Annotated in this window: 214 protein-coding genes, 1 tRNA gene and 2 other RNA genes (1 of these 217 only partly in view); 91 read left to right on the forward strand and 126 right to left on the reverse strand. The window is 64.1% G+C overall.

All coding sequences use genetic code 11. From position 1 onward, the window contains the following. Positions 1-224 precede the first annotated feature (224 nt). The 6 genes from flhB to flgB form a co-directional block, all read right to left on the reverse strand. Positions 225-1,307 (reverse strand): flagellar biosynthesis protein FlhB, encoded by a 1,083-nt coding sequence (gene flhB / locus ASD04_RS05045; protein ID WP_056253498.1) that lies wholly within the window; start codon positions 1,305-1,307, stop codon positions 225-227. Positions 1,308-1,416: 109 nt separating this feature from the next. Next, on the reverse strand, positions 1,417-2,184 hold the full coding sequence (gene fliR / locus ASD04_RS05050) for a flagellar biosynthetic protein FliR (RefSeq protein ID WP_056253501.1): 768 nt from the start codon (positions 2,182-2,184) through the stop codon (positions 1,417-1,419). 2 nt (positions 2,185-2,186) lie between these two features. Beyond that, positions 2,187-2,453, reverse strand: a complete 267-nt coding sequence (gene fliQ, locus ASD04_RS05055; protein ID WP_056232176.1) for a flagellar biosynthesis protein FliQ — start codon at positions 2,451-2,453, stop codon at positions 2,187-2,189. Positions 2,454-2,607: 154 nt separating this feature from the next. Then, a complete protein-coding gene (gene fliE / locus ASD04_RS05060) occupies positions 2,608-2,943 on the reverse strand; it encodes a flagellar hook-basal body complex protein FliE (protein WP_200940234.1) in 336 nt (111 codons plus the stop codon). Between the two features lie 35 nt (positions 2,944-2,978). Continuing rightward, complete coding sequence (gene flgC, locus ASD04_RS05065; protein ID WP_056253503.1) at positions 2,979-3,389, reverse strand: flagellar basal body rod protein FlgC; 411 nt, start codon at positions 3,387-3,389, stop codon at positions 2,979-2,981. 15 nt (positions 3,390-3,404) lie between these two features. Continuing rightward, positions 3,405-3,812 carry a flagellar basal body rod protein FlgB gene (gene flgB, locus ASD04_RS05070; RefSeq protein WP_056253507.1) on the reverse strand — a complete coding sequence of 136 codons (408 nt, stop codon included), beginning with the start codon at positions 3,810-3,812 and terminating at the stop codon, positions 3,405-3,407. A gap of 181 nt (positions 3,813-3,993) precedes the next feature. Between flgB and ASD04_RS05075 the strand changes: the two genes are divergently transcribed. Further along, positions 3,994-4,659, forward strand: coding sequence for a flagellar biosynthetic protein FliO (locus tag ASD04_RS05075; protein WP_056253511.1), 666 nt, complete (start codon positions 3,994-3,996; stop codon positions 4,657-4,659). A gap of 46 nt (positions 4,660-4,705) precedes the next feature. Beyond that, entirely contained in the window at positions 4,706-5,419 is a 714-nt protein-coding gene (gene fliP, locus ASD04_RS05080) for a flagellar type III secretion system pore protein FliP (protein WP_244488277.1), read from the forward strand. Between the two features lie 147 nt (positions 5,420-5,566). Here the strand turns inward: fliP and ASD04_RS05085 are convergent, their stop codons facing one another. From ASD04_RS05085 to ASD04_RS05105, 5 genes are all read right to left on the reverse strand, one after another. Further along, complete coding sequence (locus tag ASD04_RS05085; protein WP_162245107.1) at positions 5,567-8,899, reverse strand: hypothetical protein; 3,333 nt, start codon at positions 8,897-8,899, stop codon at positions 5,567-5,569. 157 nt (positions 8,900-9,056) lie between these two features. Beyond that, complete coding sequence (locus ASD04_RS05090) at positions 9,057-10,124, reverse strand: hypothetical protein (RefSeq protein WP_056253517.1); 1,068 nt, start codon at positions 10,122-10,124, stop codon at positions 9,057-9,059. Then, entirely contained in the window at positions 10,121-10,552 is a 432-nt protein-coding gene (locus ASD04_RS05095) for a DUF6468 domain-containing protein (RefSeq protein ID WP_056253519.1), read from the reverse strand. Before ASD04_RS05095 ends, ASD04_RS05090 begins: the two co-directional genes overlap by 4 nt. Then, a complete protein-coding gene (gene fliM / locus ASD04_RS05100) occupies positions 10,549-11,742 on the reverse strand; it encodes a flagellar motor switch protein FliM (RefSeq protein ID WP_056253522.1) in 1,194 nt (397 codons plus the stop codon). The genes ASD04_RS05095 and fliM overlap by 4 nt, the downstream gene beginning before the upstream one ends. After that, positions 11,742-12,260 (reverse strand): flagellar basal body-associated FliL family protein, encoded by a 519-nt coding sequence (locus tag ASD04_RS05105; RefSeq protein ID WP_056253525.1) that lies wholly within the window; start codon positions 12,258-12,260, stop codon positions 11,742-11,744. The genes fliM and ASD04_RS05105 overlap by 1 nt, the downstream gene beginning before the upstream one ends. A 291-nt stretch (positions 12,261-12,551) precedes the next feature. On the opposite strand from ASD04_RS05105, the gene flgF reads away from it, so the two are divergent. From flgF to ASD04_RS19690, 5 genes are all read left to right on the forward strand, one after another. Beyond that, entirely contained in the window at positions 12,552-13,289 is a 738-nt protein-coding gene (gene flgF, locus ASD04_RS05110; protein WP_056255418.1) for a flagellar basal-body rod protein FlgF, read from the forward strand. 15 nt (positions 13,290-13,304) lie between these two features. Next, positions 13,305-14,090 (forward strand): flagellar basal-body rod protein FlgG, encoded by a 786-nt coding sequence (gene flgG, locus ASD04_RS05115; protein ID WP_056253527.1) that lies wholly within the window; start codon positions 13,305-13,307, stop codon positions 14,088-14,090. A 14-nt stretch (positions 14,091-14,104) separates the two neighbouring features. Continuing rightward, positions 14,105-15,049, forward strand: a complete 945-nt coding sequence (gene flgA, locus ASD04_RS05120; RefSeq protein ID WP_056253530.1) for a flagellar basal body P-ring formation chaperone FlgA — start codon at positions 14,105-14,107, stop codon at positions 15,047-15,049. A 19-nt stretch (positions 15,050-15,068) separates the two neighbouring features. Beyond that, a complete protein-coding gene (flgH, locus tag ASD04_RS05125; RefSeq protein ID WP_056253533.1) occupies positions 15,069-15,806 on the forward strand; it encodes a flagellar basal body L-ring protein FlgH in 738 nt (245 codons plus the stop codon). 255 nt (positions 15,807-16,061) lie between these two features. Further along, positions 16,062-16,220 carry a hypothetical protein gene (locus ASD04_RS19690; RefSeq protein WP_200940251.1) on the forward strand — a complete coding sequence of 53 codons (159 nt, stop codon included), beginning with the start codon at positions 16,062-16,064 and terminating at the stop codon, positions 16,218-16,220. Here the strand turns inward: ASD04_RS19690 and mraY are convergent. From mraY to rsmH, 6 genes are all read right to left on the reverse strand, one after another. Next, positions 16,217-17,302, reverse strand: a complete 1,086-nt coding sequence (gene mraY, locus ASD04_RS05130; protein WP_056253536.1) for a phospho-N-acetylmuramoyl-pentapeptide-transferase — start codon at positions 17,300-17,302, stop codon at positions 16,217-16,219. The two genes, ASD04_RS19690 and mraY, sit on opposite strands and share 4 nt — an antisense overlap. 27 nt (positions 17,303-17,329) lie before the next feature. Continuing rightward, on the reverse strand, positions 17,330-18,721 hold the full coding sequence (gene murF / locus ASD04_RS05135; RefSeq protein ID WP_056253537.1) for a UDP-N-acetylmuramoyl-tripeptide--D-alanyl-D-alanine ligase: 1,392 nt from the start codon (positions 18,719-18,721) through the stop codon (positions 17,330-17,332). Between the two features lie 156 nt (positions 18,722-18,877). Continuing rightward, complete coding sequence (locus ASD04_RS05140) at positions 18,878-20,320, reverse strand: UDP-N-acetylmuramoyl-L-alanyl-D-glutamate--2,6-diaminopimelate ligase (protein ID WP_082531006.1); 1,443 nt, start codon at positions 20,318-20,320, stop codon at positions 18,878-18,880. Between the two features lie 24 nt (positions 20,321-20,344). After that, positions 20,345-22,054: a penicillin-binding protein 2 gene (locus ASD04_RS05145; RefSeq protein WP_056253540.1), complete on the reverse strand. Its 1,710-nt coding sequence runs from the start codon at positions 22,052-22,054 to the stop codon at positions 20,345-20,347. After that, positions 22,054-22,437 carry a hypothetical protein gene (locus tag ASD04_RS05150; RefSeq protein ID WP_056253543.1) on the reverse strand — a complete coding sequence of 128 codons (384 nt, stop codon included), beginning with the start codon at positions 22,435-22,437 and terminating at the stop codon, positions 22,054-22,056. Before ASD04_RS05150 ends, ASD04_RS05145 begins: the two co-directional genes overlap by 1 nt. Then, positions 22,434-23,435, reverse strand: coding sequence for a 16S rRNA (cytosine(1402)-N(4))-methyltransferase RsmH (gene rsmH / locus ASD04_RS05155; protein WP_056253545.1), 1,002 nt, complete (start codon positions 23,433-23,435; stop codon positions 22,434-22,436). Before rsmH ends, ASD04_RS05150 begins: the two co-directional genes overlap by 4 nt. A 219-nt stretch (positions 23,436-23,654) precedes the next feature. Here rsmH and ASD04_RS05160 point away from each other — a divergent pair, with 219 nt between their 5' ends. Genes ASD04_RS05160 through ASD04_RS05170 form a run of 3 tightly spaced genes read left to right on the forward strand, consistent with a single transcriptional unit; the run spans position 23,655 to position 26,631 of the window. Continuing rightward, positions 23,655-25,148, forward strand: a complete 1,494-nt coding sequence (locus ASD04_RS05160) for a CHASE3 domain-containing protein (protein WP_056253548.1) — start codon at positions 23,655-23,657, stop codon at positions 25,146-25,148. After that, on the forward strand, positions 25,145-25,591 hold the full coding sequence (locus ASD04_RS05165; RefSeq protein ID WP_056253550.1) for a response regulator: 447 nt from the start codon (positions 25,145-25,147) through the stop codon (positions 25,589-25,591). The genes ASD04_RS05160 and ASD04_RS05165 overlap by 4 nt, the downstream gene beginning before the upstream one ends. Positions 25,592-25,593: 2 nt before the next feature. After that, positions 25,594-26,631, forward strand: coding sequence for a histidine kinase dimerization/phosphoacceptor domain -containing protein (locus ASD04_RS05170; protein ID WP_056253552.1), 1,038 nt, complete (start codon positions 25,594-25,596; stop codon positions 26,629-26,631). On the opposite strand, the gene ASD04_RS05175 is transcribed toward ASD04_RS05170, so the two are convergent. The 4 genes from ASD04_RS05175 to ASD04_RS05185 form a co-directional block, all read right to left on the reverse strand. Continuing rightward, positions 26,580-26,885, reverse strand: a complete 306-nt coding sequence (locus ASD04_RS05175; RefSeq protein WP_056253556.1) for a zinc-binding dehydrogenase — start codon at positions 26,883-26,885, stop codon at positions 26,580-26,582. The genes ASD04_RS05170 and ASD04_RS05175 overlap by 52 nt on opposite strands. Before the next feature lie 23 nt (positions 26,886-26,908). Beyond that, positions 26,909-27,305, reverse strand: an RNA gene (rnpB, locus tag ASD04_RS08805) — RNase P RNA component class A. Between the two features lie 33 nt (positions 27,306-27,338). After that, entirely contained in the window at positions 27,339-28,091 is a 753-nt protein-coding gene (locus tag ASD04_RS05180) for a DnaJ family molecular chaperone (RefSeq protein WP_244488256.1), read from the reverse strand. Between the two features lie 129 nt (positions 28,092-28,220). Next, positions 28,221-28,589 carry a hypothetical protein gene (locus ASD04_RS05185; RefSeq protein WP_244488257.1) on the reverse strand — a complete coding sequence of 123 codons (369 nt, stop codon included), beginning with the start codon at positions 28,587-28,589 and terminating at the stop codon, positions 28,221-28,223. An 87-nt stretch (positions 28,590-28,676) separates the two neighbouring features. On the opposite strand from ASD04_RS05185, the gene ASD04_RS05190 reads away from it, so the two are divergent. The 5 genes from ASD04_RS05190 (at position 28,677) to ASD04_RS05210 (ending at position 33,654) form a co-directional block, all read left to right on the forward strand. Beyond that, complete coding sequence (locus tag ASD04_RS05190; RefSeq protein ID WP_056253561.1) at positions 28,677-30,167, forward strand: carboxypeptidase M32; 1,491 nt, start codon at positions 28,677-28,679, stop codon at positions 30,165-30,167. Positions 30,168-30,434: 267 nt separating this feature from the next. Next, positions 30,435-32,030, forward strand: a complete 1,596-nt coding sequence (locus tag ASD04_RS05195; protein WP_056253564.1) for an ABC-F family ATP-binding cassette domain-containing protein — start codon at positions 30,435-30,437, stop codon at positions 32,028-32,030. 97 nt (positions 32,031-32,127) lie between these two features. Then, positions 32,128-32,562, forward strand: a complete 435-nt coding sequence (locus ASD04_RS05200) for a curlin (protein WP_056253567.1) — start codon at positions 32,128-32,130, stop codon at positions 32,560-32,562. A gap of 81 nt (positions 32,563-32,643) precedes the next feature. Next, complete coding sequence (csgH, locus tag ASD04_RS05205; protein WP_056253570.1) at positions 32,644-33,027, forward strand: curli-like amyloid fiber formation chaperone CsgH; 384 nt, start codon at positions 32,644-32,646, stop codon at positions 33,025-33,027. Positions 33,028-33,234: 207 nt separating this feature from the next. Continuing rightward, positions 33,235-33,654 (forward strand): hypothetical protein, encoded by a 420-nt coding sequence (locus ASD04_RS05210; RefSeq protein WP_056253573.1) that lies wholly within the window; start codon positions 33,235-33,237, stop codon positions 33,652-33,654. Positions 33,655-33,739: 85 nt separating this feature from the next. Here ASD04_RS05210 and pbpC read toward each other — a convergent pair whose 3' ends face one another. The 4 genes from pbpC to ASD04_RS05230 all read right to left on the reverse strand — a co-directional run bounded on the left by pbpC (position 33,740) and on the right by ASD04_RS05230 (position 42,724). After that, the gene (gene pbpC / locus ASD04_RS05215) at positions 33,740-35,857 is read right to left on the reverse strand and encodes a penicillin-binding protein 1C (RefSeq protein WP_082531008.1); all 2,118 of its coding nucleotides are present in this window, start codon (positions 35,855-35,857) and stop codon (positions 33,740-33,742) included. A 213-nt stretch (positions 35,858-36,070) separates the two neighbouring features. After that, complete coding sequence (locus ASD04_RS05220; RefSeq protein WP_056253575.1) at positions 36,071-41,569, reverse strand: alpha-2-macroglobulin family protein; 5,499 nt, start codon at positions 41,567-41,569, stop codon at positions 36,071-36,073. Positions 41,570-41,731: 162 nt separating this feature from the next. After that, positions 41,732-42,151, reverse strand: a complete 420-nt coding sequence (dksA, locus tag ASD04_RS05225) for an RNA polymerase-binding protein DksA (RefSeq protein ID WP_056253578.1) — start codon at positions 42,149-42,151, stop codon at positions 41,732-41,734. A 153-nt stretch (positions 42,152-42,304) separates the two neighbouring features. Then, on the reverse strand, positions 42,305-42,724 hold the full coding sequence (locus ASD04_RS05230; protein ID WP_056253580.1) for a flagellar assembly protein FliX: 420 nt from the start codon (positions 42,722-42,724) through the stop codon (positions 42,305-42,307). Positions 42,725-43,023: 299 nt separating this feature from the next. Here ASD04_RS05230 and ASD04_RS05235 point away from each other — a divergent pair, with 299 nt between their 5' ends. The 8 genes from ASD04_RS05235 to flaF all read left to right on the forward strand — a co-directional run bounded on the left by ASD04_RS05235 (position 43,024) and on the right by flaF (position 50,186). Further along, positions 43,024-44,097 carry a flagellar basal body P-ring protein FlgI gene (locus ASD04_RS05235; RefSeq protein ID WP_082555214.1) on the forward strand — a complete coding sequence of 358 codons (1,074 nt, stop codon included), beginning with the start codon at positions 43,024-43,026 and terminating at the stop codon, positions 44,095-44,097. Continuing rightward, complete coding sequence (locus ASD04_RS05240) at positions 44,097-44,414, forward strand: rod-binding protein (protein WP_056253583.1); 318 nt, start codon at positions 44,097-44,099, stop codon at positions 44,412-44,414. The genes ASD04_RS05235 and ASD04_RS05240 overlap by 1 nt, the downstream gene beginning before the upstream one ends. Continuing rightward, positions 44,411-44,878, forward strand: coding sequence for a hypothetical protein (locus ASD04_RS05245; protein WP_056253586.1), 468 nt, complete (start codon positions 44,411-44,413; stop codon positions 44,876-44,878). Before ASD04_RS05240 ends, ASD04_RS05245 begins: the two co-directional genes overlap by 4 nt. A gap of 104 nt (positions 44,879-44,982) precedes the next feature. Continuing rightward, complete coding sequence (locus ASD04_RS05250; RefSeq protein WP_056253588.1) at positions 44,983-45,330, forward strand: hypothetical protein; 348 nt, start codon at positions 44,983-44,985, stop codon at positions 45,328-45,330. A 209-nt stretch (positions 45,331-45,539) separates the two neighbouring features. Then, positions 45,540-47,312, forward strand: coding sequence for a flagellin (locus tag ASD04_RS05255; protein WP_056253591.1), 1,773 nt, complete (start codon positions 45,540-45,542; stop codon positions 47,310-47,312). Positions 47,313-47,504: 192 nt separating this feature from the next. Further along, a complete protein-coding gene (locus ASD04_RS05260; protein WP_056253592.1) occupies positions 47,505-49,319 on the forward strand; it encodes a flagellin in 1,815 nt (604 codons plus the stop codon). A 116-nt stretch (positions 49,320-49,435) separates the two neighbouring features. Beyond that, the gene (gene flbT / locus ASD04_RS05265; RefSeq protein ID WP_056253595.1) at positions 49,436-49,861 is read left to right on the forward strand and encodes a flagellar biosynthesis repressor FlbT; all 426 of its coding nucleotides are present in this window, start codon (positions 49,436-49,438) and stop codon (positions 49,859-49,861) included. Beyond that, the gene (gene flaF / locus ASD04_RS05270) at positions 49,812-50,186 is read left to right on the forward strand and encodes a flagellar biosynthesis regulator FlaF (RefSeq protein ID WP_082531012.1); all 375 of its coding nucleotides are present in this window, start codon (positions 49,812-49,814) and stop codon (positions 50,184-50,186) included. Before flbT ends, flaF begins: the two co-directional genes overlap by 50 nt. A gap of 66 nt (positions 50,187-50,252) precedes the next feature. On the opposite strand, the gene ASD04_RS05275 is transcribed toward flaF, so the two are convergent. The 3 genes from ASD04_RS05275 to ASD04_RS05285 form a co-directional block, all read right to left on the reverse strand. Further along, positions 50,253-52,208 carry a hypothetical protein gene (locus ASD04_RS05275; protein WP_056253600.1) on the reverse strand — a complete coding sequence of 652 codons (1,956 nt, stop codon included), beginning with the start codon at positions 52,206-52,208 and terminating at the stop codon, positions 50,253-50,255. Between the two features lie 32 nt (positions 52,209-52,240). After that, positions 52,241-54,082, reverse strand: coding sequence for a flagellar hook-associated protein FlgK (gene flgK / locus ASD04_RS05280; protein ID WP_056253603.1), 1,842 nt, complete (start codon positions 54,080-54,082; stop codon positions 52,241-52,243). Positions 54,083-54,148: 66 nt separating this feature from the next. Then, complete coding sequence (locus tag ASD04_RS05285; RefSeq protein WP_056253606.1) at positions 54,149-55,933, reverse strand: flagellar hook-basal body complex protein; 1,785 nt, start codon at positions 55,931-55,933, stop codon at positions 54,149-54,151. A 306-nt stretch (positions 55,934-56,239) separates the two neighbouring features. Here ASD04_RS05285 and ASD04_RS05290 point away from each other — a divergent pair, with 306 nt between their 5' ends. From ASD04_RS05290 to ASD04_RS05305, 4 genes are all read left to right on the forward strand, one after another. Further along, on the forward strand, positions 56,240-57,106 hold the full coding sequence (locus tag ASD04_RS05290) for a hypothetical protein (protein WP_056253609.1): 867 nt from the start codon (positions 56,240-56,242) through the stop codon (positions 57,104-57,106). Positions 57,107-57,173: 67 nt separating this feature from the next. After that, entirely contained in the window at positions 57,174-58,091 is a 918-nt protein-coding gene (metA, locus tag ASD04_RS05295; RefSeq protein ID WP_056253611.1) for a homoserine O-succinyltransferase, read from the forward strand. A gap of 88 nt (positions 58,092-58,179) precedes the next feature. Then, on the forward strand, positions 58,180-59,631 hold the full coding sequence (locus ASD04_RS05300; RefSeq protein ID WP_056253614.1) for a YcjX family protein: 1,452 nt from the start codon (positions 58,180-58,182) through the stop codon (positions 59,629-59,631). Beyond that, a complete protein-coding gene (locus ASD04_RS05305; protein ID WP_056253618.1) occupies positions 59,628-60,647 on the forward strand; it encodes a TIGR01620 family protein in 1,020 nt (339 codons plus the stop codon). Before ASD04_RS05300 ends, ASD04_RS05305 begins: the two co-directional genes overlap by 4 nt. Before the next feature lie 3 nt (positions 60,648-60,650). On the opposite strand, the gene ASD04_RS05310 is transcribed toward ASD04_RS05305, so the two are convergent. The 6 genes from ASD04_RS05310 to cysG all read right to left on the reverse strand — a co-directional run bounded on the left by ASD04_RS05310 (position 60,651) and on the right by cysG (position 66,718). Beyond that, a complete protein-coding gene (locus tag ASD04_RS05310; protein WP_056253622.1) occupies positions 60,651-60,974 on the reverse strand; it encodes a 2Fe-2S iron-sulfur cluster-binding protein in 324 nt (107 codons plus the stop codon). Then, positions 60,975-62,000 carry an NAD(P)/FAD-dependent oxidoreductase gene (locus tag ASD04_RS05315; protein WP_056253625.1) on the reverse strand — a complete coding sequence of 342 codons (1,026 nt, stop codon included), beginning with the start codon at positions 61,998-62,000 and terminating at the stop codon, positions 60,975-60,977. It abuts the gene before it with no gap. Positions 62,001-62,115: 115 nt separating this feature from the next. Then, positions 62,116-63,390, reverse strand: a complete 1,275-nt coding sequence (locus ASD04_RS19070) for a phosphoadenylyl-sulfate reductase (RefSeq protein WP_082531013.1) — start codon at positions 63,388-63,390, stop codon at positions 62,116-62,118. Beyond that, positions 63,377-65,035 (reverse strand): nitrite/sulfite reductase, encoded by a 1,659-nt coding sequence (locus ASD04_RS05325; protein ID WP_056253628.1) that lies wholly within the window; start codon positions 65,033-65,035, stop codon positions 63,377-63,379. Before ASD04_RS05325 ends, ASD04_RS19070 begins: the two co-directional genes overlap by 14 nt. Continuing rightward, entirely contained in the window at positions 65,022-65,345 is a 324-nt protein-coding gene (locus ASD04_RS05330) for a DUF2849 domain-containing protein (RefSeq protein ID WP_056253632.1), read from the reverse strand. Before ASD04_RS05330 ends, ASD04_RS05325 begins: the two co-directional genes overlap by 14 nt. Before the next feature lie 5 nt (positions 65,346-65,350). Beyond that, the gene (cysG, locus tag ASD04_RS05335; RefSeq protein ID WP_244488258.1) at positions 65,351-66,718 is read right to left on the reverse strand and encodes a siroheme synthase CysG; all 1,368 of its coding nucleotides are present in this window, start codon (positions 66,716-66,718) and stop codon (positions 65,351-65,353) included. A gap of 249 nt (positions 66,719-66,967) precedes the next feature. On the opposite strand from cysG, the gene ASD04_RS05340 reads away from it, so the two are divergent. Continuing rightward, positions 66,968-67,429, forward strand: coding sequence for a hypothetical protein (locus ASD04_RS05340; RefSeq protein WP_056253646.1), 462 nt, complete (start codon positions 66,968-66,970; stop codon positions 67,427-67,429). Between the two features lie 65 nt (positions 67,430-67,494). Here ASD04_RS05340 and ASD04_RS05345 read toward each other — a convergent pair whose 3' ends face one another. From ASD04_RS05345 to ASD04_RS05360, 4 genes are all read right to left on the reverse strand, one after another. Then, positions 67,495-67,815, reverse strand: coding sequence for a 2Fe-2S iron-sulfur cluster-binding protein (locus ASD04_RS05345; RefSeq protein WP_056253648.1), 321 nt, complete (start codon positions 67,813-67,815; stop codon positions 67,495-67,497). A 79-nt stretch (positions 67,816-67,894) separates the two neighbouring features. Next, positions 67,895-69,058 (reverse strand): SAM-dependent methyltransferase, encoded by a 1,164-nt coding sequence (locus ASD04_RS05350; RefSeq protein ID WP_056253651.1) that lies wholly within the window; start codon positions 69,056-69,058, stop codon positions 67,895-67,897. Continuing rightward, the gene (locus tag ASD04_RS05355; RefSeq protein ID WP_056253654.1) at positions 69,055-70,656 is read right to left on the reverse strand and encodes a peptide chain release factor 3; all 1,602 of its coding nucleotides are present in this window, start codon (positions 70,654-70,656) and stop codon (positions 69,055-69,057) included. The genes ASD04_RS05350 and ASD04_RS05355 overlap by 4 nt, the downstream gene beginning before the upstream one ends. Before the next feature lie 189 nt (positions 70,657-70,845). Continuing rightward, complete coding sequence (locus ASD04_RS05360; RefSeq protein ID WP_056253657.1) at positions 70,846-71,238, reverse strand: Hpt domain-containing protein; 393 nt, start codon at positions 71,236-71,238, stop codon at positions 70,846-70,848. A gap of 361 nt (positions 71,239-71,599) precedes the next feature. Here ASD04_RS05360 and ASD04_RS05365 point away from each other — a divergent pair, with 361 nt between their 5' ends. Continuing rightward, the gene (locus ASD04_RS05365) at positions 71,600-76,579 is read left to right on the forward strand and encodes a hypothetical protein (protein ID WP_056253661.1); all 4,980 of its coding nucleotides are present in this window, start codon (positions 71,600-71,602) and stop codon (positions 76,577-76,579) included. Positions 76,580-76,987: 408 nt separating this feature from the next. Here the strand turns inward: ASD04_RS05365 and ASD04_RS05370 are convergent, their stop codons facing one another. The 4 genes from ASD04_RS05370 to acs form a co-directional block, all read right to left on the reverse strand. Continuing rightward, the gene (locus ASD04_RS05370) at positions 76,988-78,187 is read right to left on the reverse strand and encodes an MFS transporter (protein WP_056253663.1); all 1,200 of its coding nucleotides are present in this window, start codon (positions 78,185-78,187) and stop codon (positions 76,988-76,990) included. A 114-nt stretch (positions 78,188-78,301) separates the two neighbouring features. Further along, positions 78,302-79,099, reverse strand: a complete 798-nt coding sequence (locus tag ASD04_RS05375) for a UDP-2,3-diacylglucosamine diphosphatase (RefSeq protein WP_056253666.1) — start codon at positions 79,097-79,099, stop codon at positions 78,302-78,304. 92 nt (positions 79,100-79,191) lie between these two features. Continuing rightward, on the reverse strand, positions 79,192-80,280 hold the full coding sequence (locus ASD04_RS05380; RefSeq protein WP_056253670.1) for a glycoside hydrolase family 3 N-terminal domain-containing protein: 1,089 nt from the start codon (positions 80,278-80,280) through the stop codon (positions 79,192-79,194). Positions 80,281-80,681: 401 nt separating this feature from the next. Next, positions 80,682-82,625 carry an acetate--CoA ligase gene (acs, locus tag ASD04_RS05385; RefSeq protein WP_056253673.1) on the reverse strand — a complete coding sequence of 648 codons (1,944 nt, stop codon included), beginning with the start codon at positions 82,623-82,625 and terminating at the stop codon, positions 80,682-80,684. 176 nt (positions 82,626-82,801) lie between these two features. Here acs and ASD04_RS05390 point away from each other — a divergent pair, with 176 nt between their 5' ends. Further along, positions 82,802-83,368 (forward strand): hypothetical protein, encoded by a 567-nt coding sequence (locus ASD04_RS05390; RefSeq protein WP_056253676.1) that lies wholly within the window; start codon positions 82,802-82,804, stop codon positions 83,366-83,368. Positions 83,369-83,577: 209 nt separating this feature from the next. Here the strand turns inward: ASD04_RS05390 and ASD04_RS05395 are convergent, their stop codons facing one another. The 6 genes from ASD04_RS05395 to ASD04_RS05420 all read right to left on the reverse strand — a co-directional run bounded on the left by ASD04_RS05395 (position 83,578) and on the right by ASD04_RS05420 (position 87,885). After that, complete coding sequence (locus ASD04_RS05395; RefSeq protein ID WP_056253678.1) at positions 83,578-84,903, reverse strand: polysaccharide biosynthesis C-terminal domain-containing protein; 1,326 nt, start codon at positions 84,901-84,903, stop codon at positions 83,578-83,580. Next, complete coding sequence (locus ASD04_RS05400; RefSeq protein ID WP_056253681.1) at positions 84,900-86,081, reverse strand: GNAT family N-acetyltransferase; 1,182 nt, start codon at positions 86,079-86,081, stop codon at positions 84,900-84,902. The genes ASD04_RS05395 and ASD04_RS05400 overlap by 4 nt, the downstream gene beginning before the upstream one ends. Before the next feature lie 112 nt (positions 86,082-86,193). After that, positions 86,194-86,898, reverse strand: coding sequence for a YjbE family putative metal transport protein (locus ASD04_RS05405; protein WP_056253685.1), 705 nt, complete (start codon positions 86,896-86,898; stop codon positions 86,194-86,196). A gap of 140 nt (positions 86,899-87,038) precedes the next feature. Further along, on the reverse strand, positions 87,039-87,245 hold the full coding sequence (locus ASD04_RS05410; RefSeq protein WP_056253688.1) for a hypothetical protein: 207 nt from the start codon (positions 87,243-87,245) through the stop codon (positions 87,039-87,041). Positions 87,246-87,320: 75 nt separating this feature from the next. Further along, the gene (locus tag ASD04_RS05415) at positions 87,321-87,704 is read right to left on the reverse strand and encodes a c-type cytochrome (RefSeq protein WP_056253691.1); all 384 of its coding nucleotides are present in this window, start codon (positions 87,702-87,704) and stop codon (positions 87,321-87,323) included. A 105-nt stretch (positions 87,705-87,809) separates the two neighbouring features. Continuing rightward, positions 87,810-87,885, reverse strand: a tRNA-Lys gene (locus ASD04_RS05420). A gap of 135 nt (positions 87,886-88,020) precedes the next feature. Here ASD04_RS05420 and ASD04_RS05425 point away from each other — a divergent pair. After that, entirely contained in the window at positions 88,021-88,872 is an 852-nt protein-coding gene (locus ASD04_RS05425; protein WP_056253693.1) for a mechanosensitive ion channel domain-containing protein, read from the forward strand. A 38-nt stretch (positions 88,873-88,910) separates the two neighbouring features. Here ASD04_RS05425 and ASD04_RS05430 read toward each other — a convergent pair whose 3' ends face one another. After that, entirely contained in the window at positions 88,911-89,111 is a 201-nt protein-coding gene (locus ASD04_RS05430; RefSeq protein ID WP_056253696.1) for a hypothetical protein, read from the reverse strand. 364 nt (positions 89,112-89,475) lie between these two features. On the opposite strand from ASD04_RS05430, the gene ASD04_RS05435 reads away from it, so the two are divergent. Then, positions 89,476-90,579, forward strand: a complete 1,104-nt coding sequence (locus ASD04_RS05435) for a pyridoxal phosphate-dependent aminotransferase (RefSeq protein ID WP_056253699.1) — start codon at positions 89,476-89,478, stop codon at positions 90,577-90,579. A 63-nt stretch (positions 90,580-90,642) separates the two neighbouring features. On the opposite strand, the gene ASD04_RS05440 is transcribed toward ASD04_RS05435, so the two are convergent. The 5 genes from ASD04_RS05440 to ASD04_RS05455 all read right to left on the reverse strand — a co-directional run bounded on the left by ASD04_RS05440 (position 90,643) and on the right by ASD04_RS05455 (position 94,411). Then, the gene (locus tag ASD04_RS05440) at positions 90,643-92,202 is read right to left on the reverse strand and encodes a 2-isopropylmalate synthase (protein WP_056253701.1); all 1,560 of its coding nucleotides are present in this window, start codon (positions 92,200-92,202) and stop codon (positions 90,643-90,645) included. Between the two features lie 109 nt (positions 92,203-92,311). Continuing rightward, positions 92,312-92,437: a hypothetical protein gene (locus ASD04_RS19955; protein ID WP_280137666.1), complete on the reverse strand. Its 126-nt coding sequence runs from the start codon at positions 92,435-92,437 to the stop codon at positions 92,312-92,314. A 96-nt stretch (positions 92,438-92,533) separates the two neighbouring features. Then, positions 92,534-92,962, reverse strand: a complete 429-nt coding sequence (locus ASD04_RS05445; protein ID WP_056253704.1) for a hypothetical protein — start codon at positions 92,960-92,962, stop codon at positions 92,534-92,536. A gap of 61 nt (positions 92,963-93,023) precedes the next feature. Further along, positions 93,024-93,911: a PhzF family phenazine biosynthesis protein gene (locus ASD04_RS05450; RefSeq protein ID WP_056253707.1), complete on the reverse strand. Its 888-nt coding sequence runs from the start codon at positions 93,909-93,911 to the stop codon at positions 93,024-93,026. An 8-nt stretch (positions 93,912-93,919) separates the two neighbouring features. Further along, entirely contained in the window at positions 93,920-94,411 is a 492-nt protein-coding gene (locus ASD04_RS05455; RefSeq protein ID WP_056253710.1) for a heme-degrading domain-containing protein, read from the reverse strand. A 240-nt stretch (positions 94,412-94,651) separates the two neighbouring features. Between ASD04_RS05455 and ASD04_RS19330 the strand changes: the two genes are divergently transcribed. Both ASD04_RS19330 and ASD04_RS05460 read left to right on the forward strand, forming a co-directional pair. Beyond that, on the forward strand, positions 94,652-95,227 hold the full coding sequence (locus tag ASD04_RS19330) for an RNase A-like domain-containing protein (protein WP_156461125.1): 576 nt from the start codon (positions 94,652-94,654) through the stop codon (positions 95,225-95,227). Beyond that, a complete protein-coding gene (locus ASD04_RS05460; RefSeq protein ID WP_056253712.1) occupies positions 95,224-95,535 on the forward strand; it encodes a hypothetical protein in 312 nt (103 codons plus the stop codon). Before ASD04_RS19330 ends, ASD04_RS05460 begins: the two co-directional genes overlap by 4 nt. 55 nt (positions 95,536-95,590) lie before the next feature. Here ASD04_RS05460 and ilvC read toward each other — a convergent pair whose 3' ends face one another. The 5 genes from ilvC to ASD04_RS05485 form a co-directional block, all read right to left on the reverse strand. Continuing rightward, positions 95,591-96,610 carry a ketol-acid reductoisomerase gene (ilvC, locus tag ASD04_RS05465; protein WP_056231961.1) on the reverse strand — a complete coding sequence of 340 codons (1,020 nt, stop codon included), beginning with the start codon at positions 96,608-96,610 and terminating at the stop codon, positions 95,591-95,593. 23 nt (positions 96,611-96,633) lie between these two features. Continuing rightward, positions 96,634-97,281 (reverse strand): TetR/AcrR family transcriptional regulator, encoded by a 648-nt coding sequence (locus tag ASD04_RS05470; protein WP_056253716.1) that lies wholly within the window; start codon positions 97,279-97,281, stop codon positions 96,634-96,636. A 127-nt stretch (positions 97,282-97,408) separates the two neighbouring features. Next, the gene (locus ASD04_RS05475) at positions 97,409-97,624 is read right to left on the reverse strand and encodes a hypothetical protein (protein ID WP_056253719.1); all 216 of its coding nucleotides are present in this window, start codon (positions 97,622-97,624) and stop codon (positions 97,409-97,411) included. A gap of 74 nt (positions 97,625-97,698) precedes the next feature. Beyond that, positions 97,699-98,595 (reverse strand): acetylxylan esterase, encoded by an 897-nt coding sequence (locus ASD04_RS05480; protein ID WP_056253723.1) that lies wholly within the window; start codon positions 98,593-98,595, stop codon positions 97,699-97,701. A gap of 2 nt (positions 98,596-98,597) precedes the next feature. Next, positions 98,598-99,503 carry a hypothetical protein gene (locus tag ASD04_RS05485; RefSeq protein ID WP_056253726.1) on the reverse strand — a complete coding sequence of 302 codons (906 nt, stop codon included), beginning with the start codon at positions 99,501-99,503 and terminating at the stop codon, positions 98,598-98,600. 180 nt (positions 99,504-99,683) lie between these two features. Between ASD04_RS05485 and ASD04_RS05490 the strand changes: the two genes are divergently transcribed. Together ASD04_RS05490 and ASD04_RS05495 are read left to right on the forward strand one after the other, a co-directional pair. Next, entirely contained in the window at positions 99,684-100,814 is a 1,131-nt protein-coding gene (locus tag ASD04_RS05490) for an NADH:flavin oxidoreductase/NADH oxidase (RefSeq protein WP_056253729.1), read from the forward strand. 118 nt (positions 100,815-100,932) lie between these two features. Next, entirely contained in the window at positions 100,933-101,373 is a 441-nt protein-coding gene (locus ASD04_RS05495) for a hypothetical protein (protein WP_056253731.1), read from the forward strand. A 62-nt stretch (positions 101,374-101,435) separates the two neighbouring features. Here the strand turns inward: ASD04_RS05495 and ASD04_RS05500 are convergent, their stop codons facing one another. Continuing rightward, positions 101,436-103,280 carry a potassium transporter Kup gene (locus tag ASD04_RS05500; RefSeq protein WP_156461173.1) on the reverse strand — a complete coding sequence of 615 codons (1,845 nt, stop codon included), beginning with the start codon at positions 103,278-103,280 and terminating at the stop codon, positions 101,436-101,438. Positions 103,281-103,560: 280 nt separating this feature from the next. Further along, entirely contained in the window at positions 103,561-104,175 is a 615-nt protein-coding gene (locus ASD04_RS05505) for an NADPH-dependent FMN reductase (protein ID WP_056253737.1), read from the reverse strand. A 321-nt stretch (positions 104,176-104,496) separates the two neighbouring features. Here ASD04_RS05505 and ASD04_RS05510 point away from each other — a divergent pair, with 321 nt between their 5' ends. After that, complete coding sequence (locus tag ASD04_RS05510; RefSeq protein ID WP_200940235.1) at positions 104,497-104,826, forward strand: hypothetical protein; 330 nt, start codon at positions 104,497-104,499, stop codon at positions 104,824-104,826. A gap of 13 nt (positions 104,827-104,839) precedes the next feature. Here the strand turns inward: ASD04_RS05510 and ASD04_RS05515 are convergent, their stop codons facing one another. The 4 genes from ASD04_RS05515 to ASD04_RS05530 all read right to left on the reverse strand — a co-directional run bounded on the left by ASD04_RS05515 (position 104,840) and on the right by ASD04_RS05530 (position 108,639). Beyond that, on the reverse strand, positions 104,840-105,583 hold the full coding sequence (locus ASD04_RS05515; RefSeq protein ID WP_056253741.1) for a pyridoxine 5'-phosphate synthase: 744 nt from the start codon (positions 105,581-105,583) through the stop codon (positions 104,840-104,842). A gap of 78 nt (positions 105,584-105,661) precedes the next feature. Next, a complete protein-coding gene (locus ASD04_RS05520; protein ID WP_056253744.1) occupies positions 105,662-106,294 on the reverse strand; it encodes a hypothetical protein in 633 nt (210 codons plus the stop codon). Next, positions 106,294-106,848: an acetolactate synthase small subunit gene (gene ilvN, locus ASD04_RS05525; protein WP_056253749.1), complete on the reverse strand. Its 555-nt coding sequence runs from the start codon at positions 106,846-106,848 to the stop codon at positions 106,294-106,296. Before ilvN ends, ASD04_RS05520 begins: the two co-directional genes overlap by 1 nt. A gap of 21 nt (positions 106,849-106,869) precedes the next feature. Beyond that, positions 106,870-108,639, reverse strand: a complete 1,770-nt coding sequence (locus ASD04_RS05530; RefSeq protein WP_056253751.1) for an acetolactate synthase 3 large subunit — start codon at positions 108,637-108,639, stop codon at positions 106,870-106,872. Between the two features lie 366 nt (positions 108,640-109,005). Between ASD04_RS05530 and ASD04_RS05535 the strand changes: the two genes are divergently transcribed. Then, on the forward strand, positions 109,006-110,505 hold the full coding sequence (locus tag ASD04_RS05535; RefSeq protein WP_056253754.1) for an inorganic phosphate transporter: 1,500 nt from the start codon (positions 109,006-109,008) through the stop codon (positions 110,503-110,505). Here ASD04_RS05535 and ASD04_RS05540 read toward each other — a convergent pair. The 4 genes from ASD04_RS05540 to ASD04_RS05555 all read right to left on the reverse strand — a co-directional run bounded on the left by ASD04_RS05540 (position 110,502) and on the right by ASD04_RS05555 (position 112,338). Then, on the reverse strand, positions 110,502-110,990 hold the full coding sequence (locus ASD04_RS05540) for an NUDIX hydrolase (RefSeq protein WP_056253757.1): 489 nt from the start codon (positions 110,988-110,990) through the stop codon (positions 110,502-110,504). The genes ASD04_RS05535 and ASD04_RS05540 overlap by 4 nt on opposite strands. Before the next feature lie 125 nt (positions 110,991-111,115). Next, positions 111,116-111,331 carry a cold-shock protein gene (locus ASD04_RS05545; protein WP_056253760.1) on the reverse strand — a complete coding sequence of 72 codons (216 nt, stop codon included), beginning with the start codon at positions 111,329-111,331 and terminating at the stop codon, positions 111,116-111,118. 286 nt (positions 111,332-111,617) lie between these two features. Beyond that, a complete protein-coding gene (locus ASD04_RS05550; RefSeq protein WP_056253762.1) occupies positions 111,618-111,890 on the reverse strand; it encodes a YMGG-like glycine zipper-containing protein in 273 nt (90 codons plus the stop codon). A 79-nt stretch (positions 111,891-111,969) separates the two neighbouring features. Further along, positions 111,970-112,338: a DUF423 domain-containing protein gene (locus ASD04_RS05555; protein ID WP_156461126.1), complete on the reverse strand. Its 369-nt coding sequence runs from the start codon at positions 112,336-112,338 to the stop codon at positions 111,970-111,972. An 88-nt stretch (positions 112,339-112,426) separates the two neighbouring features. On the opposite strand from ASD04_RS05555, the gene ASD04_RS05560 reads away from it, so the two are divergent. Continuing rightward, entirely contained in the window at positions 112,427-113,836 is a 1,410-nt protein-coding gene (locus ASD04_RS05560; RefSeq protein ID WP_056253765.1) for an MATE family efflux transporter, read from the forward strand. Here ASD04_RS05560 and miaA read toward each other — a convergent pair. Continuing rightward, on the reverse strand, positions 113,833-114,723 hold the full coding sequence (gene miaA, locus ASD04_RS05565) for a tRNA (adenosine(37)-N6)-dimethylallyltransferase MiaA (protein ID WP_156461127.1): 891 nt from the start codon (positions 114,721-114,723) through the stop codon (positions 113,833-113,835). The two genes, ASD04_RS05560 and miaA, sit on opposite strands and share 4 nt — an antisense overlap. A 24-nt stretch (positions 114,724-114,747) precedes the next feature. Between miaA and serB the strand changes: the two genes are divergently transcribed. Continuing rightward, the gene (gene serB, locus ASD04_RS05570) at positions 114,748-115,620 is read left to right on the forward strand and encodes a phosphoserine phosphatase SerB (RefSeq protein WP_056253772.1); all 873 of its coding nucleotides are present in this window, start codon (positions 114,748-114,750) and stop codon (positions 115,618-115,620) included. Positions 115,621-115,712: 92 nt separating this feature from the next. Here serB and ASD04_RS05575 read toward each other — a convergent pair whose 3' ends face one another. The 7 genes from ASD04_RS05575 to ASD04_RS05605 form a co-directional block, all read right to left on the reverse strand. Continuing rightward, entirely contained in the window at positions 115,713-116,795 is a 1,083-nt protein-coding gene (locus tag ASD04_RS05575; protein ID WP_056253775.1) for a protease modulator HflC, read from the reverse strand. A gap of 3 nt (positions 116,796-116,798) precedes the next feature. Then, complete coding sequence (gene hflK, locus ASD04_RS05580; protein ID WP_056253777.1) at positions 116,799-117,902, reverse strand: FtsH protease activity modulator HflK; 1,104 nt, start codon at positions 117,900-117,902, stop codon at positions 116,799-116,801. 62 nt (positions 117,903-117,964) lie between these two features. Further along, positions 117,965-118,489, reverse strand: a complete 525-nt coding sequence (locus tag ASD04_RS05585) for a dihydrofolate reductase (RefSeq protein ID WP_056253782.1) — start codon at positions 118,487-118,489, stop codon at positions 117,965-117,967. Further along, positions 118,486-118,971, reverse strand: coding sequence for a GNAT family N-acetyltransferase (locus tag ASD04_RS05590; RefSeq protein ID WP_056253785.1), 486 nt, complete (start codon positions 118,969-118,971; stop codon positions 118,486-118,488). Before ASD04_RS05590 ends, ASD04_RS05585 begins: the two co-directional genes overlap by 4 nt. 94 nt (positions 118,972-119,065) lie before the next feature. Next, positions 119,066-120,070, reverse strand: coding sequence for a DUF4424 domain-containing protein (locus ASD04_RS05595; RefSeq protein ID WP_056253787.1), 1,005 nt, complete (start codon positions 120,068-120,070; stop codon positions 119,066-119,068). Between the two features lie 136 nt (positions 120,071-120,206). Next, complete coding sequence (locus tag ASD04_RS05600; protein WP_056253791.1) at positions 120,207-121,001, reverse strand: thymidylate synthase; 795 nt, start codon at positions 120,999-121,001, stop codon at positions 120,207-120,209. 9 nt (positions 121,002-121,010) lie between these two features. Then, positions 121,011-121,595: a DUF1003 domain-containing protein gene (locus tag ASD04_RS05605; protein ID WP_056253794.1), complete on the reverse strand. Its 585-nt coding sequence runs from the start codon at positions 121,593-121,595 to the stop codon at positions 121,011-121,013. Between the two features lie 130 nt (positions 121,596-121,725). Here ASD04_RS05605 and ASD04_RS05610 point away from each other — a divergent pair, with 130 nt between their 5' ends. Next, entirely contained in the window at positions 121,726-122,124 is a 399-nt protein-coding gene (locus tag ASD04_RS05610) for a RidA family protein (protein ID WP_056253798.1), read from the forward strand. Beyond that, complete coding sequence (locus ASD04_RS05615) at positions 122,121-122,360, forward strand: YdeI/OmpD-associated family protein (protein ID WP_056253801.1); 240 nt, start codon at positions 122,121-122,123, stop codon at positions 122,358-122,360. Before ASD04_RS05610 ends, ASD04_RS05615 begins: the two co-directional genes overlap by 4 nt. Before the next feature lie 4 nt (positions 122,361-122,364). Here ASD04_RS05615 and ASD04_RS05620 read toward each other — a convergent pair whose 3' ends face one another. Next, positions 122,365-122,901: a thermonuclease family protein gene (locus tag ASD04_RS05620; protein WP_056253804.1), complete on the reverse strand. Its 537-nt coding sequence runs from the start codon at positions 122,899-122,901 to the stop codon at positions 122,365-122,367. 93 nt (positions 122,902-122,994) lie between these two features. On the opposite strand from ASD04_RS05620, the gene ssrA reads away from it, so the two are divergent. From ssrA to ASD04_RS05630, 3 genes are all read left to right on the forward strand, one after another. Next, positions 122,995-123,351, forward strand: a transfer-messenger RNA (tmRNA) gene (gene ssrA, locus ASD04_RS19075). A gap of 103 nt (positions 123,352-123,454) precedes the next feature. After that, positions 123,455-123,946 carry an SspB family protein gene (locus tag ASD04_RS05625; RefSeq protein WP_056253807.1) on the forward strand — a complete coding sequence of 164 codons (492 nt, stop codon included), beginning with the start codon at positions 123,455-123,457 and terminating at the stop codon, positions 123,944-123,946. A gap of 10 nt (positions 123,947-123,956) precedes the next feature. Further along, complete coding sequence (locus tag ASD04_RS05630) at positions 123,957-124,175, forward strand: ribbon-helix-helix domain-containing protein (RefSeq protein WP_056253810.1); 219 nt, start codon at positions 123,957-123,959, stop codon at positions 124,173-124,175. Positions 124,176-124,181: 6 nt separating this feature from the next. Here the strand turns inward: ASD04_RS05630 and ASD04_RS05635 are convergent, their stop codons facing one another. Together ASD04_RS05635 and ASD04_RS05640 are read right to left on the reverse strand one after the other, a co-directional pair. After that, on the reverse strand, positions 124,182-127,820 hold the full coding sequence (locus ASD04_RS05635) for an AsmA family protein (RefSeq protein ID WP_056253813.1): 3,639 nt from the start codon (positions 127,818-127,820) through the stop codon (positions 124,182-124,184). 153 nt (positions 127,821-127,973) lie between these two features. Beyond that, complete coding sequence (locus tag ASD04_RS05640; protein WP_056253816.1) at positions 127,974-130,145, reverse strand: esterase-like activity of phytase family protein; 2,172 nt, start codon at positions 130,143-130,145, stop codon at positions 127,974-127,976. Positions 130,146-130,346: 201 nt separating this feature from the next. Here ASD04_RS05640 and ASD04_RS05645 point away from each other — a divergent pair, with 201 nt between their 5' ends. Further along, positions 130,347-132,689, forward strand: coding sequence for a UvrD-helicase domain-containing protein (locus ASD04_RS05645; protein WP_056253820.1), 2,343 nt, complete (start codon positions 130,347-130,349; stop codon positions 132,687-132,689). 132 nt (positions 132,690-132,821) lie between these two features. Here the strand turns inward: ASD04_RS05645 and ASD04_RS05650 are convergent, their stop codons facing one another. Continuing rightward, positions 132,822-133,244, reverse strand: a complete 423-nt coding sequence (locus tag ASD04_RS05650) for a hypothetical protein (protein WP_056253824.1) — start codon at positions 133,242-133,244, stop codon at positions 132,822-132,824. A gap of 158 nt (positions 133,245-133,402) precedes the next feature. Between ASD04_RS05650 and ASD04_RS05655 the strand changes: the two genes are divergently transcribed. Next, positions 133,403-133,720, forward strand: coding sequence for a heavy metal-binding domain-containing protein (locus ASD04_RS05655; RefSeq protein WP_056253829.1), 318 nt, complete (start codon positions 133,403-133,405; stop codon positions 133,718-133,720). Here ASD04_RS05655 and ASD04_RS05660 read toward each other — a convergent pair. Beyond that, a complete protein-coding gene (locus ASD04_RS05660; RefSeq protein WP_056253830.1) occupies positions 133,717-134,007 on the reverse strand; it encodes a putative quinol monooxygenase in 291 nt (96 codons plus the stop codon). The genes ASD04_RS05655 and ASD04_RS05660 overlap by 4 nt on opposite strands. A 209-nt stretch (positions 134,008-134,216) precedes the next feature. Here ASD04_RS05660 and ASD04_RS05665 point away from each other — a divergent pair, with 209 nt between their 5' ends. Continuing rightward, entirely contained in the window at positions 134,217-135,089 is an 873-nt protein-coding gene (locus ASD04_RS05665) for a 50S ribosomal protein L11 methyltransferase (protein ID WP_056253834.1), read from the forward strand. A 169-nt stretch (positions 135,090-135,258) separates the two neighbouring features. On the opposite strand, the gene ASD04_RS19960 is transcribed toward ASD04_RS05665, so the two are convergent. Beyond that, a complete protein-coding gene (locus tag ASD04_RS19960) occupies positions 135,259-135,390 on the reverse strand; it encodes a hypothetical protein (protein ID WP_263574796.1) in 132 nt (43 codons plus the stop codon). Positions 135,391-135,512: 122 nt separating this feature from the next. Further along, entirely contained in the window at positions 135,513-135,647 is a 135-nt protein-coding gene (locus tag ASD04_RS19965; RefSeq protein WP_280137667.1) for a hypothetical protein, read from the reverse strand. A gap of 110 nt (positions 135,648-135,757) precedes the next feature. Between ASD04_RS19965 and ASD04_RS05670 the strand changes: the two genes are divergently transcribed. Beyond that, positions 135,758-137,581 (forward strand): aminopeptidase P family protein, encoded by a 1,824-nt coding sequence (locus ASD04_RS05670; protein WP_056253837.1) that lies wholly within the window; start codon positions 135,758-135,760, stop codon positions 137,579-137,581. Positions 137,582-137,725: 144 nt separating this feature from the next. Here ASD04_RS05670 and ASD04_RS05675 read toward each other — a convergent pair whose 3' ends face one another. The 7 genes from ASD04_RS05675 to ftsZ all read right to left on the reverse strand — a co-directional run bounded on the left by ASD04_RS05675 (position 137,726) and on the right by ftsZ (position 147,635). Continuing rightward, positions 137,726-138,190, reverse strand: coding sequence for a DUF3828 domain-containing protein (locus ASD04_RS05675; RefSeq protein ID WP_056253839.1), 465 nt, complete (start codon positions 138,188-138,190; stop codon positions 137,726-137,728). A gap of 14 nt (positions 138,191-138,204) precedes the next feature. Continuing rightward, the gene (locus ASD04_RS05680) at positions 138,205-139,491 is read right to left on the reverse strand and encodes a hypothetical protein (RefSeq protein ID WP_156461128.1); all 1,287 of its coding nucleotides are present in this window, start codon (positions 139,489-139,491) and stop codon (positions 138,205-138,207) included. 11 nt (positions 139,492-139,502) lie between these two features. Next, positions 139,503-141,710 (reverse strand): NAD-dependent DNA ligase LigA, encoded by a 2,208-nt coding sequence (gene ligA, locus ASD04_RS05685; protein WP_056255430.1) that lies wholly within the window; start codon positions 141,708-141,710, stop codon positions 139,503-139,505. A gap of 188 nt (positions 141,711-141,898) precedes the next feature. Further along, positions 141,899-143,569: a DNA repair protein RecN gene (gene recN, locus ASD04_RS05690; RefSeq protein ID WP_056253846.1), complete on the reverse strand. Its 1,671-nt coding sequence runs from the start codon at positions 143,567-143,569 to the stop codon at positions 141,899-141,901. 402 nt (positions 143,570-143,971) lie between these two features. Beyond that, complete coding sequence (locus ASD04_RS05700) at positions 143,972-144,808, reverse strand: outer membrane protein assembly factor BamD (protein ID WP_056253853.1); 837 nt, start codon at positions 144,806-144,808, stop codon at positions 143,972-143,974. Between the two features lie 93 nt (positions 144,809-144,901). Further along, positions 144,902-145,858, reverse strand: a complete 957-nt coding sequence (lpxC, locus tag ASD04_RS05705) for a UDP-3-O-acyl-N-acetylglucosamine deacetylase (protein WP_056253857.1) — start codon at positions 145,856-145,858, stop codon at positions 144,902-144,904. Between the two features lie 112 nt (positions 145,859-145,970). Then, positions 145,971-147,635, reverse strand: coding sequence for a cell division protein FtsZ (gene ftsZ, locus ASD04_RS05710; protein ID WP_056255432.1), 1,665 nt, complete (start codon positions 147,633-147,635; stop codon positions 145,971-145,973). 252 nt (positions 147,636-147,887) lie between these two features. Between ftsZ and ASD04_RS05715 the strand changes: the two genes are divergently transcribed. Together ASD04_RS05715 and ASD04_RS05720 are read left to right on the forward strand one after the other, a co-directional pair. Beyond that, the gene (locus tag ASD04_RS05715) at positions 147,888-148,349 is read left to right on the forward strand and encodes a VOC family protein (RefSeq protein WP_056253861.1); all 462 of its coding nucleotides are present in this window, start codon (positions 147,888-147,890) and stop codon (positions 148,347-148,349) included. Between the two features lie 56 nt (positions 148,350-148,405). Continuing rightward, positions 148,406-149,209, forward strand: coding sequence for a hypothetical protein (locus tag ASD04_RS05720; RefSeq protein ID WP_056253863.1), 804 nt, complete (start codon positions 148,406-148,408; stop codon positions 149,207-149,209). Here ASD04_RS05720 and ftsA read toward each other — a convergent pair whose 3' ends face one another. From ftsA to ASD04_RS05770, 10 genes are all read right to left on the reverse strand, one after another. Further along, positions 149,210-150,508 (reverse strand): cell division protein FtsA, encoded by a 1,299-nt coding sequence (gene ftsA / locus ASD04_RS05725; RefSeq protein WP_244488259.1) that lies wholly within the window; start codon positions 150,506-150,508, stop codon positions 149,210-149,212. A gap of 11 nt (positions 150,509-150,519) precedes the next feature. Next, the gene (locus tag ASD04_RS05730; RefSeq protein ID WP_056253871.1) at positions 150,520-151,515 is read right to left on the reverse strand and encodes an FtsQ-type POTRA domain-containing protein; all 996 of its coding nucleotides are present in this window, start codon (positions 151,513-151,515) and stop codon (positions 150,520-150,522) included. Beyond that, positions 151,503-152,423 (reverse strand): D-alanine--D-alanine ligase, encoded by a 921-nt coding sequence (locus tag ASD04_RS05735; RefSeq protein ID WP_056253873.1) that lies wholly within the window; start codon positions 152,421-152,423, stop codon positions 151,503-151,505. Before ASD04_RS05735 ends, ASD04_RS05730 begins: the two co-directional genes overlap by 13 nt. 239 nt (positions 152,424-152,662) lie before the next feature. Further along, on the reverse strand, positions 152,663-153,640 hold the full coding sequence (gene murB / locus ASD04_RS05740; RefSeq protein WP_056253876.1) for a UDP-N-acetylmuramate dehydrogenase: 978 nt from the start codon (positions 153,638-153,640) through the stop codon (positions 152,663-152,665). Next, positions 153,637-155,055, reverse strand: coding sequence for a UDP-N-acetylmuramate--L-alanine ligase (murC, locus tag ASD04_RS05745; RefSeq protein ID WP_056253879.1), 1,419 nt, complete (start codon positions 155,053-155,055; stop codon positions 153,637-153,639). Before murC ends, murB begins: the two co-directional genes overlap by 4 nt. Beyond that, positions 155,052-156,164: an undecaprenyldiphospho-muramoylpentapeptide beta-N-acetylglucosaminyltransferase gene (gene murG, locus ASD04_RS05750; RefSeq protein WP_056253882.1), complete on the reverse strand. Its 1,113-nt coding sequence runs from the start codon at positions 156,162-156,164 to the stop codon at positions 155,052-155,054. Before murG ends, murC begins: the two co-directional genes overlap by 4 nt. Continuing rightward, positions 156,161-157,330 carry a putative peptidoglycan glycosyltransferase FtsW gene (locus ASD04_RS05755; protein ID WP_056255434.1) on the reverse strand — a complete coding sequence of 390 codons (1,170 nt, stop codon included), beginning with the start codon at positions 157,328-157,330 and terminating at the stop codon, positions 156,161-156,163. Before ASD04_RS05755 ends, murG begins: the two co-directional genes overlap by 4 nt. 157 nt (positions 157,331-157,487) lie before the next feature. Beyond that, on the reverse strand, positions 157,488-158,276 hold the full coding sequence (locus ASD04_RS05760; protein WP_056253886.1) for a hypothetical protein: 789 nt from the start codon (positions 158,274-158,276) through the stop codon (positions 157,488-157,490). A 192-nt stretch (positions 158,277-158,468) separates the two neighbouring features. Continuing rightward, entirely contained in the window at positions 158,469-159,386 is a 918-nt protein-coding gene (gene metF / locus ASD04_RS05765; RefSeq protein ID WP_056253888.1) for a methylenetetrahydrofolate reductase [NAD(P)H], read from the reverse strand. A gap of 12 nt (positions 159,387-159,398) precedes the next feature. Beyond that, positions 159,399-160,349: a metalloregulator ArsR/SmtB family transcription factor gene (locus ASD04_RS05770; RefSeq protein ID WP_056253891.1), complete on the reverse strand. Its 951-nt coding sequence runs from the start codon at positions 160,347-160,349 to the stop codon at positions 159,399-159,401. Between the two features lie 155 nt (positions 160,350-160,504). Between ASD04_RS05770 and ASD04_RS05775 the strand changes: the two genes are divergently transcribed. Together ASD04_RS05775 and ASD04_RS05780 are read left to right on the forward strand one after the other, a co-directional pair. Beyond that, complete coding sequence (locus tag ASD04_RS05775; RefSeq protein WP_056255435.1) at positions 160,505-160,762, forward strand: type II toxin-antitoxin system VapB family antitoxin; 258 nt, start codon at positions 160,505-160,507, stop codon at positions 160,760-160,762. Beyond that, positions 160,762-161,166 carry a type II toxin-antitoxin system VapC family toxin gene (locus tag ASD04_RS05780; RefSeq protein WP_056253894.1) on the forward strand — a complete coding sequence of 135 codons (405 nt, stop codon included), beginning with the start codon at positions 160,762-160,764 and terminating at the stop codon, positions 161,164-161,166. The genes ASD04_RS05775 and ASD04_RS05780 overlap by 1 nt, the downstream gene beginning before the upstream one ends. Here the strand turns inward: ASD04_RS05780 and ASD04_RS05785 are convergent. Both ASD04_RS05785 and katG read right to left on the reverse strand, forming a co-directional pair. After that, complete coding sequence (locus ASD04_RS05785) at positions 161,163-162,293, reverse strand: DUF2336 domain-containing protein (RefSeq protein WP_056253896.1); 1,131 nt, start codon at positions 162,291-162,293, stop codon at positions 161,163-161,165. The two genes, ASD04_RS05780 and ASD04_RS05785, sit on opposite strands and share 4 nt — an antisense overlap. A 272-nt stretch (positions 162,294-162,565) precedes the next feature. After that, entirely contained in the window at positions 162,566-164,752 is a 2,187-nt protein-coding gene (gene katG, locus ASD04_RS05790; protein ID WP_056253898.1) for a catalase/peroxidase HPI, read from the reverse strand. Between the two features lie 95 nt (positions 164,753-164,847). Between katG and ASD04_RS05795 the strand changes: the two genes are divergently transcribed. Genes ASD04_RS05795 through ASD04_RS05805 form a run of 3 tightly spaced genes read left to right on the forward strand, consistent with a single transcriptional unit; the run spans position 164,848 to position 168,937 of the window. Beyond that, positions 164,848-165,750 carry a hydrogen peroxide-inducible genes activator gene (locus tag ASD04_RS05795; protein ID WP_056253901.1) on the forward strand — a complete coding sequence of 301 codons (903 nt, stop codon included), beginning with the start codon at positions 164,848-164,850 and terminating at the stop codon, positions 165,748-165,750. A 41-nt stretch (positions 165,751-165,791) separates the two neighbouring features. Beyond that, entirely contained in the window at positions 165,792-167,417 is a 1,626-nt protein-coding gene (locus tag ASD04_RS05800; protein WP_056253904.1) for a tetratricopeptide repeat protein, read from the forward strand. Further along, a complete protein-coding gene (locus ASD04_RS05805; protein WP_056253906.1) occupies positions 167,414-168,937 on the forward strand; it encodes a tetratricopeptide repeat protein in 1,524 nt (507 codons plus the stop codon). The genes ASD04_RS05800 and ASD04_RS05805 overlap by 4 nt, the downstream gene beginning before the upstream one ends. A 66-nt stretch (positions 168,938-169,003) precedes the next feature. Here the strand turns inward: ASD04_RS05805 and rarD are convergent, their stop codons facing one another. Beyond that, positions 169,004-169,954 carry an EamA family transporter RarD gene (gene rarD / locus ASD04_RS05810; RefSeq protein WP_056253909.1) on the reverse strand — a complete coding sequence of 317 codons (951 nt, stop codon included), beginning with the start codon at positions 169,952-169,954 and terminating at the stop codon, positions 169,004-169,006. Between the two features lie 197 nt (positions 169,955-170,151). On the opposite strand from rarD, the gene ASD04_RS05815 reads away from it, so the two are divergent. Then, positions 170,152-170,601 (forward strand): host attachment protein, encoded by a 450-nt coding sequence (locus tag ASD04_RS05815; RefSeq protein WP_056253912.1) that lies wholly within the window; start codon positions 170,152-170,154, stop codon positions 170,599-170,601. A gap of 139 nt (positions 170,602-170,740) precedes the next feature. On the opposite strand, the gene ASD04_RS05820 is transcribed toward ASD04_RS05815, so the two are convergent. Together ASD04_RS05820 and ASD04_RS19335 are read right to left on the reverse strand one after the other, a co-directional pair. Next, a complete protein-coding gene (locus ASD04_RS05820) occupies positions 170,741-171,586 on the reverse strand; it encodes an alpha/beta hydrolase (RefSeq protein ID WP_056253914.1) in 846 nt (281 codons plus the stop codon). A gap of 28 nt (positions 171,587-171,614) precedes the next feature. Continuing rightward, positions 171,615-171,956 (reverse strand): hypothetical protein, encoded by a 342-nt coding sequence (locus tag ASD04_RS19335; protein WP_156461130.1) that lies wholly within the window; start codon positions 171,954-171,956, stop codon positions 171,615-171,617. Positions 171,957-172,280: 324 nt separating this feature from the next. On the opposite strand from ASD04_RS19335, the gene ASD04_RS19080 reads away from it, so the two are divergent. Genes ASD04_RS19080 through arsK form a run of 6 tightly spaced genes read left to right on the forward strand, consistent with a single transcriptional unit; the run spans position 172,281 to position 176,216 of the window. Further along, positions 172,281-172,637 carry a metalloregulator ArsR/SmtB family transcription factor gene (locus ASD04_RS19080; RefSeq protein ID WP_082531019.1) on the forward strand — a complete coding sequence of 119 codons (357 nt, stop codon included), beginning with the start codon at positions 172,281-172,283 and terminating at the stop codon, positions 172,635-172,637. Then, entirely contained in the window at positions 172,630-173,157 is a 528-nt protein-coding gene (locus ASD04_RS05835; protein WP_056253922.1) for an arsenate reductase ArsC, read from the forward strand. The genes ASD04_RS19080 and ASD04_RS05835 overlap by 8 nt, the downstream gene beginning before the upstream one ends. Then, positions 173,157-173,852, forward strand: a complete 696-nt coding sequence (locus ASD04_RS05840; protein ID WP_056253923.1) for an MIP/aquaporin family protein — start codon at positions 173,157-173,159, stop codon at positions 173,850-173,852. Before ASD04_RS05835 ends, ASD04_RS05840 begins: the two co-directional genes overlap by 1 nt. Then, positions 173,849-174,271 (forward strand): arsenate reductase (glutaredoxin), encoded by a 423-nt coding sequence (arsC, locus tag ASD04_RS05845; protein WP_056253926.1) that lies wholly within the window; start codon positions 173,849-173,851, stop codon positions 174,269-174,271. The genes ASD04_RS05840 and arsC overlap by 4 nt, the downstream gene beginning before the upstream one ends. Positions 174,272-174,284: 13 nt before the next feature. Continuing rightward, entirely contained in the window at positions 174,285-174,971 is a 687-nt protein-coding gene (gene arsH, locus ASD04_RS05850; RefSeq protein WP_156461174.1) for an arsenical resistance protein ArsH, read from the forward strand. A 6-nt stretch (positions 174,972-174,977) separates the two neighbouring features. After that, positions 174,978-176,216, forward strand: coding sequence for an arsenite efflux MFS transporter ArsK (gene arsK, locus ASD04_RS05855; protein ID WP_056253931.1), 1,239 nt, complete (start codon positions 174,978-174,980; stop codon positions 176,214-176,216). 95 nt (positions 176,217-176,311) lie between these two features. Here arsK and ettA read toward each other — a convergent pair whose 3' ends face one another. After that, positions 176,312-177,967, reverse strand: coding sequence for an energy-dependent translational throttle protein EttA (ettA, locus tag ASD04_RS05860; protein WP_056255437.1), 1,656 nt, complete (start codon positions 177,965-177,967; stop codon positions 176,312-176,314). 179 nt (positions 177,968-178,146) lie between these two features. Here ettA and ASD04_RS05865 point away from each other — a divergent pair, with 179 nt between their 5' ends. Next, positions 178,147-179,040, forward strand: coding sequence for a biopolymer transporter Tol (locus tag ASD04_RS05865; protein ID WP_244488260.1), 894 nt, complete (start codon positions 178,147-178,149; stop codon positions 179,038-179,040). On the opposite strand, the gene ASD04_RS05870 is transcribed toward ASD04_RS05865, so the two are convergent. The 4 genes from ASD04_RS05870 to ASD04_RS05885 form a co-directional block, all read right to left on the reverse strand. Then, on the reverse strand, positions 179,037-180,626 hold the full coding sequence (locus tag ASD04_RS05870) for a tetratricopeptide repeat-containing diguanylate cyclase (RefSeq protein ID WP_056253934.1): 1,590 nt from the start codon (positions 180,624-180,626) through the stop codon (positions 179,037-179,039). The genes ASD04_RS05865 and ASD04_RS05870 overlap by 4 nt on opposite strands. A 90-nt stretch (positions 180,627-180,716) precedes the next feature. Beyond that, a complete protein-coding gene (locus ASD04_RS05875; protein WP_056253936.1) occupies positions 180,717-181,817 on the reverse strand; it encodes a methyl-accepting chemotaxis protein in 1,101 nt (366 codons plus the stop codon). Between the two features lie 148 nt (positions 181,818-181,965). Further along, on the reverse strand, positions 181,966-184,134 hold the full coding sequence (locus ASD04_RS05880; protein WP_056253942.1) for an FdhF/YdeP family oxidoreductase: 2,169 nt from the start codon (positions 184,132-184,134) through the stop codon (positions 181,966-181,968). Positions 184,135-184,267: 133 nt separating this feature from the next. Then, positions 184,268-184,678, reverse strand: coding sequence for a nuclear transport factor 2 family protein (locus ASD04_RS05885; protein WP_082531020.1), 411 nt, complete (start codon positions 184,676-184,678; stop codon positions 184,268-184,270). Between the two features lie 70 nt (positions 184,679-184,748). Between ASD04_RS05885 and ASD04_RS05890 the strand changes: the two genes are divergently transcribed. After that, positions 184,749-185,321 carry a TetR/AcrR family transcriptional regulator gene (locus ASD04_RS05890; RefSeq protein WP_056253949.1) on the forward strand — a complete coding sequence of 191 codons (573 nt, stop codon included), beginning with the start codon at positions 184,749-184,751 and terminating at the stop codon, positions 185,319-185,321. On the opposite strand, the gene ASD04_RS05895 is transcribed toward ASD04_RS05890, so the two are convergent. Further along, positions 185,318-186,451, reverse strand: coding sequence for a PQQ-dependent sugar dehydrogenase (locus tag ASD04_RS05895; protein WP_056253953.1), 1,134 nt, complete (start codon positions 186,449-186,451; stop codon positions 185,318-185,320). The genes ASD04_RS05890 and ASD04_RS05895 overlap by 4 nt on opposite strands. Before the next feature lie 204 nt (positions 186,452-186,655). Here ASD04_RS05895 and greA point away from each other — a divergent pair, with 204 nt between their 5' ends. The 6 genes from greA to ASD04_RS05920 all read left to right on the forward strand — a co-directional run bounded on the left by greA (position 186,656) and on the right by ASD04_RS05920 (position 192,673). Then, positions 186,656-187,129, forward strand: coding sequence for a transcription elongation factor GreA (gene greA, locus ASD04_RS05900; protein ID WP_056253956.1), 474 nt, complete (start codon positions 186,656-186,658; stop codon positions 187,127-187,129). 155 nt (positions 187,130-187,284) lie between these two features. Beyond that, positions 187,285-188,235, forward strand: a complete 951-nt coding sequence (trxB, locus tag ASD04_RS05905) for a thioredoxin-disulfide reductase (protein ID WP_056253958.1) — start codon at positions 187,285-187,287, stop codon at positions 188,233-188,235. Positions 188,236-188,351: 116 nt separating this feature from the next. Then, positions 188,352-189,245, forward strand: coding sequence for a LysR family transcriptional regulator (locus ASD04_RS05910; RefSeq protein ID WP_056253961.1), 894 nt, complete (start codon positions 188,352-188,354; stop codon positions 189,243-189,245). 147 nt (positions 189,246-189,392) lie between these two features. After that, positions 189,393-190,097 carry an HAD family hydrolase gene (locus ASD04_RS05915; protein ID WP_056253964.1) on the forward strand — a complete coding sequence of 235 codons (705 nt, stop codon included), beginning with the start codon at positions 189,393-189,395 and terminating at the stop codon, positions 190,095-190,097. A gap of 677 nt (positions 190,098-190,774) precedes the next feature. Continuing rightward, entirely contained in the window at positions 190,775-190,936 is a 162-nt protein-coding gene (locus tag ASD04_RS19695; protein WP_200940237.1) for a Thivi_2564 family membrane protein, read from the forward strand. Positions 190,937-191,566: 630 nt separating this feature from the next. Continuing rightward, a complete protein-coding gene (locus ASD04_RS05920; RefSeq protein ID WP_056253967.1) occupies positions 191,567-192,673 on the forward strand; it encodes a hypothetical protein in 1,107 nt (368 codons plus the stop codon). Positions 192,674-192,865: 192 nt separating this feature from the next. Here the strand turns inward: ASD04_RS05920 and ASD04_RS05925 are convergent, their stop codons facing one another. Next, positions 192,866-194,068: a pyridoxal phosphate-dependent aminotransferase gene (locus tag ASD04_RS05925; RefSeq protein ID WP_056253972.1), complete on the reverse strand. Its 1,203-nt coding sequence runs from the start codon at positions 194,066-194,068 to the stop codon at positions 192,866-192,868. Positions 194,069-194,127: 59 nt separating this feature from the next. After that, positions 194,128-195,189 (reverse strand): LacI family DNA-binding transcriptional regulator, encoded by a 1,062-nt coding sequence (locus ASD04_RS05930; RefSeq protein WP_056253975.1) that lies wholly within the window; start codon positions 195,187-195,189, stop codon positions 194,128-194,130. A gap of 154 nt (positions 195,190-195,343) precedes the next feature. On the opposite strand from ASD04_RS05930, the gene ASD04_RS05935 reads away from it, so the two are divergent. Continuing rightward, complete coding sequence (locus ASD04_RS05935; RefSeq protein WP_056253978.1) at positions 195,344-195,541, forward strand: hypothetical protein; 198 nt, start codon at positions 195,344-195,346, stop codon at positions 195,539-195,541. Between the two features lie 18 nt (positions 195,542-195,559). Here the strand turns inward: ASD04_RS05935 and ASD04_RS19580 are convergent, their stop codons facing one another. Continuing rightward, positions 195,560-195,979: a DUF4864 domain-containing protein gene (locus tag ASD04_RS19580; protein WP_162245108.1), complete on the reverse strand. Its 420-nt coding sequence runs from the start codon at positions 195,977-195,979 to the stop codon at positions 195,560-195,562. A 132-nt stretch (positions 195,980-196,111) separates the two neighbouring features. On the opposite strand from ASD04_RS19580, the gene ASD04_RS19585 reads away from it, so the two are divergent. The 3 genes from ASD04_RS19585 (at position 196,112) to ASD04_RS05955 (ending at position 197,625) form a co-directional block, all read left to right on the forward strand. Beyond that, positions 196,112-196,411 carry a hypothetical protein gene (locus tag ASD04_RS19585; RefSeq protein ID WP_056253983.1) on the forward strand — a complete coding sequence of 100 codons (300 nt, stop codon included), beginning with the start codon at positions 196,112-196,114 and terminating at the stop codon, positions 196,409-196,411. A 133-nt stretch (positions 196,412-196,544) separates the two neighbouring features. Continuing rightward, positions 196,545-196,973, forward strand: a complete 429-nt coding sequence (locus ASD04_RS05950; protein ID WP_056253986.1) for a CBS domain-containing protein — start codon at positions 196,545-196,547, stop codon at positions 196,971-196,973. 16 nt (positions 196,974-196,989) lie between these two features. Continuing rightward, the gene (locus ASD04_RS05955; protein ID WP_056253989.1) at positions 196,990-197,625 is read left to right on the forward strand and encodes a LysE family transporter; all 636 of its coding nucleotides are present in this window, start codon (positions 196,990-196,992) and stop codon (positions 197,623-197,625) included. On the opposite strand, the gene ASD04_RS05960 is transcribed toward ASD04_RS05955, so the two are convergent. Next, positions 197,622-197,966, reverse strand: coding sequence for a GNAT family N-acetyltransferase (locus tag ASD04_RS05960; RefSeq protein WP_156461175.1), 345 nt, complete (start codon positions 197,964-197,966; stop codon positions 197,622-197,624). The two genes, ASD04_RS05955 and ASD04_RS05960, sit on opposite strands and share 4 nt — an antisense overlap. Positions 197,967-198,128: 162 nt before the next feature. On the opposite strand from ASD04_RS05960, the gene ASD04_RS05965 reads away from it, so the two are divergent. The 3 genes from ASD04_RS05965 to ASD04_RS05975 all read left to right on the forward strand — a co-directional run bounded on the left by ASD04_RS05965 (position 198,129) and on the right by ASD04_RS05975 (position 201,224). Continuing rightward, positions 198,129-198,761, forward strand: a complete 633-nt coding sequence (locus ASD04_RS05965; protein ID WP_056253996.1) for a hypothetical protein — start codon at positions 198,129-198,131, stop codon at positions 198,759-198,761. Between the two features lie 153 nt (positions 198,762-198,914). Next, positions 198,915-200,147, forward strand: a complete 1,233-nt coding sequence (locus ASD04_RS05970; RefSeq protein ID WP_156461132.1) for an aminotransferase class V-fold PLP-dependent enzyme — start codon at positions 198,915-198,917, stop codon at positions 200,145-200,147. A gap of 171 nt (positions 200,148-200,318) precedes the next feature. Continuing rightward, on the forward strand, positions 200,319-201,224 hold the full coding sequence (locus tag ASD04_RS05975; protein WP_056253999.1) for a DMT family transporter: 906 nt from the start codon (positions 200,319-200,321) through the stop codon (positions 201,222-201,224). 57 nt (positions 201,225-201,281) lie between these two features. Here the strand turns inward: ASD04_RS05975 and ASD04_RS05980 are convergent, their stop codons facing one another. Further along, positions 201,282-201,662, reverse strand: a complete 381-nt coding sequence (locus tag ASD04_RS05980; RefSeq protein WP_162245109.1) for a DUF2147 domain-containing protein — start codon at positions 201,660-201,662, stop codon at positions 201,282-201,284. Positions 201,663-201,986: 324 nt separating this feature from the next. Here ASD04_RS05980 and ASD04_RS05985 point away from each other — a divergent pair, with 324 nt between their 5' ends. The 7 genes from ASD04_RS05985 to ASD04_RS06015 all read left to right on the forward strand — a co-directional run bounded on the left by ASD04_RS05985 (position 201,987) and on the right by ASD04_RS06015 (position 207,410). Next, a complete protein-coding gene (locus ASD04_RS05985) occupies positions 201,987-202,580 on the forward strand; it encodes a thymidine kinase (RefSeq protein ID WP_056254005.1) in 594 nt (197 codons plus the stop codon). A gap of 2 nt (positions 202,581-202,582) precedes the next feature. Further along, on the forward strand, positions 202,583-202,978 hold the full coding sequence (locus ASD04_RS05990) for an acyl-CoA thioesterase (protein WP_056255441.1): 396 nt from the start codon (positions 202,583-202,585) through the stop codon (positions 202,976-202,978). 275 nt (positions 202,979-203,253) lie between these two features. Continuing rightward, positions 203,254-203,919, forward strand: coding sequence for an SH3 domain-containing protein (locus tag ASD04_RS05995; protein WP_056254008.1), 666 nt, complete (start codon positions 203,254-203,256; stop codon positions 203,917-203,919). A gap of 117 nt (positions 203,920-204,036) precedes the next feature. Beyond that, positions 204,037-204,612, forward strand: a complete 576-nt coding sequence (locus tag ASD04_RS06000) for an SH3 domain-containing protein (protein ID WP_056254011.1) — start codon at positions 204,037-204,039, stop codon at positions 204,610-204,612. 169 nt (positions 204,613-204,781) lie between these two features. Continuing rightward, positions 204,782-205,420 carry an SH3 domain-containing protein gene (locus ASD04_RS19345; protein WP_056254014.1) on the forward strand — a complete coding sequence of 213 codons (639 nt, stop codon included), beginning with the start codon at positions 204,782-204,784 and terminating at the stop codon, positions 205,418-205,420. Between the two features lie 158 nt (positions 205,421-205,578). Beyond that, complete coding sequence (locus ASD04_RS06010) at positions 205,579-205,953, forward strand: hypothetical protein (RefSeq protein WP_056254018.1); 375 nt, start codon at positions 205,579-205,581, stop codon at positions 205,951-205,953. A 158-nt stretch (positions 205,954-206,111) separates the two neighbouring features. Next, the gene (locus ASD04_RS06015) at positions 206,112-207,410 is read left to right on the forward strand and encodes a sorbosone dehydrogenase family protein (protein WP_056254021.1); all 1,299 of its coding nucleotides are present in this window, start codon (positions 206,112-206,114) and stop codon (positions 207,408-207,410) included. Positions 207,411-207,623: 213 nt separating this feature from the next. On the opposite strand, the gene ASD04_RS06020 is transcribed toward ASD04_RS06015, so the two are convergent. Further along, positions 207,624-208,064 carry a CBS domain-containing protein gene (locus tag ASD04_RS06020; protein ID WP_082531022.1) on the reverse strand — a complete coding sequence of 147 codons (441 nt, stop codon included), beginning with the start codon at positions 208,062-208,064 and terminating at the stop codon, positions 207,624-207,626. 344 nt (positions 208,065-208,408) lie between these two features. Next, on the reverse strand, positions 208,409-209,557 hold the full coding sequence (locus tag ASD04_RS06025) for a multidrug effflux MFS transporter (protein ID WP_200940238.1): 1,149 nt from the start codon (positions 209,555-209,557) through the stop codon (positions 208,409-208,411). Between the two features lie 436 nt (positions 209,558-209,993). Between ASD04_RS06025 and ASD04_RS06030 the strand changes: the two genes are divergently transcribed. Further along, entirely contained in the window at positions 209,994-210,674 is a 681-nt protein-coding gene (locus tag ASD04_RS06030) for a hypothetical protein (RefSeq protein WP_056254028.1), read from the forward strand. A 3-nt stretch (positions 210,675-210,677) separates the two neighbouring features. Here ASD04_RS06030 and ASD04_RS06035 read toward each other — a convergent pair whose 3' ends face one another. Further along, complete coding sequence (locus tag ASD04_RS06035) at positions 210,678-211,049, reverse strand: DoxX family protein (protein WP_056254029.1); 372 nt, start codon at positions 211,047-211,049, stop codon at positions 210,678-210,680. Between the two features lie 220 nt (positions 211,050-211,269). Between ASD04_RS06035 and uvrB the strand changes: the two genes are divergently transcribed. Then, entirely contained in the window at positions 211,270-213,918 is a 2,649-nt protein-coding gene (uvrB, locus tag ASD04_RS06040; protein WP_056254032.1) for an excinuclease ABC subunit UvrB, read from the forward strand. Between the two features lie 119 nt (positions 213,919-214,037). On the opposite strand, the gene ASD04_RS06045 is transcribed toward uvrB, so the two are convergent. Continuing rightward, complete coding sequence (locus ASD04_RS06045) at positions 214,038-214,997, reverse strand: retron St85 family RNA-directed DNA polymerase (protein ID WP_082531023.1); 960 nt, start codon at positions 214,995-214,997, stop codon at positions 214,038-214,040. Continuing rightward, positions 214,984-215,943 (reverse strand): retron St85 family effector protein, encoded by a 960-nt coding sequence (locus ASD04_RS06050; protein ID WP_056254037.1) that lies wholly within the window; start codon positions 215,941-215,943, stop codon positions 214,984-214,986. The genes ASD04_RS06045 and ASD04_RS06050 overlap by 14 nt, the downstream gene beginning before the upstream one ends. A gap of 1,389 nt (positions 215,944-217,332) precedes the next feature. Here ASD04_RS06050 and ASD04_RS06055 point away from each other — a divergent pair. Together ASD04_RS06055 and ASD04_RS06060 are read left to right on the forward strand one after the other, a co-directional pair. Further along, complete coding sequence (locus ASD04_RS06055; RefSeq protein WP_056254038.1) at positions 217,333-217,665, forward strand: hypothetical protein; 333 nt, start codon at positions 217,333-217,335, stop codon at positions 217,663-217,665. 108 nt (positions 217,666-217,773) lie between these two features. Next, positions 217,774-218,064, forward strand: a complete 291-nt coding sequence (locus tag ASD04_RS06060; RefSeq protein ID WP_056254041.1) for an SH3 domain-containing protein — start codon at positions 217,774-217,776, stop codon at positions 218,062-218,064. Between the two features lie 52 nt (positions 218,065-218,116). Here ASD04_RS06060 and ASD04_RS06065 read toward each other — a convergent pair whose 3' ends face one another. After that, on the reverse strand, positions 218,117-218,593 hold the full coding sequence (locus ASD04_RS06065) for an Lrp/AsnC family transcriptional regulator (RefSeq protein WP_082531026.1): 477 nt from the start codon (positions 218,591-218,593) through the stop codon (positions 218,117-218,119). A gap of 115 nt (positions 218,594-218,708) precedes the next feature. On the opposite strand from ASD04_RS06065, the gene ASD04_RS06070 reads away from it, so the two are divergent. After that, entirely contained in the window at positions 218,709-221,069 is a 2,361-nt protein-coding gene (locus tag ASD04_RS06070) for a transketolase (RefSeq protein WP_056254047.1), read from the forward strand. Positions 221,070-221,115: 46 nt separating this feature from the next. Here ASD04_RS06070 and hemH read toward each other — a convergent pair whose 3' ends face one another. The 3 genes from hemH to ASD04_RS06085 all read right to left on the reverse strand — a co-directional run bounded on the left by hemH (position 221,116) and on the right by ASD04_RS06085 (position 224,764). Further along, the gene (gene hemH, locus ASD04_RS06075) at positions 221,116-222,141 is read right to left on the reverse strand and encodes a ferrochelatase (protein ID WP_056254052.1); all 1,026 of its coding nucleotides are present in this window, start codon (positions 222,139-222,141) and stop codon (positions 221,116-221,118) included. 79 nt (positions 222,142-222,220) lie between these two features. Continuing rightward, positions 222,221-223,855 carry a DUF1007 family protein gene (locus ASD04_RS06080; protein WP_056254054.1) on the reverse strand — a complete coding sequence of 545 codons (1,635 nt, stop codon included), beginning with the start codon at positions 223,853-223,855 and terminating at the stop codon, positions 222,221-222,223. 9 nt (positions 223,856-223,864) lie between these two features. Beyond that, complete coding sequence (locus tag ASD04_RS06085) at positions 223,865-224,764, reverse strand: LysR family transcriptional regulator (protein WP_056254056.1); 900 nt, start codon at positions 224,762-224,764, stop codon at positions 223,865-223,867. Positions 224,765-224,908: 144 nt separating this feature from the next. Here ASD04_RS06085 and ASD04_RS06090 point away from each other — a divergent pair, with 144 nt between their 5' ends. Then, positions 224,909-225,204: the 5' portion of a MarR family transcriptional regulator gene (locus tag ASD04_RS06090; protein WP_056254059.1), read on the forward strand. 127 nt of this gene lie beyond the right edge of the window; the window shows 296 of its 423 coding nt (coding positions 1-296); it begins with the start codon at positions 224,909-224,911; its stop codon lies off the right edge, out of view.

The raw sequence follows: 225,204 nt of genomic DNA on the forward strand, positions 1-225,204 counted from the left end.
GGGGGGGGGCCAAGGTGTGCAGGATTTGGCCCCGATGCCGCAGTCGACACCCTCCCCCTTGTGGGGGGATCAAGGGTGGGGGTGGGCCACACGCACTGAGTTGGCGGAGAGATACCCCCACCCTGCTCGATTCAACGGACTTAGCTGACGCTAAGTCCTATCTCGCTTCCCTCCCCACAAGGGGGAGGGTGGGTTCGGCGGCCCTTGCACCATCGGGGCCATAATCAGTTCGCCTTCCACCCTGCCCCGCGCTTGAGGCGCATGACGAAGCCGATGACTTCGGCGACGGCCTTGAAATGTTCGTTGGGGATGGCGTCGTCGACATCGACGCTGGCGAACAGCGCGCGCGCCAGCGGCGGGTTTTCGACGATGGGCACGTCGTGCTCCCTGGCCAGTTCGCGGATGCGCAAGGCCACGGCATCGGCGCCCTTGGCCACGCATCTGGGGGCTTTCATGCCCTTGTCGTATTTGAGCGCCACGGCAAAGTGGGTCGGGTTGGTGATGACCACGGTGGCATCGGGGACCGCCGCCATCATGCGCCGGCGCGAGCGTTCCTGGCGCAATTGGCGCAGCTTGCCCTTGATATGGGGGTCGCCCTCCATCTGCTTGTATTCGTCGCGCGTCTCCTGGACCGTCATCATCAGCTTCTTCCACCATTTCTGGCGGACATAGAGATAATCGGCAAAGGCGATGACGGTGACGATGGCCAGCACCGCCACGAAAATCTTGATCCCGATTTCCTGGAAATCGGCCAGGATCATCAGTGGATCGGCCGTCATCATGGTGTCGAGCCGGTCGCGCTCGGGCCACACCACCATGATGACCACGGTGCCGACGATGCCGATCTTGAGCAGGCCCTTGCCGAAATTGACCAGCGACTCGATGGAGAAGAGCCTCTTGGCCCCGGCCAGGGGCGAAATCTTGGAGAGCTTCGGGGTGATCGGCTCGGCTGAAAACAACGGCCGATGCTGGATCAGGTTGGCGAGGATGGCGCAGGTCGAGAGTACGACGAGCGGTATGAGCACGGTGCCGATCAGTGCCAGCGCCAGCCCGTTGAAGAAGGCCGCAAAGCCCGCCCCGCCCAGCTCGAACTGGTCGGCATTCATGATGATGAGCTTGAGCGATTCCGACAGGCTGGCGGCGGTGCCCGGCGCCATCATGGCGAAGATGGCGGCCGAGCCGAGCAGCATGAACCAGGTGACCACTTCCTGGCTCTTGGCGACATCGCCCTTCTTGTGGGCGTCCTCAAGCTTCTTCTGGGAAGGGTCTTCTGTTTTGGCGTCCTGTTCGGGGGCCTCGCTAGACATCAGGATACCCCGCTATCCACGTAATGACGGCCTGCGAGCGGCGATTGGCTGCACGCCGGTTCTCGCCCCCCCCTCTCGGCTCGTCCTGACGTGGATTTCGGGGCACCCTCTAACCCCTCCACATGGCGAGATGGGCTTCGAAATGGCTGAGATACCAGCCCATCATCATGGTGAGGAGCATGGCGAACAGCACGAGGCCGATCATGATATTGGCCGGCATCAGCAGGAAGAACACCTGCAAAGCCGGCATGAGCCGGGCGAGGATGCCGGCGCCGAGATTGAAGACGAGCCCGAAGACGATGAAGGGCGCGGCCATCTGGATGCCCACACTGAATGCGCCCGACACGGTGCGGATCGCCAATTGGGCCGCGTCGTCGAACATCAGGGGCGTATCGAGCGGAAACACCACGTAGCTGTCATAGGTCGCGGCCAGGGCCACATGATGCAGGTCGGTGGCGAAGATCAGCACCATGCCCAAAAAGCTGAGGAAGCTGCCGAAGATGGCGCCCTGCACGCCGACCTGGGTCGGATCGGCCGCCATGGCGCTGGAAAGGCCGGTCTGGAAGGCGATAATCGCCCCGGCCACCTGCGTCGCCATGACAGTGATGCGAACGATGGCGCCCAGCATGATGCCGATGGCCAGTTCGTGAAAGATGAGGCCGACAATGTTCATGAAGTCGGCGGGCATCGCGGGCATGCTGGCCGACAGCAGCGGATAGACCACCAGCGTAAAGGCCAGCGCGAAGCTGAGGCGCATGCGCATCGGGATCATGTCCTCGCCGAGCGCCGGCATCAGCATGAGGATGGCGCCGATGCGCGTGAACAGCAGGATATAGATAAAGGCCGTATCGGGCAGCCAATCGAGGCCGACGGTCACGCTCAGCCGCCCACGATGATCATGTCGACCACGCGGTTCATGTAGCCGCCCATGGTGGCACCGAGAAACGGCAGGGTCAGCAGCATGGTGACGAAGATGGCGATGATCTTTGGCACGAAGACCAGGGTCTGTTCCTGGATCTGGGTCAGCGCCTGGAACAGCGCGATGATGACGCCGACGACCAGGCCCACCAGCATCATCGGCGCCGACACGATGATCAGCGTCCAGATGCCGTCGCTGGCTATGTCGAGAACTTCTGCGCCGGTCATTGTCGGTTCCTGCCGGACGAATCGTCGTCCGCGGTCATTGTACGCCTGCCGCGTCATTCCCGCGAAAGCGGGAATCTCCCTTTCCACCCAGTACCGAGGGAGATTCCTGCTTTCGCGGGAATGACGCAAGGACTGGGCGAGACAATGGTGGTTCCTAGATCGGCATCCGCATGATTTCTTCGTAGGCGGAGATGACGCGGTCGCGGACGGTGACCATGCTTTCGATGGCCATTTCGGTCTCGCTGAGGGCCGTCACCATGTCGACGACATTGGCCTTGCCGTTGACCATGTCGATGGCCATCCGGTCGCTGGCCGCGCCGGTATCGACCACGCCCTGCACCTGCTGGGCCAGCATGTCGGCGAAATTGGTGCCATTGCCGCCCGAGGTCATGGCGGTGAGATCGGTCTGCGGGCGGGCGGCCTGGTTGATCAGCCGGCTGGCATTGCCATAGGCGGCGGTGGCGGCGTTAAAGGGGGTATTGATGGCCATCTATTGCTCCTGAACTCTCTCGTCGCGCTTCCCCGTCAGCCGCGCAGGATGTCGAGCGTGCGCCCGAGCATCTGTCGCGTGACGGTGACGACGTTGAGATTGGCCTCGTAGGTGCGCTGGGCCTCGCGCATGTCCATCGCCTCGATCAGCGGATTGACGTTGGGATATTGCACATAGCCGCTGGCGTCGGCGGCCGGGTGGCCGGGCTCGTAGCGCGAGGTGAAATCGCTCATGTCATAGGCGAGATTGCCCACCTCGACGATCTTGCCGCCGACATCGGGATCGAAGCTCGCCTCGAAGGTCGGGATGCGGCGGCGATAGGGTTCGTCCCCCGGCGCCTTGCCGGCGGAATCGGCATTGGCGAGGTTTTCGGCGATGACGCGCATGCGGGCCGTCTGGGCGTGAAGCCCGGTAGCGGCGATGCGGAGCGATGAATTGAAGTCCATGTGGCGCTAGCTCTCTCAGGCCTGCCGGCCCAAGGCCGTTTTGAGGATCTTGATCGATTTCTGGTAGAGGCTGGTCGCGGCCTGGTAGTCCATCAGGTTGGTCGTGACCTTCATCATCTCGTCTTCGAGCGTCACCCCATTGCCTTCCGGGGTGATCTCGAAATTGGCCATGCGCTGGGCGTCAAAGGCGCCCCCTTCGCTGCTGGACACGGAAAAGTGCATGGGCTGGGTCGCCGAGGTGGTGACCGTGGCGGCGGAAAAGCCGGATTCTCGATCGGCAAAATCGTACTGGGCCAGGTCATGCCCGCGATAGCCGGGGGTTTCCGCATTGGCCACATTCTCGGCCAGGAGGCCTTGACGGGTCTGGTGCCAGCGCATCTTGTCGGTGAGCGCCGAAAAGACCGGCATGTTCATGAGGCCCATTGGCCGAGTCCCCCGGAGTCGCTTTAAGCGCGGCGTGATGGGCAAATCTTGCCGACCTATGGTTAATCAAGCGTTAACCCGAGCGGTTTAGGGCAGCTGCAGCCTCGCATTCTGCACATTTGCCTTATGTGATAGGCAATATATGCCGCCGGATTCGGGCGGAACGCGATTTGGAGCCGACATGCAATTCATCACCAGCCTGTTCAGTGGCTCAGGCAACAGTTTCCTCACCGCGATCTTCGCGCTCGGCGCGGTCATCGTGGCCATCCTGCTGGTGCTGTGGCTGCTCAAGCTGCTGTTCCGCGCCTCGGGCAATGTCACCCGTGGCCGCAACCGGCGGCTGGCGGTGGTGGATTCGCTGGCGCTCGACCCCAAGCGGCAATTGCTGATCATCAGGCGGGACAATGTGGAACACCTGATCCTCACCGGTGGCGCGCAGGATGTGGTGGTGGAAACCGGCATTGCCGTGGAAGAGACTCCGGCGGCGCAGCCGACGCGGCGCCCCATCCCCATGGTGGCCACCCGCAAGCCCGCGCCGGCCAAGGCCGCGCCCGCCGCCCCGGCGCCCGTCGTGGTGGTGCCGCCCGCCGAACCGGCCCCCGCGGCTCCCGGCACCGCCATCGAGCGCCTGCGCGACCTGGGGCAGCCCACCAACAAGCGCGCGCACCTGTCGCTGCGCCATACCGGTCTGCTCCGCCCGGTCAGCGAAATGGAAATGCCGGTTTCCCCCGAAAACTCGTCCCCTCCGGTCGTGCCGGCCGCCGACTCAGCTAAAGAGGACAACGCGCGGCATGACGTAGAAGGCACCGACCTTGTCGAGGACAACAGCGAGGCAAACCGGAACTGAGGCGCTGCCGTCGCGCCTGCGGCGGCTCACACCCTATGCCGGCCTCATTGCCTTTGCGCTCGCGGCGCTGATCCCGACCATCGCCTTCGGCCAGGACGTGTCGATCGACTTCGGCGACGACACGACGATCACCGAACGCGCCGTCCAGATCATCGGCCTCATCACGCTGCTGTCGCTGGCGCCGTCCATCCTGGTGATGGTCACCAGTTTCACCCGCATCGTGGTGGTGCTGTCGCTGCTGCGCACGGCGATCGGGCTGCAGACGGCCCCGCCCAATTCGGTGATGGTGTCGCTGGCACTGTTCCTGACCATCTTCGTCATGCAGCCGACTTTGCAGCAGACCTATGACCAGGGCATCGCGCCGCTGCTGGCCGGCGACATCGAGATCGCCGAGGCGTTTGAGCTGGGCAGCGCCCCGCTGCACGAATTCATGCGCGCCAATGTGCGCGAGCAGGACCTGACCCTGTTTTTCGACCTGACCGATGCACCGGTGCCCGACGAGCCCGAGGCGATCCCACTGCAGCTGCTGATCCCGGCCTTCATGATCTCCGAATTGCGGCGTGCCTTCGAGATCGGATTCCTCCTGTTCCTGCCCTTCGTCGTCATCGACATGGTGGTGGCATCGGTGCTGATGAGCATGGGCATGATGATGCTGCCGCCGGTGGTGATCTCGCTGCCGTTCAAGCTGATCTTCTTCGTGCTGGTCGATGGCTGGTATCTGGTGGCGGGATCGCTGGTGCGCAGTTTCGTGAGTGGGTAGCGGGGTACGCTCAAGGTTAGCCATACTCGCGATGTCACCCCGGCCTTGAGCCCGGGCCCATCTCGAGATCCTGCCGAATAAGACCATCTCAGGATGGATCCCGGCTCAAGGCCGGGATGACACCGAGTTTGCGGAAGCTGCCAGGAGCTACAGGCTCGCCAGGCCCGCGCTCGGCTCGGCGGCGTTGATGGGGGCCAGGGCGCCTTCGCCGGCATAGGTTTCGCGATAGGAGGCCAGGAAGGCGTTGATGCCGCCGACATCGGCGACCTGGCTGGCCACGGCCTTGAATTCGAGGCTGGTGACGGCGACCTGCCCGGTGACCAGGTCAAACATCGGCCATTCCGGCGTCACCACCATGGCATCGCCGAACTTGGCACGCAGGCGCGACAGCCCGAAAGCGTCGCCCGACAGGGCAAAACCGACAGCGGCCTTGATCAGCCCGAGCCGCACGGGCTGGCCCAGGGGCACACCGGCGGGCTGCTCGGCATAGAGCGCCTCCAGCATCTCGCTGGCCCGGTCGTAACGTTTGGCCTTCCAGTGCGCGTCGATGCGCAGCAGGGTCGCGTCGCGGCCATCCATATCGCGCAGCAGATCGAGCGCCAGCTGGTCGCGGCCACCATCGATCATGGCGCGGGCTTCGAGAATGCGCCGCTGGCGCTGCAGCGATTCCGGCAAATCCGGCAGCCGCGTCTCGTTGAGCACGCGCAAGGCCTCCTGTGGCCGGCGATCGGCCAGGTAGATGACGGCCAGGTCGGCGGCGATCTGGGTGCGGGCGACACCGCGCAGGCGGTTTTCGAGCTGGTATTCGAGCAATTCGGCCGCCTGCGCCAGCAGGTCGACGCGCACCAGCCGGCGGGCCAGGTTGCGGATCATCTCGTCGCCGCGGGCGCCGGGCGGCGTCAGCTGGCGGAAATCGTAGTAGAGGCTGAGCGCATCGATGGGGCCCAGCGAGTCGGCGACGCCATCGAGGAACAGCTCGCTGAACATCTGTTGCGCCGTGTCGCGCAGGGCATTGACCGGCGGGCTCTCGGGATAATTGGCAACGGCCTGCCGCACGGTTTCAAAGCCCTGCCGGTAGTCGCCATCGCGGAAATAGAAATCCGCCAGCATGGTCTGCATGTCCGCTTCCAGCGGGTTGCCCCGCCACAGCAGCGATTCCGCCGACAGCGTATCGGTGGCCTTGGCCAGGTCGAGCGTGCCCTGCTCGTCGAGCAGGCGCAGGGTGCGATAGATGGCCTCGGCCCGCGTGGGACGGATATCTGCGGCGATCACCTGGCCATAGGTGTCGATCGCTTCCGAAATCCGGTCGCGGCCCTCGTCGATCCGGCCCGACATCAGGTGATAGAGGCTGGAATCCTCGGGATCGAGGCTGGCGAAGTCGATCTGGTTGAGGAAACGCTCGGCCAGCGCCATGTCGTCGGTCTCGACGGCGGCGCGCAGGGCGGCGAAGTAGAACTTGTTGCGGACCCAGAGCGGATAATTCTCGACGATGCTGTTGGCTTCGATGGCGTCGAACCGCGCGCCCTTGAAATCGTAGGATTCCACTCGGGCCATGGTGCGCCACAGCAGCGCGTCGAGCTCCTGCCCGACGCCGGTGGAATTGAGGATGCTGAGCGCATCGGCCGGGCGGTTGGCCAGTGTATCGGCAATGGCGCGCGTTATGCGCAGCTTGCGCGTCAGGTCTTCGGCCTCGAGCTCGGATTCCATCACATCGAGGACCCCCAGCGCTTCGTGGGCAAAGCGGTTCGCGACATAATACTGCGCCAGGTCCAGGCGGGCGATGTCGCGCTCCCTGCCCTCGCCATCGGCCGCCGCGACCAGCAGGGCCTCGACGTGATCGTTGAGGACGCCGAAGTCCTTTTCTTCCAATGCCCCCAAATCCACGAAACTGCCGCGCAGGCTTTCGGTAATGCCATTGCCGATGGTGCGCGGCGCATCGACCGCCGAGACGGTGAGCCCGCCTGCGGTGGACAGCACCGCCAGATCGCTTTCGAGGGCAATGTCCAGCTCGGGGCTTTTCGGCTTGATGACGAGGCCATGCACGCTCCGCAGGGCGGAGAATTCGACATAGTCGAGCGTGCGGGTCACGCCGCGCGCGGGCGGATAGGCGGTGACGACCTTGAGCATGTCGCCCACCAGCGGGTCGCGGAAATCGTGAATGCGGGCCGGACGCGCCACATCGGCCACGACCTCGAAATTACCCTCGATGTCGCGGCGGCGGCTGAGCTCGATCGGCTCGGTCGGCGTCAGCATGATGTCGCCCAGCGACAGCACCCAGGCCATGCCCTCCGAGCCGAGCGTCGCCAGCCGATCCTGCGACAGTTCCACTCGAACGACCTGCGTATCGCCAGACGTCACCACGGCAAATTCCCTGGCCAGGGCATCGAGTTCCTCGGAGTGATCAGGCGGCAGGATGCCCGAGACGGTGTCAAACATCATCCAGACCGTGTCGCCGCGGCGGAACACGGCGGCCGGCGTATCCTGCTCGAACGGAAACACCACGCGGACGGTCGAGCCCAGCACGCTGACAAACGGCGTCACGGTGCGCGCCGCGCTTTCGGGGAAGAGCTTGTCGACCTGGGCCTCGTCGGGCCCGCCGGGCGTCTCGACCTCGGGCTCGGCCTCCGCCGCCACGCCATCGGCCAGGCTGGCGGCGGTAAAGCTGGGCAGGCTGACCCCGGCAATATCGATATCGAGAACGAACTGGCGCGGCGAATTTTCATAGAAGCGCGGGGTGATGCCCTCGGCCAGGGTCAGCGACACCATGGCGCCATCGGGGCTGACCGCGCTTTCCACGGAGGCGATTTCGGGGGGCAGATTGACCGCCAGATCGCGCAGGTCGACGCCGACAGGCCATTCGAAGGCGATATGGCTGACGTCGCCTTCCTGGACATATTCGGCCGTCGTCGGCACGGTCCAGTCGAACTGGATGCGCATGAAAGTGGGGTTGCGGCCAACCCGGACGCTGGCCCGGGGGTCGAGCTCCACCACATCGGCAGCCTTGCGCTCGCGCTCGGCACGGATGGCGGCGAGCCGGGCCCGCTCGGCCAGCTCGTCGATGATTTCCTGCGGCAGAGCGGGCGGCATGCCCTGCCAGGTGGTCGGCAACAGATCGATGAAGAGCTTTTCACCGGCCTCGATGCGATTGAAAGTGAAGGCCGAGCGCAGGCCCAGGCGCAGCCCCATCCCGTCCGGATCGACGCGCGCCACCGACAGATACTGCCCCATCGTCGTACCGACATCGGGCAGGATGACCGACACCTTCTCGTCGAATTCGAGGGACAGCACACCATTCTCGATGCGCATCGTATAGTCGGGGAGGTCGTCACGGCCGGGAAAGCTGAGGATCAGGCGGCCATAGCCGTCTTCCTGCGTGGCGAAGAGCTGGCCCTGTTCCTGGGCGAAAACGGGCGCAACCAGGCCCAGCACCGCGATAGCGCCAACCAGGACGGCCCGCCTCGCGTGCCGCAAACCAGCCATGATTGCGGTCTTCACCGGCTTCTGCCCGCCCGACGCACTCTGTGCGTCTCATGGCGAAGCCTTCGGCTCCGGGATCACAAAACGCATGGGTTACACATATTCTGTGCCGACCCTATCGCTCCGTGCTTAACGTCACCTTACGCCGAACGATAAAGCATTATTGACCCACGATCTGCGGCAAGGCAGCCAGATCGTCGGGTGTCATTTCGGTTGCCGGCTTGTCCGCCAGCGCCGCCATCTGCACCGTCAGTTCCTGCGCTCGCGCCGGTAACATTTCCGCCAGGATCGGCGCCATCTTGCGCGGATTCATGGTCTTGGCGACGCGCAGCAGCACCTCCATGTCGAGCTCGTTGAAGATATTGGCGGCGTCCTTGGGCCGCATGGCCTCGTACATCGCCACGATGCCGGCAAACTGGCCGGTTTCCATTTCGGTGCGCTGATCGACCAGAGTGGAAATCTGCGCTTCCAGGGCCTCAAGCGTCGATGCCCGCTCCGCGATGCGCTTTTCGGCGGCATCGACGATGGAGGCGCGCAGCGCCAGATCGCTCTCATATTGCTGCAGCTCGGTCCGGCGGGCGGTCAGCCGCTCGAGCAGCTGCTGTTCAGTCGCCGATACGCCATCGGCGCCGGCCAATGGCACGACGTCGCCACCCGTCGTGATCTCCATGGGCACCACATCGCCCGAAGGCAGGCAATCGGCGGCCATCTGGGCAGCAAAGCTGCCTTCGGGCACGGGCGCGGGTTCGGCCTTGGCCTGCCCACCGCTGGCAAGCTCGGTGGACATACCCTGCAGGACCACTTCCCCGCTATCGGTGATGGTGGCGTCGGATTCGACGCAATAAATGCTCGACGCAGCGCCGGGGACCGCCATGTCGGGGGCCGGCGCCGCGCCGATGGCCGGCAGAGCCGCTTCAACCGCCGCATCCCCGCCTTCGGCTGCGGGCGCGCCATGATCGCTGCTCGCCTCGGCCGGCTGCTCACCGATGGTCGGGGCGGAATCGGCGAGGGTGGGGCTGGTATCTTCCATGGTCGGCTCGCCCACCGGCGTCACCGTCAGATCGGCCTCGGTGGTTCCCGCCTCGCTGGCGCCACTGGCGCCTGCCGCCTGCACCACGCTGACGCCGCCGAGCACATAGCTGCCATTGGTGACGAGACCCAGGGTCTTGAGCACCAGCAGGGCGGCAATGGCCATGACGACGACAGGGAGCAGGCGAATCCTGGTCACGCGGCAACTCCGCGGGTCCGCACACGCGCCGAAAGCTGCTCAAGGGCAGACTGCACCTTGTTGGGCTGTTCCACCGGCTCGATGGCCTGGCTGTGGCGGGCAACGCTGGTGATCTTGGCGATACGCTCCATCAGCACCGTGCCGGCATTGACGTGATTGGCCAGCTCGATGCCGAAGCGCTCGGCTTCCTCGAGCCGCGAATTGAGCGACAGGTCGGCCTCGACGGCCGTCTGCTTGAGCTCCTTGATCGCCTGGTTGGCGAGGTTGGTGGCCCCCACCAGGTCGGCCACCATCTGGCGCATCACGTCCTTGTCGGCGTGCAGGCGCTTGAGACGCTGGTTGAGCACGATGCAATATCCGATTGTCAGCGCGAGCAGGACGGCGACGGCGCTTTCCACGAGCAGCCCGAGAGGCAAGCCGAACATCATCGTTGTTGTTCCATTTTCTCGTCAATCGCCTCGAAGGCCGCCATGGTGACCTTGGGCGGGTTAAGCGGGCGCGACACCCGCACGGATACGTGGTTGCCGATATGGCCCATGATGGCCTCGGTGAGATCGACATCGCCGCAGCGCAGCCGCACCGGATCGTTGGGCGACCGCTCGAACATCACGGTGTCGCCCGGCTTCATCGCCAGCATGCGCGAGAGCGGGAGGTCCTGCTCATGCAGCACCGCTTCGATCTCGACATCGGCGGCATAAATCTCGGTCGCCAGGTGGCCTTCCCAGATCGGGTCGCGGCCGAACTTTTCACCCATGAACATCTGCAGCAGTTGTTCGCGAATGGGCTCGATGGTGGCGTAGGGCAGCAGAATTTCGATCTTGCCGCCGCGATCGTCCATCTCGATGCGCAGCTCGATCAGGATAGCGGCATTGCCGGGCCGCGAAATGGCAGCGAAGCGCGGATTGGTCTCCATGCGCTCGAGCTTGAAATTGACCTGCGTCACCGGCTCGAAGGCGCGATGGGTATCATCGAGGATAAGCTCGATCATCTTGCGGGCCAGCGCCATTTCGATGGTGGTATAGGGCCGGCCCTCGACGCGGATATTGCCACCGATGCGGCGGCCGCCCAGCAGCACGTCGATCATGGAGTAGATGAGGCTGGAATCGACCGTCAGCAGGCCATAATTCTCCCATTCCTCGGCCTTGATGACCGAGAGAATGGCCGGCAGCGGAATGGAATTGAGATAATCGCCGAAGCGGACCGACGAAATCGAGTCCATGGTGACTTCGACATTGTCGGAGGTGAAATTGCGCAGGGAGGTCGTCGCCAGCCGCACCAGGCGGTCGAAGACGATTTCGAGCATCGGCAGGCGCTCGTAGCTGACCAGCGCCGAATTGATCAGGGCCTGGACCCCGGTCAGCTCGACATTGCTGCCCACGCTGGCGTCAAACCCGAGCAGGCTATCGATTTCGTCCTGGTTGAGCACCCGGTCGGGGCCACCCTCGCCGTCGCCATTGTCGCCCTCGAGCATCGCTGCCCATTCGGCGGCGGCGGCGGCCGCGCGCTCGTCGTCGGTCATATCGTCGTCGCTGACGACATCGGCCATGCTGGCGCCGGGGGCCGTATCATCGAGCCCCCAGTCTTCGGCGAGTTTGTCCTGCTCGGTGGGGCCCGCCATTACTGCACCAGAATTTCCTTGAACAGGACGGATTCGACGCGGCTTGGATAGATCGCCACATTGACGCGGCGCAGCAGCTCTTCCTTGAGGCGATAGACCCCGGCGGACCCCTCGAGGTCCGAGCGGCGCAGTTCGCGCAGGTAAATCTGGAAGGCATCGACCACCTTGGCCATGCGCGGCTGGATCTCGAGCATCATTTCCTGATTGGCGACTTCGAGCGCGATGGTGAGCTTCATGAATGCGCCGCTCTGACCGTTCTCGTCATGCAGGTTCACGATCATGGGCGGCAGGTTGAAGATGAAGGTATGGCCCGCCGCAGCCGCAGCCGCAGCCGCTTGCTCGTCGGCAGTTGCCGCGCCCTCGGCGTCCACCGCCGGCGCGGAGGAGGATGACAGGAAGAAATAGAGCCCCGCCCCGCCCAGCAGCACGACGATCGCCGCCGCACCGATGATGATGAAGAGCTTCGGGATCCCCTTCCGGGCTGGGGCACCGTCTTCAAGGTCTGCTTCAGCGGCCATGCCAACCTGCCAGAATATGAGGCTTTTCCGGACGATTCCGGCTGTTCGTCCAGCTAAGCGCCCGATGGTTAACGATTGGTTACAAACTGACCCGAAGCGGCAAAATTTGCCGGGCAGCTTTTGCCTGCCCCGGAAAGACTAGCGCAGCAGGGCTAACCCCGCCTGATCGCTATCTCTTTGATTTTATTAAATTTCACCGGCTGGCATGGTTTCTGCAATGTGAATGGCGAGGCCGTTTGCTTGGGGAAGTGGGCAGTCTCGGGGACGTTAACATTCCGGGGATCAGCAATGATCGAGAATGCGCAACTGATCAGCCTGTCCAGGCAGATCGCGCTGCAGCGGCAGATGGATGTGGTGGCCAACAACATGGCCAACATCAACACGACCGGCTTCAAGGCAGAGAATATCCTGTTCGAGGAATATGTGATGCCGGTCGCCCGCGACCAGGATTTCCCGCGCCTCGACCAGCCCCTCTCCTATGTGCAGGACTGGGCCACGATCCACGATCTGGCCGGTGGCGCCATGGTGCAGACCGGCAACGATCTCGATGTCGCCCTCAATGGCGACGGCTTCTTTGCCGTGCAAACGCCTGGCGGCGAACGCTGGAGCAAATCCGGCGCCTTCCAGCTCAGCGCCAACGGCACCCTGGTCGACCTCAACGGCAATCCGGTGCTCGGCGAAGCCGGCCCGATCCAGTTCGGCCCCGAGGAAAACGGCATCCTGATCGCCGCCGACGGTTCGGTCAGCTCCAGCGCCGGCCCCAAGGGACGCCTCCGTCTCGTCGAATTCGCCAATCCGCAGGAACTGACCCGCGAGGGCAACAACCTGTTTGCCGGCGGCACGCCGGTCGCGGCTACCAATACTAGGGCCATGCAGGGCTTCGTGGAGCGCTCCAACGTCTCGGGCGTCTCCGAAATGGCCGAGATGATCCGCGTGACCCGCGCCTATGAATCGGCCGCCAACCTTGCCCAGAAGCAGGATGAACTGCGCCGCAGCGCCATCCAGCGCCTTGGCGACGCCAACAGCTAACCCTGAGGATATGCCATGAAAGCCCTCTATATCGCATCGACCGGCATGAGCGCCCAGGAACGCAACGTCGAAGTCATTTCCAACAATATCGCCAACATGCGGACCACCGGCTACAAGCGCCAGCGCGCCGAGTTCGAGGACCTGCTCTACCAGCAGGTCACCCGCGCCGGCTCGCCGACCTCGGACCAGGGCACGCTGATCCCGGCCGGCCTCGAAATCGGTTCCGGCGTGCGCACCGTCTCCACCCCGCGCGTGATGAGCCAGGGCACGGTCAACATCACCGAGCGCGAACTCGACGTCGCGGTGCGCGGTGAAGGCTTCTTCATGGTACAGCTGCCCGATGGCCGTACCGGCTACACCCGCGACGGTTCGTTCGAACGCTCGCCCGAGGGCGAGATCGTGACCTCGACGGGCTACCCCATCGATCCGGGCATCACCATTCCCGGCACCGCCGACGGCGTCGCCATTTCGCCCGACGGCATGGTCAGCGCCTATCTCGACAATGACACCACCCCCACCCAGCTCGGCCAGCTCCAGCTGGCGCGCTTCGTCAACAAGTCGGGCCTCGAATCGATGGGCGACAACCTGTTCCTCGAAACCGCCGCCAGTGGCCCGGCGCAAGTCAGCGTGCCCAATACCGACGGCGCAGGCGACCTGCTGCAGGGGTATCTGGAAATGGCCAACGTCAATTCCGTCACCGAAATCGCCGACCTCATCGCGGCCCAGCGCGCCTACGAGATGAACGCCCGCGTCATCTCCGGCGCCGACCAGATGATGCAGGCCACGAGCCAGCTGCGTTGATGGGAGGGGTGAAGATGATCCTGCGTTCCGCTATCGCCATGACAGCCGGCCTGATGCTGTCAGGCGCCGCCTGGGCCAGCCCGGTCCTCAGGTCCGATATCGTGGTCAGTGCCGCCATCGTCACGGTCGGCGACATGTTCGAGGATGCCGGCGCGGCCGCCGAACAGGCGCTGTTCCGGGCGCCTTTGCCCGGCACCAGCGGCCTGGTGGGCCTCGCCGATATCGACGCCGCCCTGGCGCGCATCGGCATCGACACATTCGACGCCGGTGGCCTCGACGGCGTGCGCGTCTCCCGCGCTGCAGCCGTCATCGACGAAGCCGCGCTGTCCGAGCTGATCGCCGCCGATCTGGCCGCCCGCGGCATCCTGGGCGCCGGCATGAGCGTCGATACGCTGTTTTCGGCGCCGGTGCAGCCGCTCAATGCCGAAGCGGTGGCGCAGCCGGCCAGCATCATCAGCCTGCGCTACCTGCCCGGCACCGGCGCCTTCACCGCCCGCTTCGCCATTGCCGGCATCGCCCAGCCGCTGGATCTCAGCGGGACGATCGAACTGATGATCGAGGCCCCGCATCTCAATGCCAGCCTGCCTGCGGGTACCCTGCTGACGGCCGGCAATATCGAGATGCGCCCGGTGCCGCTGAAATTCGTCGAAAGCACCGGCGTCCCTCGGCTGGAAGACGTGGTCGGCAAGGCGCTGGTGCGGCAGAGCCGCGACGGCATGATGCTGAAGCCCGCCGACGTCGTCGTGCCCCTGCTGATCAGCAAGAATGACCCCGTCACCATCTACTTCCGCCAGGGCCCGATGACGCTGACCGTCAAGGGCCAGGCCGTCACCGGCGCCGTCTCGGGCGCGCCCATGCAAGTTCTCAACCTCATGTCCAAGCGCGTCATCAGCGCCACCGCCATTTCCGCGGGCGCCGTCGAAGTCAGCGCCGACCCGCTCACCGTTGCGGGCCTCTAAGCCTCAGGAGACCAGACCCATGAACCTTATCAAGATAGCCACCCTCCTGACGCTTGCGGCCAGCCTTGGTGCCTGCAGCACCATGGACCAGCTTGCCAGCATCGGCCAGGCGCCGCCGCTGACCGCCATTGCCGACCCAACCACCACGGCGGGCTACCAGCCGGTGCATATGCCGATGCCGGAAGCGATCGCCGACACCTACCAGCCCAATTCGCTCTATCGCACCTCGGCCAAGGGCTTCTTCAAGGATGAGCGCGCCCACCGCATCGGCGACATCCTGACGGTGATGGTGACCATCGACGACAGCGCCCAGATCGCCAACACCACCCAGTCGAACCGCACCTCGACCAATTCGGCCGGCATGGGCGGTATCTTCGGCGCCGCCGTGGACAATCTCAGTGGCGGGGCCATCGACCCGTCCGCCGCCATCGACTTCGAATCCGGCCTCACCAATCGCGGCAACGGCTCGGTCAACCGCTCGGAAAGCCTGGAGACGTCGGTCGCCGCCGTGGTGACCCAGGTACTGCCCAATGGCAACCTGGTCATCGAGGGGCGCCAGGAAGTGCGGGTCAACTTCGAAGTGCGCGACCTCATCGTCGCCGGCATCGTGCGGCCCTCCGATATCCAGGCCAACAACACGATCCTGTCCTCAAAGATCGCCGAGGCCCGCATCTCCTATGGCGGCCGCGGCCAGATCACCAACATGCAGCAGCCCCGCTATGGCCAGCAGGCCATGGACGCCATCCTGCCCTTCTAGCAACGCTACCGTGGGGCCAACGCGCTTCCGGCGCCAATTGACTCACCACGGCGAGTTGCCAACAGCCTTCCCTGCCGCCGCATTCCCCCAATGGCGCGGCAGGGCTCCCCGGCAGGCCAGAATGGCCCTGCCCGGCCGGCTCCAGAACAGGCCCGGCCTTAAAAGAGGCGCAGCCCCCGGCTGCGCCTCTTCCCCTTTTCAGGGAACGTATCGGGCCTGCTATGGTTGACCCCAGCAGTGAACAAGGAGATTGCCATGTCCATGGGCGCAGGTATTGCCGTGGGGATCGCCATTGGCGTCGCGATCGGTGCCGCGATGGATAATGTCGCGATGGGGATCGGCATCGGCATTGCGATCGGCATCGCCATGGGCGGCGCCTGGCAGGCCTATGACAGGAACAAGCCGAAGGATTAGCGCAGCTTGAGGCTACTCAGCCCGATCAGCGCCAGCACGAAGGAGATGATCCAGAAGCGGATCACGACCTGGCTTTCGGTCCAGCCGAGATGCTCGAAATGGTGGTGGATCGGCGCCATGCGGAACACGCGCTTGCCGGTGAGGCGGAACGAGGCCACCTGCACGATCACCGACACGGTTTCAAGCACGAACAGCCCGCCGATAATGGCCAGCACGATTTCGTGCTTGGTGGCGATGGCTATGGAGCCCAGCGCGCCGCCCAGGGCCAGCGAGCCGGTATCGCCCATGAATATCTGGGCCGGTGGAGCGTTGAACCACAGAAAGCCCAGGCCTGCCCCGATCAGCGCGCCGCAGACCACCGACAGCTCAGCCGTGCCCGGCACGTAGTTGAGCAACAGATAGTCCGAGAAGGTCACGCTGCCCACGAGATAGGCGATGAGCGCGAAACATGCGGCGGCAACCATGACCGGCACGATGGCCAGGCCATCAAGACCATCGGTGAGGTTGACCGAATTGCCGGCCGCCACGACGACGAAGCCGCCGAACAGGATGTAGAAATAGCCCAGGTTGAGCGCCAGGTCCTTGACGAAGGGGAACAGCAGCGAGGTGCCGTAGCCGCCCGAAGACAGCTGGGACATGGCGAAGGCGGCGATACAGCCGATCAGCGCTTCGAGCAGCAGGCGCTGCTTGCCGCCGAAGCCGGCATGGCTCATGCGCTTGACCTTGAGATAGTCGTCGTAAAAGCCGATGGCGCCGAAGCCGATCGTCACGAACAGCACTACCCAGACATAGCCATTGGCGAGATTGGCCCAGAGCAGCGTCGAAAACACCGCGCCCGACAGGATCATCAGCCCGCCCATGGTGGGAGTGCCCTTCTTGGTCAGCAGGTGGCCGGCCGGACCATCCTCGCGGATCGGCTGGCCCCGCCCCTGCTTGAGGCGCAGCATGGCGATCATCCCCGGTCCGAACAGGAACACGAAGAACAGCGCGGTGATGACGGCGCCCGCAGTGCGGAAAGTGATGTAGCGGAAGACGTTGAAGGCCGCGAACGCTTCGCCCAACTGGCCGAGAAAGTACAACATGAAACGGAGAGTCCTCGTTGGCTGGGATCAGTTGTCTTCGAACTGCTTGCGGATCCGGTCGACGATTTCAGCAAGCCCCACGCCGTTGGAGCCTTTGACCATAAGAGCGTCGCCATAAGCAAGATCGTTGAGCACGATGTCCCCCATCTCTGCGGCCGTCTGTGTATGCGCGGCCACACGGCCCGGCCCCAGGGCCCCGGCCAGCGCCGCCATTGCGGGACCGACCAGGTAGACCCGCTCGGCCCCCGACGCGGTGACGGCGGGCATCAGGCTGGCATGCAGGCTCGCCGATTGCGGACCCAGTTCGAGCATGTCGCCCAGGATGAGTATCTTGCGGCCATCAGGCGCCGCCTGCGCGGCGAACACATCGAGGGCCGCCATCATCGAGGCGGTATTGGCATTGTAGCTTTCATCGATCAGCAGCAGCGGCCGCTCGGATGGACCGAGCAGGCGTCGTTCGCCACGGCCCGGCTGCGCGCCGAACCCGGCCAGCGCTCGCAGGGCCACCGCAGGCTCGACGCCGGCCAGATGCGCTACCGCCAATGCCGCCGTGGCATTGGCGACCATGTGGCGGCCGGGCACGCTGAGCACCAGCGCGTGGCGCTCGCCCGCATGCTCGATGGTGGCAAAGCTGCGATCGGCGGCGGTTTCCACCTCGATGATGCGCCAGTCGGCGCCGCGCGCTTCGCCATAGGTGACGATATTGGTGACGCCAGCCGCATTGGCTTCATCGAGCAGCACGGCAAGCTGGGCGTGGTCGGCATTGAGGACGGCGGTGCCATCGGGCTCCAGCCCGGCGAAAATCTCGGCCTTGGCGCGGGCAATGCCGTCAAGCGAGCCAAAGGCTTCCAGATGTGCCGGCGCGATAGTGGTGATGACGGCGACATGGGGCCGGACCAGTTGCGCCAGCGGCCGGATTTCGTCCGGCCCGCTCATGCCCATTTCGAACACGCCGAACTGGGCGTCTTCGGGAAAGCGCGCCAGCATCAACGGCACGCCCCAGTGATTGTTGAAGCTCTTGATCGAGGCATGGGTGGCGCCTGCCGCCTCGAACACCATGCGGATGGCTTCCTTGGTCGTGGTCTTGCCGACGCTGCCGGTGACGCCGACCACGATGGCCCGGCTGCGCGCGCGCGCGGCCCGGGCAAGGTCGCTGAGGCCCGCAAGTGCATCGGGGACGACAATGCGCGCTTCGCCCTCGCCCCGGCTGACCAGGGCGGCGACGGCGCCATTTTCCAGCGCCTTGTCGACGAAATCATGCCCATCGAAGCGGTCGCCCTTGATGGCGACGAACAGCGCATCGGGCCCCAGCTCACGGGAATCGATGGAGATGGAATTGATGGATGTGGATGGATCGAGCGTGGTGGAGCCGCCGGTGGCGGCAAGGATGTCGGCGATGGTGTAGAGGGGGTGGGTCATCAATGGCGCCCGCGAACTGGATGCGGCTCCTCTCCCTTGACGGGGGAGGTTGGGAGGGGGTGATGGGAGCCACGATATCGGGGCTTACCGTCCCCCACCCCAGCCCTCCCCGCAAGGGGGAGGGAGTGGGATCGAGTATGCGGATCGCTCAAAATCTTACCCCTTGATCGCCTCCGCCACCACTTCGTGGTCGGAGAAATGCGTCTTTGTCGTGCCGACGATCTGGTAGTCCTCGTGTCCCTTGCCCGCGACGAGCAGGACGTCGCCGGACTTGAGCCCCTTGACCGCCTCGGTGATCGCCGCCTTGCGGTCGCCGATTTCCCTGGCGCCCTTGGCCGTGGCGAGGATTTCCGCGCGGATGGTCCTGGCATCCTCGGTGCGCGGATTGTCGTCGGTCACGATCACGTTGTCGGCAAGCTCGCTGGCGATTGCGCCCATTTGGGGGCGCTTGCCCTTGTCGCGATCGCCGCCGCAGCCGAAGACCACGGTCAGCTTGCTGGTCGCATAGGGACGCAGCGCCTCCAGCGCCGTCTTGAGGGCGTCCGGGGTGTGCGAATAGTCGATGAAGACCGCCGCGCCATTATGCTCGGCTACCAGCTCCAGCCGCCCCTTGGCGCCCACCAATTCGCTGAGCGCCGGGAAGGCCTGGGCCTTGTCGACGCCGCTGGACATGGCCAGCGCCGCCGCCACGATGGCGTTGCTGACCTGGAACTCCCCGGTCAGCGGCAGGTGGAAGCTGAGCTTCTCGCCAACATGACGAACCTCGACGCGCTGGCCATAGCCCTCGGGCTTGATATCGAGCACTTCGATATAGGCGCCCTCGCGGCCCACCGTCAGCAGCGTGGCGCTGGCGCCGAGCGCTGCGAACATGAAGGGCTCGTATTCCGGGTCATCGACATTGACGATCGCCGCGCCGCCATCGACCAGCAGGTCGGTGAACAGGCGCAGCTTGGCGTTGCGATAGGCGTCCATGTCCTTGTGGTAGTCGAGATGGTCGCGGCTGAGATTGGTAAAGGCGACGGCCTCGAAATGGATGCCGTCGAGCCGGCGCTGTTCGAGCCCGTGGCTGGAGGCCTCAAGCGCTACATGGTTGATGCCCTGGGCCTTGAGCGCCCGCATCGACTGATGCAGCGTGCGCGAATCCGGGGTGGTGAGGCTGCCATCGATATGGCGCGTCGCCGTATCCACGCCCAGCGTGCCGACACTGGCGCCGGCAATGCCGGCATAGTGCCAGATCTGGCGCACGAAGGCGGCGACAGAGGTCTTGCCGTTGGTGCCGGTGACGGCCACGGTGATTTCCGGCTGCGGCTCGAAAATGCGCGAGGCGGCGCGGGCATAGGAGGCCCGCACATCCTTGACGATGATGACAGGCACGCCGGGGTCGCCTACGGGCGCGCTGTCGCTGATGACAGCCAGGGCGCCGCGCTTGACCGCGTCGGCCACGAACTGGTTGCCATGCACATTGGCGCCCGGCAGGGCGAAGAATATGTCGCCAGGCTCGATCCGGCGACTGTCGGAATTGAGGCCGAATACGGCGCCCAGGCCCTTTTTTGGGCGGGCGCCGGAGCCTTCGAGCAGTTGTGTTACGCTGAGTGACACGGCGATGAATCCTTCTGGATCAATCTATCTGAGGACGGAGGGAACGAGATTCTGGTCCAGAATCTCGGAGAAATCGGGGGCGATGCCAAGCATCGGCGCAACACGCTGCACGATGCGGCCGGTCACCATGCCGGCATTCCAGCCGGCGGTGGTGCCCGATTGGGCGTTTTCCAGCTTCGGCTCGTCCACCATGATGATCATGGCATAGCGCGGATTGTCGAGCGGGAAGGCCGAGCCGAAGAAGTTGGTGACCTTGTTGGACGAATAGCGGCCATCGACCACCTTTTCGGCCGTGCCGGTCTTGCCGCCGACGCGATAGCCCAGGGCTTCCTTGTTCATCTGCGAGCCGGAACCTTCCAGCGCATTGAGGCGCATCAGGTAGCGGATTTCCGCGCTCGTCTCGGGCTTCAGCACGCGGCGATAAAGCGCCTCGGCCTCGGCAATGTCGCGCTTGTAGAGCGTGGGGGCGATATAATTGCCGCCGTTGACGAAGGCGGCATAGGCCGTAACCATGTGCAAAGGCGACACCGACAGGCCATGGCCGAACGAGGCCGTGGCGGCGCCGACATCGGAAAATTCCTTGGGCACAGTCGGCAGGCGCATTTCCGGCAGCTCGAACGGCACGCGTATGTCGAACCCCATCGTGGTGAGGAAGGCGCGATAGGCCTCCTTGCCCATGGCCTGCATGACGCGGATGGTGCCGATATTGGACGAGTATTTGTAGACTTCCGGCAGGCTCAAAATGCGGTGCTTGCCGTGGAAATCGTCGATGGTGAAGCGGCCGAAGCGGATGCCGAAGCGCGCGTCGAACTGGTCGTTGATGGTCACCGAGCCGCTATCCAGCGCCGCCGCCATGGTGACGGTCTTGAAGATCGAGCCGGGCTCGAAAATACCCGCCGTAATGCGATTGAAGCTGTCCTTGACCAGAGCTGTCGCCGGATCGTTGGGATCGAAATCGGGCAGCGAGGCCAGCGCGATGATCTCGCCGGTATGGATATCCATCATCACCCCGGCCGCGGCGATGGCCTGGTAGCGGGTCATGGCATCCACGAGCTGTTCGTGCATGACATGCTGCACGCGCATGTCGACGCTGAGCTCGACCGGCGCCAGCGCATTGCCGCGCGCCAGGCCCAAATCCTGCAGCAGGGCGACATTCTCGCCATCCATGTGGTTCTCGATGCCCGATATGCCCTGGTTGTCGATATTGGTCGACCCCAGGATATGGCTGGCCTCGGTCATGCCGGGATAGAAGCGCTTGGATTCGGTGATGAAGTCGATGCCCGGAATACCCAGGCGCATGACTTTTTCCTGGATAGCGGGGCTGAGCTCGCGCTCCACCCAGACGAAGCCCTTGTCGCCGGTCAGCCGGTTTCGCAGCCAGGCCTCGTCGAGTTCGGGCAGCACGGTGCGCAGCTTGCGCACGGCCTCCTCGACATCGATGATGCGGCGCGGCTCGGCGAACAGCGAGGGCACGCGGATATCGACGGCCATTTCGAGGCCGTTGCGATCGAGAATCGGCGGGCGCGTCGCGGTGATGACATCGCGCGCCTGCCCTTCGATGGTGGAATCCTGCACCACCATGCCCAGTTGCACCAGCCTGCCCCCGACCAGGCCGAAGCCCATCACCAGCGCCAGCACCATCCAGCGGATGCGCGCCTGGGTGAGGTTGCCGCGCACCTTGCGGGCACCGTCGAGCGAGATGGTGGGGCCGAAATCTTCTGCGGTAACGGCCATTATTCGATCCCCTCCACCTCGAGGATGGCATCGATCGGGTCGACGCCGGCTGCCAGGGATTCAAACAGGGAGTCCATGGCTGCTGTATTGGGCTTGGCCGGGCGCATCGGCAGGTCGGCAAAGGCGCCGAACTGCTCCTGCTTCACCGGCGCGATGGCCAGCGCCATTTCATGGCGGCGCACGATGGGCTCGATATGGCCGGGCTGGCTCAGCACCGCCTCGTCGGCCTTGACCAGCGAGAGCTGGCCTTCCTGGCTGTCGATCTCGGCAATGAGGGCGGTGCGAATGCTGGCGGTGTTCTCGATGGAGAATTTGAGCGCATAGACCCCGGCCAGCATCAGCGCGCTGGTGAAGATCAGGATGATGTTGAGGTTGCGGATCATGCAGCGCCCCGCACCTGGGGAACGCTGAGGCCATCGAAGCGCACCGGGCGCGCCGCGGCGCCGGAACGGGTGGCGGCGCGCAGGATGGACGAGCGGGCACGTGGATTGCGGCCAAGTTCGGCCTCGCCCGGCTTCTGCGCCTTGGCGACCTCGACCCAACGCCGTTCCTCGCCCACCACCTGCGGCAGATGCCGGGACTGCGCCGGACCGCCCTTGTCGGGATCGAAGAAGCGCTTGACGATGCGATCTTCCAGCGAATGGAAGGTGACGACGGCGAGCCGACCGCCTTCGGCCAATAGCCGCTCGGCGGCGAACAGGGCTTCCACCAACTGTTCGAACTCGGCATTGACGGCGATGCGCAGGGCCTGGAACGACCGGGTCGCCGGGTGGGCATCCCCCGGCTTGCGGCCAATGGCCTTTTCGATGATGCGGGCCAGCTCCAGCGTCGTCCCGATCGGTGCGGTCTCGCGCGCGGCGACGATGAACTGGGCAATGCGGCGTGACTTGCGTTCCTCGCCAAAGGCATAGAGCAGATTGGCCAGCGACTCGGCATCAAGGGTGTTGACGAGATCGGCGGCGCTTTCGCCCGCCCCGCTCATGCGCATGTCGAGCGGCCCCTCGCGCATGAAGGAAAAGCCGCGCTCGGCCTGGTCGAGCTGCATGGAGGAGACGCCGATATCGAGCACCACGCCGTCGATCGGGCCATGCTCGGCGGCGAGGCTGTCGAGCTCGGAAAACGTGCCGGCGACAAAGATGAAGCGGCCTTCGAATTCGGCCATCAGCGCGTCGGCATAGGGTGTGACGGAGGGGTCGCGATCGATGGCGATGACCACGGCGCCCGCCTCGAGCAGCGCCCGCGAATAACCACCCGCGCCAAACGTGCCATCGACAATGCGCTTGCCTGAGAGCGGGGACAGCGCCGCAAGAACCTCGTCCAGCAGGACAGGAACATGCGGGCCAGTATTCTGGCTGGTTTCGGGCACGGAACGCTTGCCCATAAAGGTCACTACTCCACTCCCGGCCAAGCAAGCCGGTTCGTAAACTTCCCCGCACTTTGCGTCACGACGCTTAAGATTCTATTTCCCATTAGCGGTTTGGCGGCGGATTTGCGGGTTCCGGTGGAAAAGCGCGGCATAAAATCGGCCACTCTTAATATTTGCATATTGCGAGACGCTTGGGTTCCGGGCCATGAACATGTGACGAGGGGAGCCCGCGCATTGCCCATTTCATCGAACGTCTTCGTACGCTCGACCGTCGCCTTGCTGGTCGTCGCCTTTCTGGCCCTGGCCGGTATTGTCGGCACCACCATCTGGCTGGTCGAACGCACTCAGGTCTATTTCAACGAAGTGGTCGAGGCGCGTGATGCGCGCACCGTGACGGTGGACCTGCGCACCGCCCTGCAGGACGCCGAAACCGGGCAGCGCGGCTTCCTGCTGACGCAGAACGAGGCCTATCTGGAGCCCTATGCGGCGGCGCTGCAGACGGTCGAGGCCCAGTTTGCGGAGCTGAAGGCGGTGCTGGCGCCCTACCCCCAGGCCGCCGAGCCGCTCACGGCCCTGCGCGCCGACATCGATTTCAAGCTCGCCGAGATGGAACACACCATCGAACTGGTCCGCGCCGGGCGGGTTGCCGAGGCGCTTGCCGTGGTCGATACCGACAACGGCAAGGCGGCGATGGATCGCTCGCGGGTATTTTTCGACGCCCTCATCAAGGCGGCCGACGATCGGCTGAGCACGGGCGTCAGAGACCAGCGCGACGCCGCCACCGCGCTGCGCTGGGTGACCATTGTCGGCGCCTTCGTGATCTTAGCGGTCGCGGGCGGCGCGATCTGGACGGTCATGACCCATACGCGCGAATTGGCCAGTGCCCGCCGCGAAGTCGATCTTGCCAATACCGGCCTGGAGGAGCGCGTGCGCGAACGCACGTCCGAGCTGGGCCGGGCCAACGAGGAAATCCAGCGCTTCGCCTATATCGTGACGCACGATCTGCGGGCGCCGCTGGTCAATATCATGGGCTTCACCAGCGAGCTGGAAACCAGCGTCGGCCAGCTTGCCGGCTATATGAAGGACCACCCCGACGACGGCGATCCACACCTCGCGGAAGCCAGGGTGGCCGCGACCGAGGATCTGCCGGAAGCCATCACCTTCATCCGAGCGGCCACCCGCAAGATGGACAGCCTGATCAACGCCATCCTCAAGATTTCGCGCGAAGGCCGGCGGCAGCTCAAGGCCGAGACGCTGGACCTGGGTGATATCATCGCGGCGACCGTGGCCAGCGTGCAGCACCAGATTGCCGAAAGCGGCGGCGTGGCGACCGTGGATGTGCAGGTGCCGCGCATCACCTCGGACCGGCTGTCGCTGGAACAGATTTTCGGCAACCTGCTCGACAATGCCGTCAAGTATCAGCAACCCGGACGGCCGCTGAACATTGTAGTCCGAGCGCGGCAAGCCTGGGGCAACCGGATCGAAATCGAGATCGAGGATAACGGCCGTGGCATCGCCGCTGCCGACCACGAGCGCGTGTTCGAGCTGTTCCGCCGCGCCGGCACCCAGAGCCAGCCCGGCGAAGGCATCGGCCTGGCCCATGTGCGGACCATGGTTCGCAGCCTGGGCGGCGACATCACCCTGCGCTCCGAGCCGGATGCAGGCACGACTTTCATCATCACCCTGCCGCGCGACCTGCGCAGCTATCTAGGGAGCCAAGGCAAATGAGCAATGACGGCAAGCCCGTAACCATCATCATGATCGAGGACGACGAGGGCCATGCGCGCCTCATCGAGAAGAACATCCGCCGCGCCGGCGTCGCCAACGAGATCATTCCCTTCGCCAACGGCACCGATGCCCTGGCCTTCCTGATGGGGCCCGATGGCAGCGGCATTACCAACAAGGGCCGGCAATTGCTGGTGCTGCTCGACCTCAACCTGCCGGACATGACCGGCGTGGACATTCTCGAAAAGGTCAAGGGCAACGAGCATACGCGGCGCTCCCCGGTAGTCGTTCTCACCACCACCGACGATCAGCGCGAAATCCAGCGCTGCTATGACCTGGGCGCCAATGTCTACATCACCAAGCCGGTGGACTATGACGGTTTTGCCAATGCGATCCGCCAGCTTGGGCTGTTCTTCTCGGTCATGCAGGTTCCGGAAACCGACTGATCATGGCCAACCGGACGCCGTGTGTCCTTTATGTCGATGACGATGCCGGCCTCGCCCGATTGGTGCAGAAGGCGCTGGAGCGGCGTGGCTATGTCTTCGAGCATGCCACCACCGGCGAGGATGGACTCGCCCGCATCCGCCAGGGCGGCATCGACGTAGTGGCGCTCGACCACTACCTGCCCGCCGGCACCGGGCTGGACGTGCTGGCCCACATGGTTGGCATCCAGGACCCGCCGGCCGTGGTCTATGTGACGGGCACGGCAGAAACCGCCGTCGCCGTCGCCGCGCTCAAGGCCGGGGCAGCGGACTATGTGCTCAAGACCGTCGACAGCGACTTTCTCGAATTGCTCTGCACCGCCATCGAGCAGGCTGCCGAACTGCTGCGGCTGAACCGTGCCCAGGCGCAGGCCGAGCGCGAAATGCGCGAAGCGCGCGAGCGCGCCGAAATGCTGCTGGGCGAGGTCAATCACCGCGTCGCCAACAGCCTGGCCATGGTCGCCGCCCTGGTCGGGCTGCAGGCCAATGCCGTCGACAATGAAGAGGCCAGGGGCGCCCTCGCCGAGACGCAGGTCCGCATCCAGGCCATTGCCGGGGTCCACCGCCACCTCTACACGTCGGACGACGTGCGCTCGGTCCAGATCGGGGACTATCTGCATAGTCTGGCAGCCGAACTCGAAGCCACCATGCAGGCGGCCGGCAACGATTCCCGCATCCTGGTGACGGTCGAGAATTTCACCATTCCCACCGAGAAGGCGGCATCCATTGGGGTGGTCGTCACCGAACTGGTCACCAACGCCATCAAATACGCCTATGCCGACCGGGCCCGCGGCGACGTGCGCATCATCATGGCGCGCGACCAGGACCAGACCATCGACCTCCGCGTCGAGGATGACGGCATCGGCTGGGATGGTACCGGCAAGCCGCAGGGCACCGGACTCGGCAGCCGTATCGTCAAGGCGATGGCGCACAGCCTCGGCGCCAGGGTGGGCTATGGCAGCACCGGCAGCGGCACCAAGGTTTCACTGCGCTTCACGGCATGATCCGCATCACTCAGCTGGACCACGACGTCGCCGGCCTTGCGCCCGGCCTCGACGTAAAGATGTGCATCGGCGACCTGGGTCAGCGGAAAGCGCCGGTCGGTCACCGCCCGCACCGCGCCGGCTTCGACCAGTGCGACGAGTACGTCCATGTCCTTGAGCTGGCATCCACCGGCCGCAACCAGCGCGCTGGTGGCAGCAGCCCAATTCGCCTTCCTCCGGCGTTGCTCGCCTAAAATGGCACCGCCGACCTCCATCTCTGGAGATCGGCGGCATATTCTACGCCAGTTGACCTATAAGCCGGGTTCTGTAGGGCCGCGTTTCCGCGACGTGGTGACCATTCATCTGTGGCGCCTGTTGCCAGGACGCTCGTGCAACCAACCCGGATGATCTGGCCTCGAAACAGGCTGGGGACAAGGTTTATCCTTGGCCCCGCGTCATCCCTATTTGGTCTTGCTCCCGGTGGGGTTTACCGTGCGGTCCCTGTTGCCAGGCACCCGGTGCGCTCTTACCGCACCCTTTCACCCTTACCCAGCCGAGGCCGGGCGGTTTGCTTTCTGTGGCACTTTCCCTAGGGTCGCCCCCGCCGGCCGTTAGCCGGCACCGTGTTTCGAAGGAGCCCGGACTTTCCTCCAGCAGCAGGTTACCCCACTGCCAGCGGCCACCCGGTCAACTGGCAGGGGTGATGTAGAGAGCTAGAGGCCCCCGCGTCAAGCGCTGGCCGGATCGGCAGTCAGCAGCGGCGTCTGCCGGGGCTTGGTCAGCGCCTGGTAGGCGAGGTTGATCGCCTTCATCCGCGCGGTTGCCACATCGATCAGATCCTCGGGTACGCCCTTGGCGATCAGCCGGTCGGGGTGATGCTCGGCCACCAGCGAGCGATAGACGCGACGGATTTCATCCGGATCGGCATTGGGCGCCAGGCCCAGCACGGCATAGGGATCAACGCCCGCTTCCAGCCGCACATGCTGGCTGGCCATCTGCTCGAAGCGCATCTCGTCGAAGCCGAAAATGTCGCTGACATTCTTGAGATAGTCGAGCTCGGCCTCATGCACCATGCCATCGGCGGTCGCGATATAGAACAGGCTATCGAGCACATGTTCCAGCGTATCGGGGCTGTCGGCGAAGAAGCGGGTAACCTTGCGCGCATAGGCGTCGTAGCCGGCAACATCCTGCTTGGCCAGGTTGAACACCCGCGCCACCTGCTCCTCGTGGCCATGGGCGATTTCCACCGTGGCGCGGAAAGCGCGCTCCTCGGAAGCCGTCACCGCGCCGTCGGCCACCGCCATCTTGGCGGCAAGCGCAATCAGCGCCAGCGTGAAGGCGGCATCGCGCCCGCCCGGCAGCCAGGTATCAGGGTCGAGCGCATTGACCAACGACCCTGCCAGGCCCGTTCGCTGGCCGAACGAGCCGACGAAGTCGCTCAATCTCTGCCACATGTCGATTTTCTCTTCAGGCTTGCGCATGCAATCCACTACCGGCTGCGCCTTTGCGAGGGGAATCGGGCGATCATCTGCCCGATCAGGACGTGCACGATAACGAGTGCGGGCTGCCAGGTCCATTGCCGGCAGCGCATGGCCGCCTCTTGCGTAGCGTTAGTCCGCCTTCTCTTCGCTGCGGCGTGCCACGACGAATTCCCGCCCGCCGGGCAATCGCGCGGTATTGGGCCTGTCGGGATCGACCACGCGCCAGAATGGCAGCGCCTTGCGGCCGGCCTGATGGTCGGCGACGGACCTGGCTGCAACGAGCTTGATCATGCGCTGGGTGGTCACCGGGCAGGTCGCTTCGGCGCCATATTGCCGCGCCAGATTGTCCCGCAACTCGGCGAGCGAGCGCGTCTCGCCCAAGGGCACGGCCTCGATCTGGCGGGCAACGGCCTCGGCGCTGGGCAGCAGCATGGCCTGATCGACCATGACCCCGTTGACCCGGTGTGGGCGGTTCTTGATGGCGCTGTCGTCTGTCATGGCACCAGCATAGCGCATCGACGCGGCGCGGCTTGATCGAATTTGCGCTCTGTGAAAGAGCTTGGGCAAATACCGGAGTTAGCCCGCATGTCCTTCCAGAAACTCGACACCCTCGGCCGCAAGCTCGAAGCGCTGGAGCATGCGCTGTCCATATTGGGCGCCGATGAAGCCACGCATATGGCGGTGGGCGGCGGTGAGAAGCGGGCCGAGGCCATGTCCAACCTGGCCGGCATGTATCATGCCCAGGCCACCGCGCCCGAAATCGCCGACTGGATCGAGGCGGCGAAGCCAGAGAGCGAGGACCAGAAACTCGCTTTGGCCGAGTTCAAGCGGCAATATATCAACGCCACCTGCCTGCCGACCGAGTTCGTCGAGCGGCGTACGGCCGCCACGATGCGCTCGGAACAGCTGTGGCGCGACCTGCGCGCCAAGGGCGACTGGGACAGTTTTTTGCCGGCGCTGGAAGGCGTGGTGGCTCTGGTGCGCGAGGAGGCGCAGTTGCGTAGCGAGGCGCTGAAGCTGGCGCCCTATGATGCGCTGATGGACCAGTATGATCCCGGCAACCGGACGGCCGAGCTCGACGGGGTGTTCGACGATCTCAAGAGCTTCCTCAAGGGCTTCGTGCCCGAGGCGCTGGATGCGCAGGAGCGCCGGCTGGCCAGGCGCCCGCGCAAGAGCCTCAACGGGCCTTACCCGATCGACAAGCAGCGCGAACTGGGCCTGGGCGCCATGCGCGCCGTCGGCTTCGACTTTACCCATGGCTCGCTTGCCGTGTCGCATCACCCCTTTTGCGGCGGCGTACCGACCGATGTGCGCATGACCACGCGCTATCGCACGGACGAATTCCTGTCTTCGCTCATGGGCGTGCTGCATGAAACCGGCCACGCACTCTATGAGCAGGGCCTGCCCAAGGACTGGTCGCATTGGCCGCTCGGCAAGGCGCGCGGCATGGGCATCCACGAAAGCCAGAGCCTGTTCGTGGAAATGCAGCTTGCCCGCAGCCCCGAATTCTGGGAATTCGCCCTGCCACTGGTGCATCTGCATCTGGGCGAGGGCGCCATTCCCGGCTGGGATATCGCCGATATCCTCAACGAGGTGAACTTCGTCGAGCGCGGCTATATCCGCGTCGATGCCGACGAGGTGACCTATCCGCTTCATGTCATCCTGCGCTATGAGCTGGAACAGGACCTGGTCAATGGCAAGCTCGAAGCCAGCCAGATTCCCGAGGCCTGGGACGCCAAGATGACCGAATATCTCGGCATCTCGACCATCAACGACCCCAAGGATGGCCCGATGCAGGACGTGCATTGGCCCGGCGGCGCCTTTGGCTACTTCCCGAGCTACACGCTGGGCGCCATGATCGCCGCACAGCAATGGGCGGCGCTGGAAAAGGCCCAGCCTGATGTGCGCGAGGATATCAGGAAGGGCGAGTTCGGCGGGGTGAACCAATGGCGGAGCCACAATATCTGGAGCCAGGGTTCGCGCTGGTCGACGCCGGAGCTGATTACGCGGGCAACGGGTGAGAAGCTGAATGCGGACTTCTTCAAGGCGCATTTGAAGAAGCGGTATTTGGGGTAGGCACCTCTTCACCTCTCCCTTTGGGGGAGAGGTCGACTTGTGAAGCAAGGCGGGTGAGGGGGCCTTCCCCACGCACCGCACCAGTAAAGGCCCCCTCACCCGGCCTACGGCCGACCTCTCCCCCAAAGGGAGAGGTAAGAGAGGCCAGAACTTGACATCCCTGCCACCGTCCCTATTTTCCACCCAACCGCAGCACTGACCGGACGGTTCTCATGGATTCCACGCTGAACGACTGCCTCGCTTGCATCGCTCACCTGGAATCCGTCCATGCCTGCCTCCGTTTCCCTGCGTCAGCTTTCCTATTCGACATCAGCTAACCAGCCGCTTTTCACCGGTCTCGATCTTGCCTTTGGCAGTGGCCGTACCGGACTCATCGGCCGTAACGGCACGGGCAAATCCACTTTGCTCCGCATCATCACCGGGCACCTGCAACCCACCGCCGGGTCGGTGACGGTGCAGGGCGGCATCGGCATGCTCAACCAGTCGGTCCAGGTCGCGCCCGGCGACACGGTGGGCGATCATCTCGGCGTCGCCGCCGAACTGGCGCGGCTTGATCGGCTGGAACAGGAACTGGGCACCATCGACGATGCCGCCGAAGCGGACTGGACCCTGCCCGGCCGGATCGAAACGGCGCTTGCCGATGTCGGCCTGCTGGCCTATGCGCCGGACCGGCTGCTATCGACGCTGAGCGGCGGCCAGCGCACGCGGCTGGCCCTGGCCCGGCTGATCCTGGCGGCGCCCGATATCATCCTGCTCGACGAGCCCACCAACAACCTGGATGCCGACGGACGGCAGGCGGTGATCGACCTGCTGCATGGCTGGCGCGGCGCGGCCATCGTGGTCAGCCACGATCGCGCCTTGCTGGGTGAAATGGATGCCATTGTCGAGCTGACGACGCTGGGCGCCAGGACCTACGGCGGCAACTGGGACCACTATGCCGAGCGCAAGGCGCTGGACCTGGCAGCGGCGGAACATGAACTCTCCACGGCCGAGCGCAAGGTCGCCGAGATCGCCCGCAAGATTCAGGCCGTGGCCGAAAAGAAGGCCCGCAAGGACGGCGCCGGCAAACACAGGGCCGCCAGAGGCGATATTCCCAAGATCATGCTGGGCGGCATGAAGGAGAACTCGGAAAATACCAGCGGCGAGGGCGCCCGCCTTGCCAGCCGCCTGCGCGGCGATGCAGCGGAGGCGGCCAGCGACGCCCGGGCCAAAGTGGAAATCCTGACGCCGCTATCGGTAGTCCTGATGTCCACCGGCTTGCCTGCCGGTCGCACTATATTGCAGGCGGATAGCCTGACCGGTGGGCCGGATGAGACATTGCCGGTCATCCGCGATCTGTCGCTGCAACTGACCGGGCCGGAACGCGTCGCCATCACCGGCCCCAATGGATCGGGCAAGACGACGCTGTTGCGGCTGCTGACCGGCGTCCTGCCCGCCTTGTCCGGAACAGCCCGCATCCTCGTGCCCTTCGCCATGCTCGACCAGACCGTTAGCCTGCTCGACCCGGCGCTTTCCATCCGCGACAATTTCCGCAACCTCAACCCCGATGCGGACGAGAAGACCTGCCGGTCGGCGCTGGCCCATTTCATGTTCCGGGCCGATACGGCCCTGCAGCAAGTGGGCACGCTGAGCGGCGGCGAAATGCTGCGGGCGGGCCTGGCCTGCACCATCGGCGGCAATCACCCACCGCAACTGCTGGTGCTCGACGAACCCACCAATCACCTCGATATCCACGCCATCGAGCAGGTGGAAGCGGGACTACGGGGCTATGACGGCGCGCTGCTGGTGGTGAGCCATGACGCCGCGTTCCTCGAGGCCATCGGCATCGACCGAACAATTGCCTTGTCGATGAACGCAAACTGAACTCGCTCCTCAGAGGCCGTTCCAAATCAGTGGGCTAATCCTCGTGTCATCGGCAAGAAGCGCTCGGAGGGAGCGCAGCCAAGACAGGAGAGACCAAATGATCGCCAAGTTCTTCATCACCGCAGTCGCCGCCGTCGCCATCGCTGCCTCGGCTGCCCCCACCATGGCCAACGACGTCTTCGTCAACCAGTTCGGCTTCGGCAATGCCGCCGGCGGCAGCCAGCTCGGCTGGAACAACAAGCTCGGCATGCACCAGACCGGCAACTGGAACACCGCAGTCGGCCACCAGAATGGCGGCAACAATGTCGGCGCCATCGGCCAGCAGGGCAACAACAACTATGGCGACACCTGGCAGAACGGCTGGAACAACGCCGCCGGCGTCGGCCAGTTCGGCGACAACCACACCGCAGTCCTGACCCAGGACGGCAATGGCAATGTCGCGGCCGGCGTGCAGGTCGGCAATGGCTGCAACGCCAATGTGGTCCAGGCCGGCTCGGGCAATGTCACCGCCTTCGTCCAGGCCTGCCCCTGATCGGCTCCTTACGTGAGCTGCAAATAGCCGGAAGGGCCAACCCTTCCGGCTCGCCTGCCCAACCGATTTCAGGAGGAAGCCATGACCATCCCATCCCGGCGCAGCAGCGCCATCGCCATCGGCCTCGTCGTCGCCACGCTGGCAGCCAGTGCCGGCCTCGCCAATTCCACCAGCACCGCCCAATGTGGCCTCGCCACCAGTTCCGAACGCGGCATGCTGGCGCTCGAGGGCACCATCATCAGCCCGGTCGCCATCAGCGGCGAATACCGCCTCGCCATTCGCAGTTCAGGTAATGGCGGCTCGTCCAATATCAGCCAGGGCGGCTATTTCACCGCCAATGCCAACGAGGCCACGCCGCTCGGCAAGGTGCTGATCAATGCCGGCTCCAGCTACAGCATCGACTTCGATGTCACCGCCGGCGGTGCCACGATCGATTGCGACCAGGACATTGCGAGCCTGCGTTGAAAACACGACATCGAGACGGCTGAGGGCTCCGGGACACCGGGGCCCTTTTTCTTACCTCTCCCTTTGGGGGAGAGGTGAAGGCGCCCCCCGCCTGAATCGCTGAACCCATTCTGAACATCCCGCTCCAAACCGGTTCAGTCGCTTCCCCCTAGTGTCAGGTCATCGGCTGGAACACCAGCACCAACCAGACCCTCAGGGAGAGATGCCATGACCACCAAGTTCACCAGAACCTTCGCCGCCGCCTTCGTAGCCGCCGTCATCGGCGTCGCCGGCCTTGCCGCCCCCGCCATGGCCGCCGGCCAGGTGTCGATCAGCTTCACCCCGACCGACCCGGACCAGCAGCAGGCGCTCGGCACCGGCCTCCAGCTTTTCTCGCTGATGCAGGGCCTGTCCTCGACCGGCGCCAATGCCAGCCAGCATGGCAACTTCAATTCGGCCGGCTTCAATCAGAACGGTTCCGGCAATCATGGCCTGATCGTGCAGGAAGGCGATGGCCACCAGGGCACCATCGAGCAGAACGGCAACAACAATAATTGCGGACTGTTCCAGTTCGGCGAAAACACCAACGGCCAGTGCGTGCAGAATGGCGACGGCCAGTCGAGCATCACGACTGTCTTCGGGTTCTGATAGCAACCGATCTCGACACGACGGGCCCCTCGGGGCCCGTTTTCGTTTGCCCCGGCCGTGGTTGATGGGCAGCCGAGCACAGGCCCTAGTTCAAGAACACGGTCACCGTGTCCGCCCGACCCTCGGCATCTACCACCGATAGCGTGACGAAGCCGGGACCGTCGGGTTCCCACAAGCTCTGGCGGGCAAATTCGGGGCGGCCGAAGGGCGCGCCATTGGCGAAGAAGGTGAAGGGCGGCACACCATTGCGCACTTTGACCATCAGTGACGACATAGCGCCTTCGGCCAACCCCAGATCGACATCGACGCCATCGCCGGGAAAGGCGATTTCCGGAGCGGCGACGCGCGCGACCATATCTTCGTCCGGGTGACGGAAGCGGCGCAACGGGGTGGGCAACTCGCTGTTGGAGGCCAGGACCGCGCCCTGCGGCGCCCGGGGCAATGGCGCCTTGCGATTGCCCAGGCGGTCGAAGGCCTCGAACAGGATCGGCGCGGCGCCGGTAATGCCGGCAAGGCCCGGCACCGGGGCGCCATCGGGGCGACCGACCCAGACGCCGATAACTGTCTTGCCGTCGAAGCCGATGGCCCAGCCATCGCGATAGCCGTAGGAGGTGCCGGTCTTGTAGGCGATACGGCCCGGCGATCCGTTGAGCGGCGGCGGTACGTCGGCGAGAATGTCGGAGACATACCAGGCGGCTATCGGGTCTAGCACCGGGGCAGCGATCTCGGCGGCCGGCGCCGGATAGATGCCGTCATGGAGCTGGATCGGCATGCCGCCATTGCCGATGGCGGCATAGACCGAGACCAGATCGCGCAGGGTGATGCCGACGCCACCGAGTCCTACGGCGAGGCTGGGTGCGGTATCGACCGGCAGGCGGGGCTCGGCATGGGCGCGGCGCAGGCGCGAGACGAGGCGCGCCGGGCCGACCGCATCGAGCACCACCACGGCGGGGATATTGAGCGATTCCGTCAGGGCATCGTGGATGGTGACCGTGCCGCGATTGAAGCCGTCGAAATTGACCGGGACATAGGCGCCGAAGGCGGTTGGACGATCCTCGATCATGCTCTGGGGATGGGCCAGGCCCAGTTCGAAGGCGAGGCCGTAGATCAGTGGCTTGAGGGTCGAGCCGGGCGAGCGGATGGCATTGGTCATGTCGACGAAGCCGGCGCTTTCGGTGGCCAGCAGGCCCGCCGAGCCCACCGACGCCAGCACTTCGCCGCTGGCGATATCGGCGACTACGATGGCGACCGACACTTTTGGATCGATCAGGCGGGCACGACCGGCGGCGAGGTGCTCCAGGGCATCCTGCAAACGCTTGTCGATGGTCAGTTCTACCGAACGCGCCTCCGGCTGCGCCCTGACCGCCTGCTCGGCCATGTGGGCAGCCAGCATGGGGAAATCGCGGCGGGCCGATGACACCGGCTCTCGCTTGGCAGCGATGGCGTCCTCCTCGAGCAATGCGCCCATGGCCACCAGCCGGTCGAGCACCATGTCGCGGCTGCGCCGGGCCGCCACCGGATCGCGGTCGGGGCGGCGGGCCTCGGGCGATTGCGGCAGCGCCACCAGCAAGGCCGCTTCGGCGGTAGTGAGGCGCGTCGGCTCCTTGCCGAAATAGGCCAGGGTCGCGGCGCGAATGCCCTCGATATTGCCGCCATAGGGCGCCAGCGTCAGGTAGAGGTCGATGATCTCGTCCTTGCCGAGATCGTGTTCCAGCCGGTCGGCATGCACCATCTGGCGCAGCTTGCCCCAGACATTGCGGGTCGGCTCGCCCTCGATCAGCCGCGCCACCTGCATGGTGAGCGTCGAGCCGCCCGAGACGACGCGGCCACCGGCGCCGACGAACTGGCCGGCGGCGCGCAGCATGGAACTCCAGGCAATGCCGTGATGGTCGGCAAAGCCACGATCCTCGTAGGCAATGAGCATATCGATGAAGCGCGGATCGACCGCCGTCCGGTCCACCGGCAGGCGCCAGCGACCATCGCCGGTGGTGAAGGGCCGCAGCAGCAGGCCATCGCGGTCGGTTACGGCGACGGAAACCGGCAGTGTCGCCAGATCGGGCGTCGGCGGCAACGTCGCGGCTATGCCGATGATGGTGGAATTGAGCTGGATCGCCCCTGCGCAGGCGAGGACGAAGAGGCCAAAGCCGGTGAGGGTCAGCCAGCGCGTCCAATGGCGGCGATTGGCTGGGCCGGTATCACTCATAGGTTCGCGACCCATCACGGAGCGTCACCCTCGGGCTTGACCCGAGGGCTCTATACTTACCGCTTGCTCCGCAAGTGTAACGCCCTCGGGTCAAGCCCGAGGGTGACGGCTGGTGGGTGTGGAAGGCCCCCTCACCCGTCGGCTTCGCCGCCGACCTCTCCCCCAAAGGGAGAGGTGGGAGTGCGTACGACCCGCAATGCACCAACGCGGTCATCATGGCCCGGCCGGCGTGACCTCGATGGCGCCGGCAGCCGTGTTCGCCCGGAATTCGGGACGATACATGTCTTCCACCGTGGCGCCGGGCAGTACGAACGTACCCGGCGACACCGCGCGCACCAGATAGGCGGTGGTGAAGCTGCCGGTTTCGTCGAAGTAACGGAAGGCCGCGACATACTGGTCGGTGCGGGATTCGACATGGCTGGCGCTGTCGAGCTCGAGCCAGCTGAAGTCATTGACGCCACCGCCCGCCGACAGGTCGGGATTTTCGATCTCGAAGCCCGCAGGCAGCGGATCGGCTACCACATACTGGCCCGAACCGAGCGTCTGCGGCCGCACGCGCAGCACCACGATCAGCCGCTCGTTCTGCGCGATGGGCGCAGCCTGCGGATCGATCGGCGTGCCGTCGGGCAGGAAGTATTCGCGCGTGATGGTGAAACCGCTGCTGGTGGCTGGCGGCGGCGTGAGCGGATAGCCGGTCACGGTCACCTTGGCCTCGGTATCATCAGTGCCGGTATTGGCGACCTCGACCGTTGCGAAACCCTGCTGCTCGTAGCGGCGGTAGACCTGGCCGGTCAGGGCCTCGCCATCGAGCGTCACCGAGCCATCGGTGCTGGATGCACCAAGTGCGGCGGCGGCGAGCAGGGTCCAGCTATCCTCCTGTGTCGAGGTATAGGTGGCGCGGTCGCGCAGCTTGGCGAGCTGGTTGGCCAGATCGGTCAGGTTGACGCTGTCGGGCTTGAACTCGGCAGCCAGAGCCAGCACACCGGCCAGATCGCGCAGGCGGGTGCCATAGTCGCCGCGATAGCGCCGGATGTTGTCAGGGGCAGTGAGCCCGGCCACGGCCGCTTCGAAGGCGGAATTGGCCCGTGTCGGATCGCCGTAGAGCGCCAGTGCCGCCCCGAGTTGCGCCTGGGCCAGGGGCGAGCCGAAGGCCGAGAGGCGCGCCTCGTGATAGTAGCGCAGATCGCCCATGGAGACCCGCCCTGCCCGCGCCAGGTCGTAGAGCGCATAGGCGATATCCTCGCCGCCCTTGTCGAAATCGGCGGCGTAGGACAGCTGGTTGGCGAGATTGTCGAAGGCCATGGTCATCGACTGCTCGGGCACATCGTAGCCGGCGGCCACGGCGCGCTGCAGGAAGTCTGTGACAAAGCCGTCGAGCCACAGGTCACCGCCATCGAACGGCCCCCAGAGGCCGAAGCCGCCGTTGGAGCTCTGTTTGGAGAGCAGGTTGGCGATGGCGTCGATGACCGTCTGGTTGAGCTTGTCGTCACCCGCTATGCCCACGAGCTTGGCCACGTCGTTGAGATAGAGCAGCGGCAGGGCCCGGCTCGATAGCTGCTCGGCACAGCCATAGGGATAGCGATCGAGAGCCAGCAGCAGGCCGGGCACGTCGAGACGCGCGATCGGCCCGATAGCCAGGGTCATCGCCCCGGTATCGGACATGTAACTGTCGAAGAAGTCCGGTCCGACGGTGATGCTTTCGCCGGCCTTGATCGGCAGCACGCGGCTGGTGGTGACCGGCGCAGAGGTGGGCCGCACGCCGAGGAGCAGTTCCTTGGTCTGCATCGCGCCGTCGGGCGCCGTGATGGTCAGCACCACCGGCCAATCGCCGATCTGCATGCCGTTGAGCGTGAGGTCAAGCGCGGTTCGATCGCCGACCGCCAGTTCGACCTGGGTATCCGCGGCCGGGGTGGCGATGCCTTCACCGGTCGAGAGCGATACGCCATAGCTGCCCGCGCCACCGCTGAGATTGTTGATCTCGACCAGCAGGCGAGACTCATCGCCGACCCGCAGGAAACGCGGCGGGCTGAGGGTGACAACGACAGGATCGCGCACAATGACATCGGCCGAAGCATGGCCGACCGCTGTCTCGGTCCAGGCCATGGCCATGACCCGCACCGTGCCGGAGAAATCGGGCATGTCGAAGGTAATGATTGCCTTGCCCTCGGCATCGACTTCCACAATGCCTGAATGGAGGGCAACGAGGACCGAGGTTGCCGGGGGTGTGCCGGTGCGCGAGGCACCGCCGTCGCCGCCCGAACGCATGGCGCCGGCCAGACCCTGGGTCGGATCGATCAGCGAGCCATAGAGGTCACGTATATCCATGCCGAGCTGACGCTGGCCAAAATACCAGCCGTCAGGGTTCGGCACCTTGAAATTGGTGAGATTGAGAATGCCCAGATCCACCGCCGCCACCGCGACATAGGCCTGCTGGCCGGCAGCCAGATTGCCCAGTTCGACCGTGGTGGTGAAGCTCTGGCGCGGCAGGGTGACCTCGGGCGTGTCCAGCGTCACGTCGAGCTTGCGGTCGCCGGGCTCGACATCGGCAAAGGCGAGGCCCAGGGCCCGTGATGGCATGCGCTTCTCGGCGGCGTCGGACGGACGATAGAGGATCGCCGTGACATAGGCGCCGGGGCCCCATTCTTCAGTGACCTCCAACGGAACCGTGGTGCCGCCCTCGGGCACGTCCACCGCCTGCATGGCGATGACGCGGTTATCGACAACCATCACCAGCGCCGTGCCGGCAAACTGCGGATCGAGCTTGAGATTGGCGGTTTCGCCGACGCGATAGGCTGGCTTGTCGAGCGCCACCTGCAGCGTGTCGGGCGTGTCGCTGCCCGCATCGGCGTAATAGTAGCCGGCATAGAACTCGTAGCTGGACGAGGTGGCGCCCTCGCCGGTGCTTTGCACCTCGACGCGATAGCGGCCCCAATCGACATTGGCACCGATGGTTACCGGGCCGCCGTCAGGCGTAGCGGCGGTGCCGCTGGCGACTTCGCGCGAGGTGGTGATGGCCTCCCACTGCCAGGTGCTGCCATTGCGGTACCATTGATAATTGGTTTCGATGCGGGCGATGGTCCAGTTGAGGCCTGTCCTGGCAATGGCCTCGCCATCCGGAGAGACGGCGACGATATCGAAGCTGGCTTCGCTGCCTTCGGCAAGGCCCGAAGCGTCACTGAAGACCGGCTTGATGCCGATGCGATCGACGGTGGCGAGCAACGGCCGGCTGATGCTGCGTTCGATGCTGCGGCCATTGCTGTCGATGAGGCGGAGCAGCAGTTGCGCCGTGAGCGGTCGCGTCGTGGCCTGCGGCTCGGGCAGCACGATTTCGGCAACGACATTGCCGGCGTCATCGGTGGTGCCGACAACGCCCAGCGGTTCGCGGGTGGTTTCGATCGTGTCGTCGAGGCGACCAAACGTGTAGCCCGGAAAGCCTTCCAGCGTGCTCCTCGGGCTGACGATGGCATCGGCCTCGACGGCCAGATTGGGCGCCGTGGCGCCATAGAGATACTTGGCAGCAATATCGACCTCGGTGACCTCGCCGGCCACGACGGGCGCATCGGCGGCGCTGACCTCGAAGGCCAGGCGCTCGGGCTCGAAATCTTCCACAAGGAAGCTGGTGCTGGAAAGAGCCTGCGCGTCGGGGTCGGCATAGAGCCGGGCGGTCCACGAGCCGCGCATGGCTTCGGCCACCATGGGCAAGGCGACGAAATAGCCGCCCGCACCCTGGTCGTTGAGCAATTGCGTGCTGGCGACGACGCCATCCGGGCGCTCGACCTCCAGCGTCAGCGGCAGGCCGGTTACGGCAACGGCCCGTTCATCACGCAGCAAAGCAGTGAGATAGACGGTTTCGCCGGGGCGATAGACGCCGCGCTCGGTGGTGGCGAACAGGTCGAGCGGACCCGGCGAGGGCCGGCCCTCGACGCCGCGATCGGTCAGGTCGAAAGCCGGGCGGCCGAGGTCGAGGAAGGCATAGTCGCCATCATCGGTTTCGGCGACCAGCAATTGCGGCGCCCTGCCCCCTTCGCCGCGCGCCAGGCCCGGCGCAAAAATGGCGCGGCCATCGGCATCGGTGGTGGCTTCGCCCAGGATTTCATTGTTGACGGCCACAAGGCGCACGGTGGCGCCTTCGACCGGCTGGGCATCATCGAGGCCGCGCACGAAGGCATGGACGCCGTCGTCGCCAGAAATGGTGGTGAGACCGAGGTCGGTAACGATGAACCACTGCGTGGCCACGCTGTCCCAGTATTCGGTATTTTCGTCCTTGATCTTGGCGGTGATCACATAGGCGCCCGCCTCCATCTGGCCAATCGTCTCGGCCACCGGAATGGCCGTAGTGGTCAATTCGTTCGGCTGACCGCGCGCCAGATCGACCTCGCCCTGCCAGACCTGTTCGCCGACACGGCCGGCAATGTCCTCGGCGTCATACTCGGTGAGGCTGCCCTGGAAGATGCCATCGCGTACGGCGGTCGCTATCGAGCGGTCGCCAACGCGATAGATCATGACCTGAGCCACATCGGCATTGACCGAGGTGATCGGCAGACCGCCGCCGAGACCGGCGGGCATGACATAGGCATTGTTGGCAAAGCCGACAAAGGGCGAGCGATCGGGCACGTAGACGTCGAGCACGACATCCTTGAGCAGTTCCTCGCCATCGACCGACGGCAGGCCGGCGCGCAGGCGAATGGCATAGCGCCCGCCATGCTGCACGCCCTCGATGCAAATCTGGTCCTGCTCGGCCTCGACGGCGGCCTGCGGCGTATCGGTGACGACCACATAGGCCGAAAGGTCGGTGGAACTGTAAGGGAGCGGGCTGGAGAAGACGGCGCAGATGCGCGGCGCGGCTCCCTCGGCATCGACGACGTGATTGACCACGCGGAAGCCATGCTGGGCAACGACATCGTCGAGATGCGTCGCGACCCCATCATTGGCGGCCAGTTGGAGGCTCACGCGATAAGTGGCGATCACCTCCCGCCACATTTCGCGATATTCCATGCCATTGGCGAGGGTGGCCAGGGCATTGGCGCGATCCAGCGGTGCACTCGCGCGCAGGAAGGCATTCATGGCAGCGGCGGTGGCAACCCGCGCCAGATCGGCGCTGTTGTCGCCTTCCGACTGCCCCGCGACCATCTCGGCCTGCGTCAGTGCGGCCTGGGCCAGTGCCTGCCAGACCGCACGGTCATTGGCGTTGATGGCCAGCGCCTGCCGATAGGCGACGATAGCTGCAGCGGGGTTGTCGGCAGCGGCGGCTTCATTGCCGGACTGCACCAGGCTGGCATAGGTCACCTTGGGCGGCGGCGCGTCGGTCTGGAGCAGGTTGTTGGCGAAACTGCGGGCGTCGCCGATGATACCCTGGGCGGGGAATGGCAGTTCGGCCTGACGGACAGCCTCGATCACCGCAGGCGACGGCGCGCGGCTGACCCGTCCGGACGTGGCGCCGGAAAATTCTGTCGGCTCGCCCACGGTGCCCTTGAGGAAGCACCAGTTCGACTGCGAATTGAAGGTGAAGGCCCGGCAGATATTATCGCCGGCACAGGCCGCGCTGCAGGCGTCGAGGTCGGTGTTGCGGATAATCGAATAATCGTAACCCGGCAGATCGGTATTCGGCAGTTGGGTGATCTTGTAGTCCGCTGCCATCGCCGCTGCCGGCAAGCCCAGGGCGAGAATAACAGCCAGGCCCAGCGCACGCATCTTCGAGACGATCTGCAGCATCGTTGTCCCTCCCAAGCTCAACGCCATCATATGGACGCGAAGCTGAGGCGGAAACAAGGCCACAACAATATCGGATCGCCAGAAGATTAACGTTTGCCAATCCAGCAAGAAAAGGCCCGCATTGTCCGCGGGCCTTCATTGCATTGTCATTTTCCGGAGAGCTTATTCGTCCCGATAGACCTTCTCGCGGCGCTCGTGCATTTCCTGGGCTTCCAGGCTCAGCGTAGCGATGGGGCGGGCGTCGAGACGGGCAATGCCGATCGGATCGCCGGTTTCCTCGCAATAGCCGTAGGTGCCATCGTCAATGCGCTTGAGCGCCGCATCGATCTTGGAGATCAGCTTGCGCTGGCGATCGCGGGTGCGCAGTTCGAGCGAGCGGTCGCTTTCGGAACTGGCACGATCCGCCATATCAGGGTGATTCTGGCTTTCTTCCTGCAGGTTCTCCAGGGTCTCGCGGCTCTCGCGGAGGATATCATCCTTCCACGCGTTGAGCTTGGCCCGGAAATACTCCCGCTGGCGCGGGTTCATGAACGGCTCGTTGTCACTGGGCCGGTATTCAACCACTTCTGCAACCGAAGACATCAGCAGACTCAACTCCAATGCACCCCTAAGGCGGCCTATATATGCGCCTCGACCCCACCGGGCAAGCGCACAAAAGCGGCGGTGCTTAACACAGGAAAGCCCCGGCGCGTCAGGCGCATAGCGCGATATTGACAACATTTTGATGACCAGGGGTCAGACGGCCGGGAAACGCCCGAACTTGGCCAGTTCCACACGCACGCGCAGATCGATGTCATCGAGCACCGCGTCAAGCCCCGGCAGCGAGCGCTCGCGCGCTTCGGACAGCATGGCTACCATCCGGTCCAGCCGATCGGCACTGATCCGGCCGACCAGCAGATCCGCCTTGATATCGTCGAGCAGATCAAGCAGCGAGGCCCCGCGCCGCGCCGCCTTCTTCCGGCCGCTGAGCGGACCGTCCACGGCCTGCAGGGCCAGGATGGCGTCAATCCCGCCGGTGACCTGCATCGGCACATTGCCCGCCACCCGCGCCGGGGCATTGCCGCCGGCCGGCACGAAATCTCCGCTCGCGCCGGAACGGCCGACAGCACTGCCGCGGCCGGCGCCCGTCGTTCGGTTGGTGGTTTCGATGCGCAAGGCTGGACTCAAATCGGTTTGCTGCGGTCACCGGCAAAATCTGCCGCCAGCCGTTAACAAGGCCTTAACGCGCCCGGCAAGAATTGCTCACCAGGCCGCCCGGATGGGCCAAACCCGACCCAGACCAGGACAAATCCCCTTGAATCTCAACGCACTGTCGCTGCCGGAGCAAACTGGCACGGTTTTCGCAATGTGATCGGCGAGTGCTGGGCCATGGGGATGGTACGGCCGGAATACGGGGATGCCGAATGACCAAATCACTGCTGCACAAGCTGATCGCGGGGGCACTCACCATTATAATGGTGCTGCTGCCGACGCTCGAAGCCCAGGCCGCGGCCGCGCGCATCAAGGATATCGTCGACTTCGAGGGCGTACGCGAAAACCAACTGGTCGGCTATGGCCTGGTGGTCGGGCTCAACGGCACCGGCGACAGCCTCAACAATTCCCCATTCACCAAGCAGTCGCTGCAATCGATGCTGGAGCGGCTTGGTGTGAATACGGCTGGCGAGAATGTCCGCACCGCCAATGTGGCGGCCGTCATGGTCACCGCCAACCTGCCGCCCTTCGCTACCCAGGGTTCGCGCATGGACGTGTCGGTCGCGGCACTGGGTGACAGCGATAGCCTGCAGGGTGGCACGCTGCTGGTGACCCCGCTGCTCGGGGCCGATGGCGAAGTCTATGCCATCGCCCAGGGCCCGGTTTCCATCAATGGCTTCAAGGCCGAGGGCGACGCCGCCACCATCATTTCCGGCGTGCCCACCACCGGCCGCATTTCCTCGGGCGCCCTGATCGAGCGCGAGATCGACTTCCACCTCGGCAGCCAGACCTCGCTGCGCCTGGCCTTGCGCAACCCGGACCTGACGACCGCACGCCGCATTGCCCTGGCCGTCAACGACTTCATCGGCGCCCCCACCGCAACGCCGGAAGACCCCGCCACGGTGCGCGTCACCCTGCCCTATGGCTTCAACGGCAATATCGTCGATCTGCTGACCGACATCGAGCAGTTGATGGTCGAGACTGACCAGATTGCCAAGATCGTCATCGACGAAAATTCCGGCATCATCGTCATGGGCAAGGATGTGCGCGTGTCGAGCGTGGCGGTGGCACAATCCAACCTCACCGTCACCATCGCCGAGAACCCCAATGTGGTGCAGCCCAATCCGCTGAGCCTGGGCGTGACGGCCGTCGAACCCAATACCGACCTCAACGCCAACCTGTCCGAGACCGCCCTGTCGGTCGTCAACGAATCCGTATCGCTGCAGGAACTGGTGGACGGGCTGAACGCGCTGGGCATCTCCCCGCGCGACCTGATCGCCATCCTGCAGGCGATCAAGGCGACCGGCGCGCTGCAGGCAGAAATCGAGGTGCTGTGATGCTGGAGACCATCAAGCAGGCCGGCTCGACGCTCACGCCGGGCCAGATCGCCAAGGTCCGTCAGCAGGCCGAAGATTTTGAGGGCGTGTTCCTCAATACGCTGACCAAGGAACTCTTCTCGTCCATCAAGACCGACGCCAGCGTCATGGGCGGCGGCTTTGGCGAAGAGACCTGGCGCTCCATGCAATCCGAACAGCTTGCCAACACCATGGCGCAGAATGGCGGGCTGGGTATCGCCGAACAACTCCTGCCCGACCTGCTCGCCATGCAGGAAGCGGCCAATAACCAGAACACCTTGCCGGGAGCCTATAAATGACCGCAGCCGCACGCCTCGCCGCCCTCGACAGCCTGCCGGCCGACGAGCTCTGCCGCATGGCCGAGATCGCCCTCGCCGCCCTTGTCGACGTGATGAACCAGGAAACCACCCTGCTTCGCGCCGGCCATATGCGGCGGGCTGGCACGCTGACGCCTGAAAAGACGCGGCTGGCGCAGGACTATGTGAGCTTTGCCCGCTCGGTGCAGCGCCAGGGTGCGCGCCTCAAGGCGCAGGCGCCCGATGCCGTCGAGCGCCTGCGCCTGGGCCACGAGCGCCTGGCCACGCAGATGGCCGAGAACCTGCGCGTTCTGGCAACGGCGCGGATGGTCACCGAAGACCTGCTGACAGATGTCGCCAAGATCGTGGGACAGCAGAACAAGGCAAAGACCTATGGACGCGGCGGCGCCATTGCAACAGACCCAGCAGCATCGGCCCGTGGCATCGCAGTCAATCGGGCGCTTTGACTTGAGGTCAATTTTAACCAATTGTAACGGATTGAAGTAAAGGCGCTGCAAGAGCGGTGTATATATGATGACAGCTGGCATTCGTGAATGCACTGGACAGCGTCATGATTACTGCAATTGCGGCAGATCCAATCATCAGTAGCAGCGGCCTCGCTGGCTATCGCACGCGCCCCAACCTTGGGGAGCGCAGCCTGCTGCCCGATAGCCCGCCGCCGGCGCCCAAGAATTCCGGCGCCAGCGACAATGGCACCTTCCCCCAGCATGACACGCCGGCCGAACCACTGCCGAAGCAAGACGCGGAAAGCTTTGGCGTCGCCTCCTTGTTTGCCGCCGCCGTAATTGCCGGCAAGATGCCGCCGGTACCCACCACGATGGAAGAACTGATCATGCGCATCGGCTCCATTCCGCTACCGCCGGAATCCGAGGCCCGGATCAAGGATCTGCTGGCCTAGGTTAAACGCAAGCTAACGCAGCGCACGACCGCACCAGAACAAAGCCCCGGCAATCCGGGGCTTTTTATTTTTGGCCGTCAGGTATCGTGCGCAATTTGCCCAAATATTCATCAGCCGCTTAATCCTTCTTTAGAGCCTGTCGGATGAGGATCGCCTTGCCTCAGGAAGAGGCGCTTTAGTTTGCGTAATCCTAGAAAAGGACTCTACAAATGGGTGACATCTCTCTTTCGAAAGCCGTCCGCTCGAACCTGCTCTCGCTCAAGAGCACCGCGGACATGATGGCGTCGACGCAAAACCGTCTCGCCACCGGCAACAAGGTCAACTCGGCTCTCGACAATCCGTCCAGCTGGTTCACCGCCCAGGGCCTCAACAACCGCGCCAGCGATCTCGGCGCCCTGCTCGACTCGATGGCTAACGGCGTTCAGACGCTGGAAGCCGCCGACAATGGCCTGACCGCCATGACCAAGACCCTTGAATCTATGCAGTCGACCCTGCGCCAGGCGCGTCAGGACAAGTCCTTCCAGACCTCGTCCTTCGTGCTGAACAAGGTTGATGCCAATGCCGAAGACCTCGGCCAGCTGACCTTCACGGGTGGTTCGGTCACCAACACTGTCGGTATCGACCTGACCAAGACCGGTTCGGGCTCGACGGCTTCTACCGCCGCCAAGTACGAAGCGCCTGCCGCCGCTGCCAAGGCAACCGCCGTCGGCGACGTGGCCAATGACGGCTCAGTCGACGCCACCTTCACTGTGGAGTTTGGTGGCAAGACTGCAACCTTCAACTATGTTGCAGACGCGACCACGCCGACGCTGGCCGACATGGAAGCACAGATCGCCGATCAACTGGCCGACTCTGAGCTCGCCGGTGTTGTTGAATTTGCCTCCACGGGCGGCAAGTTCACCTTCTCGACAGCCGAAAACGCCGATGGCGACATCACTGTTGGCGGCACCGACGTTGATGCGGTCTTCGGTACCGCTCCGGCTGACCCGGACGCTCCGGTTGCCGGCGAACGCACTGCCACCACCGGTTCCGATGGCATGCACGAGCTCACGATCAACGGCAAGAAGGTCACGCTCGACGTTACGACTGGTGCCGATGCCGAGACTGCCGTTGCCACCATCAACACTGCCCTTGGCGCCGACAAGAAGTTCGAAGCGTTCAAGGACACCGGCGGCAAGATCGGCATTCGCGCCATCGCCGACGATGCCGGCACGCTGACGATCGGTGGCGCTGACGCTGCCCTGTTTGCCGCTCCCACCACCAGCACCACGCTGAAGTTCGCACGTTCGGTCGACGAACTGGTGACGGCCATCAACGACAACACGTCGCTGAAGGGCAGCATCCGCGCCTCCAACGACAATGGCAAGCTGCGTATCGAGAACCAGTCGACCAAGGCTCTCGATGTCGAAGGCCTGACCGACGGCAAGATCAGCGGCGGCACTGCCAAGTCGTCGATCGACGGTAACTCGGTTCGTTCCGGCCTGGCCGATCAGTTCAACGAACTGCGCGACCAGCTCGACAAGCTTGCCGATGACGCTGCCTTCAACGGTATCAACCTGCTGCGTGGCGACAAGCTGTCGATCACCTTCAATGAGACCGGCACGTCCTCGATCGATATCCAGACCAAGGACAACAAGACGATCAACTCGGCCAACCTGGGCGTGTCGACCACTCTTGAAGCCTCCGATCTGGACAGCGACACTTCGATCGATGCCCAGCTGAGCAAGTTGAAGTCTGCCCTGAACGACGTTCGTGCCCAGGCTTCGTCCTTCGGCTCGAATCTCTCGATCGTGCAGAATCGCCAGACCTTCACCAACTCGATGATCGACACCCTCCAGAGCGGTGCCGGTAACCTGACCCTGGCCGACATGAACGCGGAAGCTGCCAATCTTCTGGCTCTGCAGACGCGCCAGTCGCTCTCGCAGAACTCGCTGTCGCTGGCCAGCCAGGCCGACCAGTCGGTTCTCCAGCTGATCCGCTAAGTCCAGGCTACATCGACATAAATTGGAAGGGCGGGCCGCAAGGTCCGCCCTTTCTCTTTGTGCCTGCCAACCGGTTATGGTTTATGCCGCGTCAATTTTCATGGTTAACGCCGCTTTAACGAAAGGCTGCCTAAATGGTTACCAACGGGGCCAGAACAGGCCCGAAGGACCAATAGGGCAAGGATCACATAGATGTCCGACATTTCTCTTTCGAAAGCAGTTCGCTCCAACCTGCTCTCGCTGCAGGGCACTGCGGACATGATGGCGCGCACCCAGGATCGCCTGGCGACCGGCAACAAGGTCAATTCCGCGCTGGACAATCCGAGCAACTGGTTCACGGCCCAGGGCCTCAACAATCGCGCCAGCGACCTTGGCGCCCTGCTCGACTCGATGGCCAATGGCGTCCAGACCCTGGAAGCCGCCGACAATGGCCTCACCGCCATGACCAAGACGCTGGAATCGATGCAGTCGACCCTGCGCCAGGCGCGCCAGGACAAGTCGTTCCAGACCGAATCCTTCGTGATGGCCGATATCGACGCCAATGACCCGCTGCTCGGCACGCTGAATTTCTCGGGCGGCGCGATAACCAACACGGTCAATGTCGACCTGATCAAGACCGGCACGGGCTTCTCGGCTGCCATGACGGATGCCTATGCGGCACCGACCGCTGCGGGCAAGGCTTCGCTGGCACCGGGCAGCGCCGTCACCCCTCTCGTCGATGCCGACGTCCAGGCCGCGCTCGACCTCAAATTTAAGTTTGACGGCGGCGATGAGCTCGACCTGAGCTTGTCGCTCGACGCGACCCGCACGCTGGCCGAAACTGCTACCCTGATGCAGGAGAAGATCGACGCGTCCTCCGTTTATGCGGGCAAGGTCACGGTTACCCAGGTCGGTGGTGTCTTCAAACTCGAGACTGTTGGCAATGTCGACGGCGAGTTCGAGGTTACCGGCGGCGACGCTGACGCCTTCTTTGGCACTGCTCCAGTTGATCCGGATGCGCCAACGACCGCCGAACGCCAGTCCGCCGAAGGCTCCAACGGCACGCACGATTTCACCATCAACGGCAAGAAGATCACGCTCACGCCCACGACCGGCCTTGATCTCGATACCGCCATTGCCTCGATCAACACCCAGCTCGGCGGCGACGCCAAGTTCGAGGCTTACGACGCCCTGGGCGGCAAGATCGGCCTGCGCGCAATCAAGGACAATGCCGGCCCCCTGACCATCGGCGGGCCCGATGCGGACTTCTTCGGCATCCCGGCGGGCGGCGTCGTTGCCGGCACCTCAGGCACGCTGAATTTTGCCCGCACCACCGACGAAATGGTGGCCGTCATCAACGCCAATACCGCGCTGAAGGGCAATATTCGTGCTTCCAACGACAATGGCAAGCTGCGCATCGAAAACCAGTCGACCCAGGAGCTGACTGTCGAGGGCAAGGATGCCGACGGGGCCATCAATGGCGGCACCGGCACCTCCACCATCGGCGGCAATTCGGTGCGTACGGGCCTGGCCGACCAGTTCAACGAGTTGCGCGACCAGCTCGACAAGCTCGCCGACGACGCCTCGTTCAACGGCATCAACCTGTTGCGCGGCGACAAGCTGACCATCACCTTCAACGAGACGGGCACATCGTCCATCGACATCCAGACCAAGGGCGGCGACACCATCAACGCCAGCAATCTGGGCGTGCCGACCTCGCTGTTGCCCGAACAGCTCGACAGCGATCTGTCGATCGATGCGTTGCTGACCGACGTCAAGGCCGCGCTCGACCAGGTTCGGTCGCAGGCATCCACTTTCGGCTCGAACCTGTCGATCGTCGAAAACCGCCAGACCTTCACCAACTCGATGGTGGACACGCTGCAGACCGGCGCCGGCAACCTCACCCTGGCCGACATGAACGAAGAAGCGGCCAACCTGCTGGCGCTGCAGACCCGCCAGCAGCTGTCGCAGAACTCGCTGTCGCTGGCCAGCCAGGCCGACCAGTCGATCCTGCAGCTGCTGCGGTAAACGCTCCATTCAGGACAAACCAGCGATGAAGGCGGGCCAAGGCCCGCCTTCATTGTTTTCGCCACAGTCGCAAGCTAGATCAAAGAGGATAATTGCGAGTCGGGAGGCTTGGCTGAATGGCGCTCAAGGTGGAACTGAAACCTGGCGAAAAACTGTTGGTGGGCAACTGCATCATCACCAATTCGGACCAGCGCACGCGCCTGTTTATCGATGGCCGGGCGCCCATCCTTCGCGAGAAGGACATCCTGACATCGGAGACCGCCACGACGCCAGCGAAGCGGATCTACCTGGCAATACAGCTGATGTATATCGACGAGGACCTGGAAGCGGCCAGGATTTCCTACACCAACCTGTCGAAAGACTTCCTCGAAGCCGTCCCCTCGGCAATTGAAATCATTAACCAAATCAATAACGAGATATTAACTGGCGCCCTGTACAAAGCTCTGAAAGCTGCCCAACGGCTTACCGAGTACGAACAGGAACTCCTAGACCATGCATCAGCAAGGCGCTCTGGCCTACCAGCAGACGACGAAAGTCGTTGAATCGCCCCGTGAACGCGAATCTGCCCTGCTGATGAAGGCGGCCGCCGGCCTGCAACGCGTGAAGGATGAGTGGGATATCGGCACCCAGCAGGAGCTCAAGTCGGCCCTGGCCTTCAACCGCAAGCTCTGGACCATCTTCATGGCCTCGGTGACCAAGGAAGACAATCCCCTGCCCCAGGACGTGCGCCAGAACATCGCCAATCTGGGCATGTTCATCATGAACCAGACCCGCGACATCCTGCTCGAAGTCAATCCGCAGCCACAACAGCTCGACGTGCTGGTGCGGCTCAACCGCCAGATTGCCGCCGGCCTGCGCGGCAACTGACCGGACACCCCCTAAACAAAAAACCCTCGGCCTGTGCCGAGGGTTTTTGTTGGCCGTGATGCGCGGCTACATGAAGTTCACGAGGCTGAGCTGGCTTATCATCGAAGTGGCCTGGTAGCTGGCCTGTAGCCGCGTCTGCAGGGCCAGGATTTCCATCGCCACGTCTTCCTTGCTCACCGTCTCGATATCGCTCAGCAGGTTGTCGAGCTGCGCCTTGTAGTTGGTGTGGCGATCGGCGGCGTTGTTGATGCCGATCTGGGCCACGGCCAGCTCCATCGTCAGAACCTCGATGGAGCCGCGCTCGGAATTGTGCGACTCCGACAATTCCGACTGCTGCCGCCGCGCCATGGCGTCGAACCGCGCCTTCGCATTGGTATCGGCATCCGGATAGGTCTCGACCGACATGGCGCCGAGGGAGCGCACCATGCGCAACAGGCCGGATTCGTTGGCTTCGAGGCCGTAGCTGACGCGCGTGGCGTCATCGACCTGGGCGGTGACGCTCTGGCGGGGATTGCCCTCGGCAACCATCGCCGTCTCGGTGAGGGCCTGCTGCAATCCCTTGCTGAAATTCTCGGCGTTTTCGTCGGCGGTGGTGCCAATGCTGAACTGGCCCGCTATCGCCTTGCCCACTACCGCGGTCAGTTCGACCATGCGCGTCGTGCCATTGGGTTCGGTCAGGGTAACGCTGACCTTCTCGCCGGCCGTCAGCGTCCCCGTGAACGCGACCGCGACACTGCTGGGATCGGCGGGGGTGTAGGTGGTGTCGATATTGGTCGTATCGGGCGATACCGCGGTGATCTGGAAGCCATGCGCTGCCGAAACCGGCGACTTTTCCTGCAATGTCACGACGCCGCTGGCCGTTTGTATTCCCAGCCGGCCCAGTCCCTCTGCCGCCACCGCCGGGGATTGGCCGCGATACCACAGCACGGTGTCGGCGTCGGTCGCCACCTTGAGGGCCGTCGCCGTGGCAGGATCGCCATCGACCCGCAAAGCCGGCTCGCCCGGACCGTTAAAGAACATTTCCGCGGCAGCGAAAGTCGATGCCGCTGCCAGATCGGACCCGGCCACTGTTTCGAGGCTGGCCTGGAGGGCCGCCTTGAAGTTGGTGGCGGTAATGGCCGGATCGGCAGGAACGGCGGGCGGGCCGACAACCCCGGGATCGACCACGAACTCTCCCTTGCCCGGCGGGGCATCCTCGGGAGCGATCGCGGTGAGCGTGATCTGGGTATCGAGGCCATCGGGCAATTGCAGGCCCAGCGTGATGGTCTGGCCCGGCAGCATCTGCTCGGCGGGCGGCGCTTCGAAGGTGATGGTGTTGGTATTGCCGAGCTGCGGCACGGCGACGGGCGAGGCGGCGATCGCCCCGACATTGACCGATGTCGCCGGCGCCGTGCTGGTCACGCGCAGCAGCTTGAAGCCGAATGGGTGAATGCCGTCCTCGGTCAGGCTGACGGAGTTTGTCGTCGGCTGGTCGAGCTTCAGGCGCCCCAGGCCATCGGCGCCGGCATCGGCCGCCTTGCGCTCGCCCACCACGCTCTTGAAGCCGTCCTTGCCGCCAATGCCTTCGAGCAGGCTGGTCGTATCGGGCAGCGGCGCGCTGTCGGTATTGGAGCCGCCGAACAGATAGCGCCCCGCCACATCGGCATTGAGCAGGGTGACCATCTCGTCGAACCGCGCCTTGGACAGGCCCGGCACCGTGGCCATGTTGATATTGTTGGTGCCGTACTGCCCCTGCACCGCCGAATTGCGGGCCTCGCCCTCGATGGCATCGAGACGGGTCATGGTCTTGTCGAGAAAGCTCAGGCGCAGGTTGACTGTGTCGATATTGGCCGAGAAGCCCTCGATCTTGCTGAGGCGCGCGCGCACCGACAGCGACATGGGCAGGTCACGCCCCATTTCGGAGAGCTTGGATGCGCGTTCGCCGGTACCCAGCTGCATCTGCAGCGTGGCGAAGCGGCCTTGCATCTTCGAGATGACGCCGAATCCGGTTTGCAGCGGAAACATCGACTTGTTGACGATCATCTTACTCTACTCCTTCGCATCCACCGCTGCCGTCACGTCGAAGCAAGCAGCGCGTCGAGCAGTTCCTTGACGACGGAAACCACGCGCGCATTTGCGGCATAGGCATTCTGCAATTCCATTAGCCGCGCCATTTCCTCGTCGACATTGACGCCGTAGTCGGATTCCATCTGGTCGACGATGGTATCCAGCGTCAGTTGGCGGTCGTCATTCTTGCTGATGGCCGCATTGATGGTCGATCCCTGGAAGCCGACCACCTGCGAAATCAGTTCGCTGAGATTGCCGCTCAACTGGAAGCGTCCGGTATTGGCGGCAGGATTGCCCCCGGAGACGAACTGCATCTTGCTGAGCTGGTCGATCACATAATCGGCGCGGTCGGCATCGCCCAGCGTACCGCCGACCTCGTATTGCACCAGCAGGCGGTTGTCGGCGAGGATCACCGGATCGATCGAGATACGCGCCGCAAAGCCCTGCTTCTGCGGCGGGTCGGTATCGAGATTGTTGGTGAAAGCCGAGTTGCCCTGATCGACGAACAGGTTGAACCCCAGCCCCGAACCCTGCAGGCTGGTCGAGCTGGAGCGAGCGACGGCAGTGCGCACATCGGTCTTACCGGCAGCGCCATCGTCGAGAATGCGCAGGTTGTTAGCGCCAGTGCTGCTGATATCGAGGTTCGGCAGCTTGGCATCGAGCGCCGCGGCGACCGCCGCCGCGCCGGCCGAGAAATCCACGCCGATGACCCGTTGGCCCGAGGCATCCACATAGTCCTGCGCCTGGCTGGTATTGACGATGCGCACCCGCTTTTCGACGCCGTTCTCGGCATAGGTGAGCAGGACATCATTGCCCGGCGCCATATTGGAAATGTCGACATCGAGGCCTTCGGCGCCAGCGCCATCGGTAGCGGCCACGCCATTGGTCTTGTTGGTCGAGAAAGCCTGCGCCAGGCCCGCGGCGATTTCATCGAGCTGGTCCTGCGCCTCGACCAGGGTCTTGTCGCGCAGCGTGACGAGGCCGCCGAGTTCCCCACCCTGCAGGACGCCCTGCGTCACCAGGTCGATGGTGAGGCCGGAGGGCGTGGTCAGCGTCATCTTGCCGACCTTGGTCTTGGCTGGATCGACGTCGAACACCGAATTCGGCGACAGGTTGCCGGCGCTCTCGAACTTGAAGGTCGATACGCCATTGTCGATCAGGCCGACGCCTGAACGCGTCATCAGCGCCACGGTGCCGTCCGGCCGATAGTCCGCCCGCACGTCGATCATTTCGGCGACCGAACCGATCAGGCGGTCACGCTGGTCGAGCAGGGCCGCGCGGGACGTCTCCGTCATGCCCAGATCGAGCATGCGGTTATTGACCTCGGCAAGCGAGTTCAACATCCCGTTGAGATTGTGGACGTTGGAGGCAATCTGCCCCTCCGTCTCCTGGCGCATGCCCTGGATGGTGGTGGAAAGCCGGTTGAGCGTTTCCACCATGCTTTGTGCCGAGGCAACGGCCTGGGCCCGGGAGTTGTAGTCATCGGGACTGGTGGCAATGCCCTGGAGGGCATTCTGCAAGTCGCCAAACACGGTATCGAGCGAGCCGGCCGTGCCGGGCTTGCCCATGAAACCCTGGAGGCGATCGAGATAGCCGGCCTGGATGCCGGAATTGGCGGTGTCCGATACCTGGCGGTTGTAATAGGCCTGCAGGCTGGAATTGAAGGCGCGATGCGTGCCCACCGAGCGGGCGTAGCTGCTGTCCTGCGAATTATAGTCGACAATGTTGAGCGACTGCCGGTGATAGCCCGGCGTGCCCGAATTGGCGATGTTGCGGCTCAGGATGTCGAGAGAGTCCTGATTGACCCGCAGACCGGACACAGCGTTGGTGAGTGATGCCGTCAGACCCATTCACAGGACTCCGAACTGAAGGACCGGCCCGGAGCCTGGCTCCGAGCCCCACTGGCTTGCTCCGCGTCAGCGGATCATGTTGAGCGCTTCCTGGAGCATGTCGTCGGCCGCACTGACGATGCGCGTACCGGCCGCATAGGCCTGCTGAGTCACGATCAGCTTGGTGAACTCGTCGGAAATATCGGTGTTGGAGGCTTCGAGCGCCCCGCCGATGACGCCAGAGCCGGAGAGATCGAGAATGGCCTCGCCCGATTCCGAGGTGCTGGCGAATACGCCGCCATCGAGCCGCTTGAGCTTGTTGATGGCGTTGAACTCGGCCGTCACCACCTGGGCCATGTCGATGCGTTCGCCGTTGGAATAGGTGGCCACGACACGGCCGCTGTCATTGATCGCCACCGAGACGAACTCGCCGGCGCCGTAACCGTTCTGGTTCAGCGTGGAGACGTTCACCGTGCCGTTGACGTCGGCGAACTGGGACACGCCGTTGGTATCGTGCTTGAGCTCCACATCGCCCAAGGCCACGCCGTTGACGACGAGATCGTTGATCATCGCCGTGGGAACGCCGGGAGGCACCAGCGAGCCATCGCCACGGAACACATAGTCCTGATCCACCCGCGTCCACATCGGCGATGTACCCGTCGCCGCGCTGTTGGACATGTAATAGAGGTTCCATGTGTCCGCGCCACCCGCGGCAGCGCTGTCCACCTTGGCCCAGCGCATCTGCACGTTGGCCGGAGCGCCGTTCTCGGCATAGACCGTGATGGCACCACCAGCGATCGAATTGGCCTTGAACTCGGCATCGAGGTCGGCCGCGACCGTCTCCACGTCCGGCCGCGTCGGCGCGCTGGACGCGCCATCCGTCAGCCCCAGGGCCGTCATGGCTGCGGCGTCGCCTGTCACCGAGAAGGACGCATGGAAGTCCGAGCCCAGCGTGATCTCGAGGTTGTCGGCGCCATTGATGCCGACGGTGGCCGTCGCCGCAGCCGGGCCGCCCGCCGAGATCAATCCCGCCTGCATTGCGGCGAGAGCAGCGTTGATCGTCACTGCCGGAACGGTGGTGGCCGATACGTCGATGCCGGTGTTGGTGCCGGCATAGGCTGCCACATCGCTGTCGTAGAAGTCGAATTTGACCGCAGTGCCATTTACCGTGACGGTGATGGATTCGCCCGGGGTCATCACCGTAGCCGCGTTGAGTGTACCATCCGTCAACAGACCGCCGGCACCGGCCTTCGTCGCCGTGGTGGAGCCGGCCAGGTAGTCGTTGGCCTCCATCAATTCGCTGTTGTAGATGGTCGGGTTGTAGCCGGTATTCTTGGGCAGTTGCGGCAGGTTGGCCTGGTAGTTGACGCGAGTCGTCGCCTGGGCCGGCAGGAAGTTGTTGGAGAGCTTGATCACCTCGGGCACTGACCCCGAAATATTGCCGGTCAGCGTGTCGATCGGCAGGCCCTTGAGGTAGTAGCCGGCTCCGTTGACCAGCAGACCATCCTTGTCGATCTCGAAATCGCCGCGGCGGGTATAGAAATTGGTGCCGGCGAACACTGCATTGCCGTCCGACTGGCCGATCTTGGGCTCGACGACGAAGAAGCCGTTGGAATTGAGCGCGATGAAGGTTTCGTCCGACACCGTCTTGATATCGCCCTGCACATTGTTGGTGCCGCGCGACTGCGCCAGCACGGCGCCGGGAACCTGGCGCGAGATCGGAGCATCGGGGATCAGATCGATGAAATCGGTTTCGATGCGCTTGTAGCCCGTCGTCTGCGAGTTCGCGATATTGCCCGAGATGTTCTCCAGTGCGTGGGCCTGGGCCCGCAGACCGGTCACCGCACTGGAAAGAGCGCCATAAATGCCCATGTGAAACTCCGTAAAACCCGTTTGCGTCGTCGGACGCGTTCGACAATAACGATGCAAGCGGGGTGCCAACTCGCCTTGCCGTTGATTTTGCTGAGTTATCTGGTGCGGGCGAGCCGAAATGTGGCGACATCCCGGCAATTGAGTCCGAGCCGGCGGCAGAATTTGCCGCCCGCTTGTGAACAGTGGGCGGTTGCATTAAATGCAACCTGGCATTCTTCCACCGCGTCATTGGTGCGCTGGAAGAAGGGAGATTCCCGCTTTCGCGGGAATGACACGGTGATGGGGCGGCGAAAGCCGTGTCTACGGATGCTGTTCAGTAGTGCCGATGAGTTCGTCAACGCCCCGCGCCGCGCGGTGACTGTGTTCGGCATGGCTGGCGTCGGCAAGACGCGCTTGAGCGCCATGCTGCGCGCCAGCAACTGGTTTCACTACTCCGCCGACTATCGCATCGGCACGCGCTATATGGGCGAGTACATCGTCGACAACTTCAAACGCGAGGCGATGAAGGTGCCGTTCCTGGCCGAGCTGTTGCGCTCGGACTCGATCTACATCTCGTCCAACATCACCTTCGACAATCTCGATCCGCTGTCGAGCTATCTCGGCACGCCCGGCAATCCCGACAAGGGCGGCCTGCCGCTGGCCGAATACCAGCGCCGGCAGGAACAGCACCGGATCGCCGAGGTCGATGCGCTCAAGGACGTGCCGCATTTCATCGAGCGCGCCAAGGCGCTCTATGGCTATGACGACTTCATCGCCGATACCGGCGGCTCGCTGATCGAGGTGATCGACCCCACCGATCCGCAAGACCCGGTGGTGAAGACTCTGGCCGCTTCGACCGCCCTGCTCTATATCCGCGGCACGGAAAAGGACGCGGCCGAACTGGTACGGCGCTTCAGGCAATCACCCAAGCCGATGTATTACCGCCCGCCCTTCCTCATCGAGAAATGGTCTGAATACAAGCTGATCCACGGCATCGTAGAAGATTGCGATGTCGACCCGCTCGGCTTCGGCGCCTGGGGCTTCGAGGCCCTGCTGCATGACCGGCTGCCGCGCTACCAGGCGCTGGCCGATAATTTCGGCTATGTGGTCGAAGCTTCGGACCTCGCCACCGTGCGCGACGGCGACGAATTCATTGATCTCATGGCCGCCGCGATCGAGCAGCGAATGCGTTAGCGCGGACTCCACTGGAGACGCGCAATGCCTGAATCGCTTTTCGATCAAACTCGCTCAAGAGGCTGATATGCCTATCCGAATTCCTGACAACCTGCCCGCCCGCAAGACGCTCGAAGACGAGGGCGTCTATGTGATGGATTCCGCGCGCGCCGCGCGGCAGGACATCCGCCCGCTCGAAATCGGCCTGCTCAACCTGATGCCCAACAAGGAGCGCACCGAGACCCAGTTCACCCGCCTCATCGGCTCGACGCCGCTGCAGGTGGAACTGACGCTGGTGCGCGTCACCGATCATCAGTCCAAGAACACATCCGAGGATTACCTCAAGACCTTCTACAAGACCTGGGAAGAGGTGCGGGAAAAGAAGTTCGACGGCTTCATCATCACCGGCGCGCCGATCGCCAATCTGCCCTTCGAGGAGGTGCGCTACTGGCCCGAAATGCTGGAGATCATGGATTGGACTCAGACCAACGTTCACCACACCATGTTCATCTGCTGGGGTGCGCAGGCGGCTCTGCACCATTTCCATGGCGCCCGGCGCTATCGTATGGCCGAGAAGGCCTTCGGCGTGTTCCGCCATCAGGTCATCAATCCGCGCTCGCCCTTCCTGCGCGGCTTCTCGGACAGCCCGATGATCCCGGTGTCACGCTACAACGATATCGACCGCACGACCTTCGGCCCCGATCTGGAAGTGCTGATCGACAATCCGAATATCGGCATCTGCATGCTGGGCGACCAGAAGCATCGCGCCGTGCATTTCCTCAACCACCTCGAATATGACAACCGCTCGCTGGCCGACGAATATGAGCGCGACGTCAAGGCAGGGCTGGGCACGCCCCCACCGGCAAACCTGTTTCCCAACGGTGACACGTCGGCCATGCCCGAAAACCGCTGGCGCAGCCACGCCCATCTGCTGTTCCAGAACTGGATCAACGAGATCTATCAGACTACGCCATACGAGATGGACAGGATCGGCACCGGCGCCTGACCCGGTCGGGCTCCGCCACGGCGGAGCCCAAACGCTTGAACCGCCGCCACAAATCCCTATCTTGCGTAGGGACAAGCGAGACAAAAGCGTGCCCCAGCCACCCACGACCATCGTCGACGAACTGGGCATCGCCCTGTCCAACCTGGCCGACGTCGCCACGGGCGCCTTTACCCCGACATTGCGGCTGGGCGTCACCGGCCTCAGCCGGGCCGGCAAGACCATCTTCATCACTGCTTTGGTGCATAACCTGCTCACGGGCGGCCGCCTGCCCGGCTTCGCGCCTTTGGCCGAGGGCCGTTTCATCGGCGCAAGGCTGGCCGAATATCCCGACGCCACCATTCCTCGTTTCGCCTATGAGCAGCATCTCGATGCGCTCACCGGAAAGACGCCGGCCTGGCCGGAAAGCACACGGCGGATTTCCCAGCTTCGCGTGGTGCTGAAATTCCAGTCCAGAAACTGGTATTCCGGCATGACCGGGCCTTCCACCGTCAACCTCGATATCGTCGATTATCCCGGCGAATGGCTGCTCGACCTGCCGCTGCTGGGCCTGAGCTTTGCCGAATGGAGCGCCGAGGCGCTGGAGCGCGCCGACCGCCCCGGTTCCGGCAAGGAGGCCGGTCCGTTCCTCGACCTGCTCGAAAGCATCGATCCGCTTAAGGAGGCTAACGACCCCGACGCGGAAAAGCTGGCCGCCGCCTTCACCGACTATCTGCGCAAGAGCCGCGAACATCAGGCGCTCTCGACCCTGCCGCCCGGCCGCTTCCTGCTGCCGGGAGACCTGGAGGGATCGCCCGCGCTGACCTTCGCGCCATTGCCGCCGCAGCGGCAGGCCATTCGCGGCAATAGCCTCTATGCCATGCTGGAGCACCGCTACCAGGCCTATAAGGACCGCATAGTGCGCCCCTTCTTCCGCGATCACTTCGCCCGATTGGATCGGCAGATCGTGCTGGTGGACGCGCTGCGGGCGCTCAATGCCGGCCCGACCGCTGTGGCAGACCTGGAGACGGCGCTGACGGCTGTGCTCTCCTGCTTCCGCCAGGGCGAGACCAATCCCCTGCTGCGCCCCTTCGTACGCAAGATCGATCGGATATTGTTCGCCGCCACCAAGGCCGACCATGTGCATCACACCAGCCATGACCGGCTGGAAGCCATCCTCAATCGCCTCGTGGCCAATGCTTCAAAGCGCGCGCGCTTTGCCGGGGCCGAGGTCAAATCCATCGCCATGGCCGGCATCCGCGCCACGCGCGAGGGCACGATATCAGAGGGTGGCGAGACGCTGCCGACGATAATCGGCACGCCGATGCACGGCGAGACGCTTGATGGCACCAGCTATGACGGCAAGACGGAAATCGCCTTGTTTCCCGGTGACTTGCCGGAACGGCCGGATTCACTGTTCGAGGACGGCACGCCCGTTGCGCTCAACTTTCTGCGCTTCACGCCGCCGCAGAAGCTCGATCGCAACGCCAATGGCGACGTGGTGCTGCCCCATATCCGCTTCGACCGCGCGCTCGATTATCTGGTGGGAGACTGGCTCGCATGAAACGCCCCATCGCCCGCCCGACCACACCGGCTGACGACTCCCCCGAAAGCTTCCGCGCACCGCGGGCCTTTGCGCCGGCCAAGGTGGAAATAGTCGAACCGGAATTCGATGCTGCTACCGACGAAACACTCATCGCGCCGGCACCGCGCCGCATGGGCTGGGTCGGGCGGCTGGCCTGGACGGCGGGCGGCGTATTGGTGTCTGCCGGGCTGGGCCTCGCGGCCGACCGGCTGATCCGCGACCTCTTTGCCGCCAATGAATGGCTGGGCTGGCTGGGGCTCGGTGTGCTGGGGGTCTTCCTCATCGCGGTGCTGGCACTGGCCACCCGCGAAGTCTTCGCCTTGCGCCGCCTGCGCGTGCTCGATGCCTTGAGGCGAGGTGCGGCGCAAGCCACGGCCGACAATGACGGACACAAGGCAAAGCACGTCGTCGAAAGCCTTGAGGGCATCTATGCCGGCCGACCCGACCTGGCGCGGGCGCGGCAGGGCGTGGCCGACAACCTGCCCCATATGTTCGACGGGCACGAAATGATCGCGCTGGCCGAGCGCAGCCTGATGGCGCCGCTCGACGCCAGGGCGAAGGTGCTGACGGCCGCCTCGGCCCGCCGCGTCGCGCTGGTGACGACGGTGTCGCCGCGCGCGCTGGTCGACATCGCCTTCGTCATCTATGAGAGCTTCCGCCTCTCCGGTGCCATTGCACGGCTCTACGGGGCCCGTCCGGGCTTTTTCGGCTCCTGGCGGCTGCTGGGGGCCATCCTGACCCATCTGGCCGTCACGGGCGGCCTGGTGCTCACTGACGGGGTGGTGGAGCAGCTGGTGGGCCAGGGGCTGGCGGCCAAGCTCTCCGCCCGGCTGGGCGAGGGCGTGGTCAATGGCTTGATGACCGTGCGCGTCGGCATCGCCGCCATGCGCGTCGTGCGCCCCCTGCCGTTCGAGACGCAGAAACAGCCGATGGTACGGGACTTCATCCCCGAACTGACCAACGTCACTACTGCCCAGGCAAAAAGCCCTCAGTAGACCTCACGCGTCCTTGGCGGCGCTCGACGCCAGGGTCAGCTTGAGCCCATCGATCGCATCGCTGCACAGGATCTGGCAGCAGAGCCGGGAATTGGAGCGGACGTCACCGACGCTGTCGAGCATGTCCTCCTCTTCGTCGCTGGGGGCGCCGACCACATCGAGCCAGTCCTTGTCGACATAGACATGGCAGGTGGCGCAGCTCATGGCGCCACCGCATTCTGCCTTGATATTGAGGCCCCAGTCGCGGATCACTTCCATGACGCGCCAGCCCTCGAGCCCTTCGAGCTCGTGGTTTTCCCCAGCCTGGTCAGTGACATGGATGATCATTTAGGCGACGCCGAGCTTTTTCTGCAGCTTGGTGGAGCTGGTGGTGTACTGGAAGACCACCCGCTCGCCCGGCGACACGATCGCCTTGGCGGCCTGGGCCATCAGCGCGGCTTCGTGGAAGCCGGACAGGATAAGCTTGAGCTTGCCGGGATAGGAATTGATGTCGCCGATGGCGAAGATGCCCGGCACCGAGGTTTCGAACTTCTCGGTATCGACGACGATGGTGTTGTCGTTGAGTTCGAGACCCCAATCGGCAACCGGACCCAGCTTCATGGTCAACCCGAAGAAAGGCAGCAAACGTGTTGCCGGAACTGAAAGATCGCCTGCATCCGTCGTCAGATGCACATGATTGATCTGGCCGTCTTCGCCGTCGAGCTTGGCGATCTGGCCGGTGAGGAAGTTGATCTTCCCCTCGCCCACCAGCTCCTGCATCTTGTTGACCGAGGCCGGGGCGGCCTTGAACACGGCGCGGCGGTGCACCAAGGTCAGGGAGCGGACGATGGGCTGGAGATTGAGCGTCCAGTCGAGCGCGGAATCGCCGCCGCCGACAATGACCACGTCCTGGCCGCGGAAATCGTCCATCTTGCGGACGGAATAGAAAACCGACTTGTTTTCAAAGGCTTCGATGCCGTCGACCGGCGGACGCTTGGGCTGGAACGAGCCGCCGCCGGCGGCGATGACCACGACCTTGGCGTGAAACACCTCATCGGCGTCGGTCGACAGCCTGAACGAGCCGTCTTCCTGCCTCTCGATGGTGTTGATCATGCGGTTGAAGTGGAATTCGGGCGCGAACGGCGCGATCTGCGCCATCAGATTGTCGGTCAGCTGCTGGCCGGTGACCACGGGGAAACCGGGGATATCGTAGATGGGCTTTTCGGGATAAAGTTCGGCACACTGGCCGCCGGGCCGGTCGAGAATGTCGATGAAATGACATTTGAGATCGAGCAATCCGAGTTCGAAGGCTGCGAACAGCCCGCAGGGGCCCGCGCCGATCACAACGACATCGGTGGTGATTTCAGTGGTCATTTCAAACTCTTCTCAGGCCAGCATGGCCATACTTTGCTCGGCCTCATCCCCGCGCAAGCGGAAATAACGCCGTGAATGGAAAGGATCAAATCCTGACGAGTGCGATCCACTTACCCTAGAGAACGCGACGAAGAAAGGGGCGCGTGCCGACGGGAACTTCCCTGGTGCCGACCGGCTGATAAAACAGCGCCACCTCTGGCAGGCGGTCCTCGATGAGCGCCTGGCGCGTCGGTTCGTGGGTGACCACGAAGGCGGTGAAGCCGCAACGCCGCATCAGCGGAATCTGGTCCTGCAAAACATCACCAATGGCCCTGATTTCGTTAGCGTACTGGTAACGTTGAGACAGCAGACGTGCGGTTGAATAGCCACGGCCATCGGTGAAGCCGGGGAACTTGATGGCGATCGAGGCGAAGCGCCCCACATCGGCCTCCACATCCTCGGCACGGTCACCCGGCGACACCAGCAGCCCCAGCGGATGCGGGTTGGCCAGGAACGCCGCGCGATTGGCGAGGAACACCGGCAGCGGAACATGGGTGTAGCTGGCCGTGGCCGGATCGCTGTCTTCGGTCCACTCATGGAACGGATCGGCGATGAAGGCGCCGTCTTTCCACAGCGTATGGCGGGTCGCGGCAGTCATCGGCCTGGCAATCGCTCCGTTGAAATCGAAGTGGATGCCGCACTCTTTCTTGTTGAGACCGCGCCACCGTCCAGCGCGCGGATCCTCGCCCTCGGCAACGACCGAGGTGCAAGGCGCGCAGCCAATGGACTTGTAGCCCTTAGCGAACAGCGGATGCTCGGGCAAGCCGTGGTCGATCTTATACTGGTTGACGTCCGCATCGGTGAAGTAGGCCAACGGATTGACCTTGATGCGGTTGTCGCTGGTCAGCTCGAAATGCGGCAGCACGCCGCGTTCCCTGGTCTGGAAGCGCTTCCGCCCGGTGACCCAGCCGCCATACATCTCGGTGATCGGCTCGAGCGGCTCGGTCTTGCGGATATGGCAGCAGGAATCGGGATCGGTTTCCCAGAGGTCGCCCTTGGGATCGAAGCGCTTCACGTCATCGGAACTGGGATGGATGGCATGGACGTTGATCAGGCCTAGATGCTTCTTGAGCGTCTCGACATAGTCGAGCGTCTCGCGGAAATGCTTGCCGGTTTCGAGGAAATAGACCGGCATCGACGGATCGACCTGCGCCACCAGATGCAGCAGCACGGAGGAATCGGCGCCAAAGGACGAAACGATGGCCAGATCCCCCGGCAGCACGTCGCTGACGGCGTAACGGAGCACGCCCAGCGCGTCCATTTCGTCGAACATGCCGTTGAGCGCCAGGATGCCCAGCGCGCGCAGCTTGTCATGCGCGGGCTGGACCGGGGCGAGCTTAGGCAGTGCCATAAAGGGCCTCCTTGAAGGGCGCTTCGCCCAGGCGGCGATAGGCTTCGATGAAGGTTTCGTCGGCGCTGGTGCGACGGGCGATATAGGTATCGACCAGCGTCTCGATGGCGCCGGGGACATTTTCGGCCTCGAAACCGGGGCCGATGATCTTGCCCACCGAAGCATTCTCCGTGGCGTCGCCACCCAGGGTGATCTGGTAGAGCTCGCCGCCCTTCTTCTCGACGCCGAGGATGCCGATATGGCCGACATGGTGGTGGCCGCAGGCATTGATGCAGCCGGAAATCTTGATCTTGAGCGCGCCGATCTCGGCCTGGCGCTGCGGCGCGGCGAATTTGCGCGAGATTTCCTGCGCGATCGGGATCGAGCGGGCATTGGCCAGCGCACAGAAATCAAGACCGGGGCAGCAGATCATATCGGTGATGAGACCGGTATTGCCCTCGGCCAGTTCGGCCGCCACCAGTGCATCATAGACCGCGCGCAGATCGGCGATGGCGACATGGGGCAGGACCAGGTTCTGCTCATGAGTGACGCGCAATTCATCGAACGAGTAGCGTTCGGCGAGGTCCGCCACCACATCCATCTGCACATCGGTCGCATCGCCCGGCGCGCCGCCGATGGGCTTGAGCGAAATGGTAACCGAGGCATAGCCGGGCTGGCGGTGCGAATTGATATTGTTATCGAGCCAGCGGCCATAGGCGGGATCGACGATGGATTGGTAAGCCACATCGATCTTCGTCGCCGTCTGCACCTTGAAATCCGGTGCGGCGAAATAGGTGGTGATGCGGTCGACTTCCTCGGCCGGCAACGTCAGCTCGCCACCGCGCACCTGGGCGAACTCGTTTTCCACCTGGCCCTTGATGGTCTCAAGGCCCTCTTCGTGGACGAGGATCTTGATGCGTGCCTTGAACTTGTTGTCGCGGCGGCCATAGCGATTGTAAACGCGCATGATGGATTCGAGATAGGCGAGCAGATGCTCGTTGGGCACGAAGCTGTTGATCAGCTTGGCCACAATGGGCGTACGCCCCAGCCCGCCGCCGACCCACACTTCCCAGCCGATCTCGCCGGCCGCATTGGCCACGGCCTGCAGGCCGATATCGTGAAAGCGGATGGCCGCCCGATCGCTGGGCGAACCGCTCATGGCGATCTTGAACTTGCGCGGCAGGTAGCTGAATTCGGGATGCAGGCTCGACCACTGGCGGATGATCTCGGCCACCGGACGGGGATCGATGATCTCGTCGGCGGCAGCGCCGGCAAACTGGTCGGTGGTGGTGTTGCGGATGCAATTGCCCGAGGTCTGGATCGAGTGCATTTCCACCGAACCCAGTTCACGCAGGATTTCTGGCACGTCCCTGAGCTTGGGCCAGTTGAACTGGATGTTCTGGCGCGTGGTGAAGTGGCCATAGCCGCGATCATAGGTGCGGGCGATATGGGCCAGCTTGCGCAACTGGCGCGAGGACAGCGTGCCATAGGGCACCGCGATGCGCAGCATATAGGCGTGCAGTTGCAGATAGAGCCCGTTCATCAGCCGCAGCGGGCGGAACTGGTCTTCCGACAGCTCGCCCAAAAGACGGCGGTTCACCTGATCGGAAAACTGCGCGGTGCGGCCCGCCACGAAGGCCGCGTCGAATTCGTCATATCGATACATGACCGTCCTCATCCAGATGCTGGCGGTCGTAAATCTCGCCTTTCAGCGTCAGCGGCGCCGTCGGCCCCCTGGCCCGAATGCGTTCGCGCAGGCGCTTGGGCACCAGCAGGCCATCCTGCAGCGTCACTTCCTCGATCTCGAGGCTGATGATGCGGCCGCCCGCCTTGGTGGTGGCCAGCGCCGCATCGCGCTCGGCGGCCTCTTCCTTGGTGAAGAGGCGCGACGCCTGCAGGTCCTCGACCCAGTTGTTGCTGTTGCCGAGGTACACTGTGCCCCCCGATGTCAGCTCGTTGCCTGTCAAAATTTCCATTGCTGCTACGCTACCTTGAAGCTCATGCCGGCGAGTTGGGCAGCGTCTGCCCAGTCTCCGGCCCCAACGGCTTCGCCTACGAAGATGATTGCCGGACCGTCGCTGAACGTCGCCTGACAGTCGATCAGGGACTGCAGGCAGCCCGAATATGTGGTCATGGTGCTGCGCCCGGCATTGACCACGATGCCCACCGGCAGATCGGCCCGCGCGCCGTGGGCGACGAGCCGGGCGGCGACGTCGGGCGCGATGGACTTGCCCATGTAAAGCGCCAGCGTCAGACCGGCCTGCGCCAGCGATGCCCAATGGGCGAGGTCGCCATCATCGGCGCCATGCGCCGTCGCCGTGACGAAGCCGCTGGAGACCTTGCGCAGAGTGACCGGGGTCGCCGTATCGGCGGCGGCCGCCAGGGCGGAGGAAATGCCGGGGACGATCTGGTAGGCAATGCCGGCCTTGCGCAGGGCGGCGATTTCCTCGCCAGCGCGGCCGAACACCATCGGATCGCCCGACTTGAGACGGGCGACACGCTTGCCCTGCAAGGCCAGCCGGACAATCAGCGTATTGATCTGCGCCTGCGAAAAGCTGTGATGGCCCTTGGCCTTACCGACATCGATGCGCTCAGCGTCGCGGCGGCCCATATCGACAACGACACCGGGCACGAGCTGGTCATGGACGATGACATCGGCTTCCTGCAGCAGGCGCTGGGCGCGCAGGGTGAGCAAATCTTCCGAACCGGGGCCGGCACCGATCAGCCAGACGACGCCCTGCGTCCGGCCATTGGCGTGCTGCGCCAGCAGGGCCTCGGCGGCATCGAGCCCCTGCCCCTTGCTTTCGGCGGCCTCAATTTCGGGTGAGGTCACCAGCGCCTCATAAAAGCGGCGGCGGGCGGCGCCATCATGGATGAGGCTCTCGGCCGCCTTGCGCAAGCGCCCGGCGAGGCCGGCGATTTTGCCGATCCGCGGCGACAGCATGGCTTCGATGCGGGCGCGCACCAGGCGAGCCAGCACCGGCGCATCGCCCTCGGTGGAAATGGCGACGGTGAGCGGCGCGCGGTCGACAATGGAGGGCGTGTAGAAATCGCACTCGGCGGGAACATCCACCACATTGAGCGGGATGCCGCGTGAACGGGCTTCAGCCTTGGCCAGATCGGCATCCGGGCCCTGTTCGGCGACGAAGAGCAACGCGGCGTTGTCGAGATCGGACGGGGCAAAGGCCCGCTGGATCAGCTCGACGGGGAAACCTGTGAAAGCGGCGTCGATGTGACGGGAAATAATGACTACTGAAGCAGTCGTCTTAGTGACCAACCGGACCTTGTTGAGGGCTTCTTCTCCACCGCCGAGGATGACGATGCGCTGACCCTGAACTTTGTAGCTCAACGGAAATGTGTTGAGTTGACCCATTGGAACCCTAGTGTGAACGACAGGAAAATAATCCAAACCAGCCCAACCCGGCAAGGCTTTGAAATTCAATAGCTTTTATATTTCCCTGCAAAGGGCCGGCGTGGAATGGCAGCTATGGCTTTGGCGCAAAGCCGCTAAATGAATCTTTGCGCGGGGAAGCCGGAGAAAATTTTGCTTGCCAATATGCGAACAACGGCACGGTGCCTGGCCAGGCGGAGCGGGAAAATGATGCAGCATGCCTTCAGGGGCCTCGTGGTGACCGCAGCCTTGGCCGGTAGCCTGACGGCGGCCAATGCCCTCATGCCACTGGCGAAGCCCGCTGCATTTCCGGACATCGATCCAGGCAACGCCGCACCCTTTGCCGGCGCGTGGGCGGTCACCGTTCCAACCATGGAGGTGGGCATCCCCGACACAGTGCTGGCGCGGTGCGAACTGCCGGTCCGCATCGAGGCGGCCGATGCGACGCACATCTTCTATCTCGGGCCCCGTGACCAGGAGGCCGACGCGGCCATGGCCCTTCGGGAACTGAATGGCGGCGCCCTGTGGGAGCCGATTGCCGGGGGGCCGAACTTCTTCGCCTTCTGGGTCGGCCACGACCTGTTCTACCTCTATGACGAGGTTCCCCCGGACGATGCGGGCTGGGGCCGGCCTTATGTTTACGTCCGGTGTTTGCAGGGTGCGAGTTAGATCATCGTGGCCCGCCCTCGTGATGAGGCGGCAGCGCAGCGCCCCTCGAACCACGAGGCGTGGCGCTAGCCCTGGCGGCCGGGGACGTGGACGACCAGCCCGTCCAACTCGTCCTTGACCTTGATCTGGCACGACAGGCGACTGGAGGCTTTCACATCGAAAGCAAAGTCCAGCATGTCTTCTTCCATCATCGAGGGACCGCCGACCGTTTCGGTCCAGGCGTCATCGACATAGACATGGCAGGTGGCGCAGGTGCAGGCGCCGCCGCATTCGGCGACGATGCCCGGAATACCGTTCATGATGGCGGTTTCCATCACCGTGGCGCCGTTATCGCCCTCGGTCTCGATGCGTTCGCCGTCCTGCTGGACGAAAGTGATCTTGGTCATGGTATCTTCGGGCTTGCTGATTGCATCGTATATAGGCGATGGGCGGGGATTTAAAAAGCCATAGCTTGGAAAAGCTCTCCTACAAGCCCAGCAAGCCTTCCAGATAATGCCGCTCCACGCCGAACAGCGCCTTGGTCTCGGCGATCTGCTTGAGTACGGCGTCGCGGTCGCGCCCTGCCCGCCCGTCTTTTTCGGCGACGACAAGGTTGTTCTTGGGCGTGTGGGCATCCGAGACGAATTCGAACACCTTGACGCGATAGCCGCTGAGTTCGAGCAGCAGGGCGCGGAACGTGTCGGTGACCATTTCAGCCTGGCGTTCGAGGAAAATGCCGTGGCGCAGCAGGACGCCGAGTTCGGTCGCGGGCTTGCCGGCCTCCATCTGGCGACGGATCTGCTTGTGGCAGCAGGGGGCGACGGCGATCAGGGAGGCGCCGGCCTTGATGCCCTGATAGATGGCGTCGTCGGTGGCGGTGTCGCAGGCGTGGAGCGCGATGACGGCATCGGCGCCAGTGGCGTCATAGTCGAGGATGGTGCCGGGGACGAAGCTGAGGCCGGCAAAGCCCGAAGCCGCGGCGGTGGCATTGCCGTCGGCGACCAGCTTGTCGCGCAACTCGACGCCGATGATGTCGGCTTTGCCATCGAGATAGTCGTAGAGGGCGAAATCGAGGTAGCCCTTGCCGGCTCCCATATCGACGATGCGGGGTTTGTCGACCTTGATGGCTTGAATCAATGGCGCGAAAATCTCGACCATCTTGTTGATTTGCCTGAACTTATCCTGGGCGTCGTTGCGGACCTGGCCGTCCTTGCCCGTGATGCCGAGGGCGTGGAGCCAGGGCTTGTCGGTGGCGGTCAGGGGACGGTTTTTGGCACGATCATGCCCGGTCGAAGGGGCAACACGACCCGCGACATCGGTGCGCTTGAGGCGGACCTTGTCGCCGTTTCGCTCGAAGGTGAGGTCGAATTCGGTGGTGGCTAGGCGGGCGCTGCGAAATTCGTCGCGCAGGGCCGTGCGCAGATTGCCCAGCGCTTCGGGCTGGATCTGGTTCTTGATGATGTCGCGTGTCTTGTAGTGGAAAGTGAAGCTGAACTTCTCGGTCCCCTTGGCGACGATCTTCTTGACGTCGATGGACTTGAGGTCGGCCTCGGCGCCGTGATAACCGCCCAGCTTGAGCCCGATCAGGGTGTTGGCGGCGAAGGCCGCCTTCACCGCGCCAAGAAACTCCTCGATGCGCTCGGTGCTCAATGCCGTTCCTTCGTGGTGAGGAAGGCGATCTTGGGGAAATCCTGCTTGGCGCGGTCGGCCCACCAGGCGTTTTGCGCGAGGAACACGGGCGCGCCGGTGCGGTCCTCGGCGATGTTCATCTTCTGGGCGGCGATGAAGCGGTCGAGCTCCTTGGGATCGTCGCTCTCGATCCAGCGGGCCACTTCGTAATTGAGGCTCTCGAAAGTAATCGGCACGCCATATTCCTTGGCGACGCGGCTGGACAGCACTTCGAGCTGCAACTGGCCGACCACCCCGACGATCCAGTCGGCGCCGACGACGCGGCGGAAGACCTGGGTCACGCCCTCTTCGGAGAGATCGGAGAGGGCCTTGGCCATCTGCTTGGTCTTCATATGGTCGGTGAGGCGGACGCGGCGGATGATTTCCGGGGCGAAATTGGGAATGCCGGTGACATTGATCGTCGCGCCTTCGGTGAGCGTATCGCCCACCGAGAGGGTGCCGTGATTGGGAATGCCGACAATGTCGCCGGCCACGGCCTGTTCGGCCAGTTCGCGGTCATTGCCGAAGAAGAACATCGGGTTGGAGACCGCCATGTCCTTGCCGGAGCGGACATTCTTGAGGCGCATGCCCCGGGTGAAGGTGCCGGAACAGAGGCGCACGAAGGCGATGCGGTCGCGGTGGTTGGCATCCATATTGGCCTGCACCTTGAAGACGAAGCCGGTGACCTTCTTGTCATCAGGCGCGATGGGGGCGGGAATGGCCGGCTGCGGGCGCGGCTCGGGGCCCCATTCGCCCAGCGTGCGCAGCAATTCGGCGACGCCGATGCCCTTGAGCGCGGACCCAAACAACACGGGGCTGAGATGCCCGGCATGGAAGGTTTCGAGATCGAAAGGCGGCAGCATGGCCGTGGCCATTTCGAGCGTTTCCAGCGCCACCATGAAGACAGGATCATCGACCAGCTTGTCATTGTCGAGCAGGTCTTCGATGGCGTCGTATTCGGCGATGGGCTTGCCCTGGGGCGAGACGACCCGCTTTTCGAGCAGGTCCAGATAGCCGTGGAAATCGACGCCCTGCCCTATGGGCCAGAGGACGGGGGTCAGGTCAAGCGCCAGCTTGCCTTGGATTTCGTCGATCAGATCGAGCGGCGAGAGGCCCTCGCGGTCCACCTTGTTGATGAAGGTGATGATGGGAATGTCGCGCAGGCGGCAGACTTCGAAGAGTTTCAGGGTCTGGCTTTCGATGCCCTTGGCGGCGTCGATGACCATGATGGCCGCGTCGACGGCGGTCAGGGTGCGGTAAGTGTCCTCGGAAAAGTCCGAGTGGCCCGGCGTATCGAGCAGGTTGAGGGTCAGCCCGTCATATTCGAAGGTCATCACTGACGAGGTGATGGAAATGCCGCGCTGCTGCTCCATCTCCATCCAGTCCGAACGGGTCGAGCGGACGCCGGCCTTGCCGCGCACCGCGCCGGCCGACTGGATGGCGCCGGCCGCCGCCAGCAGGCGTTCGGTGAGCGTGGTCTTGCCGGCGTCCGGATGCGAAATGATCGCAAAGGTACGGCGGGTACGGAACGGCTCGGCATTGGACCGGGGCGCAGCCTCGGCGGCAGAAGATAAGGTCATGGGAACGTGTCGGGTCATGGGCCGCGGGAACGGCGCGGCGCGTCAGATATTGGCCGCTGTATAGGGGCAGACAAGTAGAGGGTCAAATGACGGCTTTGGAGCCGCGCCACGCTGGCAGCGGATCGCGACGGTAATCAGATCGCTATCTGATACTCGCCACGCGCACCTCGATCGTGAGGGCCGGCGGCGTCAGGCCGGCTCGTTGCTCAGCATGCGATCGATAAAGACGCGGACTTCCTCGATGGCCATGCCCAGATCGGCTATGCGTTCGGTGGTCAGGGGCCGTCCGGCCTGCATTTCGACTTCCGCGGCCTTGGCCAGTTCGGCAATGGTCCAGGCGCCGACGCCACCGGCAGCCCCCTTGATGGAATGGAGGTTGATCGCCAGGTCGTCATAGCTGGCGGCCAGTTCGAGGCGCCCGAAATAGGTTCTGACCGTGGTATCGAACAGGCGGAGGATCTCGTATTCGAGATGTTCGTCGCCCAGGCACTGCTTGGCCAGATGCACCAGGTCGATGGGCCGCATCGGCCGGACATGGACGAGCTGATCGTGCTTTTCGACTGCTGCTGATCGCTGCGCCATCCTGGCGGCTCCCTGACTGGTGCGGCGACGCGCCCACAGGACAATGCCGCACCCGCCAGCCTAGAACGAGCAGGTGAACAGGGGATTAAGCCACACCTTTGCCTTTGTTTGCCGGCTCTGATGGCGCCGGTCCTTCCCCAGAAAATTAACCTTTGGGTAAGAAACCGTTCGGTTTGGGTAAAATTGAATGTATTAATGGGCTTTGAACCAGCGCGCGGCGGCGACGGTTGGGGGGGACGATGCGGGGCATTTGCATCGAATTGCTTCCATTTGACGATGCGACCGGAAACGGCTGCGGAGTCATGATAACTCCCGTAGTCCGCCTTGTTGCTGTCAAGCCGACGCGAGAGTTGTAAAGAGTATGGCGAAGAATCCGACCCCCCATAACGATCCCGCCGCGCTGGCCTTTTCGGCCGTCGAAGACGCTCTGAAGGAATCGGTGTTCAGCCTCGATAGCCCGGCCCAGCCGGCGGCGGACAAGAAGCCGGCGGAAAGCGCGCGCTCCGAGCGCCTGCGCGCCGCCGACAAGATTGCCCAGCAGGCCGGCAGCGTCGCCAATGACGACCGCTTCCCGACCTCGAAAATCCTCTACAACCTGCAGAACCGCTCCTCGTCCGCCCCGACCTGGATCGCGCTGGTGCTGTCCATCGTCTGGCTGGCCGTCGCCGGAACCGTGGCGTGGCTGCGCTATGGCGCGCAAATGGCCAATTTCGGCCAATTCGTCGGCACCATCGATTTCATCGGCCTGCTCGCCATCATGATCCTGCCGGTGCTCGGCTTCTTCGCCGTCGCCACCCTGTTCCGCCGCGCGCAGGACCTGCGCAATGCCGCCTCCTCGATCACCCAGGCCGCCATTCGGCTCGCCGAGCCCGAAGTCACCGCCGCCGACAAGGTCGCCTCGGTGGGCCAGGCCGTGCGGCGCGAGGTCAATGCGCTGGGCGATGGCCTCGAACGTGCGCTGAGCCGCGCCGGCGAGCTCGAAGTGATGATCCACAACGAGGTCACCGCACTCGAACGCACCTATTCGGACAATGAATCGCGCATGCGCGCGCTGATCGCCGAACTGGCCAGCCAGCGCGAAAGCGTGCTGACCAATACCGAGCGGGTGCGCGAAGCCATCACCGAAAGCCATACGGGCCTGGTCTTCGACCTCGACATGATCAGCCAGCGCATCGCGGGCACCATTGTCGAAAGCGGCGGCAACCTGACCCGCGCGCTCGAAACCGCCGGCAATACGCTGACCAATTCCTTCGGCGAGCGCACCGAGAACTTTGTTTCGCTGGTGGATAACCGGACCACCGATTTCCTCTCGGCGCTCGATGACAGCGCCGGCCGCCTGTCGCTGAGCTTCCAAGACCATTCGGCGACCATGTCGTCCAACTTCGAGAACCGCGCCAGCGAACTGAGCAACACCATCGACAGCCGCATGGGCGCGCTGACCGGGGCGCTGGACGAGCGGACCCTGGCCCTTTCCTCGGCCTTCGAGCAGCATACCGGGGCCCTGTCGCATCTGCTGACGGATGGCGGCGCCGCTTTGCTCGGCCAGCTCCGCGAACGCGGCCATGAAGTTACCGGCGGCCTCGACATGATCGGCCAGCGCATTGCCGAGGATATCTCTTCGCGCTCGCGCGAAGCCGAAGTGCTGCTCAATGCGCTGACCCGCCAGCTCGATGAATCGGTGTCCATCCAGCTCAACGCCATGGATAGCCGCCTGCAATCGGCGGTGATCGAGATCAATGGCGCGCTGGACGATACGTCGGAACGCGCCCGCATCACGCTGGCGACTGCAGGGCAGGATTCGCTCAGCCAGTTCGACGCGCGCCTCAACGAGATCGCCGCCATTCTCGACACGCGCCTGCACACGCTGGACAATGTCATCGGCGACAAGGGCGACAGCCTTCTCGCCCGGCTCGACGAGCAGGGCACCAGCTTTGCCGCCCGCGCCAATGTGCTGGAAATGGCGCTCAACGAGGAATCGGGGCGCTTTAACGACGTGGTGGCCGAACGCACCCGCGAACTGGGCGAAGTGCTCGGCGCGCGCACCAAGGCCATCACCGAGAGCCTGACCAACCGCACGCGCGAAATCTCGGATTCGCTCGAAGGCCATGCCGGCATCATCGCCGAGGCCCTCGATGGCCGCACCAAGGCCGTGGACGAACTGCTGGCCGCCCGCACCACCGAGATGAGCGAAGCCATCCGCGCCCGCAGCGAAGAGCTGGGCGAGACGCTGACCGGCAGCACCACAGCCTTCGACCAGGCCATTGCCGGCCGCACCCAGCGCCTTGCCGATACGCTGACGGAAAAGACCACCGCCCTGTCGCTTGAACTGGATTCGCGCACCGGCACGCTGGCCAGCCAGCTCGACGAGCGCACCACTTCGCTGGTGTCCCAGATCGAGGAACGCACCACCACGCTGACCGGGGAACTCGACCATCGCGCCGAAGAATTGCGTACCGCGCTCGACGGCGGCACCCAGCAGCTGGCCCAGGCCATCGGCACCCGCACCCAGCAGCTTTCCGAAGCGCTGGGCGGCCGCACCCAGGCGCTCAGCGACACACTGGCCACCCATACCGCCTCGATCGGGGAAACCATCGGGCTGCGCACGGCCGAACTGGCCGACACCATCGCCCAGCAGGGCGAGGAAGCCCGCGCCAAGATCGACGGCTCGCTGCGCACCGCCACCGACACGATGGGCGAGCGTGTGACCACCATGTCGGCGCTGATCACCGAGAAGGTCGCCGAGCTCAACAGCAATCTCGGCGAAGGCCTCGACAGCGCCATCGCCCGTATTTCCGACGCCGAGCATGGCGTGGCCGCGCGCATCGATGCCGCCAGCGCCACGGTCAGCGAAAGCGCCCGCCAGGCTGCCGACCTCATCGAGACCGGCGTTACTTCGGCCCGCCAGGCCATCAGCGACATGGTCGACCAGCGCCTGGGCACCCTGCCCGAGGCGATCACCGCCCGCGCCGACATCACGGCCGAACGCCTGGCCGCCCTCAACGCCTCGATCAACACATCGATCACCCAGTCCATGGCCGATCTCGAAGCTGGCGCCGACCGGATCGAGGAAACCATCGCCACCCGCATCACCGCGGCGACGCAGAACATCTCGAGCGATATCACCAATACCGCCAACCGCATGGACAGCGCCGTGCGCACCGCGCTGGAGCAGATCCGCGTGGCGGCCACCGATATCGACCAGTTGCTCACGGTCAAGGCGGTGGGTGCGGTCGATACGATCGAGACCCGCCTCAGCGACATCAACCGCTCGGTGGAACAGCATACCAGCGCCTTCGCCAACCTGGTCAGCGAGAAGTCCGACCAGTTGCAGGGCGCCCTCAACAATCACGGCAACCTGCTGCGCGACGCACTGGGCGAGAATGCCCGCGAAGCCGAGGCCATCATGGCCGTTTCGACTTCGCGCATTCTCACCGACGTCACCGCGGCCTTGGGCAAGCTCAACGACTCCAACCTGCTGCTGCAGCGGGTGCTGGATGCATCCACGGCCAACCTGGCCAATCTCGAAACCAGTGTCGCCCAGCAGACCTCGACCTATTCGACCACGGTGCGCGAAGCCATCGGCCAGACCGAACAGGCTGGCGCCATGGTCAGCCAGCATGTCTCGGCCCTCCAGACCACCATTCGCGGCATGGTCGACGAGTTCTCGACCGTGCTGGGGCGGCTCGATTCCGAAGCGGCCAACATGTCCCAGGCTTCCAATGCGCTGGCCCTTACCAGCGACGAGGCCCTGCAGACGCTCGAAGATCGCCGCAGCGCCATGGATGCGCTGGCGCAGAGCTTCGCCGCCCGCGCCGACGATATCGACGGCCGCATGCGCCTCTTCGCGCAGTCGATTGCCGATACGGTCAACGATACCGAACGCCGCCTGATCGGCGCCCGCCGCGCCATGGACGAAGCCCTGACGGCCACGTCGGGCACCATTGCCGAAACGATCAAGTCGTCCACCGACAGCGTCACCGAAGCGCTCTATGCCACCAACGAGCGGTTCACCACGACCCTCGCGGCCAATGCCGGCCAGGTCGATAATGCCGTGCAGCGCGCCGCCGATGCCGCCGCCGCAGCGCTCAGCCAGACCGCTTCCTCGGTCCGCATGGCGCTCAACGACCAGACCGCGCAGGTCAACAACGCGCTCGAGGACAATGCCAACAAGGTCAGCGATGTGCTGGCTGCCACCGCCGGCAACGTCACCGACGTTCTCACCACCACCACCAGCACGCTGGCGGATACGATCAGCGACAGCTCGATATCGGTGCGCAACGCGGTCGCCTCCAATGCCGGCCAGCTCCGCAACGCCATCGACCAGACCACCGGCACCTTCCGCCAGGCGCTGGACGAGACCTCGAGCGAAGTTACCAGCCGCCTGGGCGAATTCCGCGGTGCCGCCGATGCCGAAGGCCGCCGCGCCAATGCCGCCCTGCAGCAGGCGCAGCAGATGATGATCGGGGAAATGCAGCGCGCCATCGAGGAAGCCACGCTCCGCTTCAACGACACCGCCCGCGCCATGCGCGAGACGGCCCGCGAAGTGGGCAGCGAGCTCGAGGCCACCCGCGCCGAACTGGCGCGCGGCGTCAACGAACTGCCTGAGGAAACCCGCGCCAGCGCCGCCGCCATGCGCCGCGTCGTGGCCGAACAGATCGAGGCACTGTCCGAGCTCAACGCCATCGTGCGCAGCCAGCCGGCTACCCATGATCTCAACGATCGCCGCCCGCCGCGCCCGGCTGCGCGCGCCGAAATCCGCCAGGAGCCCCCAGCCTACCAGGCGCCGCGCGAAAGCTATCGTGAGGAACCCGCCCGGCAGGCGGCAACGCTGGTCGATCCGATCCGCGCGGCCGAGCCGGCCCGCCGCGCCGAACCTTTGCGCCAGCCCGAGCCGCAGCCCGAAGCCGAGCCTGCCGAGGCCCCGGTGGCCAGCGACAATGGCGGCTGGCTACGCGACGTGCTGCGCAACGCCACCGCCAAGCAGCAGGGCACGCAGCCCCAGCAGGTCGGCCTTTCCGGCCTGACCGACGAGATCGCCCGCTCCATCGACGATGGCGCGCTGGCCGATGCCTGGGCCCGCTACCAGGCTGGCGAATCCAATGTGTTCTCGCGCCGCATCTATACGCTGAGCGGCCAGGGCACCTATGACGAAGTGCGCAAGAAGCTGCAGCGGGAGCCCGAATTCGCCCGCACCGCGCAGGCCTATATGAGCGAGTTCGAACAGCTGTTGAAACGCGCCGCCGCCGGAGCCCATCCCGCCGCCGAAACGCGGGAATACCTGCTGAGCGACCGCGGCAAGGTCTATACGACCCTGGCCCATGCCAGCGGCCGGCTGAACTGATCGCAACCAGAACGAATTGAAAAGGCCCCGGCACGATCCGGGGCCTTTTGTCTGGCGCAGTAGCAGCGCTGCGCAGCGTCCGACCTGGGGTGGGAACGGACCGTCAGGTCAGCGAACTTCTGGCATCGACTGGCGAGAATAGCAGACGCTCGATAATCACCTAGAGCTCTGCAGCTTGATAGCGACGACAGATGGCGAGAATCTCAACTAGATCGGTAACGTCGCTTTCCATCGAAAAGAGCGACTCACTGACAACGAATATCCCGCACTCGGCGTCGCCTAAGATGAGCCGTGCGCCAAGCCATTCCGCGACACGGTTCCACCGCCCTATCCAGTCCGGACCAAGCTTTCTGAAGGTTCTCCGGAATAGTTCCCTGCAACGCCAGCAGGAGGCCGGCTCTCGCCCCCCTATCCCGCCAGCGACTTCGGCGGGCGGAGCTTCAGCGACAGCAGCACGCAGCCAATGGCCAGCAGCGAGGTGACCGTAGAATAGAAGAAGGCGTAAGCGCCGAAATGCTCCACCAGCACGCCGAAGGCGATCAGGGCCAACATGGCGGTGGCCATGTTGAGCATATTGGCAAAACCCTGTGCTTCGGCGGCATTGGCCTCGTTGGTCCAGTTGGCGATGAAGTGGACGACGCCGAAATAGCCCATGCCGAAGCTGAAGGCATGCAGCAGCTGGGTGAAGAACAGCACCTGGACCGGCGGATTGAACGCCATGATAGTGAAGCGCACGAGGCCCGCCAAGGCCGCCACCAGGATCATGTTGCGCGCCGTGACCCGCCCGCCGAAGCGCCGCCAGGCAAACATGAGGATCGCCTCCCCCACCGCCGCGATGCCCAGCAGCGGCCCGAGGAAAAAGCTGGGAATGCCGTTCTCGTGCCACAACAGCGCGCCGAAGCTGCCAATGAGCGCATTGCTAGAATTGACCAGCGCGAAGGCCAGCAGCGGCAGCACGAACCACGGCTGCAGGGAATCCCTGAGCCGGCTGGGCTGGGCCACGAGCGCCGGGTCGCTATTGGCCAGGGTCATCTCGGGCGCGGGCGTGCGGAAGCGTGGCAGCAGATAGGCGAGCGCGGCCCGCACCACCACCGTCACCACATAGAGGGCGACAAAGGCGCCCGACCCCAGCACGTTGAGGAAGAGGCCAAGCCCGGCGGCGGCGAAGACATAGCCCACGGTGGCCCAGGCCCGGACCGTGCCGAAATCGGTACCGTTGCGGCGCGTCATCCGGACGGTGGCCGCGTCGATGACGGGCGCCACCAGGCCGTTGGAGGTGGCGCAGAGAGCCCAGATAAGGAGGATGCCCCAGAATTCGGAGACGAAGAACAGCGGCAGCGGCGCCAGGGCCGAGGCCAGCGAGATGACGATGAGCGCCGTGCGCCAGTCATCGGCCTTGTCGGCGATACGGCCGACAACGATGTTGAGCAACAGCAGGCAGAGCGTCGGCAGCGCATTGATGATGCCGATCTGGTCGGCGGGAATGCCGTGTTCATTGAGCCAGATGCCCAGAAAGACCGAAGCCACGCCGCCGGGAATGTAAACGGTGAACTGAAACACGGACGCGCGCAGCTCGGGACTGGCCGGGCGCGAAAATGCCGAAAGCATGGAAAAATGAACTCCGGGCAAATCAGCGCCCGGAACCCTTGGTGCCCCGCATTGCGCCACAAGGCAAGTGCGTTCTTAGCTTACCTCTCCCTTTAGGGAGAGGTAAGCGGCGCCCTACCCTGCGGCGCGGCGGAGGCGGAACTTGCGGGGTTCGCCAGCGACCATTTCGGTCCATTTAACCAGCTCGAATCCGCCATCGGCGGTTTCGACGATGGCGGTGCAGCTCTCCACCCAGTCGCCGGTATTGATGTAGTGGATGCCCAGCCGGTCGTGCATGTCGGCAAAATGGATGTGGCCGCAGATGACGCCATCGACACCCGATTCCTTGGCCTCATGCACCAGGGCTTCCTCGAAGCGGCCGATGACGGAGACGGCGTTCTTGACCTTCTGCTTGGCCCAGGCGCTCAGCGACCAGTATTGCAGGCCCAGCCGGCGCCGCACCCAGTTGATGGCGATATTGACGCGCAAGGCGGCATTGTAGGCCCAGTCGCCGACATGGGCGAGCCACTTGGCATTCATCACCACCACGTCGAACTGGTCGCCATGGATGACGAGGTAGGTCTTGCCCGAGGCCGAGGTGTGGACGGTGCGATCGACGAACTCGACCTCGCCGAAATAGGTGCCGAGATATTCGCGCAGGAACTCGTCGTGATTGCCCGGCAGGTAGACCACGCGCGTCCCCGCATTGGCCTTGTCGAGCAGCACTTGCACCAGAACATTGTATTCGGCCGGCCAATGCCAGGATTTGGCCAGGCGCCAGCCATCGAGGATATCGCCGACCAGATAGATGGTCTCGGCATCGTGGGCACGCAGGAATTCGATGAGCTGTCCGGTTCGAATCGGCTTCATGCCCAGATGGACGTCCGAAATGAACATCGCCCGGACCTGTCGGATTTCGCGATCATCCGTCATCAAGCAACGACTCCTGCCTCGTGGGGGCGCACTTTATCTGGCGATGGATGCGGAGGGAACCGCCGGTGGCGAGAAGGTGGGGAAAGGCTTGCCTACCGAATTCGGCCCTTGAGCGCCACGATGCGGTTGTAGCTCTCCTCGATCCGCGCGGCGAAGGCCGGGTCGGCTTCGGCCTGGGCGAGCAGGATGTCCAGGATTTCCTGGCCCAGGCTGGCGCGATATTTGGCGGTGTTGGAGAACAGCAGCACATCCATGCCAGCGCGAACCGCCTGGGTGACGGTCTCTTCGAGGGTGAAATGGTCACGGATGGCGCCCATTTCGAGATCGTCGCTGATGACCACGCCATCATAGCCCAGCTCGCCGCGCAGCACCCCATCTATCCACTGTGGCGACAGCGATGCGGGCGTCCTGGCGCCGGCGTCGGAATAGTCGGCATGGTAGAGATGGCCGACCATCACCATGTCGACGAGACCCTCTGCTATCAGCGCGCGATAGGGATCGAGCTCGGCGGGTTGCCAGGTCTGGGTGATATCGACGAAGCCTTCATGGCTGTCGGCGGTGGACGAGCCATGTCCGGGAAAATGCTTGAGCGCGGTCAGCAGGCCCGCCTGATGATGGGCCGCGATGAAGGCCGCGTCGTAGCGAGCGACGACATCAGGATCGGCGCTGAAGGCGCGCCCATATTTGGCGATGATCTGGTTATCGGGATTGATACTGATGTCGGCCACCGGCCCGAAATTGACGGTGAAGCCGTATTCGGCGATCGACGCGGCCATTTCGGCATAAATCGCCTCGGCCTCTTCGGGGCTGTTCTCGGCGGCAATGGTGGCGGCGTTGGGAATTTCCTTGAAGCCGACATCCCTGGTCAGCCGCTCGACCGCACCGCCTTCCTGGTCGAGCGTCAAGAATGGCGGCAGGTCCGGCGAAGCCGCGCGGAAAGCGGCATTCATCTCGGCTACGGCATCGAGGCTCTTGACGTTGAGCTTGAGCAACATGACGCCGCCGAGCCGGCCGGCCGCCAGATCGTCCCGCAGGCCGGCAACCGCGGCATCGTCGACGTCGTCGCCCTGGAAGCCGACCACGATCATCTGCCCTGCCATCTGCTCCAGCGTCGCGCCATGGGCGGCAGCGGGCAGGAACAGCAGCGCCAGGGCGGCAGCGAGAAAGGCATGACGGGTCACGGGACGGTCCAGGCAGGAATCACTGGTCCGACGATGATCGGCAAATCCGGCCGAAACAATGGCTGTCGCAGAAGATCATTGTCCTATCACCCCCATTTGGGGGATGCGGGACGCTGCCCGGCCATGCCAATTTGGCGGCGGTGACTTGGAGCATGGGCCGTTTTCAACCTTCAGCCCGTGAAGCCGTTGCCTTTGATCGGGCGGGGATCTTGGGGTCCCCGCCCGTGACTCTTTGAGCGCCACATCGGTTCGTGTGGCCCACCCCACCCTCGATCCCTCCCCATCAAGGGAGGGAGGCGCCAGATAGGCCGTCAAGGATCATCTCGAATGTCTCCCCCAACCACGGAGCGGGCTTCCCTCCCCTTGTGGGGAGGGAATGACAGCGGGGGTATTGGTCCAAACTAGCGGTTCTGCCGATTCTCGATCAGGTCATTGACCACGGCCGGATCGGCCAGCGTCGAAGTATCGCCCAGCGAGCCGAAGTCGTTCTCGGCCACCTTGCGCAGGATGCGGCGCATGATCTTGCCGGAGCGGGTCTTGGGCAGGCCCGGCGCCCACTGGATGAGATCGGGCGTAGCGATGGGCCCGATTTCCTTGCGAACCCAGGTCTTGAGCTCGGCCTTGAGCGCATCGTCGCTGGCCTCGCCGGCCATCAGGGTGACGTAGCAATAAATGCCCTGCCCCTTGACGTCGTGCGGATAGCCGACGACGGCGGCTTCGGAGACCTTGGGGTGGCTGACCAGCGCGCTTTCGACCTCGGCGGTGCCGAGGCGATGGCCCGAGACATTGAGCACGTCGTCGACGCGGCCGGTGATCCAGTAATAGCCATCCTCGTCGCGACGGCAGCCGTCGCCGGTGAAATAATAGCCCTTGTACTGGGTGAAGTAGGTTTCCACGAACCGCTTGTGGTCGCCGTAGACGGTACGCATCTGGCCCGGCCAGCTATCCTTGATGGCCAGCACGCCCTCGGCCTTGGTCTCGCTCTGCACCACGCCTTCGGGCGACAGCACCACCGGCTGCACGCCGAAGAATGGCTTGGTCGCCGAACCCGGCTTGGTGGGGATGGCGCCGGGGAAAGGCGCAATCATGTGCCCGCCCGTCTCGGTCTGCCACCACGCATCGACGATCTCGCAGCGGCCCTTGCCGACATGCTTGTGATACCAGAGCCAGGCTTCCGGATTGATCGGCTCGCCCACCGTACCCAGGAGGCGCAGGGTCGGCATCTCGTATTTGTCGGCGAATTCGGACCCGGCGCCCATCAGCGCGCGGATGGCTGTCGGCGCGGTGTGGAACACGTTGACCTTGTGCTTTTCCACCACCTGCCAGAAGCGCGAAGCGTCGGGATAGCTCGGAATGCCCTCGAACATCAGCGTGGTGGCGCCATTGGCCAGCGGGCCGTAGACGATATAGGTGTGCCCGGTGACCCAGCCCACATCGGCCGTGCACCAGAACACCTCGCCATCGCGATAGTCGAAGCTCAGTTCATGGGTCAGCGAGCCCCATAGCAGATAGCCGCCCGTCGTATGCAGCACGCCCTTGGGCTTGCCGGTCGAGCCCGACGTGTAGAGCACGAAGAGCGGGTCTTCGGCGTTCATCGGCTCGGGCGGGCAATCGGCGTCAACGAGGGAAACCGCGTCGTCGTACCAGATGTCGCGGCCCTCGACCATGTTCACCGGATTGCCCGTGACCCTGACCACGATGACCGTCTCGACGCCCGACACCTTGGCCAGGGCTTCATCGACATTCTTCTTGAGCGGCACGGTCTTGCCGCCGCGGCGGCCTTCATCGGCCGTCAGGATGATCGTGCTGCCGCAGTCGCTGACGCGGCCGGCGATCGAATCAGGCGAAAATCCGCCAAAGATCACCGAATGGACGGCGCCGATGCGCGAGCAGGCCAGCATGGCCACCGCCGTATCGACGATCATCGGCATGTAGATGGTGACGCGATCGCCCTTCTTGACGCCATTGGCCTTGAGCACATTGGCGAAGCGGCAGACCCGGCCATGCAGTTCGCGATAGGTCACCTTGCTGTCGGTGCCCGGCGTATCGCCTTCCCAGACGATGGCGGTCTGGTCGCCGCGCGTCGCCAGGTGCCGGTCGAGGCAATTGTAGGAGACGTTGAGAATCCCGTCCTCGAACCATTTGATCGAGACATCGGGATAGGCGAAGCTGGTATTCTTGATCGTGCTGGGGAATTTCACCCAGTCGAGGCGCTTGGCCTGCTCCGCCCAGAATCCGTTCGGATCGCTGATCGAACGCGCATACATCTCGTCATACTGAGCTTTGGTGACGTGGGTGCGTGCGATCGCAGCCGCACTTGGCTGGAATACGAGCTGCTCGCTCATACTATCCTCCCTTATCTCTCCCGCTCCCGTTCTACTGACCCACCCCGCGCCGGGCAAGGCCTTGACGCTGCGACTTAATGGGTAGCAGCGCCTGTACCGCCCATTAACTGCACTGGCCTAGGATGCTTCGGGCGCCGGGCGGTCTTTGCTATTCTGGGCGCATGGAGGAGCCGCCTATGGCAGAGATGACCATCCGCGCCGCTACGCCGGCCGATATCGATCTGATCCACCACGAGCTGTTGGATGTGATCTCTACGTCCGAATATTACAGCGACCGCTTCAAGGCCCACGAAATGGGCCGGCTCAACAAGAATTTCCTGCGCACCCTGCTGGCGCTCGACCCCTGGCACATCATGATCATGTGCGCCGATGGCATACCGGGCGGCGCCATGGTCTCGGGGCCCGAATGCGGCTCCGTGTTCCGCTATTGGAGCTGGGTCTTCCCCAGCCACCGCCAGACCAAGCTGGGCATGTTCGGCATGCGCGCCTTCGACGAGCATTGGGACAATGGACGCTTCCACAAGGCCTATACCTTCGTGCGACCCGAAAACGCCGTCGCCCGCATGCTGCTCAAGCGCTACGGCTACAAGGAGACGTGCCTGCTGGAAAAGCACATTTTCGGGCAGGATTACCTGCTGATCGAAAAGCCATATGCCAAGATCACCGAGGACTATGACAGCGGCGCCAACATCGGCCGGCTGGGCCTGCTGAAACGGCGGCTGGGGCTGGTGAAGGCGGCTTAGATTGCGTGGATAGCTATCGAAATTGCCGGCTCCATCGCCCCCTCGCCCCTCAGGGGAGAGGGTAGCGCCGCCGAAAGCGAAGCGATCTGGCAGAGCTGGGGTGAGGGGTGAAGGCCCATCAGCAGAACACCACCGCTGAACCCCTCATCCGGCCCTTCGGGCCACCTTCTCCCCTCAGGGGCGAAGGGAAAGAGGCCCGGCCGGAAGGATTATTCCGCCGGCAGTGCACCGGCGCGGCGGGTGCGGAACCATTGCAGGATCGAGACATCAAGCTTGGCGGTGCGCAGGGCAACCCACCACAGCCCGACCGACCAGATCGAAATGGCTATGATGGCCGACAATGCCGCGCCCATCAGCCCGAAACGGGGCACCAGCAGCCAGTTGCACAGCACCAGCGTCACCACGCCCAGCCCCACCGAGGGCAGGCTGGCATAGGGGCGGTCGTGGATGGAAAGCACCAGCGAGGCCGGCCCCATGACGGACCGCACCACCAGCGCCAGGCACAATACGGCCAGCGGCGCGGCGCCGGCTGAAAAGCTCGGGCCGAACAGCATCAGCGCGAACGGGCCGGCGACGGCGATACCGCCGAACAGCACGACCGAAATGACGCTGGCGACGAAATTGGCGTCACCCACCTTGCGCTTGAACGACTCGCGGTCGGCATTGGCCTCGCTCTCGAACATGTCGGGCAAGGTGACCGCGTAGACGGCCGCGACGGCAAAGGAAATCAGCGAGAAAATGCGGGTGCTGATGCCGAAAATGGCCAGTTCCTCGCGGCTGAGCGCGTGGCTGAGCAGCAGCAGGTCGATATCGAAGAAGAAATCGGTCGCCAGCGAGATCAGCACCCAGGGCAAGGCAAAGCGCCACCAGCGGGCCGCCTCGGACGGGCGTTGCGGGGCAGTATCGGGGATACGATCCAGCGAGGTGACGACGAAGCCGAAATGCACCAGCGCGATCGCCACATAGCCCGCGGCCACGATCCAGAGCATTGCCGAGAACCCTTCGGTCGGCACGGCAAAGCTCATGGTGGCGAGGAAGGCCCCGATGACGATGATCGGACGAAACATGGTATCGGCGAAAAAGCCGGCAAACGGGCGCTTGAGCCCGACCAGCAGCGCGCCGTTGACATAGACCATGGCCGTGGCAAAGGCGAGCAGCGCCACCGGGATGAAGTGATCGGCAAGAACGCTGCCGCCCTGCCCCAGCAGAGCAAGTATGGGCTGGCCGAGCAGCAGCAACAGCACCAGCGCCCCCACGACATGGCCATAGGCCCTGACGATGAAGGTGACGAAATGCCCGCGTTCACCTCGCGCCCGGTATTCGGCGGCAAAATAGGTGCCCACGGTATGAAAGCCCAGCGGCATGACCACCGCGACCAGGTTCACCGTGGCGATGACGATCATGTATTCGCCCAGCAGGTCGGCGCCCCAGATGCGGGCAATCAGTGCCTGCACCAGGAAGATCAGCCCGGCGCCGGCCAGCCGCGCGCCGAAGATGATCGTCGATTGCGATGCCAGGCGCCGATGCAGGCTCATTCCGGCGCCTCGTCGCTGCCGGGCTTGGCCTGGGTTGCCCTGGTCTTGGGATTGCGCCAGCCATCCACGGCCCGGCGCACCGCATAGAGCGCATCGCGCGCGGCAAAGGCACCGGTTCCCAGCAGCAGGGCCAGGGGGCGGCTGGCATAATTGGCCACCGGCGGCACCGGGCGAATGACGCCGGCCTCGCCGACCATGCCCTTCTTGAACTGGTGCAGCCCCTGGAACCCATCGGTGCCGCCAAGGTCGTACCAGGTGGCGGTGGTATTGTCGCGCAGCCAGCGGATGATGTGCCAGTGCATGAAATAGCCGGCGCGCAGCGGCAGCGCTTTGTCATTGGTGGCGCCATAGAGATAGACAGCCCGGTCGCCTGCCTTGAAGATCAGCGCGCCGGCAACCAGTTCGCCCTCATGGCGCACGAAGAACAGTTCGGGCCGCAAAGCCGGTACGTCGACCTGCATCAGGGCCGGCACGGTCTCGTAGGCCGAATGGTCGGAAAACTGCTTGCGGTCGGTCATGGCCGTATAGAGCGCTTCGAAGTCGGTGATCTTTTCCGGGCCGGCATGCTCGAAGCTGAGGCCCGCCTTTTCCGACTTGTTGAGCTGGCGCCGCCAGGTCTGCTGGAAGCTCTTGCGCTGCTCCTCGTCGGTGAGGCGCAGGTTGACGATGTAGCGATTGGGAAAACCCAGCTCGGAGCCGCGCCTGAAGCCGCGCGCCCTGAGCCGCTCATATTCACGATTGACCGGGCTGATTGAAGCGCGTGGCAGTACCGACAGCATCTGGCCGCGGCCATTGGCATATTCGGCCACCATGGCCTCGGCCATGCCGGCATGAATGGCTTCGGCATCGGGGCGTGAAACGTCCTTCAGCATGGGCGCCCATTTGGACACCGCGATCCGCGCCAGTCCGAGTGGCAGCGACTGCACCATGACCAGCGCCCCGCCAACGATCTCGCCATCGAGCAGAAACAGCATCGGCTCCTGCTTGACCGATGGCCAACGGGTGAGGGCAAAGGCGTACATCTGCTCCTGGCAGACCTCGTCGAAACCGGCGATGGTCCTGTCCCATTCCGCGCCATCGACAATGCGGGTCTGCAGCCGGCCCGTGGCCAGCCCGGCGCGCTGGACCTGATGGCCGGGCTGGCCGGCATCGATCAGTCGATCAGCGATAAGGGACATCGAAATTGCTTCCCGCTCGTAACAGTTGAGCGGGAAACTAGACCTGCCAAGTGTGCAAATCCCTATTGCAGCATGACAAATGCTGCAAAGTTCGGGCCGTGGTTACCAAAGGCTAATGGACGGCCGCAGCAGCGCCAGCCACGGCATGCGGCGTATAGACGAACGGGATCTCCGGGATGGCGACGAAAGCGCCCAGCCCCTCGAGCGCCATGCGCACGGCCACGAACAGGATGATCAGCAGACCCACCCAGGCGATCCAGCGATGCTTGTGCAGCAGGCCCGCGATAAAGGTGGCGGCAACGCCCATCATGACCACCGACAGGCCCAGGCCAATGATCAGCGCCTCGAAATGGTGCTGCGCCGCGCCAGCCACGGCCAGCACGTTGTCGAGCGACATGGATACGTCGGCGATGATGATCTGGATGACGGCCTGGCGCAGCGTCTTGCGCGGCGCCCTGCCGGCCACGACGCCATCGGCATTCTTGTCGCTGTCTTCGAGCGCTTCCTGCGCCTCATGTTCGTCGGCCTGCGAGACGGTGAGCTCGCGGAACATCTTCCAGCATACATAGAGCAGCAGCACGCCGCCGGCGATGAGCAGGCCGCCGCCAAGCGCCAGCAATTGCGTGGTGATGAGCGCGAAGAAGATGCGCAATATGGTAGCGGCAATGATGCCGATAAGGATGGCCTTGCGGCGGATATCGGAGGAGAGGCCCGCCGCGGCGAGGCCGATGACGACGGCGTTGTCGCCGGCGAGAACCAGATCAATGAGGATCACCTGAACAAGCGAGCTCAGGAAACTCGGGTCGAAACCGAACATGCAATGGTCCTCGTCTGGCGCAACTAATGGTCGCCCTATAACGGTCCGGTCGGTTGCTGGGAAGCGGAACTCGTCCAAAATAAACGAAAGTCTGAGGATCAGTGGCGGATTGACGCCATCCTGACAGCCTGGCGACAGGTTCACCGTCCCGAGGCACCCGGCCGCTTGAAGATTTCGGTCAGCGCCACCAGGGCGACGAGATGGGCATTCTGCGGGGTGACCGGATCCTTAAGGCACCGCACATGGCTCGCGACGGTAAAGCGCATGCCATCGCGAAGGCCGCTGGCGGTAAAATGCAGCCGGTGCGCCGCTGCGTCATAACTATAGGCGGTGACTTCGAACTTCATCGTGCAGCAAGCGCCATGCGACTCCCGGTAGCGGCCAGCATATACGCAAATGCACCGGCGCCGGAGCGTCCTTTATCAGGGCGTCACGCGCTCGCCTTCGCTATCGAAGCTGGCGAGATAATCGATGACGGCATCGATCGCGGCACGATCCGTCATGCCGGCAAACGTCATGCTGGTGCCCACGATGAGATGCTTGGGGCGCTTGAGATATTGTGTCAGCGTCTGGCGGTTCCATTCCAGCCCATCGGCCTGCGCCGCGAGCATGGCCTGCGAATAAGCGTAGCCAGCCACGCGACCGGCCGGCTGCCCCACAACGCCATTGAGCTGCGGCCCGACCTTGTTGATCGCACCCTCGCCAATGGCATGGCAAGGCAGGCACTTCTTGAAATCGGGGGGCATGTCCTGCGCCGCAACCGGCATGATCGCGAGGCACAGGGCCGAAACCAGCAGGAACCGCATTGCCACCTCCAGTCCACGAAGAAGCAATGTGCCGCAACCGCCAGGCAATTGCGAGGGGGAACCGAAACCAGTGCGGCAGGGAAACTGTCGATGTCGGGAGGACTTTGGTGGGCGAGCACGGATTCGAACCGTGGACCCGACGATTAAGAGTCGTCTGCTCTACCAGCTGAGCTACTCGCCCCAATGCCGGAGCTTCCAAAGTGGCGCCTCTCTATCAAAGGGATTCCGCCCTGTCTAGCGCCCGACGCCACTTTCCTCACATGGGAGGTTTGCTAGAGTGTCAGCGGCGCAAATCGCGCCAACAAACCGGTGCGGCATGACGAATTCCGAAATCCTGACGATCCCGCTTGGCTGGCTCTCCGCCAACGCCCTCAGCCTTTTGACAGCCCTCGCGATTCTGGTGGTTGGCTGGTACCTGGCGCGGCTCGCCGCAAGGGCTATCAGGGAGCTGCTGCCGCGCGCCTATGGCGTGGACAAGAATTTCGCGCCATTGCTGTCGCAGGTGGCGCGCTACGGCATCATCATCTTCGCGATGGTGACGGCGCTCAACCTGCTTGGGGTCTCCAGCGCCTCGATCCTGACCGTGCTGGGCGCGGCCGGCCTGGCGGTTGCGCTGGCGCTGCAGGGCACGCTGGCCAATATCGCCGCCGGCATCATGCTGATCTGGCTGCGTCCCATCGCCATCGGCGAATTCATCCAGGGCGACGGCGTGGCGGGCGTAGTGGTGGAAATCGGCCTCTTCGGCACGCGGCTTCGCTCATCGAGCGGGCTCTACATTTTCACGCCCAACCAGAAACTCTGGGCTTCTGCCATTACCAATCACAGCCGCGAACCGCGCCGCCGCATCGACGTTAATGTCAGCGTGCCCGATAGTATCGACATCGCCAAATCGCGGAAAATCCTCTTGCGCATCGCCATGTCAGACAAGCGCACGCTGGCCGATCCGGCACCCAATGTGCATGTCGAGAGCTTTTCGGGCGCGGCGGTGAACCTGCAATTGCGGGCCTGGGTGGCGACGCCCGACTATCTGGAAGCGCTTTACGCGCTGACCGAAGAGGCAAAGATTGCGCTCAATCGCGAACTGACCGGCAGCAAGGCCGACAAGGCAGGGATTACCGTGACGCCCGATCCGGCCAATCCGAGCCCGGAAACGCAGGCTGGCGCCTGAGGCCGTGACGCTGGCGGGCCCCGCCAGCGTCCGAATGATCAGTCGACCCGGCTCTCGCGGAAGGCAGCGAAGTCGAGGACATTGCTGGCCCTGGATGCCGGCTCCTGCCGCGTCTCATCCATGAGGCTGATGGTTCGTTCGATAATGTAACGCAACTGGCGCGAACGGCTGTCCACACCCTGCAGGATCGTCGCGGCGCGCTGCAGGTGATCTCGAGCGAGAACGTAGGTGGGCGGCATGGCACGAGGCTCCTTGAAAGAGAAATCAGATTTCGGGAGCGCCAGGGAGGTGTGACGCGAGCAAAAGGGTGCCCGCGCATACCTTCCTCAACCTTGCCAGGACGCCTCGCCTTTAATGCAAAAGCCATCGGTTTGAACGACCCGCGTGAAAGCCCCTGTTTTCGTGGGGGCGCGGCGGCGGCGCCATGTTGGCGGCCTGTGCAAAAGCCTGCCCCAATTTCGTCAGGATTGGCGAAGTGGCCTGAAAGCGGCAGAATCAGAGCAAAAATTGCCTGGCGGGAGGTCACGCGGCGCCCGAATCGCTTCCCGGCAAGCGGCATGGGTGGCTAGGATAGATCGATCAAGAACAGCGAGTCGTAGCCCCGTGTCCCGCCCTTCTCTCTCGCCCATTACCGCCACCCTCGACGAGACCGTGCCCTTTGTCGGGCCGGAAGCCATTGCCCGGCGCAGCGGCGTACCGCTGCGGGCGCGGATCGGCGCCAATGAAAGCCCGTTCGGCCCGGCGCCATCCGTGCTGGCGGCCATGGCGGCGGCGGCGCATGAAAGCTGGCATTATGGCGACCCGGAAAACCACGATCTGCGCGAAGCCATCGCCGCCCATCTCGGCATTCCGTTCGCCAATGTGATGCCCGGCGAGGGCGTAGACGCCATCCTGGGCATGGCCGTACGGCTCTATGCGGCGCCCGGCAGCACCGTGGTCACGTCGCTGGGCGGCTATCCCACCTTCAATTACCACATTCACGGCTACGGCGCGCAGATGCACACCGTCCCCTACATCGGGGACCGCGAGGATATCGACGCGCTGGCCCGCGCCGCGCAGGAAACGAATGCGGCGATGGTCTATCTCGCCAATCCGGACAATCCGATGGGGAGCTGGTGGGACGCCGCCTCGGTGGAGCGCTTCATCGCCGCCGTACCCGAAACGACGATGATCGTGCTCGACGAAGCCTATGGCGAATTCGCGCCGCCAGGCACACTGCCACCGCTGGATATCGGCCGCCCCAACCTGTTGCGCATGCGCACCTTTTCCAAGGCCTACGGCCTGGCCGGCGCGCGCGTGGGCTATGTGTTCGGCGAGGAACGCAGCATTTCGGCCTTCAACCGCATCCGCAACCACTTCGGCATCAGCAATGTGGCACAGGCCGCCGGCATCGCGGCATTAGCCGACAGCGCCTACCTGGCACAGGCGGTGGCCGCGGTTCAACTGGCGCTGGAAGACACCGCCGCTATCGTGCGACGACACGGGCTGACGCCCCTGCCGACGGCCACCAATTTCGTGGCGGTCGATTGCGGCCGCGACGGCCCCCATGCGCAGGCCATCCTCGACGGCCTGGCGAGCCGCGGCATCTTCGTGCGCAAACCGGCTGTCACCGGACTTAACCGCTGTATCCGCATCAGCGCCGGAACCGACGCCGACCGGAGCTTGCTGGACGCGGCGCTGGGCGAGGTGTTGGCGGGGTTGGCGTAAGCGCCGTCCCCTCGTCCGCCCTTCGGGCACCTTCTCCCGCAAGGGGAGAAGGGTGGGCGATGGTCAGCCGGCCATCGCGCCTTGCGCCGAGGCGCCGCGTTCGATCAGCAGGCGGTTATAGGCATTGAGATAGGCGCGGGCCGAGGCGACCAGCGTATCGGGTTCGGCGGCGTTGCCCGAGACGATGCGGCCGTTCATTTCGAGCCGTACATGGGCGCTGGCCTGGGCATCGGTGCCGCCGGTAACGCCGTCGACGGCATAGAGCACCAGATGCGGCTGCTGGCCGACGCTCGCCTTGATGGCGTTGAAGATGGCATCCACCGAGCCGGTGCCTTCATAGGTGACCGACGATTCCTCGCCATCAATCGAGAGGGTCATGGTGCATTTATGGGTACCGCCGGTCTTGGAGACCACCTCCATGTCGACCAGCTTGATGCGGTCGCCCACCGAGCCGACTTCGTCATCGACCAGGGCCACGATATCGGCGTCGTAGACATGCTTCTTGCGGTCGGCCAGGTCCTTGAAGCGCACGAAGGCTTCCTGGAAGGCGTTGTCGCCCAGCTCGTAACCCAGTTCACGCAGCTTGTCCTTGAAGGCGGCGCGGCCCGAATGCTTGCCCATGACCAGGGTGGTTTCCTTGATGCCGACGCTGGCCGGCGTCATGATCTCGTAGGTCTCGGCATTCTTGAGCATGCCATCCTGATGGATGCCGCTTTCATGGGCGAAGGCATTCTTGCCCACGATGGCCTTGTTATACTGCACCGGGAAATTGGCGGCCGCCGAGACGACCTTGCTGGCGCGCGCCAGATGGGTGGTTTCGATCTCGGTGTGATACGGCATGGCGTCGGCGCGGGTGCGCAGGGCCATGACCACCTCTTCGAGCGCCGCATTGCCCGCCCGTTCGCCCAGCCCGTTGATGGTGCATTCCACCTGCCGCGCCCCGCCCCGCACCGCGGCCAGCGAATTGGCGACGGCCAGGCCCAGGTCGTTGTGGCAATGGGCCGAGAAGATCGCCTTGTCGGCGCCGGGAACCATGGTGATGATGTCGCGGAACATCTTCTCGTGCTCGTCGGGCACGGCATAGCCGACCGTATCGGGCAGGTTGATCGTGGTGGCGCCGGCCTTGATGGCGGTCTCGACGCAGCGCTTGAGGAATTCCAGCGGTGTGCGGGTGGCATCCATGGCCGACCATTCGACGTCGTCGATGAGGTTGCGCGCCTGGGCTACGGTGCGGGCGATGATCTCGATGACCTCGTCCTCGGTCTTCTTCATCTGGTGGGCCAGATGAATGGGCGAGGTGGAAACGAAAGTGTGGATGCGGCCGCGCCGGGCGTGGCGCACCGCTTCGCCGGCCCGATCGATATCGGCCGATATGGCGCGGGCGAGTCCGGCAACGGTCGAGCGCTTGACCTGCTTGGCCACGGCGACTACGGCTTCGAAATCGCCGTTGGAGGCAATGGGGAAGCCCGCCTCGATGATGTCGACACCCATGTCGTCGAGCGCTTCGGCGACCTGCAGCTTTTCTTCCAGCGTCATGGTGGCGCCGGGGGATTGCTCGCCGTCGCGCAGGGTGGTGTCGAAGATGAAGACGCGGTCTTTGTTGGTATCTGATGCAGCGGACATTCTCGAATTCCTATCGGTCGGCCCAGAGTCACAGCTCTGCAGGCCGGACATTTGCTGTTCGGCTTATGGCACTATCCCCTGACGACCCGCTCGTTCGAGCTGCCGGTGATCAGGGGCTGATAAGAAGGAGGAGAAGCGCAGCAGGCAGCAAAAGCAGGCCGGCTGCAATCGTCAGGACGCGGGTGCGCTCCTGGCGTTGGGCGACGGCGATGGCAATTGCGCGCTTGCGCTGCATGGGTTCAGTTCCGATTTGCGTCAAGAATGCGCGAAACCGCAGCAAGGCGCAAGCCCAAGCTGCGGCGCATGTTTGATTTTTGTTGCGAACGTCCGCTCAGGCGAAAGCGAACACCGCCGCGAGGATAACGCCGGCAAAGGCGAGACCCGTCACCTTGTGGGCCATTTCGGCCCGCGCGCCCGCAGCGCTGTCGCCGGCCTGGGCCTTCTTGAAGTTGATGCCGCCGTAAATGATGGCCGCCAGCATCACCACGACCAGCGCCATCTTGATCCAGAACCAGATGCTGGCGCCGCCGAGGCCACCATATTTGAGCCAGAGGATCAGCGGCCCGCTGATTAGCAGCACGCCCATGGCACCCTTGCCGACCTGCGCCAGCCTGTTCATGACGGCATAATAGCCGTCACGCGCATCCGCGGTTGCGCCGGGCAGCCGCGAAGCAATCACCGGCCCGACAACCGAATTGGCGCCCCCGGCCACGAAGGCCATGATATGCGCCCAGATAAGCAGATTGACGACGATATCCATCGCCCGATCCTCCCTTGCTGCTATTCCCCGGCGGGAACGCTAACACGGGCCCACGCAGCCGTCATGCGTCGAGATCGAGCATGCCCTCGGCGACGATGACGGCATGGCCGCCGATGCCGCCATGGATCAGCACGTCATCTTCCTTGCGCAACTGGATGGTGATGCGGCAGGGGCGGCCCATTTCGTGGCCCTGGCGCAGCACGAAATCGGCCTGGCCGGTGGCCAGGTTGGCGTGTTCGGCCAGCAGCCCGATCAGCGCTGCCGCGGCCGAGCCGGTTCCCGGATCCTCGCCGATATCCATGCCGAACATACGGGCGGCCAGATCGTTGTCGGGCTCGTCCGGCGTCAGAGTGAAGACGTAAGCCGAGTTGTGGTCGTGGCTGAAAACCTTGTTCCAGATGGCCTGGTTGACCTTGATCCTGCGCAGCACCTCGGCATTGCGCACCGGCACCAGATGGAAGGTGACCCCGGCCGAGAACACCGCCGGTTCGTAGACATCGCAGCCGATATCCTCGACATCGATGCCCAGCGCCTGCGCCATGCCAAGCCTGTCGCTCAACGGCGCGATGCGCGACGGCAGCCGCGGCAGGGCGAAACGCGCCTCGCCCGAGCGCTTGTCGGCCTTTTCGAACAAGGCCGTGATGAGCCCCACCTTCTCCTCGAGCCGCACGGCGCTGACCTTGTTCTGCAGGCCCAGCACCACGGCCGCCCCCACAGTTGGGTGGCCGGCAAAGGGCAATTCGGCATAAGGCGTGAGTATGCGGATGGCGGCGGTGTTCCGCTCGGCCTGCGGCTTGAGGATGAACACCGTTTCGCTGAGGTTGAACTCGCGGGCAATGGCCTGCATCTCGCCATCGAGCAGACCATCGGCTTTGGTGACGACGGCAAGCTGATTGCCCTTGAGCCGCTCGCGGGTAAAGACGTCCAGCAGCAGGTAATTGAGCTTCACATCGGCCCCTATTCTGCCGGCAGGGCGTAGTCGGCCCGGTCGAATCCCAGATGGTCGCACAAGGCCGCCACGGCAACACCGTGATCGCTGCGGCCGGGCAGACCTGAAATGGTGAGGCACCCGATGATACCCGCGCCCTTGACGCGAATGGGAAAACCACCACCGGCAATGACATAGTCGGCCGGATCTGCGCCTGCCTGTGGCGGGAACGGCGCCTCGCCCCGCTCCAGCACCAGCCGGTAGCTGGCGCGCTGGAAGCGGCGGACCGAATTGATCTTGCGCCGCACCCATTCGGCATTGTCGGCGCTGGTGCCCGAGGTGGCGGCAAAGAACAGCTGCCGGTCCCAGCTGCGGATATCGACCACCAGCGACAGGCCTTCGGCCAGCGCGCGCTCGCGAATGGCGCTGCCCAGCTTGAAGGCGACGGACTCATCGAACTGGGCAAGCACGAGGTCCTGCTCCTGCTGCTTGACGAGGGCGATATCGGTTTCGGTGGCCATTTGAGGCTCCACGACTCGGGATAAATTGCCCCGTCAGCTTTAGAACAGCCCGGCATGGCTGAGTAGGGGGCAGCGTCACTCGGCGGCCGACTTATCCCCGCCACCTGCGCCGGTGCGAGAATGTCCGCACGAAAAGCGGATGCGGGACATGCTCGATAGCAGACAATCCACCACCCTCGACCTGCTGGGCAGATCTCGGCGCTGCGCGTCATTGTCAAGTTCGCCCGGCTCGAGCTGGCGATGCGCAAGGCCGATTTCAATCCAGACCAGCCGCGCGCTCCAGCAGGATCGGCTATGGGCGGGCAATGGATTGATAGTGGCCCTACAGCGGAAGTGCCGACGCGCGTCCGCGTTGCTGTATCGGCCTTCGACAATCCGGGATTATATTATGTCGATCTGGAACGCGAGGACATCAAGGGCGGGCATGGTTTCGCCAAGCACGTCGCCAGAAGCAATACGCAACTCATCGCATACCAATTGCTTTGGCGCGCAGAAAAGCCAGGAAAAGCTCACCCTGCCGAAGGATCTTTTAATTCTCCCGGCGAAGCTAACAACCTGGTCTCGCAAGTATTAAGGTTCAATGCAGAAGATGTTCAACGAGTCATCAGCGGGCAAATATCCAGGGCAACACTTCTGCATCGCTTCGACTTTCCGACGGGGCGGGAAGCCTTCAGCTCGGACACCGTTTCTCCCTTTGTCATCCGCCCGACTTTTTGGGTAGAAGTATTCATCCGCCGGCATCAGTCTCCACCGGGATATGTCGTGCTTACCGCTTATCCACGAAATGAGACCCCGAACGAAGAGTTCGTCAGATGATCCAATCGCGCGCTCCCAAGATTTTCTACAAATTCGCCGACAATGTCCGAGACGCCACTCCCAACTACGACTCATCAAACGAGGAGATGATCCTCTGGGGCCTCTCCAAGTTCTACGGGTCGAATCGTCAGGCCGAGTTGCTGGAACTGGCGACCTGCTTGCGCCAGATGCTAGGCGGCCAGTTCACCGACGAGGAGCTCAACCGATTCTATACGGCAAGCGATGCCAACATCAAATATAGCGACCCAAGCCTTCTGCGCGCGTTCCTGGACGATGCGGTAGTGATAGTTGAACGCGAACTGACTTAGCGATCCAGAAGTCGCCCAAAAACAAAAACGGGGGCCGAAGCCCCCGTCCTGATGCTTAGTTCTTGGCCTTGTCGACCAGCGCGCCGGCCTTGATCCAGGGCATCATGTCGCGCAGCTTGGCGCCGACTTCCTCGATCTGGTGCTCGTCATGCAGGCGGCGCGTCGCCTTGAAGCGGCTGCCACCGGCCTTGATTTCCTGCATCCACTCGGCCGTGAACTTGCCGGTCTGGATGTCGGTCAGGATGCGCTTCATCTCGGCCTTCGTGTCCGAGGTGATGACGCGCGGGCCGCTGACATATTCGCCCCATTCGGCGGTGTTGGAGATCGAGTAGTTCATGTTGGCGATGCCGCCCTGGTAGATCAGGTCGACGATCAGCTTCACTTCATGCAGGCATTCGAAATAGGCCATTTCGGGCGCGTAGCCGGCTTCCACCAGCGTCTCGAAGCCGGCGCGGATCAGTTCCACCAGGCCACCGCACAGCACGGCCTGCTCGCCGAACAGATCGGTCTCGCATTCTTCGCGGAAATTGGTCTCGATGACGCCCGAACGGCCGCCGCCAACACCCGAGGCATAGGCCAGCGCGATATCATGGGCATTGCCCGAAGCGTCCTGATGCACGGCGATCAGGCACGGCACGCCGCCGCCCTTCTGGTATTCGCCACGCACGGTATGGCCCGGGCCCTTGGGCGCGATCATGATCACGTCCACGGTCGACTTGGGTTCGATCAGGTTGAAATGCACGTTGAGACCATGGGCGAAAGCCAGGGCGGCGCCGTCACGAATGTTCGGCTCGATGTGCTGCTTGTAGATATCGGCCTGCAGTTCGTCCGGCGTCAGCATCATGATGACATCGGCCCACTTGGCGGCGTCGGCGACCGACATCACCTTGAGGCCTTCGCCCTCGGCCTTCTTGGCCGAAGCCGAACCGGGGCGCAGGGCGACGACGACATCCTTCACGCCGCTGTCGCGCAGGTTCAGCGTATGGGCATGGCCCTGCGAACCGTAGCCGACGATGGCGACCTTCTTGGATTTGATGATGTTGAGATCGGCATCCCGATCGTAATAGACGCGCATGGGTTTCTCCCTGGAAATGTGAGTTATGGGTTGGCTTTCGCCCCGTAGAGGGCAAAGAACTGGTCGGTTGCGGCCTTCACATCGGCTTCGATATTGGCCGTGACATTGGTCTGGGTCAGCGCCTTGTCGCCCAGCAGCAGGCGGATCTGCACATCGCGGACCACGAGGCCGAAAAAGGTGCGGTAGGCATCTTCACTGGACTCGAAGCGCAGCAGGCGCGCATCACGCCCGGCTTCGAGGATCGGCTTGAGCCGGCGGCGGATGGCCAGAGGGCCATTTTCCAGCACGATGATGCCCAGGCTGTCCTTTTCCTGGGCAGCATGGGTGACAGCCGTGCGGTTGAGCGTGATGGAGACTTCACCGGTGATGACCGTCAGCAGGTCCCGCGCGAACTGCTCGATGGAAAGGCGCAGGGCCTTGGCATTGAGATGACTGCGATCGACGACCGGCATACGCACCTTGGCCGCCTGCCACTGCACGGTGGCGGTGAGCAGTCCGTCTCGATCACCGAACCACTTGTAGAGCGTTTCCTTGGAGCATGAGGCGCGGCGCGCCACCGCCGTCATGGTCAGGCCATCGCCATTTTCGACGAGCAAATCCAGCGCCGCGGTCAGCACAGCCTGCTGGCGCGGAGTGAACGTCTCTTCGTTGACCTTGATGGTCAATGCCACGGCTTGTCCCCGGCTATGGGCCGAACGGTTTCGGCCAATTCCGTCCGCAGGCGTACCGTACGGTACGGTTCGAGGCAAGTGCTATTTGTGGGGAGTCCGTCGGATTCTTCTTCTTTCAGCCCTCCGGTTATGAGGCGTCCGTGAGCGTAACGACCAGATAGTCGGATGCCCCGCCCTCGACAGCCCTCCGCTTCGGCTTGGGCTTGGGTTGGGGCGTGGCCGCCTCTGCAATCAGGACCCTTTCGGCCGACGGTACGCTCAATTGCGTTTCGATCATCTCCAACGCGGCAAAGGCTGGTGTGACGGTGAGCAGGGCAAAGGCGATAGCGACGGTGCGGATCATGGCGTCCTCCTGTTTGAACAGCACCAGACCACAAGTGGTCTTGCTGCAACCGGAACGGCCTGTTCATCCGCCATTCACCGCTTGGGCTGCACCAGATGGGCAGCAAAGAAGGCCATCGCTGCCGCGCGCATTCTCGCTGTCTCGCGGTGCCCTACCCCCGGCTCGCTCACCCGCTCCAGCCGCTCCGGCACCGCCGCATAAGCCGGTTCAAGTTCGGCCCATGCGCGCGCCACCGCTTCCGGCGGCGTCAGGCTGTCGGCTTCACCAATGCAAACCAGTTGCGGGCGCGGCGCGATGAGCGCGGCAATGCTGCCGCCATCGGCCTCGGTCAGCAGGCCGGGAACGGTCAGGTAGATGCCATGCCCGTCATGCGCGCCCAGTTCGATCATGGTGCGGAAATCGGCGAAGCAGCAGAGATGCGCCACCGCGGCAATCCGCTCGTCCATGGCCGCCAGCCAGTAGCTGAGCACGCAGCCCATGGAGATGCCGAAGGCGCCGATCCGGGCCGGATCGACATCGTCGCGGCCGGCCAGGTAGGTCAGCGCCGCCGCATGGTCCGACAGCATCTGCCCGAACAGCGACTTGCCATGCCACAGCAGCGCCTTGGCCGCATAGCCTTCGCTGACCGTGGCGCGCTCGCCGAAGACCGGCATGTCGATGCACAGCGTGACATAGCCGGCGCGAGCGAAAACCGGCCCGAGCGGATCGAGCAGGTATTCGCGGCCATCCAGCAATTCGCTGGCGCCGATGGCATAGCCGCCGCCATGGGAATGGCCGTAGAGGATGGCCGGCAGGCGGCGGGAATTATCGGCCGGGCGCGTGAGGATGCCGCGAACCTCGATCTCGCCGAGGCGCAGCCGCAGATGCTCGACCACATAGCCATCGGCGGACTGGGCCCGGCTTGAGACCAGGCTGATCGGGGGTTCATCGAGACCGATAAGCTCGCGCATGCGGATGCGGGTGATGGACATGGCTATGCTTTCTGCGCGTCGGCGCGGCGGAGGCCGACCCAGCGGTTGAACCGCGCCAGCGCCAGCCCGAAGACGATCAGCAGCAACCCGCCGCCCAGGATGGAGAAAGGCTGCGCACCCAGCGCCATGAACCACTGCGTGAAGAAATGGATAGCCCCGAACACCGCCACCGTATTGACCACCCAGCGCCGGTTGGCGAACACCGCCCAGGAGCCGAAGGCCAGCAGCGCAATCGCCCAGGCCACCGAGAAATAGAGCCCCGACCAGCCCAGCAGGTCGTCGCCGAAGATGGACCCGGTGAAGAAAGCGACATTGACCAGCAGGATCGCCGTGCGCATGGCGATGATGGCCAGCCGCTCATGGACCGGCTTGAGCCGCAGCGACAGCAGGTAAAGCCCCAGCACCAGCGCCGACAGCGCCACGATGGCGACGGCAAGATAATGCGTCGGCGTCCACAGCTCGACATCGATGGTGATCGTGGCGGCAAAGGCTAACACCGCCAAGGCCGCCAGCAGGCCCGATGTCGCCAAGATCGCGGCAGCGCCGGTCGCGGCGGTGAGAACGATCCGCACCCAGAGCTGCTCGCCGAACAGGCCGCCCAGCCCGCCCAGCAGCGCCAGCGCTCCGATGACCATGACGATCTGCGCGAACACGTTCCAGCGGGCCACGCGCGCCATGCGGAGCCAGAAGCCGCCCGCGAACAGCACCGCGCCCAGCGCGACGAGCGTTTCGAGCGCCGGCAGCAGCACGCCGATCCCGGTCGCCACGGCGGCTGCACCCAGAGCGAACAGCACATTGCTGCCCAACTCGCCCGTATCGGCCGCCGCGAATCCCTTGAGCCGTTCCGCTTCGGCGGCGCTCAGCTTGCCCTCGCTCACAAGGGCATCGAGGTCGAGCGTGATCTTCATGCCGGTCTCCCATTCGGGGCGGAGCCTAGCCTGCGTCGTCCGCGCCGAAAAGACCGCCGGAAAACATTGCCTTGCATGCGCTGGCTGCAACAGTGCGTTCGTCCATCGGCACTTGCCGATGGACTGCGGACAGGGCATCTATGCACCGTCAATCTCCGGCAGACCAACCAAGAGCCTGTTATGTCCAAGCTGTTCTCCCCCGCCACATTGCGCGGCCTTACCCTGCGCAACCGTACGGTCGTCGCCCCCATGTGCCAGTATTCGGCACAGGACGGCTTCGCCAATGACTGGCACCTCGTCCATCTCGGACGCTTCGCCATTGGCGGCTTCGGCCTGGTGATGCAGGAGGCAACCGCCATCGTTCCCGAGGGCCGGATCAGCTATGGCGACCTGGGCCTGTGGAAGGACGAGCAGATCGCGCCGCTCAAGCGCATCGTCGACTTCCTGCACAGCCAGGGCGCCGCCGCCGGCATCCAACTGGCCCATGCCGGGCGCAAGGCCTCGACGCCGGTGCCGTGGCGCAAGGGGTTCGACGAGACCGACGAAGAGAAGCTCGCGCTACATTTCGAACGCTGGACCCCGGTGGCGCCCAGCGCCCTGATCCATGCCGAAAACAAGGAATTCACCCAGCCCGAAGCGCTGGACGAGGCCGGGATCCGCAACGTCATCGTTTCCTTCGCCGCCGCCGCCAGGCGAGCCGACCGGGCCGGCTTCGATATCGTCGAAATCCACGCCGCGCATGGCTACCTGCTCAACCAGTTCCTTTCTCCCCTCGCCAACAAGCGGACCGACCGCTATGGCGGCTCCATCGAAAACCGCATGCGCCTGCTGCTGGAGGTCACCGAGGCCGTCCGCGCCGTCTGGCCGGCAGAAAAGCCGCTGCTGGCTCGCCTCTCGGTCAGCGACTGGCACCCGGACGGCTGGCAGGTGGAAGACAGCATTGTGCTGACGCGTGAACTCAAGGCTCGCGGCGTCGACGCCATCGACGCCTCGAGCGGCGGCTTCGAAGGCGCGGTCATTCCGGCTGCCGCCGACTATCAGGTGCCCTTTGCCAGCGCCGTGCGCAACGAGGGCGGCCTGCCCTGCATGGCGGTGGGTCTGCTGGGCGATGCAAGGCGCGCCGAGGAGATCATCGCCAATGGCGAGGCCGACTTCATCGCCCTGGCCCGCGGTGCGCTCGACGATCCCAACTGGCCAGTGCATATCCGCCACGAGCTGGGCAACCACGACTATGACCTGTGGCCCAAACCGACCAATCGCGTGCGCGAGCGCGACCGCTCGCTCGGCCAGCGCGGCTTCGCCACGTCCTGACGACAGGACAATTCCGCCAAACGACCTTCGCGGCAACGCAAATTTGCCGCGATTGGCCGGCCACTCTTGTTCATCGCTGGCATCGTCACCAGATCAGCTGGCAACAGGGAGCAGTGCAATGGATACCAAGGCCGCAATCATCGCCCTCATGAGCGTCTGGGGCGTCGGCACCTGTGCCACCCTGCCCGCCACCGCCCAGGACGCCGACGACACGACCGAGGACGCAACCGATACTATCGGCGAGAGCGAAAACCCGCTGCTCAACAAGGTGTGGGTCCGCGCCGACGCCGACCCATCCCTGCCCGGTCCCATGCAGATATTCCTCGGCGACGGGACGCTGGTGAGCGACAGTTGCTGGGAAACCTATCGGCTGTCGAAATGGCAGCAGGTCTCCGACAGCGCCATCAGCTGGGACGAGGACGGCATGACCATCAATGCCGACATCGCCAGCGTCAGCGACAGCGAACTGGTGCTCAATCTCAAGCTCGGCGAAGAGGTGCAGGAACAGCGCTTCACCGTAGCGGAGGTGCCCTATGTGTGCCCGGATATGGTGAAATAAGAGAGCGAATAGCGAATAGCGAATAGCGAATAGTTTCAGGCTCCTGTTCGCTACTCTACTCCCTACAGCACCACCTGCGTTCCGATCTCCACCACGCGCCCGGTCGGGATGTGGAAGTATTCCGTGGCGTCGCTGGCATTGCGGGCCAGCCGCGTGAACAGGCGGTCCTGCCAGTAGCGCAGCAGGTTCCCCGATTTCGGCCCCGGCTTCAGCGATCGCCGCGACAGGAAGAACGAGGTCGACATGATGTCGAACTTCCAACCCAGCTTGCGGCCCAGCGCCAGAGCCTTGGGAATGTTGGGGCTTTCCATATAGCCGAACGTCACCACCACGCGGCTGAACAGCTCGTTATAGGCATCGATGGTCACCTTCTCGTTGTCGGGCACGCGCGGCGAGGGCGACGTGCGCACGGTCAGAATCACATTCTGCTCGTGCAGCACCTTGTAGTGCTTGAGGCTATGCAGCAGCGCCGTGGGCGCGCCTTCGATATCGCTGGTAAGGAATACTGCCGTACCGGGCACGAGCGTCGGTTTCTTCTTTTGCAGGTTATCGACCAGGAATTCCAGGGGCACCTCGTCGCGCCGGGTTTTTTCCGACAGCCGCCGGCGGCCGGCCATCCAGCTCCACATGACCAGTGCGACCATGGCGGCAACCACCGCGGGCACCCAGCCACCCTGGAACAGCTTGGCGGCATTGGCGGAGAAGAAGCCCCCGTCGATCAAAGCAAAGACCAGCCCGAACCCGATAACGGCAGCCGGGTGCCACTTCCAGTTTCGCCACATCACCACAACCAGCAGTGACAGCGTGACGACCATGACGCCCGACACGGCAATTCCATAAGCGTTGGACAATGCTTCCGAGCTGCCGAAGGCCACCACCAGCAGCAGCACGCCCACCATCAGCATGGAGTTGACCTGGGGCATGTAGACCTGCCCGCTCTGGGTTTCTGACGTATGCAGCACCTGCATGCGCGGCAGCATGTTGAGGGCAATGGCCTGCTGGGTGAGGCTGTAGGTACCAGAAATCACGGCCTGGCTGGCGATGATGGTGGCCAGCGTCGCCAGCCCGACAAAAGGCAGCAGCGCCCATTCCGGCTGCATCTCGAAGAAGGGGCTCTCAACGTTGTGGACACCCACCTCGAGAACAAAGGCCCCCTGGCCGAAATAATTCAGCAACAGGCATGGGAAGACCAAACCGAACCAGGCCATCACGATCGGCTTGCGGCCAAAGTGGCCGAGATCGACATAGAGAGCTTCGGCACCCGTGACCGCCAGGAAGATGGCGCCGATTACCACGAAGGCTATGCCGAAATGGGTGATCAGGAACTGCAGGCCGAGAAACGGGTTGACCGCCCACAGCACGCCTGGTTGTTCGATGATGTGCACAAGGCCCGAAATACCGAGCGTCAGAAACCAGATAGCCGTGATCGGCCCGAAGATGATCGACACCTTGGCCGTGCCGAAGCGCTGGACGAAGAAAACGCCGACAATGATGACCAGCGTGATCGGCACCACCCAGCGCGCCATACCCGGCGTTACCAGTTGCACGCCTTCCACCGCAGACAGAACCGAGATGGCCGGGGTGATGATCGCGTCGCCAAAGAACATCGCAGCGCCGACCACGCCCAGAACCGTGATCCACACCGGGGGGTTGGTGAAGGTCTTGCGCGCCAGTGCCATCAGCGACAGCGTGCCGCCTTCCCCGTTATTGTCGGCCCGGGTGACGAAGAACACATATTTGACGGCGACGGTCAGCGTCAGCGCCCAGACGATCAGTGAGAGCAGCCCCAGAATCTCTGTACTGCTTTCGGCCGCGCCGGGGCGCACCTGCATGGCCTGCCGGAAGGCATAGATCGGGCTGGTACCGATGTCGCCATAGACGACACCGATTGCGCCCAAGGTCAGCATGGGAAGATCTTTGCGGGAATGTGAGTGGCTGGTGAGGTCGCTCGCATCGACGCCGGCGGGGGAGCCGCCAGCCGTGTTCGTCTGCGTCATAAACCTTGTGCTCTCTTGTCAAAGGCGGGCGCCGCTATACACCGCGCCACCGTCACACACAACACAATCCCCTCACAATGGTTCAAAACCACCAGGCCCCCTGGAGCGGTCATGGGACATGAAACAGCAGGAGCCGCCCCTTTCGGAGCGGCTCCTGCCGGTAAACGAAGATATGGAGGTCTCCGTAAGCTTATTCGGCGGCCTGGGCGGCAGCGGCATCGTCATTGCGCGCCGCCTTGGTGGCCGTACCCCACCACACGAGCTGGTCGAGCATGTCCTTGGCGGAATTGCCGATCGAGGCTTCCAGATCGTTCAGCGACTTGGTGCCGCCGAAGCCGGGATGCACGGCCATGAAGTCGGCGCCGGCAATGTGGACCGCCGAGCGGGTCGAAACCATCTGCAGCTCGACGCCGATGGTCCGCAGATTTTCGATGGCACGCGCGCCGCCAACCGAGCCGTAACCGACGGCGCCGAACGCCTTCTTGTTCCAGTTGGTATAGGCCTGGTCGATCGCGTTCTTCAGCGCGCCGGTGATGGCGCGGTTATATTCAGCAGTGACGAAGATGTAGCCGTCGAATTCGCTGATCTTGTTCTGCCACCTGACCGCGTTCTGGTTGGCCGACGGCATCCAGGCGTTGGAAGCCATTTCGTCGAAGAACGGCAGGTCGAAGTCGCGGATATCGACGATCTCGGCCTGGATTTCAGGACGGGCATTGGCCTTTTCCAGGATCCACTGCGCAGGCAGGTCGCCAAAGCGGGTCGGGCGGGTGGACGAGATGATGACGGCAATCTTGAGTTTGGACATTTGAGCCCTCCTTGGTAACAAATCGTAACTGAGGCGATATAAGTTACCTCGACCACGACCCGCAAGGAGGCACCTTGCTGTGGTGCGGGGACATTGGCCTGCCTAGGGAACATCCATGTAAGTATTGGAGATAGCTGAGGATTTTCCAGTTATCCTGGCGCCCCTGCCCTCAGGAACCCGCTATCGGCACGTGTCGATGACGGAGCGTTCGACAGGAGGCAACAATCCGCATCTCCACCGAGTCACCCCCATGAATGCGGGTTGGCGGCAGCCGTGGCCAGCGCTTAGCTAGCCGCTGGGCACAGACACATGAGGGACATCATGACCAGACTTTCGGCCGCGCTGTTGGCATTGGCCATTTCGGCTTTTGGGGTCGGCGACGCATTCGCCATCGACCGGCGCGTGCGCATCAACAACTACACATCCTACGACATCGTCGAGTTCTATGCGTCCAACAAGGGCTCGCGCTCATGGGAGGAAGACATATTGGGCCGCAACATCCTGCCGGCAGGTAACAGCGTCGTCATCAACATCGACGACGGCAGTGGCTACTGCAAATATGACTTCCTCGCGGTCTTCGAGGACGGCGAGGAGCTGGTCAAGTATGACAACAATGTCTGCGAACTGGCCCAGTTCAACTATACGGACTAGGCTGGGCACCCGCCTAGCTTCCGAGGACCGCCCGGTATTGCCGCACGGCCTCGGCGAAACCGACAAGCAGCGCATCGGCCGTCAACCCATGGCCGATGGACACTTCATCGACATGCGGCACGGCCGACTGGAAGGCCGGCAGATTGGCCAGCGTCAGATCATGCCCGGCATTGACCCCGAGGCCCGCTAGGTGGGCGGCCTGGGCCGTATGGGCCAGCGCCGCCAGTTCGCGCACCGCGCGATCGGGATCATCGTGGCAGCCACCATAGGGCCCGGTAAAAAGCTCGATGCGATCGGCACCGGTCGCCCGCGCCGCGGTCACGCCCTCGACACCGGCATCGGGATCGCAGAATAGCGAAACCCGCCGGTTCGGTGCCTTGAGGCGCTGCACCACCGAGGTCAGGAAATTGCCCTTGCCGCGGAAATCCCAGCCATGGTCGGACGTGGCCTGCGCCGGATCGTCGGGCACCAGCGTCACCTGCTGCGGATTTACCTTGTCGATGAGGGTGAAGAAGTCCTCGCTCGGATAGCCCTCGATATTGAACTCGGCCGCCGGGTATTCGTAGCGCAACAGGTCGGCCAGATCGTACACATCGCTGCGCCGGATGTGCCGCTCATCGGGCCGCGGATGCACCGTGACCCCGCTCGCCCCGGCATCGAGCACCACGCGCGCCAATCCGACCACGCTCGGCCAGGGCAGGTCGCGACGGTTGCGGAGTTGCGCGACGGCATTGAGATTGACGGAGAGAAGGGTCATGGGCGTGCCTGCAGGATTTGCAACCTGCCATACACCAACACGATGGGTCCGCCCAATCGAACCTTGTGATGACGCCCATCAGCGACAGCTGAACACGCGCATCGCCGCCGCAGCCAACCCGATTGCTGGGCTGGTCAGCACGCGCGGCGAAGACCCCAACTCTTCGGCCATCGACACCTGCGCCAATGCCACCGTCGCAGCGCTCTCGGCCAATGCCGCGGCGACGGCGTCGGCAATGCGCGCATGGTAACGCGCTCCATCGCCTGCGAGAAAATCGGCCCAGGCATCCGGCACCAGCCTCAATTCGATTTGCGCGCCGGTCTGCCCCGCCGCCGCCCGGAACAGGTTGCCGGTCGGCTCAAGACTGGTTGGCGCAGTGCAAAGAACGATGACCTTGCCGCCTGCGGCCACCGCATGCTCGGCCAGCGCCCGATCGATGCGAAGCATGGGAACAGGCGCGTCGCCGAGCCCATCGATCACCCCGCCCAGGCTGGAACAGGTGAGCAAGACGGCGTCACAATCATCCGCCAGAGCCCCGACCGCCATGCGGGTCTCGCGCGCTATCGCCGCTGTCAAACCGCCGGCTTGCCCGGCAGCCTGCAGCAGGTCGGCCCGCACCACATGGCACAACGACACGTCGCCGAGCTTTGCCGCGGCACGCTCCAGCACCGCGACATTGCCGTCCGCGGTGTGGAGGCAGCCGATACGCATTACATGCCCTGCGGCCCGCGCGAGATGGCGGCGAGGCCGGTGCGCACCACTTCGACCAGCCCGAGCGGTGTCATCAGCGCGATGAAGCTGTCGATCTTGGATGGCTTGCCGGTAACCTCGAAGACGAAGCTTTCCACCGTCGCATCGACGATCTGCGCCCGGAAGGCGTCCGCCAGGCGCAGCGTCTCGGCGCGATGATCACCCGAACCGGCCACCTTGATCAGCGCCAGTTCACGCTCCAGCGAGGCGCCTTCCGAGGTCAGGTCATGCACCTTGTGCACGGGCACGAGGCGTTCGAGCTGCAGCTTGATCTGCACCAGCGTCCGGGGCGTGGCGGTGACGACGACGGTGATGCGACTAAGTCGCCGCCCGTGCTCGGTCTCGCTGACGGTGAGGCTTTCGATATTATAGCCGCGCGCCGAGAACAGGCCCACGACGCGGGCCAGGATGCCCGGCTCGTTATCGACCAGGACCGAGAGCGTATGCCGCTCGATCTCCTGGGTTTCCTTGGTGATGAAATAGGCCGAGCCGGTCGGCTGCAGATGTGCGTTCATTTGCTTTCTCCTCTGCGCCGCCTAGACAAGCGCCCGCCCCTTCTCGTCGATGATGTCCCCGATATTGGCGGTGTCGGGCAGGATGATCTCGTTATGCGGCTTGCCCGAGGGGATCATGGGCAGGCAGTTCTCGTCCTTCTCCACGATCACGTCGAACAGCACCGGACCATCATAGTCCAGCATTTCGGCAATGGCGGCGTCGAGCTCGGCCGGGTTCTCGCACCGAATCCCCTTTCCGCCGTAAGCCTCTGCCAGCTTGACGAAATCGGGCAGCGATTCCGAATAGGAATGGGCATAGCGCGAGCCATGCAGCAGGTCCTGCCACTGCCGGACCATGCCCATACGCTCATTGTTGAGGATGAAAATCTTGACCGGCAGGCGATATTGCACCGCCGTCGACAATTCCTGCATCGTCATCTGCACCGAGGCTTCCCCGGCAATGTCGATCACCAGCGCATCGGGATGGGCCACCTGCACGCCGACCGCGGCCGGCAGGCCATAGCCCATCGTCCCCAGGCCGCCGGAAGTCATCCAGTGGTTCGGCTGATCGAAGTGGAAATGCTGGGCCGCCCACATCTGATGCTGGCCGACCTCGGTGGTGATGAACACTTCCTTGCCCTGCTTCTTGGTCGCCTCGTAGAGGCGCTCGATGGCATATTGCGGCTTGATGACCGTGTCCGAGTTTTTATAGCCGAGCGAATTGACCGCCCGCCATTTGTCGATCTGCTTCCACCACGGCGCGATGGCCTCGCTGCGCGGCTGGTTGGTCTTGCTCCTCCACACGCGCACCATCTCGGCCAGCACCCGCTCGCAATCGCCTATGACGGGCACGTCGACACGCACCACCTTGTTGATCGAGGAGGGATCGATATCGACATGGATCTTGCGGCTGTTGGGCGAGAAGGCATCGACGCGGCCGGTAATGCGATCGTCGAACCGTGCGCCGATATTGATCATGACATCGCAGTCATGCATCGCCAGGTTCGCTTCGTAAGTGCCATGCATGCCCAGCATGCCCATCCACTGCGGATTGGAGGCCGGGAATGCGCCCAGCCCCATCAGGGTGGACGTCACTGGAAAACCGGTCAGCTCGGCTAGCTCGCGCAGATGCTCGGAGGCCTGCGGGCCGGCATTGATGACGCCGCCGCCTGTATAGAAGATCGGCCGCTCGGCCTTGAGCATCAGGTCCACCGCCGCCTCGATGGCATCGGCATCGCCATCCATCTGCGGGCGGTAGCTCTGGTGACGCAGCGTCTCGAGATCGGGCTTGTAATAGTCGCCCAGCGCGAACTGGATGTCCTTGGGAATGTCGACGACAACGGGCCCCGGACGGCCCGTGGTCGCGATGAGGAAGGCCTCGTGCATGATGCGTGGCAGGTCTTCCACGCGCTTCACCAGGTAATTGTACTTGGTGCAGCTGCGGGTGATGCCGACCGTGTCGCATTCCTGGAAGCCGTCCGTGCCGATCAGCGTCGTCGGCACCTGCGCGGTGATGCAGACCATGGGGATGGAATCCATCAGCGCATCGGTGAGGCCGGTGACCGCATTGGTGGCGCCGGGACCGGAAGTGACGAGAACGACGCCCGGCCTGCCGGTGGAACGCGCATAGCCTTCGGCCATGTGGGTCGCGCCCTGCTCGTGCCGCACCAGGATATGCTGCACGTCATCCTGCTGAAACAAGGCATCGTAGATCGGCAGTGCCGCGCCGCCCGGATAGCCGAATATGTGTTCGACTCCCTGGTCGGCGAGCGCCTGGATCACCATTTCCGCGCCGGTCATTCTTTCGGCCATCGTCAATTCCCTTCTTAACCACCTGGCCCAGTCTCGTAGCGGCAGAAACCGGGCAATAAAAAAGGCCCCATCAGGGACCTGTTTTCGGCGCACCAGCTTACGCGCGGGGTTTTACCCCACGTTGCCGATGCGCCTGCCTACTACGAGAATGAGTGCCCGCACGGGACCGCTCCATGAAATTACGGTGGCATTGATAGGAGCATTGCCGCGGAGGTGTCAAGTGCACGCGACATGGCCCTGCGGCCGCCATCCCCTGCCCGCGCGAAAAACCGTGGAGGACTGGACCCGCTGCACGCAAAAGACGTGGCCATTGCATCAGACAATGCTATTGGCGCGGGAGCTGCGTTTATGACGGTTTGATGACACATGGCCAAGAGCGTCCTCGACAAGGACCTGCAACGGGTTTCCGGGCTGGAACATGCCACCCATGATCTGGCGCGGGCGCTGGCGGCGCCGGGCATAGCCCTGGTCTTCCTGCTGCTGGCAGCCGTGTGGGCCAGCTTCGTCGTCACCGATGGCCCGATGAGCTATCTCGTCGTCATCGCCGCTGCCATTGCCGGCTACATGGCCCTCAATGTCGGCGCCAATGACGTCGCCAACAATATGGGTCCGGCAGTGGGCTCCAAGGCCCTCACCATGGGCGGCGCCCTGCTTATCGCCGCCATTTTCGAGGCTGCCGGTGCGCTGCTGGCCGGCGGCGACGTGGTCAGCACCGTTGCACGCGACCTGCTGATCGGCAGCGCCATTCCATCTGGGCAGTTCGTGCTGCTGATGATGGCGGCGCTGCTGGCCTCGGCGCTCTGGGTCAATCTCGCCACCTATATCGGCGCGCCCGTCTCCACCACCCATGCGGTCGTCGGCGGCGTGGTGGGAGCCGGCGTCGCGGCGGCCGGCATGAGCAGCGTGGCCTGGCCGGTTATCGGCACCATCGCCGTCAGTTGGGTCATTTCGCCCATCCTGGGTGGCATCGCGGCGGCGCTGCTGCTGTCGCTGATCAAGCACACCATCACCGACCGCATCGACAAGGTGTCGGCGGCGCGCATCTGGGTGCCGATCATCGTGGCCGGCATGACCGGCATCTTCGCCATGTATATCGCCACCAAGGGCCTGAGCCGGGTCTGGTCACCGGACCTCCCGGTCGTCATCGCCCTGGGCGTCGGCTTTGCCGCCCTGGGCTGGATCGGCGCCATGCCGCTGGTCCGCTTCCAGTCCGTCGGCCTCGAAAACCGCAAGAAGCATGTATCGTCGCTGTTCCGGCTGCCGCTGGTCGTCGCGGCGGCCCTGCTGTCCTTCGCGCATGGCGCCAATGACGTCGCCAACGCCATCGGCCCCTTCGCCGCGATCGTCACCACCCTGCAATCGGGACATATGGAGGCAGCCGACCTCGCTCTGCCCTTCTGGGTGCTGGCCATCGGCGCCATCGGCATCTCGCTGGGCCTGGCGCTGTTCGGCCCGCGACTGATCCGCACCGTGGGCGAGCAGATCACCAAGCTGAACGAGATCCGGGCCTATTGCGTGGCACTGTCCGCCGCCGTGACCGTACTTGTCGCCTCGGCTTTGGGCCTGCCGGTGTCATCGACCCATATCGCGGTGGGCGGCGTCTTCGGCGTCGGTTTCCTGCGCGAATACTACTCGCGCCGCGACCTCGATTTTGCCGCCGTGCCTGTTCATGCCAAGCATGTCGATCCCGCCGCGCTCAACGCCACACCGGAAGATGCGCTGTCCAGGGAACGCAAGAGCGAGCGGCGCAAGCTGGTGCGCCGCCAGCATGTGACCAGCATCGCAGCGGCCTGGATCGTCACCGTTCCCGCCTCGGCCGTGCTGGCCGCCATCCTGTTCTGGATTCTCGACTGGCTGATCGGCTAGGGGTGGCTTGGCGCGGCACTCTGGTCCGTCTTGCGCAACTGCGTCTGCAGCTTCACCGCCAGCCGCGACAGCGCGCTGTCATTGAGCAGCCGCCGCGCTTCGGGCAGCACGGCCCAGTGGCGCAGCCGCTGGTCCATTTCCTTCCACACATCGAGCTGGGTTTCGACCCACAGCGGATAAAGATCGACATCGACCAGGCTGGACCCGTCGGTGCTGGCGCCCGAGCGATAGCTGCCGACCGGCTCTGTGCCGATCTGGCCACTGATGCCGGCCTCTTCCAGGGCCTCCAGCGCCGCACTCTCCCAGGGCGTCATGCCGACTTCGATATCACCCTTGGGAAACATCCAGCGGCCGGTGCGCCGCGATGTGATGAGCAGGAAAACCACGCGACCTTCGACGACCGAATAAGGCAGCGCGCCGGACTGGCGCAGGCCGGGCGTGGTCTCCACCCTCGGGCTCCAGTTGCTCAGGAACTCGCGCAGCATGGTACTCTCCATCGGATCGACGGCCGGACATTCGCATAACCGGCGCCTGGCTGTCGATGCAGTGGCCTGTGCAAAAACCCAACAAAAAGGGCCCCGTGGGGCCCTTCGAAATCCCGTAGCCGCCCCTACGGCAGCAGGGTCAGGTTGGTCGCCGAGACCTTGCCGTCGCGCCCGGTTTCGAGCTCATAGGTCACCTTGTCGCCTTCATAGAGCCCCTGCAGGCCCGAACGCTGCACGGCGGAAATGTGGACGAAAGCGTCCTTTTCGCCATTCTCGGGCGAAATGAAGCCGAAGCCCTTAGTGGTGTTGAAGAATTTAACGGTACCAGTGATGGTGGCCATGGAATGTGGTCCTCGCAAGTGGTCGCCGCCGAGGCGGCTAAGGGTTGAAAACGGGCCATAGGGCCCGGCCTGAACGATTCACAAATCAGGAGGTAGCCAGGTTCCCGGCCTTCTGCCGGTCGATCGGACAGCGCCGCAATGTGTCGTCGTCGGAAATATGTCGGCTGTCTGTCGGAATTTCAAGGCGATTCACTTGCCGATGAAAAGCCCTCGATCCAGGAGGGACTCCGGATCGAGGGCCATGGCGCCCGAGGGCGCGTGCAGCATGGGGCGATGCTGCAACTTCTTAGTATGCCGGGCAGGTGTCGCGGTAGCGGCTGCCATTGGCGCGTTCGTAGATACAGATATTGTCGGTGCCGGAAGCCCGGCCCAGTACGTTGCCTGCCGCCGCGCCAACCACGGTACCGATACCTGCGCCAACCGCCGTACCGACAACATTGCCGGTCGCCGCTGCGCCAATAACCGCACCACCGACGCCCCCAACGACCGCGCCCTGTTGGGTGGTCGTGCAGGCCGCCAGCGAAAGTGCCGTCGCGGCAATGATCAGGATTTTATGCATGGGTAACCCTCCAGATACTATCGAGGCATGAATGCGGCACGCCTGCATTTGGTTCCGGCGGGCTTTTACTAAAATTGGATCAGCGCCGCCCCGGCAGCAGCGCCGCCACCACGATCGCCAGCCAGCCGCCGATCATGCCGACACCGCCCAGTGGCGCCGCGCCGGGGAAAATCCCCTGCCCCAGCCATTCGCGCAGTCCCAGATCGACCGCGAAGATGATGGTGCCCGCCGCCAGAAACGCCGCCGCGATGCCGAGCACGCGCCCCCGCCCCGCCAAGGCCAGCGCGAGCAATGCCGGCCCATGCGCCAGCCCGATGGCGGCGATGGCCGCAAGGTTCCGCGAATCCCCGCCATGCGAGGCCGCAGCAGCGGCCATCACACCGGCCGCGCCGATCAGGCCGGCCGCTGCCAGTGTCAGCCGCTGCGTCATGCTATCGGATCCGCTCATGCCTGGGCTCCGTCCTGTGTCTCTGCCTTGCCTCTTCCGCTAGCGGGCGGTTTCCTCTAGAGCAATCCCCCGCGAGTAGGACAGTGAGATGAACGAGCCAGTCACGGTTGCGTCCGGCGCAGCCGACGTCAGCCATTCCCCCGGCAGCTGGGGCGCCGAGTTGCGCGCCACCTTCGCGCTGGCATGGCCACTCGTCATCGCGCAACTGGCGCAGACCGCCCTCACCACCACCGATGTCATCATGATGGGCTGGCTTGGGCCGCAGGCTTTGGCCGCCGGCACGCTGGCAACGACCTTCCTCATGCCCTTCCTGCTGATGGGCATCGGCATCGTCGGCGCCGTCGCGCCGCTGGTGGCCCAGGCGCGCGGCGCCCGCGATATCAAGGCCATCCGCCGCATCGCCCGCCAGGGCTTCTGGGTCGCTATCCTGCTCGCCGTGCTGCTGATCCCCGTCGTTCTGCAGATCAGGCCCGTCCTCACCCTGCTCGGCCAGGACCCGGCGGCCACCATCCGGGCCGAGGAATATATCCAGGTCGCCGTCTGGATGCTGTTCCCAGCGCTGGCCATCATCGTCCCGCGCTCGCTGCTGTCGGCATTCGAAGCCACGCGCATCATCCTCATTATCACCGTCGGCGGTGTCGTGCTCAATGCCATCGGCAATTACCTGCTGATGTTCGGCACGTTCGGCCTGTCCCGGCTGGAACTCCGTGGCGCTGCGCTATCGACCCTGCTGACCAACATTGTGATGTTCGTGCTGATGCTGGTCTATGTGCTGCGGCATCGTCGCTTCAAGCGCTTCCACGTCCTGCTCCGTTTCTGGAAACCGGACTGGCCGCGCTTCCGCGAAATCTTCCGCATCGGCACGCCCATTGGCCTGACCGTGCTGGCCGAGGTTGGCCTGTTCACCGCCGCCGCCTTGCTGATGGGCCGTATCGGCACCGACGAGATCGCCGCCCATGCCATCGCGCTGCAATGTGCCTCCATGGCCTTCATGGTGCCGCTCGGCCTGGGCATCGCCGCGACGGTACGTGTGGGCCACGCCTACGGTCGCACTGACCCAGAGGGCATCCGCAAGGCCGGCTGGACCGCCTTCGCGCTCGGGGTTGGCTTCATGGCTATCGCCAGCATCCTGTTCCTCACCCTGGGACCGGTGATCGTCACCTGGTTCCTCGATCCGCGCGTACCCGAAAATGCCCATGCGCTGGCTTTGGCTGCCACCTTCCTCGTGGTGGCGGGCGTGTTTCAGCTTGTCGATGGAGCACAGGTGGTTGCGGCTCATGCCCTGCGCGGCCTCAGCGACACCAAGATACCGATGCTGCTGGCCATTCTCGGCTATTGGGGCGTCGGCCTGCCGGTGTCCTACATTCTCGGCTTTGTGGTCGGCTGGCGCGGCGTCGGCATCTGGATCGGCCTGGCAGCCGGCCTCGCCTTTGTCGCCGTGGTGCTGGTGACTCGCTTTGCCCTGCGCGAACGGCTGGGCCTGCTGCGGCTGCGCTAGCCGCCCGCCAGCCCGCGCCGCGGCCAATCGCCGAAGCGGTTGCGGAACCAGGTGCGCTGCCTTTTGGCATATTGCTGGGTGGCGATGGTGGCCAGCGCGATCGCCTCATCGCGCCCAACAACCCCATCGAGCCAATCGCCGATTTCGCGCACGCCGATGGCCTTCATGACAGGCAGCGACGGATCGAGATCGAGCGCCAGCAGCGCCTTGACCTCCTCAACTGCGCCGCCGGCGAACATGGCCTCGAACCGCCGCGCAATCCGCTCCCGCAGCACCGCCCGGTCAGGATCGAGCACCATGCGGTCAACCCGCAGGAAATCGGCAAGCATGCCGGCAGAAATCTCGTCCTGGAAGCTGGAAAGCATGCGGCCTGTCGCCCGCTTTACCGCCACTGCCCGGACCAGCCGTTGCGGGTCGGCCACCTTGAGCCGGGCAGCCGTCGCCGGGTCTTCCTGCCGCAGCAGAGCCAGCCGCTGCGCCCCGTCAAGCGCTTGAATCTCTTGTTGAACTTGAAGCGTCAGCGTGGCCGGAATCTCCGGGATATCGGCGAATCCATTTAGCAGCGCATCGAAGTAAAGCCCTGTGCCGCCAACGAAAATCAGCACCCGTTCCGGATCGGCATCATCGATGATCGCGCGCACAGCCGCCAGCCACTGTCCCGTCGAAAACCGAGTCGCGGCCGGCACCGTGCCGTAGAGCCGATGCTCGGCCATGGCCATTTCCCCATCGCTCGGACGGGCGGTAACCACCTGCAGCGTATCGTAAATCTGCATGGCATCGGCATTGACCACGATGCCGCCCTGCTCCTGCGCCATGGCGAGCGCCAGCGCCGACTTGCCGCTGGCAGTCGGACCCGCTATCAGAACGGCGCGCCTGCGGCCTGTCACGCATTCCTCCAAAAAGTAGACCTCATGCCAGTCCTCTGCCTCATCGCCAACCCCGCCGATTCCGATCTCGACCCGGCGCTGGCCGCTGCGGTGGTGAAGGCGACAGGCGGCGAACTCAACTGGCTCAACCACTCCATTGCCTGCGAGATCATCGAGCCGAAGTCAACCGATCCGCTGGCGCAGGCCCGCGAGATCATCGGTAATCGCCGGGTCGATGCGGCCCTGGTGCCGACGGAGAATCGCCGCAAGCAGGTACTCGTCGCCGACATGGATTCCACCATGATCAACGAGGAGTGCATCGACGAACTCGCCGCTGCCCTCGGCATCAAGGACCAGGTGTCCGAGATCACCGATCGCGCCATGCGCGGCGAACTGGATTTCGGCCAGGCGCTCGATACGCGCGTGGCCCTGCTCAAGGGGCTGGAGCGCAAGGTGATCGAGGAAATCCGCCGCGAGCAGATCACGCTGGCGCCGGGCGGGCGCGCGTTGATCCAGACCATGAAGGAATATGGCGCCTATACCTCGCTGGTCTCGGGCGGCTTCACCTTCTTCGCCGACTATTTCGGCAAGCGCATCGGCTTCCACGAAGCCATCGCCAATGTGCTCGAATTCGACGGCGACGCGCTGACCGGCACGGTGGCCAAGCCCATCGTCGACAAGAACACCAAGCGGGAGCGGCTGACTGCGATCGCAGCCGAACGCAACCTGCCGCTGAGCCAGACCATTGCCGTGGGCGATGGTGCCAATGATCTCGACATGATCCGCATTGCCGGCTTTGGCGTGGCGTTGCATGCCAAGCCCGCCGTGGCGGCCGAGGCGGGCATCCGCATCGACCACGGCGACCTCACCGCCTTGCTCTATCTCCAGGGCTATAGCGACGAAGATATCGTGCGCTGACATCTTCACCTCTCCTCAAGGGAGAGGCCGAGAGGCTCCAATAGCAAGGCCGGCGCATTACCGCGCCGGCCTCTTGCATATGTCGGAAGCGCTTACTGCGCTGCTGGGGCCGGTTCCTCGGCAGGTGCGGGAACCTCGGTGCCTACTGTCGGCGCCAATTCCGATCCGTCTTCCAGCGTGATGCTGGGAACGGTGGTCTCCTCGATGCCGAGGCCATCAAGCGCCGGCTCGTCGGTCTGCGGAGCCGTGATCGGCGGAGCGGTGGGCTGGATCGGGGGCGCCAGGTTGGTATTGGCTGGCGGGATCGAGCCGCCCGAACCGAAGTAGCGGAAGAACTCGCTATCGGGCGACAGCACCATGGTCGTGCCGGTGCCGGCCAGGGCGGTGCGGTAGGCTTCCATCGAGCGGAAGAACTCGAAGAATTCCGCATCCTGGCCATAGGCCGCCGCGAACAACCGGCTGCGCTCGGCGTCACCGGTACCGCGGATGATTTCCGAGTCGCGGGTGGCTGCCGCCACGATTTCCACGGCCTGGCGGTCGGCGATGGCGCGCAGGCTCTGTGCCTGTTCCTGGCCGCGAGCTCGCAGCAAGGCGGCTTCGGCAAGACGTTCGGCACGCATGCGCTCATAGGTGCGCTCGAACACATCGGCTGCCAGGTCGGTGCGCAGGATACGCACGTCGATGACCTCGATGCCGAGCTGCTCGACGTCCGGACGGATGAGGTCGCGGGCTTCCAGCATCATCTGCGGGCGCTGCTCGGAAAGGGCCGCGTTGAATTCGCGCAGGCCGTAGACCTGGCGCAGCACGGCGGCAAAGCGGGTGGCGATACGATCTTCCACCACCGCCAGTTGACCCTGGGCGCGTTCGCGGAACAGCCGCGGATCGGTGATGCGATAGGTGAGGAACGCATCGACTTCATAGAAGGCGCCGCCCGAAACCTGCACGCGCAGATCCTGGATGTCCTGGCGCAGCAGGCGATCTTCGATGATCTGCACGCTGTCCACGATATCGGTCGGAATCTTGAAGTAGATGCCCGGCTCGGTGCGAATATCGGTGATCTGGCCGAAACGGGTGACGATGGCCTGGTCGCGCTCGTTGACCACATAGATCGACGAGAAGAACACGTAGAGTGCGGCGAGCAGAACGACGCCAATAATGATCAGACGATTGTTCATGGCTCAGTTCCCCGTCGTCGTGGTGGTCGTGGCGCCGGGGCGCAATTCGGGCAACGGCAGGTAGGGGATGACCCCCTGGCCATTGGCGCCATTCTCGATCAGCACTTTCTCGGACCCGCCCAAAACCTCTTCCATCGTTTCGAGGAACAGGCGTTTGCGGGTCACTTCGGGGGCATTGACATATTCGGCATAGATAGCGTTGAAGCGCTCGGCCTCACCGGTTGCTTCCTGCACCACGCGATTGGTGTAGGCGGCGGCGTCTTCGCGCAAGGCTGCCGCACGGCCGCGGGCATCGCCCAGCAGCGTATTGGCATAGGAGCGCGCTTCTTCCTGCACACGGTCCTCGTCCTGCTCGGCACGCTGCACTTCGTTGAAGGCATCGGCCACTTCGGCCGGCGGCGCCGCGCCTTCGATCGAGATTTGGCTGACGGCAACGCCGAGGCCATAGCTGTCGAGAATGGTCTGGGTGATTTCCTGGACCTGGGATTCGATCCCCGCCTGGTCGTCACGGAACACGTCATTGGCCGGGCGACGGCCGACGACTTCACGCATGGCGCTCTCGGCGGCATTGCGCACCATGTCTTCGGGGTCGCGCACGTTGAACAGGTATTCGACCGGATTGGCCACTGCCCAGAACACCGAGAAACGGACATCGACGATGTTCTGGTCGCCCGACAACATCAGCCCGTCATCGCCATTGCTGCGGGAGCCGGCGGCGGCGGGGGAGCCGATCGTGGTCTGGTTGACCGTGACGGTGACGCGTTCGACCGTCTCGATGGGCCAGAGATGGAAATGCAGGCCCGGCATCGACAATTCGGGCTTGGGGGCGCCGAAGCGCAGCTCGACGCCGACTTCCTGCGGATCGACTGTATAGATCGAGTTGAGGGCCCAGAACGCCACGATGGCGAGTGCGCCGCCGATCAGCGCCCAGCGGCCGCCGGGAATACCACCGCGGAACTGGTCGCGGCCGCGGTTGAGAATATCTTCGAGATTGGGCGTATTGCCGCCACTGGGACGCCGTGGGCCACCACCGCCGCCAGGCGCCTGGCCCCAGGGACCGCCATTGTTATTGCGGCCACCCCCGCCTCCGTTACTCTCCCACGGCATCGCGTCCCTTTCGGATAATTTTCGTTTCGTTACGGACTTATATAGGTAAGGCCTTCATGCGATCAATGCGCGGCGGGCAGGCGACGCTCGTACACTTTGACGCGGTAGCTTGCCTCGTCCCTGGGAGAAGGCGTTACCTCGGGCAGGTCGACCACCGCCCATTGCTCCGGCTCGATCGCTGGAAACAGCACGTCTCCGGCAGGACTGAGGTCGATATGGGTGATGTAGAGCCGATCGGCGCGATCCATGAGCTGCGCGTAAAGCTCGCCTCCGCCGATGATCATGATTTCGTCAACACCGTCCGCCTGCGCGATTTCACGCGCCTTTTCCAGAGCCGCGTCGATGTCGTGGAAGACCAGCACGCCTTCAGCCTGGTAGCCCTGCCGGCGGGTAATGACGATATTGCTCCGCCCCGGCAACGGCTTGCCGACGGTCTCATACTGCTTGCGGCCCATGACGATGGGCTTGCCCATGGTGGTCTGCTTGAAGAATGCCATGTCGGACGGCACGCGCCAGGGGATGGCCTGGTCGCTGCCGATGACGCCGTTTTCCGCCACGCCGGCGATCATGGCGATCCTCACGCTCATGATGCCCCCAGTTTCAGCAGCGCCTCGCCATCGACCCGCACCTTGGTCCATTCGTCCTGCATCACGCCGCCCTGCGACTTGTAGAAGTCGATCGATGGCGCGTTCCAGTCGAGCACCCACCATTCGAAGCGGCCGAGACCCTCGGCCACGCAGCGCTGCGCCAGGTTGACCAGCAGCGCCTTGCCGATCCCCTTGCCGCGCATGGACGGATCGACGAACAGGTCTTCCAGCCAGATGCCATGCCGCCCCTGGAAGGTGGAATAGGTATAGAACCACAGCGTGAAGCCGACCGGCTTGCCGTCCCACTCGGCGATCTCGCAGAACACCTTCGGCTCGGTGCCGAACAGGTCGCGCAGGATATCGGCCTCGGTGGCCTTGGCCTCGTGGCTCAGCTTTTCATAGGCGGCCAGCGCTTCGATGAAACCGATGATGGTTGCGGCATCGGCGGACGTGGCGGGGCGAATGGTGAGTTGGTCAGTCATTGAACCTGCTTGGCACGACCTCGTGGTTCGACAGGTTCGCCATGAGGTCTATTCGGAAATCTCAGGAGACCTCGTCCTGAGCCTGTCGAAGGACTCATTGGCTCGGCTGGCGTTCGAGAATGAGAATATTCAGCTCTTCCTGCGGCCAGAAATCCTCCTTGACCATCTCGAAAGTGGTGGGCCCGATCTTCTTGACCCCTTCCCCGCAGAACGAGACCAGGTTATCGGCGCTGCCCTTGTCCACCACCAGGCGGAACTTGCCGATGCTGCCACCGCCCCAATTGCCGCCCGTGGTGAGGATGTAGGAAATCCAGCTTTCGAAGAAGGGCGCCGACCAGGGCTCGTCCGGATTGGTCAGTGTCGCCCGCACCGCCTTGAGGAAGCCTTCGTCGGTGCAATACTTGGTCTTGTATTCGGTGGCCGGGTCATAGCCCTCATAGGGTTCGCCAAGGAAACTGACGCCCACCGTGCCGCCGACGCTCGGCTTGTAGCGATGTTCCACCGTGACCGTCTCGCCGGCCGGGAAGTTTCCTTCCCAGGTGTAGGTCGCCTTGTAAGTCCATGCCGGCCAATAGTGTTTTTCCCAGCCCTCGCCGGCGTCATACTCGTCCGGCACCACCAGTCCCAGATGCAGCAGGCGCTCGATGGTCTGGTTGTCGAGCGCATCGGTCGCGTCGCTGGCGGCGCTGGTGATCGGCACTAGCGGCAGGCCCAGCTGTTTGATCGTCTTGGTGCGATCCACCCCGAAGGCATAGGCGTATTCGTGCAGTTCCGTATCGACATGCACGCCGTTGAGAGTGGTTTCGAACTGGAACAGGTTATCGTCCGGCCCCATCGGAAACGCCACGGGCGACCAGAAATTGGGCACGATATCGGGCATGGGAAACGCCACCAGGATAGTGTGGTCGGCCTGGCCGGTATTATTGAACTGGTAGACGACCCGGATCTCATCCTTGGAGATGAACAGCTCCTCGCTCTCCATCACGATATCCTGGTTGGTGATGAATTCGAGCCCGCCAGTGGTCAGCACCGCCGACGTGTCATTGGCGACAACAGGCACGGCAGCAAGCAACAGCCCGACAACCAGCACAGACCTCATCGCATCCTCCCGAATGATCGACGCCTCTGATCTAGCACGGTGTCATTCCCGCGAAAGCGGGAATCTCCCGTCAGCCGGTTGCAAAAGTGGGATTCCCGCTTTCGCGGGAATGACGCCGAGATTGGAACGGTTAGACCTATACCGCGACCGCAGCCTTGATATGGGGATGCGGATCGTAGCCCTCGAACGCAAAATCCTCGAACACGAAATCCTCCAGCCGCGTCACGTCAGGATTGATCTTCAGCACCGGCAGCGGCAGCGGTTCGCGCGTCAGCTGCAGTTGGGCCTGCTCGAAGTGGTTCGAATAGAGATGCACGTCACCAAAGGTGTGGACGAAGTCGCCCACCCCCAGCCCCGTCACCTGCGCCACCATATGGGTCAGCAGCGCATAGGACGCGATATTGAACGGTACCCCGAGGAAGGTATCGGCCGACCGCTGGTAGAGCTGGCAGCTCAGCTTGCCATTGGCCACGTAGAACTGGAACAGGCAATGGCACGGCGGCAGCGCCATCTCGTCCACCTCGGCCGGGTTCCAGGCCGAAACGATATGCCGGCGCGAATCCGGCTTGGTGCGGATGGATTCGATCACATTGGCGAGCTGGTCGATCTTGCGCCCGTCCGGCGCCGGCCAGCTCCGCCACTGCGAGCCATAGACCGGGCCGAGGTCGCCGTTCTCGTCGGCCCACTCGTCCCAGATCCTGACGCCGCGCTCCTGCAGCCAGCGCACATTGGTCTCGCCGCGGATGAACCACAGCAGTTCATAGATGATGGATTTGAGATGCAGCTTCTTGGTCGTCAGCAGCGGGAAACCCGCATTGAGGTCGAACCGCATCTGGTAGCCGAACAGCGAGCGCGTGCCGGTGCCGGTACGGTCGGCCTTGTCGGCGCCATGTTCGAGAATGTCGCAAAGGAGTTTGAGATAGGGCTGCATGGCCGCAACCTAGCTTGATTCGCCCCACTCCGGGGCCGGCGCCAGGTGCGTTTCCACCAGGCGCGACAGGAGCGCGATCTGCTCCTGCTGCTTGGCCAGCAATTGCCTCAATTCATCATTTCGAAGCTGATCGACTTTGTCATGCAGAGCCATAATCTCGATTTCCGCCTTGAGGTTGCATTCGTAGTCGTGGCCGGTAACCAGCCTGTCCTTGGCCGCCTGCCGGTTCTGGCTCATCATGATGACGGGCGCCTGCATGGCGGCCAGCATGGATAGCAGCAGATTGAGGAAGATGAAGGGATAAGGGTCGGGAGCCGACCGGCTCAGCAAAAGGTTGGTCACGACCCAGGCCACAAGGACCACGCCGAAGCCGATGAGGAAGGTCCAGGAGCCGCCAAAAGACGCAACCGCGTCTGCCAGCCGCTGTCCGAACGTGGATTTTTCATCGAAGACCGTGCTGGTATCGACCGAAAGTGCCCTTTTGGTAATGGCCTGCTCCAGGACATCGCGCTCCCGATCGGTCAGTGTGGCTTCGCCTTTGCCGAGGAAGCGTTCAGCGGCGTGGATGAGTTTATTGGCAGACGTATCGGTCATGATGAACCTCACACATGTTTGGCGGGTCGAGAGGCAAAGTCAAAAATGGTAATAGAATACCACCACGCCTGATGACCAACACTGTCAGCAGGCCAGGCTACACCGGCCGTGACGCAAAAGGAGGACGACCATGTCCGTTGAATACATCAATCCCGCTGGTATGCATAAAAGCCCCATATACTCCCAGGGAATCATCCTGCCGGCCAACGCCCGGCTATTGCTGATCGGTGGACAGAACGCCTTCAACGAAAAGGGCGAGATCGTCGGCAAGGGGGACGTCGCCGCACAGACAAGGCAGGCGCTGGACAATCTGCAAAAGGTGCTCGCCGCTGCCGGCGGGCGCCTGGAAGACCTGGTCAAGACCACCATCATCATGCAGCAGGATATCGACCTGGGCGCCGCCTTCGGCGTGTGGATGAGCGTCTGGGGCCAGCGGCCCAACCCGCCAACCGTGACGGGCTTCCGCGTCGCCGGTCTCGCCAATCCCGATTTTCTCATCGAGATCGAGGCACAGGCGGTACTGCCATGAGCCCCGTCCTCCGTCCCCTGCGCAAGCGCGAGGAGATGCCCGATTTCGTTCGGGATGCCCTCGAAAAGCGCGGGTTGCGCGAGAAATACGATGCCCGCCCGCCCTATCAGCGCAACGACTACCTGTTGTGGATCAACAAAGTCCGGCTCGAATCCACCAAGCTCAAGCACCTGGCGCAGATGCTCGACGAGCTGGAGGCCGGCGGCGTCTATATGGGCATGGCCTGGAAGGGCTGACTTGTTAGCACCAGTTCTCCTTGTGGCCCCGCCAGGTATGCGCCAGCCCCTCGGCCACCAGCGTATCGCCGATCGAGCGGCCGTCGCGGACCACGATTCGCAGCTTGCGGCCATAGACGTCCTCGTCCCGGTCGATGGGCACCAGTTCGAACGGCCCGGCGCTGAGCAGGTCGCGCAGACGCGCGGCGGCACGCCGGCCCAGTGCCGCTTCGGCGGCGCAGCCCGGCGAACTCACCTCCGGGGTGTTGAAGTCGGCAATACGGATCTTGGTGCCGTCGAGCCAGAACGTGTCGCCATCCACCACGCAATCGATCCGGATGCTGCCGGCACAAACGGCAAAATTCTGTGGCGCCGCTGTCCTGGTTCCCTGCACCGCCGGCGCATCGAGCAGCCGCGCGAGGCCCGTATCGGGCAATGACGCCAGCAAGGTGCCACCCAACCCGCCGGCAAGAAGAAACGCCGGAGCGAGCATCCAGATCGATATCGGCTGACGGCTGCGCGTGCGCACCGCCAGCCGCAACGGCGTTCTCGAACTTGCCATGGCCACCTCCCTCCCCGGGGAATGGCAGCATGGCGGGGAAGCGTTAAGCCGGGTTCAACACCTAGGGGACAATACGCGGCGTGGCATTGCCCGTGATTTGCATCCCGCCCCGACCGCGCCTATATAGGGAATGCTCGCAAGAGCTATGGCGATAAACGGTCATCGTAATAAACCTTTCGGACCCGGGGGCAGTACCCGGCGCCTCCACCATCTACCCCTGCCAGGGGCAGCCAATGGGGGCGAAACAGGATCGACGAGGGCGTAAAGGGTGTGCTTTTGCTCGGTGAGGTACCACCGTTATCGGTCCAAAACTTATAGTTGCAAATGACAACCATAAGGCTCCGGTCGCTCTCGCCGCGTAAGCGGTGCTAGCACTGGGAATTTAAGTCCTCCACCCCTAGCCGGGTGACAGGCGGGGTTCGCAGGCACCTGGCAACAGAAGCCTGCACTTCCCATTCTCAGACTGCGCGCGCCTTTGTTCTTGAATTCTCGTGGAACGTGAGGCTGATATGGGCCGTTCGGGATTCTATCCCAGAAGACTGGAAGGTAGCCGATGGCCGAAGACCACATGCGATACGACATTCTCGCCCAGGAAGCCCTGCGCGGCGTCGTGCGCAAGGTACTGGCCGAGGTCGCCAAGACCGGCCTGCCCGGCGAGCATCACTTCTTCATCTCCTTCGTCACCCGCGCGCCCGGCGTGCGCCTGAGCGAGAAACTGCTCGGCCAGTACGACAAGGAAATGACCATCGTCATCCAGAACCAGTATTGGGACCTCAAGGTCAACGAGACCGGCTTCGAGGTCGGCCTCAGCTTTGATGGTATCCCCGAAACGCTGGTGATCCCGTTCTCGGCGGTCAAGGGCTTCTTCGACCCGTCCGTCCAGTTCGGCCTGCAGTTCGACCCGGCGACCGCACCGGGTGCAGCGGCCGTCGAGGCCAAGGCCGACGCCGATGTCGAAGCCGCCGCCGGGACCGATGCCGCCGATGGCGAGGAAAAGCCCGGCGAAAAAGTCGTCAGCCTCGACGCTTTCCGCAAGAAACCCTGACAAGTCCCTGATGGACAAGCGTTCCCTGTCCATCGCAGGTCATCGCACCTCCATCGCGCTGGAGCCCGAATTCTGGGCCGCGCTGGAAGCCATGGCCGCCGAAAAATCCCTGACCATGGCGGGCCTGATTCGTGCCATCGACGAAAACCGTGAAACCGCCAACCTGTCCTCGGCGGCGCGGCTTGCCGTATTGCGCTGGTATCAGGGCAAGGTCGGCCAAAGCGGCTGAATCGCCCTAGAACAGCGGCTGGTTCACGCCTGAGCCGATGGGCTGATTGACCACGGGCGGCAGGCCCAGGTCCAGCGGCCCTTGGATCGGCTGGGTCGGCAGCGTCTGGATCGACGGGCTGGTCTGGGGTGCCTGCTGTTGCTGCAGCCGCAGCGCTTCTTCCTCCGCGGCCTGTCGGGCCGCCTCTTCGGCGGCAAGCCGCGCCGCTTCCTCGGCGGCACGGCGGCGCTGTTCCTCGATCAGGCGGTTGCGCTCCTCGGCGGCGGCGCGCTGGCGCTCCGCATCCTCGGCGCGCAGGATTTCGAGCCGGTCCACTTCCAGTTCATTGGCCCGCACCATCACCGCCGCCACCATCTCGCCCAGATCCAGCGTCACCTCAGGCGCCAGCAGCGTGCCGGCCAGCCGCGTGATGATACGCGACGTATCGGGACCGACGAGACCACCTTCATCCGCGAAGTCCCGTGGGGTCATCACGAACCCGCCGCCGAGACCCAGGTCGGCCAGCGTCAGGTTGATATCCCCGGCCAGCCTGGCCCCCTCGCCATCGACGATGAAATTGGCCAGCCGCACCACGCCCCCGGCTATCGAGAATGCGCCGGTGGCCGTCGGGGCGGTAAGCGGGCCTCGCCCCAGTGCCAGCCCCATAATGGTGCTCATGGCGTCGGGCTCCATTTCGAGCACACCATCGAGCCCGGCCACGGTGGGGTAGATCTCGGGCGACATCTGATCGATCGTCAGGCCGGTCAGCGTGAAATTGCCCTCGCCCGCCATGACGCGCATCGCCTCCGCCAGGCTGGCGCCGGTGGCCTCGAAACGCAGCCCGCCATCGAGCACGCCGTCGAGCATAGCGGCGACGGCCGGCGGCGCGATCACCGCAATTGGCGCCGCCGTCAGGCTCACGCGCCCGCTCACGGTCTTGTCGACCAGCGGGCCGGCACAGCAGACCGTGACATCGAGACCGACCGTGCCCAGGTCCGCCACCGCCTCGAAGCGAGCGAGCCGTGTCCGCGTCTCGTCCCAGCTCAATTCGAAGCTGGTCTTGCCCAGCCGTTCGACACCGCCAGCCGCCAGCGCACCGGCCGTCACAGCCACCGTGCCGCGTGTCTGACGGGCGCTCCCGCCGAGCGAAATCGGTCCCTCGGGCCAGACCTCGCTGCCGCCGACCAGTGCCGCCGGGCCGAACAGCGTCACTGCCAGCCCTTCGGCCGACACCAGGTCCACCGCGATATCGCCTGCCACGGCCGCCGTGCTGCCGGTGCGCGACAGCGACAGCTCGCCGGCAAAGCCGGTCTCGCCTGATGTTCCGCTGATTTCGGTCAGCCGTGCCAGCCGCTCACCCTCGAAATGCAGTTGCGCGCTGCCCTTTGCCATCGGCAGTGTCAGGCCGCGCGCGCCGACGATCCGCGCCAGCCCGCCGGCATCGGCCAGCGCAATGTCCAGCCGGCCCGTGCCTTGGATTTCGCCATTGTCCAGCGACAGCAGATTGCCGGCATAGCTGATGCTCTCACCGCCCAGGCTTGCCGTGACGGTGCTGTCGAGGCTGTTGCTCGGCGCGCCCTCTAGGCTCAGGCTCACCAGCATGGAGCCATCCCCCGCAAAGAGCGGAATATCGCCAAGCCCGATCTGCCGGGTTAGCCCGGCAATATCGGTGGATTCGAGCCCCATCGTGACCCGCAGCGGCGCCGTGGCCAGCGTCCCGATGCCAGCCCCGAGTTCGGCGCGCATATTGAACTTGCCCACGCCCAGCGAGCCCGCCAGCGTCACCGTCTGCCCGCCATCCACCGGCTCGCCGAGGTCGACCAGCAGGTCTGCCGGGGCGGACAAGGCCAGTGCGTCGCGCCAGCTTTGCGGCACATCGAGCAGGCTGTAGAAGCGCGCCAGGGCGGGTGCGTCGCCCGCATCGATCCGCACCATGCCCGAGCCGAAAATATCAGGCGCGGCGGCCGTGCCCCCCGCCGTCAGGGTCGCGTCGAATCCGACGCCCCCCCAGTCATCGGCGGATAGCCGCGAAAAGCTCACTTCGCCGCCGCGCCATTGTCCCTCCGCCACGAGGCCCGTTCCATCGAGCCCCAGCACGCGGGCGCCCTTGCTGGTCAGCGAGAAGCTGCCATAGGGAAAGCTGATGCCAAAGGACGGTTCGGCCACGATATCGGGCAGCAAAGCCGCGACCATCGCGCTGCCCCTCGCGCCCAGCTCATCGAAATGCGCCACCAGGTCGAGCCGCTTTTCCTCGCCGAAGCCGAGGCGGACTTCGACACCATGCGGGCGCTCGTTGAGCGTCAGCACGCCGTTGACGAGCCCCAGAGCATCGCCCGCCAGCATGACGCGCCCACTGAGCGCACCGGGTTCGTTGAACAACGCATTGCCCTCATCCGCCTTGCGCCAGAGGGCGGCCAGGCCATCGAGCCGGGCACTTGCCAGCGAAACATCGCCGCTGAAGGCCGGGCGCCCGCTTTCACTGGTCAGTTGTCCGTTGATCCGCAACTCGGTATCGCCAGGCAGTTGGGCGATGAATTGCTCGATCTGCCATGCCGAACCATCGGTCCGCGCATCCATGAGGACATTGCGCAGAGCAAAGCCGCGCAGACCCACTTCGGCCAGGTCGATCCCCACCCGGCCCGCCATGGGCGGAATGATCGGCGCGGGCAGTTCCGAGAGCAGCCGCACCGCCTCATAGGGCAAGGTGGTCGCGTCCTCCTTGGCATCGCGCGGCGACAAGGAGAACACGCCGCCCGAAATCACCGCGTCGAAGCTCCTGACATCGCCGAGTTGGATGCTCGCCGCGCCGGTCAGTCGCGTGCCGGCCCGGTTCTCGTCCGGCCGCAGCGTATAGCCCGAGAGCACGATGCGGTCGGTCGAGCCGGTGACCTTGCTTTCCAGCACCAGATCGCCGCGAATATCGGTCGCGACGTCGGTTGCCGGCGGCCTCTGGCGATAGACCATGTCCCCGTCGAATTTGGGCGCCATGCCGGGCGCCAGCAGCCCCTCCAGCGACAGCGAGAACGCATTCGACACCGGCTGCAGGAACAGCGACACCCGCGCCTTGCCGGCCTCGTCGACCATGCCCGAATTGAAGCGTACGCCATAAGGCTCGTTGCGATAGCTCCCATTGCCCTGGAACGAGAACGGGCCGCTGAAACTGGCGAGGCGCAAGTCCCCGCTGACCGCGTTGGCGACGAAATTCTCGCCCGACCGGCGGTCCATCAGCCGCACCGTGGCATCGATGACCGTCGTCTGCCCCAGGCCTACCCCACCGGTGCCGGATGCCAGGGCGACCCCGCTGCCGAAAAAACCGCTTTCGTCGATGGTGAAATCGACCACCGGACGGCGCAGTACCAGGCGGGTAACATTGTAATTGTCGCGCAGGAAATCCATCAGCGAGAATTCGGCCTCGACGCTGTCCACCGTCGCAGCCGGCTCCTCGGGCGAACCCACCAGCACGTCGGAAAACCGCAGGCGCGGCTGCGGCAGCAGCGTGAAATCGATATCGCCCCGCACCGTGACCGGCGTGCCGAGAACATCAGTCGCCAGCTCTTCCATCCGCCCGCGATAATCGCTCCAGCGAATGAAATGCGGCGCGATGAACGCGCCGGCCAGCACGATGATCGCCAGCAGGCCGACGACGATGTAGATGCGATTGAGCACTGTGCGTGACTATCCGATTTCCCGCGGCAGAGTGTAGGCATGCGGGCTTTCGGCGCAACCCCGCCATTGCCTCGATACATATGAGATTTGTCCCGCCCAAAACGAAGCGGCCGGACCTTTCGGCCCGGCCACTCTCATCGCGGTTGCAATGCCTTACAGCGCGCCGATGGACCAGAAGAAGGTCTCGCCCGAGCTGTCGTCGACGCCGTCATTGTCGGTGATCACGAAGCCGTTGCCGGCAGCATCGACAGCGAAGCTCTCGACCTTGTCGACCACATAGCCATTATTGGCGGCGAGATCGGGCACGAGGTCACGCACCAGTTCCTTGCCGACGGTGGGCAAATTGCCGCCGAGTTCGGCCGGAACCAACGCGGTCACCGGCACGCGGTAGAGCGCCTTGAGCTTGGCGTTGCCGGCGATCTGGTTGTCGCGCTCGATGATATAGGCGTAGTCACCATGGACGGTGATTTCGCTCAGGCCCACCCAGCCGCCTTCCGGCGCCTTTTCGAGCGGGTAGCGTACCGCGCCCCATTCTTCGGTGTCGGTATTGTAGGAGACGAGCTTCACGAAGCCCTTCTCGTCATCCTTCCACTCGCGCTGGATGGCGATCCACAGCGTATCGCCGATCCTGGCCACGCCTTCGGCACCCGACCGGGTTTCACCGGCCAGCAGAGCCGCCGGATAGGCGATCTCGTCTTCGATCTCGCCCTCGGCATTGACGTGGTAGAGCGCATGCGGGGTCAGCTTGCCCGTATCGCCTTCCGAAGCCAGCCAGAAACCGCCCTCGCCGTCCAGCGTGATGCCCTCGAGGTCGAGCTTCTGTGCCGGAACGCCATCGCGGGTCACCACGGTCTTCTTGACGATGCGGGCCGGCTTGGCGGTCGCGTCGATGGTGTAGATTGCGGCTTCCGTGAAGGCGCTGTCGCTGACGGCATAGATAATGCCCGGCTTTTCGGCGTCGCCCACGGCGCCCGAAAGCGCGGCCCAGCCGATCGGCCTCCCGTCGGCATCGAGGTCCGAGATGATCTGCGGATAGGCCGGCTCGCTTTCGCTGAGCGCGAAGATCATGACATGGGCGCCGGCCAGCCCATCGGGGCTGAGGTCGGTTTCATTGGCCGTCACGTAGAGGTTGCGCGACGGAATGGCCAGCGCGCCTTCCGGGCCAAGGCCCGAGGGAACTGACTGCCAGTATTCCGGCACATCGCCGGTATCCTTGTAGATGGCGACCAGCGAGGAGCGCTCCTGATTGACGAAGATGAACCTGGTCTCGCCGAACGTGCCGACTTCCATGCCTTCGGGCTCGACGCCCTTGGCGTCCGAACGGCCTTCCGGATAATGGCCGAGCTGCGCCGCGATATATTCCATCGACGGACCACTTTCGTAGAGCTCGGTGCCGTCCTTGTGGAAAATGGTGAAGCCGCGCGAGCCGCCTTCATAATCGCCCTCATTGGCGATGATGATGCGATTGTCGTCGAGCCACTGCACGGCATCGGGCTCGCGTTTGCGGCCCGGCTGGCTCTCGGTGAAGCTGAGGCGGCCGTCTTCGGTCGCGTCGACCCCTTCGAGATCGACCGTACCAGCGCTGAAATCATTGATGATTTCGCCGGTTTCGCCATTGAGGATGACGATGTGGTTGTTTTCCTGCAGCGTCACGGCCAGTTCGTTGAGGCTGTTGAAGTCGGTATATTCCGGCTCGGCATCTTCGGCTGCGAAGTCGGCGACGCCAGCCAGTTCGGTGACGCGCATTGTGCCGCAATCGACCGTGCCATCGGCGACGTCGAATAAGGTGATATTGCCGCTCGGCAGTTGCGGGATCGCGCCGTCATTGAACTCTTCATTGCGCTGGTTTTCCATCGAGATGGCGATCAGCGAGGCATCCATATTCTTGGCGATGGCGTCGGGCTGGCCGCCCAGATCGCAGGTGACCTCGATGGTCTTGCTGGCGATGTCGATGACCGAGAGATAGCCGGTTGGCGCGGTGAAATCCTCGGTCGTGTCCGAAGTCACCAGTGCCTTGCCGCCGATAACGGCAACCGAGGTCGGGCCGCCCTCGAGCGCCACGAAGCCGGCCGGCTTGGGCGCGGCCGGATCGGTGATATCGACAAAGCCGATGCCGCCCAGCAGGGCATTGGAATAGACCAGCGTCATGCCGTCTTCGGTGGCGGTGATGATTTCGGCCGAATTCTCGACACCGGCTTCGGAGTCGGGATTGTTCAGCGCCACCGGAAAGCTGGCAATGCGGTTGAAATATTCGGCGGCGGTGACCGAAGCCGTCGTGGCCAGCAATGCGGCGGTGATCGCAACCAGATGTCTTGGCTTAAGCATGATGGAGCCCCTGTTGGAATAGGCTCCGCTTAGGGCGGCCGAAAGACAGCGACGTGACACAGCCATGACGGATCGGTGACAGGCCGCCGTTCTATACACCGGGCGTGCCAGACCCTATATTGCCGACGAGAACAAAATAAGATTCGTCAATCCCCGCGCTGCGTCTGCCGGCCCCGGCACGCGGCGATGGAAAGGCCCCTAATGCCCGGTGTACCCCACCCAATCGACCGCCCGTCATCAGGGCCGATCACCAGCCAGTTCGGCCGGAGCCAGGCGCCTGATTACCTCAAAGGTCTCAATGAGGAGCAGCGCGAGGCGGTGCTGACTATCGACGGACCATTGCTCGTCCTGGCGGGCGCCGGCACCGGCAAGACGCGCGTGCTGACGACGCGCATCGCCCATATCCTCACCACCAAGCGCGCCTGGCCGTCAGAAATCCTCTCTGTGACCTTCACCAACAAGGCCGCCCGCGAGATGAAGGAGCGCATTGGCCACCTCGTCGGATCAGGCGTCGAGGGCATGCCGTGGCTGGGCACCTTCCACTCCATCGGCGCCCGCATCCTGCGCCGCCATGCCGAACTGGTGGGGCTCAGGTCCGATTTCACCATTCTCGATACCGACGACCAGATCCGCCTCATCAAGCAGCTTCTCGATGCCGAAAATATCGACGAGAAGCGCTGGCCGGCCCGCCAGTTTGCCGGGATGATGGACACTTGGAAGAACCGTGGCCTCTTGCCCAGGGACGTGTCGCCTGCCGATAGCGGCTCCTACGCCAATGGCCGGGGCGCCAAGCTCTATGGCGACTATCAGGCCCGGCTCAAAGTGCTCAACGCCGCCGATTTCGGCGACCTGCTGCTCGAAAACATCCGCCTGTTTAGGGAATATCCGGATGTGCTGGCCGACTATCATCGGCGCTTCAAATACATGCTGGTAGACGAATATCAGGACAGCAACGTCGCCCAATATCTCTGGCTGCGCCTGCTGGCGCAGGGCAAGCCCGCCAGCGAAGCCAATATCTGCGTCGTCGGCGACGATGATCAGTCCATCTATGGCTGGCGCGGCGCCGAGGTCGACAACATCCTGCGCTTCGAGAAGGATTTTCCCGGCGCCAGGGTCATCAAGCTGGAGCGCAATTATCGGTCCACCGGCAACATCCTCAAGGCCGCCTCCTCCGTAATCGCCTTCAACGAAGATCGCCTGGGCAAGACACTGCACAACGACACTGTCGAAAAAGGCGAACTGCTTTCCGTCACCTCATTGTGGGACAGCGAGGAGGAAGCCCGTACCGTCGGCGACGAAATCGAGAACTATCAGCGCCAGGGCGAACCCCTCAACTCCATGGCCATCCTCGTCCGCGCCTCGCACCAGATGCGCTCCTTTGAGGAACGCTTCATCACGCTGGGCCTGAATTACCGGGTCATTGGCGGCCCGCGCTTCTACGAACGCAAGGAAATCCGCGACGCTATCGCCTATCTGCGCGTCGTCTCCAACCCATCCGATGGCCTGAGTTTCGAGCGCATCGTCAACGTGCCCAAGCGCGGCCTCGGCGATAGCACCGTACAGATTCTCTACAATGCCTCGCGCTCGGCCAATGTGTCATTGCTGGCAGCCACGCGCATGCTGCTCGAAACCGAAGAGCTAAAGCCCAAGCAGCGCACCACCCTGCGCGAGCTGGTGGCCCAGTTCGATCATTGGTCGGCCCGCCTGCAGTCGCTGCCGCATTGGGAGCTCGCCCAGCAAATCCTCGACGAGAGCGGCTACACCGCCATGTGGCAGGCCGACAAATCGCCGGACGCCCCGGGGCGCCTCGAAAACCTCAAGGAACTCGTGCGTTCCATGGAAGACTTCGAGACGCTGGGCGGCTTTCTTGAACACATCTCGCTGGTGATGGATCGCGACACGGCCGAGGCCGAAGACGCCGTCTCCATCATGACGCTGCACTCGGCCAAGGGCCTCGAATTCGACACCGTCTTCCTGCCCGGCTGGGAGGAAGGCCTGTTCCCCAGCCAGCGCACCATGGACGAAAGTGGCCGCGCCGGTCTCGAGGAGGAGCGGCGCCTGGCCTATGTCGGCATCACCCGCGCCCGCAAGCGCGCCCGGCTATCGGTGGCGCAGAACCGCCGCATCAACGGCCTCTGGCAATCGGCCATTCCATCCCGCTTCCTCGACGAACTCCCAGCCGACGCCGTCGAGGTCAAGGATACCGGCTCATCCTATGGCGGCTACGGCTATGGCGGCGGTGCCAGCAGCCGCTTCAACAAGGCCGACCCCTTCGAAAGCGTCTACGAGACGCCCGGCTGGCAGCGCGCGCGCAACCAGCAGGCCAATCGCAAGAGCGCTGGCCCGCTCACCATCGAGGGCGACCTCGTCGCCCGCTCTGTCGATCTCGGCAATGACCGCTCGGCCTTCGGCCTCGGCGAACGGGTGTTCCACCTCAAATTCGGCTATGGCGCGATCATCGACATCGAAGGCAACAAACTCAGTATCGAATTCGAGAAGGCCGGACGGAAAAAGGTGCTGGAGAGCTTTATCAAGAAGGCTTGAGTGCCACGCCCTCGTGGTTCGAGGCTCGCAAGAGCTCGCACCTCGCCATGAGGCTACTTATGGCTCGGTGTATCAGTAGCCCTCATAGTGAGGTGCGCTTCTTCAGCGCCTCGAACCACGAGGGCGTCCCGCCTAAGGAAACCGCTTCCCGATCTCCGCCAGATAGGCCCTGGCCAGCGTCCCGAACCGCTCCGCGTCCAGCGCGATCGTCTGCCCCACCGCGATGCCCACGGCCGATTTGTCCGCCTTGTACTTGATCGTCTTGTTCTCCCTAAGCACCCCATCATGCTCCATGATGGAATCGCTCAGCATCCGCACTTCGTTGAGCGGATTGCCATCCTTGCCTTCGGCGCCGCGCATGCGATGCATGAAGTGGTGGTCGAGGACGAGCAGCATGCTGTTGAAATAGCCCGGCGCGAAGGCCGCAAGGGCGGCTTCGGCCTTGGCATTGCCCTTCACGGCAGTAGCGAGGGCAGCATAGGCGGCCAGTTGTTCCTCCACCTTGGCGGCGGTGAGCTGCACATAGACTTCCGGATAGCTGGTTACGGCGAGCACGGCGAAACATCCCCTGTCTGCGGCCGGACCATCCGGCTTTTAACCCTTGTCGTCCAGCTTGCGCGGACTTCGACATTTTGACCAAAGATTTCTGGCCGCATCTTCCGCCGCGCCAACACCAGCCCTATCTTCTCGCGCAGCACAACAGGAGAAGCCGCATGATCATCTCGACCACGCCCACGCTCGAAGGCCGTCCCGTCCGCGACTATCTCGGCATTGTCACCGGCGAGGTGATCGTCGGCGCCAATATCTTCAAGGACCTGTTTGCCAATATCCGCGACATCGTCGGCGGCCGGGCCGGCGCCTATGAAGGCGCCCTGCGCGATGCGCGCCGCCAGGCCTATGAGGAGTTGCGCTACGAAGCCGAGCGCATGGGCGCCGATGCGATCGTCGGCGTCGATCTCGACTACGAAGTGGTCGGCCAGGGCGGCTCCATGCTGATGGTGTCGATCTCGGGAACGGCGGTGAAGCTCTAAAGCCCCACCCCGCCCAGCGGTTCGGTCTCGAAGCGCTCGCCGAAGCCGGCGATCAGCGGGCGGGCGCGGGCGATGGTGGCTTGTACCTGGGGCAATTGCAGCGAACCGGCATGGCTTTCCTTGCTGTCCCAGGCCTCGGTGATCCAGAGTCCATCCTCGCTCGCTGGATCGCGTGCGATGATGTAGCTCAGGCAACCGGGCATGGTGCCGACATTTTCGAGCAGGATGGCCAGCAATTCCTCGCGCTTGCCCGGCGCCGCCAGCATCTTGCCGATCAATCCATACATTCCTCTCCTCCGTTCGAATCTACACTGCCCCGCCAGCGCGGGGATAAGTCAGATTGACCTTGCAGCGGACATGGCGCAACTAGAGCCGTTCAACGTTTCCTTGAAACGCTGAACGATCTCTAAGTCTTTGTATTGTCGCGTTTTCGAACCGGAAAAGTGCTATCCACCTTTCCTGAAAACGCTCCAGGCTCGGAACAAAGGAATTTGCCATGGCTGTGGACCAGCTCTCTTCCATTCCGCTCACCAAGGACCAGGCCTATGCGCTGGTCGATGCCGTGATGGAACGCGACGACCTGGCGCTGACCGCCTCGGCGCATGAAAATGAAGAGACCGGCGAATGGATTTTCGAGGCGACCTGCGACAGCCCACCCGATGTCGACTCCTTTGTCGAGCTCGCCCGGCAAACCCTTGGTGGCGCCGTGGAATTTTCGGTGGCGCCGATCGACCCGGAGATCAACTGGGTGGCCAAATCGCTGGAGGGCCTGGCTCCGGTCATTGCGGGGGGATTCTACGTCTATGGCAGCCACGAGACCGGGCCGGTTCCGGGCGGGCTGACGCCGATGAAAATCGATGCAGCCCAGGCCTTTGGCACCGGCCACCACGAAACCACGACCGGGTGTCTCGAAGCCATCGACAAGGTGCTGAAGCGCAAGCGGCCGCGCTACATGATCGATGTCGGCACCGGGACCGGGGTGCTGGCCATCGCGCTGGCCAAGCGGACGCGGACAACGGTCATCGCCAGCGATATCGACCCGGTTTCGGTGACCACCACGATCGACAATGCCGCGCAGAACGGGGTGGGCAAGCACATCATCGCGCTTGAGGCGACGGGCGTAAACCACCCGACCATAACGCAGAATTCGCCTTACGACCTCATCGTCGCCAATATCTTGGCGGGTCCACTGATGGCGCTGGCGCCGTCCATCGGCCGCATTGCCGGCAAGGGCGCGACAGTGATCCTGTCGGGAATTCTGGAGCATCAGGCGCGCGGCGTCATCAATGCCTATGCCCGCCAGGGCATGGTGCTGAACCAGAAATTGCAGCGCAAGGACTGGACCACGCTAATCCTCGAAATGCCGTAGCGCGAAGGCCGAATTGGTTAGCAGACTGTTAGCGTTTGACGAAGGCGGCGCGTAAATCGCGAGGGGCGGCACCGAAGCCCTGCAGGGATGTCTGAGGGCATCCCGGAAAAGCAAAATCCCCGAAGCGGGCTCCGGGGATCGACAGATCGTCAGCAGTAAACTGCAGCGCTTATGGGCGCTTGGTGAATGCGCCGATCAGCTGATGCTGCATGCGATAGCTGACCTGGCGGCTCGATTCACGGCCGCGGGCGTCGATGACGGATCCCAGGGCCTTGCGGAAATCGTTCTTGCTCTCGGTCATTTCAGTCTCCATGCACTTGCGACGAGGGTCTGTTGCCTTTCGTCGAATGCTATCTAGGCGCTTGCGTAAGGTTTGGTTAGGCCTCTGCGGTCAGACCAGCCCTGCAAGACTCGCAAGTCCCGTTACCGCTTCGTTAATTTGCTGTTCAGCTTGCCGTATTCGCGCTCGTAGCGCGCGACATACTCGCGGGCCTGCCGCTCGCGGCCGGCGACCAGCGCGTCAAAAGCCCGCGTAAGGAAATTCTTGTCCTGTGCCATCTTCGCTCTCCTTGTTTCTGCAACTAAGTTGGGGAGCGGGCGGCGATTTGCCATAGCCCGATACCACACGCCAGCCATGACCGGAGCGCAATCCGGCCCGAGGAGCCGCCATGACCGCCCAGAGCTTTCCCCCCGCCGTATTCCAGAGCTTCGACGAGAAGTCCGACCGGAAGACGGTGGCGCCGCGCCTCACTGCCTTGCGGGCCGCCATGGCGAAGGCGGGGGTCGATGCGTTCCTGATCCCGCGCGCCGATGCGCATCGCGGCGAGTCGGTGCCCCCAGGCGACGCGCGGCTGGCCTATGTCACCGGCTTCACCGGCTCGGCCGGCCTGGCGGTGGTGGGTCCACGCAAGGCGGCTCTGTTCGTCGACAGCCGCTACACCCTGCAGGCGCCGGCCCAGACCGACACCGGCAAGGTCAAAGTGGTACAGACCGACCGTGGCGGCATGAACGAAACCGCCAGGACCGTCATCCCCAAGGGCGGAAAGCTGACCTATGACCCCTGGCTGCACACACCGGGCGAAGTGCGCGAAATGACGAAGCTGCTGGCGGGCCACGCGACGCTGGTGCCCAGCCCCAACCTGGTCGATGCCATCTGGCCTGACCGGCCCGGTGCCCCGGTGAGCCAGATCGAGTTTTTGGGGCATAACCGCGCCGGCCGGACTGCGCCGGACAAGATTGCCGAAATTCAGCATTCCATTGCCGCCGACCATGCCGATGCCGTGGTGCTGACGCTGCCGGAATCGATCTGCTGGCTGCTCAACATGCGCGGGCGCGACGTGCCCAATACGCCCTTCGTACTCGGCTTTGCCATCCTGCCCAAAAAGGGCCAGCCGACGCTCTATCTCGATCCGGCCAAGATCACCGATGAGTTGAAGGCGGCTCTGGCGGGCGTGGCGCGGGTGGCGAGCCGCAAGGCATTCCCTGCGGCGCTGGCCCGACTGGGCAAGGCCGGCAAGGCGGTGCTGGTCGATCCGGCCAGCGCGCCCGAAGCCATCGTCGCGGCGCTCAGGGATGCCGGGGCCAGGCTGGTGGAAAAGCGCGACCCGGTGCTGCTGCCCAAATCGCGCAAGAACCAGGCCGAGCTGTCCGGCATGCGCGAGGCGCATGCACTCGACGGGGTGGCTCTCGCAAAGTTCCTCGCCTGGTTCGACGATGCGGCGCCCAGAGGCGGGCTGACCGAAATCGGCATCGTCACGGCGCTCGAAGCCTTCCGCCGCGAGGAGGAGACCTGTGTCGATGCCAGCTTCGATACCATTTCGGGCGCCGGCCCCAATGGCGCCATTGTGCATTACCGGGTGACCGGCAAGACCGACCGCAAGCTCGCCCCCGGCGAACTGATGCTGGTCGATAGCGGGGCACAATACCTCTCGGGCACGACCGACATCACCCGCACCCTCAGCACCGGTAAACCCAGCGACGAGGAACGCGACCGCTATACCCGCGTGCTCAAGGGCATGATCGCTATTTCCATGGCGCGCTTCCCCAAGGGCACGACCGGCGGCCAGATCGATATTCTGGCGCGGCAATTCCTGTGGCAGGCGGGCGTGACCTACAATCACGGCACCGGACACGGCGTTGGCGCGTATCTGGGCGTACACGAGGGGCCGGTGGGGATTTCATCGCGCTACACGGCGCCGTTCGAGGTGGGCAACATCATCTCCAACGAGCCGGGCTACTACAAGACCGGCGCCTATGGCATCCGCATCGAAAACCTGATCACCGTGGTCGAAAGCGCCGAATTCCCTGGCTATCTCGAATTCGAGACGCTGACCCTGGCGCCCATCGACAAAAGGCTGATCCGCAAGTCGCTGCTGTCGGAAGCGGAGCGGGCCTGGCTCGATGGCTATCATCACCGGGTATGGAAAGAGATCGGGCCGCTGGTGAAGGGCAAGGTCAAGGACTGGCTGAAGGAGGCGACGGGGGCATTGTAGGCTCTTCACCTCTCCCTTGGGGGAGAGGTCGACCCGTCTTCGGGTCGGGTGAGGGGGCCTTACCCTTGCACCTCAGCCAGAAAAGGCCCCCTCACCCGGCGCTGCGCGCCGACCTATCCCCCAAAGGGAGAGGTTAAGGAGCCCTCAATACCCCGCCGCCGCCTCGGCGAAAATCTCGCTGAGCCGGTATTCATTGTCCGGATTGGTGGAGACCACATCGTCGATCTTCCAGCCGCCATCCTCCAGCACCAGGTCGTAGCTCAGGGCACGCGGCTCGCCGAAATTGCGGAAGGTGACGTCGACCGAGGCATAGTCGCCGGCAATGCCGGGGGTGCCGATATCAAGTTCGGTGATGTCGTAGTCCTGGCCGTCGATATAGGGATCGAAGCTGATGGCGCCCATTTCGCCCTCGCCGGCCAGTTCCACATCATTGTCATAGAGCGCCTGCAGCGCCCGCGAGCGGAACTGGCTTTCGTCCTCGGAGAACGTGCCGCTGAAATAGGGTTCATAGAAGGCTTCGAGCAGCGCCTGCGGCGTCTCGTAGGGCTGGGCGGCGGCAAGGCCGGTCAGGGCCAGGAACAGGCTGGTGGCGAGGGCGGCGAGCCGCATGGATATCTCCGGGGTCAATTGAACCAAAGGGCAAAGCCGGGCCAGTTTTCGCCGAAGACGCGGTTGGCGTCGGCAAAGGCCTGGGCATCGGCAATGGGGCCTTCCTTGATATAGGGCAGCGCGCCAAGGCCGGTGAACAGCATGACCAGGTCGGTCTCGGTGGCGGTATCGAAATAGGCCTTGAGATCGAAACCCTGCTTGAAGCGCCAATGCGGCAGCAGCAATTCGCCGGTTAGGATCCGGTCGAGCGTATCGAGCGTCGCCAGCCAGGCATCGACGGTCTCCTGCGTCACCGGCGTATCGGGCACCAGCGAGGTCTGCTGCGGGCCGGGCACCAGTTCGTGATCGTCGTCGGTTTCGGCCAGGATCATCTCCCAGTTCTTGCGCGACAGGGCGGTGATGGAGAGGAGGCGTTCGCGCACCCCGGCCAGTCGCGCCGCATCGGTCACCGGGAAATCCACGGTGTGGATGGCCGCGACGATATCGGCGATGAAGGTGTCGCTGTCGGGGTCCATGAACAGGGTGCCGCCGCGCGAATAATCCTGCATCGGCAGGCCGGCCTCGGGGAAGACCCGGTGCAGATAGGCGTCGTAGAATTGCGAGAAATCATGCGCCAGCAGCAGCTCGGCCGGGGTCGAGATAATGGTGCTGTAGCCGGCCAGCCAGATGGCGTCGGCATTGTCGAAGCCGATAGTCAGGTCGGGCGCGGCGGCCTCGGGCGGGGTCTTGTTCTTGCCTGATGGAGGCGGGCCGTCCGGCGCGGGAATGTCGGTGAATTCGCCGAGCGGAACGAGCAGCGAGGCCAGCGTTTCGCCCGCCTCGACAGTGCCATTGCCGTCGAGGTCGATGCGCACCTTGAGCGGATCGATGGGAATGACGAAATCGGTACCCACTTCGGCCATCTGGAAATGGCCGGCGGCCACATCGAGCGTGCTGGCGAAATCCTCGAGAATGGCCACCAGGCCATCATAGGTCAGCGGCTCCGGATCGGGATTGGCCGGGCGCGCCGGGGCATCGATGCCCATGCCGAACAGCATGGCCATGGCCGGCGAATTGGGCGCCGTCGCGCCATGGCGATAGAGCGCCTGCGCGGTGCGCTCATAGGCGGTGACCAGATCGAGCATGCCCAGCGCGAAACAGGCATCGGTGTGATATTCGTCGCAACGCTGCAGGGCCAGGTCGCCGATTTCGGCCAGCGTGCCATCATAGAGGCGCTGGGCGAGCTGGTCGCCGACCTCGGTGGCCGAGGTAGCGCCCGGCAGCAGCAGGGCGGCCATGGCCGCAACAGTCAGTCCCCTCATCGCGCTCTCCCCTATTTGCCGACGCGCTCGAACCATTCGTCCTCGGTAATCACCTCGACGCCCAGTGCCTCGGCCGATTTGAGCTTGGACCCGGCGCCGGGGCCGGCAATCAGGATATCGGTTTTAGCCGATACCGAGCCCGCCACCTTGGCGCCCAGCCTCTCGGCCATAGCCTTGGCTTCCGATCGTGTCATTTTTTCGAGGGAGCCGGTGAACACCACCGTCTTGCCGGCGACGACGCTGTCGGCCGAGACATTGACGATATAGGGCTTGGGGTGGACCTGGGCCAGCAGAGCATCGAGCACGTCGTCATTGCGCTGATTGCCGAAGAAACCGGCCAGCGCCTCGATCACAGTGCCGCCAATGCCGTCGACCGAGGGAAAAACGCTTTTGGGGTCTTCGGCGGCGGCGGTTTCCTTGCCTACCTTGATCAGCTCTTCCACCGTGCCGAAGGTGCGCGCCAGCGCGGCCGCGGTGGTTTCCCCGATATGGCGGATGCCCAGGGCAAAGATGAAGCGATCGAGCTCGGGGGTGCGGCGCGCGTCGATGGCGGCAAAGAGCTTGTCGAGGCCTTCGTAATTGCGGTCTTCCACCGCGCGGACATTCTTGCGCACCTTGCCCGAAGCGGCTTCGCGGATTTTTGCCTGTTCCTCGCGCCGCTCGGCCAGCGCCTGCTGCACGGCGGGGCGGCGCTCATGCAGGGTGAAGATATCGGCGGCGGTGCGGACCAGGCCCTTGGAGAAGAACAATTCGATATTCTCCGCCCCCAGCCCTTCGATATCCAGCGCCCCGCGCGACACGAAATGGCGCAGGCCTTCCACCGCCTGGGCCGGGCAGATCAGCTCGCCCGTGCAGCGGCGGCGGGAATCTTCCTTGCCGGTCTTTTCGTTGAGCTCGCGCGTGGCCGGCGATTTGCAGATCGGACAGATATGCGGGAATTGGTAGGGCACGGCATCGGCGGGGCGCTTTTCCAGCACCACGCGCACGATTTGCGGAATGACGTCCCCTGCCCGCTGGATGACCACGGTATCGCCGATGCGGATATCGATGGGCTCGTCGCCGCGGATCGGCAGGCCATTGCTGTCGATGCCGGCAATATAGTCCTCATTGTGAAGGGTGACATTCTCCACCACCACGCCGCCCACCGTGACCGGCTCCAGCCGCGCCACCGGGGCGAGCGTGCCGGTGCGGCCGACCTGGATATCTATGCGCTTGACCGTGGTGGTCGCCTGCTCGGCCGGGAATTTGTGGGCCACGGCCCAGCGCGGCTCGCCGGTGACGAAGCCCCAGCGGCGCTGCAATTCGAGCTGGTCGACCTTGTAGACCACGCCATCGATATCGTAGCCGAGCGAGGAGCGCTGCTCCTCGATCTTGCGGTATTGCGCGATGAGTTCGTCCACCGATTTCGCCCGCACCATCAACGGGGAAACTTCGAAGCCCCATTCGGCGAATTTCTGCACCGCGTCATATTGCGTCGCCGCCGGGTCCTCGGTGGTATAGCCCCAGGCATAGGCGAAGAATTTGAGGTTGCGGCTGGCGGTAACCGAGGCATCCTTCTGGCGCAGCGAGCCGGCGGCCGTATTGCGCGGATTGACGTAATCCTGCCCGCCGGCAGCGGCGGAGCGAGCCTTCAGCGCCTGGAATTCGGCATAGGTCATGTAGACCTCGCCGCGGATTTCGATGCTCTGCGGCCAGCCGGTGCCTTTGAGCTTTTCGGGAATGTCCTTGATGGTGCGCAGGTTGGCGGTGATGTCCTCACCCACCGCACCATCGCCGCGCGTCGCGCCCTGCACGAATATGCCATTCTCGTAGCGCAGCGAGGCCGAGAGGCCATCGATCTTGGGCTCGGCGGTGAAGGCGATTTCCAGCCCCTCGTCGCGCTGGAAGAAGCGCTGGCCGCGGGTGATGAAATCGACCACATCCTCATCGGTATAAGCCTTGGCGAGGCTGAGCATGGGCACGGCATGGCGCACCTTGGCAAAGCCCTCGGCCGGCGGCGCCCCCACGGATAGCGATGGGCTGTCCTCGCGCACCAGATTGGGGAAAGCCTCCTCGATGGCATCGTTGCGGCGGCGCATCGCATCATATTCTGCGTCGGTGATCTCGGGCGCATCGTTCTGGTGATAGGCGATATCGGCAGCGGCAATAGCCGCCGCGAGCCGCGCCAGTTCGGCATCGGCTTCCGGCTCGGTGAGATCGTCGACGGGCTTTTGGGACAGGTCGGTCATCTAACACTCACTTCGTTCGGTCCACCGTTCCCTCTCCCCTTGAGGGAGAGGGATAGAAAATCCTCGTTCAGAGGATTTTCGAGGGTGAGGGGTGCTGCGCCAGCCCATGCCAGACGCAAGCAAGAAACCCCTCATCCGCCCTTCGGGCACCTTCTCCCTCAAGGGGAGAAGGGAAGAAGTCAATGAACCTCGCTCAGCAATTTGCTCGCCGCCGCCCGCGCCTCGTCCGTCACCTTCGCTCCGGCCAGCATGCGGGCGACCTCCTCCTGCCGGGCCGTCGCGTCCAGCGGCTTGACATGGGTGCGCATGAAAGCCCCCTCCTTCACCGACTGCTTTTCGATCAGCAGGTGCCGCTGCGCCCGTGCGGCCACCTGCGGCGCGTGGGTAACGGCGAGCACCTGCACCTTGCCGGCCAGCCGCGACAGCCGGCGGCCAATGGCGTCGGCCACGGCGCCACCGACACCGGTGTCGATTTCGTCGAAGATCAGCACCGGGGCCGAGCCGGACGCGGCCAGCACCACCTTGAGGGCGAGCAGGAACCGGCTGAGTTCGCCGCCCGACGCCACCTTGAGCAGCGGACCGGCGGCCGTGCCCGGATTGGTCTGCACGTGAAAGGCGATCTGGTCGAAGCCGGAGGCGGCAATGCGCGCCTCATCGACCTGGTGATCGACGATGAACCGGGCCGCGCCCAGCTTGAGATCGGGCAGTTCCACGCCGACCGCCTTGCCCAGCGCCGCGGCCGCCTTGCCGCGGCCGGCGCTCAGCGTCCCGGCCAGCTTGCGATAGGTCTCCAGCGCCTTGGCCTCTGCCGCTTCGAGCGCGACGAGGCGGGTTTCCCCGCTTTGCAATGTGTCGAGATCGGCACTGTATTTGGCCAGCACGTCGGCCAGGCCGTCGCAACTGGTCTGGTGCTTGCGGGCAGCGGCGCGCAGGGCGAACAGGCGTTCCTCGACACCCTCCAGCTCGGCCGGATCATAGGCCATTTCGCGCTTGAGGTCTTCGAGCGCTTCGCTGGTGCGATCGAGCGCCCCCAGCGAGGCGTCGAGCGTATCGACGATGGGCTGGAACAGGGTCGAGCCGCCGTCGATCTTGCGCATCAGCCGGCGCATCAGGCTGGCCAGCGCCGGCGCGGGCGCCGCGGGGCCATTGAGCATGTCGTCGATCTCAGTGACATCGGACGCGGCGCGCTCGACCTGCTGCAGATGCTGGCGGCGCTCGGCAAGTTCCTCTTCCTCGCCGGCCACGGGCTTGAGCCTCGACAGCTCTTCCACCGTGTGGCGGGCATAGTCCTCGGCGGCCAGCGCCTGCGCCACCAGCGCCTTCTGCGCGGCCACGGCATCCTGCGCGTCGCTGAGGTCCTGCCAGGCATCGCCGACCTTGGCGGCAGCCGCTTCCAGCTCGCCAAAGGCATCGAGCGCGGCGCGGTGGGTGGCGACATCGACCAAAGCCCGGTCATCGTGCTGGCCGTGGATTTCGACGATCTGGCTGCCCACCTTTTGCAGCAGGGCGGCGGAAACCGGTTGGTCGTTGATGAAGGCGCGGGTGCGGCCATCGGCAAACTGCACGCGGCGCAGGATCACGTCCTCATCATCAGGGATGGCATTGTCGCGCAGGGCAGCGCGGGCGGGGTGGTCGGCGGCCAGCTGCAGCACGGCGACCACCTGGCCGCTCTCCTGCCCGCTGCGCACCAGCGAGGCGTCGCCCCTGCCCCCCAGCGCCAGCGTCAGCGCATCGAGCAGGATGGACTTGCCGGCGCCGGTCTCGCCGGTAAGCACCGTCATACCGCCATCGAGCGCCAGGTCGAGCTGGTCGATGAGAACAATATTGCGAACCGAAAGCGCGTTCAGCATGCGCGGACTATTCCCGGACTCGTGCACAGGGCGCGTGCATTTCACGCCAGTCTACTACCACCACGTCATTCCCGCGAAAGCGGGAATCCCCCTTTCGCACAGGAAGGGAGATTCCCGTTTGCACGGGAATGGCGCCGGAACGCATATTAGCAAACCGGAACAAACTGGCAACAGATTTGAAGATGATTGTTTTTCGAGGGGTGTCGGGAGCGCTTTCCCTTCTCCTCTTGAGGGAGAAGGTGCCCGAGGGGCGGATGAGGGGTGTCGAGCTATCGCCGCGCATTGAAGCATGGGAGGGCGCAGCACCCCACACCCGGTTCTTCCGCTGAACGCGGAAGAACCGCCCTCTCCCTCAAGGGGAGAGGGGCAGCAGGAGGAGGCCATGAGGGGTCTCGAACAAACCTAGTTCCGCAGCCCGGCCATCCAGCTGCCGTCGTTGACCGCGGGCGCCAGGCCCTGCTTGGCGAGCAGGTCATAGGCTTCCTTGTACCAGGTGCTGGACGGGTAGTTGTGGCCCAGCACGGCGGCGGCGGTCGCGGCCTCGTTGGTGAGGCCGAGCAGCAGATAGCCCTCGGTCAGGCGGAACAGGGCTTCCTCGACATGGGTCGAGGTCTGCCAGGTTTCCACCACGACGCGGAAGCGGTTGATGGCGGCGGTATATTGGCCATTGCCGAGATAGTAGCGGCCGACCGACATTTCCTTGCCGGCGAGCTGGTCATAGGCCACCAGCAGCTTTTCGCGCGCATCCTCGGCATATTCGGACTTCGGATAGTTGGAAATCACCAGGTTGTAGGTTTCGATCGCATCGGTCGAAAGCTGCTGATCGCGGGTGATGTCCTTGATCTGGGCGTAGTAGGCATTGCCCTTGAGATAGAGCACATAGGCCGCATCGGGCTTGTTGGCATAGAGCGCCATGTAGCGGTCGGCCGCGAGAATGGCTTCGTCGAGCTTGCCGCCACGATAATTGGCATAGACCTGCATCAGCTTGGATTTTTCCACCAGCGCATCGCGCGGATGCTGGCGGTCGAGCTGTTCCAGCGACTTGATGGCCGTAGCGAAATACTGCCGGTCCATATCGTCCAGCGCCTTCTGATACAGCGTGGCGGCCGGAATGATCGGCTCTTCCTTGAGCTTTTCAGGACCGAACAGGCTGCAGCCGGCGAGAACCGCGGCCAGCAGGGCAACCGTGAGAAACCGGGCGGCCCGGCTGGTGAGACCACCAATAGCGTCAACTGTCACGAACTGCCCCGTCCTTATAACGAAAACCGCTTGCCTGCGGCGTAGTTAGCAAATGGATCAAAACTGTGGCACCGCCCGCTGCCCGGTGAGAGATCAGCGCACGGATCGCAGATAGTGATTGACCGCCAACCCCTCGGGCTGATCTTCGAACGCCTCGAATTCGAGCGGCAGGTCTTCGGCACCAACTATCTCATAATTGGCTTCGCTGGAAAAGAGTCCGGTCAGCACATGCGCATTGAGCGCGTGCCCGCCCTTGTAGGAACGGAAGCGGCCCCAGATGGGCAGGCCGCCGAGCGACAGGTCGCCGATGGCGTCGAGCAGCTTGTGGCGCACGAATTCGTCCTCGTAGCGCAGCCCGCCCGGATTGAGGATGCGGTCCTCATGAACGGTAATGGAATTGTCGAGGCTGGAGCCGAGCGCGTAGCCGGCCTGGCGCAGGATCTTGGCATCGCGTACGAAGCCGAAGGTGCGGGCGCTGGACACGTCCTCGTAATAGCGGCGCGGGGTCCAGTCGAAAATCATGCGCTGGCGGCCGATGACCTTGCTGTCGAAATCGATCTCGAGGTCGAGCGCGCGGCCGTTATAGGGCTCGAGCGCGGCAAAGGCGTCATTGTTGCGCACGGTGACGGCGCGCATGATCTTGAGAAAGCGGCGCTGCACCGGCTGGATTTCGAGGCCGACCCGCAGGATGGCCTCGGCAAACGGGCGGGCGCTGCCATCCAGGATCGGGCATTCGCCGCCATCGAGGGTAATGACGGCATTGTCGACACCCATGCCCGACAGGGCCGACATCACATGCTCGACGGTGGCGACGCTGATGCTGTCGCCCAGATCGAGCGTGGTGCAGAGGGTGGTGCGGGTAACGCGGGAGAAATGCACGGGAACCGGCGCGGTCCTGGTGCCATCGCCCTTTTCGCGGCTGATGGTAATACCGCTATCGGCAGCACCCGGACTGAGCGTCATCGTCACCGGTTGAGCGCTGTGGACGCCATATCCGGCGAAAGTGATCGCGGCCGCGAGGGTACGCTGGCGCGTGGACAGTTTTTGCATACTCGAAATAACTCCGACCCCAAGGCCCGGGACGCCCGACACTGTGTTAGCCAAAAAAAACTCGGCGCGAAAGACGCGCCGAGCAATGTTTCCAGAATTCACAGGCCGAATGTTAACCGTGCTTGCGCAGGAAGGCCGGGATTTCGAGGCTGTCCTTCTGCGGCGCTGGCGCCGGCTGGCGGCCATGGGCATCGGACAGCCCACGCGCGCCCTCGACGGCAGGTGCGACGCGCGAAGCCCTTGCCCCACCGGCCTCTATGGCGCTGCGTGCCGCCGCATCGTCGGCTGCCGCGTAGCTGGTTTCGGGGCTGCTGGCCGGCTGGGACTGGCCCAGGTTAAGACCGACATTGGAAGCCAGCTTCTTGAACAGCGCCCGTGCATTGCGCGGCTCGGCATCCTGACGTTCCTGCGGTTCCTGTGACCGCCTCGCAACAATCGGCAGTTCCTCGGTGCGCGGCATGCGGCGCTGGCCCTCGGGGCGGGCGGCATGGGACGGCACATAGACGCTGGGAACCGGCTCTTCGGCGATCAGGGTCGATTCTTCGGCTTCGTGCATGCTCTCGGCGGCCGGAATATAGGGCTCGACGAAAACACCGTCGTCCTCGTCATGCGACGACATCGGCGCCGGTGCCGCGTTGAACGCTTCGGCGACGGCAGCCGCGAACTGGTGTTCGATGGCCTGCGGCGCGGCCGGCGTGGCAAGAGTGGCGCGTTCGGTCTGCGTGCGGGTCGGCTCGACCGGCACATGGCGGCGCACTTCGAGCGGCGTGCGCGAGGCATGCGGCTTGGCCGGCTCCAGCGCCTGAACCATGGTGGCGTCGGTGCCGGTGGCGACGACGGACACGCGGATCGTGCCGGTCAGGCTCGGATCGTAGGTGGCGCCCAGGATGATGTTGCAATCGGGGTCGACTTCCTCGCGGATGCGGCTGGCCGCTTCGTCGACTTCGTACAGCGTCAGGTCCGGGCCGCCGGTGATGGAGATCAGCAGGCCCCTTGCGCCCTGCATCGACACATCGTCGAGCAGCGGATTGGCAATGGCGGCCTCGGCGGCGTGGCGGGCACGATCTTCGCCCGAAGCCTCGCCGGTGCCCATCATCGCCTTGCCCATGCCGCGCATCACGGCGCGCACGTCGGCGAAGTCGAGGTTGATCAGGCCTTCCTTGACCATCAGGTCGGTGATGCAGGCAACGCCCGAGAACAGCACCTGGTCGGCCATGGCGAAGGCATCGGCGAAGGTGGTCTTCTCGTTGGCGACGCGGAACAGGTTCTGGTTGGGGATAACGATCAGCGTATCGACATGGCGATGCAGCTCGTCGATGCCGTCATCGGCTAGGCGCGTCCGGCGATTGCCTTCGAAGTTGAAGGGCTTGGTGACCACGCCCACGGTCAGGATGCCCTGTTCACGGGCCGCGCGGGCCACGACGGGCGCCGCACCGGTACCGGTGCCGCCGCCCATGCCGCAGGTGATGAACACCATATGCGAGCCGCTGAGGTGATCGTTGATCTCGTCCCAGCTCTCTTCGGCGGCCGCGCGGCCGACCTCGGGATGCGAGCCGGCCCCGAGGCCTTCGGTAACACCGACGCCGAGCTGGATGATGCGCTGTGCCTTGGAGAGCGCCAGGGCCTGCGCATCGGTATTGGCAACGACGAAATCCACCCCGTCGAGTCCGGATTCAATCATGTTGTTGACGGCGTTGCCGCCACCGCCGCCGACACCGAACACGGTGATGCGGGGCTTGAGTTCCTGGATATCCGGAATGGTGAGGTTGATAGTCATGGAGGGCCCCATAGTGGCTTGGTTGGTAAAGATTTACCCTCCCAAACGTTAACCGGCCCCTAACAATTGTCTCTCCGGTGTTAACGTGAACGCAATTTGCGACACCTCGCGGTTACCCATTGACGACGCGTTAACCACGCCGCGGCCGAACCACACCGGGAAACCCTGTTGACATCCATTATATAACCAACTAGGAATATAACATATTGGTTCTGGATAAGATCCGGCGCCGCTCAATCGAGGAGAACGACAATGACCAAGATCATGCCCTGCCTGTGGTTTGACAACCGCATCGACGACGCCATCGCCTTCTACACCGAGACCTTCAAGTCGGCGAAGGTTCACGACCTGGTGCGTCAGGACCCCAAGGGCCCGGCCTTCACCGCCGTCATCGAGCTGGCAGGGCAGAAGTTCATGCTGCTCAATGGCGGCCCGGACTTCAAATTCACCGAAGCGGTGAGCTTCGTGATCGACTGCGCCGACCAGGCCGAGGTGGATTATTTCTGGAACCGTTTCGTCGGCGATGGCGGCGAGGAAAGCATGTGCGGCTGGTGCAAGGACAAGTTCGGCCTCTCCTGGCAGGTCGTGCCCAAGCAGGTTTTCGAAACCGTCTTCGGCAAGGATCCTGCCGGCGCCGGACGCGCCATGCAGGCCATGATGGGGATGCGCAAGCTCGATGTGGCGGCGCTGCAGAAGGCGTATGCGGAGGCCTGAGACGCGTTGCCTATGCGACGGCGATGTGGTCCCCTGCCATAAAAGGGGAGGGGACCATGGACCAGCGGGAACTGATTGGCGCCATCACGGATCGAATGGCCGGCAAGGCAGCGGTGCGCGGACTCTTCCTCGCCGGCAGCTTTGGCCGCCAGACTGCAGACGAATGGAGCGACGTTGACCTGGTGGCGCTCGCCGCGCCTGGGGATCACGCGACAATCGCCGCCGACTGGCACGAAACGCTCCAGGCGATCACGCCCATCGTCTTCTGGAACGAGCTGCCGCGCGGGGTGATCGTGCTCAATGCCATCTCGGAGGAATGGCTGCGATGTGACCTCAGCATCGTCGCCGAACACACATTCGGCCGGCGGGCGAAAAATACCATCCTACCGCTGATCGATCGCGACTGCATCTACGACACCCTGCCCGATACCCTGCCGCCGAAGCAGCCGGAAGTCGGGTTCGTCCGCTACCTGATCCACGAATTCATTCGTATGCTGGGTCTGATGCCGGTCGCGCTCGGACGGGGCGAATATGTAACCATGGTGCTCGGCGTCGGCATGCTGCGCGGACACTTGGAGTCACTGCTGCTACAGGACGTAACCAATCCTGACCCTGGCGGGATACTGCATCTGTCTCGGCTCCTGCCAGCGGAGCAGATACGACTGCTGGAGGATCTGCCCTATCCGGGCCCGGAACGCGACGCCCTGATCGCGGCCAATTTCGCCATCGCCCGCGCATTCATGCCCCGCGCCCGAGCCATGGCCGCGCGGCTCGATATCGACTGGCCGGACGCCTTCGAAGCAGCGACGCGAAAACGGCTAGCACTGATGCTGGGCGAGGACGCAGGACGGGCCTGGTAACTAGAAGCTCGTGCGCAGCCAGTTGCCCACGCGGGCGAAATAGCCGTCGGTGCCGGTGAGTTTGCCCCTGCCGCGGGGCTCGGCATATTCCTGGGCGCAGACCTGCGGGTAGATCAGCATGCCGGCCACGGTGGCAAAGCCGGCGCCCTTGGCCATTTCGGGCAGGCCGGCAATGCCCATGGGGCGGCCGTTGCGGACATTGCGCGCCAGGGTGCGGCGGGCAACTTCGGGCAGGCCGGTCATTTCGCTGGCGCCGCCGGTGAGAACGAAGCGGCGGCCGCACACATCCATCATGCCGGTAGCCTGCATGCGGTCGCGGATGGCGGTGAGGATTTCCTCGATGCGCGGGCGCATGATGCGGGTGAGCACCGAACGGGCCACCTGCCCCGGCGCTTCGTCATGCGATGCGCCGACCGGCTGGATCGGGATCAGGTCGCGCTCGTCGGCCTGGCCGGGCAAGACCGAACCGAACAACGTCTTGAGCCGTTCGGCATCGGCCACGCTGACCGAGAGCTGGCGGGCAATGTCGAGCGTCAGGTGATGGCCGCCAATGGCGATGGCGTCGGCATAGACCAGGTGGCCGTCGTTGAAGACCGAGACGGTGGTGGTGGCGCCGCCGAAGTCGATGCAGGCAACGCCGAGCTGGGCTTCGTCATCGACCAGGGTGGCCAGGCCCGAGGCATAGGGGGTGGCGATCAGCGCCTCGATCTGCAGGTGGCACCGATGCAGCACCAGTTCGAGATTGCGCATGGCCAGCGTTTCCGAGCTGACCACGGCAACATCGACGCCGAGCTTGTCGCCGACCATGCCCTTGGGATCGCGGATGCCCTTCTGGCCATCGATCGCGTAACCGATCGGTAACGCATGAATGATGGAGCGCTCCGGGCGGACCGAGCGCTCGTTGACGGCGCGCAGCACGCGGTGAATGTCGGCCTTTTCCACTTCCTGGCCGTCAAGCGACACGGCGGCGGAGAAGGTTTCCGAACCCAGGCGCCCGGCAGTGACGTTGACGATGACGGTTTCGAGTGTCAGCCCGGCGGCGCGCTCGGCCATGCCGACCACGGAGCGGATGGCCTGCTCGGCCTTTTCGATATCGGTGACGACGCCGCTCTTGACCCCCGAGGACGGGCCATAGCCGAAGCCGATCACCTCGGCCTGGTGCGAGCGGCCCTTGAGCGCCCGGCCCTCGGCGCGCGGGGTGAGGCGCGCGATGACGCAGCAAATCTTGGTGGAGCCGATATCGAGCACGGCGACCAAGGTGGTCTTGCCGGGCTGAACGGGGCGAAGCCGGGAGGTCATGGCGTCGGTCATCATTGCGGGGTGGTCGTCGGTTGGGGAAAGGCGATGGACGGCAGGGTACGTGGCGGCATTGGATAGGGTTGCTCGGAACGGGCGCGCTCTGCGATCGCGGCCTTCCTGGCCTTTTCGTCCCTGGCCAGTTCTTCTTCGGTCTTGGTAGGGCGCACGGCGACCAGCGTATCGACGCGCAGGTCGATGATGGTCACGTCGCGATCCAGCAACTGGTATTCGGCCTGGTAGAAATCGAGATTGCGCAAGGCGCGGGCAACGCCGAGTTCGGGCAATTGCACGCGCAGGCCCGTATCGTAGATCAGGTCCCAGCGGCGGTCGGCGATGCGCGAGAGGGCGACGAGGTTGTTCTTGAGGTCAGGATGCTGGTCGAGTGCGCGGATCATCACCATGGCGTCGTCATTGGCGCCGTCGCCCACCACCAGCGGCAGATCGCGATAGGCGCCGCGATCCTCGCCGATCTGCTCGCCCGCGCCATCGACGACGAAGGTAATGCCATCTACCCGCCAGCGGGCCACCGGTACCTTCTCGGTTACGGTTACGATGACATCGCCCGGATAGGTCTTGCGCACGGTGACGCCGGCAACGGCCGGCAATTCGGCAATGCGCTGGCGGGCGGCTTCGACATCGAAACTGACGGTGGAGGTATGCGGCTCGATGCCGAGCGCGTCGAAAATAGCCTGTTCGCTGGTCAGCGCCTGGCCGGAAATGGAGATTTCGCCGATGGCGAGGCCGGCGGCGGCAAAGCGCCCCTGCGCCGCTTCGCCCAGGGCGACGGCGGCATTGCCGAGGGGCTCGCGCAGTTCATAGACGGCGACAGTGGTGGTCAACAGCGCGGCAATGGCGGCGGCACGCAGGATGGGCCTGCGATGCAGCACCCAGGCGCGACCGAAATTGTTGGCAAGCTTGCGGCGGGGCGAGCGGACAGGAACAGGCAATGCGCGGGGATCGACCACCCTTGCGCCGGCGAGAAAGGTCTCGCTCTTTACCTGTTGCAACTCGCGTCCTCCACCATCCAGGCGACCAGTTCTTCGTAGCTATGGCCCGCATGGGCCGCCTGCTCGGGCGCAAGCGACGTCGGCGTCATGCCTGGCTGGGTATTGATTTCCAGGCACACCAGTTCGCCATCCTCGCCGGCCGCGTCGTTGTAGCGGAAGTCCGTCCGCGTCACGCCGCGACAGCCGAGAGCCGCATGGGCGGCAAGGCTTAGCTTTTGCACCTTGTCGTAAATTTTAGGTTTCAGGTCGGCAGGAATTATGTGGCGAGAACCATTTGCGGCATATTTGGCCTCGTAGTTGTAGAAGCCGAGATCGGTGACGATCTCGGTCACGCCCAGCGCCACATCGCCCATGACCGCGCAGGTGAGTTCGCGCCCCGGAATGAAGCGCTCCACCATGATTTCCTCGCCGCAATTCCAGTCTTCGCGCAGGATTTCCTGCGGCGGATGGCTGACATTGGCCTTGACGATGAACACGCCGAAGCTCGACCCCTCGGCAATCGGCTTGATGACATAGGGTGGCGCCATGACATGGCTGCGCGCGGCCTCGGGGCGCGACACGATAACGTGATCCGTCACCGGAATGCCCGCAGCCTTGAGCATGATCTTGGCCTGGTGCTTGTCCATGGCCAGCGCCGAGGCCAGCACGCCTGAATGGGTATAGGGGATTTGCAGCAATTCCAGCAGGCCCTGGATCATGCCGCTCTCCCCGAACGGGCCATGCAGGGCATTGAAGGCCACGTCGGGCCTGAGCTCGAGCAGCACATTGGCAATGTCGCGGCCCACATCGACCTCGGTCACCCGATAGCCGGCACGGCGCAGGGCCGCCGAACATTCCGCCCCGCTGCTGAGCGAGACGGGACGCTCATTGGACCATCCGCCCATGAGAACGGCGACGTGCTTGGTCATGGTGTAGTCCTTGCATTTGCGGGGTGTGCGTGGAGAGAACCACTGAGCGCGGGCTCCCTCTCCCCTGAGGGGAGAGGGCGGGGTGAGGGGTTCAGTGCAGGTGAAAGACGCCGTGCCAGACGCAGCGCTGGACCCCTCACCCGCCCCTTCGGGTCGACCTCTCCCCTGAGGGGAGAGGTGACTTCGGCTCCACTCGGTGCGCGATAGCTCTGCGCTTGTGGGGTTGCGAAACGCACGGCCTACACCGCCCCCGTAAACACATCGCCATCCAGAAACTCCCTGACCTCCTGCCCCGGCAGGAAATGGCCCATGCGGCGGATTTCCCATTTGAGTTCGATGCCGGAATGGGCGCGCACCTTGTTGCGCACCGTCTCGCCCAGCGTCTCGACGTCATGGGCCGTGGCATTGTCGATGTTGAGCAGGAAATTGGCGTGCAATTCGCTCATCTGCGCGCCGCCGACCTTGAGGCCCCTGCCCCCGGCCGCGTCGATCAGCTTCCAGCTCGAATGACCCTCGGGATTCTTGAAGGTGGAGCCGCCGGTCTTGGCCTTGGTGGGCTGGCTCGATTCACGCTTCTCGGTGATTTCGCGCATCCGGGTGAGGATATCTTCGCGCTCGCCGCCGAAGCCCTGATAGACCGCCGAGGTGAACACCGCGCCGCGCGGACCGTTGGACTTGCGATAGTGATAGTCCATATCGGCATTGCTGAGGGTGATGATCTCGCCCTGCCGCGTCACCGCGCGCAGTTCGACCATGCGGTCGCGCGTCTCGGTGCCATAGCAGCCGGCATTCATGTAGAGCGCCCCGCCGATGCCGCCGGGAATACCGCGATAGAAGGTGAGCCCGTCAATGCCCGCTTCGGCCGCGGCGGTGGCGACCTTGACGTCGGGCAAAGCCACGCCGACGCGAATCCTGTGATCGTCCAGCACCTCGATCTGCCCGAAGGCCTTGCCGGACAGCCGGATGACCACGCCATCGATGCCGCCGTCGCGGATCAGCAGGTTGGAGCCGAGCCCGATGACGGTCATGCGGATATCGGCCGGCAGGTGCTTGAGGAAGAAGGCCAGGTCTTCCTCGTCGGCCGGGGTGAAGAACAATTGCGCCGGCCCGCCGACGCGGAACCAGGTGACTTCGCTCAGCAGCTGGTTGGGGACCAGCCGGCCGCGAACCTCGGAAATCCAGGGCTGGAGCTGGGGGATGAGATCGGGATAGCTCATTCGGGCTCCTTGCCGAGCAGCGCGCCGAGTTCGGCCGGCAGCGTCGCGGCCCACTGGGTGATGTTGCCGGCGCCCAGGCACACGACATAGTCGCCCTCTTCGGCACGGCTGGCGATGAGCCTTGCCAGGTCTTCCGGCTTGTCGAGCACGCGGGCGTCGCGGTGGCCGAGGGCGATGATGCGATGCACCAGTTCCTCATGGGTCACCCCGGCAATGGGCTGTTCGCCCGCCGCATAGACCGGGGCGACGATGACCGTGTCGGCATCGTTGAAGCAGGCCGAGAACTCGTCGAACAGGTCATGCAGGCGGCTGTAGCGGTGCGGCTGCACCACGGCGATGACGTCGCGCCTTGTGGATTCACGCGCCGCCTTGAGCACGGCGGCGATTTCCACCGGGTGATGGCCATAGTCGTCGATGACGGTGATGCCGCCGACGATGCCGGTCCTGGTGAAGCGGCGCTTGACCCCGGTAAAGCCACGCAGCCCCTTGCGGATGGCCTCGGCGGGCACATGCAGCTGATCGGCCACGGCGATGGCGGCAGTGGCGTTGAGCGCATTGTGGACGCCGGGCATCGGCAGTTCGAGCCCGTCGATGCGCAACTGGGTCTGGCGGATGCGGTCGCGGATCTCGACGGCGAAATGGCTGACGCCATCAACGGTTTCGAGATCGACCAGCCGCACATCGGCCTGCGGGTTGCGGCCATAGGTGATGACGCGGCGATCTTTGATCTCGCCGACCAGCGCCTGCACTTCGGGATGGTCGAGACACATCACGGCAAAGCCATAGAAGGGCACGTTTTCCACGAACTGGTGGAACGCCTTCCGGACCCCTTCAAAATCGCCATAGTGATCGAGATGTTCAGGGTCGATATTGGTGACGATGGCCACGTCCGCCGGCAGCTTGATGAAGGTGCCGTCGCTCTCGTCGGCCTCCACCACCATCCATTCGCCGGCGCCAAGCCGGGCATTGGTGCCATAGGCATTGATGATGCCGCCATTGATGACGGTGGGATCGAGATTGCCGGCATCGAGCAAGGTGGCGACCAGCGTGGTCGTCGTGGTCTTGCCATGCGTGCCGCCAATGGCGATGGCGGTCTTGAAGCGCATGATCTCGGCCAGCATTTCGGCGCGCCGCACGATGGGCAGCGCCTTGGCGCGGGCGGCGACCAGCTCGGGATTGTCCTTCTTGATGGCCGAGGACACGACCACGACTTCGGCCTTGCCGAGATTGTCGCCGCTCTGGCCGATATGCACGTCGATCCCCATGTCGCGCAGGCGCTGCACATTGGGATTGAGCGAGGCATCCGAGCCCTGCACGGTATAGCCCTGGTTGTGCAGGATTTCGGCGATGCCGCTCATGCCGATGCCGCCGATCCCGATGAAATGGACGGGTCCGATATTGCGCGGCATTTTCATGAGCGATGATCCACTTCGATATTCTTGCCCGAGAGCATCTCGGCCAGGTCCGCCAGCTTCTCGACAGCCCGCGGCTGGCCCAGCGAGCGGGCGGCGTCGGCGGCCTTGATGAGGGTTGCCGGGTCGGTTAGCAGCGTCGTCAGCCAACTGGCAAGCGATTGCGGTGAAAGCGTGGCCTGCTCGGCGATCCAGCCGCCGCCGGCCGCCTCCACCACCAGCGCATTATGCTTCTGGTCGGCATCGATCGATCCCGGCAGCGGAATGAGGATCGACGGCCGGCCCAAAACGGTGAGTTCGGCAATGGTCGAGGCGCCCGACCGGCCGATCACCAGATGGCTGCGCGCCATGCGCTCGGGCAGGTCGGCAAAGAACGCCGCCAGCTCGACATTGATCTTGGCCAGCCGATAGGCCTCGGTCACGCGATCGAGGTCGTCGGCGCGGCATTGCTGCACCACACGCAGCCGGTGGCGCAACCCTTCGGGCAGCAATGCCATGGCGGCCGGCACGATTTCGCTCAGCGCCCTGGCGCCCTGGCTGCCGCCGAACACGACGAGGTTGATCGGGCTGTCGGGGCCGAGTTCGGGATAGGGCGTGGTGGCGACAGCGCGCACCCGGTCGCGCACCGGATTGCCGGTGACGACCTTTTCGAGGCTGAGGCCGCTGGCGAACCGCGTTTCGCCAAAGCTCATGGCCAGGAGGTCGGCAAACCGCCCCAGCGCGCGATTGGCCCGGCCCATCACGGCATTCTGCTCATGCAGGATGCCCGGAATACCCAGGAAGTTCGCGGCAAGAAACGGCGGAAAGGTCGGATAGCCGCCAAAGGCGATGACGCAATCGGGCTTGCTGGCGCGCAATTTGCCGAAGGCCACCGCCATGCCGCGGAGAATTTTGACGCCACCTGCCACGAACTTGACCGGATTGCGCAGCGACGGGGTGGCCGAGGGCACGATATGGACCTGGCTGGCCGGAAAATCCCCGCCATAGCTTTCCACCCGATGGTCGGTCATCAGTTCGACCACATGGCCGCGCCGGAGCAGTTCCTGCGCCAGCGCCATGGCCGGAAAGAGATGTCCTCCCGTGCCGCCCGCCATGAGCATGAATGTCTTCATTCGGCTGGTGCCAGTGGCGCCACGGCGCTCTTGTAGCTCGGCAGGCCCGTGGCCATGCGCTCCTCGGGCTTGGTGCGGGTAAAGGCCAGCATCAGCCCCATGCCAAAGGCGATGGCGATCATCGAGGTGCCGCCATAGCTGACGAAGGGCAGCGTCATGCCCTTGGGCGGGATCAGGTTGAGGTTCACGGCGAGGTTGATACCCGATTGCATGGCGAACTGGATGGCCAGGGTGGAAGCGGCAAGGCGTGCAAACAGGCTTGTCTGCCTTTGTGCCCCCATCATGGCGCGAATGACGATGAAGGCGATCAAGGCCACCAGCGCCAGGCAGAACAGGATGCCGAATTCACCGGCAGCGGCCGAGAATACATAATCGGCATGGGCGTCGGGAATGAGCTTCTTGGCGATGGATTCACCCGGCCCCCGGCCGAACCAGCCCCCCTCCAGCAGCGACTGCAGGGCGCGGTCGATCTGGTAGGTATTACCGCCTCCCTCGGGATTGAGGAAGGTGTCGATGCGGCTCGAAACATGCGGGAAGAACATATAGGCGCCGAACAGCAGCGCCCCGGCCGCGCCCGCCATGCCGAAGATGATGAACCAGGAAATGCCGCTGAGGAACAGCAGCACCGCCCAGGTGGCGGTGACCAGCGCCGTCTGCCCGATATCGGGCTGCAGCACCAGCCCCCCGACAATGGACAGCATGATCAGCGAGGCCATTATCTTGCCGGGCACATTCTTGTGGATCATCGATTCCGAGAACAGCCAGGCCCCCAGCACGGCAAAGGCCGGCTTGACGAATTCGGACGGCTGCAACGATTGCCCGGCAAAGGAAATCCAGCGCCGGGCGCCCTTGACCTCGGTGCCGAAGCGCAGCGTGGCCCACAGCAGCAGGACGCTGATCACCAGCGTCACCAGCCCCCAGATGCGCGCCTGGCGATGGCTGAAGAACGACGTGCCGATCATCACGCCCAGCGCCGGAACGCAGAACATGGCGTGGCGGATGATGAAATGCCAGGGTGACAGGCCGAGCCGCTCGGCCACCGGCGGGCTGGCCGCGAAGCTCAGCACCATGCCGCAGGTCATCAGCAGGATCAGCGCCCCCAGCAGCTCCCGGTCAATCGACCACCACCATTCGGCGAGAGGCGTTTTTTCGGCGCGGGAGAACATCATGGGACAGGCCGGGCTACTCGATACAAACTGAATCCAATTGTAGCAGCCGGTTGGTTACCGAATGTTCAAGGCCGTTGCGTTTTGCGAAAGCGCTGCGCCTGCGCCCGGCGGGTCAAGCCATCGCGCCAGGCGACATGGCTGAATTTGGTCATGCCTAGTCGGCGAAGAGGAAGAACGGCGCCTCTTCCCGCGCGATGACGCGGGCGCGCGAGCGGTTCGGGCCTTCGTCGAGGAAGAAGCCGTTCGCATCATAGGTGGGCTCGACATAGGCATTGCCGGCCTGGCGCTGGGCCAGGAAATCGGACAGCGGGCCGGTTTCCCAATCGTCAAGGTCGGCGGCGGTGACATCGGCCGGCGGACGTATCGCGCCTGCGGGCAACGCCGGCGTCAGTCCCGGCGGGATCACCACTGGATCACGCACCAGTGCCACGGCAATCGGCTGCGGCCGCATCGATAGCGGCATCGGCACCGGGGCAACCTTGTGCGGGGGAATGGCGGCGACCTCGACCGGATCGATCCGCTCGGCTGGCGTGGTGACGATCGGCGTCCGCTCTGGCGGGGTCGCCGCGACCTGGCTCGGCGCGGCCGGCGCATCGGCGCCGGTGATATAGCTGGGCATCGCCCGGCCCGATTGCAGGAAGGCATCGACGGCATCGGCCGTCTGCGCGGCCGGCGTCACGGCAGGCTTGGCGACGGGAGCGACGGGCTTGGCCGGGGCGGCCACGGCAACCTCGATCGCGGGCCTGGCAACCGGCGCGGCAGGGCGCTGGCTCAGCGGCGCCGGCACGGGCGCCACGGGCTCGATGACAGCCACCTGCGCCGGGGCTGGCGCGGCCGGATTGCCCATGAACTGTGCCGACAGCAGGTCAGCCGCCGGAATGCCGACGACGAGAATGACACCGGCCCAGGCCAGGCCATTGGTGATACGACGGTCGATGCTCATGGTTCTACGTCCCGATTTGCTCCGCCCTCAGCAGGCGAAAGAGCCGGATTTTCGTGGCCATTTTGTGAAAGGGCGCACGGTTCCAGCAATGAAACCCGCAAGCTGAACCGAAGCTGAATGACGCACTTTCAGCCCCCAGCCGCGCGGGCCGAGAGCCAATGGCACCAGATCATGGTGAACGCAAGGTTAAAATCAGGCGGCGTTAACAGCCTCTGCCTCGTGCCGCCGCCCCAATATCCGTCCCAGCGCCAGCGCCAGCGGCGAGCGGTTGTGGGTGTAGATGTGGAATTCGGTGACGCCTTCGTCCACCAGTTCGGTCACCTGCTCGGCCGCCACCGCCGCAGCCACCAGGGCATGGGTTTCGGGGTCTTCGTCGAGCCCGTCGAAGCGCTCGGACAGCCAGGCCGGGATTGCCGTACCGCAGCGCGCCGCGAAGCTGGCAATCTGCTTGAAGCTGTGGATCGGCTGGATGCCCGGCACGATCGGCGCCGTGATGCCGGCGGCGCGGGCGCGTTCGAGATAGCGCAGGTAATCAGGGTTGGAAAAGAACATCTGGGTGATGGCCCGGTCGGCCCCGGCATCGAGCTTGCGCTTGAGATTGTCGATCTCGCTGTGCCAGTCCGGGCTTTGCGGATGCTTTTCGGGATAGGCCGCGACCGAGATGTCGAAATCGCCGATGCGGCGCAGCCCGCCCACCAGGTCGGCCGCGTTCTGGTAGCCTTGCGGATGCGGCACGAAGGGCTGGTCGACGCCTCCAGGCGGATCGCCGCGCAGAGCCACGATGCGGTTGATGCCGGCCTCCTGATAGCCGCGCACCACTTCATCGACCTCGTCGCGCGTCGCCCCGACACAGGTCAGGTGCGCCGCGGCATCGACGCCGGTCTCGGCCTTGATGCGCCGCACCATGCGCAGGGTACGCTCGCGGGTAGAACCACCCGCGCCATAGGTCACCGAGACGAAGCGCGGCTTGAGCGGGGCCAGCTTGTGCACCGTGTCCCAGAATTTTTCCTCCATGACGTCGGTCTTGGGCGGGAAGAATTCGAAAGAAATTTGCAGCTCCGGCCGCTGATGGGCGGTCTGGCGGCTGGCGCGGAGATTGTCGTCGAGCATTGGTCTATCCGTTCAAGTCTTGTCGCTGAGGCGCCACAGGCAGACCGTCAGCCCACGTTCATTGCTCTCGCCGGGAAATTCGTGCACCGCCTCGACCGCGAGGCCGGCAGTCGCGGCCCAGCCGCTCATCTGCAGTTGCGACAGGCCGAGCCGGCGATGGGCATGCTCGCTGCGCAGGAATTCGAGATCGTGCGGGGCGAAATCGACGATGATCATTTCGCCACCGGGTTTCAGCAGGCGTCTCGCCTGCGCCAGCATGCGCCCCGGATCGTCGAAATAATGCAGCACCTGGTGGATGACGATGACATCGGCCGGGCCGGCGGCGAGATCGACATCGCCGATATCGCCCAGCCGTACCTGCGCATGGGTGATGCCTGCTGTCGCCAGCCGCGAGCGGGCCACCGCCAGCATCTCGCGGCTCGAATCGATACCGATGCCGCGCTTGTAGGAGTTGGCCAGCACTTCGAGCATGCGCCCCGTGCCGGTGCCCAGGTCGATCAAGGTCTCCACATGCCGGCCACCCAGCGCCGCAACAACGGCGGCTTCCACGGCCTCTTCGGGCACATGCAGCGTCTTGAGCAGATCCCAGCTGCTGGCCACCTTGGCGAAATATTCGGTGGCGCGCGCCTGCTGGTTCGCCCGCACCGCCTGCTGCCGCTCGACGTCCCGCCGGCGCTCGGCATCACGATCATCGACCCGCGCGATCAGCCACTCGGCCAGGGCCGCGCCATCGCCGTCCTGCGCCAGCCCATAATAGGCCCAGGCACCCTCGGCATTGCGCTCGATGAGCCCGGCATCGGCCAGGAGCTTGAGGTGCCGCGACACCCGCGGCTGGCTCTGCTTGAGGATTTCGGTCAAATCCTTGACCGAATGATCGCCATCGGCCAACAGCGCCAGGAGGCGCAGCCTTGTGCCCTCCCCCGCCGCCTTGAGCACACTTACCAGTTCGTCCAGCTCGGCCATCCGTCCCTCACGAGATATAAAGATATCTTTATATCAACGTAGCGGAGAGGTCCAGACAAATGTTGGCTGCATGATCGTACGGCAGACTCCGTCAGCACTACCGATGTAGAAAATTGCATCTACATAGGATAGTCTACATGAACAAGGAGGGCGTCATGGCTCTGAACATCACCAACCGCAAGGCCGATGAACTGACCCGCAGGTTTGCTCAGATGGAAGGCGTCAACATATCCGACGCCGTGACCATCGCGATGGAAGAAGCCATTGCGCGTCGGCGGACGAATGAAACGATGCGCGACAAGGTGCGCCGCGTTCTCAAGAAGCATGGAATCGAGCCCAGTCCTACGGCGAGTGAGCCGCTTCCTCGGGAAATCTATGATGAGATGTGGGGAGACGTAAGAGATGAACACTGATGTTCGTTGACGCATCCGCTCTTGTCGCCGCATTTTCGGCGGAGGCGGAAGAGGGCCGCATAGAAGCCGTATTGAACAATGCCACAGCCGCGTTTACCTCGCCGCTGGCAGTGCTCGAAGCCGCCCTCGCGCTGGCGCGGGCCGAAAAATGGAATGCGCCGGTTGACGAGGTAACGGCTTCGGTGCTGACCCTTCTCGAAGACAGCGGGGTCGCCGTTCGGGAAGCGGACGATCCCGTTGCCATAGCCTTGCTGGCCGGCGAGGCAGCCAGGCGCTTCCGTGCCGGTCGCCGTCGTCTCAACCTGGCCGACTGCATGCACTATGCCTTCGCCAGGCACTATGACGTGCCAATCCTCGCCACGGCAGACGAATTCAAACAGACCGACCTGAGGGTCGTCCCCTAAGCGCTCATCGCAGCACGTTCTTCGCTGACCGCACGTTTGCGAAAGGAGTGGGCGCGCCAGAGTTCGAAGATACCGATGGCTTCTTCCTTGTCGATGGCTTCGAAGCGGCTCACCACCATGGCCTTGTCGGCCTCGCTCGGCAGGTCGCGCCAGGGCAGCGTGGCCACGGTGGCCTCGAACAGGTCCGGCGACATGCCGGCAGCCTTGAGCGCCACGGTGATCGCCACATAATCCTGGCTGGCCAGCCATTTGACGAAGACTTCCGGCGCCACATGCAGGATGACTGTGAGCGCGGCGGCCGCGTGATGGCCATAGCCGAAGCGGGCAAACCGGGTCAGCGCCCGGTCGTCGAGCTGCTTGCGGTCGCTCAGCGCCTTGACCTGGTTATAGGCCACCTTCCATTCGGTGGCGGAGAACCCGGCGCGGTTGCGCAGGCGGTTATAGACCACGGCATTGACCTTGCCGGCCGCCACCGGATCGATGCCCCGATCCACCTGGCCAAGCGTCTCCAGCACCTTTGACGCCACCGAGTCGATTTCGCCACGCAGGCTCTTCCAGTCGATCTCCGGGCGATTGCGCAGGTCGGCGGCCATTTCGGCGTCGCGCGTCGCGCGCTCCACCAGCTTTTCCAGGGTCGCCTTGTCGAATTCGGCATTGGAATTGCGCACCAGGCGCACCACCGACGAGCGGTCGCCATGCTCGACAATGGCCTCGCCCACCCGCTCCGGCACGCTGGCGCGACCGGCAATGGCGATGCGGTGCTCCTCGCTCTGGCGGCCGATAATGTCGATCAGGTCGTCGTCGGACAGCACGTTGGAAAATTCGAGCAGCGGCTTGGCCACCTCGATGTCGTCATTGGCGAGCTTGACGACCACGGTGCCCGGCGCACGGGCGAGCGGCGCCAGGAGCTTGGCCACATGGGCCCGCGCCTCGACCTCCACCAGTTCGGCCAACTGGCACAGAACTTCGTCATATTGGGCAACCTGATCGTCGTCGCACCGATCCGACACGTAGCTGAAAAGCTGCGCCATGTTGCGGAACAGCTGCTCGCGTTCGGAATGATTGTCGTCCCCATTCAGGACACGGAAACTGGAAAACGCCCGCTGGCCTTCATCAAGCTCGTTCATTCGCCTGCTCTCCCGGCTTCTGCCGCAAATCTGGAGCCTGACGATGCGCAGGCACCTTCTTGCAGGCCCTGAAGGCCGGCACGGGGATTTGATTCAAATTTTAGCGACCGCCTTTGACGGTAGCTGCAAAGGGCCGCCAGCTTACGCGATGTCATCCCGGCGAAGGCCGGGATCCATCCTGAGGTTTATCCACGTTCCGAGGAAGCTGAACTGTCTCAGGATGGATTCCGGCCTTCGCCGGAATCACATCGTGATTGAACCAGCCTCTGCCGCTATAGCTGCAGGTCGAACCGGTCGGCATTCATCACCTTGACCCAGGCCGCAACGAAATCCCGCGTGAATTTCGGCAGCGAGTCGGACTGGCCATAGACCTCGGCAATGGCCCGCATCTGCGAATGCGAACCGAAAATCAGGTCGACGCGCGTACCGGTCCAGCGCAGCGCGCCGGACTTGCGGTCGCGGCCCTCATATACGCCCTCCTCGCCGGCCTTGGGCTGCCACTGCGTGGCCATGTCGAGCAGGTTGAGGAAGAAGTCATTGCTCAGCACTTCGGGGCGGTCGGTAAAGACGCCATGATTGCCGGCGCCCGCCTTGAGCACCCGCAACCCGCCCAGCAGCACCGTCATCTCGGGCCCGGTGAGCCGCAGCAGTTGCGCGCGGTCGATCAGCGCCTCCTCGGGCTCCATGAAGCGGCGGTTGCTGGTGTAGTTGCGGAAGCCATCCATGCGCGGCTCAAGCGCCGCGAAGGACGCCACATCGGTCTGCTCCTGGGAGGCATCCATGCGACCGGGGGTGAACGGCACGTCGACAGCCTGGCCCGCCGCCCTGGCGGCCAGCTCGATGCCGACGCCGCCGGCCAGCACGATCAGGTCGGCCAGCGATACCCTTTTGCCGCCCGCCTGGAACGCAGCCTGGATGGCTTCGAGCCTGGCCAGCACCCTGGCAAGCTGGTCGGGCTGGTTGACCGCCCAATCCTTCTGCGGTGCAAGGCGGATGCGCGCACCATTGGCGCCGCCCCTCTTGTCCGAGCCGCGGAAGCTCGATGCCGAAGCCCAGGCGGTCGATACCAGCTCGGACACCGTCAGGCCGGAAGCCGCGATGCTGGCTTTCAACCCGGCAATATCGGCCTCAGTGACCAGCGCATGATCGACCGGCGGGATCACATCCTGCCAGATCAGGTCTTCTGCGGGCACTTCGGGACCGAGATAGCGGACCTTCGGCCCCATGTCGCGATGGGTCAGCTTGAACCAGGCGCGCGCAAAGGCATCGGCGAACTGATCGGGATGGTCGAGGAACCGGCGCGAAATAGGTCCATAGATCGGATCGAACCGCAGCGACAGGTCCGTCGTCAGCATGGTGGGGCGATGCTTCCTGCCCGCGACGAAGGCGTCGGGGATCACCGCATCGTTGGTCTTGGCCACCCACTGCTTGGCCCCGGCCGGGCTGGCCGAAAGCTCCCACTCGTAGCCGAACAGGTTCTCGAAGAAGAAATTGCTCCAGCGCGTCGGCGTCTGCGTCCAGGTCACCTCGAGCCCCGAGGTGATGGCATCCTTGCCGACGCCGGTGCCGAACTTGCTCTTCCAGCCCAGGCCCTGGTCTTCGAGGTCGGCGCCTTCCGGCTCGGCGGCGATCAGCGAGGGATCGCCAGCGCCATGCGTCTTGCCTAAAGTGTGGCCGCCCGCGATCAGCGCCACCGTCTCCTCGTCATCCATCGCCATGCGGCGGAACGTTTCGCGGATGTCGCGCGCTGCCGCCACCGGGTCCGGATTGCCGTTCGGACCCTCCGGGTTGACATAGATCAGCCCCATCTGCACCGCGCCAAGCGGCTCGGACAGCTGGCGTTCGCCGCTATAGCGCTCGTCGCCCAGCCAGGTGCCCTCCGGCCCCCAGAACAGCTCCTCCGGCTCCCACACGTCGGCGCGCCCACCGGCAAAGCCGAAGGTTTTGAACCCCATGGATTCCAGCGCCACGTTGCCGGTCAGAATCATCAGGTCGGCCCAGGAAATCTTGTTGCCGTATTTCTGCTTGATCGGCCAGATCAGCCGCCGCGCCTTGTCGAGGCTGGCATTGTCCGGCCACGAATTGAGCGGCGCGAAGCGCTGCTGCCCCTGCCCGGCCCCGCCGCGGCCATCTGTGATGCGATAGGTGCCGGCGCTGTGCCAGGCCATGCGGACGAAGAGGCCGCCATAATGGCCGAAATCGGCCGGCCACCAATCCTGCGAATCGGTCATCAGCGCATGCAGGTCCCGCTTCACCGCCGCCAGGTCCAGCGTCTTGAACGCCTCGGCATAGTCGAAATCAGCGCCGAGCGGGTCCGACAGGCCCGAATTGCGATGCAGCATCTGCAGGTCGAGCTGCTTGGGCCACCAGTCGCGATTGCCGCGCCTTTTGCCGCCATGATCGACCGGGCACTGGCCGCCGGCCGTCTCTGCCTGGCTGTGAGGATTGGGATCGGTCATGGGATGCTCCTGTCTTGCTGCTGGCGCCGTTATAGGAAGGTGACAACCATTAGGCCAATCGATAATACTGCCTTCGTCGATAAGCAAAACCTATCATGACCCTTTCGCTCAAGCAGATGCGCTATGCCGTCGCCGTGGCTGAAACCGGCCATTTCGGCCGCGCTGCCAAGGCCTGCAATATCAGCCAGCCGGCCCTCAGCCAGCAGGTGCAGGCCATCGAGGAAAGCTGCGGCACGCTCCTGTTTGACCGGCTGAGCAGTGGCGCGCGGCCAACGCCCTTCGGCGCCGAATTCATCGCCCGCGCCCGCCAGGTGCTGGAAAGCGCCGACGCGTTGGCCGCCTTCGCCCAGGGCCATGCCGGCCAGCCCGACCGGCCGGTCCGTTTCGGGCTGATCCCGACGGTCGCGCCCTATCTCCTGCCCGAGATTTTCCCGGCGCTGACCGCCAGCCTGCCCGGCCTCGACTTCACCATCAGCGAGAATCGCACGGACGCGCTGATATCAGGTCTGGCGGATGGCAGCCTCGACGTGGCGCTGATCGGCACCGAAGCGCCCGCCGGCGGCCCCAGGCTGGTCAGCCGGCCGCTCTTCGACGACCCCTTCATGCTGGCCACCAGCAGCATCGAGCCCACCGTCGCGCCGGTATCGCTGGCTAGCCTCGCCCCCGAGCGCATCCTGCTGCTGGACGAGGGCCATTGCTTCCGCGACCAGACCATCGCCGCCTGCCGGCTCGACAGCGATCTATCTGCCCGCACCTTTGCCGCCACCTCGCTCTCGACCATTGTCGAATTCGTCGCCAACGGCCAGGGCGTGACGCTGCTGCCGGCCATCGCCCTGCGCAAGGAAGCCGCGGCCAATCCGCGCATCGCCATCCACGACCTGGTGTCACCCGGCGCCGGCCGTCGCCTCTCGCTGGTCTGGCGCGAGGCCACGCCGTTCGGCAACACCTTCGAGCAGATCGCCGAGGTGATCCGGGGCACGCGCCCCTATCCAGCGTAAAAATTCCCCACTAAAATTGCCCTGTTGGGGAGTTCACACAGATGGCGCGTGCGCCTGCCAAACCTGCGGCCAGAACCGCTGCGCCGCGCAAGCGTGCGCCAAAAACGGCCGCGCCAACGCCACCGCCCAAACCGCGTCTTTCCCTGCCCTCCATCGAAAGCGGCTCGACCCGGCTGCGCAAGGTCATCCTCAACCTCGCCTTCGTGCTGGCCATCCTGATCTTCATCCCGATCCTGTTCAGCCAGTTCCTGCGCAACCCGGTGCTGATCGAACCCATTGCCGTGCCCGAAGCGCTGGTGATCCGCGGCCTAACGCCCGAAGTCGTGGCCAGCCGCCTGTGGGACGGGCTGCGTGACGCCAATGCGCTGGCGCGCACCTCCAAGGAAAGCGTCGCCGCCATTCCCAATAGCCAGCGCGTGCAATTCGCCGTGCCCGAAGTCGGCCTCTCGATGGATTCCATCGTCCGCCAGACCCGCCAGTTCTTCAACCTGCACCAGACGCGCATTGCCGGCGAATTCGTCTGCGCCGACGCCGCCTGCGCCCCCGAAGGCATGCTGCTGCGCCTGCGCGTGCTGCGTGGCGGCAGCGACGTCATCGACCTGCCCGCCGTGGGCCAGCAGGATTTGCGCCGCTACTTTACCGGCGCGGCCATCCAGATCTTGTCGATCCTGGACCCCTTCGTCGCCGTCTCGGCCATTGCCGAAACCGAGCCGGTGCGCGCCACCGCCCTGGCCCGCCGGCTGATCCGCCAGCACCATCCCGATGCCAAATGGGCGCATAACCTCATCGGCAACCTGCGCTCCACCGCTGGCGACTATCGCCCCGCCCTTGCCGAATACCGCGCCGCGCTGGCGCTCGATCCGCAATTCACCATCGCCCAGGCCAATGCCGCCCGCGCCCTGCGGCAGCTGGGCGACCCGGTCGCCGCCCGCGCCGAGTATGATGCCATCCTGGCCCGCGATCCGGACTCGCCCGAAGTGCAGGAGGGCTATGCCGAGCTTGCCATCGGCGCCGGTAATATCGACCAAGCCATCACCTACCTGCAGCACGCCGCCGAAATCGAGCCGACCAGCCCGCACTATTTCGCCCGCATCGGCGAGGTCGAGATGGCTCGCGGCAATATGGACGTGGCCAGGGAATGGTTCACCCGGTCGCTGGCTGTCGATCCGGCCTATCCACTGGCGCTGACGCCCATGTTCACCCTCAAGCTGACCGGCATGGATTTCGCCGGTGGCGAGCAGCTGCTGCGCCGGGCGGCCGCCTTCGAGCCCGGCAGCGCCGAGGTGCAGGCCCTGCATGGCGCGGCCCTGAGCTTCCTCGACAAGCCGGACGAAGCGCTGGCCGCCTATGATCGCGCCCTGGCCATCACGCCCGATGATACCGAACTGCTCTACCAGTCCGCCAATATGCTGCAGAATCTTGGCCGCCAGGCCGAGGCCGTCGAGCGGCTCAACCGGGCCATCACCCTCGACCCCTATAATCCTGCCCCGATCTTCTCGCGCGCCACCTCGCTCGCCGTCACCGGCCACAATGCCGAGGCCCGCGCCGATTTCCTGCGCGTACTCGAACTCGATACGTCAGGCACCCAATACGGCTCCATGGCCGAGAATTTCATCGGCATTCTCGATGGCCTCGACGCCGCCGCGGCCGGGGAGACGGCTGAATGACCGGGACCCCGCCCCGCCCGCTGAGTCTCATCGGCATCGAGGCCATGTCCTCGACCCTGCGCACCATGTTCATCAATGTCGGCTTTTTCGTCGCCATGCTGCTGCTGATCCCGGCACTGACCAGCCAGTTCTCGGCCAATGCCGTGGTCATCGAGCCCATTGCCGTACCCGAGGCGCTGGCAGCGCGCGGCTTCACCCCCGAAGTCGCCGCCAACCGCCTGTGGGACGGGCTGCAGGATTTCGCCCGCACCGCCAGCGTGGCTCGCACCACCATCGTCGCCATTCCCAACAGCCAGCGGGTCGAATTCTCCCTGCCCGATACCGGCATATCCGTCGACTCGGTCGCCAAGCAGGTGCGGCAGTTCTTCGGCAGTTATGAAACCCACATTGCCGGGGAAATCATCTGCGAAACGGCCGATTGCGCGTCCACCGGCCTGCGCCTGCGCCTGCGGGTCATTCGTGGCACCACCGAAATCGTCGACCTGCCCCCGATCGGCGCCGAGTCCGAACCGGACTATTTCCGCGACGCCGCGGCGGGTGTGTTCGACGTGCTCGATCCCTTCGTCGCCATCGCCGCCCGCGCCATCACCGACCCGGAAGGCGCCGCCACCCGCGCCCGGCGCCTCGCCATCGGCAATCACCCCGACGCCAAATGGGCGCATAACCTGCTCGGCGACATCGCCCGCAATGCCGGCGACACTGACACCGCCATCGCCGACTATCGCGCCGCTTTGGCGCTCGACGCCGGTTTCAACATCGCCCGCATCAACCTGGCCCGCGTCCTGGCCGCCGGCGGCGACCTGCCCGGCGCCGACGCAGCCCTGGCCGAAGCCCAGGCGCTGGAGCCACAGGCCGTGAGCCTGCCCACGGCGCGGGCCGATATCGAACTGGCGCGCGGCGACAAGGAAGCGGCCATCGCTGCCTTCCTCACCGCCGCCGAACGCGACCCGGTCAACCCGGCGCCGCTGGCGCGGGCCGGTGAACTCGAGCTGCAGCTTGGCCACACCAAGGCGGCCGTCACCCATCTCGAAGAGGCGCTCGATCTCGACCCCGGCCATGCCGATGCCCTGCGCCTGCTTGGCGGCGCCTATCGCGCCGATGGCGACCTGGCAGCGGCCGAACGGCTGTTCAAGGATTGGGCCGACTACGTGCCCAACAGCGTGGAAGCCCATCTGACGCTGGCCGAGCTGCTGCTGGAGCGTGGCGATCGCGAGGATGCCGTCGAGCATTACGATCGGCTGGTCGCGCTCGATCCGGCCAATCCCGCCTACGCGCTGGCGCGCGCCCAGGCGCTGCTCGATCTGGGCCGCTATGCCCAGGCCATCGATGGCCTGACGCCCCTTGCCGATGCCGAACCAGCCGAGCCGATGGCAATATTGCTGTTGGCCAAAATCCAGCAGGCCGCCGGCCGCAATGAGCGCGCCGCCGAGCGCTATCGGCAATTCCTCGAGATCGCGCCGGACTCACCCGACCGCGAGGCGGTCGAAGCCGCGCTGGCAAGCCTGGCTTCCACGGACTAACCCGCTGCGTCATCCCCGCGAAAGCGGGGATCTCGCTTTGCGATGCACCACCAACAGGGATTCGTCCTAAGCCGCCACCCGCGCCCGGCGCCGGAAACTGTCATAGCTGAACACCATCAGCGACACCCAGATCAGCGCGAAACTCAGCAGTCGCAGCCCGTTGAGATGCTCGCCGAACAGGAAGATCGCCACCAGGAACTGGATCGACGGCGCAATATACTGGAACATGCCGATCGTGGTCAGCCGCAGCCGGCGCACCGCAAAGGCAAACAGCAGCAGCGGAATGGCCGTCGCCGGCCCGCTCAGCACCATCAGCGTCATGAGGTAGGGATCGGCGTGAACGCCCGGGCCCGTGGTGATGAAGGTATAGAGGATGAAGCCCAGAGCCACCGGCGTCAGCATGGCCGTTTCGGCAAACAGGCCCGTCGCCGGCCCCAGATGCGCGGTCTTGCGGAAATAGCCGTAAAAGCCGAAGGACAGCGCCAGCCCCAGCGCGATGAACGGAACGCTGCCCAGCCCCACCGCCTGGATGCCGATGGCCACGACGGCGATCAGGATGGAAATGGTCTGCAGCCGGTTCTGCCGCTCGCCCAGCAGGATCATTCCCATCAGCACATTGACCAGCGGATTGATGAAATAGCCGAAGCTGGCTTCCAGCACCTGCCCGGTTTCCACCGCCCACACGTAAAGCAGCCAGTTTCCCGCCAGCAAGACGGCAGAAAGCAGCGTGCCAAACGCACGCTTTCTGTCGGCAAACAGCGCGCGGACCTCGCCGAAGCCGCCCGAAAACGCCAGGATTGCCGCCAGCAGCACCAGCGACCACACGGTGCGCTCGGCCACGATCAGCACCGAGCCGGCCGCCTCGACCGCACGGAACAGCAGCGGCAGGAAACCCCACAGCGTATAGGCGGCCAAAGCCGCCAGCACGCCGTTGCGGCCATCGCTCGCAGCAGGCTGGGATGGAGCGGACACCTCGGCCGGCGCAATGGCCTCCGGCGCGGATTCTGGAAGGGACATAGAAAAACTCCGCATCCCGAACGGGATGCCTGAAAGCCCCCTGATACCAGTCCCGCTCAGCTCCGGCCAATCAGACTTTGTGATCCCGCCACCTTGCAAAGCTGATGGGTGCCGCCAACCTTTTGTCCACTAGGGCGTTGATTCAGCGGCGCCGCTTCGGCGCTCCCACCCACGACCAGACCAGCAGGAGCTCATTCATGAAAAAGACCGTCACCTGGGTTTTGATCGCCGACGGCGCACAGGCGCGTGTCCTCGAAAACACCGGTCCGGGCAAGGGGCTCAAGCAGGTGGAAGGTCTCGATTGGGCCATCGAGCCATTGCAGGCGCAGGAGATCGTGACCGACCGTCCGGGCAGCAGGGGCGGTGGCGGCAGCTTCAGCCGCGGCGGCATGGAGCCCCGCACCGACCCGGTGGAACACCGCGAGGCCGAATTCGTGCGTTCGGTTGCGGCCACGCTGGACCGCAAGCATCAGCAGGGCGCCTTCCAGCGCCTCGTGATCGCCGCCGCCCCCACCGCCTTGGGCGACATCCGCCAGGCCATTTCCCCCGCGGTGAAGAAAACGGTAGTCGCCGAGTTGAACAAGGACCTCACCAACACGCCCACACCCCAGCTCGACCAGCACCTGGACGGCATAATCGCGACCTGACAGCGAATTTCCTTTGAAATTCAATGTATTAACGACAAAAGCCGATTCAGCCTGCCAGCAGGTTGAATCGGCCTCTCAATGTCTTGAATCGATCGTTTAGCGCATTGAACCGGGATACGAAGCGAGCGAGAAGCGCGCGCTAATGCGCTGACTCGTCGTCGCTTTCCTCCCCGTCATCTCCCTCGATCGCGTCGAGGAATTCCAGCAGCATGGAATTGACCAGTTCCGGCCGCTCGATGCTGGGAATATGCGCCACCCCCTCCAGCACCGCGGCAAAGGCATTGGGCATTTCTTCTGACAGATGCTCGTGCCGGTCGATCAGCGCGGTAAAATCCTCATCGCCCACCAGCAGCAGTGTCGGTGCGCGGACCTCGCCGACGCGCGGCCAGGCGGCTGGCGGACGCTCCTCCTGCGTCAGGTCAGGCTTGCCCAGCGCGATGGCGTTCATATCGAAAAACAACTCGCGCACCGCGCCACCGACCCGCCCGCTTTTCGCCCGCGGCCCATCGAGCCATTCGTGCGCCTGCACCCGGTTGAGCATGTCACGGTCGCCACGCTCCCACGCATCTTCCTCGGCCGCCTCGATCATCTGCTCGACCTGTGTCGCGCTCCACGGCGCCCCGGTGACCGAGGTGCCGATCAGCACCAGCCCGATAACCCGCCCCGGATGGCGCAGCGCAAAATCCAGCGCCAACCCGCCGCCCATCGAGCAGCCGACAAACACCGCGGCATGGATATCGAGCGAAGCCAGCACGGCCTCCAGGTCATCGACGTGGTTGAAGGTTTCGTCCGGACTTTCCGTCTCGCCATAGCCACGCCGATCATAGGCGATGGCCTGCCAGCCTTCCTCGGCCACGACAGCCATCTGGCTCTGCCACATGCGCTTGTCGCAGACCCCGGCATGCAGGAACACCACGGGCAGGCCCTCGCCCACCTGCCATCCGGCCAGCGCGGCCCGGCCGACGGTCACCGAAAACGCAGTCATCGCATCCACTCCGGCTTGCGTCCGCCGGCTATTGCTCGACCAGCACGCAGAATTCGAATTCGTCGCCGCGCGCCCAGCAGCCGGGCCTGCCATCCACGGCGCGGAAGTCGCGCAATTCGTCCGGCACCTGCCCCGGCCCGGCATCCGCCGCGATCAGGAAAGCCGTACCCACGCCTTCCTCCACCAGCGTAAAGGCAAAGGTCTTGCCGTCAGGCAGGGCAAAGGTCAGCCCGCCGCCATCCAGCGCCACATCGCAATCGAACGTGTCATACCCGGTAACCGTACACTGCCCCGGCGCGCCCGCCGCCAGCGTCACCATCCCGCCCGTAGCAGCGACCATGACCGCGGCCGCCCAAATCATCCGTTTCAAGTCTTGCCCCCAGAGCAATCAGCCAGTGCAGTACCGTGGTTCTCTCTTAGCGCGGGAATGTGGGGGTGTCGCGGATTTTTGCGCCCACAGGTGAACAGAAGAACAAGCAGGCATGCCCAGACGCCCGCCGGTCACGCGTTTGTCGCGTCGCATGCCAAGGCCGGCAGCGAAGGCGAACCCCCAAGCGATCGCCGCCCCGTGTGTGGAGTGATGGGAGGAGGATCCGGGAGGATTTGGCGAGGGATAAGTTGGATAAGGGTTGGTGGCTTACGCCCCCCACGCGAAGCCTTGACCCTCGACTGATATATCGATATTTGTCGATATATGGAATCAAATCACGCCATAGAGGTATTCGCCGCCCTGTCGCAGGCAACGCGCCTCGATACCTTTCGACTGCTCATGGAACATGAGCCCGAAGGCCTCGCGGCAGGTGAGATCGCACGCCGCCTCGATGTCCCGCAGAACACCATGTCCAGCCACCTGGCTATTCTGACACGTGCCGGACTTATCGAATCGGAACGCCACAGCCGGTCGATCGTCTATCGGGCTGTCGTCGAGCGCGTCCGGGAGATTGCCAGCTTCCTGGTGCAGGACTGCTGCGGCGGCCGCCCCGAGTTGTGCGAGCACTTGGTTGCCGAATTCACCCCGTGCTGTTCCCCGATGGAGCCGAGCCATGCCTGACCGCGTCTACAACGTCCTGTTTCTCTGTACCGGCAATTCAGCCCGATCGATCCTGGGCGAGGCCGTCCTCAACCACGTCGGCCAGGGTCGCTTCCGAGCGTACTCCGCCGGCTCCGCGCCGAAGGGTGAGGTGCACCCCATGACGCTGGAAATCCTCGAGAAGGTTGGCATCCCCACCAAAGGCCTGCGCTCGAAGGCCTGGGACGAGTTCGCCGTGCCGGGTGCGCCCAAGATGGATTTCATCTTCACCGTCTGCGACAACGCCGCCGGCGAGTCTTGCCCCAACTGGCCCGGCCAGCCGATGACGGCCCATTGGGGCATCGAAGATCCTGCCGCCGTACAGGGTCACGAGTTCAAGCAGCGAGCCGCGTTCGAGGACGCCTTGCGATATCTTCGCAACCGGATCGGCGCTTTCACCAACCTGCCACTCGCCAGCATCGATCGCATGGCCCTGAACTCCAAGCTCGAGAGCATCGGCGCCATGGACGGAACGACGACCAAGTCGTCGAACGTCGCCTGATGATCGATCTTCCCCGCCGCCTCGCCGCCGAGGCCCTTGGCACCGGCATCCTGGTGGCAGCTGTCATTGGCTCGGGCATCATGGCCGAGACCCTGACAAACGACGTGGCGCTGGCATTGCTCGCGAACACCATCGCAACCGGCGCAATCTTGGTCGTGCTGATCAGCACGCTCGGGCCGATCTCGGGGGCCCACTTCAACCCGGCGGTGTCGCTGGTCTTCGCGCTGCGCCGCGAGCTGTCGGCCCGGGACGCTGCCCTTTATGCCGCGGTGCAGGTCGCTGGTGGTATTATCGGCGCCGTCATTGCCCATTCGATGTTCGAGCTGCCGCTGCTACAGGCGTCGACCAAGATCCGCACCGGCGGAGCACAGTGGTTCTCCGAAGGCGTTGCGACCTTCGGGCTAGTGGCCATCATCCTTGCCGGCATTCAATTCGAGCGAAAGGCGGTGCCGATGCTGGTGGGTTTATACATCACGGCGGCCTACTGGTTTACGGCGTCGACCTCGTTCGCCAACCCGGCCGTGGCGATCGCCCGCTCCCTTACCGACACTTTCTCCGGCATACGTCCGCTCGACCTGCCGGGGTTCGTCATCGCCCAGATGGCCGGCGCTCTGGTCGCCCTGGCCCTGATGTCCTGGCTCCTGCGCGTGCCGGGTTCGAGCGACCTCCCCATCAACCCGGAAGACCGAGCATGACCGTCACCATCTATCACAACCCCGAGTGCGGCACGTCCCGCAACACTCTCGCGATGATCCGCCAATCCGGGGCAGAGCCTACCGTCATCGAGTACCTCAAGACGCCGCCGAGCCGCGAGCGGATCATGGAACTGGTAGCCGCTGCCGGCATCCCGCTGCGGGATGCCTTGCGCAAGAAGGACACGCCTTATGCGGCGCTCGGCCTGGGCGACGCCGGCTTGTCCGACCAGGCGCTGCTCGACGCCATCGAGGCGCACCCGATCCTGTTGAATCGTCCCTTCGTGGAAACGCCGGTCGGCACCCGCCTGTGCCGCCCGTCCGAGGTAGTGCTCGACATCCTGGAGAACCCCGATATCGGGCCGTTCACCAAGGAGGACGGGGAGGTCATCATAGACGCAGAAGGGAAGCGTATTGCCTGATCTACCCAACGTCGTGCCGGCAGCGCTCGAGATCCCGGACTTCTCGAAGCTGAGCGCTCCCGACCTGCAGCACAGGCCCCGCATCCTGATGCTCTACGGCTCGCTGCGGCAACGCTCCTACAGTCGGCTGCTTACCCTCGAGGCGCAGCGTCTGCTGGAAACCTTCGGCGCCGAGGTTCGTATCTTCCACGCCAACGGCCTGCCGCTGCCGAACGACGCGCCCGACACACATATCAAGGTGCAAGAGTTGCGCGAGGCCATGCTGTGGTCCGAGGGTCAGGTGTGGACGTCGCCCGAGCGGCATGGCGCAATGTCGGCGGTGATGAAAGCGCAGATCGATTGGATACCGCTGCCGGGTGGAGCCATCCGGCCCACCCAGGGACGCACGCTGGCCGTCATGCAGGTTTCCGGGGGATCGCAGTCCTTTAACGCCGTGAACCAGATGCGTATCCTCGGTCGCTGGATGCGGATGGTGACCATCCCCAATCAGTCTTCCGTAGGCAAGGCGTTCCAGGAGTTCGACGAGGCGGGTCGCATGAAACCGTCATCCTACTACGATAGGGTCGTCGACGTCATGGAAGAGCTGGTGAAATTCACGCTGATCAACCGCGGCCTGTCCGGCTATCTGACCTCCCGCTACAGCGAGCGCAAGGAAGCGGCAGCCAAACTCGAGGAGCGGGTCGGCCTGAAGTCGATCTAGGAAACGATGGCCGATACCCATTCGAACGCCGGCGCCATATGGGCGCTCGGCGTCACCCAGATCATCGGCTATGGCACCCTCTATTACAGCTTCAGCATCCTGGCACCGGGCATTTCCCACGACCTTGGCGTCGCGGTGGAGTGGATCTACGGCTGCATCTCGTTAGCTTTGCTAGCCGGCGGAATCGTCTCTCCCTGGGCGGGCGGGTGGGCCGACCGGGCCGGCGCCAGCAGGGTCATGTCGCTCGGATCGATAGGCGCGGCAGCGGCTCTGGCGGTCTGCGGCCTCGCAGCCCACACGGCCATGTTCCTAGCCGGCATGATCCTCGTCGAATTGGCATCGGCCCTTGTACTTTATTCGACCGCGTTCGCCTTCTTGGCGCAGACGACGGGCTCCCGGGCACAACGCAGCATCACCTACCTGACGCTCATCGCCGGGTTCGCTTCGACCATCTTCTGGCCGCTCACCACCTGGCTGCTGCAGGCCATGGACTGGCACCAGGTCTACTTCCTGTTCGCGGGCCTGAACCTGGGCGTTTGCCTGCCTCTCCATCTCTGGCTCTCCAGATTCGCGCGGATCGCTGCCACCCGGCCGGTGGAAACGTCTGCCGCACCGAGGCCGATGACGGTCGACAATGCCGACCTCGTCTTTGTCCTGATCGTCCTCGGTTTCTCCCTGGCCGGCTTCGTGTCTGCGGCGACGCTGTTCCATATGGTGCCGGTGCTTGGGGCTCTGGGGCTCGGAACTGCCGGCGTCTGGGTGGCAACGCTGCTCGGTCCCGCACAGGTGGCCAGCCGCTTGATCAACATGGCGTTCGGCAAGGACCTGACGCCCGCTGCACTGGCGGTTGTGTCGGCCATTACCATGCCGCTGGCGCTCAGCACCTTGGCACTGTCCGCGCCATCGACCGCGGGCGGCGTCGCGTTCGCCATTGTCTTCGGCCTGGGCAGTGGCTTGTTCAGCATTGTGTCCGGCACGCTGCCACTGGCCATTTTTGGCACGGCAGGTTTCGGCAAGCGACTAGGGTGGATCGGCATGGGGCGCCTGGGCTTGTCTGCACTAGCGCCGTTCGCGCTATCGGTGACCCTCGGGGTCATCGGTCCCAAGCCATCGTTGTGGATATTAGCGTCGTCCGGCCTCTTGTGCGTCGCCGTTTTTACCGAAGTCTGGCGTCGCTGTCGTCCAACAGGCAGTGGCGAGCTCGGTCCTTCACCAGGAATGACGCCTGCTAACCCTGCTTCCTAGTCGCATACCGGACAGTCCCCTCCCCACCCCAAAGCGGGTGCTATCTCGGCAGACCCGAAGGGGGCACCCTGAAATCGACAGCGTGCCCCGTTCGCTTACCTGGTCAGCGGCTTGTATGTCGCGCGCTTCGGGTTCACCGCATCGGCGCCCAATCGCCGGATCTTGTCCTGCTCGTAGTCCGCGAAATTACCCTCGAACCACTCGACATGGCTGTTGCCCTCGAAGGCCAGCATGTGGGTGGCAAGGCGATCGAGGAACATGCGATCGTGGCTGATGATCACGGCGCAGCCGGCGAATTCTTCCAGTGCTTCTTCCAGCGCGGCGAGGGTTTCGGTGTCGAGGTCGTTGGTCGGTTCGTCGAGCAACAGCACATTGGCGCCGGATTTCAGCATCTTGGCGAGGTGCACGCGGTTGCGCTGGCCACCCGACAGGTTTCCCACCTTCTGCTGCTGGTCGCCGCCCTTGAAGTTGAACGAGGAGGTGTAGGCGCGCGAATTCACCTCGCGCTTGCCCAGCATCAGCACTTCGTCGCCTTCCGAGATTTCCTCCCAGACGGTCTTGTTGGGGTTGAGGCTGTCGCGGCTCTGGTCGACGTACCCGAGATGCACATTCTCGGCCACGGTCACGCTGCCGGCATCGGGCTTTTCCTGGCCGGTCAGCATCTTGAACAGGGTGGTCTTGCCGGCGCCGTTCGGCCCGATAATGCCGACGATGCCGCCCGGCGGCAGCTTGAAGGTGAGATTGTCGATCAACAGGCGATCGCCGAACGACTTGGTGAGCCCGTCGATATCGATGACATTGTGGCCCAGCCGCTCGCCGGCCGGGATGATAATCTGCGCCGTGCCCGACATGGTGCGGGCTTCGTTGAGCTTGACCAGGTCGTCATAGGCCTTGATGCGGGCCTTGGACTTGGACTGCCGCGCCTGCGGGCTCTGCCCCATCCATTCGCGTTCGCGTTCCAGCACCTTGGCGCGGGCCGCGTCTTCGCTCTTTTCCTGGGCGAAGCGCTTGGCCTTGGCGCCAAGATAGGCCGAGTAATTGCCCTCATAGGCCACGCCGCGGCCCCGGTCGAGCTCCAGAATCCAGCCCGTGACATTGTCGAGGAAATAGCGGTCGTGGGTAATGATCAGCACCGCGCCTTCGAATTCGCGCAGGTGCCGCTCGAGCCAGGCCGTGGTTTCGGCGTCAAGATGGTTGGTCGGCTCGTCCAGCAGCAGCAGGTCGGGTTTGGAGAGCAGCAGCGCGCACAGCGCCACGCGGCGGCGCTCGCCGCCCGACAGCGTGGTGACGTCGGCATCGCCCGGCGGGCAGCCCAAAGCTTCCATCGCCACTTCGACCTGCGACTCGAGATCCCACAGATTCTCGGCGTCGATCTTGTCCTGCAGCGCGGTGGCCTCGTCGGCCGTCTCGTCCGAATAGTCCATCATCAGTTCGTTATAGCGATCGACGATGGCCTTCTTTTCCTTGACGCCGGTCATCACGTTGCCGAGCACGTTCAGCGCCGGATCGAGTTCCGGCTCCTGCGCCAGATAGCCCACCTTGGCACCCTTGTCGGCCCAGGCTTCGCCCTGGAATTCGGTGTCGATGCCGGCCATGATCTTGAGCAGGGTCGACTTGCCCGAACCGTTGGGGCCGAGCACGCCGATCTTGGCGTCGGGGTAGAAGCTGAGATGGATATTATCCAGCACCTTCTTGCCGCCGGCATAGGCTTTGGACATTCCGTGCATGTGGTAGATGAACTGGCGAGCCATCGGCTTGCTGACCTCTTCGGCGTTTTCGGTGATTGGCCGCCTATGTAGGGGAGTCAGGGTCATCAGGCAACTCTCCGAAGGGCACGTGCGACAGCTTGCGCCGAAGCCGTGGCATCTGGAAATCGCTTTTCCCAGCATGCTAGGCTGCGCGCACGTCCTCCCACCTGCGGTGCCCCATCGTGACCTATATCTTCCCGCGCCGCGGCCGTTCACTGGCACCAGGGCAGCGTTCCGAGCTTGTCGTCATCGATAACAGTGGCGCAGCCGAGGTGATCTTCACCGCCCAGGAGGTGATCGAGGCGCCCAACTGGTCCGCCGACGGGCAGTTTCTGGTGTTCAATGCCGGCGGTCGCCTGTTCCGCATTGCCCCGACTGGCGGCATGCCGGAACCCATCGATACCGGCGCTCTCGCCAATCTCAACAATGACCACGTCCTGTCGCCTGATGGCACCACCATCTATGTCAGTTCCGACGACGGCCACCTCTATGCCCTGCCCTTTGCCGGCGGCCCTCCCCGCCGCGTGTCGAACACCCACGACACCCCGTTCCACTACTATCTCCACGGCATCTCGCCCGATGGCGCCACGCTGACCTATGTCGCGGTGGAACAGCGCGGCGACGAGCGGCAGGCCAATATCTTCATTATCCCCTCGGCCGGTGGGCCGGACACCAGGCTCACCGACCTGTCCATGCCCAATGATGGCCCGGAATATTCCCCCGATGGCCGCTGGATTTACTTCAACTCCGAACTGGCAGCGAGCCGGCCCGGCCATGCGCAAATCTTCCGCATGAACGCCGCCGATGGCAGCGACCTCGAGCAACTCACCTTCGACAGCCAGGTCAACTGGTTCCCGCACCTGTCGCCCGATGGCAGGCTGGTGGCCTTCCTCAGTTTTCCCCCTGGCACGCTCGGCCACCCGGCCAACAAGGACGTCCTGCTGCGCCTGATGTCTCCCACTGGAGAAAATCAGCGCACTTTGGCCAGCTTCTTCGGCGGTCAGGGCACCATCAACGTCAATTCCTGGGCGCCGGACAGCCGGCGTCTGGCTTACGTGGCCTATCCGCGCTTCTAGCCCGTCAGGCTGACCTCTTCGACCAGGTCCGTGCTGATCACCCGGTTGCGGCCCGATGCCTTGGCTCGATAGAGCCGTCGGTCGGCCACCGTCATCAGTTCCATCAGCGGCCCGCCCCGGGAGGCGGCAACGCCGATGCTCGCGGTCAGCCGCAGCCTCGGCGCCAGATCGGTCAGGTCCGCGCGTTCGAGTTCGCCACGCACCGCCTCCGCGACAGCCGATGCCGCCTGGATGTCAAGTCCGGCGAACAGCAGGGCGAACTCCTCGCCACCAAGCCGGAAGGCGCGCATATAGTCGCCAAGCCCGGCCAGCACTCCGGCCACTCGTTGCAGCACCGCGTCGCCCACCAGATGCGAATATTGGTCATTGATGGCCTTGAAGTGGTCGAGATCGGCGATGGCGAGGCAGAAGCGGCTGCCTTGCAACTGCTTGAATGCCGCGTCGAGACTGCGTCGGTTGGGCAGTCCCGTCAGCGGATCGTGTCCCGCCTGTTCTTCCAGCGCCGCCGCCTGCACGCGCAGCTTGCTGGTTTCGAGTTGCATTTCCACCAGTTGCGCCCGCCGGCGGATCATCTCGCCCATCTGGCGCTGATAGGCGATATGGAACCGCTTGTAGAGCGCCAGCGCCTCGGCGGTATTGCCCAGCGCTTCCTGCACTTCGGAGAGCCTGCGGATAGTATTGGCCTTGTGATCCGCATGCGAACTCGCCTCGGCCAGCGCCACCGCGCGCTCGCAGAATTCCAGGGCTTCCGCGAGCCGCCCGGTGCGCGTCAGCAGTTCGCCGCGCGTATAGAGATAATGGATATGCTCGCGCAGGCCGACCTCGCCGGTCAGTTCATCCCACCGTTGGAGATAGGCGCTCGCCACGTCCTCGCGTTGGAGCAAGGCATAATATTCGGCGCCGTTGCACAGCGCCGTGCGCAGCGACCACTTGCAGCCACAGGCCTCGGCAATGGCGATGGCCTGGTCATTGGTGGCCAGCGCCCGCTCGCGCCACAGCCGTCCCTCTTCCACCTTGCCGTCGTTCTCGGCTGCCTCGGCAATCGATACCTGCGAAAATGCCAGGTTGCAGAGATAGAGCGACTCCGCCCACGGGTCGTCCGCGTCGCGCACCAGCGCCAGGCTGCGCTCCAACAGCGGCCCCACGAGCTGGTCCTGCCGGCAATACATCAGCGTCACCGCCTTTGCATTGATGGCAAAGGCCAGGATGGACGGGATATCGGCCAGTTCCGCCAGGCTCACCGCCGTACTGGCTTCGGCAAAGCCTTCATCCACGAGGCCCAGTTCGACCAGCAGCCAGGCATAGATGGCGCTCGCATGCGCCTCGCGCGCCGTATCGCCGAGTTGCGCCCAGAGCGCCTTTGCCGCGATAGCGCAGTCGATGCCCTGCTCGGCATGGCCCAGTTGCAGACAGAACCAGCCGACCTGCGTCAGGCACTGGGCAACGCAGGTATCGTCTTCCGCCTCGCGGGCCACCTCGAGCAGCACGCGCACGTCCCGCAGCGCCTCGGACGAGCGGCCGGAACGCCCCATGTCCCAGGTCCGCGTCAGGGCATTGGTCAGGTCGGGATCAGACGGTTTGGGCACGGCGGCGCCTGAGCTTGCGATCGATCAGCTCAGGATCGGCTTTTCGCGTAAACAAACCGAAAAGGCAGTCGTTGCAAGGCCACCAATGGCTCAGCGCCCGGCCATGCCCAATGCCTGCCGGATGGTCTCGTCCTGCTCGGTGCGCTGCAGGATGACACCCCACCAGCCCATCCCGTCATACTCCTGGTAGCCCAGGGTGCGCGCGAAGGCGACGATATTGCCCCGCCCGTCATAATAGCTGCCGCGCTCGCGATCTTCGCGGCGCAGGTCGAAGGTGGTGAACCGGCTTTCCGGCCGCGTCGAGGCGATCACTCTGCCATGGCCGTCGAGCAGCATGACCTCGGTGCGCTCGGCGATCTTGGGTGGCAGCGCCGCCTCGGTCTCGACGATGGAACGACCCTGTTCCTGCCAGTCGAAATAGACGCCCAGCGTGCCCAGCACCTGGCCATTGGCGCGGCCATTGCTGCGCACCGCCGTACTATAGACCAGCGCTTCCCGCCCGCCATGATGCGGGCTCTCCGCCACCTCGCCCGCCGCATAGGCATCGCCCGAGCTGGTGCTGCGCGCCGCGCGGAACCAGGCCTCGCGTGAAAAATCTGCGCCCAGGACATTGCGGGCATGATTGGCATTGGCGCTGGCTACCACGCGGCCCTGCGCATCGGTCAGCACCAGGTCGCAATAGACGCTGTAGAACTTGTTGATCGCGGCCAGCCGGTCGGCGGCGAAGGCCACTGCATCGGCGGCGGCGCCGGGCTCCAGCGCCTGCCAGAACGCCGTGTCGGTAGCCCACCAGCGCACGTCGGCGGTGCGCTCATAGAGGTTGCGCACGATCAGCTGCACCAGCGATTGCGCCAGGTCGATCAGGCGCGCGCCCTCCATCTCGTCGACCAGTGTCTCGCTCATGGCGCGGCTGAGCGAAATCCGCCCCACCAGCACATCCTGGAAACGGGTGGCGATATCGGCCGCCCGATCGGCCAGCCGCTGCACTTCGTCGGCCACCACGGCAAAGCCCTTGCCGGCGTCCCCGGCCCGTGCGGCCTCGATGATGGCATTGATGGCCAGCAGCTTGGTCTGCTTGACGATCTGCAGGTTGCTGCTCGAATAGGATTGCAGCTCGGTCCCGATGCCCTCCATCACCACACGCATGGCGCGCGGCGATGCGGCTACGGCCGCATTGTCGTTCGAATTCATCTTTGCGTCCCAATGCACCTTGGGTCGGCCAGACGATTGTCATTTGCGCGCAGGCACTGTTTACGGCAAAGGACAGCCACTTGGTTCGACAGTATTAGCGGCCGGACAATGAATGAATATGGTAACCAGCCGGTAAATTTGTCTTCTTCTATGTCTCGATCCACACCGGCACGGACTTGAAGGCCGGCGTCTTGCTGCGTGGATCGACCGCGGTACCCACAAGCACATTGGCCTCGGGATAGTAGGCCATGGCGCTGCCCCGTGGCAGGTCGAACAGGGTGGCGATTGCCGGCATCCGGCCGGTATCTGATGCCAGCGTCACCGCCTGCCCCTCGCTGAGGCCGAACGCCGCCATGTCCTCGCCATTGAGGAACACCGCATGCCGCCCGGCGCCGCCGCGATAGCTGTCCTTTTCCTCGTAGATGATGGTGTTGAACTGGCCCTCGCTGCGAACGGTCGCCAGCGTCAGCCTTTCCCGTTGCGGCTTGGGCAGTGGCGTCACCACGAAATGCGCCCTGCCGTCGGCAGTGCCGAATTCGGGCGTATGCATCACCCGTTGCTTGATGTGGAATTCCTGTTTCGCCACGTCGATATCGGCCAGTTGCTCCATGCCCGGCACAATGGCGGCGATGGCATCGCGCACCTTCGCATGGGCGCTGAACGCCTTGAATCGGATGGGCGAATCCGGCAGCAGCCGTTGCCCGAGCTCGCCCAGGATCCAGCTTTCCGGCCGCACATTCTCCAGCCGGCGAATGCCGCCATCGGACAGCCGGACATAGTTGAACATCGATTCCTGCGTCGTCGGCTCCCATTCCTCGTCGCGCGCCGTCACCGGCAGGATCATCACCTCGCCGTCGCCCAGGCCATGCACATGGCCCATATTGAGCGTCGTGGTGAGGAACAGCTTGAACCCGATGGCGCCCATCGCCCGGCTGGCAAAGGCCCGGTCCGGCGTGGCGCCCCACAAATTGCCGCCCATGATGACCGCGCTGTCGATCTCGCCGGCCTCCGCTGCCTTGAGGCAGGCCATGGTATCGAAGCCTTTCTCCTCGGGGAACTTCACCCCGAAGGCGGCTTCCATCCTGTCCAGTACCGCCTTGGCCAGCACCGGCTTCACCCCGATCGTGCCGATGCCCTGCACATTGGAATGCCCGCGCAGCGGCAACAGGCCCGCATAGCGCTTGCCCACCATGCCGCGCAGCATGGCCAGGTTGGCGATGGCCTCCACATTGGCAACGCCGTGGATGTGATGCGTCATGCCCATGCCCCAGGCAAAGACCACGCGGTCGGCCAGCCCATAGCGCCGCGCGATATGGGTGATTTCCTCGCGCCCGACACCGCAGGCTTCCACGATCTCGCCCCAGCCCAGCGCGTCGAGATCGGCCTTGAATGTCTCGAACCCGCTGGTATGGGCCGCAAGAAAATCCCGCGCTTCCAGGCCCAGTTCCAGCACCGCCTTGGCGATGCCCTTCATCAGCGCGACATCCGAGCCGATGCGCGGCTGCACATAGTCCGAGGCGATCTCGCTGCCGCCCTTGAGCATCGAGCCCGGCGACTTGGGCACCGCGAACTTCACCAGCCCCGGCTCCTTGGCCGGGTTGATGACGATCACCTCCCCACCCCGCTCGCGGCAGTTCTTCAGCATATGGATGAAGCGCGGATGGTTGGACGAAGGGTTGGCGCCGATCACGAAGATCATGTCGGCCCCGGTCAAATCCTCCAGCTCCACGCTGGCCGTGCCCTTGCCGATGGTGGTCGCCAGCCCCTCGCTGGTCGCCTGGTGGCAGTAATACGAGCAGTTGTTGACGTTGTTGGTGCCAAAGGCCCGCGCCAGCAACTGGAACAGGAAGCCGGCCTCGTTGGACGAGCGCCCCGAGGAATAAAAGAAGCTCCGCTGCGGGTCGGTGGTCCCGAGCCGGGCCGCCGCATGCTCGATGGCGAAATCCCAATCGACCGGCTCGAAATGATCCGCCCCGGCCGCCTTGAACAAGGGGGTGTCCAGCCGGCCCAGATGCTCCATTTCCCGCCCGTTCAGCTCCTGCAAATCTTCCAGCTCATGCTCGAAGATCGCGTATGGAATGGCCGGCTGGATATCGGTCGACTGCGCCTGCACGCTCTTGTTGCAGACCGACGGGAATTCGCCGAGTTCGTTGGTCATGCCGCCGCGCTGCCCGCCCATGCCATAGGCACAGGCCTTGCACGCATTCTTGGCCGTCAGCGCCTTGCCGGCCTTGCCCACGCCCATGCGGGCAATGGTCGCAAGTGTATACAGAACCTTCTTGGGTCCGCCCCCAACAATGTGACTTGTATCGGCCATGGCACGGCTCCGGCTTGCTGCGTGTATACATTGTCGATGGATCACAGCGCGGAAGCAAGTGATCTCCACCGCGATCAATCATATTCTTACACCCGGCAAGGCCCAGTCAAAACGGTCGGACTTACCACCAGCCTCAGGCCACCGCGCTGAAATCCTCGTAACAGTCATAGTTGCGCTGTTCGATGATGCGCCCGTCCTTCAGGCGGAACACCATGCAGATATGGGCCACCATGACGTCCCCCGGCAGCAATCGGCCGACGGGAATGACCAGGTCGCCCTCCCAACGCGCTTCCACGACCACCCGGTCGCCGACAGCAATGACATCGTCGAAAACATAGCGCTGCCCGCTCAGCACCTTGCCCTCGCCGGCACGGCGCAACCCCTCCATCATGGCGGACAGGTCATCCACGCCTCCCGCCGGACGGATGCGGTTGGGCAGTTCATGAAACTGCATATCGGGATGCAGCAGCGACGCAACGGCGCCGACGTCAAACCGGGTCACGGCGTCCACATACGCCCTCACGATTGCAACATTGTCAGTCATTTCAATCTCTATAGAACATCGTTCTAGAAAGGTGATAGAACATAATTCTAGTTTCGTCTAGATTGTGCGCATGACCATCGACCGCCGCCGCCAGATACTCGATGCCGCCCTCGCCGCCTTTCTCGAAAAGGGCTATGCGGCCACCTCGATTGCCGACATTCGCGCCCGCAGCGGCGCCAGTACCGGCAGCATCTATCACTTCTTTTCCGGCAAGGGCGCGCTGGCCGAAGCCTTGTTGCGCGAATCTGTGTCAGGTTGGGCAGACCTCTCGGCTCCCGCGCTCGATCCCGATGCCTCTGCGGAAGCCGTCCTCAAGGCGTCGGTGCGCGGCCTGATGCTTTGGGGATTCGCCAATCCCGCGCGATTCCGCTTCATGGACGAAATCCGCACCCTGAAGTCCGCCGATGCCGATTTCGCCGCGGTGCGGGATTTGCTCGACAACGGCCAGACCGTGGGGGCCGCCCAATATGCCCGCATGAGCGCCGCCGGCGCGGTGCGCAATCTGCCCTTCTCCATCGCGCACGCGCTGATGCTGGGGCCGGCCTATGCCTATCTCTGCCGCGCCGGCGCCACCCCCCCGGACGAAGCCACCCGCATCGCCGAATTCTTCGCCGACGCCGCCTGGCGCGCGGTAAAGACCTAGCGTCCCTCCGGCGCCACGCGGATCAATCGGCCATTATCCTCGTCGGTCAGCAGATAGATCGCCCCGTCCGGCCCCACCCGCACATCGCGGATGCGCCCCAATTGGCCCGCGAACAGGCGCTCCTCGCCGACAACGGCATCGCCTTCCATATCGAGCCGCACCAGCAACTGGCCGCTGAGCCCGCCTGCCAGCAGGTCACCCTGCCATTCCGGCAACAGCTCGCCGTCATAGAAATCGAGCCCGGATGGCGAGATGGACGGGTCCCAGTAATGCAGCGGCTGCTCCAGCCCGGCTTTCTCGGTGCCTTCCCCGATCGGCACGCCGGAATAGTCGACGCCATAGGTGATGACTGGCCAGCCATAGTTGGCGCCCGGCCGGGGCATATTCACCTCGTCGCCGCCGCGCGCGCCATGCTCCACCGTGAACAGCACGCCGTCTTCGCGCAGGGTCGCGCCCTGCGGATTGCGGTGGCCCTTGCTCCACAATTCCGGCGCCCAGCCTTCCGGCTTGGGATTGTCATCCGGCACCGAACCGTCAGGCGCAATCCGCACGATGGCCCCGGCGAGATCGGCGAAATCCTGTGCCCGGTCCTGCTCGCCGCGCTCGCCCAAAGTCACGAACAGGTTGCCGTCCTGCCCGATCACCACCCGCGACCCGAAATGCCGATTGGTAGTGGTGAACCGGTTCATGCGGAAAATGACCTTCTGGTCTTCCAGCCGCCCGCCATCGCCTTCGAGCACCAACCGGGCCGCCAGCACCGCCGTCCCCTGCCCGCGCTGCTGGCCGGCATCCTCGGCCCGCTCGGAGAAGGTGAGATAGATCTGTCCGCTGTTTTCGAAATCGGGCGCCAGGGCCAGGTCGAGCAAGCCGCCCTGCCCCTGGTTGTAGACATTGGGCACGCCAGCGATCGGCGTGCCCGCCACGCCATCGGCGATCACCCGCAATTGCCCGCTGCGTTCGGTCACCAGCATGCGCCCGTCGGGCAGGAAGCCGAGCGCCCAGGGATGGTCCAACCCTTCGGCGATGACCGTGGCGGTGAGATTGCCGGCGCTGGATTCGACGGTCTGCGCGGCGGCCGGCGTGGCGATCAGCGCCAGAAGCGCCCCGAAGGTGGTGGCGAAGCGGTACATTGGCGGGCCTTTCGCTGCGATCGGAGGCAAAAACTTGAACGCGCGTGCAAACATGACCATGTTCCTGACGACACCCGCTTGACCGAAACGCGGCAGGCGGGCAATTTGAAGCTGTTTCCCCATAAAACAAAATCGTGAAGCGCACGCCGAACGGAATTTTGGCTGGGAGAAGCTATTTATGCCGAGCCGATTGGAGGCGACGAAATGGAAAAGATTCCGATGACGATCGGTGGCCACAAGGCCCTGACCGTCGAGTTTGAGCACCGCACTGCCAGCGAGCGCCGTCGTATCATCGACGCCATTGCAGAAGCGCGCGCCCATGGGGATCTGTCCGAAAACGCCGAATATTCGGCCGCCAAGGAACAGCAGAGCCTCAACGAGGGCCGCATCAAGGAACTCGAGACCATCCTGGCGCTCGCCGATATCATCGATGTCAGCAAGCTCAGCGGTACCTCGGTCAAGTTCGGCGCCACCGTTACCTATCTCGACGAGGACACCGAGGAGGAAAAGACCTACCAGGTCGTCGGCGATCCCGAAGCCGATGCCTCGGCCGGCCGCATCTCGATTTCCTCGCCCATCGCCCGCGCCATGATCGGCAAGTCCGAAGGCGATTCGTTCGAGGTCGCCGCTCCCGGTGGTGCCCGAAGCTACGAAATCATCAAGATAAAGTATGTCTGATGCCCAAAGGTTGGGCATTTGCCTGACCAGGGTGTGACATTTCAGTCTGTTCCACAGGCACGTGGCTGCCAATGGAATGGTTTGCCTTGAAAGAATGCTCCTTCGACCTTTAACTAGGGGAGAGGGAGTATTCGCATTTGTCGGAGAGCGTCGCGATGCACGCGAAAGTCATCATCATCGGGTCCGGTCCGGCCGGCTACACCGCCGCTATCTATGCGGCGCGCGCCATGCTGGAACCCGTGATGATCCAGGGTCTGCAGCCCGGCGGGCAGCTGACCATCACCACCGATGTCGAGAATTACCCCGGTTTTGCCGATGTCATCCAGGGCCCCTGGCTCATGGACCAGATGAAGGCCCAGGCCGAGCATGTCGGCACCAGGATCGTCAATGACATCATCGTCGGTGTCGATTTCGACAGGCGTCCCTTCGTGCTGACCAGCGACAGCGGCACGGTCTATACGGCCGACAGCGTCATCATCGCCACCGGCGCCCAGGCCAAGTGGCTGGGCCTGCCCAGCGAGCAGAAATTCCAGGGTTTTGGCGTCTCTGCCTGCGCCACCTGCGATGGCTTCTTCTATCGCAACAAGGAAGTGCTGGTGGTCGGCGGCGGCAATACCGCGGTCGAGGAAGCCCTGTTCCTCACCAATTTCGCCAGCAAGGTGATTCTGGTGCATCGCCGCGACGAGTTCCGCGCCGAGCGCATCCTGCAGGACCGCCTGTTCAAAAATCCCAGGATCGAAGTGCGCTGGAATACCGAAGTGGTCGAAGTCGGCGGCGCGCCCATGCCGCCTTCGGTCAATACCGTGACCCTGCGCGACATTGCCGGCAACCGCACCTATGAGCAGCCGATCGACGGCATTTTCATCGCCATCGGCCACGCGCCCGCCACCGCGATCTTCGCCGGCAAGCTCGACATGAAGCCCGGGGGCTACCTGCAGGTGAAGCCGGGCACCACCGAAACCAACATCCCCGGCGTCTTCGCCGCCGGCGATGTGACCGACGACGTTTACCGTCAGGCAATCACTGCGGCCGGCATGGGTTGCATGGCGGCGCTGGAAGCGGAACGATACCTCGCCGAACACGAACTCGCCGAAGCGGCGGAGTAGTCGGCCATGATGTCCCACTTGCACTTTGCCTGCTTCTGCTCCTGCCATGTCTCCGCCGTGTTGGCGGGCAAGGTTCCGCACCCCGGCTGATAGACAACTAGAAAGCGTCCAACCAAATGCTCGACTGGGACAAGCTCCGGATTTTCCATACCGCCGCCGAGTCGGGCAGTTTCACCCATGCCGCCGAAAAGCTGGGCATGAGCCAGTCTGCCGTTTCCCGCCAGATTTCGGCGCTGGAAGACGATCTCGGCCTCAAGCTCTTCATCCGCCACGCCCGCGGCCTGGTACTGACCGAGGTCGGCGAACAGCTCTTCCGCACCGCCCACCGCATGCACTGGGAACTCCAGCAGGTGGAGACCCAGATGTCCGAAAGCCAGGACGTCCCCACCGGCCCGCTGATCGTCACCACCACGGTCGGCATCGGCTCGACCTGGCTCAGCTCGCGGCTCGACGAATTTTTGAAGCTCTATCCGCTGATCCAGCTCGAAATCCGCCTCAACGACGCCGAGCTGGACCTGGCCATGCGCGAGGCCGACGTGGCCATCCGCCTGCACCGGCCCAACCAGTCCGAGATGATCCAGCGCAAGCTGTTCACCGTCCACAACCACTTCTATGCGTCCAACGCCTATATCGACGAGTTCGGCATGCCCGCCAGCGCCGAGCAGCTCGATGACCATCGCATCATCAGCTTCGGCGAGCCGGTGCCGTCCTATCTGGGCGACATCAACTATCTCGAACGCATGGGCCGCTCCGATTCGAGCCCGCGCCGCGCCGCCCTCAAGGTCAACGCCATCTATGGCATGCTGCAGGCCTGCCGCGCCGGCATCGGCATCGCCATGCTGCCCGACTATGTCACCGAGCAGGAAGACGGCCTGGTCCAGGTGCTGCCCGAGATCGAGCTGCCCGCCTATGAAGGCTTTTTCGTCTATCCGCCGGCCCTCAAGAACTCCAAGCGCGTCGGCGTCTTCCGCGACTTCCTCGTGGCAAAAGCCAGGGAATGGAGCTTCTGACATCGTGCCACGCCCTCGTGGTTCGAGGCTCGCGAAGGGCTCGCACCTCACCATGAGGCTGTTGGAACAGCGGATCAAGAGTAGCCCTCATGGTGAGGTGCGCCATGTGGCGCCTCGAACCACGAGGGCGTGCCACCGAGGCCACCCATGCCCATCACCACCATCGCCCTCGATGCCGATGACACCCTCTGGCAGAACGAGCAGTTCTTCCGCCTGACCGAGCAGCGCTTCGCCGACCTGCTCAAGGACTATACCGATGCGCCCGATCTCAACGCTCGCCTCATCGCTTCGGTCACCAGGAACCTCTCCTTCTACGGCTTCGGCATGAAGGGCTTTGCCCTCTCCATGGTCGAGACCGCCCTCGACATCACCGATCATCGCGTCCCCGGCACCGTCATCGCCGAAATCCTCGCCGCGGGGCGCGAATTGCTCAGCTACCCCATCGAGACCCTGCCCTATGTCGACCAGGCGCTCGACCGGTTGCAGCAGACGCACCGGCTCATCCTCATCACCAAGGGCGACGTGTTCGACCAGGAGCGCAAGATCGCCGCCTCGGGCCTTGCCGACTATTTCGCCGCCGTGGAAATCGTCGCCGACAAGAACAAGGCCACCTATGCCCGCATCTTCGCGCGCCACACCGATGGGCCCGATCGCACCGTCATGGTCGGCAATTCGCTGCGCTCCGACATCCTGCCCGCGCTGGAGGCTGGCAGCTTCGCCATCTACGTGCCCCACGACCTGACCTGGTCCTACGAGCATGCCGACGAGCCGGCCGATGAGCCGCGCTATCGCAAGATCGCCCATCTCGGTGAACTTGCCGGCGCCATCGCCAGCCTTGAGCGCGCCGAATAAGCTCATTTATCGCCAATTCAGCCAACTGGGCGGACACCCTGCGCCAATCCATCTTCGGCGCATTCAAGGGGGATATGGCGAATAGCCCCGTCTTCCGGCGCAGCACCTACGGTGATTTCGCCCAGCTATTCCAAGTCACATGCGCCCGGCGCATGGCTTCCATGTCACCTGCCCGATTGTTGCGCCTAAGCTCGCGTCCTATATCGCCTCAAGCACAGCGGGTGCTTCTCCTCCTCCCTTGCGCCCTGCTGCGTTCCCTCCTTGCGGGAACTTGTTCCTGCAACTGATGTGGCTCCGCTCTCCCCTCGAGCGGGGCCACATTCTTTTCCAGCCTGCGCGAATTTGCATGGCTGACATGTCAGACCTTGTATTGTCTACCAGCTCGATAGAGTTCATATTCGAACCGTCGCTGAGGCGCGCTCCGATCTCCTCCTCCCTTCGGACCCCGTATCGCGACACCGAACCGGGATCGTATCCTCCTCCCTCGATCCAGGTTCAACGGCAGAGCGCATATCCTCCTCCCTTGCTCTCTGCCCCACTTTCGATTTGGCTTCGGCCCTATCATCAGGCTCCAACCTCGGTTGGAGCCTCTTTTTTTGCCCTGTAGAACGGCCCGCGCAACGAACCGCGCCGGCATGCGTTACCTCCCGGCGCGATACACGCGCCCGGAGCGTCACATGTCTGTCCTGATCAGTATCCTGATCACCTTCCTGGTGGTCGTCCTCATTCTCTGGCTGGTTCAACGCCTGCCCGTCGAAGCGCGCATTCGCCAGATCATCCAGATCGTGGTCATCGTCATCGGCATAATCTCGCTGCTGAAATACCTGGCGGTGTTCTAGGACTGACAGAATGTCGCTGTGCAGAATGCATGGCAGTCATGTTGACCTGTCTATTGCTGACCAAACGGTCAAAACCTATATTGGTCTCGTCGCTGGTGAAGCCGCTCCGTATCCTCCTCCCTCGGACCCGCTTCTTGCGACACCGGATTTAGGCCGTATCCTCCTCCCTCGGCCTTCATCCACCCGGTTCGGCGCATATCCTCCTCCCTTGCGCAGGGCCATACTTTCGATTTGGCTTCGGCCCTATCATCAGGCTCCAACTTCGGTTGGAGCCTCTTTTTTTGCCCAAAGCGACGCGGCAAAGCCCCCCATATCGGCGAATCTGCATGGCAGCATTTCCCATTGTGCGTTTGTGTCGCGCCGCGCGGCATCCGATAGTGCGGATGACCAGTTCAGCGGCGTTCGTGGCGCCGCTCCTCCAAGGTCAGACGCTTCGGCTGAAGACCTCTAAGGCCCTGCCCATCCCCTCGGGCGGGGCCTTTCTTTTGCAAGCAAGCGCCATTCTTTCCTACCTCCCGGCAAGTTCTGCCGCCCCGTCCCGGAGCAGGAACCTCAACGCACTGATTTTGCTCGCTTTCCTTCCGGCACGCGACTTGCATCGCGGTCCCTGACCGATTGCAGGAGCATCCGATGGTTGCCGTCAGCAGCGCCGCCTATTCGACCAACAGCTATTACAAGGCCGCAGCGTCCGCCCAGGCCGCCACCGCCACCACGACAGCCAGTACGGCGGCGAGCGGCACCGGCGAACAGGCGGCGACCTCGGTTACCCTCTCCGACGAGGCCCTTGCCGCCCTCGCCGAACGGGACTTTGCCACCGTTGTCGCCGATGCGCGCGCCAAGCTCTCCGCCCTGCTGACCGAGGCCGGCCGCACCTCGCCGCTCGAAGGCGACAAGCTGGCGCTCGACCTCTCCAGCCTCGATGCCCGCGAACTCTTCGCCATGGCCAGCGACGACAGCTTTACCCAGGACGAGCAGGACGCGGCCGGCCTCGAAATGCAACGCCGCTTCGAGGCGGCCCTGGCCGGCCCTGCCGCCGTTGCCGAGGTCACCGGCAATTTCACCGGCCTCTACAAGGCAGCCGCCGAATATCTCGACAGCCTCGGCGCCGAGGAAAAGGCCGGCGCCGACTGGATCGCCGGCCGCGCCGCCATCACCGAGGCGCAGAAGCAGCTGCAGGCTGCCCCCAAGACCATGCCCGACGCCGGCGCCGACGATCCCGTGGCGCTCTATCTGGCGCTGGTCGAAGCCGGCGAGGCTGCCGAACCGCAGGCCATCGAGGATGTGGCCACCGGCGCCCGCAAGACGCTCGACACCCTCTATGCCGACGCCATCAAGGCCGGCAAGGTGCCCACCTTCAACAAGTCGACCACCGTGGGCACCTATATCGATATGTCGAAATTCCCCAGCCGCACGCTGTCGTCCATCGTGCTCGACGCCACCGGCCAGTTCACCACCCAGGAAGTCAGCGCCGCCAACACGGCCCTGCGCGACAAGAGCGGCGCCGCCCTGCTCGCCGGCTTCCAGAATGCTGCCAAGTCCAGCGACCCCACCGCCTTCAGCCAGAACATCATGTCGATCTTCGCCTCGATGAGCGCCGAGGAACGCCAGGCTGCCGGCTGGAGCGAAAAATTCTACCAGGCCGCCGTCGACAGCTACACCACCACCAGCAAACTCACCCAGATGTTCGCCCAGGCCGGCGGCGACAGCACCGGCTTTTTAAGCTGGATGGGGAAGTAGGGGCAAGCGCACGAACTTGCCCATGAGTGGAGACACCCCTCGCCCCTTGTGAGAGGGTGGTTTTCCGCGTCCAGCGGAAAACCGGGTGAGCGGTTCTGCGCCCTCCCATGCTTTAATGCTTGCGGATGGCTCCGTGCCCCCTCATCCGCCCCTTCGGGGCACCTTCTCCCACGAGGGGAGAAGGGAAGAAGCCTAGCTGATCCCCGCGCAGAACCGCTGTATCCGCGCCACCGCCTCTTCCAGTTCGGCATTCCCCGCCGCATAGCTCAGCCGGAAATGCCCCGGCAGCCCGAATGCCGCGCCATGCACCAGCGCCACGCCGGTCTCTTCCAGCAGCGCCATGACGAAATCCTCGTCCGTATCGAGCCTCTTGCCCCCGGCGCTGGTCTTGCCCAGCAGCCGCTTGCATGATGGGAACACGTAGAATGCGCCCTCGGGCACGAGGCAATCGAGCCCGGTATTGGCATTGAGCCCCTTGACCACGAGATCCCGCCGCTCCTGGAACACCTGCCGCCACTCGGCGAGGAATTCCTGCGGCCCGTTCAGCGCCTCGACCGCCGCCCACTGCGCGATCGAGCTGGGATTGGTGGTCGACTGGCTCTGCAGCTTCAGCATCGCCGCCAGCAGCGGCCGCGGCCCGGTGCAATAGCCGATGCGCCAGCCGGTCATGGCATGCGACTTTGAGACCCCATTCATCGTCAGCGTGCGCGGCTGCAGGCGCGGCTCCACCTGCGCAATGGTGGCGAATTTGCCGCCGTCATAGACCAGCACTTCATAGATATCGTCGGTGAGGATGTGGACGTGGGGATGCCGCATCAGCACCTCGGCCAGCCCCTTGAGCTCGGCTTCCGTATAGGCCGCGCCCGTCGGGTTGGATGGCGTGTTGAGGATCAGCCACTTGGTGGCAGGGCTGATCGCCGCCTCCAGCACCTCGGGCTTGAGCTTGAAGCCGGTGCTCGAATCGGCCACCGCAAACACCGGCTCGGCTCCGCATAGCCTTACGATTTCGGGATAACTCACCCAATAGGGCACCGGCACCACGACTTCGTCGCCGGGATTGAGCGTCGCCATCAGCGCGTTGAAGATGATCTGCTTGCCGCCCGAGGCGACGAAACAGTCCGCCGCCGTCACGTCGAGCCCGTTATCGCGCCGGAACTTGGCTGCAACGGCCTCCTTGAGCTCGGGAATGCCATCGACATTGGTATAGCGCGTCTTGCCCTCTTCCATGGCGCGGATGGCCGCCTCGCGCACATGCAGCGGGGTGTCGAAATCCGGCTCGCCCGCCGAAAGCGCGATGATATCGCGCCCCTCCTGCGCCATGGTGCGCGCCTTCTGGCTGATCGCCACCGTCGCAGACGGCGCCACGCGCTCCAGTGCCTCGGACAAGAACCCCATAACAACCTCCCGGAATTGCCGGGCAGACTGATACGGGGTCGCGCCGACGGCGGCAAGCGCTACGAAGGTGGGGGCGCCGTGGTTTCGCGCAAGACGAGCCGCGCCTGCAACACCTGGCGGCCCTCGACCTGCGTGCCGCCCAGCGCCGCATCCACGGCCCGCCGCGCGATCTCCTGCATCGGCTGCTCGACCGTGGTCAGCTTGGGCGTGGCCATGGCCGCTTCCGGCACCCCATCGAACCCCACGATCGACACGGCGTCGGGCACCGCAAGACCGTTGCGCAGCAGCCAGTCGACCGCATGGAGCGCAATCTTGTCCGACATGGCCAGGATGGCCGTCGGCGGCTCCGCCGCGAATATCTCTGTCATCATGGCATGCGTGCCGGCTTCATGCTCCCGCGTATCGAAGACCGGCGCCCGCTCGATTCCGGCCGCGTCCATGGCCTGCCAATAGCCCAGGGCGCGGTCGCGTGAGGTCGAATAGATCGTCGCCATCACCTCGGCCTCGCTCCGCCGCCCCGGCTCGTCCGCTTCATCGATCATCGTGGACAGAATGGCCAGCCGCCGGTGCCCCAGCCCGATCAGATGCTCCGCCGCCATTCGCGCGCCGCTGACATTGTCGACGCCGATGGCCGGAATGGTGCTGTCCTCCGTCCCGATTGCCAGCGCCACGTAGGGCAATTGCCGCTGCCGGGTGACGTCCACCAGCCGCTCGCCCCCCTCGACGCAGAGCAGGATGAAACCATCCACCAGCGCCGACTGGATATTCCAGTCCACCCGCTCATCGCTGCGGGCCGAGACCAGCGCCACGCCGGCCCCGCGCGCATCGCAGATTTTCGATATCTCGCTCATGAGCTGGCGCGCCCACAGGTCTTCAAAAAAATAGCTCAGCGGCTCGATCGCGGCGACGCCCACCGCATTGACCTTGCCCTGCCGCAGCAGCCGCCCGGTCACGCTGGGGCCGGCATAGCCCAGTGCCCTGGCCACCTCAAGCACATGCTCGCGCACTTCCTCGCGCACCACTTCCGGCTTGCTGAACACATTGGACGCCGTGCCCTGCGACACGCCGGCCGCCTTCGCCACATCCCTCAGCTTGATGCTGGTCTCGCCTTGCCTGGCCACTTTCCGCGGAACTCCTTGCACAGCTTTGTCTAGCAGAATTATTGTATCGGTTCAAATTCCGCTTGACTCCGCGGCTCGCCGGCCTAATGTTTTGAACCGGTTCAACGCATTTTTACCCTCAAGAATTGAATCGATTCAAATATGGAGACTGAAAATGATCCCATCCAGCTACCTGTTCAGGAATATCTACCACCAGCATTGGGAAGAGCCCGATGCACCCGTCGTCGTCGTCGAGCGGCATGGCCGCTTCACCAATGGGCTGCTGCGCCCGCTGGCGGGCTTCGTCGGTGCCATGCTGCCGCGCCGCGGCAAGCCGCGTGACCGCCATTTCGGCAGCCACGCCTATGAATGACCTGCTGCGGCGGCGCAGCTATATCCCGACCCCGGCCTCCCGCCGCAGGATCACCCCCTGCACCCGCCAGCCTTCGTCCGGCTCGTCGGCCAGCTGATACAGCGCCTCGTAGAGGCTTTGATCGGGGCCGACCAGCTTGACCACCTGCAACACCGCCGCCTCGCCGACCTTGCGGAATTCCGCAAAACTGTGGGACCGCGACTTTACAATCGGACCATAGCCCGACGACAGAAGCGCGCTGTAGAACGCTTCCGGCTGGCCTTCGAATTGCGTGCGAAACCCCTGCCCGGCAAAGCGCAGTGCCCCCGCGCCGTCTGCCGCGCGAAACGCCTCGATCTGCCCGGTCACGACAGCCTGCCACGGCGCCGCCTCGTCCTGCGCCAGGGCCGGAGCGACCAGCGCCGCCAGCATCATTGCCACTGCGATTATCACCCGCATGCTCGCCTCCTCGGCGGTCAGCCGCCACAGTTTCGCCCTCAAATGGTACGCGCCGCACCCCATTCGATCCAAACTCGAACCGCATTCGCATGGCTTTATGCCCCCATAGCGAAGACACGGACGACGGATCCCATGCACAAATCTACGTCCACCAAGCGGAAAAGTTTCAGGCTCTACGCCATTGCCTCCTCGGTCCTGCTGGGCCTGGTCTCCATGGTTGCCCTGATTGCCGGCGTCACACCGGCTACTGCCGCGAACCTGGCCAGCCAGCCCGACACCCAGATCGCGGTGTTCATGGTGCCGCTGACCATTCTGGTCGTCGCGATATTGTTCGAAGCCGCGCGCATTGCCTTGCGCGGCGCTCTTCCGGCCGAAGCGCCGGTTCGCCGACCCAACCACCGCCATTGGTCTCCCGGCCAAGGCGAAGGTTGACCTCCTCCCCTGGTTCCCGACGTTACTGGGCCGGCCTTGCGCCGGCCCTTTTCTTTTCCGACCATCGGCCTATTGCTGCCCGGCGGCTCCGGGTCCACAGTCAGCACTGCGTACCAAGGAGGACTTCAACAACATGCTTGTCGATACCATCCTGCAAACCAAGGGCGTGATCGTCCACACCCTGCCTGAAACCGATACGCTGGCCGACGCGGTCAGCCTGCTCAACGCCCACAATATTGGCGCCGTGGTGATCACCGATACCGCCGGGGCCATAACGGGCATCCTTTCCGAACGCGATATCATCCGCCGCCTCGGCAAGGACCCGGCCGGCGCACTGGCCCTGCCCATCGGCAAGGTCATGACCCGCGGCGTCGTCACCTGCCGGCGCGACACCAACATTGCCGAGGTCATGGAGCGCATGACCAGCCTGCGCATCCGCCATATGCCCGTCGCCGAAACCGGCAAACTGGTCGGCATCGTCTCCATCGGCGATGTGGTCAAATACAAGATACAGGAAGCCGAACACGAGGCCGAAGTGCTAAGGGAATACATCGCCTCCTGATCCACCGGGCCGTTCGATGTTGCAGAGTTTCCTTCTCGTCCTCCTCGGCGTCGCCGCGGCACAGGCCTCGCCCGGTCCCAACATGTTCGCCGTTATCGAAACGGCGCTCGGTCGCGGCCGCCGCTCGGCCCTGTTGGTCGTGGCCGGCATTGCCTCGGGCACCCTGGTCTGGGCCGCAATAGCCTCGCTCGGCCTCGGCGCCGTCTTCACCGCGGTCCCGGCCCTGCTCACCGCGCTCAAATTCATCGGCGGCGCCTATCTCTGCTATCTGGGTTTTCGCGGCCTGCGCGCCGTATTGCGCGGCACCGAGGCGGCCCTGCGCGCCGAAACCCGCCCCCTCTCCGATCCCGCCGCCTGGCGCCGTGGCTTCTTCGTAGTCATGACCAATCCCAAGGCCCTGCTGATGTGGCTGGCGCTCGCCACCTTCCTGTTCGGCGCCGGCCTCAATGCCGCACAGGTTCTGGCTTTCGGCCCGGTTGTGGCCATCTCGGCCACGCTGATCTACGGCTTTTACGGCGTCATGTTCTCCACCGGCCTCGCCAGCCGCGGCTATGCGCGCTTCTGGCGCTGGATCGAAGCCGCCTTCGGCACCGCCTTTGGCGCCCTGGGCCTCACCCTGCTCATTTCGGGCCTGCGCGACATCAGGCCCTAGCGGAGTCGCATCAGCCCTGCAGCCGTCGGGCCGAAGCCGCAGTGCCGGTAGAAGCCCTCAAGATGCGGCTCGAAATCCACATGCAGCCAATGCGCCCCGCGCGCCCGCGCCACCTCGGCGGCACGCGCCACGAGCCGCGACGCAATGCCCTGCCGCCGGAAGCCTGGGTCCACGCAGGTATCGAGAATGAAGGCATGCACGCCGCCATCCCAGGCGACATTGACGAAGCCGATCAGCACGGCGCCGTCATAGGCGCCCATATGCGCCAGGCTCCGCCCCAGCAGCGGCTGGAAGCTCTCCCGTCCCGCATCGCCCCAGGCTGCCAGCCATAGCCGGCGCATCGCCTCGTCACTGGGAAACGGGTCCGTCACGATCTCGATCAAATCGATCCCCTTTCTTACCAACCTGACCAAGTCTTCATCCCCTCGCAAGGTCGTGAACAGACTGCACCCTCTAGGGTCACTCCTGCCGGATCAACCGGTTCCCATGCAAAGGACCCCTCCATGAAGACGATCACGACGACCGCCATTGTGGCGCTGATGACGGCCAGTTTCGGCCTTTCCGCCATTGCGCCCAGCTACGCCCAGGATGCTGCCGCGCCCGCTCAGGAACAGGCGTTCCGCCACGGTGGGCCGGGCATCCACCTCCATCAGGACGATCATGGCGGCCCCGACCGCGGTGGTCTCGCCAATTTTCTTGGCGGCAACACCGAAAGCGTCGAGATCGCCCTCGTCCGCCTCAGCCACGCCATCGAGATGACATCAGAGCAACAGGCTTTGTTCGACACCCTCAAGACTGACGCACTGGCCGCCGCCGAGACCTTCACCACCGCCACCGAAGACCTCCGCCCTGCCGCGCCCCAGGGCGACGACGTTGCCGAGCGGCCCGAATTCTCCGCAATGCTGGCAAACCGCATCGCCTTTGAAACCGCCCATCTTGCCGCGCTCGAAGCCGTGCAGCCCGCGGCTACAGCCTTCTTCGACAGTCTCACCGCCGAGCAGTTGGCCCAGTTGACCCCGCAGCACCCAGACCGCGACGGCATGCCCGGCTTTGGCAAGGGTGGCCCCCGCCACCATGGCCAGCAGCAGGGCGGCCCCGCCGATCCGGCTCCGGCCGACGCGCCCGCCAACGGCTAGACCCCGGTTCCGCCCGCTCTCCTTCACGGGCGGCGCCTCGCCGCGGCAGTCCGTCACCCCGCGGCTGCTGCGCAAACCCCGGCCCTCAACGGCCGGGGTTTGCTTTTGCCCCACCATCCACTACCAATCGGAGACCACCCGACTGGATAGACCATGACCGCCCTGCCCCTCGATCCGGCCCGCATCCGCGAGCAATTCCCCGCCTTTGCCCAACCGTCCCTCAAGGGCCAGGCCTTCTTCGAAAATGCCGGCGGCTCCTATACGGCCCGTGCCGTTCTCGACAAGCTCGATCACTATTATCGCGCCACCAAGGTCCAGCCCTATGGCCACTACCCGGCCTCGCAGGCGGCCGGCGCCGCGATGGACCTGAGCTTCGAGCGGCTGGCCCAGGCCCTCAACGTCACCGCCGACTGGATCCATTTCGGTCCCTCCTCCTCGGCCAATACCTATGTGCTGGGCAATGCCTTTGCCGGCTGGCTCAAGCCCGGCGACGCCGTCATCGTCACCAATCAGGATCACGAGGCCAATACCGGCGCCTGGCGCAAGCTGGCCAGAATAGGCGCCGAAATCCGCGAATGGCAGATCGACCCCCTGACCGGCCGCCTCGCGCTTGCCGATCTCGATAAGCTGCTCGACAGCAAGGTCAAGCTGATCGCCGCCCCGCATTGCTCCAACGTCTCCGGCGAAATCAACCCCGTCGCCGAAATCGCCGCGAGGGCCAAATCCATCGGCGCCGTCACCGCCATCGATGGCGTCAGCTATGCCCCGCACGGCCTGCCGGACCTCATGGCGTTGGGCGCCGACATCTACGTCTTCTCCGCCTACAAGGTATACGGCCCCCATCAGGGCGTCATGGCCGTACGGCCTGACCTGGCCATGTCGCTGCCCAACCAGGGCCATTTCTTCAACGACGACAAACCGCGCTACCGCCTGACCCCGGCCGGCCCCGACCACGCCCAGATCGCCGCCGCGTCAGGCATTGCCGACTACCTCGAAACTGTCGCCGCGATCGCCGGCAACAGCGTCGAAGGCACCGACCCCTTCCGCCGCGCCCACGCTGCCATGCGCGCCCAGGAAGTGGCCCTCGCCACGCCCCTGCTCGACTATCTGCGCAGGAAAAATTCCGTCCGCATCATCGGCCCCGACGATCCCACCTTGCGTGCGCCCACCATCGCCCTAGGCCTCGCCGAACCCGGCGCCGCCGTCGCCGCACGGCTGGCAAAGCACAACATCATGGCCGGCGGCGGCCACTTCTACGCCTGGCGCCTCCTCGAAGCCGTCGGCATCGCCCCCAGCCACGGCGTCCTGCGCCTGTCCTTCGTGCACTACACGACACCGGAAGAGATCGATCAGCTCATCGCCGCGCTGGATACGGAACTGAAATAGCCGAAGCGGCTCTTCACCTCTCCCTTTGGGGGAGAGGTCGGCCGCAGGCCGGGTGAGGGGGCCTTCCTCTCGCTCCTGGCCGGGCAAAGGCCCCCTCACCCGACCCGAAGACGGGTCGACCTCTCCCCCAAAGGGAGAGGTGGCGCACCACCGATAATCCGAGCACGAACCATGTCTCGCCCCGTCGCCGCCCTGCTGCTCCTGCTCTGCACCATGCTCTGGGGCTTTGCCTTCATCGCCCAGAAATCGGCCATGGATTCCATGGGCCCGCTGACCTTTGCCGGCATGCGCTACCTGCTCGGCGGCCTGCTCGTCCTGCCGCTGGCGCTCTGGGAAAAGCGCCGCCGCACCCCGCCGCTGACTGGCGTCCATTGGGGCTTCATCACGGGCATGAGCCTCGTCTTCTTCATCGGCTCCTGGCTGCAGCAGGCGGGCCTCGCCACCACATCGGCCACCAATGGCGGGTTCCTGACCGGGCTCTACGTTTTCTTCGTGCCGCTGCTCGGCTTCCTCATCTTGCGCACCCGCCCGCATCCGATCATCTTCTTCAGCGTGCCGCTGGCGCTGATCGGCATCTACTATCTCAATGGCGGCGGGCTCGACAGCTTCAGCCAGGGCGACGGCCTCATCGTCACCAGCGCCGTGTTCTGGGCCATGCACGTCATCCTGCTCGGCCATGTCGCCCGCGCCACCGGCCTGCCCATCTTCGTCTCGGCCGTCAGTTTCCTCGTCGCGGGCACCGTGGCCCTGTCGCTGGCCTTCGTCATGGAAACCCCGGCCTGGCCCGGCATTTCCGCCGGCTGGATCGAGATCGCCTATGCCGGCATCCTCTCGACGGCGGTGGCCTTCACCTTCCAGGCCATCGGCCAGCAATATGTGCCATCAGCCAATGCCGCGATCATCCTGTCCGCCGAAAGTCTCTTCGCCGCCATCGGTGGGGCATTGCTGCTGGGCGAGCGCCTGCCCCCCGTTGGCTATGCCGGCGCGGCATTGATCTTCGTCGCCATCCTCGCCGTCGAAGCGCTGCCCCCGCTCTGGGCCCGGCGGCAGGCACATATGGCCCGGACGACGAACTAAAAACCTATCCCGAAAGTCCCCGCACCCACGGGAGCCTCGCGCAACCGGCGCAACGGATTATTCCCCGTATCGATACATCCGATACGTCTTGCAGACCACGAACACTACGCAGCCCTCAAGCACGATCTCGTCCTCGCTCACTTGCGTAATCGTGCCGCCGGCAGTCTGCCCATAGATATGGAGGTCGCCCTTCCATTCATTGGGCGCCACCTGCCGCGCATGGTCGATCAGCAGCGTGTTGAGATAGGGCAGGTTTTCCTTGTTGTCGGCGCCGTTGCCCAGCCAGATCAGCGTGCCGCACAACTGCGTGCCGTCCCCGCACATCTCCACGGAATAACGCGAATCCCGCATTTCGATTTCCCATGTGCCCACGGGAGAGGCCAATGCCGGCTGGACCAGCAGCGCCAATGCACCAAGCACAAGAACAGATTTACCCATCGCAACAGAACTCCACGTTGTGGATAACCAGCCTGCCATCGCCAAGCTGAACTGCAACTGAACGATACCTGAGCGAACCCGTCACCGCCGCGTCATACAAACTCGCTAAGCGTTCAGGCGTTCCCGGCCCATCCCCCATGGACCGGACCCGCCGCGCCCCACGTCCCCAACGTCGCGCCCGGCTTTTTGGAGAGTGCGGCCGCCAACCCCGGCTCTCCCGCCGATCCACTCGGCATTCTGGCCGCCCCGGTTGGGCGGCCTCTTTTTTGTGGAGCATCCGGTTTTCCGCTCGCGCATGCCAGGGCGCTCCGGCACAACGGAGCGATGGCCAAGCTCTATTTTTCCTATGCGGCAATGAATGCCGGCAAGTCCACCTTGCTGCTGCAGGCCGCCTATAATTACCGCGAGCGCGGCATGCGGCCGCTGCTCTACACCTCCTCGCTTTATGTCGAGAATGGCGTCGGCCTCATCGCCTCGCGCATCGGCATTTCCGAGCCTGCCTCGCTCTATGGTGCCGATGACGATCTCTACCAGGCCATTCGCGAAGAGACCGAGAGCGGCAAGATCGACTGCGTTTTTGTCGACGAGGCCCAGTTCCTCACCCCCGATCAGGTCTGGCAGCTCGCCCGCGTCAGCGACCGGCTGAAAATCCCGGTCATGTGCTTCGGCCTCAGGACCGATTTCCAGGGCAAGCTTTTTCCTGGCTCGACGCAATTGCTGGCCATTGCCGACGAGTTGCGCGAAATCCGCACCATCTGCGAATGCGGCGCCAAGGCCACCATGGTCGTCCGCCAGAGCGTCGATGGCCGCGTGCTCACCGATGGCGAGCAGGTATCGATCGAAAAATCCGTCTATATCTCGCTGTGCCGCAAGCACTGGGAAGAAGCGGTCGGCCGCTGGCCGGTGAAAGGACCCTGATGATGCTGTCTGACTCAACCGAACCCAAAGGCGCGCTGACCATCCGCACCCTGGCCATGCCCGCCGATACCAATCCGGCCGGTGACATCTTCGGCGGCTGGGTGATGAGCCAGATGGACATTGCCGGCGCCATCGCCGCCGTCGAGCGCAGCGGCGGCCGCGTCGTCACCGTGGCGGTCGAGGCCATGACCTTCATCGCCCCGGTCAAGGTCGGCGATATCCTCTGCGTCTATACCAGTGTCGAGCGCGTCGGCACCACCTCCATCACCATTTCCATGGAAGCCTGGGCCCGCCGCAACCGTATTGCCGACCGCGTCAAGGTCACCGATGGCCGCTTTATCTATGTTGCGCTCGATGAAGACGGCTCCAAGCGCCGCATCGCCCCCCTGCCTGCCTGAACGGTTTCGTTCAGCCAGCGTTCAGGCTCGACCCGCTACGGCATTGGGGCAAAGACATGCGTAAAACAAACCTGAAGCGCGTCGAAGCACTTTAGAGACAGCGCACAAGGGCGGCGCCGGCAAAACGCCGCCAAGTTAAGACAATGACTCGACAATTTCCGGGGGGCCGGAACTCTTTTCTCCGTCTCCCCGTTTCTTGAGCAAATGAAGCTGGCGGCCGCAAAGGCGTCGTCCCGTCCCGGGACCGGTTGGACCAGCACAGAGGAGCGTTAGACATGAACCGCCATACCCGCAAGATGTTGCTGAACATCGCTACCGGCGTTGCCGTTGCCGCCACCGCCGTCGTGGTGTTCCTGCCGGCTGCCTATGCAGCGCCCGGCGTCGTCACCGGCAATGTCAATGTGCGCTCCGGCCCCGGCACCAATTACGGCGTCATCGATGTCGTTACCCGTGGCACCCAGGTCGATGTGCAGCAATGCCAGGGCTCGTGGTGTTATATCAACAAGTCCGGTCCGGATGGCTGGGTTTCCGCCAGCTATCTGAGCGCCGGTGGCCGGCCGGTCAATCCGAGCCAGCCGGGTCTCTCCTTCGGCTTCACCATCGGCGGCCCCAACGGCCCGCAGATCAGCATCGGCGTCGGCAACCAGCCCCAGCCCCAGCCGCGTCCCCCGGTCGTCCAGCCGCTTCCGCAGCCGGTCTTCGGCGAAGTCTGCTTCTATGACCGCACTCGCTTCCGCGGCACCAGCTTCTGCCTTGAATCGGGCGACAACATCCGCAACCTGGGCGATTGGGCCGACCGCATTTCCTCGGTCGAGAATGACGACGGCCTGCAGGTCCAGGTCTGCTCGGAGAGCAACTACCGCAACTGCCGCACCTATACCACCAGCGCCTCCTCGCTGGGCGATTTCGACGACTACATCGTCTCGATCCGCGTGCGCTGATCGCGCCACCTGACTATCTGCAAGGGCGTGGCTCCGGTCGCGCCCTTTGCTTTGCCCTTGGAGCCGGCACCCCGCCGCGCTAGTGTGCCCTCCGTTGACACGTCTCGGGGTACTGCCATGCTTCGTTTCGGCCGCCTTCTGGCCACTCTTGCCGGCATCATCATCCTGGCGACATCGGCCACCTCGGCCGCCTCGCTATCCGGCACTCATGCCTGGAGCAGCGATCCGCTGACCCTGCGCAACGGTCCTGGCCTTGCCTATGACGTCACCGGCGAGATTGCCGCCGACCTGCCGATCAAGGTGCTGCGCTGCGAGGAGCTGTGGTGCGCGGTCGACGGTCCGGGCGGCCGCGGTTGGACCGCCAAGCAGTTCATTGTCTTCGGCCTCACCTCCACCGACTGGCCCGGCGGCGTCCATCCCGATTATCCCCAGGGCGGCCCCGGCAGCGTCTGCTTCTACCAGGGCGCCAACTATGCCGGCGGCGCGCTATGCGTCGGCCCCGGCCGCGTCATTCACGATCTGGCTCTACTCGGCCTCGACAACAGCTTTGCCTCCGTCAAGGTCGAGGGCAATGTCTCGGCCGCCGTCTGCCGCGACCGCGGCTTCCAGTCCTATTGCGAACGCATCATCGCCTCTCAGCCCGCTCTCGACCAATACCTCCGCCGCGCCTTGTCCTCCATCCGGGTATACTGAGGAAACGGAGCGTACACTCACCACTGTTCATCTTCGCCGCCCAGTGCGGCCATTTCCGTCCGCCCCCGCTAAACACCCCGTTCAGCAGCAGTTCAGCCGCAATACTGTCTACTCACCCTCAGAACAGGCGAGCGGCATGCTCACTGCAAGTCAAACGAGGGTATTTGAAATGAACGTCAAGCACATCACTGCTCTGTCTTCCGCAGCCGCCGTCGTCCTGTTGTCGACCGCCGCTGCTTTCGCCCAGCCCGGCGTCGCGACCGGCGCCGTCAATGTCCGCACCGGGCCCAGCACCTCCTATTCCAAGGTCGGCACGCTGAGCGCCGGCGAACTCGTAGACGTCAAGGATTGCCAGGGCTCCTGGTGCTTCGTCGACCGCAATGCCGGCACCGACGGCTGGGTTTCCGCCAATTATCTCAAGCCCGCTGCCGCCCAGCCGGCCCCCGGCCCGTCCGAGCCCGAAATTCCGTTCAACTTCGGCGTCACCGTCGGCCCCGGCGGCCCGTCCTTCTCCTTCGGCATCGGCGACGCCCCGCCGCCGGCCCCGCTGCCGCCCGCCGCGGCCAAGGTCTGCTTCTTCAAGAGTACCAACTTCGCCGGCAGCAAGTTCTGCGTCAGCCCCGGCGACAGCAATGCGCACCTGGCCGGAGGCTGGAACGACTCCATTTCCTCGGTCAGCGTCGAGGGCGGCGCCCAGGTGACGGTCTGCAAGAATTTCGGTTATGGCGGCTCCTGCGCCACCATCATCAATTCCAAGCCCTCACTCGGCTCCTACAACAACGCCATCTCGAGCTTCCAGGCGCTCTGATCGCCCGCCGGCTCCGGCAAGCGACGCCGCCCTCCGGGGCGGCGTTTTTGCTCCCGCCCCCCTGAACATGGATGGATTTTGCCCTGCCGCGGGCCTACCGTCGCCTTACTGGACCCAAGTCCGTGAGGGGACGTCGAGGCCAGCTTTTGGGGGAAACAATGCCACGCATATCCGAGTACTATTTCCGTACCGCCATCCTGTTCCTGATCGTCGGTATTTCCATCGGCATCCACATGTCGATCAGCCAGAACCACAATGTCATCGGCGCCCACGCTCATATCAACCTGCTCGGCTGGGTCACCTCGGCGCTGTTCGGCGGCTACTATGCCCTGAACCCAGCCAAGGCCGCCGGCCGCCTGCCCATGCTGCAATACCTGGTCTACACGGTCGGCGTCGCCCTCATGGGCGTCTCGCTCTATCTGCTGCTGGCCGGCAATACCGGCATGGAGCCCGTCGTCGCCGTGGCCTCCATCATCACCTTCATCGGCGTGCTGCTCTTCGCCTGGGTGGTGTGGACACCCGCCCGCCCATAGCACGCGCATCCTCGGGTGGCGGGTATACTCGCCACCCGGCCTTTTGCCCCACACACGCCATCACTGCATTTTCCGCCGAGGCCGGGCATGGCATTCGCGGCGTATTGCCATTAGCTTGCCCCGTCATCCGACAATCGAATAGCCCATGCGAGTAGCCCATGACTGAGTCCATCTTCGCCAGTATCGTCGCCGCCATCGGTGCGGTTGCCGTCGCCGTCCGCCACCGTGGCGATGGTCCGCGCCCGGCAGTCTATGGCGCGGCCCCCGTCATTCCCGCGCCCAAGGCCCAGGGCAGCATTCCGACGCTGAAAATGCCCACCGCCAAAGGCTGGGAAAACGGCCGCACGCCCACGCCGGCCGCCGGCCTCAAGGTCAATGCCTTCGCCGCCGGGCTGGTTCACCCGCGCCAAATCCATGTCCTGCCCAATGGCGACGTCCTGGTCGCCGAATCCATGGGCGAATCGGGCAAGCCCAGCTCGCTCTTCGATCACGCCATGTCGAGCACCATGAAGCGCGCCCGCGCCTCCGGCACCAGCCCCAACCGCATCACCCTGCTGCGCGACGCCGATGGCGACGGCGTTGCCGAAATCCGCCACGCCTTCATCACCGGCGTCCGCCAGCCCTTCGGCATGGTCCTTATCGGCGATACGCTCTATGTCGGCGCCAGCGACGCAGTCCTGGCCTATCCCTACGAGCCCGGCGCCACCAGCATCACCGCCCCCGGCCGCAAGCTCATGGACCTGGTCCCCGGCGGCCACTGGACGCGCAACCTCATTGCCAGCAAGGACGGTACCCGGCTCTATGTCGCCGTCGGCTCGCTCACCAATATCGGCGATGCCGGCATCGAGGCCGAGGAGAACCGCGCCTGCATCCATGAACTCGACCTCGCCACCGGCCAGTCGCGCATCTTCGCCGGCGGCTTGCGCAATCCCGTCGGCATGGCCTGGGAGCCGTCCACCGACATGCTGTGGACCGTAGTCAACGAGCGCGACGGGCTCGGCGACGAAACCCCGCCCGATTACCTGACCTCGGTGCGCGATGGCGGTTTCTACGGCTGGCCCTATTCCTATTGGGGCGTCGTCGATGACCGCGTCCCCCAGAACCCGGCCCACCCCGCCGCCGCGCAGGACCATCCCGATTACGCCCTGGGCGGCCACACCGCCTCGCTCGGCCTCTGCTTCCTGCCCGCCGGTACCCTGCCCGGCTTTCCATCAGGCATGGCCATCGGCCAGCACGGCTCCTGGAACCGCAGCAAGCTCAGCGGCTACAAGCTGACCTTCGTCGCCTTCGCCGACGGCAAGCCCTCCGGCGTGCCGCGCGACATCCTCACCGATTTCCTGTCCCCCGACGAAAAATACTCCTACGGCCGCCCCGTCGGCGTCGCCCTCGCCGCCGACCAGGCCATCCTGATGGCCGACGACGTCGGCGACGTCATCTGGCGGGTGACGGGGGCCTGAGGAGGGCAGGCCTCTGCAAGCCCGCTGAACGGCTCCTCCCACTCAAGGGGGGCGTGTTTACTTCGGGCTCTTGGGGCAGAAAAAATCGCGGAGTTGTGGCTTGTCCCACCCTCCCCCTTGAGGGGAGGGTAGCGCCGCTCGGCCTGCAGGGCCGTAGCAGAGCTGGGGAGGGGGTGGACTTGTGGCTCACCGATGGTGCCGTTAGCAACCGTCTCAGCGGTATCCAACACCCATCACGTAATCCCGCATCATCGCTTCCTCGGTCGTGGACTCCTTGAGGAGTGCCTGAAGGATGTCCCTGGCGTTGAGCACCCCCAGAGGACGGGAGTCCTGGTCCACGAAGGGGATGTTCTTCAAGCTCCGCTCCCTCATGCGGTTCCACAGATCCTCCAGCAAATCTCCAGATCGGCAGAGCAGGACGTCCTGCTTCATGGCAACGGACGCCAGTGCCAGGCACCCCGATCCTTGACACTGGCTGATCTGAGCCACCACGTCGGTCTTGGTGATGACGCCACGCAGCAATCCTGCTGAACTGCACACGACGAGGATATCGGTTCCTGGCCGAAGAAGCCGCGCGGCTTCAATCAGAGGGGCGTCATCGACGATGGTCGTGAGCCTGTCACGGGCTGCAGGCAACAATCTCTCAGCAAACATCGCGTCTCTCCTCAACAAGGCAAAGCTCACATGTCCGATGGACGTGCGGCGATTTGCTGGTCCAAGGGTATCATGGAGCGGCCTGATCACCGAAGGCGATGCTGAGGGCGCCCATTATGCGTGCGTGGCCATGTCAGAGATAGCTTTTCCGACTGGCTGATCCAAAAGCGGACCGACGGCTCCCCGCCCGACCTTCCACGAGGCATCGGTCGACCCCATTTTCCAGCATCAGGTGGATTGATACGCCGAACCAGAAGCACGTTGGCATCATGGACGACCACGCCGATAACCGAAGCGACAGGATGTGCGGAGGATTGGACGGACATTGGCAGCTTCTCCCTCGATTATGTTGATCTTGGCGCACTGCTATCGAGATTTCGGGCGACTAGGGCTGCGCCCAGGGCAACAGCCGCGGATGCCAACATCACGAGGAACAGGCCAGACTGGGCATTCTCTTCGGTCAAAACCGCACCCGCAAACGCAGCCATGATGGACGCCCCAGCGACCGTAATCGCACCAGCGAGACCGGCGGCACTTCCCGTGTGTGTCGAGCGAACTGAAATCGCCCCAGCGTTGGCGCTCGGTTGCGTAAGGCCGTTCGACAGGCCAACGAACAGGCAGGGCCCGAACAATGCCAGCACATGATCGATGCCGGCAGCGTATAGGACGAGGCCGAACAAAAGACCGGCGCAGGCCACGATCCGTCCAACAACCAACATTGTGGTCACCTGCAACCTGCCGGCGAGCAGCCCGGCCAGAAAGCTGCCGACCATGAAACCGCCTGTGATCGAGCCCATATAAAGACCGAGGATTGCTGGGGGCAGGTCGAAAGCCGAGGCAGCCAGTGGGGCACCGGCTAGGAAGGCGTAGAAGGCACCCACCGAGAAGGCCATGCAGACGCAATATGCCCAGAAGCGCTTCGAGCCGAGGAGCTCGGGATAGGCCCGATATTGTTCGGCTATCGTGCTCGATGGCGTGCGGTTCGTTTCGCTCAGATCAGCCCAGCACAAGACCAGAACCGCAGCCCCGAAGAATGCCAGGACGTAGAAGCTGGCTCGCCAACCGAGCACCTGATCGAGTATTCCACCAAATGTTGGCCCGAGCATAGGCGATATCGCCCACGCCATGGCCAAATAGCCAAACTGACCTGCTGCCTGCTCCCTGCTGGTGGTGTCGCGGATGGCGGCAAGCGATACCGCATATGTCGGGGCGATTATGGCCTGGACCATCCGGCAGGCGAGGAAGGTCCACGCATCGGGTGCCAAGGCGCAGCCGATCGTCGCCACGATGAAAATGGCCAGTGCCCAAAGGATTACGGGTCGGCGGCCGAACCGGTCAGAAAGGGGACCAAGAACCAGTTGAAGGCATGCAGACACCCCAGCGTAGGCCGCGAGAGAAAGGCCCATGATCCCGTAGGCGACATCGAACTCGTTGGCCATGCCGGGCAGCGACGGGAGAAAGAAATTGATCGGCAGAATGGCGAGTGCCGACAACAGGATCAGCGTCGAAAGACGTGGTTTGGATGATGCAGTTCGCACAATGATGACCGCTAACTTGAAGAGTGGACGGGCAATAAAAAAGCCCCGCTTGGGGGCTGAATTTACCGCGCATGGGTGCTTTCGCCTGACAGCTATGCTGCCATGCCCATGCGCCCACCTACTACAACGAAGCCTTTTTCAATCTTCATGCAGCAATTGGTAGGTCGTCACTTGTTTCTGGTCAACATATGCTTTTGGCGAAAGGGCAGACTACGGCTCATTTACGCCAAAAGCCGTCGGTCCCCATCCCCCTACCGGTCGGCGCGTCCAATATTGCCTAACCACCAGGCAGCGATCGACACCCGCCCTTCACAAGCAGTAGGCCCACTCCCTTGTATCGAACCGGCCTCAGGTGCTAGCCCAGCGCGGCCAGCCACCACAGGACTCCCCCATGCTGCCCTGGATCAAGCTCGATGAGACTACCATGCCGGGCGGCGGGCCGCTCAGGCTGATGCAGCGCGGCGGTGAATTCTCCATCATGTCCGGCACGATCGAGCTGATGAACAGCCGCCTCAGCGGCTCCGAAGAGCAATTGGCCACGCTGTCGGCCGCCCGCCTCGCCGGACGAGCCGGGCCGCGCATCCTGATCGGCGGCCTCGGCATGGGCTTCACCCTGCGCGCTGCCCTCGCATGCTTCGGCGCCGACAGTGAAATCGTCGTGGCCGAACTGGTACCCGCGGTCATCGCCTGGGCCCGCGGCCCGCTCGGCGCCATCCATGGCGCCAGCCTCGACGATCCCCGCGTCGGCATCCACCAGGGCGATGTCGCCACCGCCATCGGCGCCGGCAAGCCGTTCGACGCCATCCTGCTCGATGTCGATAACGGGCCCGATGGCCTGTCGCGCCCGGCCAATGACCGGCTTTACAGCGCCACCGGCCTCGCCGCCGCCAGGGCCGCGCTCATGCCCGGCGGGCACCTGGCCGTCTGGTCTTCCGCACCCGATGCGAAATTCACCAGGCGGCTCAGGCAGTCGGACATGACCGTCGAGGAAATCGGCGTTCGCGCCACGCGCTCGGGCAAGGGCGGCCGGCACACCATCTGGTTCGCCACCAGGCCGGGCCGCCGCGTCTGATCCTTACTTTACCAGCGGAAACACCTCCCGCAGCTTTTCCTCGCGCAGCCACAGCGCCACCCATACCGCCACGCCCAGGTAGATGGAAAACAGCGTGTGGCTGAACAGCGGATTATCCACCCGCAGATTCGCCGCCAGCGCGCCGCCCAGCAACCCGGTGGTCAACACGGCGCCGAGCAAGGCAGTGCGTGGAATGAGGAACAGGATCACGCATCCCACCTCGATACAGCCGATCAGCACCAGATACTTTATCGGCCACCCCACCACCGCCATGGCATCGGTGGCCGCCGCAATGCCCATGAATTTCGGCGCCGCCGAAACAATGACCAGAAACAGCCCGATCAGCCCGCTCAAGACCCAGCCTGCAATCTTCATTTCACTCTCCCGATAGCGGCCCACTGCCGCCCTATGCCCTCACGACGACAGACGGGGCGCCGTTTCGACACCCCCAGCCATGAATTTCCCTGCCATTCCTGACTCCCCCTGTCAGCAGCTCCCGTTCCCTCTCCGTTCGAACCCCGATATGCTCTGCGGAACATTGCATGTCAGCGCCTCGTTCCCCATCTGAGTCGCTTCCCCAGATCGCGAGCATTCCATGGCCGACAAGTCCGCCCGTCCGGGCAAAGCCGACTTTTCCATCGACGATTTCCTCGGCGAGATCGAGAAGGCCGAGGATTTGGCCGCCAACAAGCCGCTTTACGCCGAGCGCATGCGCAACAAGCGCGCCCTCGACCGCGCCGACCAGAAGGCAGCCGCCGACGCCGCCCAGGCGCAGGCCGATGCTGCCAAGGCCCTCGCTGACGCTGCGAAAAAGAAAACCGCTCTCGAAAAGCGCCGCTCCACCAAGTCCAACAACGACACCGCCACCGGCATGTCGGCCAGGACCAACAAGACCAAGATCAACTCCGTCGACCGCATCGACTTCGGCTTCGGCGAGGCCGAACAGGCCGGCTTCGGCCACAAGCCATCCGATAAAGCGTTATCCGCCCGCGACATTTCCCGCGCCGCCGCAGCCGATCCTGAAACCCTCGGCAAACTCCGCGACGCCCTCGCCTCCGCCCGCTCCAAATCCGGCTCCAGCCGCACGGTGGAAGACGCCCAGACCGTCGGCGTCACCGCCACGGTCAAAGCTCTCGAACAGATCATCCTGCATGGCCGCAAGGAGGTGGAAGGCTCCTCCCCCTGGGTGCCGCACAAGGCCGCCAACCTGCTCGAAAAGCGCGCGCCCTCCCGCCCCTTCCGCATGCAGACCGACTACAAGCCATCAGGCGACCAGCCCACCGCCATCGCCGAATTGGTGGAAGGCATCAACAATGGCGAGACCGATCAGGTTCTGCTCGGCGTCACCGGCTCGGGCAAGACCTTCACCGCCGCCCAGGTCATCGCGGCCACCAACCGCCCGGCTTTGATCCTCGCGCCGAACAAGACGCTGGCCGCCCAGCTCTATGGCGAGTTCAAGTCCTTCTTCCCCGACAATGCGGTGGAATATTTCGTCTCCTACTACGACTATTACCAGCCCGAGGCCTATGTCCCGCGCACGGACACCTATATCGAGAAGGAATCCACCATCAACGAGCAGATCGACCGCATGCGCCACTCGGCCACGCGCGCGATCCTCGAACGCGACGACGTCATCATCGTCGCCTCCGTCTCCTGCATCTACGGCATCGGCTCGGTCGAAGACTACACGGCCATGACCATCGACGTGCAGAAGGGCCAGAAGATCGACCAGCGCGAGCTGCTCGCCAAGCTGGTGGCCCTGCAATACAAGCGCGGCGATACCGGCTTCGTGCGCGGCACGTTTCGCGTGCGCGGCGACACGGTGGAAATCTTCCCCGCCCACTACGAAGCCGCCGCCTGGCGCGTCTCCCTCTTTGGCAACGAGATCGAATCCATCGTCGAATTCGACCCCCTTACCGGCAAAAAATCCGCCGACCTCACCTTCATCCGCATCTTCGCCAACAGTCACCACGTGACGCCGCGCACCACCATGAACCAGGCCATCAAGGCCATCCGCGCCGAGCTCGCTGCGCGCCTGCAGGAACTCAACGGCGCCGGCCGCTTCCTCGAAGCCCAGCGCCTCGAACAGCGCACCCTGTTCGACCTCGAAATGATGGAAGCCACCGGCTCCTGCGCCGGCATCGAGAATTATTCCCGCTACTTCTCCGGCCGCAAACCCGGCGAGCCGCCGCCGACCCTGTTCGAATATCTCCCCGACAATGCCCTGGTCTTCGTGGATGAAAGCCACGTCACCATCGGCCAGCTCGGCGCCATGTATCGCGGCGACCTGCGTCGCAAGGCCACCCTGGCCGAATACGGCTTCCGCCTGCCCTCCTGCATGGACAATCGCCCCCTCCGCTTCGAGGAGTGGAACGCCATGCGCCCACAATCGGTCTATGTCTCGGCCACGCCCGGCTCATGGGAAATGGACCAGACCGGCGGCGTCTTCGCCGAACAGGTCATCCGTCCCACCGGGCTGATCGATCCCCCGGTCGAAATCCGCCCGGCCAAGGCCCAGGTCGACGATGTGGTCGACGAAATCCGCCAGACCAACGCCAAGGGCTACCGCACCCTGCTGACCGTCCTCACCAAGAAAATGGCCGAGGACCTCACCGAATACCTGCACGAACAGGGCATCCGCGTCCGCTACATGCATAGTGACGTCGATACCATCGAGCGCATCGAAATCATCCGCGACCTGCGCCTGGGCGCCTTCGACGTCCTGGTCGGCATCAACCTCCTGCGCGAAGGCCTCGACATCCCCGAATGCGGCCTCGTCGCCATCCTCGACGCCGACAAGGAAGGTTTTTTGCGCAGCGAAACCTCCCTCATCCAGACCATCGGCCGCGCCGCCCGCAACGTCGACGGCAAGGTCGTCCTCTACGCCGACCGCACCACCGGCTCCATGGAACGCGCCCTCGCCGAAACCAACCGCCGCCGCGAAAAGCAGCTCGCCTATAACGAAGCCAACGGCATCACCCCGCAGTCGGTCCGCTCCAACATCCACGACATCGTCGACAGCGTCTACGAACAGGACCACGTCACCGTCAGCATCGGCAAGGGCAAGGACGGCAAGGAACAGGTCGCGGTGGGTGCCAACCTGGCGGCCGTCATCAAGGACATGGAAGCCCAGATGCGCGAAGCGGCGACGAATTTGGAGTTCGAGAAGGCGGCGAGGTTGCGCGACGAGGTGAAGCGGCTGCGGGAGATGGAACTGGATACGCTGAGTGGGGAGGTCTCCTGATCACCTCGCCCCCAGGCCTCAGTCTGACTCGAGGGTTGGTCAGCGGCTTCGGGTAAGAGGCCTTGCATCGCTAAGACGATCAAAGCGTGTTCGACGAGAACGCGGCCGTTGGTGCGCCACTACGATTTGGGTAGCCGGAAGGCAAGCAGTGCCCGCATGGTCGGCTGGCCATATTTTCTTTCAAGCGAAGCATAAAATGAAGGCTCTACGTCTCGCGCGAATGCGAGCATCCCCTGCAAATAGGCAATCTTTGGAAGCTCCAGCTGAGTTAGGGTGAACCGATGCACCAAGCTGGAAATCATTCTCTTCCGATCGCGGCCGAGAGAAACCCGCTTCTCCGGAGTCACGACCAGCCCAGTGACCATCTTCTTCTGGCCAGAAGTATATAGCCCTCTTTTTTCCTCGTTGATCGTCAACGCAGGCGAACGATAACGTTTTATGTACCTCCGTATTGCAGCTTCAACTAACAGTATCTGTTTTGATCTGTCGGACGACAAAGTAATATCGTCGGCATACCTAGTGTAAACCACGTCATTTTGAATCGCGTGAGCGGCTACCGCAGTATCGAACGCAAACATCAATACATTAGACAACACCGGTGAGGACGGCGCGCCTATCGACAGGCACTTCGGTTCAAATGTGCCACGTCCCCAAAACAGCAGTCTTGTTGCCAACATTACGTCAGCACCAGTGGCCAAGCCAGAAGCTTCCGCCACTTCAGGGTCAAGCGAGCCGCAAAATAGCATCCAGTCCCGAGGCTTTATGCTTGGAAAAAAATCCGAGAAATCTAGTTTGAGAATGACCTCGTTTCGCGCGTGAGCGGCCGCGTTGGAACGAATACCCACGTTCTCCCGATAAGCTGCGGCCGCGCTGTGAACAGGCAACTTGCTCAATGTGCGGTCAATTAGAAAGTACTGCAAATTCTTCAGCTCGCGCGCGGGCTGTGCAATCATTCGATGTCCACCGCTCCGCTTCGGTATTAGGTAGGCCTTATACCTTCGCGGCGCGGTTCTAAGAACGGCACCCAATTCGCCGTAGCCAAGTCCAGAGTACGTCTGTAATTCCTCAAGCAGCGACATCTGGCTTCAACTTGTTAGAGATAACGTGCTGGATTACATGAGCCGGGTGCTTGAGCTCCGACTTAACCTCTTTGGCCAAGTCCGACTTACGTCGCAATGTGTCGACTTCGCCAACACCCTCCTTGTAGCGGTACTTCGAAAACGGGTCGCGACTATGTAATGAGTACCAATATGTCTTGTTGAGATAATCGTACTTCTCGACCCAACCCGCAAACTTCATACAGTATAGAATGTTTTTTGTGTCGTTTATAGAGAGATCAGCTCCAAATATTTTCGAATTATATTCTTGTAATTGCGTTATCGATAACGCATTGCAATTATGCAAAAGCCAAAGAACATGAAAGAATTTATGCAATGATGGAACATTACTATACAATTCTTCGGACGGGACCTTTCCAACCGTCTCGTTGATGAACGAAACGATATTGCTTACATGCTCGGCTACTGACGATTTTACCACATGTCCCTTGCCATTGATGCGCCAAGGAATGAACGCGACCCGCTCCTCGTCGTCTCTCTTGACTCTCTCTATCGGACCGTAACGAACAAACGACTCGGCCTGGCTGAACTCAGTTTGGCTAATGATGGCGACGTGGCGTCTGGTAACCTGGTTTGCTGTAAAAGCGCCTAATTCCGCGAGAGACCCAGCGCTCTCAGTAATGACCATAACACTAGCGGAAATGAGAGCGATGTCCTCTTCAAAAGAGATAAGATCTCGGTACTCAGTGTCACGGTAAATTTGATTAGCTCTGTCCGCGAGTATTATTTTCGCCTGGATTTTTGGCTCAATTTTCTTCTCAAACAGCAGGTAATGGCGAAGGCTTACAGGCGTCTTCGCTTCGTCTCCAGTTTTGCCGCCGCACAAAAAAATGAACTTGGTAGGTCTGCTTACCCGCAGCCCCGCCAAGTCTAGGTCGTTGAAAAGTGTCTTTAATGCATCGGGCAAAGGCTCTTTACCTCAGAGAGGCAGGAGTAGACGGGAGGACTCATCGGTGCCGAAGGTGCGAGGCGTAGCCGAGAGATGAGTTCTCGCGTCTAGTCCTGCCGATAAGACCTATCAATAACGGGACGTCTGGCTAAGCGCCCGACGGAACCAAGCACGCCTGGTTCAAAACGCGTAAAGAGTAGCTTGAGGTAACTGCGCTCCAAGAGATTCGTCAAATACAATGATGTATTTCCGCTGACCAAGACCTTGCAAGTTGGTTGAGATTTAGTTGCTCTTCCTGCCAAGAGTGTGCCCGCGCGCCATTCGGGCCCAGCCCTCATGGCCATCTTGCCTCCAATCGCTGCGCTGACGCGACTGGCCCTTTGGAACGGCAAGGCGCCCTAACGGCAAATCGCCTCACACGACACGCCGTCCCCATCGCCATCCAGCGCCCCGCCCCAACTGCAATTGGCCAGATACCACCGCGCTTCCTGGCATGACCCGATCTGCGAGCAATAAAGCCGTGACGGACAGGACGCCGCCGTCTGCCGCTGCACGATCCCGTAGCCCGGCTAGTTTGCGCATGCCCCCTCCGCCCGAACCATCGCGCGCCAGCCGCTCCCCTGTCCAGTCGGCCAGCGTCAGCCCGGCCCCCGTCGCCCTCCTCTCCGGTCCCCCCTCTCGCCACCGCCCCACCCCACCTTGTTGCAAATAGGTCCTAGTTGCAATTCGGCTGCCCCACCCCCGATGTCATCCCGGCCTTGAGCCGGGACCCATCCCGAGATCGCACCACAGCCGCAAGGTAGCCGGATCAACACCCCACCCTTGGACGCTTGAGGCCGGTTACCCCTCTCCCCTTGAGGGAGAGGGTGGAAATCCGCGTTCAGCGGATTTCCGGGTGAGGGGTGCTGCGCTCTCCCATGCTTCCATGTCGGCGGAGGGCTCGACACCCCTCATCCGCCCGGAGCCTGTCCTCGTGCGCGAAGCGACACGGGGAGGCACCTTCTCCCTCAAGGGGAGAAGGGAAAGCCCCAAGCGCTCGAGGCAAACACTCCCCAGTGAGGGGGTACTCACAAGCCCAAACTTATCCATCTTATCCCCGCCCCGAAATCCTCCTGCATACTCCTCCCATTCCCGCCAATCACGCGGCCCCGACGCAGGGCCGGGCGGGGAGGCTGGAGACGGGGGCGCCCGTTTGGCCGGGCAGAAAGTCGGCAGCTGGGCTTGCGATTGTGTCCGGACCCGGTGAGGAAACTCCAGACCCGTGATGGGCGGCCTGTGGCTCCCTGAGTTAGTAAACTGGACGAGTCAAAGGCCGCCCATCTCCCGTGAAACCGCAAGCGCAAGCCGGGCGGCGATTTCGGCTGTCCGCATGCGCGCAGCCATCCTCAAACCACGGAGACGCAAGACATGACGTTGCCCAATCTCAGCCCCAAATCCATCGCCGCCTATAATCGCTTCGCCAAGGAGCTGGCCGCCTTCAATGCCATGCTGATCAAGTCGAAGAAGCCCCAGCCGGTGCAGGACGAAACCCTCATGGCGCTCAATGGCCTGATCATCATCGCCAACCGCCTGTTCCGCCGCCATGCCGACCTGCCGCGCTTCTTCGGGGTCAGCGTCAACAAACCCATGGCTCATGCCGACCTGGCCGTCCTGGTCGGGCGGCTGACGGCCGCCTCGCTGCATTTCGAGGAGCGCTATCACCACCTCACCGTCCCCCGCCCCGCGAACAGCCTGGACTGAAATCGCACCGCCCGGTCTCGCCGCCGGGCGGGGTTCCTCCCGGCCCGCGCGCCTTGGCCGTGCCACAGAGATATGTCACAGCATGTCCGCCCCTTCGAGAGACCCCACATGCGCCCGCTCGCCCTTGCCGCCCTCCTCGCTTGCATCGCCGCGCCAGCCCTCGCGGCCCCCACGGCCCGCGTCAGCGGCGGCAATATCGCCGTCCATACCGGCCCGGGCATGCGCTATCCCACCATCGGCCGCATTCCCGATGGCACCGAAGTCACCCTCGATTACTGTACCCGCGACGACGAATGGTGCTTCGTCACCGATACCGGCTGGGTGCTCGGCTCCTACCTCGTTGGCTGGGCTGCCAAGATCCCGGTGACCCCGCCCAATTTCGCGGGGCCAGGCTGGTAACACCTCTCCCTTCGGGGGAGAGGTCGGCCGCAGGCCGGGTGAGGGGGCCTTCCTAAAGCGGCAGCACCCGAGAATATTTCACCTGCCCCAGCGAAAAGCTGCTCTCGATGCTCGCCACGCCCTCCACCTGGGTCAGCCGCTCGCGCAGAAACTGCTCATAGGCCCCGAGGTCGGCGCAGACCACCCGCAGCAGGAAGTCGAACTGCCCGGTCATCAGGTAGCATTCCATCACCTCCGGCCAGCCGCTGATCGCTGCCCCGAACGCATCCAGCTCATGGCTGCGCTGCCGCTCCAGCTTGATCGAGATGAACACCGAGACCGGCAGCCCCACCGCCTTCTGATCCACCGTCGCGCTGTAGCCGGCAATAATCCCCGCCCGCTCCATCTGGCGGATCCTGCGCAGGCAGGGCGAGGCGCTGAGCCCCACGCGGTCGGCAATCGCCTGCACGGTCATCCGCCCGTCTTCCTGCAGTGCCCGTAGGATTTTCCGGTCGATGGCACTCAGCTCCATTGCGGCGGTTTCTACCATTTTCCTGCTCCAGATTGCGCAAATCCTGCGCGATATTGCACATAAGAGGCAAAAATAGACGAGAATTGCCGCAAGCCAAGGCGCAAAATTACGATGCTATGTCGGGAGGGGAAGCATGGACCGGATCGCCAGTATCGAGGCGCTGACCAGGAAAGCCCTGTGGCTCTCCAACTGGATGATCCACCACGCCAATCACATCCGCCCCAATGTCGATGGCGTCAAGGTCGGCGGCCACCAGGCCAGTTCGGCCTCCATGGCCGCGATCCTGGCCGCGCTCTATTTCGGCGTGCTTAGGCCCGAGGACCGCGTCGCGGTCAAGCCCCACGCCGCCCCGGTCTTCCACGCCATCCAGTATCTCTTCGGCAAGCAGAGCCTCGAAAAGCTTCAGCAATTTCGCGCCTTCGGCGGCGCGCAATCCTATCCCAGCCGCACCAAGGACACTGACGACGTCGACATCTCCACCGGCTCGGTCGGCCTCGGCGTCGCCTTCACCGCCTTCGCCAGCCTGATCCAGGACTATGTGCGGGCAAAACCCTGGGCCGACACATCCCGCCCCGAAGGCCGCATGGTCGCCCTGGTGGGCGATGCCGAGCTCGACGAAGGCAACGTCTACGAATGCCTGCTCGAAGGCTGGAAGCACGGGTTGCGCAACACCTGGTGGATCATCGACTACAATCGCCAGAGCCTCGACGGGGTCGTCCGCGAAGGGCTCTACGACCGCATCGAAGCCATCTTCCGCGCCTTCGACTGGACTGTCGTCACCCTCAAATACGGCGCCCTGCAACGCGCCGCCTTTGCCGAACCGGGCGGCGACAAGCTCAAGGCCTGGATCGATGCCGCCCCCAACGCCATCTATTCGGCCCTGATGTTCCGCGGCGGCGCCGCCTGGCGCGAGCGGCTCAGCGACGAGATCGGCGACCAGGGCGCTGTCTCCGCCCTCCTCGCCCGCCGCAGCGATGCCGAACTGGCCGATCTCATGGCCAATCTGGGCGGCCACTGCATTCCGAGCCTGCTCGAACAGTTCGAGGCCGCCGGCAGCGACAGGCCCACCGTCTTCATCGCCTATACTGTCAAGGGCTGGGCTACCCCCCTGGCCGGCCACAAGGACAATCACGCCGGCCAGATGACATCGGCCCAGATCGACCAGTTGCGCCAGTCGATGAAGGTCCGCGAGGGCCATGAATGGGATAAGCTGGAAGGCTTGGCCGATCCCGATGCTATCGAACGCTTCCTCGCCAAGGTCCCGTTCAACACCACAAAATCCCGCCGGCACACCGCGCCATCAGTCGCCACCATCGGCCCGCAATTCGTCGGCACCGGCCCCACCTCGACCCAGACCGCCTTCGGCAAGATCCTCGACGCCATCGCCAAGACCGACAGCGACCTCGCTCGCCGCATCATCACCACTTCGCCCGACGTTACGGTCTCGACCAATCTCGGCACCTGGGTCAACCGGCGCAATCTTTATGCCGCCAAGGAAATGGTCGATGTCTTTCAGAAGGAAGCCATTCCCAGCGCCCAGAAATGGCGCTTCACGCCCGAGGGCCAACATCTCGAACTGGGCATTGCCGAGATGAACCTGTTTCTCGCCTTGGGCGCCGCGGGCCTCAGCCACTCGCTCTTCGGCGAGCGCCTGCTGCCCATCGGCACGCTCTACGACCCCTTCATTTCCCGCGGCCTCGATGCCCTGAACTATGCCTGCTACCAGGATGCCCGCTTCCTGCTCGTCGCCACGCCGTCAGGCGTCTCGCTGGCCGGCGAAGGCGGCGCGCACCAATCCATCGCCAGCCCGCTGATCGGCATGGCGCAGGATGGCCTTGCTAGTTTCGAGCCGGCCTTTGCCGACGAATTGTCCATCATCACGGATTGGGCCTTCGACTATATGCAGCGTTCCGGCGATGCCCGCCCGGACCTGGCCGACTGGCCCCGCGACGTCACCGGCGGCTCGGTCTATCTGCGCCTCTCCACCCGCAGCATCGAGCAGGTGCCCCGCGAAACGGACAAAGCCCTCGCCGACGGTATCATTCGCGGCGCCTACTGGCTCAAGCCTCCTACACCCGAATGCGACGTGGTCATCGCCTACCAGGGCGTCCTCGCCAATGAAGCCATCGCCGCTGCCGGCGCCATCGGTGGTGACCGGCGCAATGTCGCCGTGCTCGCCGTCACCTCGGCCGATCGCCTCAATGCCGGCTGGCACGCCGCCCAGCGCGCCCGCTTGCACAGCGACAACGCGGCCCGCAGCCATATCGAAACCCTGCTCGCCGATATCCCGTATCGCGCCGGCCTCGTCACCGCCATTGATGCTCACCCAGCGACCCTGGGCTGGCTCGGTAGCGTCCTCGGTCACCGCACCATGACGCTAGGGGTGGAACATTTCGGCCAGACCGGCACGGTCAACGACCTCTATGCCCATTTCGGCATCGACGCCGCCGCCATCGAAAACGCCGCCCGCAGCCTGATGAGGACCAGGAAATGAGCTCTTGGCCACGCCCTCGGGGTCGAGGGTCGCCCACTCAGCCAGGTCAGAGCCACCCGCTCAGTTCCCGGCGCACCATCGCCTCGATCATGTCTATGCCCCCGGGGCTATCGTTCAGGCACGGGATATAGGCGAACTTCTCGCCCCCCGCTTCCATGAATGTCTCCTTGCCCTGCATGGCAATCTCTTCCAGCGTCTCGATGCAATCCGCCGAGAATGCCGGCGCCAGGATCGCCACCTTCTTGACGCCCTTGCCCGGCAGCGCCTCCAGCGTCACGTCGGTATAGGGCTCGAGCCATTTGCTCGGTCCAAACCGGCTCTGGAACGTCACCATGATCCTGGACTTGTCCCAGCCCAGATATTCCCGCACCAGCCGTGTCGTCTTGTAGCACTGGCAGTGATAGGGATCGCCCCGCTGGAGATATTCCACTGGCATGCCGTGATAGCTGGTAATCACCAGGTCCGGCTCGAAATCCAGCGCAGCCACCCCGTCGCGGATCGAATTGCCCAGCGTCTCGATATATTTGGCATCTTCGAAATAGGCCGGCGCGGTACGCACCGCAGGCTGCCAGCGCATCTTGGCCAGGGCATCGAATGCCTTGTCATTGGCGGTCGCGGTCGTTGTCGCCGAATATTGCGGATAGAGCGGCACCAGCAGGATTTTATGGCACCCCGCCGCCTGCATCTTCTCCAGCACGCTCCGCGTCGAGGGATTGCCATAGCGCATGGCGAAGTCGACGACGATATCGTCGTGTCCCGCCAGCCGCGCCGCCAGCGCCTCGGTCTGGTTGCGGGTGATCACCCGCAGCGGGCTCTCGTTCTTTTCCTTGTCCCAGATCTGCTCATAGGCGTGGCCGCTCTTCTGCGGCCGGACGCTGAGGATCACCAGGTTGAGGATCGGCCACCACAGCCATTTTGGCGTCTCGATGACCCGCTGGTCGCTCAGGAATTCCTTGAGATACCGCCGCACGCTCCAATAGTCCGTCGCATCTGGCGTACCCAGATTGAGCAGGACGACGCCGATCTTCGGCTTTTGGACAAATGGATGATCGGCGGGAAGGTGATCGGACATGAAGCGCCAGTTTGGAGGGATTCTAGGCTGCCGCACCATACGCGCTCCCCCGTCATCCGCAAGGCGACCATGGGTCGCGCTAGAGGCTGGCGATCAGCAGCAGCACACCAAAAGCCAGCACGAGCGCCGCCCCCAGCAGCTCCAGCCACCACACCAAGGCCGATGTCACCGGATTGTCCACCCCGCCGATCCGCCGCGCCAATCCCTTGGCCGTCACCGCCAGCGTCGCCAGCACTGCTACGGTGATTGCGGTCCCCGCACCCATGAGAAACACCGCCGCGATCCCCGCCGCCAGCAGCCCCTGCGACAGCGCGAAGACCAGCACCACCAGCGCCCCCGAACACGGCCGCAACCCGACTGCCAGCACCACGCCCAACTGTTCGCGCAGGCTGCCGCCCGCCGCCTCCGGCGTCACCACATGCGCATGGCCATCGTGGTCATGGTCGCCCCCGTGACGGTGGTCATGGTCGTGGTTCTCATGCCCATGCAGATGCTCATGCGCCTTGTGCGCCATATCCTGGTGATGGTGCTCGCCCCAGCCGAATACCTTGCGCGCCACCAGCCACAGGCCCAGCAGCGCCACGAGTGCGTAGGAGGCGACGCCGATCAAGTTGGCCGCATCGCCCATGGCAATACTGGTCATGCCCAACAGGCCCGCCGCGATCAGCACGAACACCACCGCGACCAGCGACTGCAGCATGGCCGACAGCACGCTGAGCACCACCCCGCGTCGCAACTGCGTCTCATTGGCCAGCACATAGGAGGAGATGACCACCTTGCCATGTCCCGGCCCGGCGGCATGGAACACGCCATAGAGAAAGCTCAGCCCGCCCAGCACCCAGAAGGCGGTCCAGTCGGTCCGCAATGCGTCGAGCGATGCCGTCATCGCGCCATAAAAGGCGCGCTGCTGCTCTTGCAGCCAGCCGAAAAACCCTGTTCGCGGCAGGTTCAGCCCCGGCTCGGGCGGCGGACCGCCAAAGGGCATGGCCGGGCGGGCTTCCGCCACCTGGTTCGCCGCCTCCAGCGCATTGGCCGGCGCCGCCACCGGCACATCGCCGCAGGTGACGACGATCAGTCCCTGCGTACCGCGCATCGCCGCCGCCAGGTCCGGCGGCAGTTGCAACACTTCCGGCCCCAGCGCATAAAGCCGCTGCTCGACTTCGGGGTCCATCGGCTTGGGCGGTTCCAGCACGGCCGCACAACTTGCTGGCGCATTTTCGAGCGTCACGTCGCTGGCATCGGCAAAGCCGATCGCAACGTAATATTCCGGATCATAGACCGCCAGTTCAAACCGCCCGCTCACCGGCATCGGCGTGACGGCGTCGGCCGAATAGCGCAGCGTCACCCGCCCGTCTTCATAGACCATGCGCTGGTCTCCGGCCGGCGTGAACGCCATCAGCGCGTCGCCCTCGCCGGCATAGGTGTAGAAGCCATAATCGGTGAGACCGACCATGTTCTCGTCGGCCAGGTCCTGCATTTCCTCTGGGCTGGTTTCCCGGTCGCCATTGGTGTCCAGCCCCTGCACCATCCAGGCCGAGAATGCGCTGTCGAAGGTCCAGGCATGCCTAAGGCCCGCCACGGCGCCATTGCCGTCGAACACCACGGTCACCCTGGCATCGATGAAAATATGGGGATGCGCCATAGCCGGCGCGACCAGCGACAGCAGAACCGCAGCAACGCCGATCGCACGACGCCAGATGGAACTGAGACTCAATTCTTGCCCCTAGTGGATCGGGTGGTTCTGGAACCACTCGACCAGATGGTCGATCAGTGCCCGCACCTTGCCCGCCAGATGCCGCCGATGCGGATAGACCGCCTGCAGCGTCTGCCCGGTCGGCAGGTAATCAGCCAGTACCGGCACGAGTTCGCCGCTGGCCACCGCCGGGTCCGCCAGATAGGACGGCAATACGACAAATCCGAGACCCATGATCGCCGCCTTGCGCGCCGCCAGCGGAGAATTGACCCGGAGCGGTCCGTTGACCGGCACGGATATGGTCTTGCCGTCTTCGATAAAGCGCCAGTTCGACTGCCCCTGCAGGTTCACATCGATAATGCAGGGCAGGTGCCGCAGGTCTTCGGGATGCCTGGGCACGCCATATTGCTTGAGCAGTTCGGGCGCCGCCCCAACCACGACATGCATATCGGCAATCTTGCGCGCGATCAGCGAGGAATCCGCCAGCGTCGAGATGCGCAAAGCCACGTCGATCCCCTCATCGACCAGGTCGACATAGCGATCCTCCAGCCGCAGATCGAGCGTCACCTTGGGATACTTGCGCAGATATTCGTAGATGGCCGGCGCCAGCGTCGACTCGCCGAAATTGCGTGGCGCGGAGACCCGCAACAACCCGCGCGGCTCCGCCGTCTGGTCGGTGATCGTCGCGTCGAGATCGTCCAACTGCTGCAACAATGCGCTGGCTTCCCGGTAATAGGCCTCTCCGGCCTCGGTCAGGCTGAGCTTGCGCGTGGTGCGGTTCATCAGCCGCACCCCGAGATAGTCCTCGAGATCGGTCACATACTTGCTGAGCAGCGCCTTGGAACGTCCGTGCTCCCGCGCCGCGGCAGAAAAGCCACCGGAATCAAAGACCTGAACGAAAGCGCGAATACGGGCAAGATCCTGTGTCATGGCGTTCCGTTCACGAGATCATCGTAATCGACGCATAACTCATCTGCGTTGAGTGAACAATAACCGGCCTTGGTCGTTCCACGATTAACGATAGGATGGGACGCCATTCGACGCGCCCGAGGAGTTCGGACTATTTTCCCGCTCATGTCCAGACCGTCATCCCGATCCACGCTTTACCGGCTCATCGAAGCCGGGCAGCTCGCGCACAAGGCCCTGCTGCTGCCTTTGGTTGAGCGCGGGCTGGAGCCGGGCGACGATGCCATCCTGTTCGAACTCGGCCGCTCCAGCACCACCGAAGCCGAACTCGCCGCTGAACTCGGGCTTGGCGAAGCGGCGCTGGAGACCCGTCTGGCGCGCCTGCTGGACCGAGGCCTCGTCACCCGCCAGGCCGTCGGCCCCGAGCTTGCCGTCGGCATCGCCCTGACCGAGCGCGGTGTCCG

Origin of the sequence: Devosia sp. Root436, assembly GCF_001426345.1 — a bacterium.
GTDB lineage: Bacteria > Pseudomonadota > Alphaproteobacteria > Rhizobiales > Devosiaceae > Devosia.

What these genes read in the sequence shown, in the direction of transcription:
- flhB (WP_056253498.1), bottom strand. Translation starts at nt 1,307, where the DNA reads ATGTCTAGCGAGGCCCCCGAACAGGACGCCAAAACAGAAGACCCTTCC.
- fliQ (WP_056232176.1), bottom strand. Translation starts at nt 2,453, where the DNA reads ATGACCGGCGCAGAAGTTCTCGACATAGCCAGCGACGGCATCTGGACG.
- fliE (WP_200940234.1), bottom strand. Translation starts at nt 2,943, where the DNA reads ATGGCCATCAATACCCCCTTTAACGCCGCCACCGCCGCCTATGGCAAT.
- flgC (WP_056253503.1), bottom strand. Translation starts at nt 3,389, where the DNA reads ATGGACTTCAATTCATCGCTCCGCATCGCCGCTACCGGGCTTCACGCC.
- flgB (WP_056253507.1), bottom strand. Translation starts at nt 3,812, where the DNA reads ATGGGCCTCATGAACATGCCGGTCTTTTCGGCGCTCACCGACAAGATG.
- ASD04_RS05075 (WP_056253511.1), top strand. Translation starts at nt 3,994, where the DNA reads ATGCAATTCATCACCAGCCTGTTCAGTGGCTCAGGCAACAGTTTCCTC.
- ASD04_RS05085 (WP_162245107.1), bottom strand. Translation starts at nt 8,899, where the DNA reads ATGGCTGGTTTGCGGCACGCGAGGCGGGCCGTCCTGGTTGGCGCTATC.
- ASD04_RS05095 (WP_056253519.1), bottom strand. Translation starts at nt 10,552, where the DNA reads ATGATGTTCGGCTTGCCTCTCGGGCTGCTCGTGGAAAGCGCCGTCGCC.
- fliM (WP_056253522.1), bottom strand. Translation starts at nt 11,742, where the DNA reads ATGGCGGGCCCCACCGAGCAGGACAAACTCGCCGAAGACTGGGGGCTC.
- ASD04_RS05105 (WP_056253525.1), bottom strand. Translation starts at nt 12,260, where the DNA reads ATGGCCGCTGAAGCAGACCTTGAAGACGGTGCCCCAGCCCGGAAGGGG.
- flgG (WP_056253527.1), top strand. Translation starts at nt 13,305, where the DNA reads ATGAAAGCCCTCTATATCGCATCGACCGGCATGAGCGCCCAGGAACGC.
- flgA (WP_056253530.1), top strand. Translation starts at nt 14,105, where the DNA reads ATGATCCTGCGTTCCGCTATCGCCATGACAGCCGGCCTGATGCTGTCA.
- flgH (WP_056253533.1), top strand. Translation starts at nt 15,069, where the DNA reads ATGAACCTTATCAAGATAGCCACCCTCCTGACGCTTGCGGCCAGCCTT.
- ASD04_RS19690 (WP_200940251.1), top strand. Translation starts at nt 16,062, where the DNA reads ATGTCCATGGGCGCAGGTATTGCCGTGGGGATCGCCATTGGCGTCGCG.
- mraY (WP_056253536.1), bottom strand. Translation starts at nt 17,302, where the DNA reads ATGTTGTACTTTCTCGGCCAGTTGGGCGAAGCGTTCGCGGCCTTCAAC.
- murF (WP_056253537.1), bottom strand. Translation starts at nt 18,721, where the DNA reads ATGACCCACCCCCTCTACACCATCGCCGACATCCTTGCCGCCACCGGC.
- ASD04_RS05145 (WP_056253540.1), bottom strand. Translation starts at nt 22,054, where the DNA reads ATGGCCGTTACCGCAGAAGATTTCGGCCCCACCATCTCGCTCGACGGT.
- ASD04_RS05150 (WP_056253543.1), bottom strand. Translation starts at nt 22,437, where the DNA reads ATGATCCGCAACCTCAACATCATCCTGATCTTCACCAGCGCGCTGATG.
- rsmH (WP_056253545.1), bottom strand. Translation starts at nt 23,435, where the DNA reads ATGGGCAAGCGTTCCGTGCCCGAAACCAGCCAGAATACTGGCCCGCAT.
- ASD04_RS05165 (WP_056253550.1), top strand. Translation starts at nt 25,145, where the DNA reads ATGAGCAATGACGGCAAGCCCGTAACCATCATCATGATCGAGGACGAC.
- ASD04_RS05170 (WP_056253552.1), top strand. Translation starts at nt 25,594, where the DNA reads ATGGCCAACCGGACGCCGTGTGTCCTTTATGTCGATGACGATGCCGGC.
- ASD04_RS05175 (WP_056253556.1), bottom strand. Translation starts at nt 26,885, where the DNA reads ATGGAGGTCGGCGGTGCCATTTTAGGCGAGCAACGCCGGAGGAAGGCG.
- ASD04_RS05180 (WP_244488256.1), bottom strand. Translation starts at nt 28,091, where the DNA reads ATGCGCAAGCCTGAAGAGAAAATCGACATGTGGCAGAGATTGAGCGAC.
- ASD04_RS05185 (WP_244488257.1), bottom strand. Translation starts at nt 28,589, where the DNA reads ATGACAGACGACAGCGCCATCAAGAACCGCCCACACCGGGTCAACGGG.
- ASD04_RS05190 (WP_056253561.1), top strand. Translation starts at nt 28,677, where the DNA reads ATGTCCTTCCAGAAACTCGACACCCTCGGCCGCAAGCTCGAAGCGCTG.
- ASD04_RS05195 (WP_056253564.1), top strand. Translation starts at nt 30,435, where the DNA reads ATGCCTGCCTCCGTTTCCCTGCGTCAGCTTTCCTATTCGACATCAGCT.
- ASD04_RS05200 (WP_056253567.1), top strand. Translation starts at nt 32,128, where the DNA reads ATGATCGCCAAGTTCTTCATCACCGCAGTCGCCGCCGTCGCCATCGCT.
- csgH (WP_056253570.1), top strand. Translation starts at nt 32,644, where the DNA reads ATGACCATCCCATCCCGGCGCAGCAGCGCCATCGCCATCGGCCTCGTC.
- ASD04_RS05210 (WP_056253573.1), top strand. Translation starts at nt 33,235, where the DNA reads ATGACCACCAAGTTCACCAGAACCTTCGCCGCCGCCTTCGTAGCCGCC.
- pbpC (WP_082531008.1), bottom strand. Translation starts at nt 35,857, where the DNA reads ATGAGTGATACCGGCCCAGCCAATCGCCGCCATTGGACGCGCTGGCTG.
- ASD04_RS05220 (WP_056253575.1), bottom strand. Translation starts at nt 41,569, where the DNA reads ATGCTGCAGATCGTCTCGAAGATGCGTGCGCTGGGCCTGGCTGTTATT.
- dksA (WP_056253578.1), bottom strand. Translation starts at nt 42,151, where the DNA reads ATGTCTTCGGTTGCAGAAGTGGTTGAATACCGGCCCAGTGACAACGAG.
- ASD04_RS05235 (WP_082555214.1), top strand. Translation starts at nt 43,024, where the DNA reads ATGGTGCTGCTGCCGACGCTCGAAGCCCAGGCCGCGGCCGCGCGCATC.
- ASD04_RS05240 (WP_056253583.1), top strand. Translation starts at nt 44,097, where the DNA reads ATGCTGGAGACCATCAAGCAGGCCGGCTCGACGCTCACGCCGGGCCAG.
- ASD04_RS05245 (WP_056253586.1), top strand. Translation starts at nt 44,411, where the DNA reads ATGACCGCAGCCGCACGCCTCGCCGCCCTCGACAGCCTGCCGGCCGAC.
- ASD04_RS05250 (WP_056253588.1), top strand. Translation starts at nt 44,983, where the DNA reads ATGATTACTGCAATTGCGGCAGATCCAATCATCAGTAGCAGCGGCCTC.
- ASD04_RS05255 (WP_056253591.1), top strand. Translation starts at nt 45,540, where the DNA reads ATGGGTGACATCTCTCTTTCGAAAGCCGTCCGCTCGAACCTGCTCTCG.
- ASD04_RS05260 (WP_056253592.1), top strand. Translation starts at nt 47,505, where the DNA reads ATGTCCGACATTTCTCTTTCGAAAGCAGTTCGCTCCAACCTGCTCTCG.
- flbT (WP_056253595.1), top strand. Translation starts at nt 49,436, where the DNA reads ATGGCGCTCAAGGTGGAACTGAAACCTGGCGAAAAACTGTTGGTGGGC.
- flaF (WP_082531012.1), top strand. Translation starts at nt 49,812, where the DNA reads ATGCATCAGCAAGGCGCTCTGGCCTACCAGCAGACGACGAAAGTCGTT.
- ASD04_RS05275 (WP_056253600.1), bottom strand. Translation starts at nt 52,208, where the DNA reads ATGATCGTCAACAAGTCGATGTTTCCGCTGCAAACCGGATTCGGCGTC.
- flgK (WP_056253603.1), bottom strand. Translation starts at nt 54,082, where the DNA reads ATGGGTCTGACGGCATCACTCACCAACGCTGTGTCCGGTCTGCGGGTC.
- ASD04_RS05285 (WP_056253606.1), bottom strand. Translation starts at nt 55,933, where the DNA reads ATGGGCATTTATGGCGCTCTTTCCAGTGCGGTGACCGGTCTGCGGGCC.
- ASD04_RS05290 (WP_056253609.1), top strand. Translation starts at nt 56,240, where the DNA reads ATGCTGTTCAGTAGTGCCGATGAGTTCGTCAACGCCCCGCGCCGCGCG.
- metA (WP_056253611.1), top strand. Translation starts at nt 57,174, where the DNA reads ATGCCTATCCGAATTCCTGACAACCTGCCCGCCCGCAAGACGCTCGAA.
- ASD04_RS05305 (WP_056253618.1), top strand. Translation starts at nt 59,628, where the DNA reads ATGAAACGCCCCATCGCCCGCCCGACCACACCGGCTGACGACTCCCCC.
- ASD04_RS05310 (WP_056253622.1), bottom strand. Translation starts at nt 60,974, where the DNA reads ATGATCATCCATGTCACTGACCAGGCTGGGGAAAACCACGAGCTCGAA.
- ASD04_RS05315 (WP_056253625.1), bottom strand. Translation starts at nt 62,000, where the DNA reads ATGACCACTGAAATCACCACCGATGTCGTTGTGATCGGCGCGGGCCCC.
- ASD04_RS19070 (WP_082531013.1), bottom strand. Translation starts at nt 63,390, where the DNA reads ATGGCACTGCCTAAGCTCGCCCCGGTCCAGCCCGCGCATGACAAGCTG.
- ASD04_RS05325 (WP_056253628.1), bottom strand. Translation starts at nt 65,035, where the DNA reads ATGTATCGATATGACGAATTCGACGCGGCCTTCGTGGCGGGCCGCACC.
- ASD04_RS05330 (WP_056253632.1), bottom strand. Translation starts at nt 65,345, where the DNA reads ATGGAAATTTTGACAGGCAACGAGCTGACATCGGGGGGCACAGTGTAC.
- ASD04_RS05340 (WP_056253646.1), top strand. Translation starts at nt 66,968, where the DNA reads ATGATGCAGCATGCCTTCAGGGGCCTCGTGGTGACCGCAGCCTTGGCC.
- ASD04_RS05345 (WP_056253648.1), bottom strand. Translation starts at nt 67,815, where the DNA reads ATGACCAAGATCACTTTCGTCCAGCAGGACGGCGAACGCATCGAGACC.
- ASD04_RS05355 (WP_056253654.1), bottom strand. Translation starts at nt 70,656, where the DNA reads ATGACCTTATCTTCTGCCGCCGAGGCTGCGCCCCGGTCCAATGCCGAG.
- ASD04_RS05360 (WP_056253657.1), bottom strand. Translation starts at nt 71,238, where the DNA reads ATGGCGCAGCGATCAGCAGCAGTCGAAAAGCACGATCAGCTCGTCCAT.
- ASD04_RS05365 (WP_056253661.1), top strand. Translation starts at nt 71,600, where the DNA reads ATGGCGAAGAATCCGACCCCCCATAACGATCCCGCCGCGCTGGCCTTT.
- ASD04_RS05370 (WP_056253663.1), bottom strand. Translation starts at nt 78,187, where the DNA reads ATGCTTTCGGCATTTTCGCGCCCGGCCAGTCCCGAGCTGCGCGCGTCC.
- ASD04_RS05375 (WP_056253666.1), bottom strand. Translation starts at nt 79,099, where the DNA reads ATGACGGATGATCGCGAAATCCGACAGGTCCGGGCGATGTTCATTTCG.
- acs (WP_056253673.1), bottom strand. Translation starts at nt 82,625, where the DNA reads ATGAGCGAGCAGCTCGTATTCCAGCCAAGTGCGGCTGCGATCGCACGC.
- ASD04_RS05390 (WP_056253676.1), top strand. Translation starts at nt 82,802, where the DNA reads ATGGCAGAGATGACCATCCGCGCCGCTACGCCGGCCGATATCGATCTG.
- ASD04_RS05395 (WP_056253678.1), bottom strand. Translation starts at nt 84,903, where the DNA reads ATGAGCCTGCATCGGCGCCTGGCATCGCAATCGACGATCATCTTCGGC.
- ASD04_RS05400 (WP_056253681.1), bottom strand. Translation starts at nt 86,081, where the DNA reads ATGTCCCTTATCGCTGATCGACTGATCGATGCCGGCCAGCCCGGCCAT.
- ASD04_RS05405 (WP_056253685.1), bottom strand. Translation starts at nt 86,898, where the DNA reads ATGTTCGGTTTCGACCCGAGTTTCCTGAGCTCGCTTGTTCAGGTGATC.
- ASD04_RS05410 (WP_056253688.1), bottom strand. Translation starts at nt 87,245, where the DNA reads ATGAAGTTCGAAGTCACCGCCTATAGTTATGACGCAGCGGCGCACCGG.
- ASD04_RS05415 (WP_056253691.1), bottom strand. Translation starts at nt 87,704, where the DNA reads ATGCGGTTCCTGCTGGTTTCGGCCCTGTGCCTCGCGATCATGCCGGTT.
- ASD04_RS05425 (WP_056253693.1), top strand. Translation starts at nt 88,021, where the DNA reads ATGACGAATTCCGAAATCCTGACGATCCCGCTTGGCTGGCTCTCCGCC.
- ASD04_RS05430 (WP_056253696.1), bottom strand. Translation starts at nt 89,111, where the DNA reads ATGCCGCCCACCTACGTTCTCGCTCGAGATCACCTGCAGCGCGCCGCG.
- ASD04_RS05440 (WP_056253701.1), bottom strand. Translation starts at nt 92,202, where the DNA reads ATGTCCGCTGCATCAGATACCAACAAAGACCGCGTCTTCATCTTCGAC.
- ASD04_RS19955 (WP_280137666.1), bottom strand. Translation starts at nt 92,437, where the DNA reads ATGCAGCGCAAGCGCGCAATTGCCATCGCCGTCGCCCAACGCCAGGAG.
- ASD04_RS05445 (WP_056253704.1), bottom strand. Translation starts at nt 92,962, where the DNA reads ATGGATATCGTCGTCAATCTGCTTATCTGGGCGCATATCATGGCCTTC.
- ASD04_RS05455 (WP_056253710.1), bottom strand. Translation starts at nt 94,411, where the DNA reads ATGGCCACCGAAACCGATATCGCCCTCGTCAAGCAGCAGGAGCAGGAC.
- ASD04_RS19330 (WP_156461125.1), top strand. Translation starts at nt 94,652, where the DNA reads ATGCGCAAGGCCGATTTCAATCCAGACCAGCCGCGCGCTCCAGCAGGA.
- ASD04_RS05460 (WP_056253712.1), top strand. Translation starts at nt 95,224, where the DNA reads ATGATCCAATCGCGCGCTCCCAAGATTTTCTACAAATTCGCCGACAAT.
- ilvC (WP_056231961.1), bottom strand. Translation starts at nt 96,610, where the DNA reads ATGCGCGTCTATTACGATCGGGATGCCGATCTCAACATCATCAAATCC.
- ASD04_RS05475 (WP_056253719.1), bottom strand. Translation starts at nt 97,624, where the DNA reads ATGATCCGCACCGTCGCTATCGCCTTTGCCCTGCTCACCGTCACACCA.
- ASD04_RS05480 (WP_056253723.1), bottom strand. Translation starts at nt 98,595, where the DNA reads ATGTCCATCACCCGCATCCGCATGCGCGAGCTTATCGGTCTCGATGAA.
- ASD04_RS05485 (WP_056253726.1), bottom strand. Translation starts at nt 99,503, where the DNA reads ATGAAGATCACGCTCGACCTCGATGCCCTTGTGAGCGAGGGCAAGCTG.
- ASD04_RS05490 (WP_056253729.1), top strand. Translation starts at nt 99,684, where the DNA reads ATGTCCAAGCTGTTCTCCCCCGCCACATTGCGCGGCCTTACCCTGCGC.
- ASD04_RS05495 (WP_056253731.1), top strand. Translation starts at nt 100,933, where the DNA reads ATGGATACCAAGGCCGCAATCATCGCCCTCATGAGCGTCTGGGGCGTC.
- ASD04_RS05500 (WP_156461173.1), bottom strand. Translation starts at nt 103,280, where the DNA reads ATGCTGACCTTGGGCGCAATCGGTGTCGTCTATGGCGACATCGGTACC.
- ASD04_RS05505 (WP_056253737.1), bottom strand. Translation starts at nt 104,175, where the DNA reads ATGTCCAAACTCAAGATTGCCGTCATCATCTCGTCCACCCGCCCGACC.
- ASD04_RS05510 (WP_200940235.1), top strand. Translation starts at nt 104,497, where the DNA reads ATGACCAGACTTTCGGCCGCGCTGTTGGCATTGGCCATTTCGGCTTTT.
- ASD04_RS05515 (WP_056253741.1), bottom strand. Translation starts at nt 105,583, where the DNA reads ATGACCCTTCTCTCCGTCAATCTCAATGCCGTCGCGCAACTCCGCAAC.
- ASD04_RS05520 (WP_056253744.1), bottom strand. Translation starts at nt 106,294, where the DNA reads ATGCGTATCGGCTGCCTCCACACCGCGGACGGCAATGTCGCGGTGCTG.
- ilvN (WP_056253749.1), bottom strand. Translation starts at nt 106,848, where the DNA reads ATGAACGCACATCTGCAGCCGACCGGCTCGGCCTATTTCATCACCAAG.
- ASD04_RS05530 (WP_056253751.1), bottom strand. Translation starts at nt 108,639, where the DNA reads ATGGCCGAAAGAATGACCGGCGCGGAAATGGTGATCCAGGCGCTCGCC.
- ASD04_RS05535 (WP_056253754.1), top strand. Translation starts at nt 109,006, where the DNA reads ATGGCCAAGAGCGTCCTCGACAAGGACCTGCAACGGGTTTCCGGGCTG.
- ASD04_RS05540 (WP_056253757.1), bottom strand. Translation starts at nt 110,990, where the DNA reads ATGCTGCGCGAGTTCCTGAGCAACTGGAGCCCGAGGGTGGAGACCACG.
- ASD04_RS05545 (WP_056253760.1), bottom strand. Translation starts at nt 111,331, where the DNA reads ATGGCCACCATCACTGGTACCGTTAAATTCTTCAACACCACTAAGGGC.
- ASD04_RS05550 (WP_056253762.1), bottom strand. Translation starts at nt 111,890, where the DNA reads ATGCATAAAATCCTGATCATTGCCGCGACGGCACTTTCGCTGGCGGCC.
- ASD04_RS05555 (WP_156461126.1), bottom strand. Translation starts at nt 112,338, where the DNA reads ATGAGCGGATCCGATAGCATGACGCAGCGGCTGACACTGGCAGCGGCC.
- ASD04_RS05560 (WP_056253765.1), top strand. Translation starts at nt 112,427, where the DNA reads ATGAACGAGCCAGTCACGGTTGCGTCCGGCGCAGCCGACGTCAGCCAT.
- serB (WP_056253772.1), top strand. Translation starts at nt 114,748, where the DNA reads ATGCCAGTCCTCTGCCTCATCGCCAACCCCGCCGATTCCGATCTCGAC.
- ASD04_RS05575 (WP_056253775.1), bottom strand. Translation starts at nt 116,795, where the DNA reads ATGAACAATCGTCTGATCATTATTGGCGTCGTTCTGCTCGCCGCACTC.
- hflK (WP_056253777.1), bottom strand. Translation starts at nt 117,902, where the DNA reads ATGCCGTGGGAGAGTAACGGAGGCGGGGGTGGCCGCAATAACAATGGC.
- ASD04_RS05585 (WP_056253782.1), bottom strand. Translation starts at nt 118,489, where the DNA reads ATGAGCGTGAGGATCGCCATGATCGCCGGCGTGGCGGAAAACGGCGTC.
- ASD04_RS05590 (WP_056253785.1), bottom strand. Translation starts at nt 118,971, where the DNA reads ATGACTGACCAACTCACCATTCGCCCCGCCACGTCCGCCGATGCCGCA.
- ASD04_RS05595 (WP_056253787.1), bottom strand. Translation starts at nt 120,070, where the DNA reads ATGAGGTCTGTGCTGGTTGTCGGGCTGTTGCTTGCTGCCGTGCCTGTT.
- ASD04_RS05600 (WP_056253791.1), bottom strand. Translation starts at nt 121,001, where the DNA reads ATGCAGCCCTATCTCAAACTCCTTTGCGACATTCTCGAACATGGCGCC.
- ASD04_RS05605 (WP_056253794.1), bottom strand. Translation starts at nt 121,595, where the DNA reads ATGACCGATACGTCTGCCAATAAACTCATCCACGCCGCTGAACGCTTC.
- ASD04_RS05610 (WP_056253798.1), top strand. Translation starts at nt 121,726, where the DNA reads ATGTCCGTTGAATACATCAATCCCGCTGGTATGCATAAAAGCCCCATA.
- ASD04_RS05615 (WP_056253801.1), top strand. Translation starts at nt 122,121, where the DNA reads ATGAGCCCCGTCCTCCGTCCCCTGCGCAAGCGCGAGGAGATGCCCGAT.
- ASD04_RS05620 (WP_056253804.1), bottom strand. Translation starts at nt 122,901, where the DNA reads ATGGCAAGTTCGAGAACGCCGTTGCGGCTGGCGGTGCGCACGCGCAGC.
- ASD04_RS05625 (WP_056253807.1), top strand. Translation starts at nt 123,455, where the DNA reads ATGGCCGAAGACCACATGCGATACGACATTCTCGCCCAGGAAGCCCTG.
- ASD04_RS05630 (WP_056253810.1), top strand. Translation starts at nt 123,957, where the DNA reads ATGGACAAGCGTTCCCTGTCCATCGCAGGTCATCGCACCTCCATCGCG.
- ASD04_RS05640 (WP_056253816.1), bottom strand. Translation starts at nt 130,145, where the DNA reads ATGCTTAAGCCAAGACATCTGGTTGCGATCACCGCCGCATTGCTGGCC.
- ASD04_RS05645 (WP_056253820.1), top strand. Translation starts at nt 130,347, where the DNA reads ATGCCCGGTGTACCCCACCCAATCGACCGCCCGTCATCAGGGCCGATC.
- ASD04_RS05655 (WP_056253829.1), top strand. Translation starts at nt 133,403, where the DNA reads ATGATCATCTCGACCACGCCCACGCTCGAAGGCCGTCCCGTCCGCGAC.
- ASD04_RS05660 (WP_056253830.1), bottom strand. Translation starts at nt 134,007, where the DNA reads ATGTATGGATTGATCGGCAAGATGCTGGCGGCGCCGGGCAAGCGCGAG.
- ASD04_RS05665 (WP_056253834.1), top strand. Translation starts at nt 134,217, where the DNA reads ATGGCTGTGGACCAGCTCTCTTCCATTCCGCTCACCAAGGACCAGGCC.
- ASD04_RS19960 (WP_263574796.1), bottom strand. Translation starts at nt 135,390, where the DNA reads ATGACCGAGAGCAAGAACGATTTCCGCAAGGCCCTGGGATCCGTCATC.
- ASD04_RS19965 (WP_280137667.1), bottom strand. Translation starts at nt 135,647, where the DNA reads ATGGCACAGGACAAGAATTTCCTTACGCGGGCTTTTGACGCGCTGGTC.
- ASD04_RS05670 (WP_056253837.1), top strand. Translation starts at nt 135,758, where the DNA reads ATGACCGCCCAGAGCTTTCCCCCCGCCGTATTCCAGAGCTTCGACGAG.
- ASD04_RS05675 (WP_056253839.1), bottom strand. Translation starts at nt 138,190, where the DNA reads ATGCGGCTCGCCGCCCTCGCCACCAGCCTGTTCCTGGCCCTGACCGGC.
- ASD04_RS05680 (WP_156461128.1), bottom strand. Translation starts at nt 139,491, where the DNA reads ATGAGGGGACTGACTGTTGCGGCCATGGCCGCCCTGCTGCTGCCGGGC.
- recN (WP_056253846.1), bottom strand. Translation starts at nt 143,569, where the DNA reads ATGCTGAACGCGCTTTCGGTTCGCAATATTGTTCTCATCGACCAGCTC.
- lpxC (WP_056253857.1), bottom strand. Translation starts at nt 145,858, where the DNA reads ATGCAAAAACTGTCCACGCGCCAGCGTACCCTCGCGGCCGCGATCACT.
- ftsZ (WP_056255432.1), bottom strand. Translation starts at nt 147,635, where the DNA reads ATGACTATCAACCTCACCATTCCGGATATCCAGGAACTCAAGCCCCGC.
- ASD04_RS05715 (WP_056253861.1), top strand. Translation starts at nt 147,888, where the DNA reads ATGACCAAGATCATGCCCTGCCTGTGGTTTGACAACCGCATCGACGAC.
- ASD04_RS05720 (WP_056253863.1), top strand. Translation starts at nt 148,406, where the DNA reads ATGGACCAGCGGGAACTGATTGGCGCCATCACGGATCGAATGGCCGGC.
- ftsA (WP_244488259.1), bottom strand. Translation starts at nt 150,508, where the DNA reads ATGACCTCCCGGCTTCGCCCCGTTCAGCCCGGCAAGACCACCTTGGTC.
- ASD04_RS05735 (WP_056253873.1), bottom strand. Translation starts at nt 152,423, where the DNA reads ATGACCAAGCACGTCGCCGTTCTCATGGGCGGATGGTCCAATGAGCGT.
- murB (WP_056253876.1), bottom strand. Translation starts at nt 153,640, where the DNA reads ATGAGCTATCCCGATCTCATCCCCCAGCTCCAGCCCTGGATTTCCGAG.
- murC (WP_056253879.1), bottom strand. Translation starts at nt 155,055, where the DNA reads ATGAAAATGCCGCGCAATATCGGACCCGTCCATTTCATCGGGATCGGC.
- murG (WP_056253882.1), bottom strand. Translation starts at nt 156,164, where the DNA reads ATGAAGACATTCATGCTCATGGCGGGCGGCACGGGAGGACATCTCTTT.
- ASD04_RS05755 (WP_056255434.1), bottom strand. Translation starts at nt 157,330, where the DNA reads ATGTTCTCCCGCGCCGAAAAAACGCCTCTCGCCGAATGGTGGTGGTCG.
- ASD04_RS05760 (WP_056253886.1), bottom strand. Translation starts at nt 158,276, where the DNA reads ATGAGCATCGACCGTCGTATCACCAATGGCCTGGCCTGGGCCGGTGTC.
- metF (WP_056253888.1), bottom strand. Translation starts at nt 159,386, where the DNA reads ATGCTCGACGACAATCTCCGCGCCAGCCGCCAGACCGCCCATCAGCGG.
- ASD04_RS05770 (WP_056253891.1), bottom strand. Translation starts at nt 160,349, where the DNA reads ATGGCCGAGCTGGACGAACTGGTAAGTGTGCTCAAGGCGGCGGGGGAG.
- ASD04_RS05775 (WP_056255435.1), top strand. Translation starts at nt 160,505, where the DNA reads ATGGCTCTGAACATCACCAACCGCAAGGCCGATGAACTGACCCGCAGG.
- ASD04_RS05780 (WP_056253894.1), top strand. Translation starts at nt 160,762, where the DNA reads ATGTTCGTTGACGCATCCGCTCTTGTCGCCGCATTTTCGGCGGAGGCG.
- ASD04_RS05785 (WP_056253896.1), bottom strand. Translation starts at nt 162,293, where the DNA reads ATGAACGAGCTTGATGAAGGCCAGCGGGCGTTTTCCAGTTTCCGTGTC.
- katG (WP_056253898.1), bottom strand. Translation starts at nt 164,752, where the DNA reads ATGACCGATCCCAATCCTCACAGCCAGGCAGAGACGGCCGGCGGCCAG.
- ASD04_RS05795 (WP_056253901.1), top strand. Translation starts at nt 164,848, where the DNA reads ATGACCCTTTCGCTCAAGCAGATGCGCTATGCCGTCGCCGTGGCTGAA.
- ASD04_RS05800 (WP_056253904.1), top strand. Translation starts at nt 165,792, where the DNA reads ATGGCGCGTGCGCCTGCCAAACCTGCGGCCAGAACCGCTGCGCCGCGC.
- ASD04_RS05805 (WP_056253906.1), top strand. Translation starts at nt 167,414, where the DNA reads ATGACCGGGACCCCGCCCCGCCCGCTGAGTCTCATCGGCATCGAGGCC.
- rarD (WP_056253909.1), bottom strand. Translation starts at nt 169,954, where the DNA reads ATGTCCCTTCCAGAATCCGCGCCGGAGGCCATTGCGCCGGCCGAGGTG.
- ASD04_RS05815 (WP_056253912.1), top strand. Translation starts at nt 170,152, where the DNA reads ATGAAAAAGACCGTCACCTGGGTTTTGATCGCCGACGGCGCACAGGCG.
- ASD04_RS05820 (WP_056253914.1), bottom strand. Translation starts at nt 171,586, where the DNA reads ATGACTGCGTTTTCGGTGACCGTCGGCCGGGCCGCGCTGGCCGGATGG.
- ASD04_RS19080 (WP_082531019.1), top strand. Translation starts at nt 172,281, where the DNA reads ATGGAATCAAATCACGCCATAGAGGTATTCGCCGCCCTGTCGCAGGCA.
- ASD04_RS05835 (WP_056253922.1), top strand. Translation starts at nt 172,630, where the DNA reads ATGCCTGACCGCGTCTACAACGTCCTGTTTCTCTGTACCGGCAATTCA.
- ASD04_RS05840 (WP_056253923.1), top strand. Translation starts at nt 173,157, where the DNA reads ATGATCGATCTTCCCCGCCGCCTCGCCGCCGAGGCCCTTGGCACCGGC.
- arsC (WP_056253926.1), top strand. Translation starts at nt 173,849, where the DNA reads ATGACCGTCACCATCTATCACAACCCCGAGTGCGGCACGTCCCGCAAC.
- arsK (WP_056253931.1), top strand. Translation starts at nt 174,978, where the DNA reads ATGGCCGATACCCATTCGAACGCCGGCGCCATATGGGCGCTCGGCGTC.
- ettA (WP_056255437.1), bottom strand. Translation starts at nt 177,967, where the DNA reads ATGGCTCGCCAGTTCATCTACCACATGCACGGAATGTCCAAAGCCTAT.
- ASD04_RS05875 (WP_056253936.1), bottom strand. Translation starts at nt 181,817, where the DNA reads ATGAATTCGAACGACAATGCGGCCGTAGCCGCATCGCCGCGCGCCATG.
- ASD04_RS05880 (WP_056253942.1), bottom strand. Translation starts at nt 184,134, where the DNA reads ATGGCCGATACAAGTCACATTGTTGGGGGCGGACCCAAGAAGGTTCTG.
- ASD04_RS05885 (WP_082531020.1), bottom strand. Translation starts at nt 184,678, where the DNA reads ATGACTGACAATGTTGCAATCGTGAGGGCGTATGTGGACGCCGTGACC.
- ASD04_RS05890 (WP_056253949.1), top strand. Translation starts at nt 184,749, where the DNA reads ATGACCATCGACCGCCGCCGCCAGATACTCGATGCCGCCCTCGCCGCC.
- ASD04_RS05895 (WP_056253953.1), bottom strand. Translation starts at nt 186,451, where the DNA reads ATGTACCGCTTCGCCACCACCTTCGGGGCGCTTCTGGCGCTGATCGCC.
- greA (WP_056253956.1), top strand. Translation starts at nt 186,656, where the DNA reads ATGGAAAAGATTCCGATGACGATCGGTGGCCACAAGGCCCTGACCGTC.
- trxB (WP_056253958.1), top strand. Translation starts at nt 187,285, where the DNA reads ATGCACGCGAAAGTCATCATCATCGGGTCCGGTCCGGCCGGCTACACC.
- ASD04_RS05910 (WP_056253961.1), top strand. Translation starts at nt 188,352, where the DNA reads ATGCTCGACTGGGACAAGCTCCGGATTTTCCATACCGCCGCCGAGTCG.
- ASD04_RS05915 (WP_056253964.1), top strand. Translation starts at nt 189,393, where the DNA reads ATGCCCATCACCACCATCGCCCTCGATGCCGATGACACCCTCTGGCAG.
- ASD04_RS19695 (WP_200940237.1), top strand. Translation starts at nt 190,775, where the DNA reads ATGTCTGTCCTGATCAGTATCCTGATCACCTTCCTGGTGGTCGTCCTC.
- ASD04_RS05920 (WP_056253967.1), top strand. Translation starts at nt 191,567, where the DNA reads ATGGTTGCCGTCAGCAGCGCCGCCTATTCGACCAACAGCTATTACAAG.
- ASD04_RS05925 (WP_056253972.1), bottom strand. Translation starts at nt 194,068, where the DNA reads ATGGGGTTCTTGTCCGAGGCACTGGAGCGCGTGGCGCCGTCTGCGACG.
- ASD04_RS05935 (WP_056253978.1), top strand. Translation starts at nt 195,344, where the DNA reads ATGATCCCATCCAGCTACCTGTTCAGGAATATCTACCACCAGCATTGG.
- ASD04_RS19580 (WP_162245108.1), bottom strand. Translation starts at nt 195,979, where the DNA reads ATGCGGGTGATAATCGCAGTGGCAATGATGCTGGCGGCGCTGGTCGCT.
- ASD04_RS19585 (WP_056253983.1), top strand. Translation starts at nt 196,112, where the DNA reads ATGCACAAATCTACGTCCACCAAGCGGAAAAGTTTCAGGCTCTACGCC.
- ASD04_RS05950 (WP_056253986.1), top strand. Translation starts at nt 196,545, where the DNA reads ATGCTTGTCGATACCATCCTGCAAACCAAGGGCGTGATCGTCCACACC.
- ASD04_RS05955 (WP_056253989.1), top strand. Translation starts at nt 196,990, where the DNA reads ATGTTGCAGAGTTTCCTTCTCGTCCTCCTCGGCGTCGCCGCGGCACAG.
- ASD04_RS05960 (WP_156461175.1), bottom strand. Translation starts at nt 197,966, where the DNA reads ATGCGCCGGCTATGGCTGGCAGCCTGGGGCGATGCGGGACGGGAGAGC.
- ASD04_RS05965 (WP_056253996.1), top strand. Translation starts at nt 198,129, where the DNA reads ATGAAGACGATCACGACGACCGCCATTGTGGCGCTGATGACGGCCAGT.
- ASD04_RS05970 (WP_156461132.1), top strand. Translation starts at nt 198,915, where the DNA reads ATGACCGCCCTGCCCCTCGATCCGGCCCGCATCCGCGAGCAATTCCCC.
- ASD04_RS05975 (WP_056253999.1), top strand. Translation starts at nt 200,319, where the DNA reads ATGTCTCGCCCCGTCGCCGCCCTGCTGCTCCTGCTCTGCACCATGCTC.
- ASD04_RS05980 (WP_162245109.1), bottom strand. Translation starts at nt 201,662, where the DNA reads ATGGGTAAATCTGTTCTTGTGCTTGGTGCATTGGCGCTGCTGGTCCAG.
- ASD04_RS05985 (WP_056254005.1), top strand. Translation starts at nt 201,987, where the DNA reads ATGGCCAAGCTCTATTTTTCCTATGCGGCAATGAATGCCGGCAAGTCC.
- ASD04_RS05990 (WP_056255441.1), top strand. Translation starts at nt 202,583, where the DNA reads ATGCTGTCTGACTCAACCGAACCCAAAGGCGCGCTGACCATCCGCACC.
- ASD04_RS05995 (WP_056254008.1), top strand. Translation starts at nt 203,254, where the DNA reads ATGAACCGCCATACCCGCAAGATGTTGCTGAACATCGCTACCGGCGTT.
- ASD04_RS06000 (WP_056254011.1), top strand. Translation starts at nt 204,037, where the DNA reads ATGCTTCGTTTCGGCCGCCTTCTGGCCACTCTTGCCGGCATCATCATC.
- ASD04_RS19345 (WP_056254014.1), top strand. Translation starts at nt 204,782, where the DNA reads ATGAACGTCAAGCACATCACTGCTCTGTCTTCCGCAGCCGCCGTCGTC.
- ASD04_RS06010 (WP_056254018.1), top strand. Translation starts at nt 205,579, where the DNA reads ATGCCACGCATATCCGAGTACTATTTCCGTACCGCCATCCTGTTCCTG.
- ASD04_RS06015 (WP_056254021.1), top strand. Translation starts at nt 206,112, where the DNA reads ATGACTGAGTCCATCTTCGCCAGTATCGTCGCCGCCATCGGTGCGGTT.
- ASD04_RS06020 (WP_082531022.1), bottom strand. Translation starts at nt 208,064, where the DNA reads ATGTTTGCTGAGAGATTGTTGCCTGCAGCCCGTGACAGGCTCACGACC.
- ASD04_RS06030 (WP_056254028.1), top strand. Translation starts at nt 209,994, where the DNA reads ATGCTGCCCTGGATCAAGCTCGATGAGACTACCATGCCGGGCGGCGGG.
- ASD04_RS06035 (WP_056254029.1), bottom strand. Translation starts at nt 211,049, where the DNA reads ATGAAGATTGCAGGCTGGGTCTTGAGCGGGCTGATCGGGCTGTTTCTG.
- uvrB (WP_056254032.1), top strand. Translation starts at nt 211,270, where the DNA reads ATGGCCGACAAGTCCGCCCGTCCGGGCAAAGCCGACTTTTCCATCGAC.
- ASD04_RS06045 (WP_082531023.1), bottom strand. Translation starts at nt 214,997, where the DNA reads ATGTCGCTGCTTGAGGAATTACAGACGTACTCTGGACTTGGCTACGGC.
- ASD04_RS06055 (WP_056254038.1), top strand. Translation starts at nt 217,333, where the DNA reads ATGACGTTGCCCAATCTCAGCCCCAAATCCATCGCCGCCTATAATCGC.
- ASD04_RS06060 (WP_056254041.1), top strand. Translation starts at nt 217,774, where the DNA reads ATGCGCCCGCTCGCCCTTGCCGCCCTCCTCGCTTGCATCGCCGCGCCA.
- ASD04_RS06065 (WP_082531026.1), bottom strand. Translation starts at nt 218,593, where the DNA reads ATGGTAGAAACCGCCGCAATGGAGCTGAGTGCCATCGACCGGAAAATC.
- ASD04_RS06070 (WP_056254047.1), top strand. Translation starts at nt 218,709, where the DNA reads ATGGACCGGATCGCCAGTATCGAGGCGCTGACCAGGAAAGCCCTGTGG.
- hemH (WP_056254052.1), bottom strand. Translation starts at nt 222,141, where the DNA reads ATGTCCGATCACCTTCCCGCCGATCATCCATTTGTCCAAAAGCCGAAG.
- ASD04_RS06085 (WP_056254056.1), bottom strand. Translation starts at nt 224,764, where the DNA reads ATGACACAGGATCTTGCCCGTATTCGCGCTTTCGTTCAGGTCTTTGAT.